Here is a 213,105-nt window from a genome sequence, read left to right as displayed (position 1 = left end):
ATGCGGGAGATGCCCAGCTCCTGCGGGGACCGACCACCAAGCACTGCTCGGTGTCCGTTCCTCCCTGCTGGGCGGGCTCGCAGAACATTACGCGGGCGCCGAGCGCACGGTCAAATCCCGGCCGGGTGATGCGGACCACGGCGGTGCGACTGCCCCGACGGGCCTCAGGGCACGCGTCGCCCGGCTGCCCACAGGTCCACCGCCTGCGCGGCCGCACCGACGGCGATGTCGGCTCCATCCGTGTGACGGCGTGGTGTCCCGGCCGGAGGTCGTCCGCAGTCAGTGCAGCGCCCACACGCGGCGAGTGTCAGTGCAGCGCCCGCGCGCGGCGACGGCGCACGTCGCCGACAGGCCCGTCCGTGCAGACGTGATCCCCTCGCCTCAGCGCATGAAGAGCGCGCGCATGGCGCGACGATCGAAGGATCGGTGCGCGGGCAGCGCGCTCAGCCTTCTCCCCAGCTCCGCACGGAGGCGGCAGAGTCCTCCACCACCCTGATCCGCACCACGACGGAGGAGTGCCGGTCCCGCAGCTCCCCGCGGTCGGCGCCGCGCGGCACCACGCGTGGTCGAGCCCGCCGATGTCCGAGATGGGTATCGCCGTCGTGCCGCGCCGGGTCTGCTCCACGAGGCTGTCGCCGTCGATCCCGTGCCGCCTATCGGCAGCACGCGACGTAGACGACGCGCCGATGGACGCCGGCCGCCACGGTCCATCGAACGTGAGGACACGGATCGGGACTCCCCGCAGGGGGCCCAGTGCGGCGAGAGCGACGGCGTTCGCGACGCTCTCCTCCTCGCTCACGAGCTCCCGTCCCTGTGCGGGCACCGTTCACTCCTGACGTCGGTCGTCGAACCCTCGAACCCTGCCGCCGCTCCCCCGCCCCGGCGACATGACCGAGCTCGTCGTGCTGCCGGTGCTCGGCGTCCCCGAGGTAGCGGCAGGCGGGCGTGCGACGGATCCCGGACCCGTGTGCCCGTCACGTGTGCCCCGGGTCCGGGCTCTCGCCTCAGCAGCAGCTCTCGTGCGCCATGCGCTCGCGCGCGTCGTCGCGTGCCCGCCACCACTGGGCGCGGGTGAGCGGCGGGTGGTCGCCGTGGTGGGCGGCGTGCGCGGCGACGTACCGGTCGTACGCCGCCTCGCCCGTCAGCTCCCGCACGTACCACCGCACGGCACGGAGCACCCGCCTCATGTCAGTGCGACCCTCCCGTCACCAGCGTCGGATCGCCGACCACGGCGTACTCCGCCTCGACCTTGCGCTCGAGCGGGCTCGGCACCAGCAGCCCGGACGGTGCGTAGAAGTGGGACGGCTCGTCGGGGTCCTCGCTCGTGCCGACCTCGTCCCCGTGCGCCGCGCCGGACTTCAGCGCCTTGACCACCGCCACGACAGCGGTCGCCATGAGCAGCCCGACGAGGACGACGAACACGATCGACAGCGTGCCCTGGATGGCGGTGTTGCGCACGGTGGCCTCGGCGTCCGCGAGCGCCTGACCCTCGAGCCCGCCGGCCGCGATCCTGTCCTTGGTGGCGTCGTGCAGCGCCCAGTAGCCGACCGCCAGGTCGCTGGAGAAGATCTTCTGGTACGAGGCCGTGAAGGTCGTCGCGGTGTCGAACGCCAGCGGCACCAGCGGGATCCAGGCCCACTTCACGTAGCCCTTCTTCACGACCATCACCGTGACGATCGTCAGCGCACTCGCGGCGATGAGCTGGTTGGCGATGCCGAACAGCGGGAACAGCGTGCGGATGCCGCCGTTGGGGTCGGTGACGCCCATGAGCAGCAGCGAGCCCCACGAGGCGACGACGACGCCCGTCGTGAGCCACGACCCGAGACGCCAGCCCGGGTCCCGGAACCTCGGCACCAGGTTGCCGATGGCGTCCCCCAGCTGGAAGCGCGCCACGCGGGTCACCGCGTCCACCGCGGACAGGATGAACAACGCCTCGAACATGATGGCGAAGTGGTACCAGAACGACATCATCGCCTTGCCGCCCACGACGTTGTGCATGATGTTCGCCATGCCCACCGCGAGCGTCGGTGCGCCGCCCGTGCGGGACACGATCGACGGTTCGCCGACGTCCTCGGCGACCTGCTCGAGGGCGGCGGCGCCCGTGAGCGTGACCTCCTCACCGTCGACGACGGACTCCCACGAGACCACCGGCTGGTCGCCGGCCGGGTCCGAGACGCCGAGGTTCGCGATGGCGGCGGCAGCGTTCTCCTCGGGCGTGGCGTCGGCCGAGTACTCCGCGCCGGCCGTCTTCTCGATCGACGCCGGGGACATGTTCATCGAGAAGTAGATGCCCTGGTTGAGCGACACCGCGGCGGCCAGCGCCATGATGGCGACGAACGACTCCATCAGCATGCCGCCGTACCCGATCATGCGGACCTGCGACTCCTTCTGGACCATCTTGGGGGTGGTCCCGGAGGCCACCATCGCGTGCATGCCGGACAGCGCGCCGCAGGCGATGGTGATGAACAGGAACGGGAACAGCGCACCGGCGAACACCGGGCCGTCGGTGTTGAACGCGAACTCGGTGACGTCGGGCATCTGCGCGATCGGCCGCACGACGACGATGCCGACGGCGAGCAGCAGGATCGTGCCGACCTTCATGAAGGTCGACAGGTAGTCGCGTGGTGTGAGCAGCAGCCACACGGGCAGCACGGCGGCGAAGAACCCGTAGACGACCATGCAGACGACGAGCGTCGTCGGGGTGAGGTGGAAGAAGTCGCCCCACGAGGACTCGGCGACGTAGCGCCCGCCGACGATCGCCGCCAGCAGCGCGACGAACCCGATGACCGACACCTCGGTGACGCGGCCGGGGCGCAGGTACCGCAGGTACAGGCCCATGAGCAGCGCGATCGGGATGGTGCACCCGACCGAGAAGACGCCCCACGGGGACTCGGCCAGGGCGTTGACGCAGACGAGCGCGAGCACGGCCAGGACGATCATCAGCATGACGAACACGACGACGATCGCGACCGTGCCGCCGAAGCGCCCGATCTCGTCGCGCGCCATCTGACCCAGCGACCGACCGCCCCGACGCATCGAGTAGAAGAGCACCAGCATGTCCTGGACGGCGCCGGCGACCACGACGCCGAGGATGATCCACAGCGTCCCGGGCAGGTAGCCCATCTGCGCCGCGAGCACGGGTCCGACCAGCGGCCCCGCACCGGCGATGGCGGCGAAGTGGTGCCCGTAGAGCACCCGCCGGTCGGTCGGGTCGAAGTCCCGACCGTTGTTGATGCGCTCGGCCGGGGTCGCCCGCCGGTCGTCGGGCCGCATGATGCGCCGCTCGATGTACAGCGCGTAGAACCGGTACGCGATCGCGTACGTCGACACCGCGGTGACGACGAACCAGATCGTGTTGACCTCCTCGCCGCGCACGACGGCGAGCATCGTCCAGCCGCACGCCCCGAGCAGCGAGATGGCCACCCAGAGCGCGACCTTCGCGGGTGTCCAGCGTGGCTTCTCGACGACACCGACGGGTACCCCGGCGTCGTCGCGCAGGATCTCTGCCTGTTCCTCCGGCGTGTACTCGGGTACGCGCGGCTCTTGCGTGGTCGTCATGTCAACTCCGTCGGTGACAGGGATGCGGCCGTCATCGCCCGCCTGACGGCCTTGAGCACCCCCATCGTGGAACCAACCCGACGATCGCGCACGGGACCCACGTCACTCGTGCCGCACCGGGACCCGTGCCTGCGGATCGGCACCTCGCCACGGGACGCGCACGGACGGGTTCGCGTGCCGTCCGCCGCGGACCCGCCTGCCGGCCTCCCGCGCCCGAGCCCCGCGCCACCGGCCCGCGCGCGCCCGACCATCGACGCCACGGGCCCGCCGTGGCACGATGTAAGCGTTTTCCCGTCCGCCGACCGCAAGGAACCCGGTGTCCCTCGCCACTCCCGGGCGCTCCGGCGCCGCGACGTCCGCGCAGCCGCGCACCGCCCTCCTGCTCGCGCCGGGCGACGACGTGGCCGTCGCGGTCACCGACGTCGCGGCGGGGACCCCCGTGGCGGTCGGCGACACCGTCGTCACGGCCGCGGGCGCCGTCCCCCGGGGCCACAAGCTCGCGGTCCGTCCCCTTCCCGCCGGCACCCGGGTGCACAAGTACGGCCAGGTCATCGGCCGCACGACCGCGGACGTCGCGGCGGGCGCCCACGTGCACGCCCACAACCTCGGCATGGACTCGGTGGCGCACGCGTACGAGTTCGGCACGGCTCGCGTCACCGTCCCCCCGGCGACGAGCACCCGTACCTTCGAGGGCTTCCGGCGCGCCGACGGCCGCGTCGGCACGCGCAGCTACGTCGGCATCGTGACGTCGGTCAACTGCTCGGCGTCCACCGCCCGCATGATCGCGGACCAGTTCCGCGGGCCGGTGATGGACGCGTGGCCGCACGTCGACGGGGTCGTCGCACTGACCCACGACTCGGGGTGCGGGCTGGTTCCGGAGTCCGAGGGCGGGCAGGTGCTGCGCCGCACGCTGCGCGGCTACGCGTCGCACCCCAACGTGCAGGGCCTGCTGGTGCTCGGCCTGGGCTGCGAGATGCTCGCCGTCCAGGGGCTGCTCGCGGACCTGCCGGCGTCCCCCGACACGCTCGTCGAGCACCTGACCATCCAGGACTCCGGCGGCATCCGGGCCACGGTCCGCGCGGGCGTCGCGGTCGTGCGGACCATGCTCGACGACCTCGAGAGCCGCCGCCGCGTGACGGTCCCGGCCTCCGAGCTGGTCCTCGGCCTCAACTGCGGCGGCTCCGACGGGTACTCCGGCATCACCGCCAACCCCGCCCTGGGACGCGCGTCGGACCTGCTGGTCGCCCAGGGCGGTACGAGCGTGCTGGCGGAGACGCCCGAGGTGTTCGGGGCCGAGCACCTGCTGACCCGCCGCGCCGTCAGCGAGGCCGTCGGGCGCCGCCTGCTCGACCGCATCGCCTGGTGGCAGGACTACCTGACCCGCGGCGGCGGGACGCTGGACAACAACCCGTCCCCCGGCAACAAGGCCGGCGGGCTGACCACGATCCTCGAGAAGTCCCTCGGCGCGGTCGCCAAGGGCGGCACGGCCGAGCTCACCGCGGTGTACGAGTACGCCGAGCCGGTCGTCGACAAGGGCTTCACCTTCATGGACACCCCGGGCTACGACCCGGTGTCCGTGACCGGCATCGTGGCGGGCGGCGCGACGGTCGTCGTCTTCACGACCGGCCGCGGGTCCGTGCTCGGTGCCAAGCCCGCCCCGTGCGTGAAGGTCGCCACCAGCACCGAGATGTACGAGCGGATGCGCGAGGACATGGACCTCGACGCGGGACGGATCGTCACGGGCGCGGCGACGATCGACGAGGTCGGCGGGGAGATCCTCGACCTCGTGCTCGCCGTGGCCTCGGGGCGCGCCACCGTCAGCGAGGAGCTCGACCTGGGCCGCGACGAGTTCGTGCCCTGGCAGCTGGGGGCGGTGACGTGAGCGGCGCCGCGGTCGACGGCACCACCGGCACCACCGGCACCGTCAGCGTGACACCCCGTCGCCGCGGCGCCGCACGGCACCGGGTGACCGCCCCGTCGCCCGCACGAACGCACGGCTGAAGGCGGCGGCGGACCCGTACCCGGCGGCAGCGGCGGCCTGCGCGACGCCGTCGCCGCGGGCGAGCCTGTCGGCGGCCACGTGCATGCGCCAGGCCGCCACGTACCGCATCGCCGGCACACCCACGACCTGCGTGAACCGTGCCGCGAACGCCGACCGCGACATCATCGCCTCCCGCGCGAGCGCCGCGACCGTCCAGGGCCGCGCGGGGTCCCGGTGCACGGCCGCGAGCGCCGCGCCGACGTCCGGGTCGCGCAGGGCGCCGAGCCACCCGGTGGCCGGCTCCTGCGCGTCGAGCCACGCGCGGACCGCCTGGACGACCAGGACGTCGGCGAGCCGCGTGAGGACCGCCTCGCCGCCGGGCCGCGGCTGTGCCAGCTCGGCGGTCATGAGCTCGAGCGTCCGCGTGACCCACGGCGCACCGGCCGACCGGGGCACGTGCAGGACCGCCGGCAGGAGGTCCAGCAGCGGGCGGGCCGCCGGGCCGTCGACGGTGAGGACGCCGCACACGAGCTGCGTGCGATCCCCCCGGCCCTCGTGCCGCAGCACCGAGTAGCTCTCGGTGACGTACTCCTGCGGCAGCAGGTCGACCCGCCCCAGCGACGGCGCGGCGAGGTCGCTCGCGAGCAGGTGCCCCCGCCCGTGCGGCACGAGTGCGAGGTCACCCGCGCCCAGCCGCAGCGGCGGCGCACCGGTCACCTCCACCCAGACCTCGCCCTGGGTGACGACGTGGAAGGCGAGGCAGTCGCCGAACGCCGGCATGTCGACCGCCCACGGGCCGGCGGCCTCCGTACGGCAGTAGAAGACGCCCGCCACCCGCAGCCGGTGCAGCGCCTCACCGACCGCGTCGGGTGCGACGCGGGGCAGGGCGACCGGGCTCACGACACCTCCACCAGTGGACGATCAGTCATGCGGCAGCGACTCCCGAGCATAGACCGTCCATTGGCCCGCTGATTCGCTGGGGGCAGTGGCCGGACGTACCGGACGGCCCACACACCCCGGAGGTCACCATGCAGGTACTCGTCGTCGGAGCCACCGGTGGGTCAGGACGGGCCGCCGTCGCCGAGCTCGTCGCGCGCGGCCACACCGTGACGGCGCTGTCCCGGCACGGGTCGACCCTCACCGGGCCGGGCGTGCACGGGACCGACGGGGACGCGACCGACGCCGCCACCGTGGACGCCCTCGTCGCCGGGCTGGACGCGGTCGTCGTGACGCTCGGCATCAGCGAGAGTCCCGTGCGCGTCCGCCTGCTCGGCCCCGCCCGCACACCTGCGGACGTCCGATCGCGCGGCACCCGGACCGTGGTGGACGCCATGCAGCGGCACGGCGTGCGCCGACTCGTCGTGCAGACGTCCTACGGCGTCGGGGCGACGCGCCCGCTGCTGCCGCTGGTCAGCCGCGTGGTCTTCGCCGTGCTGCTCGCGCCGCAGATCGCGGACACCGAGCGGCAGGCGCGCATCGTCCACGACAGCGGCCTGGACTGGGTCGAGGTGCAGCCCGTCAACCTCGTCGACACGGACATGCCCGGGCCGGCGTTCGCGTCGGTGACGGGTCAGCAGCGCGGGCTCACCGTGTCGCGCGCACAGGTCGCCCGCTTCCTCGTGGACGCGGTGGAGGACGACGCGTACGTGCGCAGCGGCGTCGCCCTCTCGCACGGGCCGGCGCGGGCCCGCGTCCCACGTTGAGGCCTGCACCACCCCCGCTCATCGCGGCGCGGCGGGAGGCCGATGCACCGGTGCGACCCCCGACGACGGCGCCGACCCGCACGCAGCGGACGAGCGTCGCCACGACCTGGTGACGCTGCTGGGTGCCACGGGGATGCTGATGACCGCGGCGGCGTGCGGCGCGATCGTGCAGGTCGCCTGGATCTACCAGTCGTTCGGGCCGGGACTCGGCCCCGCGCCGATCCTGGATCGGCTCCTGGCGAACCTCGTCCGCTACACCCGCGAAGGATTCTCATCTACCGTGTCCCGTTGAGAACACGCCGGGGCGCGAGCAGGGGCCGTCCGGGCAGGACGCTCGGGAGGTGCGGGCATGGTCGGACAGCGGGTGACGCGGCAGCGGGTCGCGATCGCGGAGCTGCTCGAGGACGTCGACGAGTTCCACAGCGCGCAGCAGATCCACCAGATGCTGCAGCAGCGTGGGCAGGAGATCGGCCTGGCGACGGTGTACCGCACCCTCAACGCGATGGCGGAGAAGGGTGACCTCGAGGTGCTGCTGCAGCCCACCGGCGAGCACACCTACCTGCGCTGCGAGCCGCGCAGCGAGCACCACCACCACCTGGTGTGCCGCGCCTGCGGCCGCACGGTCGAGGTCGCCGCGCCGGAGCTCGAGCAGATCGTCGACGCGCTCGCGGCCGGGCACGACTTCACCGACGTCGAGCACTCGATCGACTTCGTCGGCACCTGCCGCGACTGCGCACGCGCCGGCCGCAGCCACCCCCCGGCCTGAGGACCGCGGCACCCGCCCTCCGGCCCGTCGCTTCCCCCGGCGGGTCGCACGTCCCGATACTGGCGGCACACCGCACCACCCCCGCGGTGCACCCGAGCAGCGAGGACGCCATGACCGACACGTCCACCTCGCACGGCGGCACGACCGCCCAGGACCCCGCCGCGCACGTCACGGAGGTCGTCGCGCTCGTGCGGCGCTGGCTGCGGGAGGCGGCCGACCACCCGGTGGACCCGTCGGCCGCGCACCTCGCGGCACTCCTGCGCGGCGACGACGGGCTGGCGTTCGCGGTCGGCTTCGTCGACGGTGTCGTCCGCCCCGAGGACCACGCCGTCGCGGCCCGCCGCCTGCGCGAGCTCGCCGCGCGCCCCCCGCGGTTCCTGGCGCCGCACCTGCGGGCCGCGGTGCGGACGGGCGGCCTGGTCGCCCCGGGACTGCCGCACGTCGTGGTCCCGGTGGCGCGGCGCGTGCTGCGGCACATGGTGGGGCACCTGGTCGTCGACGCGACCGACCGCCGCCTGGGCCCGACGATCGCACGTCTGCGCACCGACGGCACCCGCCTCAACGTCAACCTGCTCGGGGAGGCCGTGCTGGGGCGGCGCGAGGCCGCGCGCCGCCTCGCCGGGACGCGTCGGCTGCTCGCACGCGACGACGTCGACTACGTGTCGGTCAAGGTGTCCGCCGTGGTCGCACCCCACGCGCCCTGGGCCTTCGACGCCGCCGTGGACGACGTCGTCGCGCACCTGACGCCCCTGTTCGAGCAGGCGGCGACCTCCCCCACCCCGAAGTTCGTGAACCTCGACATGGAGGAGTACAAGGACCTCGACCTCACCGTCGAGGTGTTCACGCGCCTGCTCGACCGCCCGGGGCTGACGGATCTGGAGGCGGGGATCGTCCTGCAGGCCTACCTGCCGGACGCCCTGCCGGCCATGCGGCGCCTGCAGGAGTGGGCGGCGGCCCGCCGCGCGCGCGGCGGCGCGGGCATCAAGGTCCGCCTGGTCAAGGGTGCGAACCTGCCGATGGAGCAGGTCGAGGCCGAGCTGCACGGCCGGCCGCTCGCCACGTGGGGCAGCAAGCGGCAGACCGACGCGCACTACAAGCGTGTGCTGGACTGGGCGCTGACCCCCGAGCGCGTCGCGAACGTGCGTCTCGGGGTGGCGGGGCACAACCTGTTCGACGTCGCGCACGCGTGGCTCCTGGCCGGTGAGCGGGGCGTGCGTGACCGCGTCGAGGTCGAGATGCTCCTGGGCATGGCGCCCGGGCAGGCGGCTGCCGTGCGCCGCGACGTCGGCAGCCTGCTGCTGTACACCCCGGTGGTCGCCCCCCGGGAGTTCGACGTCGCGATCGCGTACCTCGTGCGGCGCCTCGAGGAGGGCGCGTCGAGCGACAACTTCATGTCCGCGGTCTTCGACCTCGCGGACGACGAGGCCCTGTTCGACCGCGAGCGCACCCGCTTCCTGGCAGCGCTGGAGGACGTCACCGCAGCCGTGCCCGAGCGGCACCGCGTCCCCGACCGGCACGCGGCCGTCCCGCCGTCGGCGCCCGGCGCGTTCACCAACACGCCCGACACGGACCCCGCGGTCCGCGAGAACCGGGCCTGGGTGCGCGACCTGCTCGCGCGCGTGCCGACGTCCCGGCTCGGCGTCGCCGGGGCGCAGGCGGCGCAGGTGACGGACGGTCGCGCGCTGGACGCGCTGCTCCGGGACGCGCGCGACGCGGGCCGGACGTGGGGCGGGCGGTCGGGGGCGGAGCGCGCCGCCGTCCTGGACCGCGCCGCCGACGCTCTGGAGGCCCACCGCGCCGACCTGCTCGAGGTCATGGCCGCCGAGGCGGGCAAGACCGTGGACCAGGGCGACCCCGAGGTCTCCGAGGCGGTCGACTTCGCGCACTGGTACGCCGAGCTCGCCCGCGGCCTGGACCACGTCGACGGCGCGGCGTTCGTGCCGGACGCGCTGACGCTCGTCGCTCCCCCGTGGAACTTCCCGGTCGCGATCCCCGCCGGGTCGACGCTCGCGGCGCTGGCCGCGGGCTCGGCCGTCGTCCTCAAGCCCGCACGTCCCGCCGAGCGGTGCGGCGCGGTGCTCGCCGAGGCCCTGTGGGAGGCGGGTGTCCCCCGCGACGTGCTGCGCCTGGTGCAGGTCGACGAGGACGCCCTCGGCCGCGAGCTCGTCGCGCACCCCGCGGTGGACCGGGTGGTCCTCACCGGTGCGTACGAGACGGCCGAGCTGTTCCGCTCGTTCCGCCCCGACCTGCCGCTGCTGGCCGAGACCAGCGGCAAGAACGCGATCGTCGTGACGCCGTCTGCCGACCTGGACCTGGCGGTGCGCGACGTGGTCGCCTCGGCGTTCGGCCACGCGGGGCAGAAGTGCTCGGCGGCCTCGCTCGTCGTCCTGGTGGGATCGGTCGCGACGTCGCGACGGTTCCGCTCGCAGCTGCTCGACGCCGTGTCGTCGCTGGTCGTCGGGACGCCGGACGACGCGCGCACGCAGCTGGGCCCGCTGATCGCGCCCGCCGGTGGCAAGCTGCTCACGGGCCTGACGGACCTCGAGCCCGGTCAGGCGTGGGCGCTGGCCCCCCGCCGGATCGACGACGCCGGCCGGCTGTGGGCTCCCGGCGTCGTCACCGGGGTGCGGCGCGGGTCACGGACCCACCGCACCGAGTACTTCGGCCCGGTGCTCGGCGTCATGACCGCCGCGACGCTGGACGAGGCGGTCGACCTGGTGAACGACGTCGACTACGGGCTGACGTCGGGCCTGCACAGCCTGGACGCCGACGAGATCGCCACGTGGCTCGACCGCGTGCAGGCGGGCAACCTGTACGTGAACCGCGGGACCACCGGCGCGATCGTGCGCCGTCAGCCGTTCGGCGGGTGGAAGCGCTCGGCCGTGGGCCCCGGCGCCAAGGCCGGTGGCCCGAGCTACCTGGTCGGGCTGGGGTCGTGGACCTCGGCACCCGCGACGAGCACGGCACCCGTGGCCCCGGCGGCGGCCGCGCTGGTCGCTGCGGCCCGCGCGGAGCTGGCCGGCCCGGACGCCGACCGCGTCGAGCGCGCGGCACGCAGCGACGCCGCCGCCCGGTCGGACCTGTTCGCGTCCCGCGACGTCAGCGGGCTGGCCTGCGAGCGCAACGTGCTGCGCCACCTGCCCGTGGCGGAGCCGGTGCTGGTGCGGCAGGCCGGGGACGCGCCGCCGGTCGACGTCGTGCGGGTGCTGGCGGCGGCCGCGGCGGCCGGGGCGCGGGTCGTCCTGTCGACCCCGGTCGACCTCCCACCCCGCCTCGCGGCCGCCGCGTCCGCGCTCGGTGCCGTGCACGTGGAGGACGACGCGGGGTGGTCCGCCCGCGTCGGTGCGCTGCCGGGCGGTCGCGTCCGGCTCGTCGGCGGCAGCGCGGCGGAGGTCGCCCGGGCCACGGGCGGGCGCCCCGACGTCGCGGTGTGGGACCACCCGGTGACCGAGGCGGGCCGTGTCGAGCAGCTGCCGTTCCTGCGCGAGCAGGCGGTGAGCGTCACGGCGCACCGGTTCGGCACGCCGCAGGACCTGACGTCGCGGGCGCTGCCGCTGGGGCGGTGACGCGTCAGTCCCGTGTGATCGGCGGGTGCAGGGTGGCCACGTCACCGAGCCGGTAGAGGGTGGCGGGGCGACCCCGCCCCTCGGAGCGGGTGCGCCCGGTGTCGACCAGCAGGCCCGGCACGCCGGTGACCTTGCGGTGGAAGTTGCGCGGGTCCAGCGCGCGGCCCCACACCGCCTCGTAGACGCGCCGCAGGTCGGCGACCGTGAACTCCGGTCCGCAGAACGCCGCGGCGAGCGGGCTGTACTCGAGCTTGGCGCGGGCACGCTCGAGCCCGTCGGTCAGCACGCGCGCGTGGTCGAACGCGAGGGGCAGGCGCTGCGCGTCGGTGACCGGCACCCAGGCGGCGCGCGCGGCGTCGCTGCCCGCGTGCGGCTCGGGCAGGTCGGGCGCGAGCGCCAGGTAGGCCACCGAGACGACCCGCATGCGGGGGTCGCGGTCCGGGTCGCCGTAGGACGCGAGCTGCTCGAGGTGGCCGGGGACGTCGCGTACCCCCGTCTCCTCCGAGAGCTCCCGCTCGGCCGCGGCGTCGAGCCCCTCGTCCGGGCGGACGAACCCGCCGGGCAGCGCCCAGGCGCCCCGCCACGGGTCGGCTCCGCGCTCGACGAGCAGCACGTGCAGGGCCCCTCCCCGCAGCGTGAGGACGACGAGGTCGACCGTGACCGCGAACGGCGGGTAGGAGGCGGCGTCGTAGCCGGCGGGCGTCATACCGCCACCATATCTCGTCAGGTTGACGAGATACCAGGCCCTCGTTTATCGTCCACGTGACGACAAAAAGAGGAGGAGACATGGCGACCATCACGCGCTACCCCGGGGTGCGGCACCTGCGTTCGACCCCCACCGCCCACGTCATGCAGCTGCGGGACGGCGCGCTGCGCCGCTCGGGGGTCGGCCTGGCGTTCTGGTTCCGGCCCCTGACGGCCGTGCTGTCGGAGGTCCCTGTCGACGACCGCGAGCTGCCGCTCGTGGCGCACGCCCGCACCGCCGACCTGCAGGACGTCACGGCGCAGGTCACCGTCAGCTACCGCTTCGAGAACCCCGAGGTCGTGGCCCAGCGCCTCGACTTCAGCATCGACCCCACCACCGGCCGGTGGACCGGCGAGCCCCTGCAGCAGGTCGGGCAGCTGCTCGGCGAGCTGGCCGCCGGCCACGTCATGGACGCGCTCGCCGGTGCCACGCTGCGCGAGGCCGTCTCGTCGGGCGCCGGCCCGCTGCGCCAGCAGGTCACCGCGGCACTGGTGGCGGACAAGCGTGTGGCCGCCACGGGCCTGCGGGTCCTCGGCGCCCGCATCAGCTCGGTGCGGGCCGACGCCGACCTGGAGCGCGCCCTGCAGACGCCGGCACGGGAGGCCGCGCAGTCGGAGGCGGACCGGTCGACGTTCGAGCGCCGTGCGCTGGCCGTCGAGCGGGAGCGGGCGATCGCGGAGAACGAGCTCACCAACCGCATCGAGCTGGCGACCCGCGAGCAGCACCTCGTCACGCAGGAGGGCACCAACGCCCGCACCCGCGCCGACGAGGCCGCGGCCGCCGCGCTCATCGAGGCCCGCAGCCAGGCCGAGCGTCGGCAGCTGCACGCCACCTCGACCGCCGAGGCCACCCGGCTGCAGGGCGAGGCCGAGGGCGCCGCCGAGCGTGCCCGCATGGCCGCGCTCGCCGACGTCGAGCAGGGCGTCCTGCTGGCCGTCGCCCTGCGCGAGCTGGCCGCGCACCTGCCGGCGATCGGGCAGGTGACCGTCACACCCGACATGCTCACCGGGGCGCTGAGCGCGCTGACGACCCGGCGGGGTGAGTGACGTGCCGCTCGCACCCCGCGCGGTGGTGGTCCACCGCCGCTCCGAGCTCGAGGAGCTGGTGGACCGCCACGGCACCCGCGGTCAGGTCGAGTTCTTCCTGCGCAGCCGCGGCCGGGACCTGGCCGACGTGCAGGACCGCCACGACGCCCTCGCCGAGGCGCTGCGCACCGTCCGGGCGGCCGTGCCGACGGACTGGCGGCGCGGCGACGTCGAGCGCGGGGACCTGCACCGGTTCGCGTTCGACCCGCAGGACGTCTGCCTCGTCGTCGGACCCGACGGGCTGGTCGCCAACACCGCGAAGTACCTGCGCGACCAGCCGGTCGTCGGTGTCGACCCCGAGCCCGGGCGCAACGCCGGGATCCTCGTGCGGCACGTCGCCGCACAGGTGGCCCGCGTCCTGGCGGACGTCGTGGGCGGGTCCGCGCGCGTCGAGGACCGTGCGCTCGTGCGTGCGACCCTCGACGACGGCACGTCGCTCGACGCCCTCAACGAGGTGTACCTCGGCGACAGCGGTCACCAGTCGGCGCGGTACCGGCTGACGTCCCCCGACGGCGACGAGCGGCAGTCGTCGTCGGGGGTGGTCGTCACCACCGGGACCGGCGCGACCGGCTGGGCGACGTCGCTCGCGCGCGGACGTGACGACACCCCTCCCCTGCCTCGGCCGACCGAGCTCACGCTCGCCTGGTTCGTGCGCGAGGCGTGGCCCTCACCCACCACCGGCGTCAGCCGCACGGCGGGGCTCCTGGCGGCCCGCGAGGAGCTGACGGTCGTCGTCGAGTCCGACGCGCTGGTGCTGTTCGGCGACGGCCTGGAGGCGGACCGGCTCACCGCGACCTGGGGCCAGACGGTACGGCTGGGCCTGTCGGAGCGGCGGCTGCGGCTCGTCGCACGCTGACGACCGAGCCGTCAGGCGTCGGGGCCGTCGTCCCGTGCCACGAGGTACACGCGCCCCGACGCGTCCCGCACCCGCTCGAACCCGCCGCGCAGCTCACCCTCGCGCGCCCGCTCGGCGTCGTTCGTGCCACGGCCGGGGATGCGCGGGTCGGTCACCTGCGCGGGTCCCACGAGGTGCTTCGCGAGCCATGCCGTCGCATCGAGGCGTTCCTTGCGCTGCCTGGCCACATCGCTCCGTTCGTGCACCGGTCGTCCGGTACCCACTATGCCACCGGGGTCCCGGGCGACGGCGGCCGTGACCCCGGGCCGCAGGGGGTGTCGCGCGGTGCACCCGCGGGTGTTCCATGGTCCCGTGACGCCGAGCGACGCATCGGGCGTGGACCCGACGGGCCTGACCCCGGGATTCCGGGGCCGTCCCCGTGCGTCCGGCGTCACCCTGCCGCCCGGGCAGTACGCGGTGCACGACTTCCCCGTGCTGTCCGCCGGGCCGACACCGAACGTCGACACCGCGCACTGGCAGCTCGAGGTCCGCACCGAGGACCACGCGACGTTCCGGTGGTCCTGGTCCGACCTCATGGCCCTCCCCCAGGACGACGCCGTCGTCGACCTGCACTGCGTGACCCGCTGGTCGAAGTTCGGCACCCGCTGGCAGGGCGTCAGCCTCGACGTGCTGCTGGCCGATGTGCCCTCCGTCGCGCAGTACGCGCTGGTCGGCTGCTACGGCGGCTACACCACGAACCTGCCGCTCGCGGACCTGCTGGGCGGCCGCGCGTGGATCGCGCACACCTACGACGGGCGCCCGCTGGACCCCGTGCACGGCGGCCCCGCCCGGCTGCTCGTGCCGCACCTGTACCTGTGGAAGTCCGCCAAGTGGGTCCGCTCGCTCACCCTGCTGCACGACGACCAGCGCGGGTTCTGGGAGAACTACGGCTACCACGACTACGGCGACCCCTGGCGCGAGCAGCGCTACCAGGGCGACCCGTGACGGACACGGCCGCCACCGCGACGACGCCGGGCCCGGCGCCGCTCGGCGAGCGGTTCGCGTGCGCGGGCGGCTGGTGCACGGCGACGGTGGTCGACGCGCGGCCGGAGACCGCCACGTCCCGCACGCTCGTGCTCGACGTGCCGGGCTGGCCTGGCCACCGCGCCGGGCAGCACGTGGACCTGCGGCTGACGGCCGCCGACGGGTACACCGCATCGCGCGCGTACTCGGTGAGCGCCCCGACCGACCCGGGCGCGCCCGGGCGCGTCGAGGTCACCGTGCAGCGGGTCACGGGCGGGGAGGTCTCCCCCTACCTGGTGGACGACCTGCCCCTGGGTGCCGGCATCGAGGTGCGCGGACCGGTCGGAGGCTGGTTCGTGTGGGAGCCCGGCACCGCGGGTGGCGCGCCGGTGCTGCTGCTGGCCGGCGGCTCCGGCGTCGCTCCGCTCGTCGCGATGGTGCGCGCCCGACGCGCCGCCGGGGACCGCACACCCTTCCGCGTCCTCTACTCGGTCCGCATGCCCACCGACGCGCTGTTCCTCGACGAGCTGACCGCCCCGCTCCTGGACGGCGTCGACACCGAGGTGTGGTTCACCCGCGCCGCTCCCCCGGACGCCCCGCGCGCACCGGCACGCATCGGGCTGCGCGACCTGGCCCGGCACGGGTGGCCGGCCGACGTCGCGCCGGTCTGCTACGTCTGCGGGCCCACCGGGTTCGTCGAGGCGATGACCCGCATGCTGCTCGTGCTGGGGCACGACCCGCGCTCGGTGCGCGCCGAGCGCTTCGGACCGTCGACGGACTGAGCCGACCGGCGAGCTCCTGCGCTGCGCCCGGGACGTCCCGCCGCGGCGGCCCTGCACGGCCTCCTCGGGGTGCTGCACGCCCCGGTCGTCACGTGCCCGTGCTGCCGCCCGCGGGCACGGCGCCCTCGACCGCCGCCGTCACGGGACGCGCGGGCAGGAGGACGGCGGCGACGAGCCCGACGACCCCCGCGACGGCCAGCGCCACCATCGCCAGACCGTACGACCGGTCGGCGATCTGGGCGACGAGGATCGTGCCGGCGACGGCCGTGCCGAGCGACGAGCCCAGGTTGGACACGCTGCGGGACAGACCCGAGATCTCCCCCTGCTGGGCGTCGGGGAAGCTCGACTGGACCACGTTGACGGACGGCGTCAGCATCACACCCACGCCCAGGCCGATCAGCAGCAGCCCGGGGGCGAACGCCCAGGCGCTGGGCGACCCGGCGACCAGCGTGAGCAGCACCGCGATGCCGCCGAGGGTCGTGAGGAACCCGACGAGGATGAGGTTCCGCTGCGGGTGCCGCTTCGCGAGCCGCTCCGCGGCGAGCGAGGAGACGAGGATGCCGAGCGTCGCGGCGGTGAAGATCACGCCCGTCTGGATCGCGTCGTAGCCGCGGACGACCTGGAGGTACGTCGCCACGACGAACGACGTGCCGATGAGGATCAGCCACTGCACGTTCTGGGTGACCATGCCGAGGTTCGACGTCCGGCTGCGGAAGAGGCTGGTGGACAGCAGCGGCTCCCGCCCCGCGCGCTCCATCGCGCGCACGTGGACGAAGAACCCGACCAGGAGGAGCACACCGACGCCCATGAGGGCCGCCATCGCCCCGACGTCGTCGTCGGCCAGGAGGATCCCGCCGACCAGAGCGACCAGCCCTCCTGCGGAGAGCACCGAGCCCAGCGTGTCGAACGGCCGGGTCGGGTCGGCCGGGACCGGGTCGTGCATCCGGCGGCTGAGGACGATGATGACCACGATCACCGCGGCCTGGAAGACGAACGCCGCGCGCCAGCTGATCGCGGACGTGATCAGACCACCGAGCAGCGGCCCGGCGGCGGCACCGATGCCCCCCATGCCGCTGATCATCCCGAACGCCTTGGCCCGCGACGTCGTGTCGTGGAAGTACATCGTCGTCAGGATGTACACCGGCGGGATCAGCAGCGCCGTCCCGACACCCTCGAGGATCGAGTTGCCGAGGACGAGCGCCCCCAGTCCGGGTGACACCGCACTGAGCAGCGCCCCGACGCCGTAGAGGGTCAGCCCGACGAGGAAGCACCGCTTGCGCCCCCAGCGGTCCGTCAGCTTGCCCCCCGGGATCATCAGGGCCGCCATCACCAGCAGGAACAGCGTGATCGCCGTCTGGACGCCCTTGACCGTGGTGTCCAGGTCCTGGCTGATGTCCGTGATCATCACGTTCATGTTCGACCCGGCGAAGCTGCAGATGAACTGGGCCAGGGCGAGCGGCACCAGCACCCGGCGCGCCGCGCGCGTCGAGTCCCCCGTCGCGGCACGTTCCGTCATGGCACGACCCTTCGTCCGCCGGTGGGAGTCCTCACCGCCGATCGCACCGCACCGGACGGGTCGCGCGCCTCACACCTCCGGGGTGAGACCGACGACGGGCAGCGTCAGTGCGCGGCCGCAACGCCGGCCGCGTCGCCCCGGTGCCGCCACCGGTGCACCTGGTGCACCACGAGCACGACCACCGCTCCCACCACCACGCCGAGCAGCGCCGACGCGGCGGTGTTGACCAGCCACGCGAGGAACCCGCCGACGCCGGCCATGCCGTGCACGGCCTCCTCGAGGTGGTGGACCACGTCGTACAGGCCGTGCCACCCGAGCTCGTCGATGCCGACCAGCAGGATGTGCCCGCCGACCCACAGCATCGCGGCGATGCCGACCGTGGACAGCACGGCGAGCACCTTCGGCATCGCGGTGACGAGCCCGCGCCCGAGCGCCGCCGACGCCCCGTTGCGCGTCTGCGCGAGCCGCAGCCCGATGTCGTCCATCTTCACGATCAGCGCGACCACCCCGTAGACCACGGCCGTGATGGCGAGCGCGACGACGACGAGGATGATCGCGCGCGAGAGCAGGGCCTCGTCGGCGACCTCGTTGAGGGCGATGACCATGATCTCGGCGGACAGGATGAAGTCGGTGCGGATGGCGCTGCCGACCATGCGGGACTCCGCCTCGGGCCCCTGCTCCGGCGCGGTGACCTGCGGCTTCTCGTGGTGCTTGCCGCTGACCGCCTCCCACAGCTTCTCCGCGCCCTCGAAGGCGAGGTAGGTGCCGCCCACCATGAGGATGGGCGTGAGCAGCCACGGCAGGAACTGGCTGAGCAGCAGCGCCGCGGGGAGGATGAACAGCAGCTTGTTGCGCAGCGAGCCCTTCGCGATCTTCCAGATCATCGGCAGCTCGCGGTTGGCCGTCACGCCCTGGACGTACCGCGGCGTGACCGCGGTGTCGTCGATGACCACGCCCGCTGCCTTCGCGCTGGCGCGTCCCGCCGCCGCGCCCACGTCGTCGACCGACGCCGCCGCCAGCTTCGCGAGCGTCGCGATGTCGTCCAGGAGCGCCGCCAGACCGCCAGCCATGTGCCACCTTCGTCCGTGCCGTGACGGCGCACCGGTGGGCACGCCAGGGCACAGAGTAGGGCCGCGCGGGGGCGTGCGCGCGCGTCCGTCCCGGGCGTCGGTGAGACTCGTCGCGTGGACCCGCTGCACCGGTACGACGTCGAGATCCTGCACCTGCTCGTGTCGCCGGAGCACGCGTACGTCGGACGGCCGCGCGACGGTGCCGCCGACGTCCCCACGCGCGACGCGGAGCAGGCGCGGGTCGTCGCCGACAAGGGCGTCGTCGGGGACCGGTTCTTCGGCAAGGCCGTGCACCTGGACGCCTCGGTGACGCTGATCGCGGTCGAGGCGCTCGACGCGGTCGCGGCCGAGCTCCGGGTGCCACGGTTCGACCCGATGCTCGCGCGGCGCAACGTCGTGCTCCGGGGCGCGCACCTGACCCCCCTGGTCGGCCAGGAGGTCGTGCTGGAGTCGGGTGGGGACGCCGTGCGGCTGCGCGTCGGACGGTTCGCGAACCCCTGCGCGTGGATGGACCGCGTGCTGGCACCCGGGGCGCACCCCGCCATGCGCGGCGGTCGTGGGGGCGTGCGCTGCCGGCCGCTCACCGACGGTGTGCTGCACCGCGGGTGGGCCGTGCTGGTGAGCCCCGTGCCGCTGGATCCCGCGCGGGCCGGTGACCGTCTGCCTCGTCCGGTGCTGCCCTGACGACCCGAGGCCCCAGGCGGGAGCTGCTCGCCGGCTGACCGTCGCGGACCCGCGGTCCGCGCGCGTACGGTACGCGGTGGTCGTCGCGATGCGGCGGCGGCCGACGTCCGCGTGACGGTGACGGGGGACGACGTGCCGCAGACGACGACCGGGCGGGTCCGGGCGCTGATCGTCGCACCGTCCTCGCTGCTGCGGCGAGGGGCCACGCAGGCACCGTTGCTCGCCGCGCTGCTGGCGGTCGTCGTCGCCGGCGCGGCCCTGCTGGGCACGTGCGCGCTGCTCCTGACCACCGGTCAGGAGGCCGGGCTCGACACCGCCCTGCGGCGCGCCGAGCCGCGTGACGTCGCGGTCGAGGTCACCTTCCGTCTCGACGGTGGCGACCCGCGGCCTGCGGCCGACGCCACGACCGCCGCCCTGACCGACGCCCTGGAGCCGGTCCGCCCGACGCTCAGCACCTGGCTGACGTCGGCGGTGCGCCCCCTCGTCGGGGGCGCACCCGGTACCCACGGGTACGTCGTCGAGTCGGCCGAGCTGCGCGCGCACGCGGACCTGGTGGACGGGCGCTGGCCGCGAGCCGCGCGGACCGGCCCGCAGGAGGTCGCGGTGCCCGTCGCCGTCGCGGACCACCTCGGCGTGGCACCCGGCGCGTCCCTCGTGCTGGACACGCTGCGCGACGGTCGGCCCCGCGAGCCGGGGGCCGGCGAGCAGGCGGTGCCGCTGGTCGTCGTCGGTGTGTTCGCTCCCGCGCCCGGCACGGACGGCACCTGGGAGCGGGACCTGCTGCACGGGCTCGGGGTCGACCCCGCGTGGCGGCTGCCGACCGCGGGCGTCCAGGCCGTCGTCACGACCCTGGGGCCGTTCGTCGCGGCGGAGGGCGCGCTCACCGGGTCGACGGTGGCCGCCGAGCGTGTCTCCGTGGTCGCTGCTCCCCACCTCGCCGGGACGAGCGGCGCCACGCGCGCCGGCCTCGCGCAGGCCGTGGCGGACCTCACGGCCGACGTGCGCGGCTCCCTGCGGGACCGGGTGTCCCAGCTGCGCGTCCGGACGGACCTCGTGCGGACCGTCGCGGCGGCCCAGGCGCAGGCGAGCGTCACGCGCTCGTCGCTGGTCGTGGTGTCGCTGCTCGGCGGTGCGCTCGCCGGCGCCGCGCTCGCACAGGCGGGTCGCCTGGTGACCGCGCGGCGGGCCGACGAGCAGCGCCTGCTGGTGGCGCGCGGAACGTCCCGCGCCCAGCTCGTCGTGCGGGCCGCCGCCGAGGCTCTGGTGGTCGCGCTGGTGGGCGCCGTCCTCGCGATCCCCCTCGCGGCCGCCCTGTTCCGTGCCCTGGCACCTGCGGGCGCCGGCCGGTCGGGCGGCGAGCCGGCGGGGGGCGGTGTGACGTCCGTGCTCGTCGCGACGGTCGTGCTGACCGCCGTCGTCCTGGCCGGGGTCCTCGTCGTCCCGTCCGCCCGCGGCCCCGGCCACGGCACCCGGCGGACGGGTGTGCGTGGACGGGTGGCCCGCACGAGCGTGGAGCTCCTGCTCGTGGCGCTCGGCGTCGTGGGGTACCTCCAGCTCCGCGGCGGACCGTCCGCCCCGGTCGGGGGCGTCGATCCCGTGCTCGTCGCCGCACCGCTGCTCTGCCTCGTCGCCGGGACGGCCGTCGCGCTGCGCGTCGTGCCACTGGTCGCCCGCGGCGCGGAGGCCCGGGCGCGGCGGTCTCCCGGCCTGGTCGTCCCCCTGGCGTCCTGGGGGGTCGCGCGGCGCGAGCACTCCACCGGGGCTGCGGTGCTGCTCGTCCTGGCCACCGCCGCTGCCACGTTCGCCACCTCGCTGGGTGCCACGTGGGTCACGTCCGCGCAGGACCAGGCGGACGCTCGGGTCGGCGCCGACCTGGCGGTCGAACGGTCCGCCGCACCGCCGGTCGGCCAGGCGCGGGCACTGGCCGCCCTCACGGGCGCGGAGGTCCTGCCCCTCACCGACCGCGAGGTCACGCTGGGGTCGGCGGACCTCACGACGCGGTTGGCAGCGCTCGACACGACGCGCGCGCAGGAGGTGCTGCGCGGCCGCCCTCCGGCCGGCACCACGTGGGGCGACCTGCCGGCCGCGCTCGCCCCCACCGGGGCCGTCCACGGCATCGGACTGCCGCCCGACGCGCACGCCGTCGGGCTCACGGTCTCCGGTACCGCCGACGGCCGACGTCCCACTCCCCTTCCCGGGCTCATCGTCGTGCCGACGGTGGTGGTCGAGACGGCCGGCGGTGGCCGCCAGGCGCTCCCCGGCGAGCCCGTGCCGCTCGACGGGACCCCGCGAGCCCTGACGGTGCCCCTGCCCACCGTCGCCGGCGCGGAGGCTGCCGGGGACGTCCAGGTGGTCGCGGTCGACCTGCGCGTCGGCACCGACACCGGGCATGACACCGCGCGGCTGCCGTCCGCGACGGTGCCGCTGGAGGTCGACGTCACCGTGGTCACCGACGCCGACGCGACCGTCGACGGCTGGTCGGCCGTGGTCGCCGCCGACAGCACCGACCGCCTGCGGTCCCCCGACGACGTGGCGACCCGCTGGGACGCGACCGGGGTGACCGTCACGGGGCGCGCGGCCCTCGTACCGATCTCCCTGCTCACGGGGGACGCAGGCCTCGTCCTCACCGCGTTCGACCCTCCCCCGGACGTGCCGGTCGTCGTCAGTGGAGAGCTGGCGACGCGCATCGCGGCCGTGCCGGGCGACGCGCTGTCGATGCAGGTCGGCAGCGGGACGCTCGTGGCACGGGTGTCGGAGGTCGCACCCGCCCGCGCCGCCTTCCCCCGCGGTGCCGAGGTCCTCGCCGACCACGACACCCTCACCCGCGCAGCCGTCGCCCAGGGCTCGGCGCCGGACCTGGTCGACGCCTGGTGGGTCGTCGGCACGGCCGACCCGCGGACGGCGGCCGCGCAGGTCGCGGCGGCGGGGCTGGGGCAGCCGGAGACGCGGCTCGGCCTGGCCGCTGCCCTTCGTGACGACCCGCTGGCGGCGGGCGTCCTGCTCGCGCTGCGGCTGCTCGTCGTCACGGCCCTCGTGCTGGCCGTCGCCGGCACCGCCCTGCAGACGGCTGCGGCGCTCGACGCCCGCGCGCTGGACGTCGCGCGGCTGCAGGGCATGGGCGTCCCCCGGCGTGCCGTGCTGGGGAGCCTGCTCGTCGAGCACGGCGTGGTCGGCGTGCTCGTGGTCGCTGCCGGCGGCGGCGTCGGCTGGCTCGTGGCACTGACGGTGGGGCCGCTGCTCGTCGTCGCGCCGTCCGGGGAGCCACCGGTCCCGCCCCCCGTCCCGGTGTGGTCCTGGCCGACCCAGCTGCTGCTGCTGGTGCTGCTGGTCACGGCGTGCGCCGTCGTGGTCGCTCCGGTGGCCGCGCGGCTGGTCCGGCGCGCGACGGCCGCGCACCTGCGGCTGGAGGCCGGGTCATGAGCCGCCGGGGCCGTCACCGGCAGCACCGTGCGCTCCGTCGGCCGGGGGTCAGTGGGGCGGGGCTCGTCGGCCGGGCGCGGGCGGACCGGTGGCCGCTCGCGCTGACGACGCTGGTGGTGGCGCTGGCCGCCTTCCTCGCGTGCGCCGTGCCCCGCCTGGTCGCCGCGACGGGACGCGACGCCCTGCACCACGCCGTCCGGGAGGCCGGTCCGCGCACCGACGTGACCCTGCGACGTGCCGTCGAGGAGGACGCCCTGCAGCCGCGCACGCTGCACGAGGAGCTGGCGGCGAGCGCCCGCGAGGCGGCCCGGACCGCCCGCGACGGCATGGCCCCGGACCTGGGCCACGTGCTGACGGCACCCGTCATCACCCTGGCGACGCTGCCGCTGCAGGTCACCGCCTCGCGGAGGGGGCTGGACACGCCCGTGCTGCGGACGGCGTTCGTCGACCGCGACGGCCCGCCGGACGTCACGTGGGTCGCCGGCCGCGCGCCCCGCGCGACCCTCACGGCGCGGGACGTCGTGGCCCGGGACCCGGCCGCACCCGTCCCGGTGGAGGTCGGCCTGTCGCAGGAGGTCGCCGCGGCCCTCGGAGCCCGCCCCGGGGACACCCTCGGCACCCGCAACGACGTGCGGTCCTCCGCGGTCATCGCCCTGGACGCCGTCGTGAGCGGGGTCTTCCGTCCGGACGATCCCGACGACCCGGTGTGGACGACCGTGCCGGGCCTGCTGGAGCCACGCACCGTCGGCACCTTCCTCACCCGGCAGACGCAGCTCGCGGGCCTGCTGTCCGACGACTCGCTGCCCGCTGCGGTGCTGGCGATGCCCGCCGGGACGACCACTCGTGTCACCACGTTCCGCGCCGACGTCGACGCCCTGCGGCAGGACGACGTCCGGGCCGTCGCCGCCGAGGTCGCGGGGCTGCGTGCGGCCGCCGAGACGACGACGACGCCCGGCGCGTCACGGACCACCGTCACCACCGAGCTCGACACCGTGCTCCTCGAGGCACACGCCCGGTTCGCGGCCGCCGTCGGGCAGACGTCGGTCCTCCTCGCGGGCGTGCTGGTGGTCGTGCTGCTCACCGTGCTGGTGACAGCCGGCCTGCTGCTGCGGCGACGGGCGGCCGTGCTGTCGACCTACCGGGCCCGCGGCGCCACGCTGCCGGCGCTCGCGCTGGAGCTCACGGCCGAGTCGGCGGCCGTCGTCCTCGTCGGGGGTGCGGTGGGTGTCACGGCCGCCGGTGCCGTCGTCCCGGGGCCCGTGCCGTGGGGGTGGCTGCTCCCGGTCCTCGCGGTGGCGGTGCTCGCACCCCCCGTTCCGTCCGTGCACGCTGCGGCCCGGGCGACGGGCGGGCGCCGCGTGGCCGCGGACCGGGCGGAACGGTCCGCGGGCGAGAAGGACCGGCAGGCGGGACGGTTGGCCGTCGAGTCCGTCGGCGTGCTCGTGGGGATCGGTGCGCTGGCGGCGCTGCAGGTCCGGGGCGTCACCTCCGGCAGAGCGGGCACGGACCCGCTCCCCGCGCTGGGCCCGACGCTGGGCCTGCTGGCGGGGGGCGTCGTCCTGCTGCGCGTCCTGCCGCTGCTGCTGCGACACGCGGTCCGCACGACGGCGCGCCGGCGCGGCCTGGTGCCGGTGATCGCCACGGCACGGGCCCAGGCGACCGCGGGCGCCGTGACGCCGTTCCTCGCGCTGACGGCGGCCGCCGGGCTCGTCGCGTTCGGCACGACGTTCGTCACCACCGTCCAGCAGGGCGAGGCCGACGCGTCGTGGCTCGCCGTGGGCGCGGACGTCACCGTCGTGGCCGGACCGGACGCCGGTCTCGACGCGGTGGCGGCGGACCTGCGCGCGCAGGACGGTGTCACCGGTGCGCTGACAGGCCGCGTCGACGAGCACGCCCAGGTCTTCGGCCCGTGGGGAGGCCGGCCGGTGCGGCTGGTGGTGGTGCCGGGCGTCGACGCCGCGGCGCTCCTCGCCGGCACCCCCCTGTCCGGCACCGGGAGGCTGGCCCGGCTGGACCCGCCCGGGCCGGGCAGCATCCCGGTGCTCCTCAGCGAGGGTCTGCGCGCCGGAGCGGACGACGAGGTCGTCCTGGCGTGGGACGGGGATCGGGTCGACCTCACCGCGGTGGGCACCGCGCCGGCATCGGTGACCGGCGGCGAGGACACCGTGGTGGTCGACGTCGCGACGTTGGGCGCAGTGCTCGGCACTCCGGTGCTGCCCGACCGGCTGTGGGTCGTCGGCCCCGGTGCGCAGCACGCGGTCGAGGTCACGACCGGGTCGGTGCCGGCGCTGGACGGCGCGAACGTGACGACCCGCAGCGGGTGGCTCGCCGCGCACCGCGCCGAACCGCTCACCGCCGGCGTGGTGCGGCTCGCCTCCGGTGCCGTCGCCGTGCTGCTGGTGCTCGGAGCACTGGTCGTCGTCCTGGCGGGCGCCGCAGGCGCCCCGCAGCGCGGCGCCACGCTGGCCTCGCTGCGCACGCTCGGGCTGGGCGGGGCCGCGGCACGAGCCGTGACGGCGGGCGAGATGCTCCCGGGGACCCTGCTGGCGTCCGCCGGCGGTGCGGCGCTCGGCGCGGTCCTGTCCGCGACGACCACGGGCGCCCTCGCGCTGCGCCTGGTCACCGGGCAGCCCGCGGACCCGCAGCCCGTCCTCACGTCCTGGGCCGCCGTCCCGGTCGTGGTCGCCGCGGTCACGGTGGTCGCGCAGGCGTGCCTGGAGTCGTCGCTCCGGCGCCGGGAGCGGCTGGGCGAGGTCCTGCGCGCGGGCTCACAGGGGCCGTTCGTCCCGCGGTGAGCTCGACGGCAGGAGGCACCTCGGGTGGGTCGATGCGCTCCGGGAACGTCGTGGGCCCTGGACCGACCGTCGGCTCACGTGGACGCGCCAGGGCTACGCTCGGCCGATGAGTCGCATCTTCACCACCGCCTTCGGCGCGGTGTACCCGCTCTACGTCGCCAAGGCGGAGCGCAAGGGGCGGACGCGCGCGGAGGTCGACGAGGTCCTCACCTGGCTCACCGGCTTCGACGAGCGCATGCTGCGCGAGCACGTCGAGGCCGGGACGACGTTCGAGGACTTCTTCGCGCAGGCGGACCTGAACCCGGCGGTGTCGCTCATCACCGGAACCGTCTGCGGCGTCCGCGTGCAGGACGTCGAGGATCCCCTCATGCGCCGCATCCGGTACCTCGACAAGCTCGTCGACGAGCTGGCCAAGGGCCGGCCGATGGAGAAGATCCTGCGCTCCTGAGCCGCGGCCGCCGGACGACCCCCGCCGAGGAGAGATCCGACGGCGGACGCGCCAGGATGGAACGCATGGAGCAGAGCACCACCGTCGAGATCGCGGCGCCGCCCGAGCGCGTGTGGCAGGTGATGACCGACGTGGAGCGCTGGCCGGGGTGGACACCCACCATGACGTCGGTGCGTCGGCTCGACACGGGCCCGCTGCGCGTCGGGAGCCGCGCGCGGGTCACCCAGCCGCGCCTGCCGGGCTCCGAGTACGTGGTCACCGCGCTGACCCCGGGACGCTCCTTCACGTGGGTGGCGACCAGCCCGGGGGTGCGGACGACCGCCCGGCACGAGGTCGCACCGCTGGGCGAGGGGACCCGTGTGCGGCTGTCCGTGACGCAGCACGGCTGGCTCGGTGCGGTCCTGGGACGCGTCTACCGGGGGCTGACGGACCGCTACCTGGACCGGGAGGCCGCCGGGCTCAGGACGCGGTGCGAGCAGCAGGGCTGAGTCGGAGGGCTGTCGACGGTCGTCAGCGCAGCGGACGGATGTCGAGTCGCGCGATGCGCCCGCCGACCGGCGTGAATCGCAGCTCGACGGGGAGGGGGCCGCGCACCCCACCGGCGAACTCGCCGTCCCCGTCTGCGACGAGCACCGGCACGACACCGCCCGTGAGCTCCACGGGATCGAGCGTGAGGCCCATGCCGACCACGTCGTCGGCGATCCAGGTGGCGATGGCCGAGGACCCGTCGATCACGATGCCGTCGTCCGTGACGACGGCCCCGGGCGCGAAGTGCCGAGCACCAGCCGCCGCCCGCCTCGTGGGCACCATGACGAAGGACGCGCCAACGACAAAGGCCCGGACCATCAGGTCCGGGCCTTCGTCTTCTTGTAGCGGGGGCAGGATTTGAACCTGCGACCTCTGGGTTATGAGCCCAGCGAGCTACCGAGCTGCTCCACCCCGCGTCGGCTTGATAACCATACGTCAGGTCGGCCGGACGTCCAAATCCGATCCCTGGTCAGACGCCGTGACGGCCGTCACGCGGGTCGACGGCGGCGTGGGACCGACCGCTGCGGACCGCCGTGCGGCGCGCTGCGCGACGACGACGCCGAGCACCACGAGCAGCCCGCCGACCGGCTCGTACCAGTGCAGCCGCTCCCCCAGCACGAGGATGCCCAGCACCACGCCGACGACCGGGGTCAGGTACGTGACCGTGGACGCACGCTGTGCACCCCAGGCGACGACGACGCGGGTGTTCCACACGTACGCCAGGCCGGTGCCGAGCGCACCGAGCGCGACCATCGACAGGACGATGGGCCACGTGAGCGTCACGGGTCCGGTGGCGACCACCGGTGCGGCGAGCAGCACCAGCAGGGCACCGACACCGATCTGCCCCGCGGCGACGGTCTCGGCCGGCAGCCCCAGCGGCATCACGAACCGCCGCAGGTACGTCATGCCCAGGCCGTAGCACGCGGTGGCCCCCAGGCACGCGAGCACGGCGGGCAGCGAGGCGTCGACCGCACCGGCGCCCAGGTACGTCCACGGCGCCATGACGACCACGACCCCGAGCCCGCCGACGGCCAGCCCGAGCCGCTGGTGCGCGGTCAGCCGCTCGGCGGGCAGCACGGCGGCCACCGCCAGCGACGTCATCAACGGCGTCGTCGCGTTGAGGATGCTCGAGAGCCCGGAGGCGAGGTACTGCCCCGCCCACGCGAACAGCTCGAACGGCACGACGCACAGCAGGACGCCGAGCACGGCGAGGTGGCCCCACGTGCGCCACCCGCGCGGCCACGGCCGGCGCAGCACCACCATGACGACGAGCATCGCGAGCGCGCCGAGCCACAGCCGCCCCGACGCGACCTGCGTCGGCGACAGCCCGTCGAGCGCGACCTTCATGAACAGGAAGCTCGAGCCCCACACGAGCGCCGCGGCGAGGTACTGCGCGAGCACGCGCTTCTCCGACGTCATGGTCCGAGGGTCGCAGGCGCCACCCACATCACGACAGTCTCGACGGCACCGGGCACGACGGCACCGGGCACGACGACGCCCGCCGTCCCCACCGGTGAGGGCGGGGACGACGGGCGTCGGCGGTGTGCGGGTCAGCCCGCGAGGCGCTCCTCCGCGGCGATGGCGTCCGCGATCGCCCGGTCGAGACGGTCCTGCGACTCGCCGTACTTCGCGAAGTCGCCGTCGGCCAGGGCGGCCTGCCCGTCGACGATCGCCTGCTGCGCACGCTGCAGGGCCTCGTCGAGCGCCGTGCGGGCGTCCGCGTCCGGCGCGGGCTCCGACGTCGGCGCGGACGTGGGCGCCGGCGTCGGGGCCGCGGTCGACCCGTCCGGCTCCTCACCCTCGTCGGCGACGTCCGGCGGGATCACCGGTTCGGCCCCGGCGTCACCGGCGTCCGCCCCCGAGTCGCCGCCGAACACCTGGTCGAGCGCACCGTCGAGGGTCTCGGCGAACCCGATCTCGTCACCGAACGACACGAGCACGCGCTGCAGCAGCGGGAACGTGGTGCCGCTCGCGGCCTGCACGTACACCGGCTGGACGTAGAGCAGACCGCCGCCCACGGGCAGGGTCAGCAGGTTGCCGCGCCGCACCGTGGAGTCACCGCGCTGCAGGATGTTCAGCTCGTTCGACACCGTCGGGTCGGCGGTGAAGTTGGCGCTCGCCTGGCCCGGACCGGGCACCGTGGAGTCACGCGGCAGCTCGAGCAGACGCATCTTGCCGTACGTCTCCGAGACCTTCCCGGCGGTGTTGCCGGCCTCGGCGTCGACCGCCAGGTACCCGGTCAGCACGTTGCGGGCGTTGCCACCCCCGGGGATGAACGTCGACATCAGCGAGAACGTCGCCTCGTCCTCGCCCGGCATCTGCAGGGTGAGGTAGTACGGCGGCTGCGGCACGTCCGTGCTCGTGACCGTCGGGTCGGCAGGGTTCTGCCAGAAGTCGTTGCCGGAGAAGAACTCCGACGCGCTGGTCACGTGGTACTGCCCGAGCAGCGCCCGCTGGACCTTGAACAGGTCCTCCGGGTACCGGATGTGGCTCATGAGGTCCGCGGAGATGTCGGACATCGGCTGCAGCGACGTGGGGAACACCTTGGTCCACGCCTGCAGGATCGGGTCCTCGGTGTCCCACGCGTACAGGTCGACCGACCCGTCGTACGCGTCCACCGTGGCCTTCACGGAGTTGCGGATGTAGTTGACCTGCTTGGGCAGCAGCGCCTGCACGGTGCTGCTGCGCTCCGTCAGGGAGTCCGTCGTCGCGTCCTCGAGGGAACGCACCGCGGCGTACGGGTACTGGTCCGAGGTGGTGTACCCGTCGATGATCCACTTGACGCGCCCGTCGACCACGGCCGGGTACACCCGCCCGTCGAGGTCGAGGTACGGCGCCACCTTGGCGACGCGGTCCCGCGGGTCGCGGTCGTACAGGATCTGCGAGTTCTCGTTCACACGCTCGGAGAACAGGATCTGCTCGTCGCCGAACTTCAGCGCGTACAGCACCTTGTGCCACAGACCGCCGACCGTGGGTCCGGCCGAGACGTCCTCCGTCGGGAACCGGAACGGCACGGAGCCGGTGCCCGTGTCGTCGTCCGGGTAGTCGAACTCCCAGCCGTCGGAGTCCTCCGGCCCGCCGACGATCGAGTACTCGGGCGACGACTGGCCGAAGTAGATGCGCGGCTCGTACTCGCCGAGCTGCCCCACCGACGGGATCCCGCCCTCCCAGAAGGCCGGGGCGCCGCGGGCACCGCGGGTGTTGCCGTACGCGGCGACGACGCCGAACCCGTGCGTGTAGACCGTCGTGTCGTTCGTCCAGTTGCGCTGCGCCGCGTTCAGGCCGTTGAGATCGAGCTCACGGACCGCGATCACGGTGTCCCGGCTCTCGCCGTCGATCGTGTAGCGGTCGACGGACAGCGAGTCCGGGAAGTTGTAGAAGCCACGGATCTGCTGCAGCTGCTTGAACGACGGCGACACGATGTTCGGGTCCAGCAGCCGGATCGACGCGGTGGTCTGCGCGTTCTCGCGCAGCGCGCCGGGCTCCGCCGTGACCTTCGCGTCGTACTCGCTGATCTCCACGTCCTGGAGGTCGTAGGCGGCGAGCGTCGCGTCGATGTTGCGCTGGATGTACTCCGACTCCGCGTCCTGCTGGTTCGGCTGGACCTGGAAGCGCTGCACGACCGCGGGGTACACGCCACCGACGACGACCGCGGCGACGACCATGAGGCCCACCCCGATGGCCGGCAGCCGCCAGTTGCCGGTGAACGCCGTCGCGATGAACGCGCCGGCCACGACGACCGCGGCGACCGCGAGGATCGCCTTCGACGGGATCACGGCGTGGACGTCGGTGAAGCCCGCGCCCTGCCAGCGCTGCTCACCGGTCTGCTGCTTGGTGAGGATCGAGTACCGGTCCAGCCAGTAGCCCGCCGCGATGGCCAGCAGCACGAGCGCACCCAGCACCGACAGGTGCACGCGGGCGGCGCGGGTGGTGCGCGGCGCACCGGCGCCACCGCCGATCCGCAGGCCGCCGTACAGGTAGTGGGTCGCCACGGCTGCCACCGTGGACAGCACCAGCACCGCCATGAGGAACGACACGACGAACCGCAGGGCCGGCAGCGTGAAGAGGTAGAAGCCCAGGTCGATGCCCCACTGCGGATCGGTCTGGCCGACCTCCCCGCCGTTGAGCCACAGCTGGACGGTGCTCCACTGCTGGGAGGCGGCGCCGCCGGCGAACAGCCCCAGCACGACCGGGCCGACCACCAGCACGAGGCGGCGCAGCGGCTCGATGGCCTCGCGGTACTGGTCGAGGTTGGCCTGCTCCTGCGTGGACGGCGCGTAGACGGGCCGCGCGCGGTAGGCGTAGCTCAGCGAGAAGCCGACGCCTGCGGCCATGATCGCGAACCCGAGCACGAACAGCAGCGCACGTGTCAGCCACTCGGTGCGCAGGACCTCGACGAACCCGAGCTGCGAGAACCAGAGCACCTCGGTCCACACCTGCGCGAGCACCAGGAGCAGCACCGCGAGCACGGCCAGCGTGATCAGTGTCGGGACCAGAGGGCCGCGGCGGCGCGGCGCGACAGGTCGAGGGCGGGGTGGGGAAGCGAAGGTCACGGCGTTGCGGTCCTCGTGGGTCGTCGGGCGACGGGCGCATGGCACGCCCACCCATGCGAACGGGCGCGGCGCGCCCCAGGTTCCCACACGGGTGGGACGATGGGGCGCGTGAGCACGCCCCCCACCCCGCCGCAGCACACCGACACGTCGCCCGAGGCCCGCGCCCGCCGCGCGCTGGCCGACGCCGTCCGCGAGATCGAGCACCACGTCGCCGCCGCCGGCTGGGACGCGCCGGTGCGCGTCTTCGCGCTGGTCCGCACGCAGAGCGCGCTCGACGCCGAGCCCGGTCTGGCCGACCAGCTGACGCCCGACGTGCTCGCCGCCGCCCGCGCCGACGACCAGCACCTGACGTCGATCGAGCAGGAGGGCCTGCCGGCCGCCGAGGACCTCGAGCAGCTGCTCGGCGGGCTGACGTGGCCCCCGACCGTGGACGGTGCCGCGGTCACGGTGGAGCGCGTCGTGCTGCCGCCGGGCGTCGAGCAGGACCTGCCGGCCGACCCCGACGAGGCGCTCGCGGCGCTGCTGGCGCACCCCCAGCGGCAGGACGTCCGCCTCGCGGTGGGCGTGCTGCGCGACGGACCGGGGTGGTGCGCCGTGCGCACCCGGGCGCACGACAGCGACGACGCGGTCGGCCAGGGGCCCGACCTGGTGCCGGGACTCGTCGAGGCCGTCCGCGCGACGCTGGCCTGACCTCCCGGCCGGCCGCGGCGTCCGGGACGCTCAGTCGGCCGTGCAGGTGGGCAGGTCGTCGCCGGTGCCCGCGCCGATCGCGACCAGGGCCTCGCGCGCCTCGCGCAGCGTGGACACCTCGACGACGCGCAGCCCGTCGGGCACGTGCCCGACGACCTCGTCGCAGTTCTCCGACGGCGCCAGGAACCACGTGGCACCGTCGCGGACCGCGCCGGCCAGCTTCTGGCGGATCCCGCCGATCGGTCCCACGGCCCCGGTGACGTCGATCGTCCCCGTGCCCGCGACGACCTCGCCGTCGGCCTCGTCCTCGGGTGTCAGCAGGTCGACGAGGCCGAGCGCGAACATCGTGCCGGCGCTCGGCCCGCCGATGCCCTCGATGTTGATGCTGACGTCGATCGGCATGTCGAACGACGGGTCGACGAACACGCCGATCTGCGCACCGCCGCCCTCGCGCTCCCCCGTGACGATCGGCACGTCGACGGTGCGCGAGTGCCGGTTCACCGTGAGCGTCACGGTGTCGCCCGGGTCGACCTCCTGCAGCGCGCTCACCAGGGTCTGGTAGTCGGGCAGCGGCTCACCGTCGAGGGCCGTCAGGACGTCCCCCTCCTCGAGCTTGCCCTCGGCGTCCGTGCCCTCGACGGTGCCGGCGACGACCAGCGTCGCGGGCACCTCGTACCCGAGCTCGGTGAGCGCCGCGACGACCGCGTTCTCCTGCGACGACACCATGAGCCCGGCGTTCGACTCGTCGAGCTCCTCCTGCGAGACGTCCTGCGGGTACACGGTCTCCACGGGGCGGACCACCGAGTCCGGCGAGATCCAGCCGCCCAGCACGTTGAGCAGCCGGGCGGGGTAGCCCGGGCCGCCCACCCCCGAGATGGTGGTGAGGAGCAGCTCGCCCGTGGACGGGTAGGTCTCGGCACCGCTGACCTCGATCAGCGGGTCACCGCCCACCTCGCCGAGCACGTCCTTGGTCGGCCCCGGCCCGTTGACCGCGTACGGCGCGGGGATCACGGCCAGGATCCCGACCAGGACCGCCGCGACGAGGGTGCCGAACGACAGCACGATCGCGCGGGGCGACGGGGGTGCGGGCTCGAACTGCTCGAGGTCCGCGTCCGGGTCGAGCCGGCCACCGTCCGGCTCGGCACCGTCCGGCTCGGCACCGTCCGGCTCGGCACCGTCCGGCGCAGCGACGTCCGGCGCGGCGGCGTCGTCCGTGGCCGGGTCACCGACCTCCCGCACCTGGTCGGTGCCGTGCGGCGGTGCGGCGACCTCGGGCACGTCCTGCGGGTCGCGCGGTCCCGGGTCGTCGGCCGGACCGGTCGGCTTCTCGTCGAGCACGTGCACGATCATCCCCCACCGCGGTCGCGCCCACCCGCACCGCGCGTGTGCGCCGTGAGCGAACCGGGCGCAGCCACCGCTCGGGGTGGGCCCGTGCGCGGTTACCGTGGTGCTCCCCGGCCAGTCAGGAGGCCCGCATGAGCCCCGACGTCCCCTCCCCCGACGGACCCGACGCGACCGGTCCGCAGCAGTGGGAGCAGATGCTGCGCGCGATGCTCGGTCCCGCGGCGGACGACGCGATCCGCGAGATGCGCGCGATGGGTGTCGACCCTGCCGCGATGGCGGCCGGGTCCGGTCTGCCCACCGACCCCGTCGCGCTCCAGCAGGCGCTGGGCCAGGTGCAGCGCATGCTCGCGACGTCCGGCGACGATCCCGTGAACTGGGAGATGGCCCACGACCTGGCCCGCCAGCAGGCCGCGGCCGGTGGCGACCCCGCACTGTCGCCCGGCCGCGTCAAGGACGTCCGCGACGCGCTGTCGGTGGCCGAGCTGTGGCTGGACGCGGCGACCGACCTGCCGCCGGCCACGGGCACGGCCCATGCGTGGAGCCGTGCCGAGTGGGTCGAGGCGACGCTGCCCACGTGGCGCACGCTGACCGAGCCCGTCGCGGCGTCGCTCTCGGCCGCGCTGGCCGACGCGCTCGGGCCGGCCATCGGCGAGCTCGGCGACGGGCTGCCCGGCGGCCTGCCGCCGGGGCTGCCGCCCGGCATGGCCGACCCCGCCCAGCTGCTGCGTGGCCTGGGTTCCGCGGTCTTCGGCCTGCAGGTCGGCCAGGCCGCGGGCACCCTGGCGCGCGAGGTCTTCGGCACCACCGACATCGGCCTGCCGCTGCTCGAGCGTCCGGCCCCCGCGCTCGTCGCGGCCAACGTCGACGCCTTCGCGGAGGGGCTGGACGTCCCGGTCGAGGAGGTGCGCCTCTACCTCGCGCTCCGCGAGGCGGCGGCCAACCGGCTCTTCGCGCACGTCCCCTGGTTGCGCGCGCACCTCCTCGACGCGGTCGCCGAGTACGCCCGCGGCATCGCGATCGACGTGGAGCAGCTCGAGGACGCCGTGTCCTCGATCGACCCCAGCGACCCGGCGGCGCTGCAGGAGGCGTTGTCGGGCGGCGTGTTCGCCCCCCAGACGACGCCCGCGCAGCAGGCCGCCCTCGCCCGCCTGGAGCACGCGCTCGCGCTCGTCGAGGGCTGGGTCGACGAGGTCGCGACCACGGCCGCGACCCCGCACCTGCCGCACAGCGTGCCGCTGCGGGAGATGGTGCGCCGTCGGCGCGCCGCCGGCGGGCCCGCGGAGCAGACGTTCGCGAGCCTCGTGGGACTGGAGCTGCGACCCCGGCGGCTGCGCGACGCGGCGACCGTGTGGGCGCACCTGACCACGACGCGCGGGGCCGCGGGGCGCGACGCCGTGTGGGAGCACCCCGACCTCGTCCCGACCCCCGCCGACCTCGACGACCCCCAGGGGTACGACGCCCGTCGCCGGGCCGCGGTCGACGAGTCCGCGGACCTGGACCGCGCCCTGGCGCAGATCCTCGACGACGCGGCCGGCACGGGCGGCGCCGGGACCGACGACGCGGGCGACGAGGGGCCCCCCGGGACCTCCGGGACCCCCGCGGGCTGACCGGTCGGCGCGAGCGACCGCACGTCGTCCGGCTCAGAGGTCGTCGGCGGGCTCGTCGGTGTCGTCGACACCCGGCTCGTCCGGCTCGTCGCCCTGCTCGTGCCCGTCCCGCGTGAACGCGCACCCCTCGAGGAAGCCGCGCGCGCGCTGGGTGTGCGGGTAGGTGCTCAGCTCGGCCCAGAACGCCTCGCCGTGGCCCGGCTGCAGCAGGTGCGCCAGCTCGTGCAGCAGCACGTAGTCCAGCACCCAGCGCGGCATGCCCTGGACCCGGTCGGAGATCCGGATGGTCCCCTCGGCCGGGGTGCACGAGCCCCAGCGGCGGCCCTGGTTGGACGACCACCGGACGCTGCTCGGCACGGCACGGCCGCCGAGGTAGCGGCGGGACAGCTCCGCCGCGCGGGCGACCAGCTGGTCGTCGGACGGTCGGCGGCGGCGGTCCTGGGCGGCGAGCCGGTCCACCATGCGTCCGACCCACTCGCGCTCCTGCGCGCGCGTGAACCGCGCGGGGATCGCGACGATCGTCCGCCCGCCCTCGCGCCAGGCGCTGACGGTGCGGGCACGACGACGCGAACGCCGCACCTCGACCGTCGGTCCCGCGGCCGCCGCGTCCGGAGACGGCCCGGCGGTACCGGGGTCACGGCGTGCGGGATCGCGCGGCGTCGCCTCGCGCGATGTCGGCACCCCCGCACGCTAGCGCGCGCAGGCTGCCGTGGGGCCTCGCGACGCCCGGCTTCACCCGCTGCCGGGCAGGATGCGACCCCTGACGGGCACGCCCACGGGCACCGGCCACTACTCTGTGACCGCACGGCGGCCGTCACGGTCCCTGCCCCGGGCGCGATGCCACCGCCCGGTGAGGAGCATGAGGAGGGACCACATGGCCGACACCTGGGCGGGCGAGTTCTACTGCGTGAAGTGCAAGGAGAAGCGGGAGACGGAGGGCGACGTCGTCGTCTCCGAGTCGGGTCGCCGGATGGCCAAGGCCGTCTGCCCCGTCTGCGGCACCAAGCTCAACCGGATCCTCGGCAAGGCCTGAGAGCGCGCCCCGTCGCGGTCGACCGCGACGACCACGAGGGCACCGTCGCACGCGACGGTGCCCTCGTCGCGTCCTGACCGGTCGCGTCCTGACCGGTCGCGTCCTGACCGGTCGCGTCCTGACCGGTCCGGTAGCCCCGGGCACCGACCCTGTGGACGACGTCCGACGGGCCGGCGCGCCCGGTGCCATCGTGGCGGGGTGACCCGTCCCGCACCCCGCCCCGTGCAGCTGCGTCCGGGCCTGCGTGTGCTGCCACGGGCGGCCGACGAGGTCCAGGTGGGCACCGACCCCCGCTGGGCGGTGCGCCTGGTGGGCCTGAGCGCGGCCGAGGTGCGCGTGTGGACCGCCGTGGACGGCACGACGGACCTGACGTCGCTGCCGACGCGCGCGCGTGCCGCCGGTGCCGACCCGGTCGCCGTGGCCGCCACGGTCGACGACCTGCGGCGCGCCGGCCTGACCCGGCCGCGTCCCGACGTCGCGGGTGCCGTGCACGGGCCCGCTGCCGCGGACGCCGCCGCGTGGACACTGCTGCGCCCCGACGCCGCGGGACCCCGGGTCGTGGCCGCGCGGGCCGACGCGATCGTCGGCGTGGTCGGGCTGGGGCCGACCGGGCTGGGGGTGGCGCGTCACCTCGCGGCCGCCGGCGTCGGCACGCTGCTGCTCGACGACGAGGCGCCGGTGCGCTCGCCCGACGTCGTCGCGGGCGGGCACCGCTGGGCCGACGTCGGCACGCCCCGGCTCGTGGCCGCGACGCGCGTGCTCCGGGAGGCCACGCCCGGGACGCGGGTGACGACCGACGGTGAGCCGGACCTGGTCGTGGTCGTCGAGCAGGAGGCGGCCGACCCGTTGCGGACGGTCCGGCTGCTCGGCGAGCAGGTGACGCACCTGTCGGTGGTCCTGCGGGTCGCGGACGCATCGGTCGGTCCGCTCGTGCGGCCCGGGACGGACCCGTGCCTGCGGTGCCTCGACCTGCACCGCGCGGACGCCGACCCGGGCTGGCCCGCGGTCCTGGGGGCCGTCACCACCGGCGCACGGGACGCCGGTGAGGTGGGCGTGCTCGCCGGTGCGTGCGCGGCGCTCGCCGCCGCGCACGTCCTGGCGTTCCTGGCCGGGACGGCACCGGCGCTCAGCGGCACGACGGTCGAGATCTCCCTGCCGGACCTCGCGCACCGGGAACGTCACTGGTCGGCGCACCCCGCCTGCGGGTGCCTGACGCCCCCGGTCGCACCGGCCCCGATCGGGCCGCCCGCGGGGACATGACGGACGCCGGGTCGCGCGAGCAGCGAGCTCGCGCGACCCGGCGTGGTGGTGGGTCTGCCGGTGCCGGTCACGCGCGGTGGCGCGTCAGGCCGCCGAGGCGTCCTTGCGCGGCCGGCCGCGGCCCCGCTTGGTCGGCACGACGACACCGCCGACGAAGACCTGACCGCCCCACACGCCCCACGGCTCGGCGCGTTCCACGGCGCCGGCGAGGCAGCCCTGGATCATCGGGCACTCCCGGCACAGGGCCTTCGCCCGCTCCACGTCGGCCTGGCGCTCGGCGAACCAGAGCTCGGCGTCGTGGGAACGGCACGGGATGAGGTCGGCGACCATCCGGTCGAACTGGTCGTCGGTCGTGACGGTGCTGTCGGCGGGCCAGGGGCCGGAGCCGCCCTGGTTGACGGTGTCGAGCAGCGTGGTGAGCCGCACGATGTCCTCCTGGTGTCCTGACGAGGTGAGCTGGGGGTACCGGATCGGGCCCGCTCGCCCCGGTGGGGACCGGAGAGACGAGAAAGGCCGCGGATCCGAGATCGGACTCCGCGGCCTGCCTGGTGTGGCTGCTGCTACGGAGTCCTGGGGAACAGGTCGACGCGGGACGTCGCGGGACGCGGACGACGCTCGAGCCCGGCGACGGACGGAGCGATCCCCTGGAAGGTCCCGGCGGTGGGCGTGAGGGAACGCGCGTACGCGTGGACGGACGTCGTCATGTCGATCATGTTGCTCTCCATCAGTGCACCCACCTCCTCTCCAGGTCGGGTCCCGCCTCTTCGGCAGCACCCCGCGAACAAGGACGTGACCACCCTAGGGCGGCCCGTCCGGGCGTCACAAGCAATTAACGGAACTTCGTCCGCACGGCTCCTCCGGGACCCGCCGGGGAGTCACCGGCGACCACCCGGAGCAGGGCGTCGCCGTACTCGTGCAGCCGCGTCTGCCCCAGCCCCCGGACGTGCCGCAGGTCCTCCTGCGCGGTCGGCATGGCCGCGGCCACGGCCTCCAGCGCGACGTCGGGAAGCACCCGGAACGCCGGGACACCGCGCTCGTCGGCCACCCGGTCCCGCCACCTCCGCAGCCGGTCCAGCACCTCGGGGTCGGCAGCGGCCGACGTCCGCCGTCCTGCGCCACGGTCCTTCTCCTCGCCCGGCCACAGCCCGGCGAGGAACCGCGAGCGGGTGCGGTTGGCCCGGGACCCGGGGGTGCGTGCCGCCGCGTAGGACAGCTCGAGGTGCCGGCGGGCGCGCGTCACGCCGACGTAGAGCAGGCGACGCTCCTCGGACACGGCCGCCTCGGTCTGCGCCAACGAGATGGGCAGCAGACCGTCCGACAGGCCCGCCAGGAACACCGCGTCCCACTCCAGGCCCTTGGCCGCGTGCAGCGACGCGAGGGTCACACCGTCGACCGTGGGGGCGTGCTGCGCCGAGGCCCGGTCGTCGAGCTCGGCCACCAGGTCGGCGAGGGTCGCCCCGCCGCGCGCCTCCACCATGTCGTCCGCCAGGCCCACCAGCGCCTGCATGGCGTCCCACCGCTCGCGTGCCGCACCGCGCGCGGCGGGTGGCTGCGGGGACCAGCCGACGGACGTGAGGATGTCCCGGACGGTCTGCCCCAGCGGCACGTCGGGGTCGGCCGACCGCGCCCCGCCCCGCAGCAGCACCAGGGCGTCCCGCACGTCCCGCCGCGCGAAGAACCGCTCGCCGCCGCGCACCTGGTAGCCGACGCCCGCGGCCGCGAGCGCCTGCTCGAACGCCTCCGACTGCACGTTGGTGCGGTAGAGCACCGCGATCTCGCTCGCGGGGACGCCCGACGCGATCAGGCGCGCCGCGCGGGCGGCGATCCCGCTCGCCTCGGCCTCGTCGTCGTCGTACGCCGTGTAGCGGACCTGGGGACCGTCGGGCTGCTGCGCGACCAGGTGCAGGGGCACGGGGTCACCGGGCCGTCGGGTGGCCGTCAGCACCCGGTTGGCCAGGCCCACGACCTGCGGCGTCGAGCGGTAGTCCCGCACCAGCCGCACGACCCGGGTGCCGGGGTGCCTCCCGGCGAACGTGAGCAGGTGGTGCGGCGTCGCACCGGCGAACGAGTAGATGGTCTGGCTCGGGTCCCCCACGACGCACACGTCGTGACGACCGCCCAGCCACTGGTCGAGCAGGTACTGCTGGAGCGGGCTGACGTCCTGGTACTCGTCGACGACGAAGTGCCGGTACTGCGCCCGCACCTCGTCGGCCACCTCGCCGCGCTGCGCGAGCATCGCCGCGAGCAGCAGCAGCACGTCCTCGAAGTCGATGACGCCGCGCTCGGTCTTGACGTCCTCGTAGGCCGTCAGCAGCCGCGCGACCGCCTGCGCGTCCTGCCCGGCGGGTGCCGGACGCCGCACGGCGGCGGCGGCACGCTCGTAGTCCTCGGCCGTGACGAGGGACACCTTGGCCCACTCGATCTCGGCCGCGAGGTCCCGCACCGAGATGCGGTCGACCCCCACCCCGACCCGACGCCCCGCCTCGGCGACGAGCGTGGCCTTCTGCTCGACCAGGCGCGGTGGCGCACCCCCCACGACGCGGGGCCAGAAGTGCCCCAGCTGGCGCAGCGCGGCGGCGTGGAAGGTGCGCGCCTGGACGCCGCTCGCCCCCAGGTCCCGCAGCCGGACCCGCATCTCGCCGGCCGCCCGCGCGGTGAAGGTGACGGCCAGCACCGAGGCGGGCCGGTACACACCGGTGCGCACGCCGTAGGCGATGCGGTGCGTGAGCGCACGGGTCTTGCCCGTGCCGGCGCCGGCGAGGACGCAGACGGGACCCGTCAGAGCGGTCGCGACGGCGCGCTGCTCGGGGTCGAGCGCGTCGAGGAGGGAGTCGGCGGACATCGGGTCCAGTCTCCCAGCACCCGCCGACACGCCGTGCGAGGATCTGTGGACGAGACGGACGGCGAGCACTGCGAGGAGCCATGACGACCCCCACCCCGGCACCGGGCACCGTGACGATGTACTCGACCACGTGGTGCGGCTACTGCCACCGCCTGCGCACGCAGCTCGACTCCGCGGGCATCGCGTACGACGTCGTCGACATCGAGCAGCAGCCGGACGCCGCGCGGCTCGTGGAGGAGATCAACGGCGGGAACCAGACGGTGCCGACCGTGGTGTTCCCCGACGGGTCGGCCGCGACCAACCCGTCCCTCGCGCAGGTCCGCGAGCGCCTCGGGGTCTGAGGCCCCGCACTCACCCGGGCAACGGGCCGCCCCACCACTGCTCGACCAGGGCACGGGCGATGGACGCCCCGCCCGGCAGCAGCACGTCCCCGGAGGCCACCGCGGCCGTCAGCTCGTCGCGCGTGAACCAGCGCGCGTCGGCCATCTCGACCCCGTCGACGTGGACGGCGGTGCTGGTCGCCCGCGCCCGGAAGCCGAGCATCAGCGAGGCGGGGAACGGCCACGGCTGGCTCCCGGCGTAGACGACCTCGTCGACGACGACGCCCGTCTCCTCGTGGACCTCGCGTCGCACGGCCTGCTCGGCCGACTCCCCCGCCTCGACGAACCCCGCGAGCGTCGACCAGCGGCCGGCCGGCCAGGCGGCGGCGTGCCCGAGCAGCAGGCGGTCGTCCGCGTCGACGACCGCCATGATGACGGCGGGGTCGGTGCGCGGGTAGTGCTCCGAGCCGTCCACGTCGCACACGCGGGACCAGCCCGCCTGCGCCACCCGCGTCGGGGCGCCGCACCGTGGGCACCGCGGGTGCCGGTCGTGCCACGCGTCGAGGGCGACCGCGGCCGTCGCCAGCCCCGCGTCGTGGGCGTCGAGCGAGGCCCCGACGGTCCGCAGCGACCCCCAGCCGTCGCGCACCACCGGACCGTCGGGCAGGTGCACCAGGACGTCCGCCGGCTCGCCCCCCGTGCTCAGCGGGTGGCGGTCCCGCAGCCGCAGGGCGAGCACGCGCGAGCCGTCGTCCTCGGCGCCCAGCAGCAGCCAGCGGTCGACCGGGGGCGACGCGGCGTCCCCCGACGACGGGCCGCCCGCGGCGTACAGCCGGACGGCGTCCGCGGGCGTGAGCCAGCGCACGGCACCCGCAGCCGTCAGCAGCAGTCCGCCGTCACGCACGGCCAGCACCCGCGTGCGGGGGTCCGCGAGCGCGGCGGGCAGCACGTCCGGCCGGTCCCGCAGCAGGGCGGCGCGATCCACGGAGGCCCGGGCGAGCGGGAGGTCGGCGAGCACGTCAGGGGTCACCCCGCCACGCTAACCGCCCGGGCCGGGTCGCCGCGGTCCGGTGGTCGGCGGGTGGGTCCGTCCGCGGGCCGGGAGGGTCCCGGGCTCGGGGGACGGCGGGCGCGCGCACGGGGACGGGCCCGGACGAACCGGGCGCCAACACGCCGCGCGGGACGGGCGGGCGGGGGCGTGCGGGGACCTACGCTTGCGGACGTGACCCGTTCGCCGCTCGCACTCGCCGCACTCGCGACCGTCGCCGTCCCCGGTCTGGACGCCTACGACGTGCGGCGTCCCCTGCACCCGGGCTCGGACTTCGACGTCGCCGTGGTCGTGGACTCGGTGCGGCAGCGCTGGGTCGTGCGCGCCCCGCAGCACCCCGCCGCGGGTGCCGCGCTCGAGGCCGAGGTCGCCCTGCTCGAGGCGCTCGGCCCCTACGCCGACGACGGTCGTCTGCCCTTCGCGGTGCCGCGGCCCGCGGGGTTCGCGCACCTGCCCGAGGGCGGCCGCGCCAGCGTCCACCGGGAGGTGCCGGGCCGTCCGCTGGAGCTCGAGCGGCTGCGCCCCGGACCCGGCCTGGCCGCCGCCGTGGGACGGGCGGTCGCCGCGGTGCACGAGCTGCCGACGTCCGTGGTCGAGAACGCGGGCCTGCCCGTGTACGACGCCGCCGGGTACCGCGAGCGGCGCCAGGCCGAGGTGGACGAGGCGGCCCGCACGGGGCTCGTCCCGCCGGTGCTGCTGCGCCGCTGGGAGGAGATGCTCGAGGACGTCGCCATGTGGCGGTTCCGCCCGACGGTGGTGCACGGCGACCTGTCGAGCACCCACGTCCTGGTCGCCGACGGCGCGGTCGCCGGTGTGCTCGACTGGGGCTCCACGATGGTCGCGGACCCGGCCGACGACCTGTCCTGGTTGCTCGTCGCCGCACCGCAGGACGCGGTCGACGCGATCCTCGAGGCCTACCTGCTGCGCCGGACCGAGCTGACGGACCCGCACCTGGCCGACCGCGCGCTGCTCGCCGGCGAGCTGGCGCTGGCCCGGTGGCTGCTCCACGGCGTGCGCACGCAGCGCCAGGACGTCGTCGACGACGCGGTGCAGATGCTGCACGACCTCGAGGAGCACACCCGCGTCGACGAGGCCGCCGGGGCGTACTGAGCCTGCGGCTCCGGCGACACGGTCAGGGCCGCGGACCGCGGCGTGCACCGGTGCCCGACCCGTCGCGCACCGCCGCACGGGAGCCGCCCACCGCGGCGGGACCGTCCGGTGCCGCCGCGGCGAGCAGCCGCGCGACGTCCTCGGGGCCGGGCAGCGCGTCCGGGACCACGGTGACCCCGGCGCCGACGTAGCAGAAGGCCGCCCGCACCAGCTCGGGGTCGGTCCCGGTGAGCCGGGCCCACGCGATCCGGTAGACGGCGAGCTGCAGGTCGCGGGACGCGCGCGCCGCCGTGTCGCGCGGGGGTGCGCCGGTCTTCCAGTCGACGACGACCACGGCGCCCGGGACGTCCGGGCGGTCGGGGTCGGCGAAGACCGCGTCGATGCGCGAGCGCAGCACGTAGCCGCCGACGGTGGTCTCCACGTCGACCTCGACCGCCAGCGGGGAGCGGTGCGCCCACGGTGTGCGCAGGAAGGCGGCGCGCAGCTCGGCCTGGTCGGGGTCGCCCGGCAGGACGTCGTCGTCGGCGCCCGGCAGGTCGTCGACGTCGACGAGCGTGGCCCTGCCGTACCAGGACTCGACCCAGGCGTGGAACGCGGTGCCGCGGCGGGCCTGCGGCGACGGCTCGCGCGGCACCGGACGCCGCAGCCCCAGCGCGAACTGCTCCGGCTGCGCATCGAGCCGCACGAGCGACGAGGCGGACAGGTGGGCCGGCAGCGCGACGCGGGCGTCCCCGCGGCGGCGGGCCGCCTGCTCCGCGAGCAGCCGGTCCGCGAGCGCGTCCCAGTCCTCGGCACCGGCGTCCTCGCGGCCGACCCCGGCGGCGTCGGCCACGTCGGCGGCGTCGGCACGCTCGTTCGTGCCGCCCTCGGGGAGGCCGCGGTCCGGCGTGCGCGGTGCGGGCACGTCGCCCACGTCTGGTGCCGGCACCGCCGCGAGCGCGGCGCGGACCGCGTCGGCTGCCGCGCTCACCGCGTCACGCCGGGGCGCGGCGCCGTCCACGGCGAACGGGTCGGCGGGCCAGGTGGCTGCCGGCGTCAGCGCCGCCCGCGGGTTCGCGGCACCCGGCTCGGGCTCGTCGGCGCGGGCGACGACGTCCACGAGGCCCGCGTCGACCAGGTCGGTGAGGAACGGCGACAGCCGTCGGGCCGCCTTCGGGTCCCCCCAGTACGCCGCGGAGAGCAGCAGGTCCTCGCGGGCCCGGGTGACCGCGACGTACGCGAGCCGGCGCTCCTCGGCGACCTGGTGGTCGCCGGCGTCCAGCCGCAGCTGCTCGACGCGGTCGGCGAGCTCCTTGGGTGACTCCGCTCCCGCGCACGCCAGGAGCGGCAGCTCGTCGGCGTCGCCCCGCAGCGGGTACGGGAGCACCCCCAGGCCCGTCAGCCACGCGGAGTCCTTGGGCCCGTCCTTGCCGAGCATCGCGGTGGCGGGCAGCCCACCGTCGACCATGCCCGCGACGGCCACGGCGTCCCACTCCAGGCCCTTCGCCGCGTGCACCGTCATCACCTGCACCGCGTCGGGATCCGGCTCGGTGACGGGCAGCTCGAGGCCGTCCTCGCGGGCGTCCGCCGCCTCGAGCCACGCCAGGAACGCCCCCAGGGTGGGGCGGTCCGCGCCGCGGGCGAACTCCGCGGCCACGTCCGCGAACGCGTCCAGGTGGGCGCGCGCCCGGCCCGGCGTGACGTCGGCACGCGCCTGGACCTCGATGTCCAGGCCGAACAGCCGCTCGGCCTCCCCCACCAGCTCGGGCAGCGAGAGCCCCTGCTGCGCGCGGACGGCGCGCAGCACCCCGGCGAGCTCGGCGAGCCGGTGGCGCCCCGCCGCGCTGAGCTCGCGGCCCGCGGGGCTGCGCCAGCCGGGCGGGGGCGGGTCGTCCACCGCGTCGACGAGGCTGCGCTCGTCGACGACGTCGGCCTGCACCCCGGCCACCCGCGCACCGGCCGGCCGGGCCCCCTGCCGCGCCCAGTCCCCCAGGGCGTGCAGGTCCGCGGCGCCGAGCCGGGTGCGGGCACCGGTGAGCAGGCGCACGACCGCATCGCCCCGCGTCGGGTCGTGCGCCGCCTGCAGCACCGCGACCAGGTCGACGACCTCGGGGGTCGCCAGCAGCCCACCCAGCCCGACGACCTCGACCGGCAGCCCGGCGGCCCGCAGGGCGCGCCGCACGGGCTCGAACTGCGAGCGCTTGCGGCACAGCACCGCAGCGGTCCGCCGGCCGCCCGGCGCGTGCCCCGGGCGCCACCGCCGGCCCACCCAGGCGGCGACGGCCTCGGCCTCGTCCTCGACCGTGCTCGCGACGACCGCCTGCACGGTCCCCTGCCCGGCACCCGGCCGCGGGGCGAGCCGCGGCACCTCGACGCGGGCCGCGCCGGTGCGCAGCGGCGCGGCGACGTGGTTGGCGGCGTCGAGCACTGCGACGTCGTTGCGCCACGACGTGGACAGCTGCGCCACGTCGGCGGGGCGTCGGGCCTGCGTGCCGTCCGGCGCCGTGACCACCACCGGGAACGCCGCGGGGAACCGCGCCAGGCCGCCGGGGCTGGCACCGCGCCAGCCGTAGATGGACTGGTGCGGGTCCCCGACGGCCGTGACCGGGTGACCGCCGGAGAACAGCGCCTGCAGCAGCACGAGCTGCGCGTACGACGTGTCCTGGTACTCGTCGAGCAGCACGACACGGAACCGGTCGCGCTCGCCCGCCCCGACCTCCGGCACGTCACGCGCGATCCGGGCGGCCAGCGCCACCTGGTCACCGAAGTCGAGGCTGTCGGCGGCCCGCTTGCGGGCGCGGTAGTCGGCCACCAGGTCGAGGACCCGGGCCCGTTCGCCCAGGGACGCCACGAGGTCACGGACCCGGGCGTACGGTGCGCGCGGCGGTGTGCCGGCCGGGGTGGCCTGCAGGTCCGCGATGATCGCCTCGATCCCCTGCCGCGCACCGGCGGGGTCCAGCAGGTGCTCGTCGAGCGCCCCCGACAGGGACAGGACCGCCTCGACGACCGTCGACGTGGCCGCCGACGTCTCCAGGTCGCCCGCCCACGACTCGACCACCTGCGAGGCGAGCTGCCACTGCGCGGCCTCGCCCAGCAGCCGCGCCCCGGGCTCCACGCCCAGGCGCAGCGCGTGGTCCGAGACGAGCGAGGCCGCGTACGCGTGGTACGTCGAGACATGGGGCCGGGCGAGCTCGTCGACGACGCCGACGCCCGTCGGCAGCTCGACGCCCTCGGCCGCCGCCGACCGGGCCAGGGCGCGGAGCCGCCGCCGCACCCGCTCCGACAGCTCGCCGGCCGCCTTGCGCGTGAAGGTCAGTCCCAGCACCTGCTCGGGTGCCACGAGCCCGTTGGCGACCAGCCACACGACGCGCGCCGCCATCGTCTCGGTCTTGCCGGACCCGGCACCCGCGACGACGAGCGACGGGAGCAGCGGCGCCTCGATGACGGCCCGCTGCTCCTCGGTGGGGGGATGCTGCCCCACGAGCCGGGCGATCTGCAGCGCGGACAGGCGCGTCGCCGCCGGCGCGACGTCCGTGCTCATGCCACCACCTGCCCGCCCTCGCCGCGCAGCGGGCACGAACGTCGCACCGGGCAGCGGTCGCACAGCTCGTTGGCCCGGGCCTCGAAGCTCGAGGCAGCCATCCGCCCGGCGACCTCGTCGACGAGCTCGCGGGCCCAGACGGGTCCGTCGTCCGGTGCGCCCAGGCCCTCCTGCCGGCGCTGCGTCGGTGCGCCCGAGCCCTGCGCGAGGTGCACGAGCCGGGCCCCGACGCTGCGGGTGCCCGGCTCGAGCCCGGGCACCGCCCCCTCGTCCACGGCGAGCTGGTACGCGCCGAGCTGCGCGTGCTCCGCCGCCTGGGCGAGCGTCGGGACGCGCGACCCGGTCTTGAGGTCGACGACCTCGACGACGGCGCCCGCCTCGTCCCCCCGGGTCACGGCACGCTCCACGCGGTCCACCGACCCGCGCACCACGGCGCGGTCGGTCTCGAGCGAGAACGGCGCCTCGACCAGCAGGGGCTCGCCGGCGTCCCGCAGGTACGCGGCGAGCCGCACCAGCATCGCGTCGGCCCGGCGCCGGGCGGCCACCGCCGGCCAGCCCTCGCCGAGGCCCAGCTCGTCCCACCGCCGGTCCAGCTCCGCGCGCAGCGTCGGCAGGTCGGCCGTCGGGTGCTCCTGGGCGATCGCGTGCACGAGCGTGCCGAGCGACTGCTGGGCGGACGACGCCGGGGTGCCCCCGGCCGTCTCCAGCGCCCACCGCAGCGCGCAGCGCTGGGCCGTCTCGAGGCGCGACGGCGAGACGGGGACCTTGACGTCGGCCGGCCACAGCGGCGCGTCGCTGGAGGGCTCCGCCAGCCCGAACCACGTCGCGGGGTCCGCCCCGGGCACGCCGTGCGCCGCCAGGCGGGCCAGCGTCCGGGCGGCGTCCGGGTCGGGACGCCCGGCGGCGGCCGTGCGCTCCAGGGTCGCCCGCAGGCGCGCGACCAGCCCGCGCAGGTCGAGCGGCGCGGGCGCGCTGGTGCGCCGCGGGTCGGGGCCGTCGTCGTCGGACCCGGGCTGCACCAGGTCGACGAACGGCGACGGTGTCGCGTCCTGGTCGTCGACGGCGGTGACCAGCAGGTGGGTGCGGGCGCGCGAGCAGGCGAGCGCGAACGCGCGCAGCTCGTCCGCCAGGACGGCGGCCCGCGCCTCGCGCGCCGCCTCCTGCCCCGCGGCGCCGCCCGCCTGCCGTCCGTCCAGCAGGTCGACCAGCGCCTGCGCCCCCAGCATGGAGTCGCGCAGCCGCAGGTCGGGCCAGACGCCCTCCTGCACGCCCACCACCGCGACGACCTCCCACGACCCGCCCGCCGCACCGGCCGGCGTCAGCACGCTGACCCCGGCCGCGCGCGACGCCGGTGCCAGGGAGTCCGCGGGCAGGTCCTGCGCCAGCACCCAGTCGACGAACGCGAGCGGCGTCGCCTGCGGCATGCGCTCGACGAACGTCTCGGCCGCCCGGAACAGCGCCAGGACGGCGTCGAGGTCACGGTCCGCCCGCTCCCCGCCGGACCCGCCCGCGAGCGCGGCACGCCGCCAGGGGTCGGCCAGCCCGGCCCGGTCCCACACCGCCCACAGGACGGCCTGGACGTCCGCCCCGGGCTGCGCGGCCGCGTCCCGGCCCGCCTGCAGCACCGCGGCCAGACGCTGCACCGGACGCCCGACGTGCGGCTCCAGGGTCGCGGCCCGGTCCGGCGCGGCCAGCGCCTCCACGAGCAGCAGGTCGCTCGACCGGCCGCCGCCGCCCGCCAGCTCCTCCGCGCGCAGCGCGCGACGCACACGGCGCAGCCCGACGGCGTCGAGCCCACCCAGCGGTGAGCACGCCAGCCGGGCGGCCGTCTCCGCGTCGAGGTCCTCCGGCCGCAGCGCGACCCGCAGCGCGTCGAGCAACGGGCGCACCGCCGGCTCGTCACGCAGCGGCACGTCGCTGCCCACCACCCGGACCGGTACGCCCGCCTGGGCCAGCGCGCGCCGGACCGCCGTGACGCGACTGCCGGCCCGCGCCAGCACCGCCATGCCGTCCCAGGGGATGCCGTCCTGCAGGTGCGCGCGCCGCAGCCGGTGCGCCACCCACGCGGCCTCCTGCGCCGCGCTGGGCAGCACGGCGACGCGCGGCTCCGGTCCGGCGGCCCGGTCGGCGGGCACGTCGGCCCGGCGGTGGGCGACGGTGCCGGACGCCGCGACCCGCTGCGTGATCCGCTCGGTGACCTCGCGCAGGGGGGCGGTCTGGCGCCAGACCGTCCGCAGCACGACGTGCTCCGCCGCGAGCTCACCGGCCCCGGCCGCGGCGGCCCGGGCGACGAGCGCGGGCTGCGCCCCGCGGAAGGTCTGCACCGCGACGTCCGGGTCGCCCAGCAGCAGCAGACGGGCGCCGCCGTCGGCGAACGCGCGCAGGAGCCGCGCGGTCGCGGCCGTGCTCTCCTGGTGGTCGTCCACCACGACCAGGCTGCGCCGCGGGCACGGGACCCCGGGCACGTCGTCGTCCCAGCGCCGCAGGGCCGCCACCGCCGCGTCGACGACGACGGCCGGGTCCAGGCGCTCCCCGGCGTCCGGCGTCGACGTGGCGAGCGCCATCACGTCGAGGTACTCCTCGTACACCCGGGCGGCGGCCACCCACGCCGGGCGGTCCTCGCGCCGCCCGAGCGCGGCCAGGTCACCCGGTGCCAGCCCGCGCTCGGCCGCACGCATGAGCAGGTCCCGCAGCTCGTCACGGAAGGCACGGGTGCCCAGCGCCGCCTCCGGCACGCCCGGCGGCCACACGGGCCCGGGCACCTCCCCCGACGCGTGGCCCGCGAGCAGCTCGGCGAGCGCGACGTCCTGCTCCGGGCCCGAGACCAGCACCGGCGCAGGCTCACCCAGGGCGCCCGCGCGTGCCCGCAGCACGGCGAAGGCGACGGCGGCGGGCGTCTGCACCAGCGGCCGCCCGGCGGTGCGTCCCAGCCGCACCGCGAGCCGGTCGCGCAGGTCGCCCGCAGCACGGCGGCTCGCGGCCAGCACCAGGACGTCGTCCGGTGCCGTGCCCGCGTCCACGGCAGCGGCGGCCGCCTCCAGCGCGAGCGTCGTGCGGCCCGTCCCCGGCGCACCCGTCACCAGCAGCACGCGGTCGGCGCCCGCGGCCACCCGCTCCACCACCTCGCGCTGACGGTCGTCCAGCACGGGTCGCGCACCGGCACCCAGCGCGGCGTGCCGGACCAGGGGTGCGGCCACGAGCCGGGTGGTGGGTGCCGTCGTCACGGGCCCGATCACACCACGCCGCACCGACAGCCGGGACCGGGCACGCCGCCGGCGGGACGCCCGCTCCCGGGGTCCGGGCCGTGACGCCTGCCCGCAACACGCCGTCGCTACGATCGCCTGATGACCAGCGCCCAGGACTCAGCCGGTCCGCGTGCACGCGGACCGCGGATGGCGCGCGCCGAGCGCCGGTCCCAGCTCCTCGCGATCGCGCTCGACCTGTTCGCCACGGAGGGGTTCCACCACGTCTCGATGGACGACATCGCCGACCGTGCGGAGGTCAGCAAGCCGGTCCTGTACCGGCACTTCCCGTCCAAGCTGGACCTCTACCTCGCCGTCGTGGACGAGCAGGGCACGGCACTGCTCGCGGCCGTGGAGCAGGCCGTCGCGCCGATCGAGGCGGGCCCCGTGGGGCGCGGGGAGGGGCGTGCGGTCGTGGCCGCCGTGGTCGCGGCGTACGTCGAGTTCGTCCAGGTCGCCGGCGAGTCCTCCACGCTCCTGTTCGAGTCCGACGTCACGCACGACTCGCAGGTGCGCGGCCGGGTGGAGCACGCGTCGGCCGAGGCGACCCGGCGCATCGCGGACGTGCTGGCGGCCGTGACCGGACGCGACCGCGCCGACGCCGACGTGCTCGCCGCGGCACTGGTCGCCACCGCGCAGGGCGCGGCCACCTACTGGCTGCGCCACGGCGACGGTGGCAGCGCGCAGCGGGTCGTCGACCTGGTGTCGGACCTGCAGTGGCGAGGACTGGCCGGTCTCGTCCGTCCCGACTACCCGTACGAGGACGCCTAGGATCGTGACGACCGCCCGGCGACGCCGGGACCCGTCCGATGAGGAGTGCCCGTGGAGATCACGATCGGCGTGCAGCACCTGTCGCGCGAGCTGACGCTCGAGTCCGACCAGACGGCGGACGAGATCGCCGCGGCCGTCCGGGCCGCGCTCGACGGCACGGCGGCGACGCTCGAGCTGACGGACGTCCGCGGACGTCGCGTCATCGTGCCCACCGCCGTCCTCGGCTTCGTCGAGATCGGTGCGGAGGCCAAGGGCCGCGTGGGCTTCGGCACGATCTGAGCCGTCCACCCGGCGCCCGGCTGCGGCCGGGTGCCGGGTGCGTCCGGACCCCGCACCCGCCGCGCGGCGGCGGATCAGGCGGTCAGGTGCAGCCGCGACATCCGGCGCGTGTGCTCGGCCGTCAGCTCGTTGAGCACGAGGGCCGGGATCTGCGCCCGCTCCTGCGACCCGGCTCCCGCACCAGCACCAGCACCCGCACCCGCACCCGCACGGTCGAGGGCCCGCGCGACCTCGGGCCGCTGCGCCAGCCGCTGGACCACGCCGAGCGCCTCGCCGACGAGGCGGCGGCCCCACAGCGCCAGCCGCGAGGACAGGACGGCGTCGTCCGCACAGACCTCGTCCAGCTCGCGCACGGCCAGCTCGGTGCGCGCCGCGTCGTCGAGCACCTCGGCCACCAGCCGCGCCGAGTCGGGGTCCAGACCGCGGGCCACGAGCCGGCAGAAGTCGTCCGCGACGCCGTACCCGACGTACGTCTTGAGCAGCCGCTCGGCCCACGTGCTCGCCGGAGTGCGGGCGTCGAAGTCGTCGAGCATCCCGTCGAACCGCCCGAACGCCGCCGGCGCGTCGCCGCCGAGCTCGTCGATCCGCGCCAGGACACGGTCCCGCCGCTCGACGCACCGGGCGGCCTGCCGGGAGAAGGCCAGGGCCTGCTCGGGCCCCGGCGCCTGCCGGGCGTCGTCGGCGAGCCGCTCGAACGCCTGGTGCTCGACGCTCGCGACGAGGCCCAGGACCTCGACGGCGTCGGCGGCGTCCGCGGTGCGCGCGGCCGCGGCGTCCTTCCCGGCGCGGTTGGCGGACCGGTCGTCGGCGCCCGCCTGGCCTGGGGTGAGGGCACGGGCGTTGCCGGCGCTGGTCGTCATGCCGCGATCGTAACGCCGCCGGACGCGCCGGTCGGGGCAGCAGCCGGGGCACCGGGACGGACGTCCGATAGACTGACTGTGTACAACCCCGTACATCGGTTGCCCGTTCGTCTCGGTTTCCCGGTCCGGCCCGCGCCGCGACCCTCCCCGCCCGACGCGCACCGGCCCGCCTGCCCGCCGGGCTCTCCCGCCCGCGGACGTGCCGGCAGGGTGCGCCGCGCGGGGCGACTTCTACGATCGGCTGCCGGCCAACCCGCGTGGCGCAGCCCGCTGTCGCCCGGGGCGGACGAGCGCGCGACGCGCCGCCGGCCCCCCGGCCCGCACCGTGAGCCGCCACCCTGGCAGTGAAGAGCCGCCCGTGACCACCGACCAGACCGTCGACCAGGAGCAGCGCAGCGACGCCTCCGTCGACTCCCCCACCACCCCCGACGCCGTGACCGAGGTCCGCACCGCGGCCGACGCCGTGCCGACCGAGTCGCCGACCGGCTCCCGTCGCGCCGCCTCGGTGCAGGCGGTCGACGCCTCGTTCGCCGACTTCGACGTGCGCCCCGAGATCGTCGCGGCCCTCGCCGCGGCCGGCATCTCCCAGCCGTTCCCCATCCAGGCCATGACCCTGCCGGTCGCCCTGGCAGGCCACGACATCATCGGCCAGGCCAAGACCGGCACCGGCAAGACCCTCGGCTTCGGCGTCCCGCTGCTGCACCGCGTGGTCGCACCCGGTGAGGACGGCTACGACCGGCTGCCCGCCCCGGGCGAGCCGCAGGCGCTCGTCGTCGTGCCCACCCGTGAGCTCGCCGTGCAGGTCGCGGGCGACCTCGCGATGGCGTCCACCGGCCGCAAGGTCCGCATCGTGCAGGTCTACGGCGGGCGCGCGTACGAGCCGCAGGTCGAGGCCCTGCAGCGCGGCGCGGACGTCGTCGTCGGCACGCCCGGCCGCATGATCGACCTGCTGAACCAGCGGCACCTGCGGCTGAAGCACGCGACGGAGGTCGTGCTCGACGAGGCCGACGAGATGCTCGACCTGGGCTTCCTGCCCGACGTCGAGAAGCTGCTCGCCGCCACGCCGCCCAACCGCCACACCATGCTGTTCTCCGCGACCATGCCGGGCGCCGTCGTCGCCATGGCGCGGCGCTACATGTCGCAGCCCACGCACATCCGCGCGTCCGCGCCGGACGACGAGGGCCAGACGGTCAAGAACATCAAGCAGGTCGCGTACCGCGCGCACGCGCTCGACAAGGTCGAGCTCCTCGCGCGGATCCTGCAGGCCAACGGCCGCGGCCTGACGATCGTGTTCGCGCGCACCAAGCGCACCGCGGCCAAGGTCGCCGACGAGCTCGTCGACCGCGGGTTCGCGGCCGGAGCCCTGCACGGCGACCTCGGCCAGGGCGCCCGCGAGCAGGCGCTGCGCGCGTTCCGCCACGGCAAGGTCGACGTGCTCGTCGCGACCGACGTCGCCGCGCGCGGCATCGACGTCGAGGACGTCACGCACGTCATCAACTACCAGTGCCCCGAGGACGAGAAGACGTACCTGCACCGCACCGGCCGCACCGGCCGCGCGGGCAACAAGGGCACGGCCGTGACGTTCGTCGACTGGGACGACCTGCCGCGCTGGGGCCTCATCGACAAGTCCCTGGGCCTCGGTATCCCCGCCCCGGTCGAGACGTACTCGTCGTCGGAGCACGTCTACACGGACCTCGACATCCCGAAGGGCGTCACGGGCCGGCTGCCGAAGTCGCAGCAGACCCGCGCGGGCCTGGGCGCCGAGGTGCTCGAGGACCTCGGCGAGACCGGCAAGCGGGGCGGCGGTGCACGGCCCGCGCGTGCGGAGGACGGTCGCTCCGGCCGCCGCGAGGGCAGCCGTGACGGCGCGCGCGACGGTGAGCGTGCCGGCGGTCGCGGCGCGGCCCGCCCGGCGGAGCGCACCCGTGAGGGTGACACCGAGGGCGGCTCCCGCCGCCGTCGGGGCGGCCGCGGCCGCAGCGACGCCGAGGGCGCACCCGCGGACGCGCGTGCCTCCGAGCCGACGGCCGAGCGTCCCGCTGCCGACGCCGCGGCACCGCGCCCGGCAGCCGACGGTGCCACCGGCCCGGACGCCGGCGAGTCCGGCGGACCGCGCCGGCGCCGGCGCCGTCGCTCGCGCGGCGGGTCCGCCGGTGCGTCGACGGACGCCGGCTCGCCGGCCCCGACCGACGCCTGACCCCTGCACGTCCGTCCGGCCCCCTCACCCTGCGGTGAGGGGGCCGGACGCGTCGGAGGCCCCGACGCACAGGGACCGGACGTGTCGGACGGGACGCGTCCGACCTGGCGCGTCCGACCTGGCGCGTCAGACCTGGCGCGTCAGACCTGGCGCGTCAGACCTGGCGCGCGAACGTCAGCACGGCGTCCGCGAGCAGCTGCACCGCGATCGCGGCGAGCAGCAGACCGGCGATCCGGCTGACGAGCATCGTCCCGGAGTCCTTGAGGACCCGGTGGATCACGCCGGCGAACCGCATGGACAGCCACAGGCACAGGTGCACGAGCACCACGCCCAGCGCCAGCGCGACCCAGTCGGTGGGCTCCGTCGACTGCTGGACGAACACCATGGTCGCGACGATCGCGCCCGGGCCGGCGAGCAGCGGCGTGCCGAGCGGCACCAGGGCGACGTTGCCCTGGGTGCCCTCGTACCCCTCGTTGCTGTCCATCTTCCCGGTCAGCAGCTCCATCGCGACCAGCAGGAGCAGCAGACCACCGGCGCCCTGCAGCGCCTCGACCGACACGTGCAGGTAGTTGAGCAGCGACTGGCCGAACAGCGCGAAGCCGACGATGACCCCGAACGCGACGAGGATCGCCTGACGCGCCGCCCGCGTCCGCTGCTGACGGGTCATGGACCCGGTGAGCGCGAGGAAGATCGGCACGGTCCCGGGCGGGTCCATGATGACGAACAGGGTGACGAACACCGAGGTGAACAGCTGGATGTCGAGCACGCCGCTCACGCGGTCACCACCTCCGTCGTCCCCTGCCGGACGATCTCGTCCAGCACCTGCGGCTCGGTGAGGTTCTCTCCCAGCCGGTTGACCTTGCCCGTGCCGTGGTAGTCGCTCGAGCCCGTGACCAGCAGCCCGAGCCGCTCGGCGATCGCGAGCAGCCGCTCGCGCTGCGGCGGCGAGTGGTCGCGGTGGAAGACCTCGACGCCCGCCAGGCCGGCCTCGGCGAGCTCGTCGAACACGCGGTCGGGCACGATGCGTCCGCGCGCGTCGGCGGCCGGGTGCGCGAACACGGGGACGCCGCCCGACGCACGGATCGCCGCGACCGCGTCCGGGGCCTCGGGTGCGTAGTGGTCGACGTGGTAGGGCCCGCCGGACGCCAGCAGGTGCGCGAAGGCGGCGTCCCGGTCGGGCACGACGCCCCGGGCGACCAGGGCGTCGGCGATGTGCGGGCGGCCGACGGCCACGGCGTCACGCGCCTGGTCCAGCACGTCCTGCCAGGTGAGGGGGACGTCCCGTGCCAGTCGCTCCACGATGCGCTGCGCGCGGTGCAGCCGCGAGTCGCGGGCACGCGCGAGCTCGTCGGCCAACGCGGGATGCTCCGGGTCCTGCAGGTAGGACAGCAGGTGCACGCTGACGCCGCGGGACCGGGCCGACACCTCGGTGCCCCGCACGAGCGCGACACCGACGTCCCGCGCGGCGGCCGCCGCCTCGTCCCAGCCGTCCGTCGTGTCGTGGTCGGTGAGCGCGACGACGTCCACGCCGACGTCCCGAGCGGCGGTGACGAGCTCCGCGGGGGTCTGCGTGCCGTCCGACGCCCGGGAGTGCGTGTGGAGGTCGATGCGCACCGGCCCAACGCTAGCCCCTCGCACCCGGGACCCCGCGCCGGCGGTGGGCGGTGCGAGACTGGGAGGGTGTGCACCGACCAGCATCCCGAGAACCTCACGTCCGAGACGCTCACGCCGGCCGCCGGGGAGCAGCCGCTCGAGGAGCGCGGCTCCAACCGGTCGCACCGGCCGCAGTCACGCCGCTTCGTCGAGTTCGTGACCTCCGGCTGGGGCGAGCGACCGGCGTCGACGGCCACCCGTGCGCCCGTCGCCGACATGACCGCCGCCCGGCGCAGCGCGCTGTCCGCGCAGTTCCCCGGGGTCCGGCTGGTCGTCCCGGCCGGGTCCTTCGAGGTGCGGTCGAACGACACCGACTTCCGGTTCCGCCCGCACTCGGCCTTCGCCCACCTCACCGGGCTGGGCACCGAGCAGGAGCCCGACGCCGTGCTGGTGCTGCACCCCGTGCCGGACGGCACCGGCGACGACGGCAGCGCGCACCGCGCCGTGCTCCACATGAACCCGCTGGCCGGCCGCGACACCCCCGAGTTCTTCTCCGACGCCCGGTACGGCGAGTTCTGGGTGGGCGCACGGCCCACGCTCGACGAGATCGCCACGACCACCGGCATCGCGACGGCCCACCTCGACGACCTGCGCGACGCGCTGGCCAAGGACGTGGGCGCAGGCGGGGTGCAGGTCCTGGTGGTGCCCGAGGCCGACGTGGCGGTCGAGGAGGTCGTCGCGCAGATCCGCGGCGAGGCCGTGGGCGAGGCCGACGCGCGGCTCGCGGAGGCGCTCTCGGAGCTGCGGCTCCTGAAGGACGCGTACGAGGTCGAGCAGATGCGACTGGCGGTCGACGCGACGGTCGCGGGCTTCGAGAAGGTCGTGCGCGCGCTGCCGCGGGCCGTCGCGCACCGCCGCGGCGAGCGCGTCATCGAGGGCACGTTCCTGGGGCACGCCCGCGAGGAGGGCAACGACGTCGGCTACACGACCATCGCCGCCGCCGGCGACCACGCGACGACGCTGCACTGGACCGACAACGACGGCCGGGTACGCCCGGGCGAGCTCGTCCTCGTCGACGCCGGCGTGGAGGTCGACTCGCTCTACACCGCGGACGTCACCCGCACGCTGCCCGTGGACGGCACGTTCACCGACGTGCAGCGCCGCGTCTACCAGGCCGTGCTCGACGCCGCCGACGCCGGGTTCGAGGCCGCGGTGCCGGGAGCACGGTTCCGCGACGTGCACGACGCCGCCATGCGCGTGCTGGCCGCGCGGCTCGAGGAGTGGGGGCTGCTGCCCGTCAGCGCCGAGGAGTCCCTCGACCCCGACAACCAGCACCACCGCCGCTGGATGGTCCACGGCACGTCGCACCACCTGGGCCTGGACGTGCACGACTGCGCGCAGGCACGCGCGGCGCTCTACCTGGACGGCGTGCTGCAGCCCGGCATGGTGTTCACGATCGAGCCGGGTCTGTACTTCAAGTCCGACGACCTGCTGGTGCCGGCCGAGTACCGGGGCATCGGGGTGCGCATCGAGGACGACGTCCTGGTCACGGCCGACGGCAACGAGAACCTCTCGGCCGCGCTGCCGCGGGACCCCGACGCCGTCGAGGCCTGGATGGCCGCGCTGCGCGAGGGCTGAGCCCCGCGGCGCCGGGTCCCGGCGCGACGTCCCGGCGCGGCCCTCGACGGCCCGCCGGGGCTCAGGCGCTCGGGGGCGTCGGTGGTGCGGGGGGCTGCGCCGGCGGCGGCGGGGTCGCGGGCGGCCCGTACCCCGGGCGGGGGTCGGACGGCGGCGCCCCGACGGGCGGCGACGGCGGACGCACCGGCTCGGGCCAGCCCGAGACCACGCCGCCGGTGCCCGCGAGCAGGGCGCGCGCCCGGTGGGCGTGCTCGGCCTGGCAGAGCACCGAGTACGAGGTCGCGACGATCTGGCTGGCGGACGCGAAGTCCCGCCGACCGCGCGTCAACGAGTACCCGATGACCGAGAAGAGCAGGCCGAACGCGCCGCCGAACAGCACGGCGGGCAGCATGACGCCGGTGCCGCCCGTCGAGAACAGGGTGAGGATCAGCCCCACGAACAGACCGAACCACGCCCCGGACAGGAACCCGCCCAGCGCCGCGCTCGGGTACGACAGCCGCCGGATGACGCGCTCGACCATGCGCAGGTCGGTCCCGACGATCGTCACCGCCCGCACCGGGAACTGCTTCTCGGCGAGCAGCTCGACCGCCTTCTGCGCCTGCAGGTACGTGCCGTAGGTCGCGACGGTCTCGCCCGTCGGCAGGGTGGGCGTCGTGGGGATCCGCTCGGACTGCGAGAACGACATGTGCTGATTCTCCCCCACCGGCCCGGGCACCGCCAGGGAGCGTCCGGCTCGCCGGGTCGGCGGCGGGCCGGACGGAGGGTCGGCGTCTAGGCTGACCGGCGTGAGCAGCGTCGGCGCCCGGGTGTTCGTCGCGCGCCTCGCCGGCACCGCCGTCTTCGACCCGATCGGCGACGAGGTCGGCCGGGTGCGCGACGTCGTCGTGCTCGTGCGCCTCACGGGCGCACCCCGCGCGGTGGGCCTGGTGGTCGAGGTCCCCGGCCGGCGCCGGGTCTTCCTGCCGCTGACGCGCGTGACGGCGGTCGACGCCGGCCAGGTGATCTCCACCGGGCTGGTCAACATGCGCCGCTTCGAGCAGCGCGTGTCCGAGACGCTGGTGGTCGGTGAGCTGCTGGACCGCACGGTCGAGCTCGCGGACGGCTCGGGCACGGCGCGCGTCGAGGACGTGGCGATGGAGCTGCAGCGCAACGGCGACTGGTGGGTCACCAAGGTCTTCGTGCGGCGCACCGACCAGCGCGGCGGCCTGCTGCGCCGACGCGGCGAGACGATGCTGCTGCCGGTCGAGGACGTCGTGGGCCTCGGCCGCCCGTCGGAGGCGCAGGGCGCCCAGCTGCTGCTCGCGCAGTACGAGGACCTCAAGCCGGCCGACCTGGCGGACGTGCTGCACGACATGGGCGTGCGGCGCCGGCTGGAGGTCGCCTCGGCGCTGGACGACGAGCGCCTGGCGGACGTGCTCGAGGAGCTGCCCGAGGACGACCAGGTGGCGATCCTGGGCGGGCTGGACCGCGGCCGCGCGGCCGACGTGCTCGAGGCGATGCAGCCCGACGACGCCGCCGACCTGCTGGGCGAGCTGCCCCACGAGCAGGCGGCCGAGCTGCTGGCGCTCATGGAGCCGGCCGAGGCCAACGACGTGCGCCGCCTGCTGGCGTACGAGGACAACACCGCGGGCGGTCTGATGACCACCGAGCCGGTGATCCTGGGGCCGGAGACGTCGATCGCCGCGGCGCTGGCCCACGTACGGCGTCAGGACCTCAACCCCGCCCTCGCGTCGCTCGTCTTCGTCGCCCGCCCGCCGCTGGAGACGCCGACCGGCCGCTACATCGGCGTCGTGCACCTGCAGCGGATGCTGCGCGAGCCGCCGCACGAGGCGATCGGGCAGATCGTGGACACCGACCTGGAGCCGGTGGCGGTGGACGCGCCGCTGCTCACCGTGACGCGCCAGCTGGCGACCTACAACCTGCTGGCGCTGCCGGTGGTCGACGAGCAGCGTCGGCTGCTGGGCGCGGTGTCCGTCGACGACGTGCTGGACCACCTGCTGCCCGACGACTGGCGCGAGACCGACGACGTGCACGTCGGGCCGCCCACGCGACCCACCCCGGTGACGCGGGAGGGCGGGAGGGTGGGACGTGGCTGAGCGTCTCGACCAGCCGCGGGTGCGCGGCCGCTCCCTGCTGCCCCGGTGGCAGGTCGAGGCGGACGCCTCGGGGCGCGTCTCGGAGTCCATCGCGCGGTTCCTCGGCACCCCGCGGTTCATCCTGTACCTGACGGCGTTCTGCGTGGTGTGGCTGGCGTGGAACTCGTGGGGCCCGGAGCACCTGCGGTTCGACCAGGCGGAGAACGGCTTCACCGCCCTCACGCTCATGCTGTCGCTGCAGGCGTCGTACGCGGCCCCGCTGATCCTGCTCGCGCAGAACCGCCAGGCGGACCGGGACCGGGTCGCGGCGGAGCAGGACCGGCAGCGGGCCGAGCGCAACCTCGCGGACACCGAGTTCCTGGCCCGTGAGATGGCGTCGCTGCGGATCGCGCTGTCGGAGGTCGCGACCCGCGACTTCGTCCGCTCCGAGCTGCGCGGCCTGCTGGAGGACCTGCAGACGGAGCAGGCCGCGGACGACCACCAGGACCGCCGGCACGGCGAGGCACGACGCGGCGCCACCGACCGCTGATCGCGGGCCGTCGGGCCCGCGGGGCCGACGCGGGGGCGACCTACGATGGTGGGGTGCCGCCTCTTGAGACCCCCGCGCCCGCCGACCCGCTCGTCGACGCCGTCCGCACGGCCCTGGCCGGCGTGCAGGACCCCGAGATCCGTCGTCCGATCACGGACCTCGGGATGGTGCGCTCGGTGGACGTCGAACCGCGCGACGGTGGCGCGTTCGTCGTCGTCGGCCTGGACCTGACGACGCCCGGGTGCCCCCTGAAGGAGACGCTCACGCGCGACGTGACGGCTGCGGTGGCCCCCCTGGACGGCGTGGTCGGCGTGCGCGTCGACCTGGGCGTGATGTCCGCCGAGCAGCGTGCCGCCCTGCGCACGATGCTGCGCGGCACGGACGCCGAGCCGCAGATCCCCTTCGCCCAGCCCGGGTCGTTGACCAAGGTCATCGCGGTCGCCTCGGGCAAGGGCGGCGTCGGCAAGTCGTCGGTCACGGCCAACCTGGCGGTGGCCATGGCGGCCGACGGGCTGCGGGTGGGCGTCGTCGACGCCGACATCTACGGCTTCTCCATCCCGCGCATGCTCGGCGTGGACCGCCCGCCGACGAAGGTCGACGACATGCTGCTGCCGCCGGTGGCGCACGACGTCAAGGTCGTGTCGATCGGCATGTTCGTGCCGGCCGGGCAGCCGGTGGTCTGGCGCGGGCCGATGCTGCACCGGGCGCTGCAGCAGTTCCTCGCGGACGTCTTCTGGGGCGACCTGGACGTGCTGCTGCTGGACCTGCCCCCCGGGACGGGCGACATCGCGATCTCCGTGGCGCAGCTGCTGCCGGGGTCCGAGCTGGTGGTCGTGACGACGCCGCAGGTCGCCGCGGCGGAGGTGGCGGAGCGCGCCGGTGCCGTGGCCGTGCAGACCCGCCAGCGCGTGGTGGGCGTGGTCGAGAACATGTCCTGGCTCGAGCAGCCCGACGGCAGCCGGTTGGAGCTCTTCGGCGCCGGCGGCGGTCAGCGGGTGGCGGACAACCTCACGCGGCTGACCGGGGCGGCCGTGCCGCTGCTGGGCCAGGTGCCGCTGGACGTCGCGCTGCGGGAGGCCGGCGACGGTGGTGCCCCGGTGGTCCTGACGGCCCCGGACTCCCCCGCCGCCGCGGTGCTGCGCTCGGTCGCCCGGACCCTCGCGTCCCGGCCGCGGAACCTGGCGGGCCGCCCGCTGGACCTGTCGCCCGTCGGGCGCTGAGTCCTCGCCCGTCCACGCCGATAATTTCGGCGCGTCGTCGCGCGTTGCACCTGGTCATGATCGCTGCGCACGTGACGCAGGTCACGTCACTTTCCCAACGTAACCGCCCACAGGGGATGACGCGATCGCCTCCGCGAGTGGTGAAACGATTAGGACGCGTCGAAACTCTCTGCTGCGGCTCCGAAAGTATTGACGTTAAACCTCCCCTGAAGGACGGTGTGCTGCCGGCTTCTCGCCGGCAGACCACCCTGAGGAGGGATCGATGACGATCACACGTCACCGGCGTGGACGCGGACGCGCCAGCGCCGTCAGCGCCGTCGCCGTGGCCACCCTGGCCGTGGCCCTGGCCGTGCCTGCCGCCGCAGCGGGCAGCACGCTCCAGGCGGCCGCTGCCGAGACGGGGCGCTACTACGGCACCGCGATCGCGGCCAGCCGGCTGAACGACGGGACCTACACGAACATCGCGAACCGCGAGTTCAACATGATCACCGCCGAGAACGAGATGAAGATGGACGCGATGCAGCCCAACCGCGGCCAGTTCAACTGGTCCTCGGGCGACCGCATTGTCAACTGGGCCCGCCAGAACGGCAAGCAGGTCCGTGGGCACGCCCTCGCGTGGCACTCCCAGCAGCCCGAGTGGATGAAGCCCATGGAGGGCCCCAGCCTCCGCACCGCGATGCTCGACCACGTCACCCAGGTCGCCACGTACTACCGCGGCAAGATCCACAGCTGGGACGTCGTGAACGAGGCGTTCGCCGACGGCAACTCCGGCGGCCGCCGCGACTCCAACCTGCAGCGCACGGGCGGCGACTGGATCGAGGCCGCGTTCCGCGCCGCCCGGGCCGCCGACCCCGGCGCCAAGCTCTGCTACAACGACTACAACACGGACAACTGGTCGCACGCCAAGACCCAGGGCGTGTACAACATGGTCAAGGACTTCAAGGCGCGCGGCGTCCCGATCGACTGCGTCGGCTTCCAGGCGCACTTCAACTCGGGCAACCCGGTGCCGTCGAACTACGACGTGACGCTGCGGAACTTCGCCGCGCTCGGCGTGGACGTGCAGATCACCGAGCTGGACATCGAGGGCTCGGGCAGCTCCCAGGCGCAGCAGTTCCAGGGCGTCCACCAGGCCTGCCTCTCGGTCCCGCGCTGCACGGGCATCACCGTGTGGGGCGTGCGTGACACGGACTCGTGGCGCGCCTCGGGCACCCCGCTGCTGTTCGACGGCTCGGGCAACAAGAAGGCCGCGTACACCAGCTCGCTCAACGCGCTCAACGCCGGCGGCGAGCCGGTCCCCGGTGTGACCCCCGGGCCCACGTCCACCCCGACGTCGACGCCGACGGCCGGCCCGACGACCCCGCCCCCGACCACCCCGCCCCCGACCGGAAACGGCACCTGCACGGCGACGTACTCCGAGGGCCAGAAGTGGAACGACCGGTTCAACGGCACGGTGACCATCCGCGCCAACGGCAACATCACCAGCTGGACCTCGACCGTCACGGTCCGGTCCCCGCAGCGCATCATCGCGACCTGGAGCGGCTCCCCCACGTGGGACAGCAGCGGCAACGTGATGACGATGCGCCCGAGCGGCAGCGGCGCCCTGGCGAACGGCCAGACGGTGTCGTTCGGCTTCACGGTGCAGCACGGCGGCAACTGGACGTGGCCGACGGTGGCCTGCTCGGCCTCCTGACGACCTGATCGTCCGCACCTGACGGGGCGGGCGCGGTGCCCACGGCGCCGCGTCCGCCCCGTCGCCGTCGTGGGGCGGTACCGCCCGGTGGACCCGCTGTGCGATGTTGGTTTCTGTTCGGTCGTGATGGATACTGTTCCCATGCTGGCCACCCAACGGCGGGAGCGGATCCTCGACGAGGTCCGCGTCCACGGCGCCGTCCGCGTCTCCGACCTGGTGGTCGCGCTGGACGTCTCCGACATGACGGTCCGCCGCGACATCGCCGAGCTCGCCCGCGACGGCCTGGTGCGGCGCGTCCACGGCGGCGCCGTGGCCCCCGACACCCCCGCCCGGTCGACCGACGAGCCGGGCTTCGAGGCGAAGCGCACGTGGTCCTCGGCGGAGAAGTCGGCGATCGCCCGGGCCGCGATCGCCGACGTCGAGCCGGGCCAGTCGCTCGCGCTGTCCGCCGGTACCACGACCTGGCTGCTCGCCACCCTGATCGCGGCCGACCCCGCGCTGCGCCCGCTCACGGTCGTGACCAACGGGCTGCGCGTCGCCGACGCCCTGCACGGCGTCCCCGACGTCGAGGTCGTGCTCACCGGCGGCACCCGCACCCCGTCCGACGCGCTCGTCGGGCCCGTCGCCGACGCCACCCTGCACCACCTGCGCGTCGACCGCGCCTTCCTCGGCGTGCACGGCCTCGACGCCGACGGCGCCACGACCCCCAACCTCGCCGAGGCCGCCACCGACCGCGCCCTGGTGCGCTGCGCCGCCGCGACCACCGTCCTGGCCGACCACACCAAGTGGGGCACGGTCGGCCTGGCGCGCATCTGCGGCCTCGACGAGATCGACACCCTGGTCGTCGACAGCGGGCTCGCCCCCGACGCACGCGCCCACCTGGCCGACGCCGTCGCCCGCCTCGTGCTGGCCGACCCGACCGCCACCCCCGCACCCCCCGGAGAGCAGCCGTGAGCACCGAACAGCAGCCCGACGTCACCGCCCGCGTGCGCCGCACCGCCACCCGGCTGGCCGACGGCCGCGAGCTGATCTACTTCGACGACTCCGAGCCGTACGTCTCCGGCGCGGCCACGCGGCGCCTCGACGACCCGCGCCCGCTGCCCGACCGGTACGCCCCCGTCGTCGACGCCGACGGCGTCGCGCACCCCGTCACCGGCCCCGAGCTGCGCCTGGACCCGCTCACCGGCGAGTGGATCCCCATGGCGGCGCACCGCATGAACCGCACCTTCCTGCCCCCGGCGGACGCGAACCCCCTCGCCCCGGCGCGGCCCGGCGCGGCCTACCAGGACGGGGAGATCCCCGACACGGACTACGACGTCGTCGTGTTCGAGAACCGGTTCCCCTCCCTCATGACCGTGCCCGGGGTCGACACCGGCACCGAGCTCGTCGACGGCGAGCCGCTGTGGCAGCGCCGCGCGGGCGTGGGCCGCTGCGAGGTCATCTGCTTCTCGTCGGACCCGACGGCGTCCCTGGCCACCGTCGGGCCGCGGCGCATGCGCACGGTCGTCGAGGCGTGGACCGACCGCACGCGCGAGCTGTCCGCGCTGCCCGGTGTCGAGCAGGTGTTCTGCTTCGAGAACCGCGGCAAGGAGATCGGCGTCACCCTGCACCACCCCCACGGCCAGATCTACGCGTTCCCGTACGTGACCCCGCGGACGCAGGCGATGCTGCGGCAGGCGCGGGCGCACCACGAGACCACGGGTCGGCTGCTGCTGCGCGACGTCCTCGACGCCGAGCTGCGCCACGGCCGCCGGGTGGTGCTGGAGTCCGAGCACTGGGTGGCGTACGTCCCGTACGCCGCGCGGTGGCCCGTCGAGGTGCACCTCGCACCGCGGCGCGACGTGCCGGACCTGCCGGCGCTGACCGACGCCGAGAAGGCCGACCTGTCGACCACCTACCTCACCCTGCTGCGCCGGCTCGACCAGTTCTTCGTCGACGGTGACGGGGGTGCGATCCCGCTGCCCTACATCAGCGGCTGGCACCAGGCCCCGGTGCGCGAGGGGCGCGACGTGTCCCGCCTGCACCTGCAGGTCTTCTCCGTGCTGCGCGCGCCGGGCAAGCTCAAGTACCTGGCCGGGGTGGAGTCCGCGATGGCGTCGTGGATCTCCGACACCACGCCCGAGCGCATCGCGCGCCGTCTGCAGGAGCTGGCGTGAGCCGGTCGGCCGCGGGCACGCCCGCGACGCCCCCGGCCTCCGCGGCACCCCCGTCCCCCGCACGCACGAGCCCGGAGCACGCCACCATGACCGACACCGCCCCCGTCTGGACGGCCGCCTGGGACCGCCCCGCGGGCGAGGAGCGCGCCCGTGCGCTGTTCGCCGCGACGTTCGGGTCCGCACCCGACGGCGTCTGGTCCGCCCCCGGCCGCGTCAACCTCATCGGTGAGCACACGGACTACAACGCCGGCCTCGCGCTGCCCGTCGCACTGCCGCACCGCACGTACGCCGCGGTCGCCCGGCGCGACGACGACCTCGTGCGCCTGGTGTCGGCGCAGGAGCCGGCCGGGGCCCGCGAGGTGCGCCTGGCGCACGCCGTGCCCGGCGCGGTGACCGGCTGGGCGGCCTACGTCGTGGGCGTGGCGTGGGCCCTGCGCGAGGCGGGCCACGACGTCGGGGGGTTCGACGTCGCGATCGACTCGTGCGTGCCGTTCGGCGCGGGTCTGTCGTCGTCGGCGGCGCTCGAGGCGTCGGTCGCGGTCGCGCTCGACGCGGTGCACGACCTCGGCCTGGCCGGCGGGGTCGACGCCGACGGCGCCGCACGGGACGACGCCGGCCGGGCCCGCGTCGCCGAGCTGTGCGTGCGCGCCGAGAACGAGATGGCGGGCGCACCGACGGGCGGCATGGACCAGGCCGCGTCGCTGCGGGCACGCGCGGGGCACGCGCTGCTGCTGGACTGCCGCGACGGCGGTGTGCGGCACGTGCCCTTCGACCTGGCCGCGCACGGCCTGGCGCTGCTGGTGGTCGACACCCGTGCCGAGCACTCGCACGTCGACGGGGAGTACGCGCAGCGCCGCGCCGCGTGCGAGGACGCGGCACGGCGGCTCGGTGTCGCGTCGCTGCGCGAGGTCGCCGACGCCGCCGAGGGCACCGACGCCGCGCTGGCCGCTCTCGCCACCGCCGCCGACGGTGACGTCCTCGTGCGCCGCGTCCGGCACGTCACGTCCGAGATCTCGCGCGTCCGCGCCTTCGTCGAGGCGCTCGACGCGGGCGACGTGGCGGCCGTCGGCCCGCTCATGGACGCCTCGCACGCCTCGCTGCGCGACGACTACGAGGTCTCCTGCCGTGAGCTCGACGTCGCCGTGGAGGCGGCCCTCGACGCCGGCGCGCTCGGTGCACGGATGACCGGCGGCGGGTTCGGCGGCTCCGCGATCGCGCTGGTCCGGGACGCGGACGTGGACGCGGTCGCGGCGGCGGTGGCGGCGGCGTTCGACGCGCGCGACCTCGCCGCGCCGGCGTTCGCGGTCGCGGTCGCGGGTCCTCCCGCGGCATGAGACCGGGCTGTCGGACCGTCCTGCCAGGTCCTCCCGCAGGTTGACGCGACCTCCACCGGCCGCTCGCTAGCCTCCCCAGGGTCGAGACGTCCCGCAGCCGTGGTGCCGTCGCCGGCACCGACGCGAGGAGCTCATCGCAGTGGTACGTCGCTACGTCTTTCCCGCCCTGCGCATCGTCATCTGGGCCGTCATCGCCCTCGCGCTGGTCCGCATCGCCTTCGCGGGCGCCGACATGAGCACCGAGGCCTCGGGCGCCGAGCCGACCGGGCAGGTGGTCGAGCCCACGGTCGAGGCCACGTCCGCGACGATCACCAACGCGGTGACCGTGCGCGGCTCGGTCGTCGCGGACCCCGCCGTGCCGGTGCGGGCCACGCTGGCCGGCGTGGTCTCCAAGCTGCTGGTGGCCGACGGTGCGCAGGTCGAGGCCGGCACCCCCGTCCTCGAGATCCGCCAGGAGACGCCGCAGGAGCCGCTCACCAGGACCGACCCCACGACGGGCGAGACCACCGTCACCGAGCGCAAGCCCAAGGTGGTCGTCGAGCAGGTCAAGGCGCCGGTCACCGGGACGCTCACGATGCCGACCCTCAAGGACCAGGTCCTGTCGGTCGGCGACACCGTCGGCCAGGTCTCCCCCGGCACGCTGTCGGTCTCGGGCGTCCTCACGCCCGACCAGCAGTACCGGCTGGTGGGTGCACCGGGCGAGGCGCAGGTGACGCTCAAGGGCGGCCCGGCCCCGTTCACCTGCACCGGGCTGCGGATCGGGGCCGCGGCGCAGCCCGCGACGCCGGACGACGCCGAGACCGAGGGCACGACCACCCCGTCCGGGACCGTCGCGTGCTCCCTGCCGGGTGACGTCACCGCGTTCCCGGGTCTGGGCGCGGACCTCGAGATCGTCAACGGCACGGCCGCGGACGCCGTCGTCGTCCCCGTCAGCGCCGTGCAGGGCACCGTGCAGCGCGGCAACGTCTGGGTGGTCGCGTCCGAGGGCGCCGAGCCGGAGCAGCGCGAGGTCGGGCTCGGCCTGACGGACGGTCAGGTCGTGCAGATCACCGAGGGCCTGGCGGTCGGCGACCTGGTCATGCAGTTCGTGCCCGTGCCGGCCGACGAGGGCGAGATCGACTGCGACGACCCGTCGCAGTACGACCCGGCGGTCTGCGCATGAGCCTCCTGGAGCTGAGCGGGGTCACCCGGTCCGTCCGGCTGCCCGACGACCGGCTGCTGGAGATCCTGCGCGGCGTGACCCTGAGCGTGGACACCGGTGAGCACGTCGCCGTGGTGGGTCGGTCCGGCACGGGCAAGTCGACCCTGCTGAACATCCTCGGCCTGCTCGACGCCCCGACGGACGGTGAGTACCTGCTCGAGGGCACGCCCATCGGCCGGCTGTCCGCCCGCGAGCGCACGCGCCGGCGGGGTGAGGACTTCGGGTTCGTGTTCCAGCAGTTCAACCTGCTGGCCGGTCGGACGGCGCTGGAGAACGTCGCCGCCCCGCTGATGTACGCCCGGGGCGGGCAGTTCTGGCGACGCAAGACGCTCGCGGCGCAGATGCTGGACCGCGTCGGGCTGGGCGACCGGCTCGACACCATGCCGGAGAAGCTGTCGGGCGGCGAGCAGCAGCGCGTCGCCATCGCACGGGCGCTGGTCCGCGGACCCCGGGTGATCCTCGCGGACGAGCCCACCGGTGCGCTGGACGTCGAGACCGGCCAGGAGGTCATGGGCCTGCTCGACGAGATCGCGTCGATGACGGGCGCGGCGCTGGTCACCATCACCCACGACCTCGCGGTCGCCGCACGGGCACAGCGCCACTACCGGCTGACCGAGGGGGTGCTCGTGCCCGTCGACCTGGGCGGAGCGGGCCACGAGTGGGTCGGTGACGTCCCCACGGTGCACGGTGCGCGGAGCCTGCCCGGCGCCGTGCGCGGCGTTCCCGAGCTCGGCCCGTCCGTCCCCGCGCAGGTGCAGCCGTGACGGGGCTGGTCGGCGCCGTCGTCGAGGCCTGGGACGAGCTGCGGCTGCACAAGATGCGCGTCCTGCTCGCGCTGATCGGCGTGGCCGCGGCCGTCACCGCCATCACGGCCGTCACAGCGGCCGTGGAGATGCTCGCGCAGGGGTTCACGGAGCAGGACGAGCGGTTCAACGGTCGCCAGGTGACGCTGAGCGTCGACGCCTGGGCCACGAGCCCCGACGTGCAGGCGGACACGGCGGCGCTGGACGCGACCTACGCGACGGCGCTCGAGCGCTACGGCATCACCTACGCCAGCCGGGACATGTACACGCAGGTGCCGTTCCGCTTCCCCGGCGGGACGCGGCCCACCGAGACGCGCGCCGTGGACCCCGACCTGGGCGTCATGCAGCGCATCGGGGTGACCGAGGGCCGCTGGTTCACGGACGCCGATCTCCAGACGTTCGCGCCCGTCGTCGTCGTCAACGAGGTGTTCCTGGAGTCCCTCGGGGTCTCCGGGCTGGCGAGCCGCCCCACGGTCCTGCTCGGCGACGCGTCGCCGGTGCGGGCCACGATCGTGGGGGTCACGCCGAGGATGTGGCAGGGCGAGGGGCCGTCGGTGTTCGTCCTGTACGACCAGCTCGCCCGCTGGTACACGCCGGCCGATCCCGAGTGGGGCCCGACCGTCCCGTCGCTCAAGGTGTGGGTGCCGCCCGAGGCGGCCGACGACCTGGCGCCGCGCCTGCAGCGCGACGTCGTGGCGGCGCTGCCGGGCTGGGAGGTCCAGATCAACGACAACCGGAGCATGGGGTCGTCCGGCCTCGACGGCGCGGCGCGGTGGGTGGCGCTCGGGGTGGGCGCCTTCGCCCTGTTCCTCGGCGGGCTGGGCCTGGTCAACATCGCCCTCGTCACCGTGCGCCACCGCATCCGCGAGATCGGGATCCGCCGGTCGTTCGGCGCGACCTCGGGCCGGATCTTCTTCGGTGTCCTCATGGAGTCGGTCGTCGCGACCGTCGTGGCCGGTGTGGTCGGCGTCGTGCTCGCGGTCGCGGTGGTCAAGAACATCCCGGTCGACTTCCTCTTCGGCGGCGGGATCCAGGACATGCCCCCGTTCCCGGTGTCGGCGGCGGCCGTCGGGATGGTCTGCGCGACGGCCGTCGGCGCGCTGGCGGGCCTCCTGCCCGCCACGGTGGCCGTCCGCGTCAAGGTGATCGACGCGATCCGGTACTGACGCGGGCCGCCGGGCCGGGGTGCATCACAGGACCCGCACAGGATCAGACCGGGGTAGCCCAACCTTTCGAGGGTTGTCCTCCCCGCGTCGCCCTCGCGTCATCCTCGCGCCCGACCCGGCGGCCACGGGGCCTGGCTATCGTCGGCGGCGGCGCTCGTCGACAGTGCCCTGACTCTCGTCACCGATCCTCGAGAAAGGCACGCCGATGCGTCGCACACCCGGCCTCCCCGTCCTCAGCCTCGCCGTCGCGGCACTCGTCCTCGCCGGCTGCAGCGGGGGCGGGTCCGACGCCCCGTCGGACGCCGAGACCGGACCGTTGGGCGCGTGGTTCGAGAAGATCGGCGGCTCGTACGAGGGCGAGGACTTCGAGCGGCAGCAACGGGAGTCCGAGGAGATCGTCGCGGCGTGCATGGCCGAGCAAGGCTTCGAGTACACGCCGGCCGAGCCGATGGCCGGGGGCGAGGCGGAGGACGCTCCCGAGATGGACACGAAGGAGTTCGCCGAGCAGTACGGGTACGGGGTCACCTTCAGCGACGAGCTGTACGGCAGCGGCGAGGAGTGGGTCAACCCCAACGACGACTACGTGGCCGCGATGTCCGAGACCGAGCAGGCGGCCTACTACGAGGCGCTGATGGGGGCGATGGCGGACTACGACTACGCGGCGGACCCGGACGGCACCAACATGCCGGGCTGGGAGGAGCAGGGCTGCAACGGCAAGGCCCAGCACGAGGTGTACGACCAGGACGTCTGGTCGAACCCGGCGCTGGAGTCCTTCTGGGACGAGATGCAGCGCGAGTACGAGGGTCTCGCGGACGCGAACCCGGAGCTCGCCGAGGCGGAGAAGAAGTGGTCCGCGTGCATGGCCGAGGCCGGGTTCGACTTCGCCGGCCCCGACGAGGCGCGGCAGAGCGTCTACGACCAGTGGGACGCCCTGTACCAGGCCCTGCCGGCGTACGACCCCGACGCCGACCCCGACGAGATCGACCCCGCGGCGTACGAGATCGACCCCGCCGCCGAGGCCGAGCTGCGCGAGCAGGAGCTGACCCTGGCGCCCGCGGACTACGAGTGCCGCGTCTCCACGGGCTACGACAAGGCCTACGACGTCGCGAACCTGGAGCTCGAGGAGCGGCTCTGGGACAAGTACGGCGCGGAGCTCGAGGCCGCCACGGGTGGCAGCACCCCGAGCGAGTGACGGCCGCACCGCCACGGGGGGTCACGTCATGAGCAGGGTCTCCACGCACGTCTCCGGCGGGCGGCGCACCATCGTCGTCATGGCGGTCGTCGCCGTCGTCTGCCTCGCCCTCGGGCTGCTGCTGTCCCGGCTGATCGTGTCACCGGGCCAGGCCGCGGCGAACGCCGCGGCCCCCACCGCCGGCCCCATCACGGTGCCGGTCGAGAGCCGGGTCATCGCCAACGAGGTGCTGCTGCGGGGTGACGTCGGGTACGACGACCCGGTCGACCTCGCCATGGAGACCGGCGACCTCGGCGGACCGGCGGTCGTGACCGGGCAGGTCAAGGAGGTCGGCGCCACCGTCGAGGCGGCCTCGGTCGCGCTCGAGGTCGTCGGGCGGCCCGTGATCGTCCTGCCCGGGGACCTGCCGACGTACCGGACACTGCGCTCGGGCGTCTCGGGGCCGGACGTCCAGCAGCTCAAGCACGCGCTGCGCGCCGTCGGTCTCGACGGCGGCGACCCCGGCAACGCGACGTACGACGCCGCGACGGCGGCCGGCGTGCGCGCGCTGTACCAGAAGGTGGGCTACGAGGCGCCCACCGGCAGCGCGGAGGTCCAGCAGTCGGTGGAGGCCGCGCAGGAGGCCGTCACCGGTGCGCAGGCGTCGGTCCGCGCCGCGGAGGCGGGGCTGTCGGCCGCCGGGCGGGCAGCGGCGGGCACGCCGGTGGCGGCGCTCGACGGGGAGGTGCAGGTCGCGGAGGCGCGTCTGGCGTACCTCACCCAGCAGTGCGCGGCCCCACCGACGGAGGGCGCCGAGAGCGTCGTCGACTGCTCCCCGCCAGCGCGGGTGGAGGCCGACGCGGCCCTGGCGACCGCGCGAGCCGCGCGCGCCGCCGCGGACGTGGGGCCGGACACCACGGCGGAGCGCGAGGCGGTGCGCGCCGCGCGGGACACGCTGACCGCCGCGCGCCAGGCCCTGACGAAGGCCCAGGCCGACGCCATGACCCCGCTGCCCGCGACCGAGGTCGTGTACCTGCCGTCGCTGCCGCGTCGCGTCGACGCCGTCGAGGTGGAGCGGGGCGGGATCGTCCAGGGCGAGTTCATGAGCCTGTCGGGGGCGACGGTCCAGATCACCGCGTCGGCCTCGCGCGCGGACGCCGAGCTGCTGGTGCCGGGCACGGTGGGCACGGTCACCGTCGACGGCACCGACGTGCCCGTCACCGTCGCGGAGGTCACCGCCCCGGAGGCCGGCGCGGCCGAGGAGGAGTCGACGGGCGGGGGCACCGCGCCGACCGGCGAGCGCCGCCGGGTCGTCCTGCGCGTCGGGGAGCTGACGCCCGAGCAGCTCGCTGCCGTCCAGGGCACCAACGTGCGGGTGCGGATCCCCGTCAGCTCGACCGAGGGCGAGGTGCTGGCCGTACCGCTGGCGGCGCTCACCGCGGGCCCCGGTGGCGAGAGCCGGCTGGAGCTCGTGGAGGACGGCGGGAGCCGGCTCGTCGAGGTCACGACCGGCCTGGCCGCGTCGGGCTACGTCGAGATCACGACGTCGCAGGAGCCGATCGAGGCCGGTGACCTGGTCGCCGTCGGCATCTCCCCGCAGCAGGGACCGTCCGACGACGGCACACCGGCCGGCGGGTCGGAGCCGGACGCCGAGGAGGACGCGTGACCGTGCTCGACCTCCTCGGCGCCGACGACGCGACCGACGTGGTGCCCCCGGTCGTGGAGCTGCGGGGCGCCGCCCGGCAGTTCCCCGGCGACCCGCCGGTGAACGCGCTGCACCCGGCCGACCTGCAGGTCCGCGCCGGGGAGTACCTCTCGGTGGTCGGCCCGTCGGGTTCCGGCAAGTCGACGCTGCTCAACCTGCTCGGGCTGCTGGACCGGCCGTCGAGCGGCGAGTACCTGGTCGACGGGATCCCCACGGCGCAGGCCGGGGAGCGGGAGCGGGCCGCCGTGCGGGCCCAGCACATCGGGTTCGTCTTCCAGGCGTTCCACCTGCTGCCGCACCGCACCGTGCTGGAGAACGTGCTGCTCGCGACCATCTACAGCGGTGTCCCCCGCACCGAGCGGCGGGACCGGGCGGCCGAGGCGCTGGACCGGGTCGGGCTGACCCACCGGCTGGACTTCCGCCCCACCGTCCTGTCCGGCGGCGAGCGTCAGCGCACGGCCGTCGCCCGGGCCGTCGTGTCGCAGCCGCGCGTCCTGCTGGCGGACGAGCCGACCGGCAACCTCGACTCCGAGAGCTCGGCCGCCGTGCTCGAGCTCTTCGACGAGCTGCACGCCGACGGCCTCACGCTCCTGGTCATCACGCACGAGGACGACGTCTCGGCGCGGGCCCAGCGCCGGGTGCGGATCACCGACGGCCACCTGCGGGAGCTCGCGTGACCGCCGTGGCGCAGCGGGTGCCGCGCGGCGACCGGTTCGGTGCGGGCGACCTGCTCGCGGAGGCCGCCGCCGGGATCGGTGCGCGACCGGGCCGGCTGATGCTGACGATCCTCGGCACCGTGCTGGGCATCGCCTCCGTCGTGGTGACGGTGGGGCTGGCGCAGACCGCGGCAGGGCAGATCAACAAGCAGTTCGACGCGGTCGCCGCCACGCAGGGGGCGGCGGAGGCCGCGACCAGCAGTCTCGGCGGCGACGAGCTCGCGCTCGGCACGCTGCCGTGGGACGCGCCCGAGCGGGCCGAGCGCCTCAACGGTGTCGAGGCCGCGGGCCTGGTGTCCGAGATCGAGGCCGAGGGGCTGGAGGTCACGACCGTCCCGGTCCACGACCCGTCCGCGTCCCGGACGGCGAGCACGCCCGTGATGGCGACGAGCGCCGGCGCGCTGGCCGCCCTCGACGGGCGCGTGGTGCAGGGCCGCTACTTCGACGCCGGCCACGACCAGCGGGGCGACCGTGTCGTGGTGCTCGGGGCGGACGCCGCCGACCGGCTCGGCGTCGTGCGGGTCGACCGGCAGCCGTCGATCTTCATCGGCGAGCGCGCGTACCAGGTGATCGGCGTCGTCGACGACGTCGTGCGGCGCACCGACCTGCTGTCGGCGGTGATCCTGCCGAACGGGACCGCGCGTGCCGACCTGGGCCTGACCGTGCCGCAGGAGCTCCACCTGCACCTGCAGGTGGGGGCCGGACCGCTCGTCGGCTCGCAGCTGCCGACCGCACTCAGCCCTGACGCACCCGAGAAGGTGAAGGTGGGCGTGCCGACCGGGGGCTCGGCCGTGCAGCGCAGCGTGCAGGCCGACATCAGCGCGATCTTCCTGGCGCTGGGCGGTGTCGCGCTGCTGATCGGCGGGGTCGGGATCGCGAACGTGACGCTGCTGTCGGTGCTGGAGCGCGTCGGCGAGATCGGCCTGCGCCGCGCGCTCGGCGCGACCCGGCGCCAGATCGCCGCGCAGTTCATGGTCGAGTCCGTGGTCGTGGGCATGCTCGGCGGCCTGGTCGGCGCGGCCCTCGGCGTCGCCGTCGTCACCGCCGTGTCGGCCGCGTCCCGGTGGACGCCGATCCTGGACCTGCGGATGGTCGCCGTGGCGGCGCTGTCCGGTGGGCTGATCGGCCTGCTGGCCGGGCTCTACCCGTCGATGAAGGCGGCCTCGATCGAGCCGATCTCGGCCCTGCGCGGGGGCGTCTGACCCCAGGCGCACGGCCCGGTCCGCGCGCCCGACACCGCCGTCACGGCGCCGTCGTCAGAGGTCGTACTCCACGACCACCGGGGCGTGGTCGCTGAACCGGGCGGCGTACGTCTCCGCCCGGTCGACCACGGCGGTGCGGGCGGCCCGGGCGAGCGCGGGCGTCGCCAGCTGGTAGTCGATGCGCCACCCCGCGTCGTTGTCGAACGCCTGACCCCGCCAGGACCACCACGTGTAGGGGCCCGGCCCGGGACCACCGAGGTCGCGGCCCAGGTCCCGCCAGCCGAGCCCGTCGAACCACCGGTCCAGGTACGCCCGCTCCTCGGGCAGGAACCCGGCCTTCTTCAGGTTGCCCTTCCAGTTCTTGATGTCGACCTCGCGGTGGGCGATGTTGAGGTCGCCCGCGACCACCGCGAGCCCCTCGGCGGCCACCAGCGCCTCGAGCCGCGCGGTGACGTGCGCGAGGAACGCGTGCTTCTCGTCCATCGACGGCGCGCCGGCCGTGGCGGAGTGCAGGTAGGCGGACGCCACCGTGAGCGTCCGCGCGGGGCGCTCCCCCTCGGCCGGCACCTCGAGGTCGGCCTCGACCCACCGCCCGGCGTCGCCGGTGACCCCCGTCCCGAGGCCGATGCGCACCGCCCTCATGGGCAGGCGCGAGGCGATCGCCACCCCGGCGCGTCCCTTGGCGTGCCCGGCCTCGTGCGCCAGGTGCCACTCACCGGGCGGCAGGTGGTCGGCGAGGATCTCGTCCGAGCCGCGCACCTCCTGCAGCAGCAGGACGTCGGGCTTGCGGACGTCGAGCCACTCCCCCATGCCGCGGCGGAAGGCGGCCCGGATGCCGTTGACGTTGACGGTGGCGACGCGGAGCACGCGGCCATCCTGCCCCACCCCGCCGACATCACCGTCGCTCGCGCGACGTCGCGCTCGTCACCCCCGCGCGTAGGCGGCCTCCAGCGGCGCGATCTCGAGCTTCTGCATCCCCAGCATCGCCTGGGTGGCCCGCGCCACGCCCGCGGCATCGGGCCGCGACATGATCTCGTCGAGCGCCGTGGGCACGACCTGCCAGGACACCCCGTACCGGTCCTTGAGCCAGCCGCACTGGCTGTGCACCCCGCCGCCGGCCACGAGCGCGTCCCAGTAGTGGTCGACCTCCTCCTGGGTGTCCACGCCCAGGACGAACGAGAACGCCTCGTCGGGTGTGAACTGCGGACCGGCCGTGAGGATCGTCACGGCGTGCCCGTCCATCTCGAGCTCGACGACGAACGGCTCCCCCTCGGCGACGTCGGGGACGCCGGCCGGGGCGCGCTGGACACGGGTGATCCGCGACCTCGGCACCACGGAGACGTAGAACTGCGCGGCCTCGTGACCCCGCTCGGCGAACCACAGGTGGGACCGGACCATGCCCATGACGGGCTCCTCTCGTCGGCGCGACCCCCGTACGGACCGGTGCCGACCCACCGACTCATCGCCCGGCACCTGCCGGCTGCGTCCCGCGTCGGCGAACGCCGGTCCCCCCACGACGCCGACGGGCCCGGGTCGACGTGCGACCCGGGCCCGTGGACGTGCGACGGCGGCCTCAGCCCGCCTGGCGCTCCGCCGTGGCGACGACGTTCGCCAGCAGCATCGCGCGGGTCATCGGCCCGACCCCGCCGGGGTTGGGCGAGACCCAGGACGCCACGTCCCAGACGTTCGGGTGGACGTCACCGACGATCCGGCTCCGGCCGGTCTCCGGGTCCTCGACCCGCGAGACGCCGACGTCCACGACGACCGCACCCGGCTTGACGATCTCCGAGGTGATGATGCTCGGCACGCCCGCCGCGGCGATGACGACGTCGGCGTTGCGCGTGTGCTCCGCCAGGTCCTCGGTGCCGGTGTGGGTGAGGGTCACCGTGGCGTTGACGGCACGGCGCGTGAGCAGCAGACCGATCGACCGTCCCACCGTCACGCCGCGGCCCACGACGACCACGTCCGCCCCGCGCAGCGGGACGTCGTGCCGCTCGAGCAGCTCGACGATGCCGGCGGGCGTGCACGGCAGCGGCGAGGTGATCTCCTCGCTGATCCGCAGCACGAGGCGCCCGAGGTTCATCGGGTGCAGACCGTCGGCGTCCTTCTCCGGGTCGACGAGCTCGAGCACGCGGTTGGTGTCGATGCCCTTCGGCAGCGGCAGCTGCACGATGTACCCGGTGCACGCCGGGTCGTCGTTGAGCCGCTGCACGGCGGCCTCGATGTCGGCCTGCGACGCGTCGGCGGGCAGCTCCTCACGGAGCGAGGAGATGCCGACCTCGGCGCAGTCCTTGTGCTTGCCGTTGACGTACCAGCGCGAGGCGGGGTCGTCACCGACGAGCAGCGTGCCGAGGCCGGGCACCACGCCGCGCGCGGCGAGCGCCGCGACGCGCGTGGTGAGCTCGGCCTTGATCTCGGCCGCGGTGGCCTTGCCGTCCAGCGGCTGAGCGGTCATGGGTGCGCCTCCGCTCAGTACTGCTGCAGGCCGGGGTACAGCGGGAACGCCTCGGTGAGCTTGCGCACCCGGGCGGCCAGCGCCTCGACGTCGGCCGACGTGCCCTCCACCAGCGCCGTGGCGATGATGTCGGCGACCTCGGTGAACTCCGCGTCGCCGAAGCCCCGCGTCGCCAGCGCGGGCGTGCCGATGCGCAGGCCCGACGTGACGCGCGGGGGGCGCGGGTCGAACGGCACGGCGTTGCGGTTGACCGTCACACCGGCCGAGTGCAGGAGGTCCTCGGCCTGCTGGCCGTCGAGCGTCGAGTGGCGCAGGTCGACGAGCACGAGGTGCACGTCCGTGCCCCCGGTGAGCACCGAGACGCCGGCCGCGGCCACGTCCGGCGCGGTGAGGCGGTCGGCGATGATGCGGGCGCCGTCGATGGTGCGCTGCTGGCGCGCCCGGAACTCCTCGGTGCCGGCGACCTTGAACGCCACGGCCTTGGCGGCGATGACGTGCATGAGCGGGCCGCCCTGCTGACCCGGGAACACGGCGGAGTCGATCTTCTTGGCGTACTCGCCCTTGCTGAGGATGAAGCCGGAGCGCGGGCCGCCGATGGTCTTGTGCACGGTGGACGACACGACGTCCGCGTACGGGACGGGCGACGGGTGCAGGTCCGCGGCGACCAGGCCGGCGAAGTGCGCCATGTCGACCCAGAGCTTGGCGCCGACCTCGTCGGCGATCTCGCGGAACGCGGCGAAGTCCAGGTGGCGCGGGTACGCCGACCAGCCGCCGATGATCACGTCGGGCCGGTGCTGCAGGGCGGCCTTGCGCACGGCCTCGGGGTCGACCCGGAAGGTCTGCGGGTCGACGCCGTACGCGGCGACGTCGTAGAGCTTGCCGGAGAAGTTGATGCGCATGCCGTGCGTGAGGTGGCCGCCGTGCGCCAGGTCGAGGCCGAGGATCTTGTCGCCGGCGCTGATGAGCGCGTGCAGCACGGCGGCGTTGGCCGTGGCGCCGGAGTGCGGCTGGACGTTGGCGTGCTCCGCGCCGAACAGGGCCTTGGCACGGTCGATCGCGATGGTCTCGGCGATGTCGACCTGCTCGCAGCCGCCGTAGTAGCGGCGGCCCGGGTAGCCCTCGGCGTACTTGTTGGTGAGCACCGAGCCCTGCGCCTGCAGGACGGCCCGGGGCACGAAGTTCTCGGAGGCGATCATCTCGAGGGTGCTCTGCTGGCGGGCCAGCTCACCGTCGAGGACGGCGGCGATCTCGGGGTCGAGCTCGGAGATGTTCTGGTCGAGCACGTTCTCGCTCATGCAGGGACTCCTGTCGCAGTCAGCTGTGCGGGCGGCGTCCGGCGCACCGCACACGTCGGGTGGGCGACCGAGGGCCCAGGCGTCCGACCCGTTGGTCCAGCTGCTGCGTCGCTCCCCGGTGGTGACCCACCTGCTGCGCCAGTCGCGACGCACACAGCCTAGCAACCGCCGGGCGGCCAGGACCCGGGCATTCCGTGGCGCACGCTCAGGCCGTGGCAGGCGGCTCCTCCAGCGCACGGAGCCAGGTGCGCAGGATGCGCTCGAGGGCGTCGACGTCGGCGGGGTCGAGCGCGTCGAGCAGACGCCGCTCGTTGACCATGTGGTCGGTGAACGCGGCGTCGATCACGTCGCGGCCGCGCTCGGTGAGCGCGACGACGCGGGCGCGCGCGTCGGCGTCGCTCACGCGGCGGGTCACCAGGCCGGCACGCTCCAGGCGGTCGAGGCGCTTGGACATGCCGCCGCTGGTCACGAGCGTGTGCGCGACCAGGTCGCCCGGCGACCGCTCGTACGGGGGGCCGATGCGCCGCAGGGTCGCCAGCACGTCGAACTCGCCCTCGGTGAGCCCGTGCTGCTCGTAGACGTTCACGAGCTCGTCCGTCAGGTGGTTCGCGACGCGGTGCAGTCGGCCGATCACCTGCTGCGGCCGCACGTCCAGGTCCGGACGCTCACGCCGCCAGGCGTCGCCGACGAGGTCGAGGCGGTCCGGCCGCGGGGCGGTCCGGGAGGTGTCGGAGGGAGGCACGGCAGGAATATATCTTCCTCGTCAGATATTTTGTCTTCCGTGGAAACTACCTGGCGCTGGTCGCTGCTCGCCGCCGTCGCACCCGTCACCTGGGGCGCGGCCTACTTCGTCACGGCGCACACCCTGCCCGCGACCCACCCGTTGTGGGGCTCGGTGCTGCGCGCGCTGCCCGCCGGGCTGGTCCTGCTCGCCCTCGCCCGCCGCGCACCGCACGGCACCTGGTGGTGGCGGTCGCTCGTCCTCGGGGCGCTGAACATGAGCGCGTTCTTCGTGCTCGTGTACGTCGCGGCCCAGCGCCTGCCCACGTCCGTGGCCTCCACGGTGATGGCCGTGTCACCGTTCGCCCTCGCGCTCGTCGCCTGGCCGCTGCTCGGCCAGAGGCACCGGGCCGCGTCGCTCGCCGGGGCCGGCCTCGGGTTCACGGGCGTCGTCGCGATGCTCGTCACCGGGAGCGTCGCGGTCGACCCGCTCGGCGTGCTCGCCGGCGCCACCGCGATGCTCATGTCGTCCGTCGGGTTCGTCCTGGCCACGCGGTGGAAGGACGACGTCGACGTGCTGACGACGACGTCCTGGCAGCTGGTGGCCGGCGGGCTGCTGCTGGTGCCCGTCGCCGTCGTGGCCGAGGGCGCTCCCCCGGCGCTCGACGGACGCGGCTGGCTCGGGCTGGCGTTCCTGTCGCTCGTCGCCACGGCGCTGGCCTACGTCGCGTGGTTCACCGCCCTGCGGCACCTGCCCGCGAGCGCCGTGGGGCTCGTCGGGCTGCTCAACCCCGTCACCGGTGTCGTCGTCGGGCTCACGCTCGGCGGCGAGCGCCTCACCGGGCTGCAGACGCTCGGCGTCGCGGCCGTGCTCGCCGCGGTCCTCGTGGGGCAGCCCGCGGTGCAGGCGCGGCTGCCACGTCGGCGCCCGGCTCCGGGTCACGCCTCCGACCCGGAGCGGCCCGCCGCGCGGCTCGCGGCGGTCGGCCGCTGAGCCGCCCGGCACCTGACGTCGGCACCGTCCGTCACGCACGACGCCCCGCGACGGGTGCGTCGCGGGGCGTCGGAGGGCGGCGCGTGCGGCTCAGGCCTCGACGGGCTCGCCCTCGCCGAGGAGCTTGCGCAGGTACGCGTACGTGAGGTCGCCGGCCGTCTGGTCGTGCTGGTGCTCGTACCCGGCCTTGTTGTACAGCGCGATGTTCTGCAGCGAGTCGCGGCCGGTGAAGACCCAGACCTCCTCGATGCCGTCGGGCAGGATCGGCAGGATCGCGGTGAGCAGCTCGGTGCCGATGCCCTTGCCCTGCAGGTCCGGGGCGACCGCGAACCGGCCGAGCGTGGCCTTGGACCCCTCGACGAGGACCCGGATCGACCCGACGAGCCGATGACCCAGCCACCCACCGAGCGTGATGACGTGCTCCGCGCGCAGGTCCTCCTCGAGCTCGGTGAGGGTCTGCGTCAGCGGCGGGATGTTCGGGTCGCCGTACTGCTGCGCCTCGGTGACGAAGGCAGCGCGGCGCAGCGTGAGCAGCTCACCCGCGTCGTCCACGGTGACGGGGCGGATGTCGAGGGCGGTCATGGCGCCATGGTGTCAGCCCTCGACGTCCGCGCACTACTCTCGGACCTCGTGTCCTCCACTTCGCCCGTCGACCCGACGCACCTCGTCCTGACCCTGTCGTGCCCCGACCGCCCCGGGATCGTCGCGGCCGTCGCCGGCCTGCTCGCCGAGCACGGGGGCAACATCACCGAGTCGCAGCAGTTCGGCGACCCGCTGTCGGGGCTGTTCTTCATGCGGGTCCAGGTGACGACCGACGTGCCGGTCGCCCAGCTGCGGGCCGACCTGACGCGGCTCGCCGCACGGTTCGAGATGGCGTGGCAGCTGGACGTCGCCGGGCGCCCGGTCCGGACGCTGGTCATGGTGTCGACGACCGCGCACTGCCTCAACGACCTGGCGTTCCGTCAGCGCTCGGAGGGCCTGCCCGTCGACCTCGTGGCGGTCGTCTCGAACCACGACGTGCTGCGGCCGATGGCCGACTTCTACGGCATCCCGTTCCACCACGTCCCGGTGACCGCGGCGACCAAGGCCGCCGCCGAGGAGCGGCTGCTCGCGCTCGTCGAGGAGCTCGACGTCGAGCTCGTCGTGCTGGCGCGGTACATGCAGATCCTCTCCGACGACCTGTGCCGCCGCCTGCAGGGCCGCGTCATCAACATCCACCACTCCTTCCTGCCGTCATTCAAGGGCGCGCGCCCGTACGCCCAGGCGCACCAGCGGGGCGTCAAGCTCATCGGGGCGACCGCCCACTACGTGACCGGGGACCTCGACGAGGGGCCGATCATCGAGCAGGACGTCGAGCGCGTCGACCACACCCACGCGGTGGAGCACCTGGTGGCGCTGGGTCAGGACGTCGAGCGTCGCGCGCTGGCGCGGGCCGTGCGCTGGCACGCCGAGCACCGCGTGCTGCTGGACGGCAACCGGACCATCGTCTTCCGCTGACGCGGCCGGCGGGGCCGGGCCGCGCACGCCGCGGGCCGGACGACCGCCCCCTGGTCGCGACCGGGAGGGACGGCACCTGCGAAGCGTTTCGGGGCGTGCGCAGCCCCCGGGGCGGGGACATGCTCGGCTGGACGGCTCCGGCAACCGTTCGCCGGGCCGCGTCGACGCCGCCGCGCGCACCGCCGCGCCCGGCCGGGCCAGGAGGACACGATGAGAACACTCCGCAGCGGCGCGGGGCGTCGCACCGCCGTGCGCGCCGGGCTGCTGGGCACCGCGCTCGCGCTCGCGCTGACCGGTGCGGCGCAGCTCGCGACGGCCCCGCCCGCGCAGGCCGCCTCGCTGGTCGAGGTGTCCGGGTTCGGCAGCAACCCCGGCGGGCTGCGGATGAGCCTGTTCGTCCCCGACCGCCTCGCGGCGAACCCCGGGGTGCTCGTCGTCGTGCACTACTGCACGGGCAGCGCGCAGGCCATGTACAACGGCTCCCAGTTCGACGAGCTGGCCTCCCAGCACGGGTTCATCGCGGTCTACCCGAGCACCAACCGGCCCGGGAGCTGCTTCGACGTGTCGTCGACCGCGGCCATGACGCGCGACGGCGGCAGCGACCCGCAGAGCATCGTGCAGATGGTGCGGTACGTGCAGCAGCGCTACACCACCGACACGTCGCGCGTCTTCGTCACCGGCGTCTCCTCCGGCGCCATGACCACCCAGCTGCTGCTCGCCGAGTACCCCGACGTCTTCGCGGCGGGCTCGGCGTTCGCCGGGGTCCCCGCGACGTGCTTCTCGACCGGCGGCTCCGCCCCGGGCACGAGCGCGCAGGCCGGGTGGAACAGCGACTGCGCGCAGGGCCGGCGGATCCTCACCGCCCAGCAGTGGGGCGACCTCGCACGTGCGACCTACCCGGGGTACACGGGCACGCGCCCGCGTGTGCAGCTCTGGCACGGCACGAACGACGAGACCCTGAGCTTCCAGAACTTCACCGAGGCCGTGAAGCAGTGGACGAACGTGCTGGGCGTGAGCGCCACGCCCGCGTCCACCGAGACCATCGGCTCCGACCGCACCCGCGCGCGCTACGGCGGCACCGGCACGCAGGCCCCTCTCGAGACCAACCGGTTGCAGGGCACGTCGCACAACCTGCCCGTCGACGCGGCCGCGGCGGTCGCGTTCTTCGGGCTGGACCAGGCGGCACCGACGCCGACGCCCAGTGCGACGCCCACCCCGAGCGTGACCCCCACGCCGACCGTCACGCCGAGCCCGACCGTCACGCCGACGCCCGGCACGACGCCCACGCCCGGCACGACGCCGACGCCCGGCCCCACCCCGGCCGTGGGCGGGTGCGCCGTGACGTACGCGGTCAACCAGTGGAACACCGGCTTCACGGCGAACCTCACGGTGCGCAACACGTCGAGCACACCGGTCGACGGCTGGACGCTGCGGTGGTCGTTCCCCTCGGGGCAGCAGGTGACGCAGGCGTGGAGCAGCACGGTCTCCCAGACGGGGAGCCAGGTCACGGCGACCAACGCGCCCTGGAACGGCTCGCTGCCGCCCGGCGGCTCCGTGCAGATCGGGTTCAACGGGTCGCACACCGGTACCAACACGGCACCGACGGCGTTCACCCTCAACGGCGTGACCTGCGCGGTCGCCTGACGCGCGCACCCTTCCCCGCGGGTCCCGGGCTCCGGTCCGGGGCCCGCGGCACGCAGGACCGGACTCGCAAATCGTTTCGTCTCATATCTCCTTGAGATTTCATCCACCACGGTGGGGGCACCGGCGCCACGCGGCGCCGGCGCTACCGATCGAAGGGGAGTCCCATGTCCGCCGACGTCGCACCCACCGCCACCACCACGGCACCCGCACCCCGCGCCGCCCGTCGCACCCGCCTGCTGGGCACGCTCCTCACCGCCCTCGGCGTCGTCATGGCCCTCGCCGGCGCCGCCACCTGGGGCGGCATCGCCCAGGGCCTGGCGCAGGAGGAGGTCGTCGTCTCCGACAACGCCGCGGCGTTCGCAGGGTCACCCGTGGTGTCGCCCTGGACCGCGTGGGCCCAGGCCGAGGTCATCCGGACCGACCTGGAGGAGATGACCGGCGGGCAGACCTACGCCGAGATGGACCGCGAGGACCCGCAGCGGCAGGCCGTCGCGACCGGCACGTTCCTGCGCGCCTCGCTCATCACGTCGGTCATCGCCTTCGGCGTCGCCCTCGCCCTCGTCGGCATCGGGACGGGTTTCGTCCTGGGCGGCCTGGGCCTGCGCAGCGCGTCGGCCGGCTGAGCGCCGCGGGGTGCGGGCGGGCGCGGCGCCGCCCGCACCCGCCAGGGCGGCCCCTCGTCAGCGCACGGTGCCGTCAGCGCAGCGCGTCGAGCGGGTGCGCCCGGGACACCTGCGTGGCACCGGTGATCGCCGCGAGCAGCTCCTCCTGGGTGACCGAGCGGGCGTCGAACGACCCGTTGTTGCGGCCGTGGCGCAGCACCTCGATGCGGTCGGAGACCGCGCGCACGTCGTTGAGGTTGTGGCTGATGAGCACGACGCCCAGGCCCAGCTCACGCAGCCGCTGGATGTGGGTGAGCACCTCGGCCGTGTGCGCGACGGACAGCGCCGCGGTCGGCTCGTCGAGGATCACCAGCCGGGGCGACCCGATGAGGGTGCGGGCGATCGCGACGGTCTGCCGCTGCCCCGCGGACAGGTGGCCGATCGGGGTGCGCACGGACGGGATGCGGCTGGTCAGGTCCCGCAGGATGCCGCGGGCGACGCGCTCCATCTCGCCGTCGCGCATGAGCGAGCGCTCGCGCAGCTCACGGCCCAGGAAGAGGTTGGCCGTGACGTCGAGGTTCTCGCACAGCGCGTAGTCCTGGAAGACCGTGGCGACACCTGCCTGGTGCGCGTCGGACGGCGAGCCGATCGTCGTCGGCTCCCCGTCCATCTCGATCAGGCCCGCGTCGGGCTGGATCACGCCGGACACCACCTTGGCGAGCGTGGACTTGCCGGCACCGTTGTCACCCACCAGCGCGACGACCTCGTGCGGGTGCACGGTGAGGTCCACGTCCACCAGCGCCTCGACCGCGCCGAACCGCTTGGACACCTGGCGCAACGACAGCACCGGCGTCCGTCTGCCGACACCCACGGTCCCGACCACCTGCCCTCCGTCGCGCACGTGGGGACCAGTGAAACCCTCGTGCAGGGGCGCGTCAAACCTCGTCATGAGCCGCCTCCGGCGGGAGTGTCCGAGTGGTCGGCGATGTCCGGTGCGCCGCCCACGGCGGCCTGGTCCGTGGCCTCGAGCGCCATCGCGAGCGCGCCGAGCACGGACGCCCGCACCCCCAGCTCACCGGGGACGACGTCGAGCGTGGCGACCTGGTTGAGCGGCACCCGGCGCGCGATCGCCTCACGCATCGGCTGCACCAGCACGTCACCGGTCTGCGCGAGCTCGCCGCCCACGACGATGCACTGCGGGTTGACGACCATGGCCATGCCCGCCACGACCCCGCCGATGACGGCGCCGGCGTCGGCGACGACCTGCCGGCACCCGGGGTCCCCCTCCACAGCGCGCTGCACCACGTCGCGGATGGTCAGCGCGCCGTGCGTCTCGGTGAGCGGCTCCACCAGCGCCGGGTACCCGACCACGGTGTCGAGGCAGCCGCGCGAGCCGCACCGGCAGATGCGTCCCTGCGGGTCGACCTGGACGTGCCCGATCTCCCCCGCCGTGCCGCCGAACCCCCGGTGGAGGTGCCCGGACAGCACGATGCCGGCGCCCGTCCCCGCACCGACCGACACGTACACGACGTCCTGGTAGCCGCGCGCGGCCCCGAACCTGCTCTCGGCCAGCGCGCCGAGGTTGGCCTCGTTGTCGACCAGCACCGGCTTGGCCAGCCGCTTGGCCAGCACGTGCACGACGGGGACCTCGTCCCAGCCGCGCAGCACCCCCCGCACCGTGACGAGGCCCGTGCCGGGCTCGACGGGCGCCGGCAGCCCGACGCCCAGCCCCAGCAGGTCGTCGAGCGAGGCGCCCAGACGTTCCAGGAGGTCGACGACCAGCAGGGCCGCGCGGTCCAGCGTGGTGTCGGCACGGTGCTCGGCGGGCAGCGGCAGGCTCTGCTCGGCGACGATCTCGCGCGTGACGTCCGCGAGCGCGACCCGCAGGTGCCGGCGGCCGACGTCGACGCCCGCGGCCAGCCCCGTGCGTCGGGCGATGGTGACGAGCTGTGCGCGCCGCCCGGAGCGGATGGTGCTGCGGGTGTCCACGGCACCGGCGGCCAGCAGCTCCTTGACGATCGAGCTGACGGTGGCGGGTGACAGGCCCGTCGCGGCGGTGAGCTCGACCTGGGTGAGGCCGCCGTACCGCTTGACCGTCTCGACGACGAGAGCGCGGTTGGCGCCCCGGAGGGACGACTGCGATCCCGACATCGGTCCCCTCACGTCGGCCGAGCCTACTGGCGGCACTGCGGCGCGCGGGGCACATCGCCCCGGGCGCGGTGCGCGCCGACGGGGACGGACCCGCGCCGGGGGTCCCGGCGCGGGTCCGTCGTGGCGTCAGCGCGCGTCGGCGCGACGCTTGTTCCAGACGTCGAAGGCGACGGCCAGGAGGAGCACGAGGCCCTTGACCATCTGCTGGATCGACTGCGGCACGCCCATCAGCTGCATGCCGTTGCTCATGACGGCCATGATGAGCGCACCGGTCATGGCGCCGGTCACCCGACCCACGCCGCCGGTGGTCGAGGCGCCGCCGATGAAGGCGGCGGCGATCGCGTCGAGCTCGAACATGTTGCCCGCGCTCGGCTGCGCGCCGTTCATGCGCGACGAGAACACGACACCGGCGACGCCGGCCAGCAGACCCATGTTCACGTAGGTCCAGAAGGTCACGACACGGACCTTCACACCGGACAGCTGGGCGGCGTTCAGGTTGCCGCCGATCGCGTAGACGTGACGCCCGAAGACCGAGCGCTGCGTGACCACGGAGTACGCCAGGATCAGCACCGCGAGCAGGATCAGCACGTTCGGCAGGCCGCGGTACTGCGCGAGCTGGTACCCGAACCACATGACGACCACCGCGACGGCGACGATCTTGCCGACGAAGATCGGCATGGACTCCACGACCTGCTGGTACGCGATGCGCCCGCGGCGCGTGCGCCACTGGCTGACGGCGTACCCCGCCACGGCGACGGCGAAGATCACGAGCGTGAAGACGTCGACGCCGTAACCCCCGAACCAGCCGTTCGTGGAGAACCCGTTGGCGATGTCGTAGTACGTGCCACCGAAGGGCGACAGCGAGACGTTGTCGAGGACCCGGTACGTCATGCCGCGGAAGAGCAGCATGCCGGCCAGGGTGACGATGAAGCCGGGGATCCCGACGTACGCGACCCAGAAGCCCTGCCACATCCCGACCAGGACACCGACGAGCAGCGCCGCCAGCACGCCGATCCACCAGGGCGCGCCGTGCCGGATGACCAGCACGCCGGCCACGGCGCCGGTGAGCGCGACGACCGACCCGACGGACAGGTCGATCTGTCCCAGCACGATCACCATGACCATGCCGATGGCCAGGATGAGGATGTAGGAGTACTGCAGGACGATGTTCGTCAGGTTGCCCGGGCTGAGGAAGTTCGAGTTCATCAACGAGAACATCAGCACGATGATCACGAACGCGACGAAGATCCCGCTCTGGCGGAGGTTTCGCGTCACCATGTCTCCGAAGCCGGCGATGGCCGTCATGATGCAAGGTCCTTTGCTGTCTCGCGCTCGATGGTCATGAGCTCCATCAGCCGCTCCTGGGTGGCCTGTGCGACGGGCACCTCACCGGTGATGCGCCCGAACGCCAGGGTGTAGATCCGGTCGCAGATGCCGAGCAGCTCGGGCAGCTCGGAGGAGATGACGACGACCGCCTTCCCCGCCGCGACCATCCGGTTGATGATCGTGTAGATCTCGTACTTCGCCCCGACGTCGATGCCGCGTGTGGGCTCGTCGAGGATCAGCACGTCGGGCTCGGTGTACAGCCACTTGGCGAGCACGACCTTCTGCTGGTTGCCGCCGGACAGCTTGCCGGTCAGCGCCATGACGGTCGGGGCCTTGATGTTCAGGCTCGCGCGGTACTCCTCCGCGACCTTGATCTCCTCGTTGCCGTTGACCCAGCCCCGGGGGGCGAGGCGGCGGAGACCGGCGGCGGAGACGTTGCGGCGGATGTCCTCGATGAGGTTCAGGCCGTAGCGCTTGCGGTCCTCGGTGGCGTACGCCAGCCCGTGCGAGATCGCCGAGTCCACGTCGCGGACGGTGATCTCCTGCCCGTTCTTGTAGATGCGCCCGGAGATGCCGCGGCCGTACGAGCGGCCGAAGATGCTCATCGCGAGCTCGGTGCGTCCCGCGCCCATCAGGCCGGCGATGCCGACGACCTCGCCCGCGCGCACGGTGAACGAGGCACCGTCGATCACGACGCGGTCCGACTGGGTGGGGTGGTGCACGGTCCAGTCCTCGACGCGCAGCACCTCGTCGCCGATGGCGGGCGTGCGCTCCGGGTACCGGTGCTCGAGGTCCCGGCCGACCATCCCGCGGATGATCCGGTCCTGGGTCGAGCCCGGCTCGGACATGTCCATCGTCTCGATGGTCCGGCCGTCGCGGATGATGGTCGTGCGGTCCGCGATCTCGGCGATCTCGTTCAGCTTGTGGCTGATGATGATCGACGTGATGCCCTGCTCCTTGAGGTGACGCAGCAGACCGAGCAGGTGCTCGGAGTCCGTGTCGTTCAGCGCGGCGGTGGGCTCGTCGAGGATGAGCAGCTTGACCTGCTTCGACAGCGCCTTCGCGATCTCGATGAGCTGCTGCTTGCCGACACCCAGGTGCGACACCTGCGTCGTGGGGTTCTCGGCGAGGCCCACCCGGGCCAGCAGCTTCGCGGCCTCGGAGTTGGCCTTGTTCCAGTCGATCAGCGGGCCGCCGGCCCGGACCTCGTTGCCGAGGAAGATGTTCTCCGCGACCGAGAGGTACGGCACCAGCGCGAGCTCCTGGTGGATGATGACGATCCCGCGTCCCTCGGAGTCGTTGATCGAGCCGAACTCGACCTCCTCGCCCTCGAAGACGATGGCGCCGTCGTAGCTGCCGTGCGGGTAGACGCCGGACAGGACCTTCATGAGGGTCGACTTGCCGGCGCCGTTCTCCCCGCAGATGGCGTGGATCTCGCCGCGCCGCACGGTCAGGTTGACGTCCTGCAGCGCCTTGACCCCCGGGAAGGTCTTGGTGATGGACCGCATCTCGAGGATGTCGCTGTGGTCCATGACCCCTCCGTTCAGTGGTGGTGATGGGGCTGGTGCTGCGCGGCCCGGCCGGGGTGACCGGCCGGGCCGCGCAGGCGGGGTCAGTCGGAGACGCCCGACTTGACCTCGTCAGCCGTCCAGTAGCCCGAGTCCACCAGGAGCGGGGTGATGTCGTCCGTGAACACGGTGTCGACGTCGAGCAGGTACGAGGGCACGACCTTCTTGCCGTTGTCGTACGTCTCGGTGTCGTTCGCCTCGGGCTCGTCGCCGTTGATGAACGCCTCGGTCACCTTGATGGACTGCTCCGCGAGCTTGCGGGTGTCCTTGAAGATCGTCGAGGACTGCACACCGTCGGCGATGAGCTTGACGGAGGCGACCTCGGCGTCCTGACCGGTGACGATCGGCAGGCCGGCCTCGATGGTCGGGCCCTGGCCGACGCCCTGCAGCGCGGTGATGATGCCGCGCGAGATGCCGTCGAACGGCGAGAGCACACCGGCGAGCGTCGAGCCGTCGGAGTACGTGGAGGTCAGCAGGTCCTCCATGCGCTTCTGCGCGGCCTCCTGCGACCAGCGCAGCGTGGCGACCGTGTCGAAGTCGGTCTGGCCGGACTTCACGACGAGCGTGCCGTCGGTGATGTACGGGTCGAGGACCGACATGGCGCCCTCGAAGAAGAACCCGGCGTTGTTGTCGTCCGGCGAGCCGGCGAAGAGCTCGATGTTGAAGGGGCCGGTGACGTCGGCGACCTCGACACCCGTCTCGTCGAGGATGCCCATGCCCCGCAGCAGCGCGGTGCCCTGGGCGACGCCGACCGCGAAGTTGTCGAACGTGACGTAGAAGTCGACGTTGTCGCTGTCGCGGATGAGGCGGTCGTAGGCGATGACCGGGATGTTCTGCGCAGCCGCGTTCTCCAGCTGGCTGGTCAGCGCCGTGCCGTCGATCGACGCGATGATCAGGACGTCCGCACCGCTGGTGATCATCTGGTCGATCTGCTGCGTCTGCGTCGGGATGTCGTCGCCCGCGTACTGCAGGTCGACCTTGTACCCGAGCTTCTCCAGCCCCTCCTTGACGGCGTTGCCGTCGGCGATCCACCGCTCCGAGGTCTCGGTCGGCATGGCGACGCCGATGGTGATGTCGCCCTTCTCGGCGCCGCCCCCGGCGCCCTCCGTGCTGTCGGTGCTGCCCGCACCGCCGCCGCCGCAGGCGGCAAGGCTCAGCGCCAGCGCTCCAGCCGCCGCCGCCGTGGTGATCCTGCGTCGCATCTCTGTGCTCCTTCTCGTCGTCGAGAGGTTCCGGTCCCGAACTCATCGGGCGCCCGAGCGCGGTCGCTGCGCCGCGACCGACCGGAGGCTCCGGCTGCGTCGGGCGTGTCGACAGGGCGTCGTCGTCCCGTGCAGTGGGCACACTCTGCTTTCGTTCGGAACCCGAAGTCAACCCCGGAGGACTGTCTCTTGGTTGCGAACTCATCACGACTTGGTCACGCTGCTGCGGGACGAGCGGCGTGAGAGCGCGACCAACCACCCGGACGGGGTCCAGCACCCCCACGCGGGCCGCGCGCGAGGGACGTCCCCCGGGAACGCCGCGGGATGCGCGGGGCGCGACCCCGCCCGCCGTCAGGACCGCGCGGCGGCCGGGCTCCGGGGGCCGTCCGGGCGCAGCGCACCGGTGATGGCCGCCAGGATCTGCTCGTACCCCGTGGTGCGGGCGTCGAACGAGCCGTTGTTGCGGCCGTGGCGCAGCACCTCGATGCGGTCGGCGACCGACCGCACGTCCGTCATGTTGTGGCTGATGAGGATCACACCCAGCCCCAGGTCCCGCAGCGCCTCGATGTGCAGCAGCACCTCCGCGGTCTGCGCCACCGACAGGGCCGCCGTCGGCTCGTCCAGCACGACGATGCGCGGGTCGCCGATGAGCGTGCGCGCGATCGCGACGGACTGCCGCTGCCCGGCCGAGAGGCTCGCCAGCGGCACCCGCACGGACGGGATCCGGCTCGTCAGGTCGTGGAGGATGCGCCGGGCCATCTGCTCCATGCGCTCGTCGTCGCGGACGCCGCGGGCGTCGCGCAGCTCCCGACCGAGGAACAGGTTGGAGGTGACGTCGAGGTTGTCGCACAGGGCCAGGTCCTGGAAGACCGTCGCCACACCCAGGGCGTGCGCGGCCGCCGGCGTGGGGATGCTCACCGGCACGCCCTCGATCTCGACCAGCCCCGTGTCGGGCGTGAGGACGCCCGCGACCGTCTTGGCCAGGGTGGACTTGCCGGCACCGTTGTCACCGACCAGGGCCACGACCTCGTGGCGGTGCACGTCGAGGTCGACACCGACGAGCGCCTCGACCCCACCGAACCGCTTGCTGACACCACGCATCGACAGCAGCGGGACCCGCGACCCGTCAGTCATGCCTGGACCCACCCGCTCCTCGTCGCGCACGCACCAGATGCAGTGAATCCCCCTGCTCTCCCCCGGTCAACCCTCGCCGTCCCGGACCCCGGCCCCGGCCCCGTCCCCGTCGAGCAGCACGTCCTCCGGCGCACGGACCGGCACGTCCGCCGCGCGCAGCGCCAGCACCAGCGCCCCCATGACCTCCGCACGCTGCCCCAGCTGCGCGGGCACCACCTCCAGCGGGGCGATCTGGTTGGGCAGGACCCCGCGCCGCACCGACTCACGCAACGGACCGAGCAGCACCTCGCCGGTCTCCGACAGCTCCCCGCCCACCACGACGCACTGCGGGTTGACCGCCGTGCCCAGCCCCGCGACCACCGCCCCGATCGCGGCACCGGCGTCCGCGACCACCCGCACGAACCCGGGATCGCCCTGGCGCGTCCGCGCGATCACGTCGCGCAGCGCGAGCGAGCCGTGCGTCGCGCGCAGCGGCTCCACCAGCGCCGTCGCCCCCACCACCGTGTCGAGGCAGCCGCGCGAGCCGCACCGGCAGATGTGCCCCGTCGGGTCCACCTGCACGTGCCCGATCTCCCCGGCCGTGCCCGCGAAGCCCCGGTGCACCTGGCCGCTGATGACGATGCCCGCCCCGGTGCCGTAGGACGCGCGCACGTAGACCGCGTCGCGGTAGCCGCGGGCCGCGCCGAGCGTCGCCTCCGCGAGCGCCCCGAGGTTCGCGTCGTTGTCCACGTGCACCGGGCGCCCCAGCCGCTTGGTGAGCACCTGGCCCAGGTGCTCACCCTCCCAGCCGCGCATCACGCCCGGCACCGAGACCATGCCGGTGTCCGTGTCGACGGGCGCGGGCACCCCCACGCCGATCCCCACGACCTCCTCGAGGTCCGACCCGATGCGCTCCAGCATCTCCATGACCAGCAGCGCCGCCCGGTCGAGCGTCGTGTCCGACGGGTGCTCGTACGGCAGCGGCAGGGCCTGCTCGGCCACCACCTCGTGCGCGAAGTCCCCGAGCGCGACGCGCAGGTGCCGGTGGCCGACCTGCACCCCGACCGCCAGCCCGACGCGACGCGCGAGCGTGACGAGCTGCGCCCGGCGCCCGCTGCGCGTCGTGACCGCGGTCTCGACGACCCCCGCGGCCAGCAGCTCGCGCACGATCGTCGAGACCGTCGCCTGGGACAGGCCCGTGGCGGCGGCGAGCTCGACCTGCGTGAGCCCGCCGTACCGCTGCACCGTCCCGACGACGAGCCCCTTGTTGGCCTCGCGCAGGGCGGTCTGCGAACCCGCTGCCGCCCCTCGCCTGCTCACCGTCGCAACCTACCGGCGCGCACGGCCCCCGCCGCGCCGCCGCGCCCCTACTGCGTGCCCGCCCGCCGCTTGTTGAGCAGGTCGAACGCGACGGCGAGCAGCAGCACCATGCCCTTGATGGCCATCTGCCACGACGGGTCGACGGACATGATCGACAGGCCCATGTTGAGCACGCCCATGATGAGCGCGCCGATGATCGCCCCGGAGATCCGACCGATGCCCCCGGTGACGGCCGCACCGCCGATGAAGCACGCGGCGATGGCGTCGAGCTCGTACCCCTGCCCGGCCGCGGCGATCGCCGCGCCGGCACGGGCGGTGGTGACCACTGCCGCGACACCGGCCAGGAACCCGATGTTGACGAAGATCCAGAAGTCGACCTTGCGCGTGCTCACGCCGGACAGCGCGGCGGCCTGGCGGTTGCCGCCGATCGCGTAGATGTGCCGGCCGAAGACCGTGCGCCCCATGAGGAACGAGTACACGACGACCAGCACGCCGACGATCACGAGCACGATGGGCGTGCCGCCGGCCGAGAACGACAGGATGACGGTGAGGACGCCGATGCCGACGGCGATCATGGCGATCTTGGCCAGGAACAGCCCCGCCGCCTCGACGTGCAGGTCGTGCCTGCGCAGCGCCCGGCGCGCCCGCACCTGCGTCAGCACGATGGCACCGACCGTGATCGCGCCGATGAGCAGCGTGAGCGCGTCCATGTTGCCGACGTACCCGAGCAGCTCGCTGGGCAGGTAGCCCTTGGCGATGCGGATGAAGGCCGGCGGCAGGCCCGCGAGCGTCTCCCCGACGACGACCAGCGCGAGACCCCGGAACACCAGCATGCCCGCGAGCGTCACGATGAACGCCGGGATCCCCACGTACGCGACCCAGAACCCCTGCCAGGCGCCCACCAGCGCGCCGACCGCCAGCCCGACGAGCACGGCCGTGGTCCACGGCAGCCCGATCGGGTCGCGCATCGTCACCGCGACGATGCCGCCGACGAACGCGACGACGGACCCCACCGACAGGTCGATGTGACCGGCCACGATGACCATGACCATGCCGATCGCCAGGATCATCACGTAGGCGTTCTGCTGGAACAGCGCCGCGAGGTTGTTGGCGAGCAGCAGCTTGCCGTCGGTGAGGACCTGGAACAGCAGGACGATGACGACGAGGGCGCCGAAGATCCCGTACTGGCGGGCGTTGCCGCCCAGCCCCTGCAGCCGCTGTCCCAGGGAGACGCGCGGTGCGTCCGGGGGTGTCGGGGAGGGGACGTTGACGTCGGTGGTGGTGCTCATCGGGCGATCCCGTCCTTGTCCATCGTCATGAAGTGCATGAGGTGCTCCTGGGTCGCGTCGGCCCGGGCCACCTCGCCCGTGACCCGGCCCTGGCTGAGCGTGTAGATGCGGTCGCAGACCCCGATCAGCTCGGGCAGCTCCGAGGAGATGACGACCACACCCTTCCCGGCCTCCGCGAGGCGGTTGATGATCGTGTAGATCTCGTACTTCGCCCCCACGTCGATCCCCCGGGTGGGCTCGTCGAGGATGAGGACGTCCGGGTCGGCGTGCAGCCACTTGGCGAGCACGACCTTCTGCTGGTTGCCGCCCGAGAGCTTGCCGACCAGCGCCCGGACCGAGGGCGTCCGGATGTTGAGCTCCGTGCGGTACCGCTCGGCGACCTTGGTCTCCTCCTCCCGGTCGACGACGCCACCGCGCGCCAGGGTGCCGAGCGACGCCGCGGAGATGTTGTGCTGCACGGTGTCGATGAGGTTGAGCCCGAACCGCTTGCGGTCCTCGGTGGCGTACGCGATGCCGTGGGAGATGGCCTCCTGGACGGTCGTGGCGGTGACCTCGTGGCCGTCCTTGTAGAGCCGGCCCGAGATCCGGGTGCCGTAGGAGCGGCCGAAGACGCTCATCGCGAGCTCGGTGCGGCCGGCGCCCATGAGGCCGGCGAGACCGACGATCTCCCCGCGGCGCACCGTCAGGCTCGCGCCGTCGACGACCTTGCGCGCCTGGTCGATCGGGTGGTGCACCGTCCAGTCCTCGATGCGCAGCACCTCCTCGCCGATCGCGGGCGTGTGCTCGGGGAACCGGTGGTCCAGCGGGCGGCCGACCATCCCCCGGATGATGCGCTCCTCGCTGACGGTCTCGTCCCCGTGCATGTCGAGGGACTCGATGGTGCGGCCGTCACGCAGGATCGTCGTGGTGTCGGCGATCGCCTCGATCTCGTTCAGCTTGTGACTGATGATGATCGAGGTGATGCCCTCCTCGCGCAGACCGCGGATGAGGCCGAGCAGGTGCGCGCTGTCCTCGTCGTTGAGGGCCGCGGTCGGCTCGTCGAGGATGAGCAGCCGCACCTCCTTCGACAGGGCCTTCGCGATCTCGACCAGCTGCTGCTTGCCGACGCCGATGTCGCTGACGCGGGTGTCGGGACGCTCCGCGAGCCCGACGCGGTCGAGCAGGCGCGCGGCCTCGGCGTTGGTGCGATTCCAGTCGACGACGCCGCGCTCGGCACGCTCGTTGCCGAGGAAGATGTTCTCGGCGATCGAGAGGTACGGGGACAGCGCCAGCTCCTGGTGGATGATCACGATCCCCCGGCGCTCGGAGTCGCGGATGCCGCGGAACTCCTGCACCTCGCCGTCGAGGACGACGTCGCCCGCGTAGGCGCCGTGCGGGTAGATGCCCGAGAGCACCTTCATCAGGGTCGACTTGCCGGCGCCGTTCTCCCCGCAGATCGCGTGGATCTCGCCGCGCCGCACGGCCAGGGTGACGTCCGCCAGGGCCTTGACGCCGGGGAACGTCTTGGTGATGCCGCGCATCTCGAGGATGTGCTCGGTGTCCATGTGTCCTCGCTGGTGGTCCGGGCAGGGCCGTGACGTCGGGGCGGCACCGGCCGCGCGACCGGGCGGTCGCGCGGCCGGTGCGGGTCTCACATGCCCAGGTCGGAGGCCTGGTAGAAGCCCGAGTCGACGAGCACGTCGACCGTGTCCGGCGTGATGACCTGCGGCGGCAGCAGGTAGGTCGGCACGACCTTCTCGCCGTTGTCGTACGTCTCCTCGTCGTTCACCTCGACCGTGTCGCCGGCGACGATCTGGTCGACCATCGTGGCGACCTGGTCACCGAGCGCACGGGTGTCCTTCCAGACCGACATGGCCTGCTTGCCGGCGATCATGTTGAGCACGTTGGCCTGGTCGGCGTCCTGACCGGTGAGCACCGGGTAGTCCGGTCCGGCGGCGTAGCCGGCGCCCTCGAGCGCCTGTGCGATGCCCAGCGCCAGCGAGTCGTTGGGCGAGAGCACGACGTCGACCTGGGTGCCACCGGCGTAGAACGAGTTCAGCCGGTTCTCCATCTCGGACTGCGCCGTGTCGGAGCTCCAGCCCTGGATGCCGATCGAGGCCCAGTCGTCGTTGGACTGCGGCCCCTTGCCCGACGGGACGACGAGCTGCCCGCTCTCGACGTACGGGGACAGCACGTCCCACGCACCGGCGAAGAAGAACTTCGCGTTGTTGTCGTCCGGGGACCCGGCGAACGGCTCGAGGTTGAACGGCCCGGCGCCGCCGGGCAGGTCGAGCGCCTCCTCGATGAACTCGCCCTGCATCGTGCCCACGCCGTAGTTGTCGAACGTCGCGTAGTAGTCGACGTTGGGCGTGTCGTTGATGAGGCGGTCGTAGGCGATGACCGTGATGCCGGCGTCCGCCGCCTGGTCGAGGGTCGGCCCGAGGGCCGTGCCGTCGATCGACGCGATCACCAGGATGTCCGCGCCCTGGTTGATCATGTTCTCGAGCTGGGTGATCTGCTGATCCACCTTGTTGTCGGCGTACTGCAGGCTCGTCTCGTACCCCGCGTCGGTCAGCAGCTCCTCGAGGTGCGAGCCGTCGCGGTTCCACCGCTCCAGGCTCTTGGTCGGCATCGCGATGCCGACGAGCATGTCCTCCGCGTCGCCGCTGTCGGTGCTGCCGGACCCGGTGTCGCGCTCGCTGCTGCAGGCCGCCATGGACCCGACGAGCACACCCGCGGCGACCATCGCGATCGCACTCTTCCTCCACGCCAGTGACATCGTTGTCGCTCCCTCGTCGTGCCGCGAGCCGGTCGGGACACGGGGGTCCGGGTCCCTGTCCGGCGACGGTGCCGGTCAGCCGTACGGCTTCGCGTTGCATTCAAGACCTGAACGCTAGACGGGGCAAGGGCCGTGACCATTCCGTGTCCTGACCGGAACATCCCGATCGCGCGGGAGCCGCAGCGCGCAGGAGACCGTGCAGACCAGGAGCATCCCGACGGCAGACCGGGCCGTGCCTTCGAGGACTGAAGCCACGGCCCGGTGCGGGCTCACCCGCAGAGACCCGGGAGCCAGCGCCCCAGCACGCCGCACGCACCGCCCCACCCGCCGCCGCCGGCACCGCCCCACCAGCCGCCGCCGGCACCGGGACGCGCGTCCTCGACGAGCACGGCCACGGTCCGCGGCGGGACCACCACGGTCCCGGTCGCCCGGTCGTACGTGGTCCCCCGCACCACCGGGTCGGCCCCGCTCGCCTGCACGGGCGAGAGCGCGTACCGCCGACCGGCGAGGGCGTCGACCGTCTGCGTCGTCGGCTCGTCGGACGCGTTGACCACGACCAGCAGCCCGTCGAGCCGCGGGTCCACGTCCGCGCGCGGACGCCACGAGCCCGCGCGCCGACCCGCGCGGTCGTCGACGTGCATGACGACGACGCCCGGTGCCGCGTCGGGGCCGGACCCGGGGAAGGTGACCTTCTCCTCGATCAGCCGCGCGTCCCCGAGCCGGAACAGGCGCGTCGAGGAGCGCAGCTCCAGCAGCTCCGCGGACGCGGTCGCGGCCGTCGCGATGTCGGCGGGCGTGGGGACCAGCGCGGGGTCGGCCAGCAGCGGCTGCTGGAACCCCCACTTCGCCTCGTTGTCCGGCGCCGGCGGCAGCCCACGGCCGAAGCCGTTGTCCTGCTGCGACCAGTCGACCTCGTTGAACCAGTCCCCCGAGTCGTAGGAGTTGCGGTCCAGCGACTTGCTGCGCAGCAGGTCGGCGCCCGCGTGCCAGAACGACGGCGTCTGGGCGAGGGTCGCCGTCGCGAGCGAGACGGTGTTCATCCGCACCCGGTCCGCCATGGGGGTGCCCGGCGGCAGCTTGAGGTACAGGTTGTCGAACAGCGTCTCGTTGTCGTGCGCGTCGACGTACGTGACGACCTCCTCCGGGGAGTCGGCGTACCCGGCCGGCTGCCCGTTGTAGTCCAGCTGGTCGCCCCGGCGCACCGTGCCGTCGCTCGCGAGCAGCCGGAAGTCCCGCAGGTCGCCGGCCATGCCGAGCCGGACCAGGTCCCCCTGGTGCTGCACCCGGGCGAGCTGCTCGTCCGCGGTGCCGTTGACCGGCGCGCCGTTCGGGTCGGTGAACGCACCGGAGCCGAAGCCCTGCAGCCGCGGGTCCTCGTCGAACGGGCCGCCGCCGCGGACCGCGTCACGCAGCCGGTCGGAGAACGTGCCGATGCCCGTCCCGCCGAGCTGTCCCTGCGTGGCCTGCTCGAACAAGCGGTCGTCCGCCACCTCGCCGAAGTTCCAGCCCTCGCCGTACAGGTAGACGGCGGAGCCGTCGACGCCGTCACGGCGCGGCGTCAGCCGGTCCAGCGCGGCGCGGACCTTCTCCATGGTCTGGCGCGAGTGGTGGCCCATGAGGTCGAAGCGGAAGCCGTCGACCTTGTGGTCCCGGGCCCACGTCACGACCGAGTCGACCATCATCTTCTCGGCCATCGCGTGCTCGGTCGCCACGTTCTGGCAGCACGTCGACGTCTCCACCCGGCCGGTCGCGTCCAGCCGGTGGTAGTAGCCGGGCACGACGCGGTCCAGCACGCTCGTCGCGTCCTGCCCGCTGGCCGCCGTGTGGTTGAACACCTGGTCGAGGACCACCTGCAGGCCGTCGGCGTGCAGCGCCCCGACCATGGACCGGAACTCCGCGATCCGCGCGCCCCCGTGGGCGTCCACCGCGTACGAGCCCTCGGGCGCGGTCCAGTGCCACGGGTCGTAGCCCCAGTTGAACGCGTCCTGCCCCGCGACGGCGCGGACGCACTCCTGCTGCTCCGGCGAGTCCGGGGGCAGCGACGCGAGGTCGCAGTCCGGCGTCGCCTGCGCGTCCCGGTCCTCCTCGATCGACGCGATGTCGAACGTGGGCAGCAGGTGCACCGTGGTCAGCCCCGCGTCGGCGAGCGCGCGCAGGTGGTCGCGGCCGTCGCTGCTGCGCACGGCGAACGCGCCGTACGTGCCGCGCAGCCGCTCGGGCACCGTCTCGTCGGAGATCGAGAAGTCCCGCACGTGCAGCTCGTAGATCGTCTGGTCCACGGGCCGCACGACGGGCTGCCGCGTGCGCTCCCACTGCCGCGGGCGGTAGCGGGCGTCGTCGAGGTCGACGAGCACGCCGTGCGTCGAGTTCAGCGTGAGCGCCACCGCGTACGGGTCGGTGACACGGTTGACCTCGATCGCGCCCGTGGTGGGCGCGTAGACCGTCACCTCCCAGAGGTACGCCGCACCGGCCCAGGTACGGGGCCCGGCCGCGGTCCACGAGCCGTCGGACTGCCGCGTCGCGGCGGTCCGCACGGGCTCGGCCGTCGTGTCGACGTCTCCGCGCCGGTCGGCGGGCCACACCAGCAGGTCGACGTCCTGCGCGGTGGGCGCCCACAGCGCGAGCGACGGGGCGCCCTTCGCCCAGGTGGTGCCGAGCGTGCGCTGCGCGGCAGGCGCGCCGTAGAGGTCGTCGAGCACGCCCGGCACCTGGACGCCCGTGACCGCCTGCGCGACGTCCTGCGCGTCGGCCTGCCGCACGAGCAGCTCACCCGTGAGCAGCCGCTCGACCGTGGTGCGGTCCGCGTCGACGCGCAGCGCGAGGTACCCGGCGAGGGCAGGGAACCGGACGCGCTGGGCCTCGGTCAACCCACCGGGCACCACCGCGAGCGCGACCTCCTCGCCGCCGGTGACCTGCCCGTCGACGACCTCGAGGGTGGCGTCGGCGGAGCCGTGCAGCGTGAACGCGAGCGTCGTGGGGTCCGTCCCGGGCGGGACGAGCGTCACCGGCCAGGCGAGCGTGCGGGCGTCGACCCAGTGCGCGGCGAGCTGTCCCGTGCCCGGCAGGGGCGGGTCGGTCGCCTGCACGGTCAGCACGTGGGTCGCCAGGTCGTACGTGAACGTGACGGGCGCTCCGCCCGGTGCCGAGAAGACGAGGTTCGCGCCGCCGCGGACACCGTCGACGCCGTAGTTCTCCTCCCACGACAGGCCGTGGGCGACCTTGACCTCGTAGGTGCCGGCCGCCAGGTCCGGCAGCGTGAGCGTCGCGGTGCCGTCACCGTCGCCGTCCACCAGGGCGGTCGCCAGGCACGCCGGGTCCCAGTCGGCCGCGCACCCCGCCTCGCTCTGGTACGACCCCGGCAGCGTGAGCAGCGCGCCCTGCGCCGACGACGTCACCTGGTGCGTGGTCGCGTCGTACACGAACGTCACCTGCTGCGGTCCGTCGCCCGTGACGGTGTACGCGATGTCGTCGCCGCCCGGCGCGCCGCCCGCGCCGTAGTTCTCGTCCCAGGTGCCGCCCACGGCGACCTTGTACGCGTACGAGCCCGGCGGGAGGCTGAACGTCCCGGAGTACACCAGGCCGTTGGTCGAGGTCAGGCGCGCGGCCTCGCAGCCGGGCTGCCAGTCGCCCGGGCAGCCCATCGCGGCGTTGTGGCTGCCGGGGACCGTGACCAGCGTGTCGCCCGGCCCGGCCGGCGGCGCGACGCCGTCGACCGCGACCCCGACGCTGCCGTACGTCGACGCGGCGCTGCGGGCACCGGCGGCGTCCTCGCGCACGGCGCGGTACTCCACGAGGGTGCCGGGGGCCAGGTCCGTGACGTCGTGGTAGACACGCGGCGTCGTCGTCTCGGCCGTGCCGAGGGGCGCCCAGGTGCCGCCGCCGACCACCCGGTAGGCGAACGACGTGGCGGCGGGCACGTCCTCCGCGATGTCGGCCGCCACGGGGGCGAGGCCCTCGAGGGCCGCACCCGGCGCCGGCACCGTGAGCGTGATCGCGTCGTCGCCGGTCGCGACCGTGGCACCGGCCCGCAGCACCGTCGCACCGAACGGCGGGACGGTGAGCGTGACGGCGCCGTCGCCGTCCGCGGTGACCGGCGTGCCGTCGACCACGCCCGTGCCGGACGTCGTCAGCAGCGGGGTGAAGGACGCGCCGGGCGTCAGCGTGTCGACCGTGACGGTGGCCGGGGTCGCGGCGTTGTTGAGCGCGACGAGGTGCTCGACGTCGTCGTCCCCGACCCGCGAGAACGCGTAGACCGGCCCGTCGGCGTACCGCTCGACCTGCGCACCGGTGGCCAGCGCCGGCGTCGACGCCCGCAGGTCCGCGAGCGCCGCGACGTGCGCGTAGAGCGGCGCACCGGTGTCGTACCGGTCCACCGAGCCCGCCGGGGTGCCGTCCAGCAGCGCCTGGTCGGCGTACTCGTCGACCTGCGTGGCGAAGAGCGACTGCCGGGCGTCCTTGTCCCCGCCGCCCAGGTCGCCGTCGCCGACGAACCCCTGCTCGTCGCCGTAGTAGACGACCGGCTGCCCGCGCGTGAGGTACATGAGGGAGTGCGCCAGGCCGGAACGGGCCTGCGGGTCGCCCGCGTCCTTGACGGCGTACCCGATACGGCCCATGTCGTGGTTGCCGAGGAAGGTCGGCAGCGCCTGCGCGTTGCTCGTGGGCGTGGTGTAGAGGTCGTCACCCGCGAACAGCCCTCGCAGCCCTGCCGCGGACAGGCCCTTGGCGTAGTTCGCGGCCGCGGCCTGGAACGAGAAGTCGAGGACGGCGTTCATGTCCGTCTCGCGCACGTAGGGCGCGGTGAGCGCGGGGTCCGCGTCGTACACCTCGCCGAACATGAAGAAGTCCGGGTTGCCTGCCGCCGTCGCGTGCTGCGCGACCCGCGTGGTGAACACGTCCCAGAACTCGCGGTCCACGTGCTTGACCGTGTCGATGCGGAAGCCGTCCACACCGAGGTCGACCCACGCCTCGTAGACGTCGACGAAGCCGTCCACGACCGTGGGGTGCTCGGTCATGAGGTCGTCCAGGCCGCTGAAGTCGCCGTACGTGACGGACTCCCCGGTCCAGGTGGAGTCACCGCGGTTGTGGTAGAGCGTCGGGTCGTTGAGCCAGGCCGGGACCTTGAGGTCGGCGTCGGCGGGGTCGACCACGGGGGTGTACGGGAACGACGTCGCGGCGTCGAGCTCCGGGAAGTCGTCGGTGCCGGCGAAGTCCGCGGGGTCGAACGCCGCGCCGGACGCGTCGCGGTACGGCACGGTCGCCTGGTCGACGTACGTGCGGGTGCCCTCGGCGTAGTCGATGACGTCGGCCGTGTGGTTGGTGATGATGTCGAAGTAGACCTTGATGCCGCGCGCGTGGGCGTCGTCGATGAGCGCCTCGAGCTCGGCGTTCGTGCCCAGGTGCGGGTCGATCCGCGTGAAGTCCGTGATCCAGTAGCCGTGGTACCCGGCCGACGCGTCGGCGCCCGTCCCCTGCACCGGGCGGTTGAGGAACGACGGCGTGAGCCAGATCGCGGTGGTGCCCAGACCCTCGATGTAGTCGAGCCGCTCCCGCAGGCCCGCCAGGTCGCCGCCGTGGTAGAAGCCCTTGTCGCTGGGGTCCAGGCCGGTGGTCAGCCGGTCGCCCGTCAGGCCGCCCGTGTCGTTCGCGGGGTCGCCGTTGGCGAACCGGTCCGTGAGGACGAAGTAGAAGCTCTCCCCCGCCCCCGGGTCACGCACCGGGTCGGCGACCAGCGGCGCGTCGGCACCGGTGTAGCCGCCGGCGAGGTCCTCGACGGCCACCGACGTGCGGTGCGTGGCGTCGTCGTAGGTGAACGTGAGGTCCGCCGGGCCGGCGAGCACGAGCGGGGTGTTCGTGTCGGTGCCGTCGGCGCCGTACGACGCGTCCCAGGTGCCGTCGAGCGCCACCTGCCACTCGTGGCTGCCGCCGGGGACGGTGAACGTCGCCGCGAACCGGCCGGGCACGTCGGTCGGCGCGAGCGTCGTCGCAGCGCACGCGGGGTCCCAGTCGGCCGCGCACCCCAGCTCGTCCTGCAGGCTGCCGACGAGCACGACGGAACCCGCGGTGGCGGCCGCCGCCGGGAGCGTGAGTGCGAGGGCGCCGCCGGCGGCGACGGCTGCGGCCGCGGTCGCGGCGACGAGCCGCCGGGCCGTGCGGGCAGCGGGTGGACGGAGCGGGGTGCGGCCTGCCATCAGGACTCCTTCGTCGCGGCACGCCGTCGTGCCGTCGGTGGCTCGTCCTGCGACCGTAACCCGTTGCAAGAACTTGCAGCAAGGGTTTCGGTCAGAGCGGACCGACCAGGAGGACCCGGACGGACCGGTCCGACCCCCGACGCACGACCGAGGACGCCCCCTCGCCCGGTGCCACACTCGACCCGTGGGCACCGTCGACGACCACCTCGCACACCGACGCCGTCCGCGCGCTCGTCACCGCCCGGCGCGCGCACATCGAGGGCTGACCGGGGCGCCCGCCCGCCGTCAGACGAGCCCGAGCGCGCGCACCGCCTCGCGCTCCTCGACGAGCTCGGCCACGGACGCGGCGATCCGCTCGCGCGAGAACGCGTCGACGTCCAGGTCGGGGACGATCGTGTAGGCGCCGTCGGCCGCGGTCACCGGGAACGACGAGATCAGCCCCTCCGGCACCCCGTACGACCCGTCCGAGACCACGCCCGCCGACGTCCAGTCCCCCGCGGGCGTGCCGTGCACCCACGTGTGCACGTGGTCGATCGCGGCGTTCGCAGCCGATGCCGCCGACGACGCACCGCGCGCCTCGATGATCGCGGCGCCCCGCTTGGCGACCGTCGGGATGAACGTGTCGCGCACCCACGCGTCGTCGCCGACGACCTCGAGCGCGGGCCGCCCGCCGATCGTCGCGTGCGTGAGGTCGGGGTACTGGGTGGCGGAGTGGTTGCCCCAGATCGCGAGCCGCGCCATGTCGTCGATCGCCGCACCGGTCCGCAGGCGCAGCTGGGCCAGCGCGCGGTTGTGGTCGAGGCGGGTCATGGCCGTGAACCGCTCCGCCGGGACGTCCGGCGCGTGGGCCGACGCGATGTACGCGTTGGTGTTGGCGGGGTTGCCGACCACGAGCACCCGCACGTCAGCGGCGGCGCCCTCGTTGATCGCCGCCCCCTGGGGGCCGAAGATCCCACCGTTCGCGCTCAGCAGGTCACCACGCTCCATGCCCTTGGTGCGCGGGCGGGCACCGACGAGGAGCGCGACGTTCACGCCGTCGAAGGCCGCCTTCGCGTCGTCCGTGACGTCGATGCCGTCGAGCAGCGGGAACGCGCAGTCGTCGAGCTCCATCGCGACGCCCTCGGCAGCCTTCACCGCGGGCGGGATCTCGAGCATCCGCAGCCGGACCGGTGTGTCGGGGCCGAGCAGCTGGCCCGACGCGATGCGGAACGCGAGGGCGTAGCCGATCTGGCCGGCGGCGCCGGTGACGGTGACGACAGCGGGCGTGGTGACGGACACGGAGGGGCTCCTTCGGTCGACCGATGGGCGGCGCGACGCCTCGGCGTCGACGCCTGCGTCGAACCTACCGGAGCGGCACGCACGACGGCGCCCTCCCCGTGCGGGGAGGGCGCCGTCATGGCACGCTGTCGGGTGTCAGCCCAGCCGCGCGGCGAGGTTCTCGTCGAGGGCTGCGAGGAACTCCTCGGTCGTCAGCCACGGCTGCTCGGGACCGACGAGCATCGCGAGGTCCTTCGTCATCTTGCCGCTCTCGACGGTCTTGACGACGACGTCCTCGAGGGTCTCCGCGAACTGCGTGACCTCGGGCGTGCCGTCCAGCTTGCCGCGGTGCTTGAGGCCGCCGGTCCAGGCGAAGATGGACGCGATCGGGTTGGTCGACGTCGGCTTGCCGGCCTGGTGCTGGCGGTAGTGCCGCGTCACCGTGCCGTGCGCCGCCTCGGCCTCGACCGTCTTGCCGTCGGGCGTCATGAGGACGGACGTCATGAGGCCGAGCGAGCCGAAGCCCTGCGCGACGGTGTCGGACTGGACGTCACCGTCGTAGTTCTTGCACGCCCAGACGTAGCCGCCCTCCCACTTCATCGCGGCGGCGACCATGTCGTCGATCAGGCGGTGCTCGTACGTGAGGCCCGCGGCCTCGAACTTGTCCTTGTACTCGGTCTCGAAGACCTCGGCGAAGATGTCCTTGAACGCACCGTCGTACGCCTTGAGGATCGTGTTCTTCGTCGAGAGGTACACCGGGTAGCCCCGCTGCAGGCCGTACGAGAACGAGGCCCGCGCGAAGTCGCGGATCGACTCGTTGAAGTTGTACATGCCCATCGCGACGCCGCCCGCCTCGGGCATCGTCACGACCTCGAACTGCTGGGGCTCGGAGCCGTCGGCCGGCTCGAACGTCATCGTGATCTTCCCGGCGCCGGGCACCTTGAAGTTCGTCGACTTGTACTGGTCGCCGTGGGCGTGACGGCCGATGATGATCGGCTTGTTCCAGCCCGGCACCAGCCGCGGGATGTTCGAGATGATGATCGGCTCGCGGAAGACGACGCCGCCGAGGATGTTGCGGATCGTGCCGTTGGGCGAGACCCACATCTTCTTCAGGCCGAACTCCTCGACGCGCGCCTCGTCCGGCGTGATCGTCGCGCACTTGACGCCGACGCCGTGCTCCTTGATGGCGTGCGCGGCGTCGATGGTCACCTGGTCGTCGGTCGCGTCCCGGTTCTGGATCGACAGGTCGTAGTACCGCAGGTCGATGTCGAGGTACGGGTGGATCAGGCGGTCCTTGATGAACTGCCAGATGATGCGCGTCATCTCGTCGCCGTCGAGCTCGACGACCGGGCCGACGACCTTGATCTTCGCCATGCGGGGGCCTGCCTCCTGTGCCAGTGGGTGTGGCGGCCAGGTTACTCGACATCGAGAGACCTCGGAGGCTCCCGGCGCTGCAGCCGTCCGCCCCGCGGCCCGCCCCTGCGCACCTGCGGCCCGGGCTGGCATGCTGGGCTTGCGTAGTTCGCCCCAGTGTCGCCCGTGCCACGCCCGTCCACCGGACGCAGCCCGACGGCATCGCGGCACCGACCGGTGGCCCGGCCACCTGACACGACAGGACCGACATGTCCCAGCAGAAGCCAGAGACACCCGACGGCATCCCGGAGCCCGGCGACACGACGGCCGCAGGCGCCGCGCCGCAGCCGACGGCGAGCGAGCCGGTCGAGGAGGTCGTCGTCGAGGAGGTCGTCGTCGAGGAGCCGGTCGCCCGGCCCGCGACCGGCACCGAGCCCGCCGCCGCGGCCGCCGCACCCCCGGCGCCCGCCACACCTCCGGCACCCGCCACGCCGCCCGCCCCGGCCGCGGCCACGGACGTCGACGACGAGGACGAGGACGACGACGACGACGACGACGACGAGACGAGCACGGGTGAGCAGTACGTCGTGCCCGCCGGGACCGTCGTCGCCGCCGCCCCCGGCCTGCCCGCACGGCTCGGCGCCGAGGCGTTCGGCACGTTCTTCCTCGTGCTGACCGGCGTCGGCATCGCGCTGTACGCGTCGTTCAGCAACGTCGGCGGTGGCCTCGGCGTCGCCCTCGGCTTCGGTGTCGCGGTCCTCGCGGCCATCGTCGCGGTCGGTCACGTCTCGGGCGGCCACTTCAACCCCGCCGTCACGCTCGGCGCCTGCCTCGCGGGCCGCACGCCCTTCCGCGACCTGCTGCCCTACTGGCTCGCCCAGGTCGTCGGCGGCACGATCGCCGCGGCCGTGCTGTTCCTCACGGTCCCGACCACGCTCCCCGCCCTGCTCAGCCAGGGCGCCGAGGCGAGCACCCGCTCGTTCTTCAGCGGCACCGCCAACGGGTTCGGCGAGCACTCCCCGCTGGCCCTGCTGTCGAACGGCCAGGCGGAGTTCGGCCTCGTGGCCGCGCTCCTGGTCGAGGTCGTGGCCACCGCCGTGTTCGTCGGCGTGATCCTGGGCGCCACCGACCGGCGGGCCAACCGCCAGCACGTGCCCTTCGCCGTCGGCCTGACGCTGACCGTGATGCTGCTGCTGGCCACGCCGGTCACGAACGGCTCGCTGAACCCCGCCCGCTCGCTGGCGGCGGCCATCTTCTCCGACTCGTGGGCGCTCGAGCAGGTCTGGCTGTTCTGGGTCGCGCCGCTGCTGGGTGCGGCCATCGCCGCACTCGTCTACCGCGCGTTCGCGGCCGAGCCCGTCGAGGACTCCCTGTTCGGCGAGGACGAGCTCTACGTCGCCGACGAGGACGTGGTGGTCACGGAGCGCTGAGCCCGCGACACGCACCAGCACGAGGCCCGGGGAACCCCCCGGGCCTCGTGCCGTTCCGGGGTCGGCACGTCCGGCGGCGGGAGGGCCGCGACCGACGAGGGACGTCGCGCCGGCGCCGGGCCGAGCCGCCCGAGCCGCCCGTGGGACCGCGGGTCAGCGCAGCGGCACCAGCTGCGCGAGCACCAGCAGCGCGAGCGCCCCGCTCACCAGGACCGCGACGTCGACGGGCCGTGAGCGCACCGTGACGGCGACCGGCGCGTCCTTGCCGGCGCCGCGCACCACGGCGTAGCCCACCAGCAGCAGCGCCAGGACCCGCGTGCCCACCACGGCGTCGGTGAGGAACGTGACGACGACGGCCACCCCGATGCCCGACAGCGTCCACCACAGGGAGCTGTTGCGCCCGGCCGCCAGCGACGCACGCGCGATGCTGCGCGGGTCGAGCGGACGCTCCTCCGGCGGGACCTCCGGCGCCTCGGGCGGCCCGTCGGGCACCGTTCCCGCCGACGTCGCGGCCGGGACGGGCTCGGCGGGCTGTGCCGGCACGGGGGCCGCCGTCGGGGTGGGGAGGCTCGCCGGGCGCACGGGGGCGCCGGGAGGCCCGGCGGAGGTCGCGAACGGGGGTCCGACCGCCGGCCCGGACGCGGGGCGTCCGGTGCGCGGCGCCGCGACGTCGGCGCGGTCACGTGCGTCCGGTCGTGCGTCGGGACGGGCGTCGGGTCGTGTCGAGCGCGTCGGGGCCGCCGGCCGTGTGGGCGGCACGGGCCGCGGGGGCCACACCGGCTCGGAGCGGCCGGGCGCGGGCGTGCGCGCGGGACCCGACATCCGTGCGCTCCCTCCGACTTCGGTCGCCGCCGGGCGGGGCCACGACCCCCGCGACCCGCGGACGGCGACCCGCGGGCGTGCGCGGTGTGGGACCAGCGTACCGCTGCGGACCTCTCGTTACGGTGATCCCGTGACGTCCGATCCGCACCTCGTCCCCGACTCCCCCGCTCCCGTGCCGCCCGACGTCCTCGTGGTCGGGGGCGGTCTGGCCGCGCTGCGGACGGTGGCCGCGCTGCGCGAGCACGGCTACGACGGGACGGTCCGCGTGCTGGGGTCCGAGGGGGTGGAACCCTACGACCGTCCCCCGCTGTCGAAGCACCTGCTCGACCGGCCGACGCCCGCGTGGCTGGCCGACGACCTGGGCCACGACCTGCACGCGCTCGCCGACGAGGTGCACCTGGACCGGCCCGCGCGGGCCCTGCGACCCGCGGGCGGCGGGGGCGCCGTCGTCACGACCGACCGCGGCGACCTGGCCGCGGCGTGCGTGGTGCTGGCGACCGGCGCCCACGCGGTGACCGTGCCCGGCTGGCAGGCCCGCACGCTGCACACGGCTGCCGACGCCGACGCGCTGCGGACCGCGCTCGGCGTGTCGTCGCGTCGCCTCGTGGTCGTCGGCGCCGGCTGGATCGGCGCGGAGGTGGCCGGGGTCGCGGCGGCCGCCGGGCACGCGGTCACGGTGCTCGAGGCGCGTCCCGCACCGCTCGTCGCGGCGCTCGGCGAGCACGTGGGCGGGCTCACGGCCCCGTGGTACGCGGCGGCGGGCGTCGACCTGCGCACGGGCGTGCGGGTCGCCGGGGCGGACGACCGTGCGGTGCACCTGGCGGACGGCACCCACGTGCCGGCGGACGCCGTCCTGGTCGCCGTCGGCGCCCGCCCTGCCACCGGGTGGCTCGCCGGCGCCGTCCCCCTCCGGGGCGGCGCGGTGCCCGTCGACGAGTCGTACCGGGTGCTCGGGGCCTCGGGCCCGCTGCCCGGCCTGCACGCCGTGGGCGACGTCGCCGTGCGCCGGTCCCGTCGCCACGGCTGGGTGGCCGGCGGGCACTGGGACGAGGCGCTGCACGGGCCGGACGTGCTGGTGCGTCGGCTCCTGGGCGTGCCGGTCGAGGGACCCGAGGCGACCCCGTACGTCTTCTCGACCCAGCTGGGCCACGACCTCACCCTGTTCGGTCTGCCGGGCACCGACGACGCCGTGACGCTCCTGGGCGACCCCGCCGCGGGCGGCTGGACCGCCCTGTGGCACCGCGACGACACCGTCACCGGCGTGCTCGTGGTCGACCGGCCCCGGGACGTGGGTGCGGCCCGGCGCCTCCTGGCGCGCGACGACCTGCCGCGCGTGCCGCTGCCCGACGCACCGGCGCTGCCCGACGACCTGCGCACGCTGCTGCGGTCGGTCCCCGCCACCTGACCACCGCGGGGGGACGTGCGCGCGCCGGCGCCGCCCGCCCGTGCGGGTGGACGAGCGGCGCCGCGCGACGTCAGTGGGCGAAGTGCCGGGTGCCCGTGAGGTAGAGCGTCACACCGGCCGCCCGCGCTGCCGCGACGACCTCCTCGTCACGGACGGACCCTCCCGGCTGCACGACGGCGCGCACGCCGGCGTCGAGCAGCACCTGCAGGCCGTCGGCGAACGGGAAGAACGCGTCGGACGCCGCGACGGCGCCCCGCGCCCGCTCGACGTCGCCGGCGTTGGCGCGCTCGACGGCCAGGCGGCACGAGTCGACGCGGTTGACCTGCCCCATGCCCACCCCGACGGACGCCCCGTCACGGGCCAGCAGGATCGCGTTGGACTTCACCGCACGCACCGCACGCCAGGCGAACGCGAGGTCCGCGAGCGTGGCCTCGTCGGCGGCCTCCCCGGCGGCCAGCGTCCACGCGGCGGGGTCGTCCCCCGGCGCGTCGATGCGGTCGACCGACTGCACCAGCAGCCCTCCGGACACGGGGCGCGTCTCGACCGCCGCCGACGGCGGGGCGTCGACCACCAGCAGACGCACGTTCTTCTTCCGCGTGAGGACCTCGAGGGCGTCGTCGTCGAAGCCGGGGGCGACCACGACCTCGGTGAACACCGGGGCGATCTGCTCGGCCGCGGCCCGCGTGACCTGCCGGTTGCTGGCGATGACGCCACCGAAGGCCGACACCGGGTCGCACGCGTGGGCCCGGGCGTGGGCGTCCGCCACGTCGGTGCCCACGGCGATCCCGCAGGGGTTGGCGTGCTTGACGATCGCGACGGTGGGGACGTCGCCCTGGTCGTGCGCGGCGCGCCAGGCCGCGTCGGCGTCGACGTAGTTGTTGTAGCTCATGGCCTTGCCGTGCAGCCGCCGCGCCTGGGCCAGCCCGGCGGGGCCGTGGTCGGTCGTGTAGAGCGCGGCACGCTGGTGCGGGTTCTCGCCGTAGCGCAGCACGTCGGCGCGCTCCCAGGTCGCACCGAGCCACGCGGGGAAGCCGGTCGCGACACCGTCGACCTCGTCGGTCGCCGTCGCGACGCTGCCCATCCAGGACGCCACCGCGACGTCGTAGGTCGCCGTGTGCACGAAGGCCTGGGCCGCCAGGCGGGTGCGCTCCGCGAGGGTGAAGCCACCGGCCGCGACCGCCGCGACGACGTCCGGGTAGCGGGCGGGCTCGACCACGACCGCGACGCTCGGGTGGTTCTTGGCGGCGGCGCGCACCATCGACGGACCGCCGATGTCGATCTGCTCGACGCACTCGTCGACGCCGGCGCCCGACGCCACCGTCTGCGTGAACGGGTACAGGTTGACCACCACGAGCTCGAAGGCGGCAACACCGAGCTCGTCGAGCTGGGCGAGGTGCTCCGGGCGGCGCGTGTCGGCGAGGATCCCGGCGTGCACGCGCGGGTGCAGCGTCTTGACCCGGCCGTCGAGGCACTCGGGGAAGCCCGTGAGGTCCTCGACCCGCGTCACCGGGACGCCGGCCGCGGCGACGGTGGCGGCCGTCGACCCGGTCGAGACCAGCTCGACGCCCGCGGCGTGCAGGGCGGTGGCGAGCTCCACCAGGCCCGTCTTGTCGTAGACGGACAGCAGCGCGCGGCGCACCGGGCGGCGCGTCGTGTCGGCGGTCGGGTCGGCGACGGGGGCGAGGGGGGTGGCGTCGTGCGGCATGGCGGGGACCTTCCTGGGTCGGTCGGTGGTCCGGGCGGACCTCGAGCAAGGACCCAGGCACCCAGGCGGGCGGTGCACGGACAGGGGTGGTGCTCGGTCGCTCCCCGGTGGTCCTCCACCCGCGCCAGTCACGACCGCGGCCCACTCTAGCGGCGCCCCGGCCGCGCGGGGCGACCCCGGCGGGTGTCCCTGCCGGGGTCAGCCGCCCAGGACCACGCGACGCCCCTCGACGCGCAGGCCGTCGCGCGCGATACGTCCCACCACGTCCACCAGCAGCCGCCGCTCGACGACCTTGATGCGCTCGTGCAACGTCTCCTCGTCGTCGTCGTCGGCCACCGGCACCGCCTCCTGCGCGACGATCGGTCCCGCGTCGACGCCGGCGTCCACGACGATCACCGAGCAGCCGCTGACCTTCACCCCGTACGCGAGCGCGTCGCGCACCCCGTGCGCGCCGGGGAACGAGGGCAGCAGGGCGGGGTGGGTGTTGACGGTCCGACCGCCGAACCGGTCGAGGAACGCCGCACCGACGAGCTTCATGAACCCCGCCAGCACGACCGTGTCCGGGGCGAACACCCCGACCGCCTCCGTCAGGGCACGGTCCCACGACGCACGGTCCGGGAAGTCCCGCAGCGCCACGACCGCGGTCGGCACCCCCGCGGCCCGGGCGCGCTCGAGCGCGGCCGCGCCCGGGCGGTCGCTGACCACGCCGACGACCCGCGCGCCGTACGCCGGGTCGGCGTGCGCGTCGAGGAGCGCGGCGAGGTTGGACCCCGCGCCGGAGACGAGCACCACCAGACGGTGGGCCGACGTGACCGGGGGCGTGGGCGGGACGGGACCGGGCTGCACGGAGGACGTCACGCGCCGCAACCTACCCGGCGGCACCGGGCCGGGACGCACGTCCACCCCGTGACGTACGGGAGAATGGCGCCATGGGCAACCCCTGGGCACCGCCGGAGCGGTCGACGACGCCGGACCACGCGACGCCGGACCACGCGACGCAGGACCACGCGACGCAGGACCACGCGACGCAGGAGCCGGCGGCGCCGGGACGGCAGGCGCCCACGGAGCAGCCACCGGCCCCGCACGGCGTCGGCCTGCCGGGCGGCCCGCAGCACCCGGACCCCGCCGCACCGGGCGGACCGTGGGCACCGCACCCGGGTGCGCCCGTCCCCACCGAGCCGCCGCACGGCACCCCGCCGGACCCCGCCGGCGTGGCACGCGCCACCCGCACCGCCGCGTGGAGCGCGGGCGCGCTGCTGGTCGCGGTGCTGCTGACGGGTGCGCCCTACCCGGGCATGCTCGCCGCACCGCTCGCGTCGGTCGCGGGCCTCGTGCTCGCGATCCTGGCCGTCGTGCGCGCGGCCGGGGCCCACGGCCGCGGGCCGGTCGTCGCGCTGCCGGTGGTGCTGCTCGTCGCGGCACTCGGCTGGACCGTGATCAGCTCCGCCAGCCTGCTGTACGTGGGGGCGGCGCGCGACTACCAGCAGTGCGAGGCGGCCGCGCTGACGCAGCAGGCGCAGCGGGCGTGCGCGCAGCAGCTGGAGCAGGACATGAGCGAGCAGCTCGGGTCGATGGCAGGTCTGGTCGACGGGGGCCGCACGCGCTCCTGAGACGACGCGCTCAGTCCTCCGCGCGGACACGTCCGACGCGGCGGCGCTCGCGCCGCTCGCGCACCGCGGCGCCCACCGCGGCACGCACCGCGGCGTCCGCCGGCACGGCCGCGACCGCCGCACCCAGCCCGCAGCCCGCCGCGGCGAGCAGGCCGACCAGCAGGGGCTGCGCCCCGACCTGCGCCATGCGCCCCGGACCCGCGGCACCGCTCGCCGCCTCGACCAGCAGCGCCACGAGCACGCCGACCGTCACGGCGGCGACCCCGACCGCGACCAGGACGTCCCGGGCGCGCACCGACGCCAGCCACCGGTGCACGGCGAGGCCCGCCAGCGCGCCGACACCGAGGAGCAGCGCCGGCGCGGTGAGTGCCACGCCGCCCTGCACGTCCGGCAGCGCGCCCAGCAGCGGCAGGGCCGGCAGCGGGCCGGCGACCACCTCCCCCGGCGAGAACCGGGTCCCGGCGCCGACCGCGAAGCCCGGTCCCGCGACCCACGCGAGCGCCCACACCACGAGGTTCGGCACGAACGCGAGCTCGGCCAGGCCAAGGACGACCCCACCGATCGCGTCGAGCGACAGCCCGCGCACCACGTCGACGACCGTCGCGTACCCCGCGAGCACCCACAGCGTCGTCAGGAGCGCCGCCGCGGTGAGCGCCCCCGCCACGGCGAGCAGGCCCGCACGCAGCCCGACGACCACCGGGGCCGTCAGCCGCTCGGTCAGCGGTGCGACCAGCGCGCGCCACGACGGCGCCTCCGGGCGGCGCAGCAGGCCCGCACCGATGCCGGGCACCGCGACGAGCAGGCCGCCGAGCACCGCGCGCAGCGCACCGAGGGCGTCCGCGCCGGAGACGAGCCCGACCACGCCCGCCAGCAGACCGTAGGCGCCGACGGACGCGATCGCCCCGACGCGCGTGGCGAGACCGGACCGCCGCGCGGAGGCGTAGCAGGTGAACAGGGCGAGCAGCGTCAGGCCCAGCGGCACGACCGACACGACCGCGCCGTCCAGCACCGCGGGCACGCCGTGCGCGAGGAGCCACAGGTGCGTCGCGACCGCGACGGCGCGCGTCCAGGCGACGTCGGCGTTGGCGGGGTCGGCGGAGGTCGCGACGAAGACGGCGACGGCCGGCACGGCGAGGGTCAGCAGGGACAGCGCGGCGGCCTGCGCCGCCGTCAGCGCGCCGACCGCCCAGCGGGGCGCCCCGTCGATCGCCGACGTGAAGAAGCGCGGACGCGGGTCGTCCTGCAGGACGCGGCGCGCGCGTCCCGTGACGGGCACGGGACCGGTCGGGGTGGGCACCCGTCCATGGTCGCCGGTGCCCCCGGCGCGTCGCCGGACCCGGGCCCGGCGCGTCGCCGTCGACCGGTCGGCGCGGCGCCCCGACGGCGCGCCGCTCCCCGACCCACCGACCTGCTCCGGACGCACCGCGGCCCCGGTCCGTGGGACCGGGGCCGCGGTGGGCGGACGTCGTCGCGTCAGGCGCTGAGGATCTCGCGCGCCAGCGCGGCCGTCTCGGACGGGGTCTTGCCGACCTTGACGCCGGCGGCCTCGAGGGCCTCCTTCTTGGCCTGCGCGGTGCCCGACGAGCCGGAGACGATGGCGCCGGCGTGGCCCATCGTCTTGCCCTCGGGTGCCGTGAAGCCGGCGACGTACCCGACGACGGGCTTGGTGACGTGCTCGGCGATGTACGCCGCCGCACGCTCCTCGGCGTCGCCGCCGATCTCGCCGATCATGACGATGAGCTCGGTGTCGGGGTCGGCCTCGAACGCGGCGAGCGCGTCGATGTGCGTCGTGCCGATGATCGGGTCGCCGCCGATGCCGATCGCGGTGGAGAAGCCGAAGTCCCGCAGCTCGTACATCATCTGGTAGGTCAGCGTGCCGGACTTCGACACCAGCCCGACCTTCCCGGGGCCCGTGATGTCGGCCGGGATGATCCCGACGTTCGACTTCCCGGGGCTGATGAGGCCGGGGCAGTTGGGGCCGATGAGCCGCACGCCCTTCTCCTGCGCGTAGGAGAAGAACTCGGCCGTGTCCGCCACCGGGACGCCCTCGGTGATGATGACCACCAGCGGCACACCGGCGTCCACGGCCTCGACGACCGCGCCCTTGGTGTGCGCCGGCGGGACGAAGATGACGGAGACGTCGGCGCCGGTCTTGTCGACCGCCTCGACGACGGAGCCGAACACCGGGACGTCCACGTCACCGAACGTGACGGTGGTGCCGGCCTTGCGGGGGTTGACCCCGCCGACCACGTTCGTGCCGGACGCGAGCATGCGGGTCGTGTGCTTCTGGCCCTCGGAACCCGTCATGCCCTGGACGATGACCTTGGAGTCCTCGGTCAGGAAGATCGCCATGTGAAGTCTGCTTCTCTCTGCGTCGGGGGTCTCAGGCGGCGCTGTGCGCCAGGCGGGCGGCCGTGTCGGCGCCGCCGTCCATCGTGTCGGCCAGGGTGACCAGCGGGTGGCCCGCCTCCGCCAGGATGCGGCGGCCCTCGACCACGTTGTTGCCGTCCAGGCGGACGACCAGCGGCTTGGACGCCTCGTCCCCGAGGATCTCCAGGGCCGCGACGATGCCGTTGGCGACCGCGTCGCACGCGGTGATGCCACCGAAGACGTTGACGAACACGGACTTGACCTGCGGGTCCGTGAGGATGATGTCGAGGCCGGCGGCCATGACCTCGGCCGAGGCGCCGCCCCCGATGTCGAGGAAGTTGGCGGGCTTGACGCCGCCGTGCGCCTCACCGGCGTACGCGACGACGTCGAGCGTGCTCATCACCAGGCCCGCGCCGTTGCCGATGATGCCGACCTCGCCGTCGAGCTTGACGTAGTTGAGGTCCTTCTCCTTGGCCTTCGCCTCGCGCGGGTCGGCCGCGGCCTTGTCCTCGAGCGCGGCGTGGTCCGGGTGCCGGAAGTCCGCGTTGGCGTCGAGCGTGACCTTGCCGTCGAGGGCCACGACCTCGCCGTCCTCCGTGAGGACCAGCGGGTTGACCTCGACGAGCGTCGCGTCCTCGTCGCGGTACACGAGCCACAGCTTCTGCAGCACGTCCGCGACCTTGCCCGCGATCTCCGGGGCGAACCCGGCGGCGGCGACGATCTCGTCGGCCGTGGCCTGGTCGATGCCCGTGCGGGGGTCGACCGCCACCTTCGCGAGCGCGTCGGGACGCTCGACGGCGAGCTGCTCGATCTCCATGCCGCCCTCGACCGAGCACATCGCGAGGTAGCGGCGCTCGGCGCGGTCCAGCAGGAGCGAGAAGTAGAACTCCTGGGCGATCCTCGCGCCCGCCGCGATCATCACGCGGTGCACGGTGTGGCCCTTGATGTCCATGCCGAGGATCTCACCGGCCTTCTCGGCGGCGTCGTCGGCCGACCGCGCGAGCTTCACGCCGCCCGCCTTGCCGCGCCCACCGGTCTTCACCTGGGCCTTGACGACCACCACGCCGCCGTCGGGCGGCAGCAGCTGCTCGGCCGCCGCGCGCGCCTCCTCGGGCGTCGTGGCGACGATGCCGCCGAGCACGGGCACGCCGTGCTTCTCGAAGATGTCACGTGCCTGGTACTCGAACAGGTCCACCTGGTCCGGTTTCCTCTCGTCGACCGCGCGCAGCGACCTCGGTGCGGCCGCATCGCCCGGACGCATGCTATCGCCGGGACCGAGGTCCCTCGACATCGAGAGACTGTGGCCGGGCTCACGCCCCGGTCGATCAGGCGTCCGCACCCTCCCACGGGTAGCCGTGCCGGACGAAGGCGGCGCGGACGGCGTCCTTCGGGCCCTCGACGTCGTCGGCGAACAGCTCCCGGCCCTGCGCGCTCACGAGCACGACCTTAGAGCCGCGCCGGTGCACGCCGTCGACCTGGTCGCGTCGCACGACGCGCTCCACCTGCCCGCGGCGCACGACCTCCACCCGCTCGTCGCCGACGACGAGCACGGCACTGCCGGTGACGACCCAGGCGGCGGCGAGGAGCCCGAGGACTCCACCGATCACCGGCCGCCCCCACACCAGCCACCCGCCGTCGAAGGACCCGAGGAGCCGCAGCGGCCCCTGGAACGGCATCCACGGCAGCTCGGCTGCCCACCCGGCGAGCACCGGCAGCAGGGCCCCCAGGGCGACCCCACCGAGCCCCAGCAGCGCGGCGACGAACCACCGCCCCTCGGTGTCGAAGCCGCCCACCCGCGTCCCGTCGGCCGCGTGCTCCCTGCCGCCCGTGTTCTCCGTGACCACCGTCACACGGTACCGGTGCGACGAGCGCCAGGTGCGCCGATCCCCGGCGTGACCTGGGCGGGGACGCTGCCGCGGCCGGTCAGCCGTCGACGACCGGCACGTCGGTCAGACGGAACGGCGCGTGCCCGGCGGTCCTCAGCCCGTCGATGCTGTGGTGGTACCGCGGTGCGACCTCCACCGTGACGGTGTCGGTGCCCGGGTCGGGCCAGACGATCGTGACCAGGCGCGTCTGCCCGGGCCGGACGCCGTGGACGACGCGGTCGGCCAGCGGCTCGCGCTCGGCGTCGTCCGGGTCGGTGAGGTAGTCCACCGGGAACAGGCGCGTGCCGCCCTCGACGAGGGTCACGTTCGTGGGAGCGAACTGCAGCTGGACGTCGAACGACCCCCGGGAGTCCTTCGCCCCGGCCGAGAGCGAGGTCATCGTCAGGTCGCCGTCCCCGGTGTTCGTGACCTCGAGGCCACCGACCACGTACGGCCCGACCCGGCGCACCTCGTCCAGCCGGACGTCGAAGCGGCCCTCGCGGTCGACCACCGCGACGCCGGTCGGCCCGGGCGCGACCGGCCCCTCGGGGTCGGGCAACGCCCCGGCGACCTCGACGACCTCGTCGGCACCGGACGCGCGCGGCGCCTCCAGGACCAGCTCGACGCGCCGGTTGACCGCCCGCTCCTCCTCACCCGACCCGGGCACGGCGGGCTCCGTCTCGCCGCGCCCCTCCACGTCGACGTCGAACGCCGACAGGTCCGCGAGCTCGGCGATCCGTGCCGCGACCGTCGCCGCCCGGCGCTGCGAGAGGTCGAGGTTGTACGCCTCGTCGCCCTGGTCGTCGGTGTGGCCGACGACCGTCAGCCGGCCGCCGTCGTGCGCCGCGACCTGGGCGGCTGCCGCCTGCAGGGCGCCGTCCGCGTCGGGGGCGAGCTGGTCGGAGTCGAAGCCGAAGAGCACGTCCGAGGCCACCGCCACCTCGAGCTGCTCGGCGCTGCGGCGTGCCCGCACCTGTCCGCCCAGCACCTCGGTGTACGCCTCGAGCGTGAACGCGCCCTCCGGGACGGGCGTCCCCTCGACGAGCTCACCGGGCGGCACCGTGAGGACGCCGGCACCGGCCGCGTCGACGACGGGCACCCCTGTCGCCCACCCTGCGACGGGCAGCAGGACGTCCACCGTCGCGGTGCCCGGTACCGGGAACGCGGCGTACAGGAGCACGGTGTCGTCACCGGCAGCGGCCGCGGCGGCGTCCGTCGCGGGGCCGCCCGGCGAGCCGTTGCGGGTCATGACCACCCGGGAGTCCTCGGTCCGCAGCGTGCGCGTGACGGTCCCCGCCTCCAGGTCGACCAGGCGGACGCCGTTGGGTCCCGGGCTGGTGCTCTCGAACGCGTAGGTGAACGCGGACATCAGCGTCGGGTAGGGCGCGCGGGCGGCGAGGCGCAGCACCGCGACGTCGTCGTGCACGGCGAGGGGCCCGACCTCCAGGTCGACCGCCTCGCCGTCCAGGACGGTCTCGACGACGACGGGCTCGACGGGCGCCGCCGCGGCGGCTGACGCGGTGGCGGACGCGGTCGGCGACGACGTCCCCGCTGCGCCGCCTCCCGCGGTGCACGCGGTGAGCACCATCGCGGCGCCGACGGCCGTCGCCACAGCGATCCTGGTCCTGCTCACGCGCGCGCTCCTGTCGGTCGACGTCCCGGCGCGACACGGTAGCCGACCGCGCGCCCACCCCCGGGGCGTCCCGGGCGCACGTCACCCGTCAGAGCTTGGTGACCGGGGAGTACCGCAGCAGCAGGCGCTTCTCGCCGTTCGTGCCGAAGTCGATCTTGGCGACGGCGTTCTGCCCGGCGCCCTCGAGCCCGATGACGGTCCCGAGCCCGTAGGCGTCGTGCGTGACCTTGTCGCCGATCGACAGGTCCGGGACGGCGCCCCGCGGTGTCGCCGAGCCGAACGACGCACCCGTGCGCGGCAGCGGTTCGCGCTTCTCGGTACGCACCGGTCCGCTGCTGCCGCCGGACGAGCCGCGCTCCCCCCACGACGAGCCGCCGCGCGACCCCCCGCCGGAACCGAAGCCCGAGCCCCACCCGCCGCGCAGCCGCGACGTGGAGGACTCCCGGCGCCGCCAGTCGACGAGCTCCTCGGGGATGTCGTCGAGGAACCGGCTGGGCGGGAACTCGTTGGGCACGCCCCACGCGGTGCGCACGGCCGCGCGCGACACGTACAGCCGCTGCCGGGCGCGCGTCAGCCCGACGTACGCGAGGCGCCGCTCCTCCGCGAGCTGGTCCGGGTCGGCCAGGGACCGCATGTGCGGGAAGGTGCCGTCCTCCATGCCGGTGAGGAAGACGACCGGGAACTCCAGGCCCTTCGCGGTGTGCAGCGTCATGAGCGTGACCACGCCCGCGTCGCGCGCGGCTGCGGCGGTGGCCTCGTCGTCGACGCCGTCGGGCACGGGGATCTGGTCGGAGTCCGCGACGAGGGACACGCGCTCGAGGAAGTCCGTGAGGTCACCCTCGGGGTCGGACTCCTCGAACTCCGCGGCCACCGCGTGCAGCTCGGCGAGGTTGTCGACGCGCGAGCCGTCCTGCGGGTCGTCGCTGGCGCGCAGGGTCGTCAGGTAGCCGCTGCGGTCGAGCGCGGCGCCCAGCACCTGGGCGGGCCCGGCGCCGGACGCGGCGAGGTCGCGCAGCTCGTCGAGCATCGCGGCGAACGCACGCAGCCCGGTCAGGGCACGCGTGCCCAGGCCCGGGACCTCGTCCAGACGGGTCAGCGCGGCGCCGAACGAGATCCGCTCCCGCTCGGCGAACGCCGCGACCATCGCCTCCGAGCGCTCCCCCAGCCCGCGCTTGGGCTCGTTGAGGATGCGGCGGGTGCTGACGTCGTCGTCGGGGTTCGCCACGGCCCGCAGGTAGGCGATCGCGTCCTTGATCTCCTTGCGCTCGTAGAAGCGCGTGCCGCCGACCACCTTGTACGGCAGACCGACGCGCACCAGCACCTCCTCCAGCGCGCGCGACTGCGCGTTGGCCCGGTAGAAGATCGCGACGTCGCCGGGGCGCACGCCCTCGGAGTCGCCGAGGCGGTCGATCTCCTCGGCGACGAACCGCGCCTCCTCGTGCTCGGTGTCCGCGACGTACGCGACGATCTGCGGCCCGGCACCCGAGTCGGTCCACAGCCGCTTGGCCTGGCGCCCGGAGTTCTTGCTGATGACCGCGTTGGCGGCCGACAGGATCGTCTGCGTCGAGCGGTAGTTCTGCTCGAGCAGGATCGTCGTGGCGTCCGGGTAGTCCTCCTCGAACTCCATGATGTTGCGGATCGAGGCCCCGCGGAACGCGTAGATCGACTGGTCGGCGTCGCCGACGACCGTCAGCTCGCCGCGCTCGACGCCGCCCTCCTCCTGCTCGCCGACCCCCGCGAGCTCGCGCACCAGCACGTACTGCGCGTGGTTCGTGTCCTGGTACTCGTCGACCAGGATGTGCCGGAACCGGCGCCGGTAGTGCTCGGCGACCTGCGGGAACGCCTGCAGCAGGTGCACGGTGCGCATGATCAGGTCGTCGAAGTCCAGCGCGTTGGCCTGCTGCAGCCGCTGCTGGTACCGCGTGTAGACCTGCGCGAGGACGGTGTCGAAGTCGTCCGCCCGGCCGCCGCCGTTGCTGGCCGCGAAGGCGTCGGGGTCGACCAGCTCGTCCTTGAGCGCGGAGATCTTGTGGCCCAGCGCCTTGGCCGGGTACTTCTTCGGGTCGAGCTCGAGCTCGCGCGCCACCAGCGTCAGCAGGCGCTGCGAGTCGGCCTGGTCGTAGATCGAGAAGCTCGTGCGGAGCCCGAGCGTCGCGGCCTCGCGGCGCAGGATCCGCACGCACGCCGAGTGGAACGTGGAGACCCACATGCGCTGGGCGGACGGCCCGACGAGCTGCTCGACGCGCTCGCGCATCTCGGCAGCGGCCTTGTTGGTGAAGGTGATCGCGAGGATCTCCCCCGCCCGCGCGCGGTGGGTCGCGAGCAGGTGGGCGATGCGGTGGGTGAGCACGCGCGTCTTGCCCGAGCCGGCGCCCGCGACGATGAGCAGCGGCCCGCCCGCGTGCAGCACGGCAGCACGCTGCTGCGGGTTCAGCCCGTCCAGCAGCGCGGCGGCGCGCCGCTCGTCGGCGGCGGCGTCGTGCCGAGCCGCGGCGTTCAGCCGGGCCCGGTCCTCGGCGGCGCCGGGGTCCTGCTCGTCGTCCCGCGGGGGCACGACGAGCGGCAGACCGGACGACTCACCGGCGTGCGAGCGCGCGACGGCGGCGCGCGCGTCCGGGGCTCCGGGGACGGGCAGGGCGAGGCTCTCGAACAACGACGTCATGGCACTCCCAGCCTAGGCGCCGGCACCGACACCTCACGCACGAGGGCCCCGGACGACCCGCCGGCGGAGGTGTCCACCGTGCAGGCCCCGGGGCCCTGACGTGCTGTGCGAGGGGTCAGGCCGACGTCACCAGATGACGGCGAGCGCGACGTTGACCACCACGAGGCCGGCGATGGCGCCGAGGTAGCCGTTGGTCACCTTCTCGGGACGACGGCGGGCCATCACGACCAGCGCCGTCACCACGAGCGCGATGACGAGCTTGACGGCGATCTTGACGTGGTTGGCGTCGGCACCGAGCAGACCCGTGAGGACCACGCCCGTCACCAGGGCCGTCAGGATGCCGTGGAACGCGCCGTTCGTGAGCTTGCCGGTCTTCATGCCGGCGAGAGCACCGCCGAAGACCATCGCCCATCCGAGCAGGTGCAGGACCAGGAAGATGCCGTGAACGATGTCCATGGGCCCATGCTAGGCGATATGACAGATTGTCATATCGCCTCGTCACCATCCGCCATGTGGAACGTGTCACCCGTACAGTAGGTTCCCGCCCAGGGAGTCCGACGAACCGGGAGAAGCCATGACAGGCGAGGCACGGCCGGGCAGAGCGCCTGCGGCCGACCACACCGCGCAGGGCCCGGACGTCGCCCGGCTCGACGTGCCCGCGCTCGTCGCCCGCGCGCGTGCCGCGGCCGGACCGGACGGCCGCCTCGCCCCCGGGGACGTCGTCGGCTGGGACACCTTCCCGTTCGAGCGGGAGGGCCTGCGGCTGCGCGACCTGGTGGACCCCACGACGCCCGAGCCGCCGCGCTCGGACGAGGCCGCCGAGACCTGCCGGCGCTGCGCCCGGCCCGACGGCGACTTCACGTGGACCGACGACACGTGGCGGCTCCACGCCCCCGCACCGGTCACCCTGCCCACGCTGATCCTCGACCCGCGCGCGCACGGCGACCTGGGCGACCTCGACGACGAGGCCGCCGGCGCGCTGGGCCGCATGATCGTGCGCGTCGAGCGCGCGCTGGCCGCCGTCCCCGGGGTCGGGCGGGTGCACGTGCACCGCTGGGGCGACGGCAACGGCCACCTGCACGTCTTCTTCTTCGCCCGCCCCGAGGGCATGCTCCAGCTGCGCGGCCTCGTCATGCCGCTGTGGGCGCAGCACCTGCCGCCGCTCCCGGACGCCGAGTGGGACGCGATCGTCGCGTCCGTCGTCGCACGGCTCGACGCCGGCCGGGCCTGACGGCCGCCCGGCCACCGCGCCGGACGACCCGGATCGAGGCAGGCGGCGGGCCGACGCGCGTCAGAGCAGGCGGCGCGCCGCCGCCCAGCGGGTCAGCTCGTTGCGGTTCGACAGCTGCAGCTTGCGCAGCACCGCCGACACGTGGGTCTCCACCGTCTTGACCGAGATGAACAGCTCACCGGCGACCTCGCGGTACGTGTACCCGCGGGCGATGAGCCGCATGACCTCGCGCTCCCGGGCCGAGAGCCGGTCGAGCTCGTCGTCGCCCGTGGCGACGTCCCCCGCCGCCGCACCGAAGGCGTCGAGGACGAACCCGGCGAGCCGCGGGGAGAACACCGCGTCGCCGCCCGCGACGCGCAGCACCGCGTCGGACAGCGCCTGCGGGTCGATGTTCTTGGTGACGTAGCCGCGTGCGCCCACGCGGATGACCGCGACGACGTCCTCGGCCGCGTCCGACACCGACAGCGCGAGGAACCGCGTGCCGGGCACGTCGACGCACCGCCGGACGACCTCCGCGCCGCCGCCCCCGTCGCCGCCCGGCAGGTGGACGTCGAGCAGCACCACGGGCGGGCGCACGTCGTGCACCACCTGCACGGCGGAGTCGACGTCGGCCGCCTCCCCCACCACGCGCACGCGGGCGTCGAGCGACGCCTTCACGCCCGCACGGAACATGTGGTGGTCGTCGACCAGCACCACGTCGACCGGTTCGCTCACGCCTCGTGCTCCTCGTCCTCGTCCTCGCCCCTGCCGGACCCGCCGCCACCGACGGGCATGCACAGGTGCACCTCGGTGCCCCGTGCGGGGCTGCTCGTCACGCGCGCGGTGCCACCGCGGCGCCGCACCCGCCCCATGATCGACTCCCGGACGCCGAACCTGTCGGGCCCGACGTCCTCCAGGTCGAAGCCGTCGCCGCGGTCGCGCACGAACACCTCGACCGCGTCCGGGCCGACCTCGAGGTACAGCGAGACGGGCGGACGTCCGTGCACCACCGCGTTCACCAGCGCCTCGCGCGTGGCCTGCAGCAGCGCCAGGGTGTCCGGGTCCGGCACCCGGTCGCCCACGACGACCACGTCGACCGCCACGGGCTCCCCGCTCGGACCGGACCGCGAGTCCTCGACCTCGGCCACCACCGCGCGCAGCGCGGCCACGAGGGACGTCCCGGGCTCGTGACGGTCGTCGTAGAGCCACTCGCGCAGCTCACGCTCCTGGGCTCGGGCCATGCGGGCCACCTCCGCCGGCTCGTCCGCGCGTGCCCGGATGAGCGCGAGCGTCTGCAGCACCGAGTCGTGCAGGTGCGCGGCGATGTCGGCCCGCTCCGCCTCCCGTGCCCGCGCGGCACGCTCGTCCCCCAGCTCCCGCGCCAGGCGCACCCACCAGGGCGCCATGACGAGCCCCACGCCCAGCAGCACGGCGAGCGCGGCCACGCCGGACTGCAGCAGCAGCACCGGCTCGACGCCCTGCCCCACGGCCTGCCCCGCGACGAGCAGCACACCGGCCGCCGCGAGCAGCCCGCCACCGATCAGGCGCAGCACGCTGATCCGCCGTCCGTCGGGACGGCCGCGCTGCACGGCGTCGAGCTGGCTCCACGCGAGCGCGACGCCCACCAGCACCACCAGCACGGGCAGGGCCCACGCCGCGTCGATGTCGGCGCCGAGCCGCATCGCCACCATCACCGCGGCGGCGAGCACCAGCAGCGCACCGAGCGCCAGCTCCGCCCACGGCACGCGGCGGCCGTCGGACCGCAGGGTCTGCCGGCGCGCCAGGCGCTGCAGCGCGCTCGGACGCGCGGCGGCCGCCACCGCGGCGGGGTCCCCCACCGGCACCGTGATCCACCAGAACACGTACGCGGCCAGCCCGGCGCCGGCGGCCGGGACGAGCGCCACGAGGATGATCCGCACGAGCGCGACGGGCACGTCGAGGTGCGCGGCCAGCCCGGTCGCGACGCCGGCGAACCACCGGCCCTGCTCCGGGCGACGCAGGGGCAGGCGGACGCGCGCGGGCGCGGCGGTCTGCGGCGGGGCGCCGGGCGGTGGGGTCACGCCCCGATCGTCACACGTCGGGGCACCCTCGCGGCACACCCGCGACACAGGATCAGGGGCGGGGGCGGCGGATCCGGGGTGCGAGCCAGGGTCGGGTCAGGGACGGTCCCCGATGCGGCGGCGGCCGGCACCGCGGCAGGCTCGGTGCCATGGACACGCAGACTCCCGCCGGCGGCGACGCCGGCACGCCGGGCCCGGTGCCCGGACCTGGTCCCGGACCGCACCCGGGACCGACACCCCCGCCCGCGCAGCCGGGCTTCTGGGCGGGTGTGCGCCGCACGGGCCTGCGCCGCTCCGACGAGCGCTGGCTCGGCGGGGTCGCCGGCGGACTGGCCGAGCGCGTCGGCGTCGACCCGCTGGTGGTGCGCGGCCTGTTCGCGGTCACGTTCCTCGTCGGCGGTCTGGGTCTCGTGCTGTACGGGGTGGCCTGGGCGCTGCTGCCGGACGACCGCGACGACCGCATCCTGCTGGAGCGGCTGGGCGCCGGTGACGCGGACGGCGCCCTGCTCGGGGCCCTCGCGTTCGTCGTCGTCGGCTTCGCCCGCGGCGACGGCTGGTGGTGGTTCTGGGACGGCGGCAGCGCGCTCGGCGGGGCCGTGTGGCTCGCGTGCGTCGCCGGCCTGGTCGCCCTCGTGGTCACGGCGGTGCAGCGCCACCAGCGCGGCACGGCACCCTGGCAGCACGGCGACGGCCGGCCGGGCGGCCCCGTCCCGCCCGCGGGACCCCCGTCCACCGCGCCCTTCGGCACCGCGCCGTACGGCACGCCCTACGGCACGCCGCCCGGCGCCGCGGCAGCGGGCACACCGGGCGCCACCGCGTGGGCGCAGACCTCGACGGCACCCCTGCCGGTGGGCTCCCCGCAGGACTGCCCGCCCGCGCAGGGGGCACCCGTGCCCCCGTACGCCGTCGCGGGCCACCGCCCGCCGGGCCCCCCGTTCGCGGGCGGCCCGCCGCTCGCCCCGCGTCCCGGGCGGCGCGGCGCCGACGGCGCGACGGTCGGCGCGGTCGTCGGGCTGAGCGTGGTCGGCCTGGGGGTCCTGCTGCTGGCCGAGCGGATCGGCGCCTTCGACGGACCCGTCTGGCTCACCGCCGGGGGGATCGCCCTGGTGCTCGCCGGGCTGGGGATCGCCTCGCTGGCGGCACGCGGTCGCAGCAGCGGCTTCATCGGCTTCCTCGCCGTCGTCGGCCTGCTGGTGGGGGTCCCCGCCGCCCTGGCCCAGCAGTCCGACTGGGCCGACGTCGCCCGCGGCTGGGAGGACCAGGGACGGGACGTCACGGTGACCAGCCGGGCCGTCGCGGCGAACGGGTTCGACGTGAACAGCGGACGCTCGCGCATCGACCTCACGGCCGTCCCGATCGACCCCGACGAGGTGCTGCGGGTGCCGATCAACATGGGCGCCGGGCAGCTGACCGTGATCGTCCCGCGGGAGGCCGCCGTGCGGGCGCACGTCGACCACGGCATCGGCGCGGTGCGCTGGGAGATGGACGACGACGTGCACGAGCAGAGCGGCGTCGGGCTCGGCGACCTCATGTACGAGGACGACGACGCGGCCGCGGGCTCCCCGGACCTGGTGCTCGACATCGACGGAGGGGTCGGGCAGGTCCGGATCATCGACGAGGGGAACGCATCATGAGCGACGAGACCACCGCCGACGACGCCACGGGACAGGGCGCCCCGGGACAGGGCGCGGGACAGGGCGCGGCACCGGACGCGGAGCGGGGGCGCCGACCCCCGGTCCGGGTGGGCGGCGTGGTGTGGGGGCTCATCGTCGTGCTGGTCGGCGTCGGCGTGCTGCTGGTCGCCGCCGGCTACACGATCGACGTCCAGCTCGCCGCGATCGTCCTGCTCATCGCCGCGGGCGTGGGACTGATCGTGGGACCCGTGGTGCAGTCGCTGCGCCGCGGGCGGTCGGGCCCGCACTGACGAGGGACCCCGCCCGGAGGGGGCGGGGTCCCGGCAACGACTGAGGGCCGGTACCCGTGACGGGTACCGGCCCTCAGTCGTCAGGACGTGCGGTCCGCTCAGCGGACCGCGCGGAGCGCGACCCGTGGAGGGAGCGGGCGGCTCAGACTCGCTCGACGGCAGGCGTGGCGGCGACGGGCGCCTCGACGCGGACGGCGATGCGGCGCAGGGCCTCACCGGTGATGATGAAGACGACACCGAGGCCGAAGACCAGCAGGCCGACGCCGAAGGCCACGACCGAGGTGAACAGCGAGGCCCGCAGGAAGGAGCCGTTCATGACGGTCGCCCGGGCCGGGTCGTCCTTGTCGAGCTCGGCGTAGGTCTTGCCGTCCGAGCCGGCGAGCGCGTGCTTGTTGATGATGTCGGCCTGGGCCCAGGCCTCCCACGGCGTGTCGACGATCTCGCCACCGAAGGCGGCCGCGTCCTCGGAGACCGTGATCTGCTCGGCGCGCAGGTTGCTGGACACCGCGATCCACGTGCCGGTGCCGGCGACGGCGAACAGAGCGCCGAAGGCGATGACGATGATCGCCAGGAGCTTGATGTGGGCGGGCTTCGACTGGACTGCTGCTGCGTTGGACATCTCGATCTCCCCGATCGTCTCTGTTCCCCCACGGGACCGGAGGTCCGGCCCGGTGAGCCATCTGCTCACGTGAACAGCGTCGTCCCAGGCAGGGCCGTGGCCGTGGGACTCTGGTCCCGCCGGCCTCACCGACCATCACCCGGACGAGTGAACACACCAGGCTACCCGGACCAAAGGCCCGGTGCCGCGACGTGACCTGGGCCGTCGCACCCCGCGCGACGGGGCGGGTCAGACGAGCCGGGACGCCCGCTCGTACTGGGCGGCGGCGGCCGCCAGGACGTGGTCCCAGTCGAACGGCGGCGGGACGGTGGCGGCGTGGCGCCGCATCGTGGCCAGGAGGTCCCGGTCCTGCGCGAGCCGCACGACCGCGTCGGTCATCGCCGCGTCGTCCGCGACGAGGAACCCGTCGACGCCGGGGGTGACGAACTCCCCCACGCCGGTGCCGTCGTGCGCGAGGACGACCAGCCCGGCCGTGCGCGCCTCGAGCGCGGCGATGCCGAACGCCTCGAGCCGCGCCGGCGCCAGGAACACGTCGGCGTCGGCGTAGGTCGCGCGGACCTCGGACCGTGGCAGACGACCGCGCAGGGTGACCACGTCCTGCAGGCCGGCGCTCGCCACCCGCGCGCGCACGGCGTCGCGCGCCGGCCCGTCGCCCACGAGCGTGAGGCGCAGCGCGCCGTCCGGCAGCCGTCCCGCCGCCGCGGCGACGACGTCGACCAGCGGTACGGCACGCTTGCGCGGCGCCAGCCGCATCGTGGCGACCAGGTGCAGCGGGGCGTCGAGGTCGGGGTCCGGCGGACCGGTCGGCGCCCACAGCGCCGTGTCGATGCCGTTGGGGACGACGTCGACGCGACCGCCGAGCATGGTCCGGACCCGCTCGGCGGCCGCACCGCTCACGGCGCTCAGGGCGGCGGGCAGCCGCGCCCACCGGGTGCGGCGCAGCGCCGGGCCGGCGACGCCCGCGACGCCGTCGAGCATGCAGTGCCACGTGATCGCCGTGGGCAGGCCGAGCGCGGTCGCGACCCGCACCCCGTCGAACGCGAACGGGGACACGACGCCGGCGTGGACGTGCACCGCGTCGGGCCGCACGCCGCGCAGCGCGCGCCGGATCAGGCCGGGGCCCGCCAGCGGGTTGACCGGCAGGTCGAACGGGAGGCGCGCGCCGAGGCGGTGCACGTGGACGCCGTCCTCGACGTCGACGACGCCGCCGCGCTCACCACCCTCGCCGAGCGTCGCGGTGAGCACGTGCACCTCGTCGCCGGTGCGCGCCTGGTGCCGGGCGAGGTCCCCGACCTGCGTCTCGATGCCCCCGGTGCGGGGCGCGAAGCAGTCGGAGACGTGGACGACCCGCACGCCCGTCCCGTCAGCCCTGGGGCGCGGTCGCGTCGATGCGCGCCTGCGCGTCGGCGTGCACGCGGCGCTCGAGCACGAACGACATGACGGGGACGACGCCCGCGGCCGCCAGCGACACCAGGCGCCCCAGCCGCCACCGCAGCGTCGACCACAGGTCGAAGACGGTGACCAGGTAGACCACGTAGATCCAGCCGTGCGCGAACGCGATCCACGAGCCGAGCACGGGCAGCGCGTGCCCCTCGGCGTCGACGCCGCCCGCCTGGAAGACGTACTTGAGCAGCATCTCGACGCACAGCAGCAGCAGCATCGACCCGGTGATCCAGGCCATGACGCGGTAGCGGGTCAGCGAGCCGCGGGCCTTGCGCGCCCACGCGGCGGCGTCGGGCGCACCGGGGGTCGTCGTCGGCGTGCTCGTGGGTCCGGTGCTCACGCTCGTCCTCTCGTCGTCCGTCGGCTCGGGGCGGCCGCGCACGCGACCTGCCCGCTCACTCCCACTCGATGGTGCCCGGCGGCTTGCTCGTCACGTCGAGGACGACGCGGTTGACCTCGGGGACCTCGTTGGTGATGCGGGTGGAGATGGTCGCCAGCACGTCGTACGGCAGGCGCGTCCAGTCCGCCGTCATCGCGTCCTCGGAGGAGACGGGCCGCAGCACGATCGGGTGCCCGTAGGTGCGCCCGTCGCCCTGCACGCCGACGGACCGCACGTCGCCCAGCAGCACGACGGGGCACTGCCAGATCTCGCGGTCCAGCCCGGCGCGCGTGAGCTCCTCGCGCGCGATCGCGTCGGCCGCGCGCAGCGTCGTCAGGCGCTCCGCGGTGACCTCGCCGACGATGCGGATGCCGAGGCCGGGGCCGGGGAACGGCTGACGCCACACGATGCCCTCGGGCACGCCCAGCTCCAGGCCGACCGCGCGGACCTCGTCCTTGAACAGCGTGCGCAGCGGCTCGACGAGCTCGAACTGCAGGTCGTCCGGCAGGCCGCCGACGTTGTGGTGCGACTTGATGTTGGCCGCACCCTCGCCGCCGCCGGACTCCACGACGTCCGGGTAGAGGGTGCCCTGCACGAGGAACTTCACGGTCTCGCCGTGCGCGCCGGCGTCCTCGACGACCTCGCGCGCCGCGTCCTCGAACACGCGGATGAACTCGCGGCCGATGATCTTGCGCTTGGTCTCGGGGTCGGTGTGGCCGGCGAGCGCGGTGAGGAACCGCTCACGCGCGTCGACGACCTTGAGCTGCACGCCCGTCGCGTCGACGAAGTCCTTCTCGACCTGCTCGGCCTCGCCCTCGCGCAGCAGCCCGTGGTCGACGAACACGCAGGTGAGCTGGTCCCCCACGGCACGCTGCACGAGCGCCGCCGCGACGGACGAGTCCACCCCGCCGGACAGCCCGCAGATCACGCGCGCGTCGCCCACCTGGGCGCGGATGCGCTCGACCTGCTCGGCCACCACGTTGCCCGGGTTCCAGTCGGGGGTGATCCCGGCGCCGCGGTACAGGAAGTTCTCGAGCGCCTGCTGCCCGAGCGGCGAGTGCTTGACCTCGGGGTGCCACTGCACGCCGTACAGGCGCCGCTCGCGGTCCTCGAACGCCGCGACGGGGCTGCCGGCGCTCGTCGCGAGCACCTCGAAGCCCTCGGGTGCGGCGTGCACGGCGTCGCCGTGGCTCATCCACACGGTCTGCTGCTCGGGGCTGCCGTCCAGGACCGTGCCCTGCTCGGTGACCTCCACGGCCGTGCCGCCGTACTCGCGCTGGCCGGTCTGCGCGACGGTGCCGCCCAGCGCCTGGGCCATCGCCTGGAAGCCGTAGCAGATGCCCAGCACGGGGACGCCGGCCTCGAACAGCTCGGGGCCGACGAACGGCGCACCGTTCGCGTAGACCGACGACGGCCCGCCGGACAGGATGATGGCCGCCGGGTCCTTGGCGAGCATCTGCTCGACCGTCGCCGTGTGCGGCACGATCTCGGAGTACACGTTCGCCTCGCGCACGCGCCGCGCGATGAGCTGGGCGTACTGCGCGCCGAAGTCGACGACCAGGACCGGACGGTGCGTCGTGGGCCGGGCGGGCGCCACGGGTTCAGGGCTCTGCGTCACGCGACCAGCCTAGTCGGCACCGGACCGGGCACGGACCCGGCGCCGGGGCATCGGGACCACCGTCACACCCTGCGGCACGACGACGGCCGGGCCCGTGGCGGGCCCGGCCGGGACGTCCGTCAGGACAGCAGCTGGGCGAGCCCGCGCACGATCACGAACGGGAAGATCACGAGCCCGCCCGCCATGGCGTAGACCATGAACGCGGGCCGCTCGAGGTCCGGCCGGTCGACGTAGAGGCGCCGCGGGTCGCGCGGGTCCTGGACGACCGGCACCTCCTGGCCCGGGTGGTACTCCCCCGCCGGGAGCTTCTGGTCCGTGAGCACACCCCCGGGCACCGCCGCGGTGGCCACCACGACGCGGTCGGTCGGACGCTCCGTGACGGAGCGGCGCTCCATCACGCGCGCGCCCCGCACCTCCAGGACGCGTCCGGTGCCCCGCAGCCCGCTGCGGAACACGCGGTGCCGCCGGTACACGTACCGGAAGGCGACGACGAAGACCACGAGGAACACCGTGGCACCCACACCGACCAGGACCGCGACCTGCTGCGGCCCGAGGATCTGGACGCCGGTGGCGGACTCCACGGCTCAGCCGTCGACGCGCACGGTGCGCAGCACCTCGTGCGCGACGGACCCGTCGAGCTCCCCGCGCGGCGCCTCGGTCCAGACCGCGACCAGCCGCGTGCCCTGCGGGTCGCGCGTCGTCACGTACTCGACGTCGAGCTCGGTGCCGTCCTCGAGGGTCAGCACGCCCTGGACGGCCACCGCGTGGCCGAAGCCCTCCCAGGTGAGCGTCTCGCGCACCAGGTCGCTCGCCGAGCCGGTCGCACCGAGCTGCGCGAACGCCGTGGCGGCGGCGGCGTCGACCGCGGCGTCGTCGACGTCCTCCTCGCGCGTCACCGTCACGTTGACCTCGGAGCGGGTCGCGCCGTCACGCTGCAGGACGAGCTGGGTCGTGTCGTCGGCCGCGGTGCGCTCGTCGGCGGTGAAGTCCGCCGGGACGTCGACACCGATGCCGTCGACCACCTGGCGCGAGGCGCCGTCGACGCCCTCGGTGGCCGTGATGTCCCACGCGGTGGGCTGCGCCGACGGCGCGGCACCGTCCGCCGGCTCGTCGCCCGAGCAGGCCGACACCGCCAGCACCGCGACCACCGCGGCCGTCGCGCCCCACACCCTCATGCCATGCACCCGTTCCACCTCTTCCACCCCGTCGGCGTCATGTAGAACGCGTCCGTCGTCTCGGTCGACGAGGTCGACGCGCCGACGTTGAACCCTAGGCCACCGACCGCGGGGGCCTTCAGCGACAGCGCCGCCATGAGCAGGTCCTGCGAGCTCACGTCGACGAACTGGGCGGTGATGTCACCGCCGCGTCGCGCCTCGTCGAAGATCATCGGCAGCGCGGCCGTCATGGCCATCGGAGCCTGTCCCACGGTGGCGGCCGCGCCGACCCCCGCGAGGGCGGCGGTCATCTGCGCGCGGTTGCGGTCCGTGACCGGGAAGTCCGCGGACAGCGTCAGGCCCTTGCCGTAGCCGTCCCCGATCGGGTATCCGGCGCCGTTGCTCAGGGCGTACGCACCCTCGGACGTCGCCGCACCGTCGAGGGACACGTGGTTGAGCTTGCCGTCGGGTCCGACCGTGGCCGCGACCACGAGCTCCACGTGCCCGTTGACCTCCCCGCCCTGGCCCCAGTTCGGGTCGCTGCTGGAGAAGCCGAGCTGGGCAGCCGCCTCGGCGGTCATCTCGACCTTCGAGTAGACGGTGATGTCACCGGTCTTCATGTCGATCTTCGTGCCGATGGCGTTGGAGGTCTCGAAGGAGGCGCTGCCGCCCGCCACGCCGACCCCGACACCAGCCCCCGCGTTGCCGACGGTGCCGCCCTCCGCGAACACCGCGGTCGGCAGCGGCGGTGTGTAGCTCTTGCCCCGGACCCAGTCCCAGAGCTGGGACGCGCCCTCGAGGCCGATGCCGACGATCGGCGCCGCCGGCCCGGTGACCGACGCGATCGCGTTCTGCGCGAACTTGCGCTGCACCCAGCCGTTGAACTTCTGCACGTCCTCCATCGAGTCGAACGTGAACTCGGCGCCGCCGCCCGCGTGCACCCCGGCGGCCGCCTCGGCGCTCAGCTCGATCGAGCCGCCGTAGCCCATGATCTCGAGCCCACCGTGCGCCTCGCCCGCGCTGGCCACGGCCTTGGCGGAGACGTCGCCGTTGAGCGTGACGCGGTACGTGCCGTCGCTCATCCGGTCGACCGAGAGGGAGCCCTCGGCACCGAGGTCGACGAACGCGATCGAGACGCCCGCCTCCATCGTCGTGGTGTCGGTGGCGACCGTGCACTCGCGCTCCGGCTCGCGGTCGAAGTCGACCTCACCGACGCCGCAGTCGGCGTCGAACGCGTCGCACAGCTTGGCGACGATGGTGTCGCCCACGGGCGCCGCCCACATCACGATGCCGGCGATCAGCGCCACGACGACGGCCACGGCGCCGACGTACTCGACCAGTCCCGCACCGTCGTCGCGTCCGGCGCCGGCGCGCACGGCGCCCCGCCGGAGCCCGTCGTGCCCCTTGTTCATCGCATGCCTCCTCGGTTCACGCCGGACGCTACCGACGGGTCCACCGCCCGGTCGTGGGCCCGGGAACCCGTCGTGGACCCACGTCGGCCCTGGGCCGCCGGGCCCGGGCCCGGCCTCCCGACGTGCGCGTGTGCCGGCACACGGCGCCCGGTCACCGGGTCACCACCAGCCGGGTCTCCGCCAGGAACGCGCCGATGCCCGCCGGCGGTGCGAAGGGCGGCGGCGGCGGGGGCGGGGGCGGGGGCGGCGCGTCCGGGTCGAGCTCGCCGTCCGGCGTCGGCGCCGGCTCCGGCGTCGGCTCGGGGGCCGGCGCCACCGTCCGGCACGAGCCGCCCACGAGGTAGCCGAGGGCACGACCCGACCGGCACACGCCCGACAGCAGGCGCAGCTCGGCGGTCGAGACCGACTCGATCCGCTGACCGGACCCGGGCACGGCGTCCAGGTTGCGGGTCCGCACCGTGACCTCGGCACGCAGGACGTCGATGTCGACGGACACCAGCTCGGCGTCGTTGGCCGCCGCGAGCGACCGCGCCGCTTCGGTCATGCGCCCGCTCGTCAGGGAGCCCAGGTCCGTGCCGGCGAACGCCCAGAAGACGTCGGGGTCGGAGGCCCACCGGGACGCGTCGAACGCCGCGCGCACGCCGTCGCGCCACGTGTCCGCGGCGGCGAGGGCGGCCGCGTCCGCGGCGGTGCGCGACCCGCGCGAGTCCGAGGTGGCGGAGCCCACGACGGTGATGACCAGGACCGCCGCGGCCACGAGGCCGGCCACCGCGGGGACGATGAGCAGGTTGGTCGCCCCGCGGTCGTCGGCCAGGGAGCGGCGGAACCGCAGCGGCACGCGCTCGGGCTCCCCCGGCGCGACGAACAGCAGCGCCAGCAGCGGGAACACCAGCCACGTGACCAGGTCGAGCGCGAGCCGCCACGACCACAGCGTCGACCCCGTCGCGAGGGCACCCGCCACGCCGAGCAGCAGCTGGAGGGTCCACGCGCCGACCGCCGCGGCGGCGAGCGTCGGCAGCACCTCGCGGCGCTCCTCGAACCCGCGCCGGCGCCGGTACGACCGCGCGACGACCGCGCCGATGCACGTCAGCCGCACGGCCGACAGCACCCAGCCGATCGCGAGCGCGGTGGTCGGCTCGATGGCCAGCAGGAACGCGGAGAAGGCGGGCAGGAGCAGCCAGTAGAGGATCGCGAACGTCAGCAGGTCGAGCGCGACGAACAGCGTCACGCCGCGCGCGTCGACGCGCCTGCCGGCGCGTCGCGGCGTGGTCCAGGACATGCGGTGCTCGCTCTCTGATCGGGGCGGGGCGCCGGCCGGGCCGGGTCAGCCCGTGACGGGGACGTCGGTGATCCGGAACCGGCCCTCGGCGTCGACGGTGACGGTGTCCTGGCCGGTGTCGGGCCACAGGACGGTGACGACGACGGACTGGCCCTGGGCGACGGGCGCGTCCACGAACTGGTCGGCGAGCACGCCGCGGGCGTCCTCGGTGCCGACCTCGCCGCGCAGGTAGTCCGCCGGGTACAGGTAGGAGCCGGTGCCCAGCAGCGTCGCGCCGTACGCGCCGGCCGTGAGCGTGGTCGACGACATGCCGCGCGAGAGCAGCCGCCCGGCCGCGAAGTCGCCGAACAGCCCGACCGGGGCACCCGTCCCGTCGGACACGCGCCCGACCTCCAGGGAGCCGACGAGGAACGGTCCGCTGCGCCGGACCTCGGTGGCCCGCACGGCCCACGTGGCCCCGGCCGCCTCGACCTCGACCGGCGCCGATCCCGACGCGACGGCGCCGGTCGGCTCCGGGGTAGCGACGTCACCGGTCGTGACCTCCAGCGACTCGCCCGCGCGGGCCACCGTGAACCGGACCTCGACGCGCCGGTTCGCCGCGCGCGCCTCGGCGCTGGTGCCCGGTGCGACGGGCTCGCTCTCGCCCTTGCCCTCGGTGCGCAGCGCGAAGCCGGCGCCGAGCGTCTGCCCGAGCCGCTCCGCGACCGCGGCCGCGCGCCGGTTCGACAGGTCGAGGTTGTAGGCGTCGGAGGCCACGTCGTCGGTGTGACCCGTCACGACGACCTCACCCTCCTGCGCCGCCTCGGCGATCTGGGCGGCGGCGGCGTCGACCGCGGCGGCGGCCTCGGGCGTGAGGTCGGCGACGTCGGTGGCGAAGAGGACGTCGGACGCGAGCGTCACGGTCGCGTCCTGGGCCTGCACCTGCGTGCTGGCGCCGCCGTCGTACGCCACGGAGAACACCTCGACGTCCCCGGCGGGGTACACCGCCGCGTCCGAGGCGCCGAGGTCGGCGGGCGTCGTCCCGACGTCCTCGCCGGTGACGACGGGCACGTCCTCGACGAGGCCGAAGTAGGGGAACAGCACGTCGACCGACGGGACGTCGGGCGCCGCGAAGAACGCCTGCGACGTCACCGAGCCGCCCGGTGCCAGGTTGAGCGCCTCGCCGCTGGTCGACACCGACGTGCCGGCGTCGCGGCCCACCTCCCACGCCCGCATCCCCTCGGGGTCGACGAGCCGCAGCCGCCCGACGTTGAGGAACGAGCCGGGGTTGCGCAGCAGCGCGGCGATCGACAGGTTCGTGCCCGCCGGGGCGTCGTCGGCCATCGCGTAGTCGACGGTGAGCAGCGCGTGGTCCCCGACGACCTGCACCGGGTGGACGGTCAGCTCGACCGGCGCTCCCCCGTGCTCGACGTCCACGACGACCGAGCCGTCGTCGGGAACCTCGGCGGACCCGGTCGCCTGCGGGCTCGCCGTCGTCGGGCGCGGCTCCGGGTCCGACGTCGTGCACGCGGTGGCCGTGAGGACCACGGCGAGGGCGACGGCGGTCAGGCGGGCACGGTGCATGGAAGACCTTTCGTGACGACGAGGCCGGTCCGGGCGCCGCGGAGGGCGCCCGGACCGGTGTGCCGGCTGCAGCCGGCCGGTGGCTGGATCAGCCGCCGATGCCGTTGATGGCCTCGGTCAGCTTGGTGACGATCGTGCCGCCGAGACCCGAGGCGGCCGCGATGACGATGCCGATGATCGCCACGACGACGAGGATGATGCCGACGTACTCGACCGAGCCCTGGCCGCGGTCGTCGCGGCGCAGCGCGCCCAGGACGAGGCCGGTGAAGGCGAGGCGGGCGGCGAGGGCGCGGCGCGTGAGGTTCTCCATGGTGTTTCTCCTCCTGAGCGTGGGGCCAGCGCCCCGAGGTCGTTTCCTGACGAGGAAGACGCTACGGACGGCCGACGCCGCCCACGAGCGGCCCAGGACCCATCCCGGTCCCATTCCTCGCTGGGTCCTCGGACCCACCGGCGGTGCCCAGCCAGACGGCGACGGCGTGGGCCCGGTTGGTCACGTCGAGCTTGGCGAAGATGCGGTTGATGTGGTTCTTCACCGTCTTCTCCGACAGGTACAGCCGACGCGCGATCTGCGTGTTCGTCAGGCCCTGGGCGACGAGGTCCATGATCTCGGCCTCGCGCGCGGAGAGCCGGTCGGCCGGTCCCCCACCGCCCGCGGGCGACGTCGGGGGCGCCGCCGGCACGGCGGGCACGGGCGCCGCGGACGCCCACGGCTCCAGCCCCGACACGACCCGGCCGCCCGCCACGCACGCGCGGATCGCCGCCCCGATGCCGGCGGGCTCCAGCGAGCCGTGGATGACGTACCCCGCCGCGCCCGCCCGCATGGCCTCGTGGACGGCGGCCATGTCGTCCGTGTTGGTCAGCATGATGACGGTCGCCCGTCCGACGAGGTCCGGCAGCGCCGAGAGCCCGTCCCGGCCGGGCATGCGCACGTCCAGGAGCACGACGTCGACGTCCCCCTGGGCGACCCGGTCGACGGCGGCCTGCCCGTCGCCGGCCTCGTCCACCCGCTCGACGTCCTCCAGCTCCTCGAGCGCGGCCCGCAGGCCGAGCCGGATGAGCGCGTTGTCGTCCACCACCAGGATCCTCATCGCACCTCCACGACGTCGGGTGCCAGCGCCAGGGTCACGCGCGTGCGCAGACCACCGCCCGGGGGCGTCTCCCGGACGACGCGGCCGCCCCGGCCGTGCGCCCGCTCGTCCATCCCCTGCAGGCCGAAGTGCCCGTCCGCGACCAGCGCGTCGAGCGGGGGCGCGGCGGCCATCCCGCGCCCGTCGTCCGTCACGGTGAGCGTCAGCTCGCCGTCGGCGACCCGCACCGTCACCTCGACCCGGCGGGCGTCGGCGTGCCGGCGCACGTTCTCCAGCAGCTCCAGGACCATCGCCCGCACGTCGGCCGCGACGTCCGTGTCGACGTCCCCGTACCGGGGGTCGACGTCCAGCGCGACGGGCGTGCCCACGTCGCGGGACCACCGCTCGCACGCCTCGGTCAGGTCGTCCACCGGCTGCGCCCCCGCCCGGCGCAGCTCGCCCAGCGCGGTGCGCGTGTCGAGGTGCGCCGCGCGGCACGCCTCGTCGAGCTGGCGGGCCAGGGCGATCGTCCGCTCGGAGACGCCCTCGCTCGTGAGCCTGGCCAGCAGCGTCCCGCTGAGCATGGTCGCGCCGGCGAGGTCACCCGCCGCGGTGTCGTGCAGGTCGCGGGCGATCCGCACCCGCTCGAGCGTCGCGGCCCGCCGCACCTGGGCCAGCGCGGCCTCGTGCGCCGCGACGTCGTGGGCGCGCAGCGACCTGCCCAGTGCCGCACCGGCCCACGCCATCGCCATCACGCCCAACGACCCGACGGTCACGACCAGCCACGTCGCGCCCGTGGCGTCCTGCGCGTTGACGTAGACCAGCACCATCGCGATCGCGCTCGCCATGACCAGCGCGAGCCGGGCGCCCACCACCACCCCCAGCAGCGCCACGGTCGCGGCGGCGTACACGGTCATGATGTCACCGGACAACGCCTGGACCACCAGCACGGTCGTGACCAGGTCGCAGGCCAGCAGGATCCCCGAGCGCGACAGCATGGCGCCGCTCGAGTCCCAGGTGAGCGCCGGGAACACCGAGAACGGCAGGGCCAGCAGCACCACCCACAGGTCCGCGCCGCCGGCCGCGCCCTCGACGAGCGCGACGACGAGCGCGAGCGCGAGCGTCGCCAGCCGGACCTCGCTGAGCAGGCGGATGACCCGGCTGATCGCGACGTGCGCCGGACGCTCCGCACCCGGGACCGGCTCAGAAGATCCCACTGAGCACCTCGCTGTTGGCGAGCAGGATCGACGACCCGATGAGGATCAGCGTGCCCGGCACGATCGTCATGGTGACGACGAGGGACACCTTGGGCGCCGCCTTCGCGGCCGCCTGCCGGACCCGCTGCGCGTGCTCCTTGCGGACGTCCGAGGCGATGTCGTCGAGCGCGCTGGACAGCGGGACGCCGAGCTCCTCGGCCTGCAGCAGGGCCGTGACGAAGGCCGCGACGCCGTCGGAGCGCGTGCGGTCCCGCATGGCGATGAACGCCTGCCGGCGCGAGACGCCGACGCTCATCTCCTGCAGCACCGTGCGCATCTCCTCGGCCAGGGGGCCGGTGTGGAAGTCGCAGACCCGCTCGACGGCCTGGCGGAACCCCAGACCGGCGGTCACCGTGACCCCCAGGACGTCCAGGAAGTCCGGCAGCTCCATGTCGATCTGCTCCTGGCGCCGGCGCCCGGCCGACAGCAGCCACAGCCGCATCCACCCGATGAGCAGCACCGCCAGCAGCAGGCCGGTCCACGGCTGCCCGACCGCCAGGAAGACCACGAGGCCGACGACGCCGATGACGACGAACGCCGCCTGGCGCCGCAGGTACACCGTCAGGGTCAGACCCTCGGGGCGCCCGGCGCGCCGGATCGTCTCCTCCAGGCGCCGCAGGCGGACGGGGCCGTACAGGCGCATCGTCGTGCCGAGGAACAAGGAGCCCAGCCGGTCGAGGAACGCGCCGAAGCCACCCTCGCGCTCGGCCACGGGCGTCGTGCGCAGGCCCTCCTCGACCTCCTCGAGGCCGGTGGTGCGCATCATCCGGGCGCCGACGAACGCCAGCACCGTCAGCAGGCCGGCGACGAGCCCGAGCAGCAGCGCCATCAGAACCTCACCTTCGTGATCCGGCGGATCACGACGAAGCCGACGACGAACAGGGCGGACGCCGCGATCAGCGCGATCTGCCCGGGCAGGGTGCCGAACATCGTGTCGAGGGCACCCGGTGACAGCAGGTTCATGAACACGACCGAGAACGCGCCGATCATCACGACCGCGTAGCCGGAGAACGTCGCCCCCACCACGGCGGTCGTGATCTCGCGCCGCAGCTGACGTCGCTCGTCGAGCGTGGTGGCGATGTTCTGCAGGGCCGTGACGAGCGCGCCGCCCGCCTTGCCCTGGATGACCAGGGTCTGCACGAGCACGACCAGCTCGCGCGAGGGCAGCCGCTCGGCGAGGTGGTCGAGCGCCACCGCCAGGCTCTGCCCGATCGCGAGCTCGGAGGCGACCTGCTGCAGCTCGCCGTTGGCGGGCTCGTCCATCTCCCTGGCCGCGAGCTCGATGGACCGACGCACCCCGAGCCCGGCCTGGGCGCCGTTGGCGAGCAGGCGCGCCAGCTCGGGCAGCTGGGAGATGAACTTCTCGATCCGCGCCTCGCGCCGCCGCTCGAGCCACTGCCGGAACGACAGGAGCACGACCGCCCCGGCGACGAGGGCGGCGATCCGACCCGCGACGGCGTACGTGAGGACGGACGCGAGGACCGTGCTCAGCCCCACCAGCGCGAGGACGACCGACGGCGAGCGCGAGCCGAGGCCCGAGCCGGCGAGCAGCGCCCCGAGCCGCGTGCCCCAGCGGGTGCGGCGCACCAGGTCGTCGAGGCGGGTCGCCAGGCCGGTGCCGCGCCCGGGGTCGGCGTCGACCGCGGCGAGCAGGCGGCGCCGGTGCGCGCCGTCCTCCTGCAGGACAGCGACCGTGACGACCAGGAGCACCAGCGTCACGAAGAGCAGGAGCGCGATGACGACCGGCGTCACGGCACGCTCCCCGACGGCGCGAGCGTCTCACCCGCCCGGCGCAGGCGCGCCGCGAGGAGCTCCGGCACGGGATGCCGGCGGAACGTGCCCGTGACCTTGTGCTCGGGCCCGATCGGGTCCTGCTCGAACGTGACGAGCGGCGCGAGCTGGTAGTCGTCGCGCCGGTGCGAGACGAGCGCCGCGACCTCCGAGACCCGGCGCGTCCCGTCGGCACCGCGCTCGAGCTGCACGACGACGTCGATCGCGGAGTTGATCTGGTCCCGGATGGTGGCGACCGGGAGCTCCAGCTCGCTCATCGACGCGAGCGTCTCGAGGCGACCCATGGCGTCGAACGCGCTGTTGGCGTGGACGGTGGCCAGCGAGCCCTCGTGGCCGGTGTTCATCGCCTGCAGCATGTCGAGGGTCTCCCCGCCGCGGACCTCACCGACGACGATGCGGTCGGGGCGCATGCGCAGCGAGTTGCGCACGAGGTCGCGGATCGTCACCTGGCCGCGTCCCTCGACGTTGGCCGGGCGCGACTCGAGCCGCACGACGTGCTCCTGCTGCAGCGAGAGCTCGGCCGCGTCCTCGATCGTCACGATCCGCTCGTGGTCGGGGATCAGGCCGGACAGCGCGTTGAGGAACGTCGTCTTCCCCGTACCGGTGCCCCCGGAGATCATGATGTTCAGCCGCGCCCGCACGCACGCACCCAGCAGGTGCGCGGCGTGCACGTCGAGGCTGCCCTTCTCCACGAGCTCACCGAGCCGGTACGGCCGCGGGAAGCGTCGGATGGTCAGCGACGGCCCGTCGAGGGCGAGCGGCGGGATGATGACGTTGACGCGCTCACCCGTCGGCAGGCGCGCGTCCACCATGGGCGAGGACTCGTCCACGCGCCGGTTCACCGTCGAGACGATCCGGTCGATGGTCTGGTACAGCTGCTCCTCCGACGCGAACGTCGTGGCGACCCGCTGCAGCCGGCCCAGCCGCTCCACGAACACGTCGCGCGGACCGTTGACCATGATCTCGGTGATCGACTCGTCGGCGAGCAGCGGCTCGAGCACGCCCAGGCCCAGCGCGTCGTCCACGACGCGCTGGATGAGGGCCGAGCGGTCGCGCGACGCGAGCACGGGCCCGTCGGCGGACAGCAGGGTCGACAGGATGCGCTCGAGGCGCGCCCGCCGCTGGGTGGGCTTGAGCCGGGACAGCTCGTCGAGGTCGATCTCCTCGAGCAGCCGGTCGCGGTAGTGGCCGATGAGGTCCGGCTCGTCGGAGCTCCGCTCGGACTCCTGGATGCGGTCGCGCAGCGCCATGTCAGCTCCTCGGCATCGCGGCGTCGCGCGAGACCACGATCTGCGAGGACGTCACCCCGCGCACGACGATCGGCACGCGCACGTCCACCTCGACCACGTACGCGCGGCCGTCGACCCGTGCCCGGACGTCCTGCAGGCGCGCCCACGACGGGACCTGCGCCCGCACGGCGCCCGCCACGTCCTGGCCGAGGGCCTGCGCCCGGGCGCCGTCCCGGGCGGCCTGCTGCGCCACGGCGCCGGCCTGCGAGACGTAGACGCCCTGCAGGCACAGCATCGCGGTGATGACGACCATGGTCACGTACCCGACCAGCTCGATCGCGGCCGCGCCGCGGTCGTCGCGCAAGGTCGCTCGGACGGGGCTGGTACGCATCAGTGCTCCCTCTGCACGGGCGCCGACACCGACGACGTGAGCCGGACGCCCGGCACGACCGTCGGCGCGACGACGTGGACCGTGACGTCGGACGGGCTCACGTCCACGGTGGCCGCGGAGCGCCACCGCCCGCTGAGCTCGTCGAGCGCGTCGGCCCGGGCGGCGCCCGGCGTCGACGGGCCCCACGCCTGCAGGCCCACCGTCCGCGCACCCTCGTGGGCGGCGTTGCGCGCCAGGAGGTACCCCGTGCCCCACACCAGCCCCTGCCCGGCGAGCAGCAGGACCATCAGCGCGACGGCGAACGCGACCGGCAGCTCGACGGCCGACTGGCCGGCGTCGTTGCCGCGTGCGCGACGCCGCCCCCGGCCCGCGACCTCGGCGTACGCCTCCTCCACCGCGTCGACCGGGCCGTCGTCGACCGGGCCCACGACCGCCGCGGCGAACTTGGCGGCCGCGGTGTGCGCCGGCCCCGAGGCGGCGGCGACGGAGGCGGTGTTCATGGCGGACTCGAACGGCGACCCGCCGTCGGGCACCGTCGCGTCGACGCGGCTCTCGACGATCTTCGCCGCGAGGCTCTCGGTCACCTCGTTGCGCCGGTGCTGGCGGTTGAGCAGCACCCGCACCGCGGACCGCTGCCGGACGACGAGCCGCTCCCACATCGCGAGCGTGCGTCGCGCCGCGCGCAGCGCGGGCAGGTCGGGCGTGACCACCAGGACGGCGACGTCGGCCTCCTCGAGCACCGCCGCCGTCGCCTCCGTGAGGTGCGAGCCGACGTCGATGATCGAGACCTCGTACTGGTACCGCAGCGCGTTGACCACCGAGCGCGCGGCCCGGGCCGTCATCTCCTCGCCGCGCTCCCCGTCGTTCGGTGCCGACAGCAGGCGGATGCCGCCCGGCACGTCGTACGACGTCTCGCGCAGGATGCGCCCCGTCATCTCCCCCGCGATGTCGACCAGGTCGACGACGGACCGGCGCGTGTGCACGCCGAGGTACGCCGCGAGGTCGCCCGACTGCAGGTCGAAGTCGACGAGCCCGACGGTCCGGGAGGACACGAGGGACTGCGCCATGAGCAGGGCGACGGCGGACGCACCGACCCCGCCCTTGGCCCCGGCGACCGCCACGACGCGTCCGGCACGGCCGCTGCGCGCGTCGGCCGAGACCGCCGAGCGGGCGGCCCCCACCCAGTGCGCGACGGACTCCAGCCGGGACACGACCTCAGCCAGGCTCGACGTGCGCGAGAGCACGGAGCGCGCACCCGACTCCATCGCGGCCGCGAACTGCTCGGGACCGGCCTGGTCGACGAGCATGACGATGCCCAGCAGCGGGTTGGCGGCACCGACCGTGCGCGCCACACCGAGCCCCCGGCCGGAGTCGATGAGCTCGTCGACCACGAGCACGTCGACGTCGGGGTGGCGCGTCAGCGCGTCCTCGACGTTCGCCGCCTCCCGGACGACCTGGACGAGCTCGATGGCGTCGGCCTCGGCGAGCACCTGGGACAGGCGCTCCAGCGTGCGCTCGTCCGCCGAGGCGAGAAGGACCTTCGTCGTCATCGTCGTCACCCCGCCTGGAACACGAGCTGGTCGTCGGGCAGGACCTGGCTGTCGCCGTCACCGCGCAGCGCGAGCCGCAGCTTGACGGAGAAGCTCTCGACGTAGGCGAGCCGCAGCGCGTCCTGCGAGGTCAGCGCGAACGTCACGGGGACACCGCGCGTGGTGGCGAAGTTGCCGCCGGCGTCCGTGCCCTCCATCTCCTGGGGCAGCCCCACCTCGAGCACGAGGACGTTCGACACCCACACCTCGGCGCGCGACGGACGCTGCTCGTCGCCCTCGACGGTGGCGATGATGTCGACGTGGTCGCCGGGCGCGACCTTGCCCGCCACACCGGTCTCGGCGTCGACGACGATCGCGACCTCACGGAAGCCGGGCTGCACGCCGGGACGCGGCACGAGCATGCCCGACTGCACCAGCGACCCCTCCGGCAGCGCGGTGGCGGCGACCAGGCCGCTCGTGTCGGACACGTCCCGCACGGCGGTGCCGGGGATCCACCGCTCGGGGACCTCCACGACCTCGAGCATGTCCGGCTCGATCGGCTCGTACGCGTCGACGGCCCGGTTGAGCTGGAGCGCCTGCGTCATCGGTCCGACGCGGGAGCTGACGTCACCGACGTAGACGACCACGGCCAGGAAGACCCCGATCGCACCGAGAGCCGTGATGACGAGCAGGAGCGCCCCTCGCCGCTGGCGCGGGTTCATACGTGTCCTCCTGTGGGGACGGAGCTCGTGCCCGAGGGCACGTGGACGTGGCAGAAGAGGCAGAGCGTGCCGGTGACGAGGCGGGCGCAGCTGACGCACCGCGGGACCACCGCGACGGCGGACGGGCTGAGGCGCTCCTCGACCGTGGTCTCCAGCGGCCGCAGCAGCACCGTCGCCTCGAACCACCGCTTCGCGCCCCAGAACGCACCGTCGGTGGGCAGCTCGACGTGCGCCGGCCCCCAGGACGTGTCCACGGGCGCGACCGGGCGCTCGGAGGCGGTGGTGATCGACGCGATGCCCGGCTCCAGGTCGACCTCGGCGCCCCGCGTCACGGTCTGCGCGGCCCAGTCGACCCGGAAGACGGAGCCCGGCAGCCGGCTGGCGAGGTCGAGGGCGACGGACGGGCGCGGGCGCTCGAGGGACGTCACGGAGGACAGGAGCGCGACCGTGCGGCTCCCCTCGGCGACGCCCTGGAGCACCGCGGGTGCCAGGCCGAGCGCGATGGTGGGCAGCATCTGCAGCGCCGCGACCGTCACGAAGAAGGCGGTGGGCGGGACCTCGTGCAGCAGCACGCCGACGTCCTCGCGGGACAGCACGAGCCGCGCGGCGCGCGCCGCGTCGTACCCGGCGCGGTCGGCGGCGACGACCAGCACGTGCTCCTGCGGGCCGAGCGCGAGCAGGGCGGCGACGACGGACTCGGTGTCCGGGTCGGCGACGACCGTGCCCGCCGGCAGCTGCTGCGCCGGAGCGAGCGCCAGGATCGTCACGCGGGTCCCCCTTCGTCTGCTGCTGGTCGGTCGGTGCGCCACCGGTTCACGAGGTTGACGCAGGTCAGGGGCGGTCGCACGCCACGACGAGTGCATTCACCCGTCCGGCTGCCCCGCCCCGCACCTTCGTGGCGGTAGCGCTTACCGCGGCTGAGGATAGGTGCCGTCCGGACCCCTCCCGACACCCCGCGGGCGCTCGCCGCGACGATGCGCGGACCGCCTCCCGCCCGGCACACTGCGGGCGTGACGAGGCTGCTGGTGGACGACGAGGACGTGGCGGAGGTGACCGTCGCGGCGTCCTGGGCGGCTCGCGCCCGCGGCATGCTGGGGCGCCGGACCCTGCCCGAGTCGATGTGGTTCGTGCGCGTGCCGTCGGTGCACGGCGTCGGCATGACGCAGCCGCTCGACGTGGCCCAGCTGGACGCCGCGGGGGCGGTCCTCGCGGTGCACGTCCTGCGCCCGTTCGGCCTGGTCAGGCCGCGTCGGGGCGCGGTCGACGTGCTCGAGGCGCCCGCCGGCAGCTTCGCCCGCTGGGGTCTGCGCCCGGGCAGCGTGGTGCGTCGGACGCCGGACGGCGCGACGGGCTGACGGGGCGGTTGCACACCCCGATGGTGTCCGCCGGGCGCCCCGCGGGCACGGGCCCGGCGGCCCGGGAGGGACCCGGTCCCGAGGGCCCGGAGGGCCCGCGTCAAGGGCCTGTGTGCCCAGCCGGTCCGGTGGCGTCCGTGCCCCGCCGGACGCGGGCGCCCGACTCGTGCCGCTTCACCCGGTCGCCCGCCGTGCAGTGCACACCGGCCCCGGGGGGCACGGCACCCCCGTCGCGGTGTGCACGCCGCCGGTGCCGACGCCACCGGCGGACCGGGGGTGACGTCCGCGCGGGACCGCAAAAAGACGTGCAACCCTGTCGGTACCCGCACGTAACGTTCTACGACGTGCGCTCCCTCCCTCTCGCCGATCCCGGCACCCCGCCGTTGCGGGGTCCCGCCGCCTACCTCGGGTGGCTGGCCCGACGGCAGTGGGGCATCCTCCTCGCGGCCGTCGCCTGCGGCGTCGTGCAGTTCGCCTGCCAGGCGTTCCTGCCGTACCTGACCGGCCGGGCCATCGACGACGGCCTGGAGCAGGGCTTCGGCCCCGACCTGCTGCGCGCCGCCGGCGCCCTGCTGGCGCTCGGCGTGCTGAGCGCGGCCGCGTCGGCCGTGGGCCACCGCTTCGACGTCGCCAACTGGCTGCGGGCGGCGTTCACGACGTCCCAGCTGGTCGGGCGGACCACCGCGCGCACCGGGCACGCCGTCACGGCGGAGCTCCCGACGGGCGAGGTCGTGTCGGCGGTCGCGAACGACGCGCTGCGGGTCGGCGACCTGTTCGCCGTCACGGCCCGGTTCGTCGGCTCGCTCACCGCGTACGCCGCCGTCGCCGTGCTCATGCTGCAGGTCTCCGTCCCGCTGGGCCTGGTCGTCGTGCTCGGCCTGCCCACGGTCGCCGCGGTCCTGGGTCTGCTGGTCAAGCCCCTGCAGCGCCGTCAGTCCGCGCAGCGCGAGGCCTCCGGGCGCCTGACGACCCTCGGCTCCGACACCGTCTCCGGGCTGCGCGTGCTGCGCGGCATCGGCGGCGAGTCGGTGTTCACCGGTCGCTACCGCCGCCAGTCGCAGCTGGTGCGCGAGCGCGGCGAGCACGTCGCGGTCACGCAGTCGTGGCTGGACGCGCTGCAGGTGCTGCTGCCCGGCATGTTCGTCGTCGCACTGGTGTGGCTGGGCGCCCACATGGCCCTCGCCGGCACCATCACGCCCGGGCAGCTGGTCACCACGTACGGCTACGCGGCCTTCCTCGGCTGGCCCGTGCAGAACGCCACCGAGTTCCTGCAGTCCGCGACGCGCGCCGTCGTGGCCGCGCGCAAGGTGCTGACCGTGCTGCGGGTCGTCCCGGCCGCCGGTGCGGCGCCCGCGTCCGTCACCACGCCGCCGCCGCCCGGCTCGCCGCTCGTGGACGAGACGAGCGGCGTGACGCTCGAGGCCGGCCGGGTCGTCGCGCTGGTCTGCGCCGACCCGGACGAGTCCGCGCGCATCGCGACCCGGATGGGACGGTTCGACGACGAGGCGGAGGCCGCGACGCCCGTGCGCCTCGGCGGGGTGCTGCTGCGCGACCTGCCGCTGGCCGAGGTGCGGCGGCGCGTCGTGGTCGCCGAGGCCATGCCGCAGCTGTTCTCCGGCTCCCTGGCGGCCGGGCTGGACGTGCGCGGCGGCGCGCGACGCGAGGACCTGCTCGCCGCGATCGCGCTCGCCGACGCCCAGGACGTGCTCGACTCCACACCCGACGGGCTGGACGGGGAGCTGCCGGAGAAGGGCCGGTCGCTGTCCGGCGGTCAGCGCCAGCGCGTCGCGCTCGCCCGCGCGCTGCTCACGCAGGCCGAGATCCTCGTGCTGGTCGAGCCGACCAGCGCCGTCGACGCCCACACCGAGGCGCGGATCGCCGCCCGGCTGTCCGACGCGCGACGCGGGCGCACCACGCTCGTCGTGACCGCCAGCCCCCTGGTGCTCGACCACGTGGACGAGGTGCAGCTGGTGGTCGACGGCGTCCTCGTCGCCCGCGGCGCCCACGCCGCGCTGCTCGACGGCGCGGCCGGGCCCGAGGTCGCCGCGACGTACCGCCGCGTGGTGGGCCGCCGCATGGACGACGACCTGCCCGTCGAGGAGTCGTTCGACCGCACCGACCCGCGCGACCCGTCGCCGACGGACCGCTCCCCCGTCGACCTGCCCACCGGAGGTGCCGCATGAAGCTGCCCGTCGCCGACGCGGCCACCGTCCGCGCGTACGCGGCCGAGCTGCTCGGCCGGCACCGCCGTCGCCTGGGCGGGCTGGCCGGGCTGCACACGCTCGCCGCCGTGGCGGGCCTGGCCGGTCCCCTCCTGCTCGGCCGGCTCGTCGACGCCGTCACGTCGGGCACCGACGCGCGGTACGTCAACACGCTCGTCGTGGTCGGCGCGGTCGCCGTCCTCACCCAGACCGGGCTGATCCGGTACGCGCAGCGCGCCTCCATGCTGTTCGGCGAGCAGGTCTTCGCCGAGCTGCGCGAGGAGTTCCTCGAGACCGTGACGTCGCTGCCGCTGTCGGTGGTCGAGCGTGCCGGCACCGGGGACCTGGTGGCCCGCACCACCAACGACGTCAACAAGCTGCAGCACGCCGTCCGGTTCGGGGTGCCGCGCGTGATCGTCGCCGTGGTGACGATCACCCTCACGGTGGTCGCGTGCCTCGTGATCGACCCGCTCGTGTCGCTCGCGCTGTTCGTCGGCGTGCCGACGATGGTGATCATGGTGCGCTGGTACCTGCGCCGCGCCACGCCCGCGTACGTCCGGGAGTCGGCGGCCTACGCCGTGCTCAACGGCACCATCACCGAGACCGTCGAAGGCGCGCGCACCGTCGACGCCCTGGGACTGGCGGACGCCCGCGAGGAGCGCGTGCGCGACGACCTGCGGGAGGCCTTCGCGGCCGAGCGCGCGACGCTGCGGCTGCGGACCATCCTGTTCCCCGGCGTGGACCTGGCCTTCGTGCTGGCACCCGTCGCGGTCCTGGTGTGGGGCGGGTACCTCGCGTCGACCGGCCACGTGACGCTGGGGGCGGTCACCACGATCGTGCTCTACGCCTACCAGGTCACCGGTCCGGTGTGGGAGCTGATCTTCTGGGTCGACGAGATCCAGGTGGCGGCCACCGCCCTCGCGCGCATCGTCGGTGTGCGCCTGGTCGGGACGGACCGCGAGGCGGGTGACGCGCGCCCGGCCGACGAGCGCATCGCGACCCGCGGGCTGCGGTACGCGTACCGCGAGGGCCACGACGTGCTGCACGGGATCGACCTGGACCTGGCGCCCGGTGAGCGGCTCGCGGTCGTGGGCCCGTCGGGTGCGGGCAAGTCGACGCTCGGCCGCATGCTGGCCGGCATCCACCCGCCCACGGCCGGCAGCGCGACCGTCGGCGGCGTCCCGCTGGTCGACCTGCCGCTCGAGGACCTGCGGGGGCACGTCGCCCTCGTGACGCAGGAGCACCACGTCTTCGTCGGGACCGTCGCGGAGAACCTCCGCCTGGCGAAGGTCGACGCGGACGACGACGAGCTCGAGCGCGCCCTGCGTGCGGTCGACGCGTGGGACTGGGTGCAGGGGCTGCCCGAGGGGCCGGCCACCGAGGTCGGCTCGGGCGGTGCCGCGCTGACCCCCGCGCAGGCGCAGCAGCTCGCGCTCGCGCGCCTCGTGCTGCTCGACCCGCACACGCTCGTGCTCGATGAGGCGACGTCGCTGCTCGACCCGCGTGCCGCCCGGCACCTGGAGCGGTCGCTGTCGGCCGTGCTGGCCGGACGCACGGTGGTCGCGATCGCGCACCGGCTGCACACCGCGCACGACGCCGACCGGGTGGCGGTGGTCGACGCGGGCCGGATCAGCGAGATCGGCCCGCACGACGAGCTGGTCGCCGCGGGCGGCGAGTACGCCGCCCTGTGGCGGTCCTGGCAGCACGAGAGCTGACGACGTCCGGGGCCGCGTGCGGGCGTCGGCGTCCGGCGCGGCCCGCGTGCGGGCCCCGGCGTCCGGCGCGCTCAGGCGCCGGGTCGCGCCTCGACCGGCGGCTGCACGGTCTGCCGGTCGTCGTCCTGCAGGTCGTCGTCCTCGGGTGGACCGGCGGCGGGTGCCGCGCCCGGCAGCGGCGGCCGCCCGGCCGCCTCGTCGCGCACCATCCGCCACCACAGCCCGGCGGCGAACAGCCCGAAGATCCACCACTGCGCCGCGTAGGCGAGGTTCTGCACGTTCAGCCCGGCGCCCGCGCGCGTCGGGGGCGCCAGGCCCTCGAGGCCGTCGGCCGCGGCCGGGTCGGCGGGGTCGCTGCCCTGGACCACCAGGTAGCCCGTGTAGACCGGCCCGCCCCACGCGGCGAGGAGCTGGGCGGCGCTGATCGCGTCGGTGCGCCCGTCGACGATCGGTGCGCCGGCCTCCTCCGCGTACTGCAGCCACCCCACCACCTCGACGTCGCCGGCGGGCGCGGGCGCGACGTCGGGGGTCGGGGACCAGCCCCGGACGACCGGCAGCACCGCGGTCCCGTCGTCCGTCGGCACGCGCAGCGGCGTCAGCACCAGGTACCCGTCCGTGCGCCCGGCGTGCGCCCGGCCCGTGACGAGGAGGGTCGCGTCGTCGTCGTACGCGCCCGTCACGACGACCTTGTGGGCCACGAGGTCGGCGCTGAACGTGTCGCCCGGTGCGAGCAGGTCGGCCAGCGGCTCGGGGTCGGCGGTGACGATCCGCTCGGCCTCGCGCGCCGCAGAGGCCGCCCCACGGACCTCGGCACGCTCGAGCTGCCACACGCCGAGCCGGGCACACACGGCGGCGGCGGCCAGCAGGACCACCAGCAGCGCGAGCATCCGGGGCCGCACCGCGGCGCGCCACACGGACGTCGGGGTGTCGGCCACGGCTTCACGGTACCCGGCGCCGCACGCGGTCCCGTGCGGTCCGCACCGCCGGGCGGTGGTCAGTGGCGGACGTCACCCGATGCCCTGCGGCACCGCCGCATCTGCGCTTGTATGGCTGTGGGCAGGAGCACAGGCACGGGTGGGCCGGACGTCCCAGGTCCCGCCGGGACCTCACGGGATGCTGGGCTCGCCCGGCCACTGGTACTTCCCTCGGGAGGGGACATGACATCGACCGCCGCGGACCAGCAGTCCGTGACCAAGGCAGGTCCGATCGCCTCGGGGCAGTTCGCCGCGGCGGAGGCCCGCACCGCGTGGCGCACCGGCTCCGGTGAGCTCGACGACGCCACGCTGCAGCGCATCGAGAAGTGGTGGCGCGCCGCCAACTACCTGTCCGTGGGGCAGATCTACCTGCTGGACAACCCCCTGCTGACCCGCCCGCTGAGCCGGGACGACGTCAAGCCGCGGCTGCTGGGGCACTGGGGCACCACGCCGGGCCTGAACTTCCTCTACGCGCACCTCAACCGCGCCGTCGCGGAGCGTGAGCAGTCGACGATCTACATCACCGGCCCGGGCCACGGCGGCCCCGGCCTGGTGGCCAGCGCCTACCTGGACGGCACGTACTCGGAGGTCTACTCCGACATCACGCACGACGAGGAGGGGCTGCGCCGGCTGTTCCGGCAGTTCTCCTTCCCCGGCGGCATCCCCTCGCACGTCGCGCCCGAGACCCCGGGGTCCATCCACGAGGGCGGCGAGCTCGGCTACGCCCTGAGCCACGCGTACGGTGCCGCGTTCGACAACCCGCACCTGCTGGTCGCGGCGGTCGTCGGCGACGGCGAGGCCGAGACCGGGCCGCTGGCCACGAGCTGGCACTCCAACAAGTTCGTCAACCCGCTGCAGGACGGCATCGTCCTGCCGATCCTGCACCTCAACGGGTACAAGATCGCCAACCCCACGGTCCTCGCCCGCATCAGCGACGAGGAGCTGCACGACCTCATGGTCGGGTACGGGCACAAGCCGCACGTCTTCGTGGCCGGCTTCGACGACGAGGACGTCCTCGAGGTCCACCGCCGGTTCGCCGTCCTGCTGGACGAGGTGCTCGACGAGATCGCCGAGATCAAGGCACGGGCGGCGCAGGGCGACCTCACGCGCCCGCTGTACCCGATGATCGTGTTCCGCACCCCCAAGGGGTGGACGGGCCCGGCGGAGATCGACGGCAAGAAGACCACCGGCTCGTGGCGGGCGCACCAGGTGCCCCTGGCCAACGCCCGTGACACCCCGGAGCACCTCGCGGTGCTCGAGGAGTGGCTGCGGTCGTACCGCCCGGAGGAGCTGTTCGACGCGGAGGGTCGCGTCGACGACGACGTCACCGCGCTGGCGCCCGAGGGCGACCTGCGGATGAGCGCCAACCCGCACGCCAACGGCGGCCTGCTGCTGCGCGACCTGCGGATGCCGGACTTCCGGGAGTTCGCGCAGGACGTGCCCGCCCCGGGTGCGACGTTCGCGGAGGCACCGCGGGTGCTGGGCCAGTTCCTCACCGAGGTCATCCGGCGCAACCCCGACAACTTCCGGATCTTCGGCCCGGACGAGACCGCGTCGAACCGCCTGCAGGCGGTGTACGAGGTCACGGACAAGCAGTGGAACGCGGAGTTCTACGGACCCGACGTCGACGAGCACATGGCCCGTGCCGGACGCGTCATGGAGATGCTGTCGGAGCACCAGTGCCAGGGCTGGCTCGAGGGTTACCTGCTGACCGGGCGGCACGGCCTGTTCACGTCGTACGAGGCGTTCATCCACATCGTCGACTCGATGTTCAACCAGCACGCGAAGTGGCTCAAGGTCACCAACGACATCCCGTGGCGACGCCCCGTCGCGAGCCTGAACTACCTGCTGTCGAGCCACGTGTGGCGCCAGGACCACAACGGCTTCAGCCACCAGGACCCCGGGTTCATCGACCACGTGGTCAACAAGAAGGCCGAGGTCGTGCGGGTCTACCTGCCGCCGGACGCCAACACGCTGCTGAGCACGTACGACCACTGCCTGCGCAGCAAGCAGTACGTCAACGTCGTCGTGTCCGGCAAGCAGCCCGCGCCGAACTTCCTCACGATGGACCAGGCGATCGCCCACTGCACCCGCGGTCTGGGCATCTGGGAGTGGGCGGGGTCCGAGGCTCCCGACGAGGAGCCCGACGTGGTCCTCGGGTGCGCGGGCGACGTCCCGACGCTCGAGGTGCTGGCCGCCGCGGACATCCTGCGTCGCGAGATCCCGCAGCTGAAGGTGCGGGTCGTCAACGTCGTGGACCTCATGCGGCTGCAGGACGCCCGCGAGCACCCGCACGGGCTGACCGACGCCGAGTTCGACACGATCTTCACGGCCGACCGGCCGATCGTGTTCGCGTACCACGGGTACCCGTGGCTGATCCACCGCCTCACCTACCGTCGCAACGGGCACAACAACCTGCACGTCCGCGGCTACAAGGAGGAGGGCACCACCACGACGCCGTTCGACATGGTGATGCTCAACGACCTGGACAGGTACCACCTGGTGATCGACGTGATCGACCACGTGCACTGGTTGCGCGCGTCCAAGGCGGGTCTGCGTCAGCGTATGGTCGACGCGCGGATCCGCGCCCGGCAGTACACCCGCGAGCACGGCGAGGACATCCCCGAGGTGCGCGACTGGGTGTGGCCGGACGTCGGCGAGACCGCGACGGAGGAGGGTGGGCCGCAGCCCACCCGCAGCCCCGCCGCCGCCGCCGACACCGGCGGGGACAACGAGTAGCCCCACCGTCAGCGGTCGCGTCCGGGCACACCCGCCCGGACGCGACCGGACGACCACAGCCCCCACCAGGGGCGACGAGGAGTGAGCAGCACAGTGGCCAGGACGATCTACGTCATGTCGGCCGAGGGGGACACGGGCAAGTCCGTGGTCGCCCTCGGTCTCGTCGACCTGCTGACCCGGACCGTGCAGCGGGTGGGCGTGTTCCGCCCCGTCGCACGGTCGACGGACGAGCGGGACTACGTGCTCGAGCTGCTGCTCGAGCACGACGGTGTCGACATCGCCTACGACGAGGCCGTCGGGGCCACGTACGACGAGGTGATCGCGGACCCCGAGGCCGCGCTGTCCCGCATCGTGTCGCGCTTCCACGACGTGGAGCGCCGGTGCGACGCCGTCGTCGTGGTCGGCACCGACTACACCGACGTCGCCGGGCCGACCGAGCTCGCGTACAACGCGCGCATCGCCGCCAACCTCGGCGCCCCGGTCGTGCTCGTCGTCAACGGCGCCCACCGCTCCGCGGAGGACGTGCACCACGCGGTCGACGTCGCGACCTCCGCGATCGTGGCGGACCACGCGCAGGTCGTGTCCGTCATCGCGAACCGCTGCGCCCCGGGGTCCCTGGACCGCGTCCGGGAGGCGCTCGGCGGGACGGTGCCGGTGTGGGCCCTGCCCGACTCCCCGCTGCTGTACGCGCCGACGCTGCGCCAGCTCATGGACGCCGTCGGCGGCACCCTGACCAGTGGTGACGAGGAGCTGCTGGGCCGCGAGGTCCTCGACGTGCTCGTCGGCGCCATGTCGATCGAGCACCTGCTGGACCGGCTGCAGGACGGCGCCGTCGTCATCACCCCCGGCGACCGCGCGGACGTGCTGCTCGGTCTGCTGATGGCCCACCAGGCCGAGGGGTTCCCGTCGCTCGCGGGCCTCATCCTCAACGGCGGTCTCACGCCCGCGCCGAGCATCCAGCGCCTGGTGGAGGGCCTGGGCTCCCGCCTGCCGCTCATCACGACGTCGCTGGGCACGTTCCGCTCCGCCAGCGCGGCCGGCTCGACCCGCGGACGTCTCACGCACGACGCGCAGCGCAAGGTCGACACGGCCCTGGCCCTGTTCGAGCAGCACGTCGACGGCGAGGCGCTGCTCGCGGCGCTGGACGTGCCGCGACCCGAGGTCGTGACGCCCCTGATGTTCGAGTACGCGCTGCTGGACCGTGCCCGTAACGACCGCAAGCGCATCGTCCTGCCCGAGGGCAACGACGACCGGATCCTGCGGGCGGCCTCCACGCTGCTGCAGCGCCAGGTCGCGGACCTGACGATCCTCGGCGACGAAGCGTCGATCCGGACCCGGGCCAACGAGCTCGGCCTGGACCTCGACGGCGCGCAGGTGATCGACCCGAAGAACGGCGAGACCCTCGAGCGCTTCGCGGAGGTCTACACCGAGCTGCGCAAGCACAAGGGCATGACCGTCGAGCGCGCCCGCGAGATCGTGTCGTCGGTGTCGTACTTCGGCACGCTCATGGTGCAGCTGGGCCTGGCCGACGGCATGGTGTCCGGCGCCGTGCACACCACCGCGCACACCATCAAGCCGTCGTTCGAGATCATCAAGACGACGCCCGGCGTCGGCAGCGTCTCGTCCTGCTTCCTCATGTGCCTCGAGGACCGGGTGCTCGTCTACGCGGACTGCGCGGTCATCCCGGACCCGACGGCGGAGCAGCTCGCGGACATCGCGATCTCCTCGGCGGAGACCGCCACCCAGTTCGGCATCGAGCCGCGGATCGCCATGCTGTCGTACTCGACCGGCGAGTCGGGCTCCGGCGCCGACGTCGAGAAGGTGCGCGAGGCCACCCGGCTGGTCCGCGAGCGCCGGCCGGACCTGTCCGTCGAGGGCCCGATCCAGTACGACGCCGCCGTGGACGCCTCCGTCGCGCAGACGAAGATGCCCGACTCGGCCGTCGCCGGGCGGGCCACGGTGTTCGTGTTCCCGGACCTCAACACGGGCAACAACACCTACAAGGCGGTGCAGCGCTCCGCCGGCGCCGTGGCCATCGGCCCCGTGCTCCAGGGTCTGCGCAAGCCGGTCAACGACCTGTCGCGCGGCGCGCTCGTGCAGGACATCGTCAACACGGTCGCGATCACCGCGATCCAGGCGCAGGCGCTGGCCGCCGCCGCCCCGGCCGAGGCCGGTACCGTCACCACCCCGGAGGGATCCGCACGATGAGCACCCCCACCCCGTCCGAGCAGCCCCGCGCGAGCGTGCTCGTCATCAACTCGGGCTCCTCCTCCATCAAGTACCAGCTGGTCTCCCCGGACGACGGCGAGGCGATCGCGTCCGGCATCGTCGAGCGCATCGGCGACGCGGTCGGCGCCGTCAAGCACGTCGCGCACGGGACGACGACGAAGCGCGAGCTGCCCGTCCCGGACCACGCCGAGGGGCTGCGCATCGTCCTGGGCCTGTTCGACGAGCTCGGGCCCGACCTGGAGTCCGCGCACGTCGTGGCCGTCGGCCACCGCGTCGTCCAGGGCGGCGCCCTGTTCGACGGTCCCGCCCTGGTCACCCCCGAGGTCGAGCGGGACATCGAGGAGCTGGCACCGCTCGCGCCGCTGCACAACCCGGCGAACCTCACGGGCATCCGCGTGGCGCAGCAGCTGCTGCCGGACGTGCCGCACGTCGTCGTGTTCGACACCGCGTTCTTCCGCCACCTGCCCGAGGCGGCGGCGACGTACGCGATCGACGAGGACGTCGCCACCCGCTACCGGGTGCGCCGCTACGGCGCCCACGGCACGTCGCACCAGTACGTGTCCCAGCAGGTCGCGCAGTTCCTCGGCCGTCCGCTCGAGGACCTCAACCAGATCGTCCTGCACCTGGGCAACGGCGCGTCCGCGTCGGCCGTCCGCGGCGGTGTCGCGGTCGAGACGTCGATGGGCCTGACGCCGCTCGAGGGCCTGGTCATGGGGACCCGCTCGGGCGACGTCGACCCGGCGATCCTCATCCACCTGTACCGCAACGCGGGCATGAGCATCGACGAGCTCGACGACCTGCTGAACCGCCGCTCGGGCGTCAAGGGCCTGTCGGGCGTCAGCGACTTCCGCGCGCTGCACGAGCTGGTGGCGCAGGGCGAGCCGGGTGCGCGCCGCGCGCTCGACGTGTACCTGCACCGGCTGCGCAAGTACATCGGCGCCTACCACGCGGTGCTGGGGCGCCTCGACGTCATCACGTTCACGGCCGGGATCGGCGAGAACGACGACATCGTGCGCGCCGGTGCGCTCGCGGACCTGGAGGCCCTGGGCATCGAGGTCGACCTCGCGCGCAACGAGGGCCGCAAGAGCGAGCCCACGGTGATCTCGCCCGACGGCGCCAAGGTCACGGTGCTGGTGGTGCCGACCAACGAGGAGCTGGCGATCGCCCGTCAGGCGGTGGAGGTCGTCGGCGCCTGAGCGCCCCGCTCCCCCGTTCGCAGCACACCGGGAGGCCGGTCCGGCACGTGCCGGGCCGGCCTCCCGCGTCCCGGGACGGCGGGGCGGGCGCCTCTCAGGGCACGCGCAGGACGCGCTCGAGGCGCAGCAGCCGCGTCAGCGCCCGGGGCCACACCTCGGAGCCGAGCTCGTGGACCTGCCGCATGCCCAGGCCGCGCGACCCGTGCACACCGCGCTGGGCCACGACCGACTGCGTCCAGGTGGTCTCCCAGAGCCCCTCGCGGCCGTGGCGCCGCCCGTACCCGGACGCGCCGACGCCACCCAGGGGCGCCCCGACGCTGCCCCACAGCAGCTGGTGGGTGTCGTTGACGGATACCGCGCCGGCCCGCACCCGCGCGGCGAGCGCGGTGCCGCGCGCCGTCGAGCGGGTCCAGACGGCCGCCACCAGCCCCAGGTCGGAGTCGTTCATGGCGGCGACGGCCTCGTCGTCGGACGCCACCGGGTAGACCGCGACCACGGGGCCGAAGGTCTCCTCGCGGTGGGCCCGCGCCTCGGGCGGCACGTCGGTCAGCACGGTCGGCTCGTAGAAGTACGGCCCCAGGTCGGGTCGCTGCTCACCGCCCGTCAGGACGGTGGCGCCGTGCCCGACGGCGTCCTCGACGTGCTCCACGACCCGCGCCAGCTGCGCGGGCCCGACGAGGGAGCCCATGTCCGCGCGGTAGTCCAGGCCGGACCCGAGCCGCAGCGCGGCCGTGCGCCGGACCAGCGCCGCGACGAACTCGTCCCGCACCTCCTCGCGGACGTAGATCCGCTCGACCGAGGCGCACAGCTGCCCGGCGGAGCCGAAGCACGCGCGGACCGCACCCTCGGCGGTCGCCTCCACGTCCACGTCCTCGGCCACGTACATCGCGTTCTTGCCGCCGAGCTCCAGGGTGACCGGCACACCGAGCTCGCCCGCGCGCTGCGCGACGACGCGCCCGGAGCGGGTGGAGCCCGTGAAGCCGGCGTGGTCGACGTGCTCGAGCAGCGCCATGCCCACCTCGGGGCCACCGACGACGACCTGCAGGAGGTCGGCGGGCAGACCGGCGTCCTCGAGCAGCTCGGCGCACCACAGCAGCGTCAACGCCGTCTGCGGGTCGGCCCGCAGCAGGACCGCGTTGCCCGCGACGAGCGCGGGCAGGGCGTCGCCGAGGCCGAGCGACAGCGGGTAGTTCCACGGGGTGAGCACCGCGACGACCCCGAGCGGGTGGCGCAGCACACGGCCCCGCGAGAACGGCCCCCACAACCCGCGCACGGCCCGCGGCGCGAGCAGGCGGCGCGCCCGCAGCGCGTAGTACCGCGCGGCGTTGGCGACCTCGCCCAGCTCCTCCCAGGCGTGCCCGCGGGCCTTGCCCGTCTCGACCTGCAGGAGGTCGAGCACGTCCGACTGCCGTTCCAGCAGCAGGTCGTGCACCCGCAGCAGGACGGCGGCGCGCTCACCGACGGGACGGGCGGCCCAGAGCCGCTGCGCGGCGCGTGCCCGGCGGGCGGCCTCCGGCAGGTCGGCCGGCGTCGTCACCGGCACGGCCGCGATGGGGGCGCCGGTGAACGGGGCGATGGACGCAGCCGTCCCGTGCCCGGCCGCGGCGACGACGCGACCCAGCAGCGGGCGCACGTCGTCGGGCTCCAGAACGTACGTGGCGAGCGGGTCGGTCTCCGGATCGTGCAGGTCGGCATGCTCGTGCGCCATCGCGCCAGGGTACGCCGCGCACCGGGAGCGCCGCCCGGACGCGCCGCGGCCCGCGGCGGTCGTCCGCGGGACGTCCTCCCGGCCGCGCCGGCGGGGACGCGTCAGAGGGCCAGGGTGGTGCGCACCTCGTGGTCGACGAGGGCGAGGGCCGCCGCGCGCGCCTCCGGGGCGGTCCTCGCCGCCAACGCGGCGTCGGCGATCTCCTCGCAGGTCAGCAGGGTGTGCCGACGCAGCGCGTACCGGACGGCCGGGAGGGCGCCCGGGGCCATCGACAGGCTGGTGACGCCCAGGCCGGCGAGCACGAGGGCCATCAGCGGGTCCCCCGCGGACTCCCCGCACACGCCGACCGGCTTGCGGGTGGCGCGCCCGGCGCGGGCGGTCGCGGCGACGAGGTCGAGCACGGCGGGCTGCCACATGTCGAGCAGGTCGGCGAGCTCCCCGCGCAGCCGGTCCGTCGCCATCGCGTACTGCGCGAGGTCGTTGGTGCCCAGGGAGACGAAGTCGACCTCGGCGAGGACGTCCACCGCCCGCAGCGCGGCGGCCGGGACCTCGACCATCACGCCGACGGTGTCCACCCCCGCCGCCCGGGCCCGGGTCGCGAAGTCGCGGGCCTCGTCGGGCGTCGCCACCATGGGCGCCATCACCCACGGCGACGCGCCGGTGGCCGCGCGGGCGCGGCCCAGCGCGGCCAGCTGGGTGTCGAGCAGCTCGGGGTGGGCGCGCACCAGCCGGTACCCGCGGACCCCGAGCGCGGGGTTCTCCTCGTCGGGGAGCGTGGCGAACGCCAGCGGCTTGTCGGCACCGGCGTCCAGGGTCCGCACGACGACCTTGCGACCGGCCGCCGCGCGCAGCACGGCGGTGTACGTCTCGGCCTGCTCCTCGACGCTCGGCGCGGTCGCGCGGTCGAGGAAGAGCACCTCGGTGCGGAACAGCCCGACGCCCTCGGCGCTCGCCACGAGACGCTCCGCGTCCGCCGCCGTGCCGATGTTCGCCAGCAGGCCGACGGCGCGGCCGTCGGCCGTCGCCCCGGGGGCGGTGTCGTCCGCGAGCATCACCTCGGTCGCGCGACGACGCTCGAGGGCGGCGCGCACGTCCTCGCCGGGATCGGGGAGCACGGTGCCCGCGGCGGCGTCCACCGCCACGACGGTCCCCTCCTCCAGGCCCGTGGCGCCGGCGACCCGGACCACGCACGGCAGCCCCAGCTGCCCGGCGATGATCGCGGTGTGCCCGGTGGGACCGCCGAGCTCGGTGACGATGGCGACGACCTTGGTGAGGTCCAGCGCGGCGGTGTCCGCCGGGGCCAGGTCCCGCGCGACGACCACCGAGGGCCGGTCGAGGTACGGCACGCCCGGCTCGGGCAGCCCGAGGGTGCGCGCCACGACGCGGTCACGCACGGAGCGCAGGTCCGTGACCCGCTCCGCGAGGTAGCCCCCCGCCTGCTCGAACATGCCGGCGAACGTCTCGACGACGCCGTCGACGGCCGCGACGGGAGGCTCCCCGGAGTCGATGCGGGTGAGCACCTGGCCGCGCAGCGCCGTGTCGTCGGCCATCTGGGCGGTCGCGGCGAGGACGTCGCGGACCGTGCCCGTCGCGGTGGCGGCCTGCTCGCGCAGACCGGCGGCGACGTCCGCGAAGGCGCGCTCCACGACCTCCCGCACCCGGGCCGGGGCCGCCTCGACGCCGTCCACCACGAGGGGTGCGCCGGGGTCCACCGCCGGCGCGGCCCGCACGAGCGCGACCGGCCCGACCGCCGCGCCGCGGCCCACGCCCACGCCGTGCAGGACCCCCGCGGGGGCGCCCACCGGTGCGGCGGTCACGACGCCGCCCCCGACGGCGCCGGCGCGTCGGGCGCGTCGAGGTCGGTGGCGAGCAGCGCGACGAGCTCGTCGAGCAGGCGGTCCGCGTCCGGGCCCTCCGCCGCGAGCGTCACCTCCTCACCGTGCGGGACGCCCAGGGACATCACGAGCAGGATGCTCGACGCGTCGACGGGCGCACCGCCCGGCCGGGCGATCGTGACGGGCACGCCGCCGGCGGCGACGGCCTGGGTGAACAGCATCGCGGGGCGGGCGTGCAGCCCGACGCGCGACGCGACGGCGACGGTGCGCTCGGCCATGGGTGGTCTCCTTCGACGGGTGACGGCAGGTGCCGGGGTGCGGTGGGCAGCGGACCTCTCAGGCCGCGGCGAGCTCGGGGTCGCGCGCCTCCTCGGCGGCGCGCTCGGCCGCGACGGCGGGGTCGTGCGCGAGCGTCTTGAGGACCACGACGACCAGCGCGCTCACGAGGGTCCCGACGACGACGGCCAGCAGGAACCCCGCGGGGTTGCCGATGAGCGGCAGCACCCAGATGCCGCCGTGCGGCGCGACGAGCGTCGAGCCGACCGCCATGACGATCCCGCCGGTCGCGGCCGACCCCACGACCGACGACACGATGACGCGCCAGGGGTCGGCGGCCGCGAACGGGATGGCCCCCTCGGAGATGAACGAGGCCCCCAGCAACCACGCCGCCTTGCCGTTCTCCTGCTCGGCGTGGGTGAACAGCCGCTTGCGGACCGTGGTCGCCAGCGCCAGGGCGAGGGGTGCGACCATGCCGGCGCCCATGACCGCGGCCATGATCCGGTACTGCGTCGCGTCGGTCGCCAGCCCCTCGGTCGCCAGGCCCGTGACGGCGAACGTGTAGGCCACCTTGTTGACCGGGCCGCCCAGGTCGAAGCCCATCATGGCGCCCAGCAGCAGCCCCAGGAGCACGGCACTGGTCCCGGACAGCCCTTGCAGCCAGCTCGTCAGCCCGTCCATGGCCGCGGCGATGGGCCGCCCGACGAGCACCAGCATGACGATGCCGACGATCGCGGACGACAGCAGCGGGATCACGACGACGGGCATGATCCCCCGCACCCCGCGCGGCACCTTCCACCGGCTGATCCACAGCGCGACCCCACCGGCGAGGAAGCCCGTCACCAGGCCGCCGAGGAACCCGGCGCCGACGAACCCGGCGGCCGCACCGCCGACGAACCCGGGCACCAGGCCGGGGCGGTCGGCGATCGCGTACGCGATGTACCCGGACAGCACCGGGACGAGGAACCCGAAGGCCAGCTGGCCGGTCGCCAGCAGGACGACGGACCAGTCCTGCAGCGACGCGGGGTCGAACGACGCGATCACCTCGGCCTGGTCCACCGCGGTGACCTCGATGGCCCCCTCGGCCCCGCCCCACGCGACCTGCGCGAGCATGTAGGACAGGGCGATGAGGATCCCGCCGGCGGCGACGAACGGGATCATGTACGACACGCCGGTCATGAGCCACTGCCGCACGCGCGTCCCCGCGCCGACGCTGCGGGCGGGCCGTGCGGCGGGCCGACCTCCGGCGGGCGTCGCACCGGACCCGGCGGCGACCGGACCACCGCCGTCGCCGCCACTCCCGCCCCCGGCCGCGCCGCCGGTCGCCCCGCCCGCGGGCGGCGCCGTCTCCCCCGCGCCACCGCCCGCCCGGCTCGCCTCGACGGCCGCGACCGCTGCCGCCAGCACACCGGGCGCGTCGTGGACCGCCTTCTGGACGCCGACGTCGACGAACGGCTTGCCGGCGAACCGCTGCTTGTCCTTGACCTCGAGGTCCGCGGCGTAGATGACGCCGTCCGCCTCCGCGATGACCGCCGGGTCCAGCGGGGTGGAGCCGGCCGACCCCTGCGTCTCGACGTGGACCTCGTGGCCGGCGGCGCGACCCGCCTGCTCGAGGGCCTCGGCGGCCATGTAGGTGTGGGCGATCCCCGTGGGGCACGAGGACACGGCGACGATCTTCATGTCGGGACCACCTCTCGCGTCACGATCTCGGACACCGTCGCGGCGTCCGGCGCCTCGAGCAGCGACGTGCGGAACGACTCGTGCACGAGCCGTCGCGCGAGCGCCGCGAGGATCTGCAGGTGGTCGGCGTCGCCCGACGCGGGGGCCGCGATGAGGAACACGAGGCGCGCCGGCCCGTCGGGCGCTCCCCAGTCCACGCCCTCGGCGAGCTTGCCCACGGCGAGGCTGGGCGCGACGACGTGCTCGGAGCGGGCGTGCGGCAGGCCGATGCCGCCGGGCATGCCGGTGGCCATCTGCGCCTCGCGCGCGGCGACGTCGGCCGCGAACCCGTCGGCGTCGGTCACCCGCCCGGCCGCGACGAGCAGGTCGATCAGCCGGCGCGTCACGGCGGTGCGGTCGGTGGCGACCAGGTCGACGGCGACGAGGTCGGGGGTGATGAGCGGGGTGGTCGTGCTCATGTGGTCAGAGCTCCTTGAGTGCCAGGTCCGGGTCGGGGCCCTCGACGACGCGGACGGCGCCGAGGTCGATCTGCTCGGGGGCAGGGACGGCCGTGCCGGGCAGCAGCACCGCGGCACGCCCCCACGCCACGGCGGTGCGGAGCTTGGCGACGGCCGTGCCGGGGGTGGCGACGAACCCCGCGAGCGTGGCGTCGCCCGCGCCGACGGTCGACAGCGGCACGAGGGGCGGTCCCCCCGCCCACCACGTGCGGTCCTCGAGGACGAGGAGCGCACCGTGCGCACCGAGGCTCACCAGGACGGCCCGCGTGCCCAGCGCGATGACCTCCCGCGCGGCGGTGACGACCTCGCCCACCGTGACCAGAGGGCGGCCCACCAGCTCGGCCAGCTCGTCCTCGTTGGGCTTGACCAGGGCCAGCCCGCCCGAGCGGACGGCACGCGCGAACGGTGCGCCCGAGGTGTCGAGCACCACGGGCACGCCGTACCGACCGGCCATGCCGCTGAGCCGCACGTAGAACGAGTCCGCCGCACCCGCCGGGAGCGACCCGGCGGCCACCACCGCGCGGGGGCCGGCGCCCAGCTGCATCTCCACCGCGTCGAGCAGCGCGTCGACCTCGGCGCCGGACAGCGTGTGCCCGGGGGCGTTGACCTTGGTGGTCGCGCCGTCCGCCTCGGACAGGGTGATGTTGCTGCGGGTGCTGCCCGCGACGGGCACGGGGACGGCCGGCACGCCGTGCTCGGCGAGCAGGGCGACGAGCTGGGCACCGTCCGCGCCGCCCACGGGCAGGACCGCGAGCGCGTCCACGCCGTTGCGGCCGAGCACACGGGCGACGTTGAGCCCCTTGCCGCCGGGGTCCACGTGCGTGGCGTGGGCGCGGTTCACCTCCCCGACGAGGAGGCGCTCGACGTCGAGGGCCCGGTCGAGGCTGGGGTTGGGTGTCACCGTGACGATCACGCGCGCACCACCCTGACCCCGGCCGCCTCGATGCCGTCGACCGCCTCGGGCTCGACGTCGGAGTCCGTGACGAGGGTGTCGACGTCGGCGACGTCGACGACGTGCGCGAGGTCGACGTGGCCCACCTTGGTGTGGTCGGCGAGCACCACGGTGCGGCGGGCCGCGGCGACGAGCGCCCGCTTGACGGCGGCCTCGGCGAGGTCGGGCGTGGTGACACCGTGCTCGACGCTGATGCCGTCGGCGTCGAGGAACGCGACGTCGACGTGGATCTCGGCGAGGTCACGCAGCGCCCACGTCCCCATGGCGGCCGGCGTGCGCCCGCGGACCGTGCCCCCGACCAGGTGCAGGACGGCGCCGGGACGGGCCGCCAGCACCGTCGCGACCGGCAGCGCGTGGGTGACCACGGCGAGCTCACGGTCGGTGGGCAGCAGCTCGGCGAGCCGGACGGTCGCGGCGCCGGCGTCGAGCAGGACGGCCCCGCCGTCGGGCAGCTCGTCGAGGGCGGCCTTGGCGATGCGCTCCTTCTCGCCCGAGAGCGGCCCCTGACGGTCGGCGAGCCCGGGCTCGAACCCGAGGCGCTCGACGGGGATCGCCCCGCCGTGCACGCGGCGCACCAGACCGTGGCGCTCGAGCGCGGTCAGGTCGCGGCGGATGGTCTCCGGGGTGACGTCGAGCTCCGCGGCCAGCCGCGTGACGTCGACGCGGCCGTCGGCGCGCGCCCGCGTGAGGATCTCCTGGTGCCGCTCCGGTGCGTACACGTCGACTCCGTCCGGTGCCGCCGGTGCGGCGGCTCGTCCAGCATCACCCCGGCCCTGGGAGGCGGCAACTCATCCAGACATGTCCGGACCTGGACAGATGTCCGTTCCTGTGAGGCGCCGCCGGGACGGGCACGAACGGCCCGGCGGGACGTGGCCCACGTCACTCTCCCGCCCCCTCGCGTCGTGCCGTAAGGTAAGGCTCACCTACGAAGCCCGCGCTCGCGGGCCCGTCGGGGCGTCCCGGACGCCCCGACGACTGCGACCCCAGCGAAGGACACCATGCGCACTGCGCCCTCCCGCCGCGCCCTGCGACCCCTGGTCGCACTGACCGCCGCGTCGCTCCTGCTCGCGGCCTGCAGCACCGCCGACCCGGAGCCCGCCGCGACGACCGCCGCCGGGTCGGGCGCCGACACCTTCCCCGTGACGATCGAGAACACCTTCGGCGAGACCACGATCGAGGCCGAGCCGACCCGCGTCGCCACCGTCAACTGGGGCAACCACGACGTGCCGATCGCCCTGGGCATCGTCCCCGTCGGCTTCGCCAAGGCGTCCTACGGCGACGACGACACCGACGGCGTCCTGCCCTGGACGTACGAGGGGCTCGAGGCCCTCGACGCGACCGGCGACGCACTGCCCGTGCTGTTCGACGAGACCGCGGGGATCCCCTTCGAGGCCGTCAACAACACCGAGCCCGACGTGGTGCTCGCGGCCTACTCGGGCCTGACCGAGGAGGACTGGACCACGCTGTCCCAGATCGCCCCCACCGTCTCGTACCCCGAGGCCGCGTGGGGCACGAACTGGAAGGACATGGCCCTGGTCGACGGCCGGGCGCTGGGCCGCGAGGCCGAGGCGCAGGAGCTCGTCGACGACGTCCTCGCCCAGATCGACGACGCGCTGGCCGAGCGCCCCGACGTCGAGGGCAAGACGTTCGCCTACACGTACCTCGCCCCGGACGACCCGAGCACCATCGGCGTGTACACGCCGCTCGACGCGCGCGTGCAGCTGGTCGAGGACCTCGGCATGACCGTCGCGCCCTCGGTCGTCGAGCTCGCGGGTGACACCGACCAGTTCTTCGTCGACCTGTCCGCCGAGCAGGCGGACGTGCTGTCCGACGTCGACGTCCTCATCACGTACGGGGACGAGTCCACGCTCGCCGCGATGCAGGCCGACCCGCTGCTGAGCAAGATCCCCGCCGTCGCGCGCGGGTCCGTCGCGGTCGTGCCGGACGGCGTGCCCCTGGCGTCGGCCACCTCCGGCCCGACGATCCTGTCCGTGCCGTGGGCGCTCGACGCGTACCTCGACCTCTTCCAGGCCGCCGCCGAGCGCGTCGGATGACGCTGACCGCCGCGCCGGGCGCGCCGGCCGCACCCGCAGGGGTGCGGCCGGCGGCCCTGCGCCGGCGGCGCACCGTCGGGCTCGCGCTGTGCGCCCTGGCGGTGCTGCTGGCCGTCGTCGCCTCCCTCGCCTTCGGGACGCGCGTGGTCGGCTGGTCCGACGTCGTGGCCGGGGTGTTCGCCCCCGACACGTCCGACATCGCCCAGGCGGCCGTCCGCTCGCGCGTCGCCCGGACCGTGCTGGGCCTGCTGGTCGGGGCCGCCCTCGGCGTGGGCGGGGCCGTGCTGCAGGGCCTGACCCGCAACCCGCTGGCGGACCCCGCGCTGCTCGGCATCAGCTCGGGCGCCTCGCTCGCGGTCGTGCTGGGCATCATGCTGCTCGGCCTGTCCACGCTCTCGCAGTACGTGTGGCTGGCGTTCGCGGGCGCCGCGATCTCCTCGGTGCTGGTGTACGCGATCGCCTCGCTGGGCCGCGAGGGCGCCACGCCCCTCAAGCTCGCGCTGGCGGGCGCGGCCACCACGGCCGCGCTCGGCTCCGCCGTGTCCATGGTGCTGCTGTCGCGGACCGACGTCCTCGACACGTTCCGGTTCTGGCAGGTCGGCTCCCTGGGTCGCGCCTCGTTCCCCGAGATCGCGCAGGTCCTGCCCTTCCTCGTCGTGGGCACCGTGCTGGCGCTCGGCTGCGCCCGCGGCATGGACGCCATCGCGCTCGGTGACGACGTCGCGGTCGGGCTGGGGCGGCGCGTCGGTGCCGTGCGGGCCGTCGGCGGGGCCGCCGCCGTGCTGCTGTGCGGCACCGCCGTCGCGGCCGCCGGCCCCATCGGGTTCGTCGGTCTGGTGGTCCCGCACCTCGCCCGTACCTTCACGGGGCCCAGCCACCGGTGGCTGCTGCCCTCCTCCGCAGCCCTCGGGGCCGCCCTGCTGCTGGCCGCCGACGTCGTCGGCCGCGTCGTGGCCCGCCCGCAGGAGATCGAGGTCGGCATCGTGACCGCCGTCCTGGGCGCCCCGGTCTTCATCGCGATCATCCGGCGACGCAAGGTGGCCGAGCTGTGACCGCCGTGCTGCCGCCCGCCACCACCGTGCCCACCGGTGCGACCGTCGCCCGCGGGCGGCGCGCCCGGCTGCGCCGGCGACGGGTCGTGCTGCTGGTCCTCGCGGTCGCGGTCGTCGCGGTCGCCGGGGTGGCGCTGTGCGTCGGCGAGCGCTCGTACCCGCCGAGCGAGGTGCTGCGCGTGCTGCTGGGCGAGCAGGTGCCCGGTGCGTCGTTCAACGTCGGGGTGCTGCGCACCCCGCGCGTGCTCACCGGTGTGCTCGTCGGGATCGCGTTCGGCATGGGTGGTGTCGTGTTCCAGACGATGCTGCGCAACCCCCTGGCCAGCCCCGACATCATCGGCGTGAGCGCCGGGTCGAGCGCCGCGGCGGTCGTCGCCATCACGATGTTCGGGCTGTCCGGCACCACGCTGTCCGCCGTGGCGGTCGTCGCGGGCCTGGTCGTGGCCGCCGCGATCTACGCGCTGTCCTGGCGCAGCGGCGTCCAGGGGGCGCGGCTCGTGCTGATCGGCATCGCCGTCGGCGCGATGCTGGACTCGGTGATCGCGTACGCCCTGACCCGCGCGGGCGTCTACGACGCGAGCGAGGCGCTGCGCTGGCTCACGGGCTCGCTGAACTCCGCGTTCTGGCCCGGTGTCGCACCGCTCGCGGGCGCGTTGGCCGTGCTGGTGCCCACCCTCCTCGTGCTCGCCCGGCGGCTTCCCGCCCTGCAGCTCGGCGACGACGCGGCCGCCGGGCTCGGGGTGCGCCCCGACCGTTCGCGGCTGGCGCTGCTGCTGGTGGCGGTCGCCGTCATCGCCGTCGCCACCGCGGCGACCGGTCCGATCGCCTTCGTCGCGTTCCTGTCCGGCCCCATCGCGCACCGGCTGGTACGCGGCACCGGGTCGCTGCTGGTGCCCGCCGCCCTCGTCGGGGCGCTGCTCGTGCTCGTCGCCGACCTGGTCGGCCAGCACCTGCTGGTGCACCGCTTCCCCGTCGGCGTCGTCACCGGCGTCCTCGGGGCGCCCTACCTGCTCTGGCTGCTGGCCAGGACCAACCGCTCCGGAGGATCCCTGTGACGGACCCCGTCCACACGCTCGCGGTCGAGGGCGTGACCGTCGGCTACGACGAGCGGGTCGTGGTGCACGACATGACCCTGGAGGTCCCGCCCGGCGCCGTCACGGCCATCGTGGGTGCCAACGGCTGCGGCAAGTCGACGCTGCTGCGGGCGATGGCCCGGCTGCTGCGCGCCCGCGCCGGCCGTGTGCTGCTCGACGGCACCCCCATCGACGCCATGCCGTCGCGGGAGGTCGCCACCGTGCTGGGGCTGCTGCCCCAGGCTCCGGTCAGCCCGGAGGGCATCGCCGTCGCCGACCTGGTCGGGCGCGGGCGGTACCCGCACCAGGGCTGGTTCCGGCGCTGGACGGCGGAGGACGACGCCGTGGTCGAGGAGGCGCTGCGGGCCACCGACATCCTCGACCTGGCCGACCGACCCGTCGACGAGCTCTCCGGCGGGCAGCGGCAGCGCGTGTGGATCGCCATGGCGCTCGCCCAGCAGACCGACATCCTGCTGCTCGACGAGCCCACGACCTTCCTCGACGTGGCGCACCAGGTGGAGGTCCTCGACCTGCTGGTGGACCTCAACCGCGACCACGGCACGACGATCGTCATGGTGCTGCACGACCTGAACCTCGCCGCCCGCTACGCCGACCACCTGGTCGCCATGACCGACGGGCGGCTGTACGCGCAGGGCGACCCGTCCGACGTCGTCACCGAGACGATGGTGCGCGACGTCTTCGGGATGGCCGCGCGCGTCGTGCCCGACCCGGTCAGCGGCTGCCCCCTCGTGCTGCCCCTCGGCCGGCACCGCACGGGCCGGGCAGCGCAGCCGTCCGACGACGGCCCCCGCGTGCCGCCCGCCGAGCGCCCGGCGGCCCAGCCCGTACCGTGAGGTGATGACGTCCGGCGACGACGCTGCCGACCCGGTGCCCGGGTGGCGCCCGGACGTGCTCGGCCCCGGCTACGAGCAGCACACGCTGCCGCTGCCGCCGGACGACGCCGGACCCGTGGTCGCCACCCTCGTCCGCCGGGTCCCGGCCGCGGACGACCCCGACCTGGGGCTGGACGTCCTGTACGTCCACGGGTGGTCGGACTACTTCTTCCAGACCGAGCTGGCCGACTTCTGGGCCACCCAGGGCGCCCGGTTCTTCGCGCTCGACCTGCGCCGCTACGGCCGTAGCCTGCGACCGGGCCAGATCCCGGGGTTCGTGACGGACCTGGCGACCTACGACGAGGACGTCGCCGCCGCCCGCGCGGTGATGGCGCAGGACGTGCCACCGGACCGGCCGCGGCGGCTCGTGGTCATGGGCCACTCGACCGGTGGGCTCACCCTCAGCCTGTGGGCGGCGCGCCACCCGGGCGAGGCGGCCGCGCTCGTGCTGAACTCCCCCTGGCTCGAGCTCCAGCTCCGTGAGGTCGGACGCGCGCTGCTCGAGCCCGTGCTGCTGGCCGACGCGTGGCTGCGGCCCGCCCACCGGCTGCCGGTGGTCGACCGCGGCTACTACACCCGCGTCCTGTCCGACACCTACGGCGGCGAGTGGCACTACGACCTCACGTGGCGTCCGGAGCGCGGGTTCCGCGTCACCTCCGGGTGGCTCGCCGCGATCCTCGCCGGGCAGGACCGGCTCGCCCGCGGTCTGGACCTGCAGGTGCCGGCCCTCGTGCTGCTCTCGACCCGCAGCGCGCTGCTGCCCCGCTGGGACCCGTCGATGACGCGGGCGGACGTCGCGCTCGACGTCGACGGCGTGGCCCGCCGGGCGGCCGACCTGGGCCGGCACGTGACGATCATGCGCATCGCGGACGCCCTGCACGACGTGGTGCTGTCCCCGCCCGCCGTGCGTCGGGAGGCCTACGCCGCGACGGCGCGGTGGCTGGCGGGCACGGTGACGCTCGGTGCCGCGGCGGCCGCCGCCGACCGTGCGCCGCGGCCCCGCGGACCCGCACCGTCGCGCCCGCGCCTGCCCGTGCGGCGACCGGGCCGGCACCGCCGCCGGTGAGGCGGCGGGGCCGGCCGGATCAGGTCGACCGGATCAGGTCGACCGGTTCAGGTCGGCCGGTTCGGGACGGCTGGTTCAGAACGGCTGGTTCGGGACGGCTGGTTCAGAACGGCTGGTACGGCGAGACGACGACCTCGATGCGCTGGAACTCCTTGAGGTCGGAGTAGCCGGTCGTGGCCATCGCGCGGCGCAGCGCGCCGATGAGGTTGAGCGTGCCGTCGGCGGTCCGGCCGGGACCGAACAGGATCTGGTCGAGCGTGCCGACCGTGCCGACCTCGACGCGCTCGCCGCGGGGCAGCTGCGGGTGGTGCGCCTCGGGCCCCCAGTGGAAGCCGCGACCGGGGGCGTCGCTGGCCCGCGCCAGCGCCGCACCCAGCATGACGGCGTCGGCGCCGCAGGCGATGGCCTTCACGAGGTCCCCGGAGCGCCCCACGCCGCCGTCGGCGATGACGTGCACGTACCGGCCGCCCGACTCGTCGAGGTAGTCGCGCCGCGCGGCGGCGACGTCCGCGACCGCCGACGCCATGGGCGCGTGGATGCCGAGGGACACGCGCGTGGTGTGCGCGGCGCCCCCGCCGAAGCCGACCAGGACGCCGGCCGCACCGGTGCGCATGAGGTGCAGCGCCGCCGTGTACGTCGACGCGCCGCCCACGATCACGGGGACGTCGAGCTCGTAGATGAAGCGCTTGAGGTTGAGCGGCTCGGCGCGGCCCGACACGTGCTCGGCGGACACGGTGGTGCCGCGGATGACGAACAGGTCCACGCCCGCGTCGACGACGGTGCGCCAGTGCTCCTGCGTGCGCTGCGGGCTCAGTGCCCCGGCGACGACGACCCCCGCGTCCCGGATCTCCTGCAGCCGCGCCCGGATCAGCTCGGGCCGGATGGGCGCGGCGTAGACCTCCTGCATGCGGGCGGTGGCGTGCGCCGCGTCGAGCGACGCGATCTCCTCGAGCAGCCCGCTCGGGTCCTCGTACCGCGTCCACAGGCCCTCGAGGTCCAGGACGCCCAGGCCGCCGGCACGCCCGAGGGCGACGGCGGTCGCGGGGCTCATCACGGAGTCCATCGGCGCGGCCAGGACGGGCAGGTCGAAGTGGTAGGCGTCGATCTGCCAGCCGACCGACACCTCCTCCGGGTCGCGCGTGCGCCGCGAGGGCACCACCGCGATGTCGTCGAAGGAGTACGCCCGGCGTCCCCGCTTGCCCCGCCCGATCTCGATGTCGCTGGTCACCCGACGAGGATACCGGCGCCCACCGGGGACCCCGCCCGCGGACCCGTCAGCGGCCCGTGTAGTTGGGCGCCTCGACCGTCATCTGGATGTCGTGCGGGTGCGACTCCTTGAGCCCCGCGGGCGTGATCCGGATGAACTGGCCGCGCTGCTGCAGCTCGGGGATGGTGTGCGCCCCGACGTAGAACATCGACTGGTGCAGCCCGCCGACGAGCTGGTGCGCGACGGCGGACAGCGGGCCGCGGTACGGGACCTGCCCCTCGATGCCCTCGGGCACGATCTTCTCGTCGGTCGTCACGTCCGCCTGGAAGTACCGGTCCTTGGAGTACGAGACCCGGCCGCGCGAGGCCATCGCCCCCAGCGACCCCATGCCGCGGTAGTGCTTGAACTGCTTGCCGTTGACGAACACGAGGTCGCCCGGCGACTCGTCGCAGCCCGCGAGCAGCGAGCCGAGCATGACGGTGTCGGCCCCGGCGACCAGCGCCTTCGCGATGTCGCCCGAGTACTGCAGGCCGCCGTCGCCGATCACCGGCACCCCGGCCGGCTTGCAGACCTGCGCGGCGTCGTGGATGGCCGTGACCTGCGGCACCCCGACGCCGGCCACGACGCGGGTGGTGCAGATGGACCCCGGCCCGACGCCCACCTTGACGGCGTCGACGCCCGCCTCGACCAGCGCCTGCGCGCCGGCACGGGTCGCGACGTTGCCGCCGATGACCTGCACGTGCCGGGTGGCCGGGTCGGACTTCAGGCGCCGCACCATGTCGAGCATGAGCCGGGCGTGACCGTTGGCCGTGTCGACGACGAGCACGTCGACGGCCGCCTCGACCAGGGCCGTCGCCCGCTCCCACGCGTCGCCGAAGAACCCGATCGCGGCGCCGACGACCAGCCGGCCCTCGGCGTCCTTGGTGGCGTGCGGGTACTGCTCGGACTTGACGAAGTCCTTGACGGTGATGAGGCCCGCGAGCTTGCCGTGCTCGTCGACGAGGGGCAGCTTCTCGACCTTGTGCTTGGCCAGCAGGGCGGCGGCGTCGGCGCGCGCGATCCCCACGTGCGCGGTCACCAGCGGCATCGACGTCATCTCGTCGCGCACCCGCCGGGTCGCGAACTCGGCGGGCGGCACGAAGCGCAGGTCGCGGTTGGTGATGATGCCCACGAGGCGCCCGTCGGCGTCGACCACGGGCAGGCCGGACACCCGGTACGTGCCGCACAGCGCGTCGAGCTCGGCCAGCGTCGCGTCCGGCCCCACCGTCACCGGGTCGGACACCATGCCGGACTCGGACCGCTTGACCAGGTCCACCTGGTGCGCCTGGTCCTGGATCGAGAGGTTGCGGTGCAGGATCCCGACGCCACCCTGGCGGGCCATCGCCACGGCCATCCGGGACTCGGTGACGGTGTCCATCGCCGCCGACACCAGGGGCACGCGCACCGAGATCTCGCGCGTGAGCCGCGAGGACGTGTCGACCTCGGACGGGATGACGTCCGTCTCGCCGGGCAGCAGCAGGACGTCGTCGTACGTGAGTCCGACCCGCGCGAACGGGTCCGCGGGAGACGTGGAGGAGTCGGGCGCCGTCATCCCCTCAGGATACGTGGCCCGCGGGGTCGCGGGGGCGTGCGGTCAGTCGATGATCCCGCGCCGCAGGCCGATCGCGACGGCCTGCGCCCGGTCGGACGCACCGAGCTTGCGGAACAGCCGCCGCGCGTGCGTCTTGACCGTGTCCTCGGACAGGAACAGCTCCTGGCCGATCTGGGCGTTCGACCGACCGTGGCTCATGCCGACGAGCACCTCGATCTCACGCTTGGTCAGCACGGGGACGGGCTCGGCGGCGCGGACCGCGACACCGGCGTCGCTGCGCGCCGCGTGCGACTCCTGCAGGGGCGACGCCGGGTGCGGCACGGCCTGCTGGCCGCCCGGCACCGACGTCACGGGGCTCGCCTGCACGTGGGCGGCGACGGCCGCGAGCTCCGCGCGGCCGACGTCGGGGGCGAGGAAGCCCCGCGCACCGAGCGCCAGCGCCCGGTCCAGCGCCTCCCCGTCCTCGGGGCCTGCCAGCAGGACGACCGCCGCGGAGGGCGCGACCGCACGCAGGCGACGGATCGCCTCGGCGGGGCCGGCCCCGGGCAGGTGCGCGTCCAGCAGCACGACGGTGGGGGCGATGCGTCGCGCCAGGGCGATCAGCTCGTCCGCTGTTGCGGCGGCTCGCACGGGTGCCAGCGACGGCACACCGATCGATGTCACGACGAGCCGCTCACGCACGGTCGCCGAGCCGTGGCAGACCACGACTCCAGCCATGGGGTTCCTCCTCGCGCCGATCCCGGTTACCACATGCGTGCACGGGTCCATGCCTGCATCGGCGTTACCGGTGGGTCACGTTAGCCTCCGAGGCCCACGGAGGAGAATCTCATGTGCCGTTTTCTCCCGGTTGTGGGGCCCCACGTGCTATGTCGTCACGCGAACGGGTCATCCGTCGCGGCCCCGACGGCACCCGGTCACGGCACCGACGACTGCGCGACGGCCGCCAGCGCCTCGTGCAGCAGGCCCGGCAGGGTGCGCGCGCGGTGCACGGAGCGGTCGAGCGGCACCCGGTCCTCGGCACCCTCCGCCACCATGACGAACTGCGGCAGGTCCGTGCGCTCCCCCGCCAGCCGTGCCACGACGGAGAGGTCCGGCGCGGGTGACTCGGAGAGCGTGACCACGGCGCGGGCACGGGTCATGAGCGCGAGCTCGCCGGCGTGCCGGGTGGACACCGGCCCGGCGACGAGCCGCGCGTCCACGCCGCCGTCGACGAGCGCGGCGGCCAGGACGTGCGCCAGGACGGGGCGCACCTCCCCCGGCACGGGCAGCAGCAGGACGACCGGCGCACCGGTCGGCGGCGGGGTCGCGGTCCGGGCGCGCAGCGCCGCGAGCACGGCACCGAGCAGGGTCTCGCGGGCGTCGACCCCGGGGCGCTCGACCACGGTGCGTCGTGCCAGCGCCGCGAGGGCGGGCTGCACCAGGTCGGACCACCAGGCCGTGAGGTCGGTGCCGGCGGTGTCCAGCAGGGCGGTGCACCGGTCCGCGCGGCCCGTCAGCGCGGCGTCGACGAGTGCGACGACACCTCCGGCGCCGGGGGCGGCGCGACCGGGGACGCCGGCGGGCGTGGGGACGCCGAGGAGGGCGGGCACCTCGGGGACCCCCACGGGCAGCCGGCCGGTCAGGTCGTCGCTGGCCGCCGTCGGCGGCACCACCGTGTCGGGCGCCTGCGCGAGCCGCGCAGCCTCCGCCGGGGCGACGCCGTCGATCGTGAGGCGCCGCATCACGAGCAGGCGCTCGAGGTCCTGCGCGGTGTAGCGGCGGTGCGCGCCCGCGGAGTGCTCGGAGGGGCCCAGGCCGTAGCGCCGGTCCCACGTGCGCAGCGTCGCGGGGGCCACGCCCAGGCGGCGCGCGACGGCGGCGACAGTGAGCGCCGGCGCGTCGGCGCTGTCGTCTCCTGCGGGGACCATGACGCGATTGTGCCAGGCCTGTGGCGCGATACGGGTGGCGGGCTCCCGGAGCCGCTGCGGGTGACGGACGCGCGTCCTGCACCGGCGTCCAGATCGCGCCAGCGAACCGCGCCAGGAGATCGCGTCGAAAGGGGTCTTGAACAACTTCTGGCGCGGTTGTACGGTTGCGGCACGTCGACCCCGGGAAACCGCGGACGACCACCGACTTTCGTCCCGGCGTCGCCGCTGGACGTCAACGCAGGAGCCAAGGAGGAGCACATGGCCGAGATCTCGCGTCTGCCCGGACCGGTGATGGACCTGTGGGAGTGGCAGTTCGACGGCGCGTGCCGCGACGCCGACCAGGACCTGTTCTTCCACCCGGAGGGCGAGCGAGGCTCGGCCCGCCGCCGACGCGCGGAGGCCGCCAAGGCCATCTGCGCCACGTGCCCCGTGCTGAACGAGTGCCGCGAGCAGTCGCTGGCGGTCCGCGAGCCCTACGGCGTGTGGGGCGGCCTGTCCGAGGAGGAGCGCGCGGCGGTCCTCGCCGAGCGCGCCGGACGCCGCGTCACCGCCTGACCTCCGCCGCACGGCGTCCGTCACCGCTGATCCGTCACCGCCGACGGGGCGTCAGCGCGTGACGGACGTCCGGCCAGACCACCGGGGCCCGGCCCCGCTCCCGCCCGGACCCGGCGAGCACCGACGACGAAGGCCCCCTCCCGCGGGAGGGGGCCTTCGTCGTGCCGTGGACGGCCCGCCGTGGTGGCGGGCCGTCGTCGGGCGTCGTGCTGCGGGCTGTCGTCAGGCGACGACCGCGAGGATGTCGCGCGCGGAGAGGATCAGGTACTCCTCGCCGGCGTACTTCACCTCGGTGCCGCCGTACTTCGAGTAGATGACCTTGTCGCCGACAGCCACGTCCAGCGGGACGCGGTTGCCGTTGTCGTCGATACGACCCGGGCCCACCGCCAGGACCTCGCCCTCCTGGGGCTTCTCCTTGGCGCTGTCCGGGATGACGAGACCCGACGCGGTCGTCGTCTCGGCCTCGAGGGCCTTGACGACGATCCGGTCCTCGAGGGGCTTGATGGAGACCGACACAGCGGACCTCCCCTTCGCATGTTGAGTAGTTCAGGCAGGGTCTGCGCCGCACCGTCGCCGCCGTCGTCGCGGGTGCCGGGGCCACCGGAGCGGTTGGCACCCTCCCAGGGAGAGTGCCAGTTCCTCACTCTAGGAACGCGTTAGCACTCGGTCAACCCGAGTGCCAACAGGACGACCACCCGGGTGACCCGCGGTGCACGTCGTCGGACGCTGCGCGGACACCTGTGGTGCCCGGCGGGGCGGGGGCGTGGGAAGGTGGGGCCGTGGACGACGCCGGACTGGTCAAGCTCCTCAGTCCCGACGGCTGGGCGCTGCTGCAGGCCCTGCCCCCGTACGACGAGCGGCTCGCGCTGCCGATCGCGGAGCGCCTGCAGAAGGAGGGGCTCGACCCCGCCCTCGTGGCCGCCGCGCTCACGCAGTCACGGCTGCGCCTGCGGGCCCGCGGCAAGCTCGGCGAGTTCGCCGACGGCATGCTGTTCACGGTGCACGGGCTCGAGCAGGCGACCCGTCTGGAGGTCGCGGCGCACCACGCCCGCCGCTACCGCGACGCGGGCTGCACGTACGTCGCCGACCTCACCTGCGGTCTGGGCGCCGACGCGCTCGCGATGGCCGGCATCGGGCTGCGCGTGCTGGCCACGGACGTCGACGAGACGACCGCGGCGCTGGCGACCGTCAACCTGCGGGCGTTCCCCGAGGTGCAGGTGCGCCTGGGCGACGGCCTCGCGCTGGACCTGGCGGCCGAGGGCGTCGACGGCGTGTACGCCGACCCCGCGCGCCGCACGGGCACCGGGCGACGCGTCTTCGACCCGCGGGCGTACTCCCCGCCGCTGGACGAGGTGCTCGCCGTGCGCGGCACGGTGCCGGCGCTCGGGCTCAAGCTCGGCCCCGGGCTGGCGCACCGGGACCTGCCGGTGGACGCCGAGGCGCAGTGGGTGTCGGCGGACGGTGAGGTGGTCGAGCTCGGGCTGTGGTTCGGCCCTCTCGCACCCGACGGTCCCGGGCGCTCGGCGCTCGTCCTGCGGGACGGCGCCGCGCACACGCTGCGCGCGGACCCCGACGGCGACGACGACGCACCGCCCGTCGGGCCGGTCGGCGGCTACCTGTACGAGCCGGACGGCGCCGTCATCCGCGCCGGTCTGGTCGGCACCGTCGCGCACCGCGTGCGCGGGCGGCTGATCGACCCCACCATCGCCTACGTGACCTCCAACGCCCTCGCCGACCGCACCGCGTGGCACCCGCTGGCCACCGGGTACCGCGTGCTGGACGACCTGCCGTTCGGCCTCAAGCGCCTGCGCACGTACCTGCGCGAGCGGGGCGTGGGCCGCCTGACCATCAAGAAGCGCGGGACCGCGGTCGTGCCCGAGACGCTGCGGCGCCAGCTCGACCTGCGGGGCGACGCCGAGGGCACGGTCGTGCTGACGCGCGTCGCCGGGCAGCAGCGGGTCCTCGTCGTGGAGCCGGTCTGATGGCGGCGCCCGTCACCCTGCCGTTCGCGCTGTCGGAGCGCTCGACGGTCGGCATCGAGTGGGAGGTGGCGCTGGTCGACGCCGACTCCGGCGACCTGCGCCAGGCCGCCCAGGCGATCTTCGAGGCCGTGCGTCCCGCCGACGGCACGGACCACCCGCACATCACCTCCGAGCTGCTGCTCAACACCGTGGAGGTGTCCTCCGGCAAGTGCCGCACGGTGGGCGAGGCCGGCGCGGACCTGCAGCGGGCGCTGGACGAGGTCGCCGCGGCGGCCCGGCCCCTGCGGATCGAGCTCATGGGCGCGGGCACGCACCCGTTCGCCAGCTGGGCCACGCAGCGGGTCACCGACAAGCAGCGGTACGCCACGCTCATCGACCGCACCCAGTGGTGGGGCCGGCAGATGCTCATCTACGGCGTGCACGTGCACGTGGGCATCGAGGACCGCGACAAGGTCCTGCCGCTGAGCCGCGCGATGCTGACGGTGTTCCCGCACATCCAGTCGCTGTCGGCGTCCTCGCCGTTCTGGGGCGGCGAGGACACGGGCTACGCCTCGAACCGCGCGCTGCTGTTCCAGCAGCTGCCGACGGCCGGGCTGCCCCCGCAGTTCGAGCGGTGGGAGCAGCTCGAGCAGTACGTCGGCGACATGATCCACACGGGCGTGATCGACCTCGTGGACGAGGTGCGGTGGGACATCCGCCCCTCCCCCCGGTTCGGCACCCTGGAGATGCGGATCGCGGACGGCGCCGCCAGCCTGCTCGAGGTCACGGCGATCAGCGCCTTCACGCACTGCCTCGTGGAGCACTTCTCGTCGATGATCGACGCCGGCGAGCCCCTGCCGACGCTGCCGCCGTGGTTCGCGCAGGAGAACAAGTGGCGCTCGGCGCGCTACGGCATGGACGCGATCGTCATCACCGACGCCGCGGGCAACGAGGAGCTCGTCACCGACTCCGTGGGCCGCTGGCTGGTCGAGCTCGCGCCGGTCGCGGAGCGTCTGGGGTGCCGGCAGGAGCTGGAGCAGGTGCGCACCATCCTGCGCCGGGGTGCGTCGTACCAGCGCCAGCGCGCCGTGGCCCGGCGGCACGCGGGCGAGCTCGAGCCGGTGGTGCGGGCGCTGGTCGCGGAGCTGGCGGCCGGCCGGCCGCTCTGAGCACGGCCGCCGGATCGTCCACCCTCAGAGCCACCGCCAGGACCCGAGCAGCCCGTCGAGCGCCGGCGCGACACCGTCGTCGCGCGTGGTGCGCGTCAGCGTCCACGCCCACGTGCGCCCGTCGCGGTCGGTCCGCACCTCGGTGCGCAGCAGGTTCTCCCCCACCGTGAAGGTGCGGACGAGCACCGGGCCGGCCGGCGTCGTCCGGGCGGCCACGGGTCCGGTGGGCTGCACCACCGGACCGTAGTCGTGCACGGCTGGTGTCCCGAGTGCCGTGCGGGCGTCGCGCCCGGGCTCCTGCGGCGCCGAGGTGACGACCAGCGAGGCACCGCGCGTGAGCCGGACGTACAGGTGCGTCCAGGTGCCGTCGGCGGACGGGACGCCCGCGGCGGTCGGCGGCGCCGGGAGCCGGCAGGTGGCGACCCCCTGGCCGCCGGGGTCCTGCACGACGACCGGCACGGCCGCGGCGCACGGGTCGTCGGGCAGCGCGGGGGCGGGCGGGTGCGGCGGCGCGTCGGGGTCGTCGGGCAGCCACTGCCAGGTGGCGAGCACGGCGTCCACGAGCGGGTCCAGGCCGTCGTCCCCGTCCGCGCGCAGCACGCCGACGACGAACGCCCAGCCGTCGCGGTCGAGGTGGGTGTCCGTGACGCGCCGGGTGCCGACGACCGCCGACGTGCGCCACGCCGGCCCGGCCGCCGTCACGGCGTGCTCGACCTCCCCCACGGCGCGGCTCAGCCGGTCCCCGACGGCACGTGCCTGCACCGGCCTGTCGGGGGCGGCGGGGAGCAGCTCACCGCGTACGACCCGGCCCACGCGGCCGAGGCACACGACGAGCAGCGCACGCCCGCTGCCCAGCCCGACGACCGCGTCCGTCCGGTTGCCGTCGTCGCCCAGCACGCCCGCGCGGGGGTCGCCGGGGCCGGGCGCGAGGAACGCCTCGCCCGGGCGGCCGTCACCGAGCGGCGCGACGCGCACGGGCACGGTGGGCACGGTCGGGTCGGCACCCGGAGGGAGGGGCGCGAAGCCCTGCGGTGCCCGGGCCACCGGCACCTGCTCCCGGATGCGCCGCACGGCTGCGGCGCGCTCGGCGGGCGGCAGGCGGGGGTCGAGCATGCCGATCATCCGTCGGCGCAGCCGCCAGCGGGCCACGGGTCCGATCGTGCTGACGAGCGTCCACACCACGGCCAGGGCGAGGACGATCAGGAGGACGTGGGACGGAGCGGGCACACCCAGGATCTCGGCACCCGGCCGCCGGACCTTGACGCACCGGGGGCCGGACGACCCGGGGCAGCTACCTTGCTATACCGGCTACCTGGCCTTACCGTGCTCCAGTGACCGGAGCCCGCGACCCCCAGCTGCTCAAGGGCGTGCTGCCGATGCTCACGCTCGCGGTCCTGGCCCGCGGGGAGAGCTACGGGTACCAGCTCGTCACGGTGCTGCGGGGGGCCGGGCTCGAGGACCTCTCGACCGGCACGCTCTACCCCGTGCTGGCCCGCCTCGAGCGCGAGGACCTGCTCACCTCGCACCTGGTCGCCTCACCCAGCGGACCGGCCCGCCGGTACTACCGGGCCAGCGCCGCCGGCCTGCGCACGCTCGCAGAGCGGCGCCGGGCGTGGGCCGACCTCGTCGGCACGGTCACGCGCGTGCTGGACACCCCGCCCGCCGACACCACCACCGCACCCCCGCCCGCGGGGGCGGGACCCTCGAGACCCGCAGAGGACCCCTCATGACGACCGTCCCCGACGTCGCCCCGGCACAGCACCGGCTCGCACGCCACGAGCGCATCCGCCTGTGGTGGTGGCTGCTCCGCCTCGAGACGGCGATGCAGGACTACCCGGCCCGCGAGGCCCGGCGGATCCGCCGCGAGCTGCGCGCCTCCCTGCGCGACGAGGCCGCGGCCGTCGGGCTCGACGAGGCCCTGCGGGGCGTCGGCAGCCCGCGCCGGCTCGCCGCCGCGTACTTCGCCGAGCTCGACCGCGAGCGTCCCCGGTGGACGGACGGCGCGGTCCTCGCCGGGCTCGTCGGCCTCGTGCTGCCCGTCCACCTGTGGCTCGCCTGGCAGCTCGGCGCCCTGAACGCGATCGAGGCGATGGGCGGCGGCGTCGTGGAGACGAGCTGGCTGGGGACGCCGGTGACCCTCACGCACACCGAGGACACCATCGCGATGCAGACGTCGGTGGGCTGGGGCGGCCTGCTGCTGTCCGCCGGGCTCGTCCTGGTCACCTTCGCCCTGGGCTCGCGCGTCTGGCGGCTGCGCGGGGCCTGACCCGGCGCGCTCGGCGCCGAGCGGGCCGTGCCCCTGCGCGCCCTGGCCCGCGGCTCGAGGGCCGGGCGGGATCACGGCACGGCCGAGACCGGCGTCGACCTCGGCGGGTCGCTCCGACCGGTGCGTCAGACGAGCACCTGGGTGAGCGGCATCGTCGAGTCGACGGGGAGGTCGAGCGGCGACGGCGGCATCCCCCGCCGCACGACCGCGGACCCGAGCGCCGCGATCATCGCGCCGTTGTCGGTGCAGTAGCGGATCGGCGGGATGCGCAGCTCGATGCCCGCCTCCGCGCAGCGCGCCGCCGCCATGTCGCGCAGCTGCGAGTTGGCGGAGAACCCGCCCCCGACGACGAGCGTCGACACGCCCTCGCGGCGGCACGCGGCGATCGTCTTGGCCATGAGCACGTCGGCCACCGCGGCCGCGAACGACGCCGCGACGTCGGGCAGCGGGATCTCCTCGCCCGCGTCACGACGGGCCTCGACCCACCGCGCGACCGCGGTCTTGAGGCCGGAGAACGAGAAGTCCGTGGCGTGCTTCGCCTGGTCCTTGGGGGCGGTGAGCCCGCGGGGGAACCGGATCGCCTCCGGGTCGCCCTCGCGTGCCAGGCGGTCGATGTGCGGGCCGCCGGGGTACGGCAGCCCGAGCAGGCGCCCGACCTTGTCGAACGCCTCCCCCGCCGCGTCGTCGAGCGTCGAGCCGAGCTCGGTGACGTTCACCGTGTCGTCGATCATCAGCAGCGACGAGTGCCCGCCCGAGACGACGAGCGCCATGACGCGCTCGGGGAACGCGCCGTCCACCAGCTCGTCGACGACAGCGTGCCCGATGACGTGGTTGACGCCGTACAGCGGCTTGCCCAGGCCGACCGCGAGCGCCTTGGCCGCCGCGGCGCCGATGGTCAGCGGCCCGACGAGGCCCGGGCCCGCGGTGACGGCGACCGCGTCGACGTCGTCGAGCGTGACGTCCGCCGTGGCGAGCGCGCGCTCGATCGTCGGGACCATCGCCTCGAGGTGGGCGCGCGAGGCGATCTCGGGGATGATCCCGCCGAACCGCGCGTGCTCGTCCACCGAGCTGGCGACGGCGTCGACGAGCAGGTCGTAGCCGCGCACGAGACCGACGCCGGTCTCGTCGCAGGAGGTCTCGATCCCGAGGACGAGGGGTGCAGTCACGACGTCCAGGATAGGCGTGCCGCCGACGTGACGGACCTCATGGTTGCCCCGGGGTATCGATGCGTCCGCATGGACTGTTCGAGGCACCGTGAGCACCAGCGACGTCATCGACGACCCGACCCTCGACCCGACCGCCCTCACGGGACCCGCGGACCCGGACGCCACCACGCCGGTCCCCCCGGCCGTCGAGGCGCTGTTCCGCGACGCGCGCACCGTGAGCCGGTTCCGCGACGAGCCCGTGCCCGACGACCTGCTGCGCGACGTCCACGACGCCGTCCGCTGGGGTCCCACGGCCAACAACGCGACGCCGCTGCGGCTGCTCGTGGTCCGCAGCCCCGAGTCCCGCGAGCGTCTGGCGGCGCACGTGGCCGAGTTCAACCGGGCGCGCGTCCTCGCGGCACCGCTGACGCTCGTCGTCGCGGCAGACAGCGACTTCCACCACCACTTCCCGACCCTGGTGCCGCACGCGCCCACGTCGGGCGAGCGCCTCGCGGGCGTGCCCGACGTGCGCGAGCGCATGGCACGCGACAACGCGTGGCTGCAGACCGGCTACCTCGTCGTCGGCCTGCGCGCCGCCGGCCTCGGTGTCGGCCCGATGACGGGCATCGACGCCGCCGCCATCGACGCCGACCTGCTCGCCGGCACCTCGTGGCGGACGTTGTCCGTGCTCAACGTCGGGTGGCCCGACGGCACCGGCACGGACCGGCCGCGCGCCCCGCGTCTGTCCTGGGACCAGGTCGCCCGCGAGGTCTGACGTCGCCGCGCGGGGGCCCCGCCGCGCCCTCGGGCCGGCGGGCGTCCCCGCTCAGTCGGTGGCGACCGGGCGGGCCGGGTCGTTCGACCACTGCGACCACGAACCCGGGTAGAGGACGGACACCACGCCGATCGACGCGAGAGCCGCGACCTCGTGCGCCGCGGTGACGCCCGACCCGCAGTAGACGCCCACAGGCACGCCGGCACCGGGCGTGACGCCCAGCCCGGCGAACCTCGCCCGCAGCGCGTCCGCGGGCAGGAACCGCCCGTCGGGGTCCAGGTTCGCGGCCGTCGGGGCGCTCACCGCCCCGGGGACGTGCCCGGCGCGCGGGTCGACCGGCTCGACGCGGCCGGCGTACCGCTCGGCCGCGCGGGCGTCGAGCAGCACCCCGTCGGCCGCGAGCGCCGCGGCGCCGTCGGCGTCGACGGTGGGCAGCGCACCGGGCAGCAGCACGACGTCACCCGGCTCGGGCGTCACCTCGCCCGGCTCGACGCCGTACCCGGCGGCCACCCACGCGGGCAGCCCGCCGTCGAGCAGGCGCACGTCCCGCACGCCCGCCCAGCGCAGCAGCCACCAGGCCCGCGCCGCGGCGGCGCCTCCCGTCTCGTCGTACACGACGACAGCGGCACCCTCGCGCACGCCCCAGCGCCGGGCAGCGCGCTCGAGGTCCGCCACGTCGGGCAACGGGTGACGGCCGGCGGCCGGTGACGCGGGCGCGGCGAGCTCGGTGTCGAGGTCGACGTACACCGCGCCCGGCACGTGCGCGGCGAGGTAGCGCTCGTGCCCGTCGTCGCGCCCCAGCGCCCACCGCACGTCGAGCAGCACGGGCGGCTCGTCGTCGGCCAGCAGGCGGGCGAGCTCGTCGACGTCGACCAGCACGCGACGGCGCACGTCGTCGGTCGCGGCCGTCACGACGCCTCCGCCCCCGCCCCCGGCAGCAGCAGCTGCATCGTCCACGCGTCGACGTTCTCGGGCTGGTAGTACCCGCGTCGGCGGCCGAGCTGCGTGAACCCCAGGGACTCGTAGAGGTGGATCGCGGGGGCGTTGTCGACCCGCACCTCGAGCAGCACCGACTCGGCGCGCAGCTCGCGCGCCCGGTCCAGCAAGGTCGTGAGCATGCGCCGCCCCACGCCCCGCCCCTGGTACCCGGGGTCGGTCGCGACCGTCATGATCTGCACGTCCCGACCGTCGAACCACATGCCCGCGTAGCCGACGAGCGAGCCGCCCGGGAGCTCCGCACCGACGTAGGTGCGTCCCGGGCCGACGAGCTCGTCGGCGAGCATCTGCCGCGACCACGCGCTGACCCCGAACAGGGCGCGCTCCATCCGGTCGAGCGTGGACAGGTCACCCGCCACCAGGGGCCGGACCCGCACGTCGACGGGCGGTGCGCTCACGCCAGGACCCGCTTGGCGCCCGCCGGCGGGACCGCGTCGGGCCGGCGCAGGTAGAGCGGCTCCGTGGGCTGCGGCTCACCCGCGGCGTCGCGGGCCAGGGCGACCAGGACCAGCCGGAACGGATCGGGGTGCCGCAGCTGCGGCGCCCCGACGAACCGCTCGTCCGGCGGACCGAAGACCTCGGGGTAGAGCTCGCACCCGGTGCCCAGCACGACGTCGTCCGGTGTGCGCGGCACGTCGGCCGGTGCCCCGACCGAGGGTGGCGCGACGCGCACCGCCTCGCTGCCGCGGACCTCGTACCGTGCCCAGTAGACCTCGCGGCGGCGCGCGTCGGTGACGACGAGCACGGGCGTGCCGTCGGGCAGCGCGCCCGGTGCAGGGACGTCCCCACCGGGGATGCGGCCGTGCGCCGCCGCTGCGGCCGCGATCGCGTCCGGGCCGGGCACGCCCCAGACCGGGACCCCCAGCGCCAGTCCCAGGACCCGGGCGGTGACGAGGCCCGCGCGCAGCCCCGTGAACGGCGCGGGACCGGTGCCCACGGCGATGCCGCGCACCTCGGCGCGGTCCGCCCCCTCGAGCTCGAGCGCGCGCTCGATGATCGGCGCGAGCCGCTCGGCGTGCCGCCGCGGCTCCTCGAACGTCTCGGAGCGTGCGTGGACGTGGTCGCCGTCGACCGTCACCAGGGCCGCCGAGACGGCTCCCGACGTGTCGATCCCCAGGTACCTCTTCATGCGTCCTCCTCGTCCTGCGGCGCCCCGGCCACGCCGTCCGGCAGCGCCACACCCGACCAGCGCTCCCCCACGGCGCGGACCGTCAGCACCCGCTCGCCCGCCGCGGCGTCCTCCACGTCGGCGCCCACGCCGCCGTGCGGACGCTGCAGGTCCAGCTCCAGCCGGTCCTCGCTCAGCCCCTCGACCCAGCCGCCGCCCCACTCCACGACCGTCACCGACTCGTCGAGCGCCGAGTCCAGGTCCAGCGCCTCGATCTCGTCGAGCGACCCCAGCCGGTACGCGTCCACGTGCACGAGCGCCGGGCCGCGCGTGCCGTCCGGCCGCGGCAGCGGCGGGTGCTCGCGCGCGATGACGAACGTCGGCGACGCGACCTGCCCGCGCACGCCCAGCCCCTCGCCGAGCCCCTGCGTCAGGGTCGTCTTGCCGGCACCGAGGTCACCGGTGAGGACGAGCAGGTCACCGGGCTTCAGGACGCCCGCGAGCGCGCGGCCCCAGGCACGCGTCGCCTCGGCGTCCGGCAGGCGCACCTGCGTGGTCATGCGGCACCTCCGGTGCTCGTGGTGAGCGCGGCCACCGCGGTCTCGCCGCGCTCGCTGTCGACGTAGGTGCGCGGCACGCGCGCACCGAGGCGGGTGACCACCTCGTAGGAGATGGTGCCCGCGACCTCGGCCCAGTCCTGGGCCGTCGGCCCGCCGTCGCGACCGTCGCCCCACAGCACGACGCGGTCGCCCGCGGCGTCCTGCGCGCCCGGTCCGAGGTCGAGGACGACCTGGTCCATGCACACGCGCCCGGCGACGCCCAGGCGCCGCCCGCCGACCTGCACGGGGCCACCCCAGCGGTCACGGGTCCCCGACGCGTGGCGCGGGATGCCGTCGGCGTAGCCGAGGGGCACGACGCCGAGCACCGTGTCGTGCGGCACGACGTACTCGTGGCCGTAGGACACCCCGGACCCGGCGGGGACGTGCTTGACCGTCACCAGCTCCGCCTCGAGCGTCATGGCGGGCACCAGCCCGAACCGCTCGTGCGAGCCGACCTGCGGCACGGGCGAGAGCCCGTAGACCGCGATCCCGGGCCGCACGAGGTCCCAGTGCAGCGCGGGTGCGGTGAGCGTGGCCGCGGAGTTGGCCAGGTGGCGGACCTCGAGCCGCGCACCGGCGGCCTCGACGAGCGCGACCGCGTCGGCGAACACCGCGGCCTGCTGCCGCACCACCGGGTGGCCCGGGTCGTCCGCGAACGCGAGGTGCGACCACACGCCGACGACGCGCACCAGCCCCTCCGCCTCGGCCGCGAGCGCGGCCGCGAGCACGTCGGGCAGCTCGCCGGGCAGCAGCCCGTTACGGCCCAGCCCCGTGTCGACCTTGAGGTGGACGCGCGCGGTGCGTCCCGCCGTGCGGGCCGCCGCGAGGACCTCGTCCAGCGCCCAGCGCGACGCGACGGACAGGTCGACGTCCGCGTCCACGGCCTCGCGCAGCGGTGCACCGGGCGCGTACAGCCACGTGAGGATCCGGGCGCCGGTGACCCCGGCGCGTCGCAGGTGCAGCGCCTCGGAGACCTGCGCGGTGCCGAGCCACGTGGCACCGCCCTCGAGGGCGGCGAGGGCGGCGGGCACCAGCCCGTGCCCGTACGCGTCGCCCTTCACGACGGCCATGACCTGCGCGTTCGGTGCGTGGGCCACCAGGGCACGGACGTTGCCGCGCACGGCGCCCAGGTCGACCACCGCACGTGCCGGGAAGTCGTTCACGCCCGCCAGTCTCTCACCGCGGTGTCCCACCCCGTGACGCCCTGCCGGTCGTCCGTCCCGTCGGTCCGCCGGGCGCGCGGGCGGCCGCGCCGCTCAGCCCAGCAGGTCCGGGCCGACGACGACGTCCGCGCGCGCGGCCGTCGGCGCGACCAGGCGGGCGTTGGCGGCGTCCGGGCCCGTGGACCACGCCAGCGCCGCGGCGGGCGGCTTGCCGTAGCGCTCGTGCCGCGCGACGAGCCGCGCGAGACGCAGGTCGTCCGGGGGCGCCACGAACCACGACTCGTCCAGCAGCCCGGCGACGGGCCCGAACCCGTGGTCGTCGAGCAGCAGGTAGTTGCCCTCGGTGACGACGAGCGGCACGTCGGCGGGCACCGCGACCGCCCCGGCCACGGGGTTCCGCAGGTCGCGGCGGTACTCGGGGGCGTACACGACGTGCCCGGGCGCCGGGTCCCGCAGCCGCCGCAGCAGCGCGACGTAGCCGTCGGCGTCGAACGTGTCGGGCGCCCCCTTGCGGTCGGCGCGGCCGATGCGCTCCAGCTCGGACTGCGCGAGGTGGAACCCGTCCATCGGCACGACGACGCACGCGCCGCCGAGGGTCGCGGCCACCTGCGCCGCCAGCGTGGACTTGCCGGCGCCCGGGGCCCCGGCGATGCCGAGCACGCGGCGGCCGCCGGCGGCCAGCAGCGCGTGCAGCCGCCGCTCCAGCGCCGGCGCGAGCGGCACGACGGCGTGGTCCGCGGGGGCCGGGTCGGGTGCGGGAGGTCGCCCCGTCACGTGCGGAGCAGCCCGGCGACGACGGCGGGCAGCGCGTCGGCCACGTCCGTGGCGGACACCGGCCCGCCGGGGTTGGCGTGGTGCGCGGCGCGCCCGTGGACGAGCGCCGCGGCCGCCGCCAGCGCCGCCGGCAGGGTCGGGTCACCCGCCGCGTCGGGCGCCCGGCCGGCCAGCAGGGCCCCGAGCACACCGCCCAGGACGTCGCCGGCGCCGGCGGTCGCGAGCCACGAGGGGCCGTCCGCCTGCGCGTACGCCGCGCCGTGGGGCCCGACGACGACCGTGGTGCCGCCCTTGAGCAGCACGGTGGCACCCGTCAGCTCGTGCGCGTGGCGCGCGTGGGTCAGCGGGGCGGCCTCGACGTCGACGCGGGCGGTGTGCGCACCGCGCGCGGTGAGCAGGGCGGCGAGCTCCCCCGCGTGCGGCGTGAGGACGACGTGGGGCGGCACCCGGTCGGGCAGGAGCTCGAGCGCGCCGGCGTCGACCACGGCCGGCTCGTCGTGCGCGAGCGCGTGGGTCAGCGCGTCGCGCACGCGGGCGCGCTGCTCGTGGTCGTCCGGCGCGACGCCGGAGCCCACCACCCACGCCTGCACGCGCCCCTCCCCGACGACGACCTCCGGGTGCGCGGCCAGCACCTGCGGTCCGGCGGACCCGAGGTAGCGCACCATGCCCACGCCCGCGCGCACCGCACCGGCCGCCTGCAGCACCGCGGCACCGGGGTACCGGGCCGACCCGGCGACCACGCCGAGCACGCCGCGCACGTACTTGTGCGCGTCACGGCCGGGCAGCGGCCACAGCGCGGCGACGTCGGCCGCCTCGAGCCGGGCCACGGCCGGGCGGTCCGGCAGCGCCAGCCCCAGGTCGACCACCTCGACGCGGCCGGCCGCGTCCGCCGCGGGCGGCAGCAGCAGCGCCGGCTTGCACGCGCCGAAGGTCACGGTGAGGTCGGCGTCCGCCACCTCCCCGGTGCGGGTGCCGTCGTCGACACCGACCCCCGAGGGCACGTCGACCGCGACCACCAGCGGGCGCGCGTCGGCGTCCAGGGCCCGCAGCCGGGCCACCAGCCGCGCCCCGGGGCCGCGCACGCCACCGCGTCCGCCGATGCCCAGCAGGCCGTCGAGCACCACGTCCGCGCGCGCCAGGTGCCGCGCGGCGTCGTCCGCCGCGGCGTCGTCGGGAGTCGGGACGACACGGCCGTGGGCGGCCCGCAGCGCGTCCAGGCCGCCGGCGTGGGTGCGGTCCGACGTGAGCAGCGCCGTGACCTGCGCACCGCGGCGGGCCAGCAGCGCCCCCGCGTGCAGCGTGTCGCCGCCGTTGTTCCCGGACCCGACCAGCAGCGTCACCCGCGCGCCGCCGACCCGGCCGCGCGTGGCGCGCAGCTCACGCCCCACGTGCACCGCGAGCGCGAACGCCGCGCGCTCCATCAGCGGCACCCCGGCAGCGAGCAGCGGTCGCTCCGCCGCGCGCACGTCGTCGGAGCTCCAGGAGGTCAGCACGCGACCATCCTGCCGTGCCGGCGGGAGCCGCGCCCGGACGGCTGCCGCCGGACACCTGCTTCCGCCCGTGGTCCCGGACCGGTACTTTCCGGGACCGACCGTCACCGGTCCTCGGGCCGTCGGCCACCTGGAAGGGGGTGCATGACGGTGCGCGTCGTGGAGATCAGCGCCGAGGCGGTCGCGGGTGTGCGCACGGACGTCGCGGCGGTGCGGGACGCGGTGGACGAGGACTGGGCCGCACTGCGGGCCCGTGCGCTCGCGCTGGGGGTGCGCACCGCGGGGTTCGACGACGTGCTCGGCGCACGCGACCGGCTCGGCTCGCACGTGCTGCCCGTGGTCGACCGGCACCTGAACCGGGCCCGGGCGCTGGAGCAGCTGCGGTACGGCCCGGTCGACGGGCCGATCCCCGTGCTCGACGTCGACCCCGCACCCCTCGCCCTGCCGTTCACCGCCACGCCCCTGGACGACGGCGGCACGACGCTGACCTGGGCGGCGACCTCCCAGGCCGAGGTCGAGGCCGACGAGCAGCAGGCCCAGGAGTCCCGCGGGATCGGTGGCTGGCTCGCCGACCGGTGGGACGACGCCTCCGACGCCGTCGCCGACGGCACGCAGTGGGTCGCCGACAAGGCCGGGCAGGCCTGGGAGGCCGTCACCGACGCCGGGGCGGCCATCGGGGACTGGTGGGAACGCACCACCGCCGACCTCGGTGCGTGGATCGACACCCACCTGGCCGGGGTCCGCGAGTTCATCGGCCGGCACGTCGCGGTGTTCCGGTTCCTGGCCGACGCCCTGCGGATCGTCGGCTGGGTCCTCGTGGTCGTGGGTGTCGTGCTGTCCGTGGCCCTGGCGGTCATCGGCGCCATGGGCGGCACCGCCGCCGGCGCGATCTTCGGGTTCGGCGTCGGCGCCGTACCCGGCGGGGCCGCCGGCGCCGTCGCCGGGCTCACGTTCGGACTGAAGATCCTCGGCGTCGGGTTCACCCTCGTCTCGGTCGGGGACTTCCTCGACGTGGCCGCCGACTGGGGCGAAGGCAAGATCGACGGCCAGGAGCTGGTCAAGCGCGGGTCCATCGAGCTCGGCCTGGCACTCACCTCGCTGATCGGTGTGGGCGTCGTCGGCAAGATCCTGCAGCAGGCCCTCACGCACCTGCCCGCGTCGTGGCGGCGGCGACTCCTGCAGCTGACCCACGGTGACGCCACCTTGCCGTCCCGCGCACCAGACCCGTCAGCGGTCCCCGGCGGCCGTCCCACCCGGATCTCCCCCGACCAGGACGACGCGACCCGGCGCAGCCTCGAGCGCGAGAACGACAGCGCCACGACGCTGGCACGCGAGGGGTACGAGGTGGTCCAGAACCCCGACGTCCCGGGCCCGAAGAACCCCGACTACACGGTCGAGGGCCGCGTCTTCGACGCCTTCTCCCCCTCCACGCCGAACGCCCGCAACATCCGGTCGACCATCCTCCGGAAGGTGGCGTCCGGTCAGACGTCGCGCATCGTGCTGAACCTGGACGACACTGTCGTGACCCACGCCCAGGTCGCCGCCGCGCTCCGCGCCGAGCCTGTCGAGGGGTTGGAGGAGGTCCTCGTCGTCAAGGACGGGATCGTCACCCGCCTCCGCGTCTGACCCCTCCGTCCGCACCGACGGCCCTGCCCAAGGAGACTCGTGTTCAACTACTCGCTCGCACTGCGCACCGACCGGTCGCAGCAGGACGTCGACGCCCTGCTGCAGGATCTGCTCGCAGCTGCGCGGCCCGACGCCGGGGGCAGTGGCCTCGCCCTGACGGGCCGGGTGCGGCCGATCACCGACCCCTCCCTGCAGGCCACCCTCGACGAGGCACTCGAGGAGCACACCGACGTCGAGGTCCGGCTCGATCTCGACCCGAAGGCGGACGGGTACGCACAGGCCCGGCAGGACCTCGCCGTGGTGTCCGCGGTCGTCGCGGCACGGACCGCGCAGGCCGCGTGCCTGGTCTTCCAGTACGAGCTCGTGCTGATGCGGTTCTCCGGCGGCCGACTGACGCTGCACGACTGGTACCCGGAGTGGCAGGACCCCGAGGTCGTCGCGGCCCTGCCGGTGCCCTTCGACCGCACGGACGACCCCGGGCTCCTCTGAGAGGCGGCGGCACGCGCTTGCCGGTGCGAGGCCGTGAGGGGCGCGCGCGGGTAGCGTGCGTCCCATGCGCTTCGGACTCTTCATCCCCCAGGGCTGGCGGCAGGACCTCACGGGCATCGACGCCCGCGACCACTGGAAGGTCATGCACGGCCTGGCCGAGTGGGCCGACGACGGCGACGTCTTCGAGTCCATCTGGGTCTACGACCACTTCCACGCGGTCCCCGAGCCCAACGGCGAGGCGACCCACGAGGCGTGGAGCCTCATCAACGCGTTCGCGGCCTCCACGTCGCGCGTCCGGCTCGGCCAGATGTGCACGTGCATGGCGTACCGCAACCCGGCGTACCTGGCCAAGGTGGCCACCACGGCCGACGTGATCTCCGGCGGCCGCGTCGAGATGGGCATCGGCGCCGGCTGGTACGAGCACGAGTGGCTGGCCTACGGGTACGGCTTCCCGTCCGCCGGGACCCGCATCGCGATGCTCGACGAGGGCGTCCAGATCTTCAAGCAGATGTGGACCAACGGCACCGCGACGCTGCAGGGCGAGCACTACCAGGTGGACGGCGCGCAGCTGTCCCCGCTGCCGCTGCAGATGGACGGTCCGCCGCTGTGGATCGCCGGCGGCGGTGAGAAGAAGACGCTGCGCATCGCCGCGGAGCACGCGCAGTACACGAACTTCGACGGCTCGCCCGCGGGCTTCGCCCACAAGTCGCAGGTGCTGCGCGACCACTGCGACGCGATCGGCCGCAACTTCGACGAGATCACACGCTCCGCCAACTACAACGTGGTCATCGGCGCGACGGAGGCCGAGGTCGACGACCGCATCGCCTGGATCGAGGAGCACTACGCGAACACGGTGCCCGCCAAGGCGCCGTCGGTCGCCGAGGAGTTCCGCAACGGCCCGCTCGTCGGCACCCCGGACCAGATCGTCGAGAAGCTGCGCGAGCTGCAGGACCTCGGCATGACGTACGCGATCTGCTACTTCGCCGAGGCGGCGTACGACCGCTCCGGCATCGAGCTGTTCGCCCGCGAGGTCGCCCCGCGCCTGCGCTGAGCACCGTCCCCGGGTCGCCCCTTCCCGCAGGGAGGGGGCGACCCGTCGCTCTGCGCACCGTGCGCACCGTCGGACCCGCTCCGCACGCGGCGCGAGCGCGGCCCGGTCAGCGCGCCGGGGCGCCCGTGCGTCGGTGCGTCAGGCGTCGCGCTCGGCGACGACGACGGCCGACGCGATGCCCGCGTCGTGCGAGATCGACAGGTGGAACCGGTCGACCCCCAGCTCCTGGGCGCGCGCCAGCACGGTGCCGACGACCTCGACGACCGGCTGCGCGCCGGCGGCACGACGCACCGTCGCGTCCTGCCACCGCATGCCCGGCGGTGCACCCAGTGCCTTGGCGATCGCCTCCTTGGCCGCGAACCGGGCGGCCAGCGACGTGTCGGGCAGGTCGCGCTCGTCCGGCGTGAACAGCCGGGCACGCAGCGCCGGGACCCGCTCGATCGTCGCCATGAACCGCGCGACGTCGACGACGTCGATGCCGACGCCGACGATCACGCGGCACCCCCGGTGGCGCCGTGCACGGGCGTCACTCGACCGTGACGGACTTCGCCAGGTTGCGCGGCTGGTCCACGTCCAGGCCCTTGGCGTGCGCGAGCTCGGAGGCGAACACCTGCAGCGGCACGACGGCCAGCAGCGGCGCGAGCAGGGTCGAGCTCTGCGGCACGAAGAACACCTCGTCGGCGTACGGCACGACCGCGTCGTCCCCGTCCTCCGCGACCACCAGCGTGCGGGCGCCGCGCGCCCGGATCTCCTGGATGTTGGAGACGACCTTGGAGTGCAGCGAGTTGCGCCCACGCGGCGAGGGGACGACGACGAAGACCGGCTGGCCGGGCTCGATCAGCGCGATCGGACCGTGCTTCAGCTCACCCGCGGCGAACCCCTCGGCGTGGATGTACGCGAGCTCCTTGAGCTTGAGCGCACCCTCCAGCGCCACGGGGTAGCCGACGTGCCGCCCCAGGAACAGGACCGACTGCGTGTCGGACATCCACCGGGCGATCTCCCGGACGCGTTCCGAGCGGTCCAGCACCTGCTGGATCTTGCCCGGCATCTCCCGCAGCTCGCTCAGCGTGGCCGCGACCTCGTCGGGGAACTTGTTGCCGCGCAGCTCGGCGAGGTACAGGCCGAGCAGGTAGGCGGCCGTGATCTGCGCGAGGAACGCCTTGGTCGACGCGACCGCGATCTCGGGGCCGGCGTGGGTGTACAGCACCGCGTCGGCCTCGCGCGGGATCGTCGACCCGTGCGTGTTGACGATGGCGAGCGTCGTGGCGCCCTGCTCCTTGGCGTGCCGCAGCGCCATGAGCGTGTCCATGGTCTCGCCGGACTGGGAGATCGCCACGACGAGCGTCCGCTCGTCGACCACCGGGTCGCGGTAGCGGAACTCGTGCGCGAGCTCGACCTCGACCGGGATGCGGCACCAGTGCTCGACGGCGTACTTGGCCACGTGCCCCGCGTACGCGGCGGTCCCGCAGGCGACGACGACGATCTTGTCGACCGAGCGCAGCACCGTCTCGCCGATCCGCATCTCGTCGAGGACCAGGTGACCGGCCAGGTCGAGGCGGCCGAGCAGCGTGTCCGCGACGGCCTGCGGCTGGTCGTTGATCTCCTTGTCCATGAAGGACCGGAAGCCGCCCTTCTCGGCGGCGCTGATGTCCCAGTCCACGGTGTAGGGAGCGGCCTGCACGGGGGTCCCGTCGAGGTCCGTCACGGTCACGGACGTCGGCGTGATGGTGACGACCTGGTCCTGCCCGAGCTCCAGCGCCTGCCGCGTCGAGCCGATGAACGCCGCGACGTCCGACCCGAGGAAGTTCTCGCCGTCACCGAGCCCGACGACCAGCGGCGAGTCGTGGCGTGCGCCGACGACCGTGTCGGGGACGTCGGCGTGCACGACCAGCAGCGTGAAAGTGCCCTCCAGGCGGCGCGCCACGCCCGCGAGCGCCGCCGTGAGGTCCTTGGTCGCGTCGTAGGCGCGTGACACGAGGTGCGCGACGACCTCCGTGTCCGTCTCCGAGAGGAACTCCACGCCCTCGGCGAGCAGCTCCGCCTTGAGGGCCGCGTAGTTCTCCACGATGCCGTTGTGGATGAGGGCGAGCCGCCCGGAGACGTGCGGGTGCGCGTTGACGTCGGTCGGGCCGCCGTGGGTGGCCCAGCGGGTGTGGCCGATCGCCGCGGTCGCCGGGGGCAGCGGGTGCGCGTCGAGCTCCTCGACGAGGTTGGCGAGCTTGCCCGCCTTCTTCGCCACGGCGAGCTCGCCGCCGGGCACGACGAGCGCCACGCCCGCCGAGTCGTACCCCCGGTACTCCAGACGCCGGAGCCCCTCCAGCGCCACGTCCAGCGGTCGTCCGCTCGGACCGGCGCTGCCCACGTACCCGACGATTCCACACATGCGGCCGATCCTAACGGGCGAACCTTTGCCCGACACCGTCGCCGCGGCGCGACGGCGCAGCGCCCCGCATGGGGAACAATCGTCGGGTGCCGACCCTGGTCCCCGCCACCCCCTACGTCGACCTCGACCGTGACGCCTGGACCCGGTTGTCCGCCTCGACGCCCCTGCCGCTCACCGACGCCGACGTCGAGCGCCTGCGAGGTCTGGGCGACCCGATCGACCTGGCCGAGGTGGACGCCATCTACCGACCGCTGTCCCGGCTGCTGGACCTGTACATCCAGGCGACCCGCGGCCTGCACCACGCGACGAGCACGTTCCTGCGGGAGGACGTCGGGCGGACGCCGTTCGTCATCGGCGTGGCCGGCTCGGTGGCCGTGGGCAAGTCGACGACCGCACGGCTGCTGCGCGAGCTCGTGGCGCGGTGGCCGGCCACGCCGCGGGTGGAGCTCGTGACGACCGACGGGTTCCTCCACCCGAACGCCGAGCTCGAGCGCCGCGGGCTGCTGCAGCGCAAGGGGTTCCCCGAGTCGTACGACCGCCGCGCCCTGCTGCGGTTCGTGTCGAAGGTGAAGGCGGGACGCCCCGAGGTCACCGTCCCGGTGTACGACCACCTGACGTACGACATCGTGCCCGGCGCGCACGTCGTGGTGCGCCAGCCGGACGTCCTCATCGTCGAGGGCCTGAACGTGCTGCAGCCCGCGCGCCCGACGCTCGAGGGCACCTCGAACCTCGCGCTGAGCGACTTCTTCGACTTCTCCATCTACGTCGACGCGCGGACGTCGGACGTCAAGCAGTGGTACGTCGACCGCTTCCTCTCGCTGCGCGCCACGGCGTTCGCGCGGCCGGAGTCGTACTTCCACCGCTACGCGTCGCTGACCGACGACGAGGCGGTGGCGCGCGCCGAGAGCATCTGGGACAGCATCAACGCGCCCAACCTCGAGGAGAACATCCTGCCGACCCGGAGCCGGGCCACGCTCGTGCTGACCAAGGGCCCGGACCACGCCGTCCAGCGGGTGCGGTTGCGCAAGATCTGACGCCCGGTACGGGCGCCGGCGGGTCAGGGGGCGGAGGCGGCGACCGGCTGCGCGAGCGCGACCGGGTGCTCCGTGCGGTCGAGCACGTCGAGGGCGTCGAGCGCGTCGGCCGTCGCGGCACCCTCGCAGGCGGCGTCCGCGGGGAGCAGCACGGCTGCCCCCATGGCGTCGACCAGCCAGACCTGGGGGACGACGGCGGTGCCGCACTCCCCCGGTGCCGCGCGGGTCACGACCTCGACGAGGGGGCCGAGGTCACCCTCGAGGCGGGTGGCGGTGACGGCCCACCACCGGCCCGCCGAGTCGCGCAGCGTCTCGCCGCGGTCGCACACGAGCGCGGTGTCCGCGACGAAGTCCGCGGGCGGCAGGCCGCGGGCGGCGGGTTCGGCGGCGTCGGCCGCGCGCGACGCGTCGAGCTCGAGGCCCAGCGCCTCGAGCACCCCGACGTCCAGGCAGCTGGCGTCGGTGCGGACCTCGGCCGTCGCCGTGTCAGAGGCCGCGGGCGCCGAGCCGGCGCAGCCGCCGAGCACGAGGACGACGGCCACCGCCGCACCTCGTCCCGCTGCTCGCACCCTCGTACTCCCGCCTGGTCGCCGACCCCGGAGGCACGACGGACGACCCCCGGGTGGTGCCCGGGGGCCTCGCGTGCGCGGGGAGGCCGACTCCGACGTCGTCCTGGTCCTACGGTAGGACGCCCGCGGCTCCCGTGCGCGGTCACCCGGACGGTCGATACCGGATCGTTGTCACACCGACACCTTCACGAGGTCAACGTGACCGAGACCACGAGTCACGCGGCCGTGTCCTCGCTGCGGTGCACGACCACGTCGGGGCAGACCTCGCCGTCACCGGGCCGGTCCACCGACGGCGACCGCCCGCCGCCCTCGTCGGGCGAGGCCGGTGGCACGGCCGGCGTGTCGATGCCCAGCAACCGCCGCAGGACCTGGTCGACGGCCAGGCCGATGAGGAACCCGCCGACGACCCCGATGGCGACGCCCACGAGCGGCGAGTGCCCCAGCACCGCACCGGTGCCGATCCCGATCAGCGTCGAGTAGCCCGCCCAGGTGATCGCGGCGATCGCCGTGAGCAGGACGAACCGGCGGCGGCGGAAGCCGAGGGCGCCGGCCGTCATGTTGACCGCGACCCGGCCGACGGGGATGTAGCGGGCGGCGATGATGAAGGCCGCACCGCGGTCGCGCAGCGCGTGCTCGGCCCAGTCGAGGACGCGCTGGCCACGCCGCCCGCGGAACAGGCGCAGCCGGCGGATGGGGACCCGCGTGCCGACCTGGTAGGCGATCTGGTCACCCGTGAACGCCCCGAGGGCCGCGACCACGACGACGGCCCACAGCACGGGGCTGCCCGTCGAGGCGGACAGCGACGAGAGCGCGATCACGACGGACTCGCTGGGGATCGGCGGGAAGATCCCGTCCACGGTGGCGAACACGAACAGCGCCGCGAAGACCCATGGTGACGCCGCCATCTCCAGCACCCAGTGCTCGAGCACGTGCTCTCCCCTCGTCGCGCCCACCCCCCGACGAGGCCGACACGTCCACGCTAGGCGCCGGTCCGCGGCCCGTACATGGGGGCAACCCCCGAATCAGCCCTGAGCGACCCCGATCTCGCTCCCGGGGACGACAGCGCGTGAGCGCCCGTGGTCCCGTGGACGGACGTGACGGTCGACGAACGCCCGCAGCACCGGCGGCACGGTGTGCACACCGCTGCGGCGCGCGGCGGCGACGACGTCCCCGGCCTCCTCGGGGTCGAAGTACCCGTCGAAACGGTAGGCCTCGACACGGGTCGCGAGCCCGGCGACGTCGAGCTCGGGGTGGAACTGGGTGGCGTAGACGTTGCAGCCCACCCGGAAGGCCTGCACGGGCGCGCCGGCCGACGTCGCCAGCAGCACGGCGTGCGGCGGCAGCACGCTCAGCGACTCCTTGTGCCCCACGAACGCCCGGAACGTGGCCGGTCCCGCCCCGAGGACCGGGTCCGCCGCGCCCTGCGCGGTGAGCTCCACGGTGACGGCGCCGACCGGCTCGGGGTGCTGCCGGTCGACCACACCGCCCTGGTGGCGCCCGAGGGTGCCGATGCCGTAGCAGGCCCCGAGGAACGGCACGTCCGCCGGGACGACCGCGTCGAGCAGGCGCGCGAGGTCGGCCTCGACCCGGCGCTGCACGGGCGACTTCGTGGCCTCCGGGTCGCTGACGCAGAACGGCCCGCCGCCCAGCACGATGCCGGACCACTCGTCCAGGTCGACGTCGCCGAGCGGTGCCGCCTCCAGCCGGACCCGACGCATCGTCGACTCGTCGAGGCCCGTGCACCGCAGCACGGCCGCGTACTCGTCGTCTGCGGGCCCGTCCTCGGGACGCACGCCCAGGAACAGGAACGGCCTCATGGCGACTCCTCCCCGGCACCTCCTCGTGCCGTGTCCGGCAGATCGAAGCCGAGTGCCCGCGCTGCCTCACGCGGGACGGGCTCCGCACCCCAGTGTGCGCCCCACGCGTCCGTCGCGGACATCGAGCGGGTCAGGGCCCGGTCGACGTAGAGGGTCCCCCGCAGGTGGTCGGTCTCGTGCTGGACGATCCGGGCGGGCCAGCCCGTGAGCACCTCGTCGAGGCGGGTGCCGGTCTCGTCGAGCCCCGTCAGGTGCACGGCGCGGGGTCGCGGGACGACCGCCTGGTAGCCGACGACGCTCAGGCAGCCCTCGTAGAAGGCCACGAGGTCGTCGCCCGCGGGCGCGTACGACGGGTTGACCAGCACCCGGTACGGCAGCACCGGGCGCTCGCGCACGCGCGCCACCTCGTCGTCACCCGCCCCGGGGTCCTCGACGACCGCGAGGGCGAGCGGCAGGCCGATCTGCGGCGCGGCCAGCCCGACGCCCGGCGCCGCCCGCATCGTGCGGTGCATGAGCGCCAGCAGGTCCGTCAGCTCGGCCGCACCGACCTGACCGTCGTAGGGGACGGCCACCGCCCGCAGCACGGGGTGACCCGCCTGCACGATCGGCGCGACGGCGTCCGGTCCCGCGGCGTGCGCCGCGTCGAGCGTGCGCAGCACCAGGTCACGCACGACCCCGTCCCGTCCGTCCACCACGGTCACCCCCTCCGTCGTGCCGCTGCGTCAGAGCGCCAGGCGCGTGCGGACCACGTCGGCCAGCTCGTGCGCGATGCGCTCCGCCTCGTCCTGCGTCCCCGCCTCCACCATGACCCGCACCAGCGGCTCGGTGCCCGACGGGCGCAGCAGCACCCGCCCGGAGTCGCCGAGCGTCTTCTCCGCCCTCGCGACGGCGTCCACGAGCACGGGGTCGTCGGTGCGCGCGCGGTCCACGCCCGGCACGTTCACGAGGATCTGAGGCAGGCGGCGCACGATCGCCGCGAGGTCCGCCAGAGGGCGTCCGGTCTCGACGACGCGCGCGGCGAGCTGCAGCGCCGTGAGCAGACCGTCACCGGTCGTGGCGTGCGCCGCCAGGATGATGTGACCGGACTGCTCGCCGCCCAGGCCGTAGCCGCCGGCGCGCATGGCCTCGAGGACGTACCGGTCCCCGACGCCCGTCTCGACGGTCGCGATACCCGCCTCCCGCATGGCGATCCGCAGCCCCAGGTTGCTCATCACCGTCGTCACGAGGGTGTCGTGCGGCAGCGCACCGCGGTCGCGCAGCGCGACGGCGAGGATGCCCATGATCTGGTCCCCGTCGACGAGCACACCCTGCGCGTCGACCGCGAGGCAGCGGTCGGCGTCACCGTCGAACGCGACGCCCAGGTCGGCCCGCGCGGCGACGACGGCGGCCTGCAGCTGCTCGGGGTGCGTCGACCCGCACGCCTCGTTGATGTTGCGCCCGTCCGGCGAGGCGTTGATGACCACGACGTCCGCACCGGCCTCCCGCAGCGCGGCGGGGCCGACCTCGCTGGCCGCGCCGTTGGCGCAGTCGACGACGATCCGCAGACCCTCCAGCCGCGTGCCGACGGTCGTCACGAGGTGGTCGACGTACTCCCGCCCGGCCAGGCCGGCGTCGATGCGGATCCGCCCGACGGCGGCACCCGTGGGCCGGTCCCACGCCTCGCCCATGCGCGCCTCGATGGCCGCCTCGACGTCGTCGTCGAGCTTCTGGCCGCCCCGGGCGAGGAACTTGATGCCGTTGTCCGGCATGGGGTTGTGCGACGCCGAGAGCACGACCCCGAGGTCGACGCCCCGGGCCGCGGTCAGGTACGCCACGGCGGGGGTGGGCAGCACGCCCACGTCGTCCACGTCGACACCGGCCGACGCGAGGCCGGCGGCGACGGCCGCGGAGAGGAACTCACCGGACGCCCGCGGGTCGCGCCCCACGACGGCACGCGGCCGGTGCCCGGCGAACGCCCCCTGCGTGGCGAGCACGTGCGCGGCGGCGACGGACGCGTCGAGCGCGACCTCCGCCGTGACGTCGCGGTTCGCGAGACCCCGCACCCCGTCGGTCCCGAACAGACGACCCATCACCTGACTCCTTCGCCGTGCCGGCCGACGGCACCCCGAGGGGTCCGGCGCCCGGCGTCCTGCCTGATCCGTCCACGGCGTCGCACGCCGCGCACCGGTGCTGACCTGCTTCCCGACATGCCGATGGCCCCGGCGGTCTGGCGACCGCCGGGGCCATCGGGCCGAGGCGCTGGGATCAGCGCTTCGAGTACTGCGGCGCCTTGCGGGCCTTCTTGAGACCCGCCTTCTTGCGCTCGACCACACGCGCGTCACGCGTGAGGAAGCCGGCCTTCTTCAGGGCCGGGCGGTTGTTCTCCGCGTCGATGGCGTTGAGCGCCCGGGCGATGCCCAGACGCAGCGCGCCGGCCTGGCCGGACACGCCGCCACCGGTGATGCGCGCGACGACGTCGAAACGACCCTCGACGTCCACGAGCTTCAGCGGGGAGTTGACGAGCTGCTGGTGCACCTTGTTCGGGAAGTACTCCTCGAGTGCACGGCCGTTGATCTTCCACTGGCCGGTGCCGGGCACCAGACGGACGCGGGCGACGGCCTCCTTGCGGCGGCCGAGCGCCTGGCCCGGTGCCGTGAGGGACTGTCCGCGGCCGGTGGGCGCAGCGGTCTCGGAGGTGTAGCTGGTGGGCGTGTCGTCGCCCTCGTACTCGGTCTCGACGGTGGTCTGAGCCACGGGATCCTCGCGTTCTAGTTTCTCTGCCGCAGCAGCCGGGGGCTTACTGCGCCACCTGGGTCAGCTCGAACGGCTTCGGCTGCTGGGCCGCGTGCGGGTGCTCCGCACCGCGGTAGACCTTGAGCTTGCTGAGCTGTCCACGACCGAGGGTCGTGTGGGGCAGCATGCCGCGGACGGCCTTCTCGATCGCCCGCTCGGGGTGCTTCTCGAGGAGGTCGACGTAACGGGTCGCCCGCAGGCCACCCGGGTAGCCGGAGTGGCGGTACGCGAGCTTGGTCTCACGCTTGTTGCCGGTCAGCGCGACCTTCTCCGCGTTGATGACGATGACGAAGTCACCGCCGTCGACGTGGGGAGCGAAGGTCGCCTTGTGCTTGCCGCGCAGCAGCGTGGCCACGTGGCTGGCCAGGCGGCCGAGCACGACGTCGGTCGCGTCGATGACGTACCAGTTCCGCTCGACGTCGCCGGGCTTCGGGGTGTACGTGCGCACGGGGTGCCTCTGTCTCGTGATACGTGTCGTGGCCGGGCGCGCAGGGCGACCGGCCGAGGATGGCTGCCGGAGCATCCCGCCCGGCGAGTGGGATCGCACCAGGACGGCCATCGGCACCCGGTGGTGAGAAGCCACCGGTGCGCGACAGGGGACGCACAACGACACAACAGACTACGGCACGGCCCAGCCAGGGCCAAACCGGCGCCGCGGGACCACCCCGGAGGCACCCTCGAGGCGCCTCCGGCGCACCGCCGACGCCCTCAGCGCACCCGCTGCACGCGCCCCGCGTCCCACACGGGCTCCGGCGTCTCGACGACCGAGCCGTCGGCGCCGAACACGAGGAAGCGGTCGAACGTGCGCGTGAACCACCGGTCGTGCGTCACCGCCAGGACGGTGCCCTCGAACGCCGCGAGCCCCGCCTCGAGCGCCTCGGCCGAGTGCAGGTCCAGGTTGTCCGTCGGCTCGTCGAGCAGCAGCAGGGTCGCACCGCCGAGCTCCAGGAGCAGGATCTGCAGCCGCGCCTGCTGCCCGCCCGACAGCGTCTCGTAGCGCTGCTCGGCCGCGTCGACGAGCTCGTAACGGTCCAGCGCCCGGCTCGCCGCCTCACGGCCCAGACCCGCGCGGTGCCCGTCGCCGCGGTGCAGGACCTCCAGCAGCGTGCGGCCGACGAGCTCGGGGTGCGCGTGGTTCTGCGCGAACCAGCCCGGCCGCACCCGCGAGCCGAGCACGACGCTCCCGGTGTGCGCGACGGGCGCGACCGGCACGTCGCCGGCCGGGGCGTGCTCGGGGTCGCTGCCCCCGGCCGCGAGCAGCCGCAGGAAGTGGGACTTGCCCGACCCGTTGGAGCCCAGCACCGCGACCCGCTCGCCGTACCAGACCTCCAGGTCGAACGGCTTCATCAGGCCGCTGAGCTCGAGAGCCTGCGCCACCACGGCCCGCTTGGCGGTCCGTCCGCCGCGCAGACGGACCGCGACGTGCTGCTCGCGCGCGACGACCGCCGGCGGGCCGGCCTCCTCGAACCGCCGCAGCCGCGTCTGCGCCGCCTGGTAGCGGGACGCCATGCCGTCGTTGAACGTCGCCCGCTGCTTGAGCGAGACGACGAGCTCACGGAGCTGCGCGTGCTCCTCCTCCCAGCGCCGCAGCAGCTCCTCGTGCCGGGCGCGGCGGTCGGCGCGGGCCTGCGCGTACGACGCGAACCCTCCCCCGTGGACCCACACCCGTGCACCGCCCGGCGTGGGCTCGAGCGTCGCCACGTGCGTGGCGACCCGCGCGAGCAGCTCACGGTCGTGGCTGACGAACAGCACGGTGCGCCCGCTCGCCACGAGCCGGTCCTCCAGCCAGCGCTTGGTCGGCACGTCGAGCGCGTTGTCCGGCTCGTCGAGCACCAGCACCTCGTCCGACCCCCGCAGCAGCGCCTCCAGCACGAGGCGCTTCTGCTCCCCGCCCGACAGCGTCCGCACGTCGCGGTGCTGGGCACGGTCGAACGGCAGCGACAGCACGGCGTCGGTCACGCGGTCCCAGCCGGCCTCCGCCTCGTACCCGCCGACGTCGGCCCAGTCCGCCAGCGCCTGGGCGTAGCGCATCTGCGTCGGCTCGTCGTCGCGCTCCATCATCGCCAGCTCCGCGGCCGTCAGCTCGGCCGCGGCGGCTGCCACCGCCGCCGGCGCCAGCCCCGCCAGCAGGTCGCGGACGCTGCGGTCGTCGTCGATCCGGCCCACGTCCTGCCGCATGACGCCCAGGCCGCCGCTGCGCTGCACCGACCCGGTGTGCGCCGTGGCCTCCCCGGTGACGACGCGCAGCAGCGTGGACTTGCCGACGCCGTTGGGTCCGACCAGTGCCGTGCGGGAGCCCTCACCGACCCGGAAGGTCACGTCGTGCAGCAGACGCCGCCCGTCGGGGAGCGTCCAGCCGACACCACCGACGTCGAGATGACCCATGCGCGCCAGTCTCCCGGCCGGGCCGCCGCAGGAGGAAGCGCAATGTGCAGCGCACGGGCGCCGTCCTGTGGCGGGAGGTGTCCACCGGTGCTTGGGTCGTGGGCATGAGCGAGGACACCCCAGCCACCAGCACCGATCCGGCTCTCGGCTCCGAGGGCGACAGCAACCAGCTGCCCGGCGAGGACACGTTGGTCGAGCGCGGCGTCGACGACCCGCTGGACGAGGGCGTCGCACCGCCGGAGCGCCCCCGGCCCGCCTCCGCCCACTTCGGCGAGACCGCCTGGGAGGAGGCGCGCGGTGAGACCCTCGACCAGCGCGTCGCGCAGGAGGAGCCCGAGGTGTGGGAGGTCGACCCCACGCCCCCGGCGAACCGCGAGGAGCTGCGCGCCGGTCGCCTCGTGGAGGACGACGACGCGGTCGACGCCGGCGGCACCGACGGGTTCGCCGTCGACGCGGGCGTCTCCGGCGGCGCCGCCTCGGCGGAGGAGGCCGCGGTGCACGTGATCGAGGAGGACTACGTCGTCGACACGGTCGACGACGACCTCACCGACGAGGTGCGCTGACCCGACGTCTCAGCCGCAGCACCCCGACGGGGGACGCGCCCCGTCCACGTCGTCCGCTGCGCGCCGCGCACGCGTCTGCGCGGCGCGCAGCGCCAGCTCGTCGTCCGACGGGTACCCGACCTCCTCGAGCGTCAGCCCGTGCGGCGCGACCACGGTCGCGCCGCCCTCCCGGCGCCGGCCGTCGAGCAGCTCGCGGGGCCAGGTCACCGGGCGCCGCCCCTCCCCCACGGCGAGGCTCGCACCGACCAGCGCCCGCACCATCGAGTGGCAGAAGGCGTCGGCCTGGACGTCGGCCACCACCAGGCCGGCGTCCGGGCCCTCTGCCGGCCGCGACCACGCGAACCGCTCGAGCGTGCGGATGGTCGTGGCGTCGGGCCGCGGCTTGCAGTACGCCGCGAAGTCGTGCCGCCCGACCAGCGCCCGCGCGGCCGCGTCCATCGCCGGGACGTCCAGCGGGCGGCGGTGCCAGAGCACCCACCCGCGACGCAGCGGGTCCCGCAGGGCGTCCGCGTCGCACACGCGGTACGCGTAGCGGCGCCGCAGCGCCGAGAACCGCGCGTCGAACCCCGCGGGCGCCCGCGTCACCGCGTGCACCACGAGGTCGGCGGGCAGGACGCCCGCCAGACGGGTCGTCAGGGCGTCGACGTCCGGACGGTCCGACCGGCCGCGTGCGGCCTCCAGCGCCTGCGCCACGACGTCCACGTGCGCCACCTGGCCCCGGGCGTGCACGCCCGCGTCGGTGCGCCCCGCGACCGTGGCGCGCGGCGGCGGCTCCCCCCGCGGCCCGCTGCGCAGGACGGTCGCCAGGGCGTCCTCGAGCACCCCCTGCACCGTGCGGAGCCCGGGCTGACGCGCCCAGCCCGCGAACCCGGCACCGTCGTACGCCAGGTCCAGACGCAGCCGCACGGGGGGTTCGTCGACGCCGGTCACGGGCCCACCGTAACCGGCGGGCTACCGTGGCACGGTGACCAGGGGCCCCGAGCCGTACACGCTCGCCGTCGACTGCGGCGGCAGCGGCATCAAGGCGTCCGTGCTCGACGCCGCCGGCACCCTGCACGTGCCGGCCGTCCGCGTCCCGACGCCCTACCCGCTGCCCCCGGACCGCCTGGCCGACACCATCAGCGACATCGCGTCCGGGCTGCCGCACGCCCAGCGCGCGACCGTCGGGGTGCCCGGGATGATCCGGCACGGCGTCGTCGTGGCCACGCCGCACTACGTGACGCGCTCGGGCCCCCGGTCCGCCGTGCTGCCCGAGCTGCTCACGGCGTGGTCCGGCTGCGACGTCCAGGCGCTGCTCACGCAGCGGCTCGGCGTCCCCACGCTCGTGCTCAACGACGCGGAGGTGCACGGTGCCGGCGTCGTGTCCGGGACCGGGCTGGAGCTGGTGCTCACGCTCGGGACGGGCCTGGGGTCCGCCCTGTTCGACGGCGGACGCCTGGCACCGCACCTGGAGCTGTCGCACGCACCGGTCCGCTGGGGCACCACGTACGACGCGTACATCGGTGAGCACGAGCGCGCCCGCCTGGGGGACGCGCTGTGGTCACGCCGGGTCCGCAAGGTCGTCGAGGGGTTCCGGCCCGTCTTCCGGTGGGACCGCGTGTACCTCGGCGGCGGCAACGCCCGCCGCGTCACGGCCGCGACGCTGGACCGGCTCGGCGACGACCTCGTCGTCGTGCCGAACCAGGCCGGCATCGTCGGCGGCGTGCGCGCCTGGGACCTCGTCGGCCGGGACGACTGAGACCGCCTCCCGCGCCGCCAGGTCGTCCAGCACCTCGAGCAGGACCCGGGTGAACGCGACCGGGCGCACCAGGCTCACGAGGTGCGTCGCCCCGGGCACGACGACGAGGTGCCCCTCCCGGCACGCCGCGAGGTACCGCCGCTCGTCGCCGCGGAAGTGGTCGTACCGGCCGTTGACGAGCCACACGGGCGCCTCGACACGGGCGAGGTCCGCCAGCGGTGTCGCCTCCCGCATCGCACGCATCACGTCACCGACGACGTCGAGCGCGAAACCACCCGCCCCCACGTCGGCCGCGCTCGCCGGGGGCAGCGTGCGGTCCACGAGGGCCTGGTTGATCGCAGCGCCCCGGTCCGGCAGGCGCGCGAAGAAGCCGTCGGCGGCCGCACCCCACGCGCGCACCACCGCCGGGCGCGGCACGGTGCAGCAGGCCGCCGCGACCAGGCCCACGACCTGCTCGGGGTGCCGTGCCGCGTGGGCGATCGCCGTGTACCCACCGAGCGAGAGCCCGACGACGACGGCACGACCGCCCACGGCGCTCACCCCGTCCCGCACGGCCGCCACCGCCCCGTCGAGCGTGAACCGCTCCCCGAGCCGCTCCCCGTGGCCCGGGAGGTCCACCGCGACGACGACGTGCCCGGCGCGACGCAGCGCGTCCTGCTGCGCGCGCCACATGGTGCGGGACGCGCGCATGCCGTGCACGAGGACCACCGGGGGCGCGGGTGCCGCCATGCTGCGAGGCTACTGCGCGCCCGGGCCCGGCTCCCGCCGGACCACGAGGGCGTGACGCAGCAGGGCCCGGGCACCGTGAGGTGCCCGGGCCCTGCCGGTGGTGCGGGGTGCGTCAGGCCTTGTCGGCGTCGGCGGGTGCGTCCTCGACGGGCGCGTCCTCGACCGGTGCGTCCTCGACGGGCGCGTCCTCGACCGGCTTCTCGGCCTTCTTGGGCGCGGCCTTCTCGGTGGCCTTGGTGGCCTCCTTGACGACGGCCTGCTTGGGCGACAGCGGCTCGAGGACGAGCTCGATGACGGCCATGGGGGCGTTGTCGCCCTTGCGCGGGCCGATCTTGGTGATGCGCGTGTAGCCGCCCTGGCGGTCGGCCACGGCGGGCGCGATCTCCGTGAACAGCGTGTGCACGACGCTCTTGTCCCGCACGACGGTCAGCACGCGACGACGCGAGTGCAGGTCGCCGCGCTTGGCGAACGTGATGAGCCGCTCGGCGAGCGGGCGCAGCCGCTTGGCCTTCGTCTCGGTCGTGGTGATCCGCTTGTGCTCGAACAGGGCCGTCGCGAGGTTCGCGAGGATCAGCCGCTCGTGCGCCGGGCTACCACCGAGCCGGGGACCCTTGGTGGGCGTGGGCATGGTCTCTACTCCTTGAGTTCCAGGTGAGGGCGACGTCCCCGGGTCCGGCGCATCAGCGCGCGGGCCCGGGACCACTCACGTCAGTACTGCTCGTCCTCGACGAAGTCGGTCTCGTCGTCCCCGTAGTAGCCGCCGGCGGCCGAGGGGTCGAAGTCCAGCGGGCTGTCCTTGAGCGTCAGGCCCAGCTCGGCGAGCTTCTCCTTGACCTCGGTGATCGACTTCGCACCGAAGTTGCGGATGTCCAGCAGGTCCGCCTCGGACCGCGCCACGAGCTCACCCACGGAGTGGATGCCCTCACGCTTGAGGCAGTTGTACGACCGGATGGTCAGCTGCAGGTCCTCGATCGGCAGCGCCAGGTCGGCCGCGAGAGCGGCGTCGGTCGGCGACGGGCCGATCTCGATGCCCTCCGCCTCGACGTTGAGCTCGCGCGCCAGGCCGAACAGCTCGACCAGCGTGCGACCCGCCGACGCGAGCGCGTCGCGCGGGCTGATCGCCGGCTTGGTCTCGACGTCGACGATGAGCTTGTCGAAGTCGGTGCGCTGCTCGACACGGGTCGCCTCGACCTTGTAGGTCACCTTGAGCACCGGCGAGTAGATCGAGTCGACCGGGATGCGGCCGATCTCGGCGTCGAACGACTTGTTCTGGTTCGCCGACACGTAGCCGCGGCCGCGCTCGACGGTCAGCTCGATCTCGAGCTTGCCCTTCTCGTTCAGCGTGGCCAGGTGCAGGTCGGGGTTGTGGACCTCGACACCGGCCGGCGGCACGATGTCCGCCGCGGAGACCTCGCCCGCACCCTGCTTGCGCAGGTACATCACGACGGGCTCGTCGTTCTCCGAGGAGACGACGAGGTTCTTGATGTTGAGGATGATCTCGGTGACGTCCTCCTTGACACCCGGGATCGTCGAGAACTCGTGCAGCACACCGTCGATCCGGATGGACGTGACGGCGGCGCCCGGGATGGACGACAGGAGGGTCCGGCGCAGGGAGTTGCCGAGGGTGTAGCCGAAGCCGGGCTCGAGAGGCTCGATGGAGAACCGCGAGCGGTGCTCCGAGATGACCTCTTCGGTCAGGGTGGGGCGCTGTGCGATCAGCACGGTGTGATTCCTCTCCGCGAGCGTCCGCCATATGACGCTGTCGCAGGTACTGCATGCCTGGACGTGCCTCGGTCCGCAGGTCCGGGCGAGAGTGCGGGTGCGATCCGCCGCCTCACCTCGGTCGGCGCCCCGGCGGGGCGACGGCCGACGTGCGCGGCGGACACGCGAGGGCCGGGACAGGTGCCGCGAGGCACCGTCCCGGCCGTACGCGGGTCAGACGCGGCGACGCTTGGGCGGACGGCAGCCGTTGTGGGCCTGCGGCGTCACGTCCTGGATCGAGCCGACCTCGAGGCCGGTGGCCTGCAGGGACCGGATCGCCGTCTCGCGGCCCGAGCCCGGGCCCTTGACGAAGACGTCGACCTTGCGCATGCCGTGCTCCTGCGCACGACGCGCGGCGGCCTCGGCGGCGAGCTGCGCGGCGAACGGGGTCGACTTGCGCGAGCCCTTGAAGCCCACCTGGCCGGACGAGGCCCAGGCGATCACGGCACCCGAGGGGTCCGTGATGGAGACGATGGTGTTGTTGAACGTGCTCTTGATGTGCGCCTGGCCGTGGGAGACGTTCTTCTTCTCCTTGCGGCGCGGCTTGCGCACGGCGGTGCGGGACTTGGGAGGCATCTCTTCTTCTCTCGAGGTCTGCGGGTCGGTGGGCCGACGGGCGGGCGGTCAGCGGCTGGCGCGACCGGCCCGCGACGTCACTTGCGCCCGGCCTTCTTCTTGCCGGCGACGGTGCGCTTGGGGCCCTTGCGGGTACGCGCGTTGGTCTTGGTGCGCTGACCACGCACCGGGAGGCCGCGGCGGTGACGCAGACCCTCGTAGCTGCCGATCTCGACCTTGCGGCGGATGTCGGCGGCGATCTCGCGACGGAGGTCACCCTCGAGCTTGAAGCTCCCCTCGAGGTAGTCGCGGAGCGCGACCAGCTCGCTGTCGCCCAGGTCCTTGACCCGGACGTCGGGGCTGATGCCCGTGGCGGCCAGGGTCTGCTGCGCACGCGTGCGCCCGACCCCGAAGATGTAGGTGAGAGCGACCTCGACCCGCTTGTCGCGGGGGAGGTCGACACCGATGAGACGTGCCATGTGCCTGGTGGCTCCTGTACGGCGTTCGGAGGTCTGCCGCACCGTCCTCCCGCGAGTCTGCGGGCCCCAGCCTCCGAGCTGGGGGTTCACCGTGGTACCGGGCCCGGGGGCCGTCGTCACGGAGCGGCGGTGCGCTTGCTGGCCCGTGCGGGCCGGTGGTGCGTGCTGCTCAGCCCTGGCGCTGCTTGTGGCGCAGGTTCTCGCAGATCACCTGGACGCGACCGTGCCGGCGGATCACCTTGCACTTGTCGCAGATCTTCTTGACGCTCGGCTTGACCTTCATCGCGTTCGTTCCTCCGCCGCCGCGTCCCGAGCCACGTGGGCCCGACCGACGGCGTCTCGATGGTGGTGGTTACTTGTAGCGGTAGACGATGCGCCCGCGGGACAGGTCGTACGGGCTGAGCTCGACGACCACCCGGTCCTCGGGGAGGATGCGGATGTAGTGCTGCCGCATCTTTCCCGAGATGTGGGCCAGCACCTTGTGGCCGTTCGCGAGCTCCACGCGGAACATCGCGTTGGGGAGCGCCTCGATCACGCTGCCCTCGATCTCGATGACGCCGTCCTTCTTGGCCATGTCCTCCGCTAACTGTCGTGCTCGACGTGTCCTGCAGGTGGTCGTACCACCCCGCACCACCGGCCGGCAGACGTGCCGGACGCCGCCGGACCGTGACAGGTCCCGCGGACGAGCGAGGGGTGACTGGTCGCCGATGAACGGCGCACACAACCAACGAACGATCATACGGCATCCCGACGGTGGTCGGTACCGGCCCGCGCCCGGCTCGGGCCGCACCCCCGCGCGGAGCGCCTGCCGGCGCTCCGGCGGTCGACGCCGACGCCCCCGGCCGACGTCCCCCGGCCCGTGCGCGGACGTCGGGGGACACCGTCCACGCACGGGCGTCGCGGCATGGGACCGGCCCGCGTCGGCGACCGGACGACCTGCTCGTCGTCCGCTCCCCCACGGTGCCGCAGCCGGCGCCGGTACCGGCAGGGCCGTCGCGCAGGGCGCGACGCGGCGTCGCCGGGGGGCGGGCCCGCGCACGGGCCGGGTCACGGCGGTGTCAGAGCGCCGCGACCTCCACGCCGAGCGCCCGCAGCCGCTCGGCACCGCCGTCACGCGCGGTGAGCACGACGATGCCGTCCTCGAGCAGCGCGACCGTGTGCTCCCAGTGGGCGGCCCGCGAGCCGTCGTCGGTCACCACGGTCCAGTCGTCGCCCAGCACGTGGTTCGCCTCCGCGCCGCGCACGAGCATGGGCTCGACGGCGACGCACAGCCCGGGCCGGAGCCGCGCGCCGCGATCGCGGGTGCGGTAGTTCGGGACGTCGGGCGGCTGGTGCATCGCGGTCCCGATGCCGTGGCCGACGTAGTCCTCGACGATGCCGAACGGCTCGCCCCCCGTGCGGGCGGCGGCCGCCTCGACGACGTCCTCGACGGCCTCGCCGACCGCACCCAGCCGCTCCCCCGTCGCGAGGGCGGCGATGCCGGCCCACAGCGCGTCCTCGGTGGTGCTCACCAGCGCGAGGTCCGCGGGGTCGGCCGGGTCCAGCACGGCCGAGAACGCCGAGTCGCCGTGCCAGCCGTCGACGATCGCCCCGCAGTCCACGGAGACGACGTCACCGGGACGCAGCACCCGGGAGCCCGGGATGCCGTGGACGATCTCCTCGTTGACGGAGACGCACAGCGACGCCGGGTACCCGTGGTACCCGAGGAACGACGGCGTGGCACCGGCGGACCGGATGACGTCCTCCGCGACCGCGTCCAGCTCCGCCGTCGTCACGCCCGGGGCCAGCGCCGCCCGCACGGCGTCCAGCGCGTCCGCGACCACCAGGCCGGCACGCCGCATGACCGCGACCTGCTCCGGGGTCTTGTACTCGATGCGCTCGCGACCGAACACGACCGGGCCCTCAGGGCAGGACGGGGCTCAGCGCCGCGAGGAGCCGGGCCGTGACGTCGTCGACCTCGCCGAGGCCGTCCACCTGCACGAGCAGGCCGCGCGCCGCGTACACCTGCGAGATCGGGGCCGTCTGCTCGGCGTAGACCCCGAGCCGGTGACGGATGACGTCCTCGGTGTCGTCCGCCCGCCCCTCGATCTGCGCGCGGTTCGTCAGCCGCTCGATGACCACCTGCGGGTCCACCGTCAGCTCGATCGCGAGGTCGATCCCGCGGCCGGTCACGGCGAGGATCTCGTCCAGCGCCGCGACCTGGGCCACGTTGCGCGGGTACCCGTCCAGCAGGAACCCGTCGACCGCGTCGGCCTGCGCCAGACGGTCGCGCACCAGCTCGTTCGTCAGCTCGTCCGGGACGAGCGCACCGGACGCGGTGATGTCCTGCACCCGACGCCCGAGCTCGGTGCCGTTCTTGATGTTCGACCGGAAGATGTCGCCCGTCGAGATGGCCGGGACACCCAGCCGCTCCGCCAGACGGACGGCCTGCGTACCCTTCCCCGCTCCGGGGGGGCCGAGCAGGACGAGACGTGCACTCAACGCAAGAACCCTTCGTAGTGCCGCTGCTGCAGCTGGGACTCGATCTGCTTGACGGTCTCGAGGCCGACGCCGACCACGATGAGGATGGACGCGCCGCCGAACGGGATGTTGGAGCCGACCCCGAGCACGATGAACGCGATCATGGGGATCAGGGCGACCATGGCGAGGTAGAGCGAGCCCGGTGCCGTGATCCGCGTGATGACGTAGTCGAGGTACTCCGCGGTGGGGCGGCCGGCCCGGATGCCCGGGATGAAGCCGCCGTACTTCTTCATGTTGTCCGCGACCTCGTCCGGGTTGAACGTGATCGCCGTGTAGAAGTAGCAGAAGAAGATGATGAGGACGACGTAGAGCGCCATGTGCAGGGGCGCGCCCGGGTCCGCCAGGTTCACGCTGATCCACTGCACCCAGCCCGCGGTCGGGTCACCGAACTGCGCGATCAGCGTGGGCACCGCGAGCAGCGACGACGCGAAGATCACGGGGATGACGCCGGCCATGTTGATCTTGATCGGGATGTAGGTGCTCGACCCGCCGTACATGCGGCGGCCGACCATGCGCTTGGCGTACTGCACGGGCACCCGGCGCTGCGACTGCTCGACGAACACGACCAGGCCGATGACCAGCACGACGATCGCCAGGACGGCGATGAACTTGCCGACACCGCCGGCGCCGCCGGCGATCGACCACATGGCGCCGGGGAACGACGCGGCGATGGACGTGAAGATGAGCAGCGACATGCCGTTGCCGACACCGCGCTCGGTGATGAGCTCACCGAGCCACATGATGAGGCCGGTGCCCGCGGTCATGGTGATGACCATGATCAGCAGGGTGATCGGGCTGTCGTCCGGGATGACCTCGAGCGAGCAGCCCTGGAACAGGTTGCCGCTGCGCGCGAAGGTGATGATCGTCGTCGACTGCAGGACGGCGAGCCCGATGGTCAGGTACCGCGTGTACTGCGTCAGCTTCGCGGTGCCGGACTGCCCCTCCTTGTGGAGCTCCTCGAACTTGGGGATCACCACGCGCAGGAGCTGGATGATGATGCTCGCGGTGATGTACGGCATGATCCCGAGCGAGAAGACCGAGAGCTGCAGCAGCGCACCGCCGCTGAAGAGGTTCACCAGCCCCAGCAGGTCGCTCTCGGCGGTCTGCTCGATGCAGGCCTGCACGTTCGGGTAGCTCACCCCAGGGGTCGGCAGGAACGACCCGATGCGGAACAGCACCATCATGCCGATGGTGAAGAGCAGCTTGCGCCGCAGGTCGGGCGTCCTGAACGCCCGAACGAATGCACCTAGCACCTGTCGTCCTCCTGCTGTGTGGGCCGTCCTCAGACCCCGTCGCCGTCGAAGAGCGGGACGGACCGCCGGTAGAGACTACCCCGCAGACGGCGCGGCACCGCATCCTTCCTGGACGCGGTCCCGTCAGGAGGGCCCGCGGAGCCCCGACGCACCGTCCGGCCGGCGCCGACGACGCACCCCGGCGACCAGCAGCCCGCCGGTGCCGACGGCACCGAGCGCGATGAGCGCGGTGCGCGCCAGGTCCGCCCCGGTCATGGCCAGCGGGCCCGTGGTCGGGCCGGTCCCCGGACCGGGCACCGGGCCCGGGTCCGGGTCCGCGCCGGGCGTCGACCCGGGCAGGTCGCCGCCGATCTCCAGGTGCACCACGAACGACGCCTGGCGGGCGCCGACCGCGGCACGGTTGCCGCTGGTCGCCGCGAGCGGGAAGGCGTACCCGACCTCGATCACGGTGCTCTCGCCCACCGCGAGGGGCACCTGCGCGACCCGCGTGCGCCGCGCGGCCGCCAGGTCGCGGAACGAGGCCGCACCGGTGCCCGACGCCGTGGACCAGTCGAGCCGCAGGTCGTCGTAGAAGGGGTCGTCGACCGCGGCCGGCGCGATCTCGACCTGCTGGACCCAGGCGCGCAGGGTCCCCGCCGTGGCGCCGTCGTTGCGCACGCGCAGGGTCCGCACGGCACGGTCGCCCGGCACGGTCACGGGGACGCCGACGAAGGACTCGTCGGCGGTCACCACCGTCGACCCGTCCCACGCCAGGGAGACGGTGGGCGTCTGCCACCGGGTGTCCAGGGCCGTCGCTGCCGCGCCGGCCGCAGTGGCGGGTACCGCGGCGGCTGCAGCGGCAGGGCCGACGGCGGTCGGCGAGGCCGCCGCGGCACCGCCGGACGCGAGGACGGTGGCCAGCGCCAGGGCCGGGACCAGTGCGGCCCCGGCGGCGGTGCGCGCGCGTGTCACGGCTGCTCCCCGGGTCGGAACGTGCGGAAGGTGAACGTCAGGGTGTGCTCGGGCTCGTCGGCCGGGTCGACGTCCTCGACCACCGTCGCCGACCAGGTGTCGCTCCCGGTGACGGTGACGGGGTCGCCGACGCCGGGCACGGTGACGCTGCCCGTGGCCGTCACGGTGTCCTCGTGCGTGCCGGAGACGGGGGCCCACCGCGCCACCAGGCACCAGTACTCGGAGGTCGGCGCGACGGCGTCCGTGTAGGTCGCCTCCCACGGCGTCGACGTGCGGGCGGAGTCCCCGGTCACGGAGGTCGTGCACGCCTGCGCCGACGCCACCTGCGTGAGCGTCCACGTGGACCGGCCGAACAGCCCGCCGACGACGGACGGCTCGACCGTGTACGTCAGGCCGTGGTTGCCCTGCGCCAGCGAGTCGACCTGCACGGGGATCGCCACGGCGCCCGCGCTGTGCAGGGTCCGCGCCTCCTCGGGCCCGAACGTGTACGCCACGCCCGTGCTCCCGGACGTCGCGTAGGACACCTGGCCCGGCGCGCCGGCGCCGAAGACGGCGACACCGAGCGGGACGCGCGCGTCCACGTCGACGGCGTCGCGCCACAGCGCGGCGGTCCCGCCGACGCCGAGGCCCAGCAGCGCCGCGGCCAGGACGACCAGCGTCGTCGCACGGCGGCGCACGGGGGGACGGACATGGGTCGTCATGAGGTGAACCCCTCCCCGTCGCGCACCTGCGCGAGCTCGATCCGGATGCCGCCGAGCGCGGCCGCGGGTGCCTGGTCGACGGTCGGGACCGCGCCGCCGTCGGGCACCAGCAGCGGGACGTCGCCCGTCACGTGCGCCGTCACCACGACCTGCCACGACGCGTCGTCCCACGCGGCGACCTGCGCCGGGGTCAGGGTGTCGGGCGCGGACGGCACGACGACGGCGGCCCCCAGGGCCGTCGGCGCGGTCGCCCTCCCGTCGGGGTCCACCACCACGTACGTCGCCGTCAGGCCGGCCGGCGGGGTGAACCCCTCGGCCCACGCGACGGTCACCCGGGCGGCGAGGTTGTCACCCTCGAGCCGCGGCCGGAAGCCCTGCGTGACGACGAGCGTGTCCCCCGGCGTGGCCAGGTGACCGATCACGCCGTCCCGGACCGTGCCGGCACGCCGGTCGGCGGCGGCCACGTCCACGCTCGTCTCCTGCCAGGCCGCGTCACCGACGAGCTCGACGCCGATGTCACCGTTGCGGACGAGCCCGCCGGCTCCGGTGCCGTCACGCCCCCACAGGGCGTAGGTCGACCCGGCGGCCAGTGCTGCGACCACGACCCCCGTGATCGCGAGCCTCGTCGCGTCGCGGCGTCGGCTCATGGTGCACCTCCTGGGGTGGGGACGGGGGCTGCGTCGGTCCGGTCGCCCCGGGGGGCGCCGGACAGGTCGTCGCCTCGACGCCCGATCGGACCGGGCCCCGGGATCGGGGCCGGGGCCCTCTCAGGGCGCAGGAGCATGAGCACCGAGTAGGTGATCAGCGCGCCCGCGACGGCGACCACGAGAGTTCCTCGGTGTCCGCCGAGCCACAGCGACACGTGCCCCACGAACGGCACGTGGTAGACCGCGATGCCCTTGATCTGCTCGGGCAGCAGCGGGTCGTCGTCCGCGGTGTTGGCGTCACCACGGGTGACGAACGCGGTGCCGTCCGAGGTGAGGCTCTTGCCCACCACGCGGTGCGTGACCAGCGCGGGGTCGTCGGACACGGGCTGGAACGTCACGACGTCGCCGACCTCGACCTCGGCCGCGGCGTCCTCCACACCGCGCACGACGACCACGTCGCCGGGCTGGTACGTCGGCACCATCGAGCCAGTGAGCACGGTGAGGGCGGCGCCGCCCAGGAGCCGCGGGACCACCGCGAGCGCGACGACGGCGGCGAGCACCGCGAGCAGCGCGCACGTGGTCAGCGCGGACAGGGCGCGG

Annotated in this window: 189 protein-coding genes, 1 tRNA gene, 1 pseudogene and 2 riboswitches (1 of these 193 running past the window's edge); of the genes and pseudogenes, 71 read left to right on the top strand and 120 right to left on the bottom strand. The window is 74.8% G+C overall.

Features of this window, described 5'->3' with window-relative positions; all coding sequences use genetic code 11:
• Positions 1–1,004: 1,004 nt before the first annotated feature.
• On the bottom strand, positions 1,005–1,187 hold the full coding sequence (locus tag BMZ16_RS06140) for a CstA-like transporter-associated (seleno)protein (protein WP_089798611.1): 183 nt from the start codon (positions 1,185–1,187) through the stop codon (positions 1,005–1,007).
• 1 nt (position 1,188) lies between these two features.
• Complete coding sequence (locus tag BMZ16_RS06135) at positions 1,189–3,558, bottom strand: carbon starvation CstA family protein (RefSeq protein WP_089798610.1); 2,370 nt, start codon at positions 3,556–3,558, stop codon at positions 1,189–1,191.
• Positions 3,559–3,874: 316 nt separating this feature from the next.
• Here BMZ16_RS06135 and BMZ16_RS06130 point away from each other — a divergent pair, with 316 nt between their 5' ends.
• Entirely contained in the window at positions 3,875–5,440 is a 1,566-nt protein-coding gene (locus tag BMZ16_RS06130; protein WP_089798609.1) for a UxaA family hydrolase, read from the top strand.
• 42 nt (positions 5,441–5,482) lie between these two features.
• Here the strand turns inward: BMZ16_RS06130 and BMZ16_RS19945 are convergent, their stop codons facing one another.
• A complete protein-coding gene (locus tag BMZ16_RS19945; RefSeq protein ID WP_177199599.1) occupies positions 5,483–6,439 on the bottom strand; it encodes an AraC family transcriptional regulator in 957 nt (318 codons plus the stop codon).
• A gap of 128 nt (positions 6,440–6,567) precedes the next feature.
• Between BMZ16_RS19945 and BMZ16_RS06120 the strand changes: the two genes are divergently transcribed.
• The 4 genes from BMZ16_RS06120 (at position 6,568) to BMZ16_RS06105 (ending at position 11,574) form a co-directional block, all read left to right on the top strand.
• The gene (locus BMZ16_RS06120; protein ID WP_089798608.1) at positions 6,568–7,242 is read left to right on the top strand and encodes an NAD(P)-dependent oxidoreductase; all 675 of its coding nucleotides are present in this window, start codon (positions 6,568–6,570) and stop codon (positions 7,240–7,242) included.
• 109 nt (positions 7,243–7,351) lie between these two features.
• On the top strand, positions 7,352–7,534 hold the full coding sequence (locus tag BMZ16_RS06115; RefSeq protein ID WP_089798607.1) for a hypothetical protein: 183 nt from the start codon (positions 7,352–7,354) through the stop codon (positions 7,532–7,534).
• 57 nt (positions 7,535–7,591) lie between these two features.
• Positions 7,592–8,008, top strand: coding sequence for a Fur family transcriptional regulator (locus tag BMZ16_RS06110; RefSeq protein WP_089798606.1), 417 nt, complete (start codon positions 7,592–7,594; stop codon positions 8,006–8,008).
• Positions 8,009–8,118: 110 nt separating this feature from the next.
• Positions 8,119–11,574 (top strand): bifunctional proline dehydrogenase/L-glutamate gamma-semialdehyde dehydrogenase, encoded by a 3,456-nt coding sequence (locus BMZ16_RS06105; RefSeq protein WP_089798769.1) that lies wholly within the window; start codon positions 8,119–8,121, stop codon positions 11,572–11,574.
• 4 nt (positions 11,575–11,578) lie between these two features.
• On the opposite strand, the gene BMZ16_RS06100 is transcribed toward BMZ16_RS06105, so the two are convergent.
• Positions 11,579–12,280 (bottom strand): NUDIX hydrolase, encoded by a 702-nt coding sequence (locus BMZ16_RS06100; protein ID WP_089798605.1) that lies wholly within the window; start codon positions 12,278–12,280, stop codon positions 11,579–11,581.
• 80 nt (positions 12,281–12,360) lie between these two features.
• Between BMZ16_RS06100 and BMZ16_RS06095 the strand changes: the two genes are divergently transcribed.
• The gene (locus BMZ16_RS06095; RefSeq protein ID WP_089798604.1) at positions 12,361–13,365 is read left to right on the top strand and encodes an SPFH domain-containing protein; all 1,005 of its coding nucleotides are present in this window, start codon (positions 12,361–12,363) and stop codon (positions 13,363–13,365) included.
• Between the two features lies 1 nt (position 13,366).
• On the top strand, positions 13,367–14,260 hold the full coding sequence (locus tag BMZ16_RS06090; RefSeq protein WP_089798603.1) for an NAD(+)/NADH kinase: 894 nt from the start codon (positions 13,367–13,369) through the stop codon (positions 14,258–14,260).
• Positions 14,261–14,271: 11 nt separating this feature from the next.
• On the opposite strand, the gene BMZ16_RS06085 is transcribed toward BMZ16_RS06090, so the two are convergent.
• Complete coding sequence (locus BMZ16_RS06085) at positions 14,272–14,487, bottom strand: hypothetical protein (RefSeq protein ID WP_089798602.1); 216 nt, start codon at positions 14,485–14,487, stop codon at positions 14,272–14,274.
• Positions 14,488–14,611: 124 nt separating this feature from the next.
• Between BMZ16_RS06085 and BMZ16_RS06080 the strand changes: the two genes are divergently transcribed.
• Positions 14,612–15,244, top strand: a complete 633-nt coding sequence (locus BMZ16_RS06080; protein ID WP_255366380.1) for a sulfite oxidase-like oxidoreductase — start codon at positions 14,612–14,614, stop codon at positions 15,242–15,244.
• Positions 15,241–16,044, top strand: coding sequence for an FAD-binding oxidoreductase (locus BMZ16_RS06075; RefSeq protein ID WP_089798600.1), 804 nt, complete (start codon positions 15,241–15,243; stop codon positions 16,042–16,044). The genes BMZ16_RS06080 and BMZ16_RS06075 overlap by 4 nt, the downstream gene beginning before the upstream one ends.
• Before the next feature lie 88 nt (positions 16,045–16,132).
• Here BMZ16_RS06075 and BMZ16_RS06070 read toward each other — a convergent pair whose 3' ends face one another.
• The gene (locus tag BMZ16_RS06070; RefSeq protein ID WP_089798599.1) at positions 16,133–17,560 is read right to left on the bottom strand and encodes an MFS transporter; all 1,428 of its coding nucleotides are present in this window, start codon (positions 17,558–17,560) and stop codon (positions 16,133–16,135) included.
• 104 nt (positions 17,561–17,664) lie between these two features.
• Positions 17,665–18,630 (bottom strand): DUF808 domain-containing protein, encoded by a 966-nt coding sequence (locus BMZ16_RS06065; protein WP_089798598.1) that lies wholly within the window; start codon positions 18,628–18,630, stop codon positions 17,665–17,667.
• A gap of 114 nt (positions 18,631–18,744) precedes the next feature.
• On the opposite strand from BMZ16_RS06065, the gene BMZ16_RS06060 reads away from it, so the two are divergent.
• The 5 genes from BMZ16_RS06060 to BMZ16_RS06040 all read left to right on the top strand — a co-directional run bounded on the left by BMZ16_RS06060 (position 18,745) and on the right by BMZ16_RS06040 (position 26,465).
• On the top strand, positions 18,745–19,314 hold the full coding sequence (locus BMZ16_RS06060) for an MOSC domain-containing protein (RefSeq protein ID WP_089798597.1): 570 nt from the start codon (positions 18,745–18,747) through the stop codon (positions 19,312–19,314).
• 111 nt (positions 19,315–19,425) lie between these two features.
• Positions 19,426–22,734, top strand: coding sequence for an FtsX-like permease family protein (locus tag BMZ16_RS06055; protein ID WP_089798596.1), 3,309 nt, complete (start codon positions 19,426–19,428; stop codon positions 22,732–22,734).
• Positions 22,731–25,529, top strand: coding sequence for a hypothetical protein (locus BMZ16_RS06050; protein WP_143082765.1), 2,799 nt, complete (start codon positions 22,731–22,733; stop codon positions 25,527–25,529). Before BMZ16_RS06055 ends, BMZ16_RS06050 begins: the two co-directional genes overlap by 4 nt.
• Positions 25,530–25,635: 106 nt before the next feature.
• Complete coding sequence (locus tag BMZ16_RS06045; RefSeq protein WP_089798594.1) at positions 25,636–25,977, top strand: DUF2200 domain-containing protein; 342 nt, start codon at positions 25,636–25,638, stop codon at positions 25,975–25,977.
• Between the two features lie 65 nt (positions 25,978–26,042).
• Positions 26,043–26,465 (top strand): SRPBCC family protein, encoded by a 423-nt coding sequence (locus tag BMZ16_RS06040; RefSeq protein WP_089798593.1) that lies wholly within the window; start codon positions 26,043–26,045, stop codon positions 26,463–26,465.
• 22 nt (positions 26,466–26,487) lie between these two features.
• Here the strand turns inward: BMZ16_RS06040 and BMZ16_RS06035 are convergent, their stop codons facing one another.
• From BMZ16_RS06035 to BMZ16_RS06020, 4 genes are all read right to left on the bottom strand, one after another.
• Positions 26,488–26,787 carry a hypothetical protein gene (locus BMZ16_RS06035; RefSeq protein WP_089798592.1) on the bottom strand — a complete coding sequence of 100 codons (300 nt, stop codon included), beginning with the start codon at positions 26,785–26,787 and terminating at the stop codon, positions 26,488–26,490.
• Positions 26,788–26,847: 60 nt separating this feature from the next.
• Positions 26,848–26,921 (bottom strand) — tRNA-Met (locus BMZ16_RS06030).
• A 19-nt stretch (positions 26,922–26,940) separates the two neighbouring features.
• Complete coding sequence (locus BMZ16_RS06025; RefSeq protein WP_089798591.1) at positions 26,941–27,924, bottom strand: DMT family transporter; 984 nt, start codon at positions 27,922–27,924, stop codon at positions 26,941–26,943.
• A 131-nt stretch (positions 27,925–28,055) separates the two neighbouring features.
• Entirely contained in the window at positions 28,056–31,058 is a 3,003-nt protein-coding gene (locus BMZ16_RS06020; protein ID WP_089798590.1) for a UPF0182 family membrane protein, read from the bottom strand.
• 99 nt (positions 31,059–31,157) lie between these two features.
• Here BMZ16_RS06020 and BMZ16_RS06015 point away from each other — a divergent pair, with 99 nt between their 5' ends.
• Positions 31,158–31,748, top strand: a complete 591-nt coding sequence (locus tag BMZ16_RS06015) for a PPA1309 family protein (protein WP_218143314.1) — start codon at positions 31,158–31,160, stop codon at positions 31,746–31,748.
• Positions 31,749–31,778: 30 nt separating this feature from the next.
• Here the strand turns inward: BMZ16_RS06015 and BMZ16_RS06010 are convergent, their stop codons facing one another.
• Positions 31,779–33,098 (bottom strand): YlbL family protein, encoded by a 1,320-nt coding sequence (locus BMZ16_RS06010; protein ID WP_089798588.1) that lies wholly within the window; start codon positions 33,096–33,098, stop codon positions 31,779–31,781.
• A 125-nt stretch (positions 33,099–33,223) separates the two neighbouring features.
• Here BMZ16_RS06010 and BMZ16_RS06005 point away from each other — a divergent pair, with 125 nt between their 5' ends.
• Positions 33,224–34,699, top strand: coding sequence for a zinc-dependent metalloprotease (locus BMZ16_RS06005; protein WP_089798587.1), 1,476 nt, complete (start codon positions 33,224–33,226; stop codon positions 34,697–34,699).
• Between the two features lie 33 nt (positions 34,700–34,732).
• Here the strand turns inward: BMZ16_RS06005 and BMZ16_RS06000 are convergent, their stop codons facing one another.
• Positions 34,733–35,278 (bottom strand): M48 metallopeptidase family protein, encoded by a 546-nt coding sequence (locus BMZ16_RS06000; RefSeq protein ID WP_255366402.1) that lies wholly within the window; start codon positions 35,276–35,278, stop codon positions 34,733–34,735.
• A 295-nt stretch (positions 35,279–35,573) separates the two neighbouring features.
• Here BMZ16_RS06000 and BMZ16_RS05995 point away from each other — a divergent pair, with 295 nt between their 5' ends.
• Positions 35,574–35,732, top strand: coding sequence for a DUF5679 domain-containing protein (locus BMZ16_RS05995; RefSeq protein WP_089798585.1), 159 nt, complete (start codon positions 35,574–35,576; stop codon positions 35,730–35,732).
• Positions 35,733–35,930: 198 nt separating this feature from the next.
• Positions 35,931–36,992 carry a ThiF family adenylyltransferase gene (locus BMZ16_RS05990; RefSeq protein ID WP_089798584.1) on the top strand — a complete coding sequence of 354 codons (1,062 nt, stop codon included), beginning with the start codon at positions 35,931–35,933 and terminating at the stop codon, positions 36,990–36,992.
• 84 nt (positions 36,993–37,076) lie between these two features.
• Here BMZ16_RS05990 and BMZ16_RS05985 read toward each other — a convergent pair whose 3' ends face one another.
• The 3 genes from BMZ16_RS05985 to BMZ16_RS05980 all read right to left on the bottom strand — a co-directional run bounded on the left by BMZ16_RS05985 (position 37,077) and on the right by BMZ16_RS05980 (position 39,834).
• The gene (locus BMZ16_RS05985; protein ID WP_304441036.1) at positions 37,077–37,418 is read right to left on the bottom strand and encodes a WhiB family transcriptional regulator; all 342 of its coding nucleotides are present in this window, start codon (positions 37,416–37,418) and stop codon (positions 37,077–37,079) included.
• A gap of 134 nt (positions 37,419–37,552) precedes the next feature.
• Positions 37,553–37,717, bottom strand: a complete 165-nt coding sequence (locus tag BMZ16_RS19210; RefSeq protein ID WP_177199598.1) for a hypothetical protein — start codon at positions 37,715–37,717, stop codon at positions 37,553–37,555.
• Positions 37,718–37,821: 104 nt separating this feature from the next.
• The gene (locus tag BMZ16_RS05980; protein ID WP_089798583.1) at positions 37,822–39,834 is read right to left on the bottom strand and encodes an ATP-dependent helicase; all 2,013 of its coding nucleotides are present in this window, start codon (positions 39,832–39,834) and stop codon (positions 37,822–37,824) included.
• Between the two features lie 80 nt (positions 39,835–39,914).
• On the opposite strand from BMZ16_RS05980, the gene BMZ16_RS05975 reads away from it, so the two are divergent.
• The gene (locus BMZ16_RS05975) at positions 39,915–40,175 is read left to right on the top strand and encodes a mycoredoxin (protein WP_089798582.1); all 261 of its coding nucleotides are present in this window, start codon (positions 39,915–39,917) and stop codon (positions 40,173–40,175) included.
• A 10-nt stretch (positions 40,176–40,185) separates the two neighbouring features.
• On the opposite strand, the gene nudC is transcribed toward BMZ16_RS05975, so the two are convergent.
• Positions 40,186–41,184 carry an NAD(+) diphosphatase gene (gene nudC, locus BMZ16_RS05970; RefSeq protein ID WP_255366377.1) on the bottom strand — a complete coding sequence of 333 codons (999 nt, stop codon included), beginning with the start codon at positions 41,182–41,184 and terminating at the stop codon, positions 40,186–40,188.
• Positions 41,185–41,376: 192 nt separating this feature from the next.
• On the opposite strand from nudC, the gene BMZ16_RS05965 reads away from it, so the two are divergent.
• Positions 41,377–42,312, top strand: a complete 936-nt coding sequence (locus BMZ16_RS05965) for a phosphotransferase (protein ID WP_089798581.1) — start codon at positions 41,377–41,379, stop codon at positions 42,310–42,312.
• 22 nt (positions 42,313–42,334) lie between these two features.
• Here BMZ16_RS05965 and BMZ16_RS05960 read toward each other — a convergent pair whose 3' ends face one another.
• Positions 42,335–45,832, bottom strand: a complete 3,498-nt coding sequence (locus BMZ16_RS05960) for an ATP-dependent helicase (RefSeq protein WP_089798765.1) — start codon at positions 45,830–45,832, stop codon at positions 42,335–42,337.
• Complete coding sequence (locus tag BMZ16_RS05955) at positions 45,829–49,056, bottom strand: ATP-dependent helicase (RefSeq protein WP_089798766.1); 3,228 nt, start codon at positions 49,054–49,056, stop codon at positions 45,829–45,831. Before BMZ16_RS05955 ends, BMZ16_RS05960 begins: the two co-directional genes overlap by 4 nt.
• A 120-nt stretch (positions 49,057–49,176) precedes the next feature.
• On the opposite strand from BMZ16_RS05955, the gene BMZ16_RS05950 reads away from it, so the two are divergent.
• Together BMZ16_RS05950 and BMZ16_RS05945 are read left to right on the top strand one after the other, a co-directional pair.
• Positions 49,177–49,845 (top strand): TetR/AcrR family transcriptional regulator, encoded by a 669-nt coding sequence (locus BMZ16_RS05950; RefSeq protein ID WP_089798580.1) that lies wholly within the window; start codon positions 49,177–49,179, stop codon positions 49,843–49,845.
• Positions 49,846–49,896: 51 nt separating this feature from the next.
• The gene (locus tag BMZ16_RS05945) at positions 49,897–50,124 is read left to right on the top strand and encodes a DUF3107 domain-containing protein (protein ID WP_089798764.1); all 228 of its coding nucleotides are present in this window, start codon (positions 49,897–49,899) and stop codon (positions 50,122–50,124) included.
• Positions 50,125–50,198: 74 nt separating this feature from the next.
• Here the strand turns inward: BMZ16_RS05945 and BMZ16_RS05940 are convergent, their stop codons facing one another.
• Positions 50,199–50,984, bottom strand: a complete 786-nt coding sequence (locus tag BMZ16_RS05940; RefSeq protein WP_089798579.1) for a ferritin-like fold-containing protein — start codon at positions 50,982–50,984, stop codon at positions 50,199–50,201.
• Positions 50,985–51,342: 358 nt separating this feature from the next.
• On the opposite strand from BMZ16_RS05940, the gene BMZ16_RS05935 reads away from it, so the two are divergent.
• Entirely contained in the window at positions 51,343–53,181 is a 1,839-nt protein-coding gene (locus BMZ16_RS05935; protein WP_089798578.1) for a DEAD/DEAH box helicase, read from the top strand.
• Between the two features lie 154 nt (positions 53,182–53,335).
• On the opposite strand, the gene BMZ16_RS05930 is transcribed toward BMZ16_RS05935, so the two are convergent.
• Both BMZ16_RS05930 and BMZ16_RS05925 read right to left on the bottom strand, forming a co-directional pair.
• On the bottom strand, positions 53,336–53,956 hold the full coding sequence (locus tag BMZ16_RS05930; RefSeq protein WP_089798577.1) for a MarC family protein: 621 nt from the start codon (positions 53,954–53,956) through the stop codon (positions 53,336–53,338).
• Positions 53,953–54,795: a PHP domain-containing protein gene (locus BMZ16_RS05925; RefSeq protein WP_089798576.1), complete on the bottom strand. Its 843-nt coding sequence runs from the start codon at positions 54,793–54,795 to the stop codon at positions 53,953–53,955. Before BMZ16_RS05925 ends, BMZ16_RS05930 begins: the two co-directional genes overlap by 4 nt.
• Positions 54,796–54,861: 66 nt before the next feature.
• Here BMZ16_RS05925 and BMZ16_RS05920 point away from each other — a divergent pair, with 66 nt between their 5' ends.
• Positions 54,862–56,412: an aminopeptidase P family protein gene (locus tag BMZ16_RS05920; RefSeq protein WP_089798575.1), complete on the top strand. Its 1,551-nt coding sequence runs from the start codon at positions 54,862–54,864 to the stop codon at positions 56,410–56,412.
• Positions 56,413–56,473: 61 nt separating this feature from the next.
• Here BMZ16_RS05920 and BMZ16_RS05915 read toward each other — a convergent pair whose 3' ends face one another.
• Complete coding sequence (locus BMZ16_RS05915) at positions 56,474–57,097, bottom strand: YflT domain-containing protein (protein ID WP_089798574.1); 624 nt, start codon at positions 57,095–57,097, stop codon at positions 56,474–56,476.
• 100 nt (positions 57,098–57,197) lie between these two features.
• On the opposite strand from BMZ16_RS05915, the gene BMZ16_RS05910 reads away from it, so the two are divergent.
• The 14 genes from BMZ16_RS05910 (at position 57,198) to BMZ16_RS05845 (ending at position 73,401) form a co-directional block, all read left to right on the top strand.
• The gene (locus BMZ16_RS05910) at positions 57,198–58,508 is read left to right on the top strand and encodes a magnesium transporter MgtE N-terminal domain-containing protein (protein WP_089798573.1); all 1,311 of its coding nucleotides are present in this window, start codon (positions 57,198–57,200) and stop codon (positions 58,506–58,508) included.
• Complete coding sequence (locus BMZ16_RS05905; RefSeq protein ID WP_089798572.1) at positions 58,501–59,037, top strand: DUF1003 domain-containing protein; 537 nt, start codon at positions 58,501–58,503, stop codon at positions 59,035–59,037. Before BMZ16_RS05910 ends, BMZ16_RS05905 begins: the two co-directional genes overlap by 8 nt.
• Positions 59,038–59,090: 53 nt before the next feature.
• The gene (locus tag BMZ16_RS05900) at positions 59,091–60,257 is read left to right on the top strand and encodes an Mrp/NBP35 family ATP-binding protein (RefSeq protein WP_089798571.1); all 1,167 of its coding nucleotides are present in this window, start codon (positions 59,091–59,093) and stop codon (positions 60,255–60,257) included.
• Between the two features lie 262 nt (positions 60,258–60,519).
• A complete protein-coding gene (locus tag BMZ16_RS05895) occupies positions 60,520–61,947 on the top strand; it encodes a glycoside hydrolase family 10 protein (protein ID WP_089798570.1) in 1,428 nt (475 codons plus the stop codon).
• Between the two features lie 141 nt (positions 61,948–62,088).
• Positions 62,089–62,901 carry a DeoR/GlpR family DNA-binding transcription regulator gene (locus tag BMZ16_RS05890; protein WP_089798569.1) on the top strand — a complete coding sequence of 271 codons (813 nt, stop codon included), beginning with the start codon at positions 62,089–62,091 and terminating at the stop codon, positions 62,899–62,901.
• Complete coding sequence (gene galT, locus BMZ16_RS05885) at positions 62,898–64,103, top strand: galactose-1-phosphate uridylyltransferase (protein ID WP_218143313.1); 1,206 nt, start codon at positions 62,898–62,900, stop codon at positions 64,101–64,103. The genes BMZ16_RS05890 and galT overlap by 4 nt, the downstream gene beginning before the upstream one ends.
• Before the next feature lie 86 nt (positions 64,104–64,189).
• Positions 64,190–65,437: a galactokinase gene (gene galK, locus BMZ16_RS05880; protein ID WP_089798762.1), complete on the top strand. Its 1,248-nt coding sequence runs from the start codon at positions 64,190–64,192 to the stop codon at positions 65,435–65,437.
• 139 nt (positions 65,438–65,576) lie between these two features.
• Complete coding sequence (locus BMZ16_RS05875; protein ID WP_089798568.1) at positions 65,577–66,599, top strand: permuted SH3 domain-containing protein; 1,023 nt, start codon at positions 65,577–65,579, stop codon at positions 66,597–66,599.
• Positions 66,596–67,402 (top strand): ABC transporter ATP-binding protein, encoded by an 807-nt coding sequence (locus tag BMZ16_RS05870; protein WP_089798567.1) that lies wholly within the window; start codon positions 66,596–66,598, stop codon positions 67,400–67,402. The genes BMZ16_RS05875 and BMZ16_RS05870 overlap by 4 nt, the downstream gene beginning before the upstream one ends.
• Entirely contained in the window at positions 67,399–68,607 is a 1,209-nt protein-coding gene (locus BMZ16_RS05865; protein WP_089798566.1) for an ABC transporter permease, read from the top strand. The genes BMZ16_RS05870 and BMZ16_RS05865 overlap by 4 nt, the downstream gene beginning before the upstream one ends.
• Positions 68,608–68,812: 205 nt before the next feature.
• A complete protein-coding gene (locus BMZ16_RS05860) occupies positions 68,813–69,799 on the top strand; it encodes a hypothetical protein (protein ID WP_089798565.1) in 987 nt (328 codons plus the stop codon).
• A gap of 28 nt (positions 69,800–69,827) precedes the next feature.
• Complete coding sequence (locus BMZ16_RS19205; RefSeq protein ID WP_089798564.1) at positions 69,828–71,444, top strand: hypothetical protein; 1,617 nt, start codon at positions 69,828–69,830, stop codon at positions 71,442–71,444.
• Positions 71,441–72,160, top strand: a complete 720-nt coding sequence (locus tag BMZ16_RS05850) for an ABC transporter ATP-binding protein (RefSeq protein ID WP_089798563.1) — start codon at positions 71,441–71,443, stop codon at positions 72,158–72,160. The genes BMZ16_RS19205 and BMZ16_RS05850 overlap by 4 nt, the downstream gene beginning before the upstream one ends.
• Positions 72,157–73,401, top strand: a complete 1,245-nt coding sequence (locus BMZ16_RS05845) for an ABC transporter permease (protein WP_089798562.1) — start codon at positions 72,157–72,159, stop codon at positions 73,399–73,401. Before BMZ16_RS05850 ends, BMZ16_RS05845 begins: the two co-directional genes overlap by 4 nt.
• Positions 73,402–73,455: 54 nt before the next feature.
• On the opposite strand, the gene BMZ16_RS05840 is transcribed toward BMZ16_RS05845, so the two are convergent.
• The 5 genes from BMZ16_RS05840 to BMZ16_RS05820 form a co-directional block, all read right to left on the bottom strand.
• Entirely contained in the window at positions 73,456–74,268 is an 813-nt protein-coding gene (locus BMZ16_RS05840; protein WP_177199597.1) for an exodeoxyribonuclease III, read from the bottom strand.
• A 57-nt stretch (positions 74,269–74,325) separates the two neighbouring features.
• Entirely contained in the window at positions 74,326–74,805 is a 480-nt protein-coding gene (locus tag BMZ16_RS05835) for a VOC family protein (protein WP_089798560.1), read from the bottom strand.
• 169 nt (positions 74,806–74,974) lie between these two features.
• Positions 74,975–75,856, bottom strand: a complete 882-nt coding sequence (locus BMZ16_RS05830; protein WP_089798559.1) for a bifunctional methylenetetrahydrofolate dehydrogenase/methenyltetrahydrofolate cyclohydrolase — start codon at positions 75,854–75,856, stop codon at positions 74,975–74,977.
• Positions 75,857–75,870: 14 nt separating this feature from the next.
• Complete coding sequence (gene glyA / locus BMZ16_RS05825) at positions 75,871–77,151, bottom strand: serine hydroxymethyltransferase (protein WP_089798558.1); 1,281 nt, start codon at positions 77,149–77,151, stop codon at positions 75,871–75,873.
• A gap of 66 nt (positions 77,152–77,217) precedes the next feature.
• Positions 77,218–77,307, bottom strand: a riboswitch (ZMP/ZTP riboswitch).
• A 49-nt stretch (positions 77,308–77,356) separates the two neighbouring features.
• Positions 77,357–77,893, bottom strand: a complete 537-nt coding sequence (locus BMZ16_RS05820; protein ID WP_089798557.1) for a MarR family winged helix-turn-helix transcriptional regulator — start codon at positions 77,891–77,893, stop codon at positions 77,357–77,359.
• 39 nt (positions 77,894–77,932) lie between these two features.
• On the opposite strand from BMZ16_RS05820, the gene BMZ16_RS05815 reads away from it, so the two are divergent.
• Positions 77,933–78,865 (top strand): DMT family transporter, encoded by a 933-nt coding sequence (locus BMZ16_RS05815; RefSeq protein WP_089798556.1) that lies wholly within the window; start codon positions 77,933–77,935, stop codon positions 78,863–78,865.
• A 90-nt stretch (positions 78,866–78,955) separates the two neighbouring features.
• Here BMZ16_RS05815 and BMZ16_RS05810 read toward each other — a convergent pair whose 3' ends face one another.
• The gene (locus BMZ16_RS05810; protein ID WP_089798555.1) at positions 78,956–79,447 is read right to left on the bottom strand and encodes a GNAT family N-acetyltransferase; all 492 of its coding nucleotides are present in this window, start codon (positions 79,445–79,447) and stop codon (positions 78,956–78,958) included.
• A 48-nt stretch (positions 79,448–79,495) separates the two neighbouring features.
• On the opposite strand from BMZ16_RS05810, the gene purU reads away from it, so the two are divergent.
• The 3 genes from purU to BMZ16_RS05795 all read left to right on the top strand — a co-directional run bounded on the left by purU (position 79,496) and on the right by BMZ16_RS05795 (position 82,629).
• The gene (gene purU / locus BMZ16_RS05805; RefSeq protein ID WP_089798554.1) at positions 79,496–80,362 is read left to right on the top strand and encodes a formyltetrahydrofolate deformylase; all 867 of its coding nucleotides are present in this window, start codon (positions 79,496–79,498) and stop codon (positions 80,360–80,362) included.
• A gap of 210 nt (positions 80,363–80,572) precedes the next feature.
• Positions 80,573–82,006: an extracellular catalytic domain type 1 short-chain-length polyhydroxyalkanoate depolymerase gene (locus tag BMZ16_RS05800; protein WP_089798553.1), complete on the top strand. Its 1,434-nt coding sequence runs from the start codon at positions 80,573–80,575 to the stop codon at positions 82,004–82,006.
• Between the two features lie 164 nt (positions 82,007–82,170).
• A complete protein-coding gene (locus tag BMZ16_RS05795) occupies positions 82,171–82,629 on the top strand; it encodes an aromatic ring-opening dioxygenase LigA (protein WP_089798552.1) in 459 nt (152 codons plus the stop codon).
• 73 nt (positions 82,630–82,702) lie between these two features.
• Here BMZ16_RS05795 and BMZ16_RS05790 read toward each other — a convergent pair whose 3' ends face one another.
• The 13 genes from BMZ16_RS05790 to BMZ16_RS05730 form a co-directional block, all read right to left on the bottom strand.
• The gene (locus tag BMZ16_RS05790) at positions 82,703–83,491 is read right to left on the bottom strand and encodes an ATP-binding cassette domain-containing protein (protein WP_255366374.1); all 789 of its coding nucleotides are present in this window, start codon (positions 83,489–83,491) and stop codon (positions 82,703–82,705) included.
• A gap of 62 nt (positions 83,492–83,553) precedes the next feature.
• Positions 83,554–84,759, bottom strand: coding sequence for an ROK family transcriptional regulator (locus tag BMZ16_RS05785; RefSeq protein WP_089798550.1), 1,206 nt, complete (start codon positions 84,757–84,759; stop codon positions 83,554–83,556).
• Between the two features lie 126 nt (positions 84,760–84,885).
• Positions 84,886–86,064: a multiple monosaccharide ABC transporter permease gene (gene mmsB, locus BMZ16_RS05780; RefSeq protein ID WP_089798549.1), complete on the bottom strand. Its 1,179-nt coding sequence runs from the start codon at positions 86,062–86,064 to the stop codon at positions 84,886–84,888.
• Positions 86,061–87,617 (bottom strand): multiple monosaccharide ABC transporter ATP-binding protein, encoded by a 1,557-nt coding sequence (gene mmsA, locus BMZ16_RS05775; protein ID WP_089798548.1) that lies wholly within the window; start codon positions 87,615–87,617, stop codon positions 86,061–86,063. Before mmsA (BMZ16_RS05775) ends, mmsB (BMZ16_RS05780) begins: the two co-directional genes overlap by 4 nt.
• Positions 87,618–87,697: 80 nt before the next feature.
• Entirely contained in the window at positions 87,698–88,855 is a 1,158-nt protein-coding gene (chvE, locus tag BMZ16_RS05770) for a multiple monosaccharide ABC transporter substrate-binding protein (protein ID WP_089798547.1), read from the bottom strand.
• Between the two features lie 351 nt (positions 88,856–89,206).
• Entirely contained in the window at positions 89,207–89,989 is a 783-nt protein-coding gene (locus BMZ16_RS05765; protein ID WP_089798546.1) for an ATP-binding cassette domain-containing protein, read from the bottom strand.
• 66 nt (positions 89,990–90,055) lie between these two features.
• Positions 90,056–91,288 (bottom strand): ROK family transcriptional regulator, encoded by a 1,233-nt coding sequence (locus BMZ16_RS05760; RefSeq protein ID WP_089798545.1) that lies wholly within the window; start codon positions 91,286–91,288, stop codon positions 90,056–90,058.
• A 47-nt stretch (positions 91,289–91,335) separates the two neighbouring features.
• Positions 91,336–92,577 carry a multiple monosaccharide ABC transporter permease gene (gene mmsB, locus BMZ16_RS05755; RefSeq protein ID WP_089798544.1) on the bottom strand — a complete coding sequence of 414 codons (1,242 nt, stop codon included), beginning with the start codon at positions 92,575–92,577 and terminating at the stop codon, positions 91,336–91,338.
• Complete coding sequence (gene mmsA, locus BMZ16_RS05750) at positions 92,574–94,121, bottom strand: multiple monosaccharide ABC transporter ATP-binding protein (protein ID WP_089798543.1); 1,548 nt, start codon at positions 94,119–94,121, stop codon at positions 92,574–92,576. Before mmsA (BMZ16_RS05750) ends, mmsB (BMZ16_RS05755) begins: the two co-directional genes overlap by 4 nt.
• Before the next feature lie 86 nt (positions 94,122–94,207).
• Positions 94,208–95,335: a multiple monosaccharide ABC transporter substrate-binding protein gene (gene chvE / locus BMZ16_RS05745; protein WP_089798542.1), complete on the bottom strand. Its 1,128-nt coding sequence runs from the start codon at positions 95,333–95,335 to the stop codon at positions 94,208–94,210.
• Positions 95,336–95,604: 269 nt separating this feature from the next.
• Entirely contained in the window at positions 95,605–101,523 is a 5,919-nt protein-coding gene (gene pulA, locus BMZ16_RS05740; RefSeq protein ID WP_089798541.1) for a pullulanase-type alpha-1,6-glucosidase, read from the bottom strand.
• A gap of 285 nt (positions 101,524–101,808) precedes the next feature.
• The gene (locus BMZ16_RS05735) at positions 101,809–102,801 is read right to left on the bottom strand and encodes a malate dehydrogenase (protein ID WP_089798540.1); all 993 of its coding nucleotides are present in this window, start codon (positions 102,799–102,801) and stop codon (positions 101,809–101,811) included.
• A gap of 135 nt (positions 102,802–102,936) precedes the next feature.
• Positions 102,937–104,154: an NADP-dependent isocitrate dehydrogenase gene (locus tag BMZ16_RS05730; RefSeq protein WP_089798539.1), complete on the bottom strand. Its 1,218-nt coding sequence runs from the start codon at positions 104,152–104,154 to the stop codon at positions 102,937–102,939.
• Between the two features lie 248 nt (positions 104,155–104,402).
• On the opposite strand from BMZ16_RS05730, the gene BMZ16_RS05725 reads away from it, so the two are divergent.
• On the top strand, positions 104,403–105,563 hold the full coding sequence (locus tag BMZ16_RS05725; protein ID WP_089798538.1) for an aquaporin: 1,161 nt from the start codon (positions 104,403–104,405) through the stop codon (positions 105,561–105,563).
• A gap of 153 nt (positions 105,564–105,716) precedes the next feature.
• Here the strand turns inward: BMZ16_RS05725 and BMZ16_RS05720 are convergent, their stop codons facing one another.
• Positions 105,717–106,106 carry a DUF3017 domain-containing protein gene (locus BMZ16_RS05720; RefSeq protein WP_255366373.1) on the bottom strand — a complete coding sequence of 130 codons (390 nt, stop codon included), beginning with the start codon at positions 106,104–106,106 and terminating at the stop codon, positions 105,717–105,719.
• 409 nt (positions 106,107–106,515) lie between these two features.
• Between BMZ16_RS05720 and BMZ16_RS05715 the strand changes: the two genes are divergently transcribed.
• Entirely contained in the window at positions 106,516–107,790 is a 1,275-nt protein-coding gene (locus BMZ16_RS05715; RefSeq protein WP_089798537.1) for an NAD(P)/FAD-dependent oxidoreductase, read from the top strand.
• A gap of 70 nt (positions 107,791–107,860) precedes the next feature.
• On the opposite strand, the gene purH is transcribed toward BMZ16_RS05715, so the two are convergent.
• Complete coding sequence (gene purH, locus BMZ16_RS05710) at positions 107,861–109,495, bottom strand: bifunctional phosphoribosylaminoimidazolecarboxamide formyltransferase/IMP cyclohydrolase (RefSeq protein ID WP_089798536.1); 1,635 nt, start codon at positions 109,493–109,495, stop codon at positions 107,861–107,863.
• Positions 109,496–109,547: 52 nt separating this feature from the next.
• Positions 109,548–109,637: riboswitch (ZMP/ZTP riboswitch) on the bottom strand.
• 56 nt (positions 109,638–109,693) lie between these two features.
• Positions 109,694–110,353: a phosphoribosylglycinamide formyltransferase gene (gene purN, locus BMZ16_RS05705; RefSeq protein WP_089798535.1), complete on the bottom strand. Its 660-nt coding sequence runs from the start codon at positions 110,351–110,353 to the stop codon at positions 109,694–109,696.
• A 71-nt stretch (positions 110,354–110,424) separates the two neighbouring features.
• Between purN and BMZ16_RS19200 the strand changes: the two genes are divergently transcribed.
• Entirely contained in the window at positions 110,425–111,105 is a 681-nt protein-coding gene (locus tag BMZ16_RS19200) for a hypothetical protein (protein ID WP_177199595.1), read from the top strand.
• Between the two features lie 10 nt (positions 111,106–111,115).
• On the opposite strand, the gene BMZ16_RS05690 is transcribed toward BMZ16_RS19200, so the two are convergent.
• The 7 genes from BMZ16_RS05690 to BMZ16_RS05660 all read right to left on the bottom strand — a co-directional run bounded on the left by BMZ16_RS05690 (position 111,116) and on the right by BMZ16_RS05660 (position 120,091).
• Positions 111,116–112,402, bottom strand: coding sequence for a cell division protein PerM (locus tag BMZ16_RS05690; protein ID WP_255366372.1), 1,287 nt, complete (start codon positions 112,400–112,402; stop codon positions 111,116–111,118).
• A gap of 176 nt (positions 112,403–112,578) precedes the next feature.
• The gene (gene sucD / locus BMZ16_RS05685; RefSeq protein ID WP_089798532.1) at positions 112,579–113,457 is read right to left on the bottom strand and encodes a succinate--CoA ligase subunit alpha; all 879 of its coding nucleotides are present in this window, start codon (positions 113,455–113,457) and stop codon (positions 112,579–112,581) included.
• 31 nt (positions 113,458–113,488) lie between these two features.
• Complete coding sequence (sucC, locus tag BMZ16_RS05680) at positions 113,489–114,670, bottom strand: ADP-forming succinate--CoA ligase subunit beta (RefSeq protein WP_089798531.1); 1,182 nt, start codon at positions 114,668–114,670, stop codon at positions 113,489–113,491.
• Between the two features lie 130 nt (positions 114,671–114,800).
• A complete protein-coding gene (locus tag BMZ16_RS05675) occupies positions 114,801–115,319 on the bottom strand; it encodes a YqeB family protein (RefSeq protein ID WP_177199594.1) in 519 nt (172 codons plus the stop codon).
• Between the two features lie 79 nt (positions 115,320–115,398).
• Entirely contained in the window at positions 115,399–116,973 is a 1,575-nt protein-coding gene (locus BMZ16_RS19690; protein ID WP_304441034.1) for an OmpA family protein, read from the bottom strand.
• 88 nt (positions 116,974–117,061) lie between these two features.
• Positions 117,062–119,635: a DNA helicase PcrA gene (pcrA, locus tag BMZ16_RS05665; protein WP_089798528.1), complete on the bottom strand. Its 2,574-nt coding sequence runs from the start codon at positions 119,633–119,635 to the stop codon at positions 117,062–117,064.
• A gap of 126 nt (positions 119,636–119,761) precedes the next feature.
• Positions 119,762–120,091: a hypothetical protein gene (locus BMZ16_RS05660; protein WP_089798527.1), complete on the bottom strand. Its 330-nt coding sequence runs from the start codon at positions 120,089–120,091 to the stop codon at positions 119,762–119,764.
• 118 nt (positions 120,092–120,209) lie between these two features.
• Here BMZ16_RS05660 and BMZ16_RS05655 point away from each other — a divergent pair, with 118 nt between their 5' ends.
• Positions 120,210–120,866 (top strand): hypothetical protein, encoded by a 657-nt coding sequence (locus tag BMZ16_RS05655; RefSeq protein WP_089798526.1) that lies wholly within the window; start codon positions 120,210–120,212, stop codon positions 120,864–120,866.
• A 60-nt stretch (positions 120,867–120,926) separates the two neighbouring features.
• Here the strand turns inward: BMZ16_RS05655 and BMZ16_RS05650 are convergent, their stop codons facing one another.
• Both BMZ16_RS05650 and BMZ16_RS05645 read right to left on the bottom strand, forming a co-directional pair.
• Positions 120,927–121,538 carry a LuxR C-terminal-related transcriptional regulator gene (locus BMZ16_RS05650; RefSeq protein ID WP_369822490.1) on the bottom strand — a complete coding sequence of 204 codons (612 nt, stop codon included), beginning with the start codon at positions 121,536–121,538 and terminating at the stop codon, positions 120,927–120,929.
• A gap of 38 nt (positions 121,539–121,576) precedes the next feature.
• Entirely contained in the window at positions 121,577–122,905 is a 1,329-nt protein-coding gene (locus tag BMZ16_RS05645) for an ATP-binding protein (RefSeq protein ID WP_089798524.1), read from the bottom strand.
• 149 nt (positions 122,906–123,054) lie between these two features.
• Here BMZ16_RS05645 and BMZ16_RS05640 point away from each other — a divergent pair, with 149 nt between their 5' ends.
• On the top strand, positions 123,055–124,539 hold the full coding sequence (locus BMZ16_RS05640; RefSeq protein ID WP_089798523.1) for a PspC domain-containing protein: 1,485 nt from the start codon (positions 123,055–123,057) through the stop codon (positions 124,537–124,539).
• On the top strand, positions 124,536–124,829 hold the full coding sequence (locus BMZ16_RS05635; RefSeq protein WP_089798522.1) for a hypothetical protein: 294 nt from the start codon (positions 124,536–124,538) through the stop codon (positions 124,827–124,829). Before BMZ16_RS05640 ends, BMZ16_RS05635 begins: the two co-directional genes overlap by 4 nt.
• 142 nt (positions 124,830–124,971) lie before the next feature.
• On the opposite strand, the gene BMZ16_RS05630 is transcribed toward BMZ16_RS05635, so the two are convergent.
• The 19 genes from BMZ16_RS05630 to BMZ16_RS05540 form a co-directional block, all read right to left on the bottom strand.
• Positions 124,972–125,517, bottom strand: coding sequence for an aromatic ring-opening dioxygenase LigA (locus BMZ16_RS05630; protein WP_369822486.1), 546 nt, complete (start codon positions 125,515–125,517; stop codon positions 124,972–124,974).
• Between the two features lie 159 nt (positions 125,518–125,676).
• Positions 125,677–126,801, bottom strand: coding sequence for a glycosyltransferase family 4 protein (locus BMZ16_RS05625; protein WP_089798520.1), 1,125 nt, complete (start codon positions 126,799–126,801; stop codon positions 125,677–125,679).
• Between the two features lie 10 nt (positions 126,802–126,811).
• The gene (locus BMZ16_RS05620; RefSeq protein ID WP_089798759.1) at positions 126,812–127,231 is read right to left on the bottom strand and encodes a DUF3817 domain-containing protein; all 420 of its coding nucleotides are present in this window, start codon (positions 127,229–127,231) and stop codon (positions 126,812–126,814) included.
• A 55-nt stretch (positions 127,232–127,286) separates the two neighbouring features.
• Positions 127,287–128,888 carry a glutamine-hydrolyzing GMP synthase gene (gene guaA / locus BMZ16_RS05615; protein ID WP_089798519.1) on the bottom strand — a complete coding sequence of 534 codons (1,602 nt, stop codon included), beginning with the start codon at positions 128,886–128,888 and terminating at the stop codon, positions 127,287–127,289.
• Positions 128,889–129,007: 119 nt separating this feature from the next.
• Positions 129,008–129,469: a DUF3592 domain-containing protein gene (locus tag BMZ16_RS05610; protein WP_089798518.1), complete on the bottom strand. Its 462-nt coding sequence runs from the start codon at positions 129,467–129,469 to the stop codon at positions 129,008–129,010.
• A gap of 3 nt (positions 129,470–129,472) precedes the next feature.
• Positions 129,473–130,063, bottom strand: a complete 591-nt coding sequence (locus tag BMZ16_RS05605) for a hypothetical protein (RefSeq protein WP_143082762.1) — start codon at positions 130,061–130,063, stop codon at positions 129,473–129,475.
• Entirely contained in the window at positions 130,060–131,454 is a 1,395-nt protein-coding gene (locus BMZ16_RS05600; RefSeq protein ID WP_089798516.1) for a hypothetical protein, read from the bottom strand. The genes BMZ16_RS05605 and BMZ16_RS05600 overlap by 4 nt, the downstream gene beginning before the upstream one ends.
• Before the next feature lie 151 nt (positions 131,455–131,605).
• On the bottom strand, positions 131,606–132,733 hold the full coding sequence (locus BMZ16_RS05595; RefSeq protein ID WP_089798515.1) for a hypothetical protein: 1,128 nt from the start codon (positions 132,731–132,733) through the stop codon (positions 131,606–131,608).
• A gap of 45 nt (positions 132,734–132,778) precedes the next feature.
• Positions 132,779–134,296 (bottom strand): OmpA family protein, encoded by a 1,518-nt coding sequence (locus tag BMZ16_RS05590; protein WP_089798514.1) that lies wholly within the window; start codon positions 134,294–134,296, stop codon positions 132,779–132,781.
• 88 nt (positions 134,297–134,384) lie between these two features.
• On the bottom strand, positions 134,385–134,606 hold the full coding sequence (locus BMZ16_RS05585) for a hypothetical protein (RefSeq protein ID WP_089798513.1): 222 nt from the start codon (positions 134,604–134,606) through the stop codon (positions 134,385–134,387).
• A 61-nt stretch (positions 134,607–134,667) separates the two neighbouring features.
• Entirely contained in the window at positions 134,668–135,384 is a 717-nt protein-coding gene (locus BMZ16_RS05580; RefSeq protein ID WP_089798512.1) for a response regulator transcription factor, read from the bottom strand.
• Positions 135,381–136,580, bottom strand: coding sequence for a sensor histidine kinase (locus tag BMZ16_RS05575; RefSeq protein WP_089798511.1), 1,200 nt, complete (start codon positions 136,578–136,580; stop codon positions 135,381–135,383). Before BMZ16_RS05575 ends, BMZ16_RS05580 begins: the two co-directional genes overlap by 4 nt.
• On the bottom strand, positions 136,567–137,448 hold the full coding sequence (locus tag BMZ16_RS05570; RefSeq protein WP_089798510.1) for a type II secretion system F family protein: 882 nt from the start codon (positions 137,446–137,448) through the stop codon (positions 136,567–136,569). The genes BMZ16_RS05575 and BMZ16_RS05570 overlap by 14 nt, the downstream gene beginning before the upstream one ends.
• Positions 137,448–138,371 carry a type II secretion system F family protein gene (locus BMZ16_RS05565; protein WP_089798509.1) on the bottom strand — a complete coding sequence of 308 codons (924 nt, stop codon included), beginning with the start codon at positions 138,369–138,371 and terminating at the stop codon, positions 137,448–137,450. The genes BMZ16_RS05570 and BMZ16_RS05565 overlap by 1 nt, the downstream gene beginning before the upstream one ends.
• Positions 138,368–139,660, bottom strand: a complete 1,293-nt coding sequence (locus BMZ16_RS05560; RefSeq protein WP_089798508.1) for a CpaF family protein — start codon at positions 139,658–139,660, stop codon at positions 138,368–138,370. Before BMZ16_RS05560 ends, BMZ16_RS05565 begins: the two co-directional genes overlap by 4 nt.
• Before the next feature lies 1 nt (position 139,661).
• Positions 139,662–140,030, bottom strand: a complete 369-nt coding sequence (locus BMZ16_RS05555; RefSeq protein WP_089798507.1) for a hypothetical protein — start codon at positions 140,028–140,030, stop codon at positions 139,662–139,664.
• Positions 140,030–141,580: an AAA family ATPase gene (locus tag BMZ16_RS05550; protein WP_143082761.1), complete on the bottom strand. Its 1,551-nt coding sequence runs from the start codon at positions 141,578–141,580 to the stop codon at positions 140,030–140,032. Before BMZ16_RS05550 ends, BMZ16_RS05555 begins: the two co-directional genes overlap by 1 nt.
• 5 nt (positions 141,581–141,585) lie before the next feature.
• Positions 141,586–142,281: a Flp pilus assembly protein CpaB gene (cpaB, locus tag BMZ16_RS05545; RefSeq protein ID WP_089798505.1), complete on the bottom strand. Its 696-nt coding sequence runs from the start codon at positions 142,279–142,281 to the stop codon at positions 141,586–141,588.
• A complete protein-coding gene (locus tag BMZ16_RS05540) occupies positions 142,278–143,048 on the bottom strand; it encodes a hypothetical protein (RefSeq protein ID WP_089798504.1) in 771 nt (256 codons plus the stop codon). Before BMZ16_RS05540 ends, cpaB begins: the two co-directional genes overlap by 4 nt.
• Positions 143,049–143,291: 243 nt before the next feature.
• Between BMZ16_RS05540 and BMZ16_RS05535 the strand changes: the two genes are divergently transcribed.
• From BMZ16_RS05535 to BMZ16_RS05525, 3 genes are all read left to right on the top strand, one after another.
• Positions 143,292–143,636 (top strand): DUF192 domain-containing protein, encoded by a 345-nt coding sequence (locus BMZ16_RS05535; protein WP_218143312.1) that lies wholly within the window; start codon positions 143,292–143,294, stop codon positions 143,634–143,636.
• Positions 143,637–143,980: 344 nt separating this feature from the next.
• Positions 143,981–145,819, top strand: a complete 1,839-nt coding sequence (locus tag BMZ16_RS05530) for an ABC transporter transmembrane domain-containing protein (RefSeq protein WP_089798502.1) — start codon at positions 143,981–143,983, stop codon at positions 145,817–145,819.
• Positions 145,816–147,552: an ABC transporter ATP-binding protein gene (locus BMZ16_RS05525; protein ID WP_089798501.1), complete on the top strand. Its 1,737-nt coding sequence runs from the start codon at positions 145,816–145,818 to the stop codon at positions 147,550–147,552. Before BMZ16_RS05530 ends, BMZ16_RS05525 begins: the two co-directional genes overlap by 4 nt.
• 71 nt (positions 147,553–147,623) lie before the next feature.
• Here the strand turns inward: BMZ16_RS05525 and BMZ16_RS05520 are convergent, their stop codons facing one another.
• On the bottom strand, positions 147,624–148,487 hold the full coding sequence (locus tag BMZ16_RS05520) for an SURF1 family protein (protein WP_089798500.1): 864 nt from the start codon (positions 148,485–148,487) through the stop codon (positions 147,624–147,626).
• Between the two features lie 222 nt (positions 148,488–148,709).
• On the opposite strand from BMZ16_RS05520, the gene BMZ16_RS05515 reads away from it, so the two are divergent.
• The 3 genes from BMZ16_RS05515 (at position 148,710) to BMZ16_RS05505 (ending at position 154,690) form a co-directional block, all read left to right on the top strand.
• Positions 148,710–151,265 carry a phosphoketolase family protein gene (locus BMZ16_RS05515; protein WP_255366371.1) on the top strand — a complete coding sequence of 852 codons (2,556 nt, stop codon included), beginning with the start codon at positions 148,710–148,712 and terminating at the stop codon, positions 151,263–151,265.
• Between the two features lie 93 nt (positions 151,266–151,358).
• A complete protein-coding gene (gene pta, locus BMZ16_RS05510; RefSeq protein ID WP_089798499.1) occupies positions 151,359–153,473 on the top strand; it encodes a phosphate acetyltransferase in 2,115 nt (704 codons plus the stop codon).
• Entirely contained in the window at positions 153,470–154,690 is a 1,221-nt protein-coding gene (locus BMZ16_RS05505) for an acetate kinase (RefSeq protein WP_089798498.1), read from the top strand. Before pta ends, BMZ16_RS05505 begins: the two co-directional genes overlap by 4 nt.
• A gap of 94 nt (positions 154,691–154,784) precedes the next feature.
• Here the strand turns inward: BMZ16_RS05505 and BMZ16_RS05500 are convergent, their stop codons facing one another.
• The 7 genes from BMZ16_RS05500 to BMZ16_RS05470 form a co-directional block, all read right to left on the bottom strand.
• Positions 154,785–156,398: a succinic semialdehyde dehydrogenase gene (locus BMZ16_RS05500; RefSeq protein ID WP_089798497.1), complete on the bottom strand. Its 1,614-nt coding sequence runs from the start codon at positions 156,396–156,398 to the stop codon at positions 154,785–154,787.
• 101 nt (positions 156,399–156,499) lie between these two features.
• Positions 156,500–158,215: a phosphoenolpyruvate--protein phosphotransferase gene (gene ptsP, locus BMZ16_RS05495; RefSeq protein ID WP_218143311.1), complete on the bottom strand. Its 1,716-nt coding sequence runs from the start codon at positions 158,213–158,215 to the stop codon at positions 156,500–156,502.
• Positions 158,212–158,511, bottom strand: a complete 300-nt coding sequence (locus BMZ16_RS05490; RefSeq protein ID WP_089798496.1) for an HPr family phosphocarrier protein — start codon at positions 158,509–158,511, stop codon at positions 158,212–158,214. The genes ptsP and BMZ16_RS05490 overlap by 4 nt, the downstream gene beginning before the upstream one ends.
• Positions 158,512–158,569: 58 nt before the next feature.
• A complete protein-coding gene (locus tag BMZ16_RS05485) occupies positions 158,570–160,189 on the bottom strand; it encodes a PTS fructose transporter subunit IIC (protein ID WP_089798495.1) in 1,620 nt (539 codons plus the stop codon).
• Entirely contained in the window at positions 160,186–160,647 is a 462-nt protein-coding gene (locus BMZ16_RS05480; protein ID WP_089798494.1) for a PTS sugar transporter subunit IIA, read from the bottom strand. Before BMZ16_RS05480 ends, BMZ16_RS05485 begins: the two co-directional genes overlap by 4 nt.
• A gap of 4 nt (positions 160,648–160,651) precedes the next feature.
• A complete protein-coding gene (gene pfkB / locus BMZ16_RS05475; protein WP_089798493.1) occupies positions 160,652–161,599 on the bottom strand; it encodes a 1-phosphofructokinase in 948 nt (315 codons plus the stop codon).
• Positions 161,596–162,357 (bottom strand): DeoR/GlpR family DNA-binding transcription regulator, encoded by a 762-nt coding sequence (locus tag BMZ16_RS05470; protein ID WP_089798492.1) that lies wholly within the window; start codon positions 162,355–162,357, stop codon positions 161,596–161,598. Before BMZ16_RS05470 ends, pfkB begins: the two co-directional genes overlap by 4 nt.
• A gap of 279 nt (positions 162,358–162,636) precedes the next feature.
• Between BMZ16_RS05470 and BMZ16_RS05465 the strand changes: the two genes are divergently transcribed.
• The 5 genes from BMZ16_RS05465 to BMZ16_RS05445 are packed head-to-tail and all read left to right on the top strand — an operon-like array spanning position 162,637 to position 167,776.
• A complete protein-coding gene (locus BMZ16_RS05465; RefSeq protein ID WP_089798491.1) occupies positions 162,637–163,692 on the top strand; it encodes an iron-siderophore ABC transporter substrate-binding protein in 1,056 nt (351 codons plus the stop codon).
• Entirely contained in the window at positions 163,689–164,744 is a 1,056-nt protein-coding gene (locus tag BMZ16_RS05460; protein ID WP_089798490.1) for a FecCD family ABC transporter permease, read from the top strand. The genes BMZ16_RS05465 and BMZ16_RS05460 overlap by 4 nt, the downstream gene beginning before the upstream one ends.
• Positions 164,741–165,799: a FecCD family ABC transporter permease gene (locus BMZ16_RS05455; RefSeq protein ID WP_177199593.1), complete on the top strand. Its 1,059-nt coding sequence runs from the start codon at positions 164,741–164,743 to the stop codon at positions 165,797–165,799. The genes BMZ16_RS05460 and BMZ16_RS05455 overlap by 4 nt, the downstream gene beginning before the upstream one ends.
• Complete coding sequence (locus BMZ16_RS05450) at positions 165,796–166,671, top strand: ABC transporter ATP-binding protein (protein WP_218143310.1); 876 nt, start codon at positions 165,796–165,798, stop codon at positions 166,669–166,671. The genes BMZ16_RS05455 and BMZ16_RS05450 overlap by 4 nt, the downstream gene beginning before the upstream one ends.
• A 4-nt stretch (positions 166,672–166,675) precedes the next feature.
• Positions 166,676–167,776: an alpha/beta hydrolase gene (locus tag BMZ16_RS05445; RefSeq protein WP_089798754.1), complete on the top strand. Its 1,101-nt coding sequence runs from the start codon at positions 166,676–166,678 to the stop codon at positions 167,774–167,776.
• 103 nt (positions 167,777–167,879) lie between these two features.
• Here the strand turns inward: BMZ16_RS05445 and BMZ16_RS05440 are convergent, their stop codons facing one another.
• From BMZ16_RS05440 to BMZ16_RS05425, 4 genes are all read right to left on the bottom strand, one after another.
• Complete coding sequence (locus tag BMZ16_RS05440) at positions 167,880–169,004, bottom strand: GuaB3 family IMP dehydrogenase-related protein (RefSeq protein WP_089798489.1); 1,125 nt, start codon at positions 169,002–169,004, stop codon at positions 167,880–167,882.
• A 46-nt stretch (positions 169,005–169,050) separates the two neighbouring features.
• The gene (guaB, locus tag BMZ16_RS05435) at positions 169,051–170,574 is read right to left on the bottom strand and encodes an IMP dehydrogenase (RefSeq protein WP_089798488.1); all 1,524 of its coding nucleotides are present in this window, start codon (positions 170,572–170,574) and stop codon (positions 169,051–169,053) included.
• Between the two features lie 42 nt (positions 170,575–170,616).
• Positions 170,617–171,291, bottom strand: a complete 675-nt coding sequence (locus tag BMZ16_RS05430; RefSeq protein ID WP_089798487.1) for a response regulator transcription factor — start codon at positions 171,289–171,291, stop codon at positions 170,617–170,619.
• Positions 171,292–171,488: 197 nt separating this feature from the next.
• Entirely contained in the window at positions 171,489–172,481 is a 993-nt protein-coding gene (locus BMZ16_RS05425) for a MerR family transcriptional regulator (protein ID WP_089798486.1), read from the bottom strand.
• A 258-nt stretch (positions 172,482–172,739) separates the two neighbouring features.
• On the opposite strand from BMZ16_RS05425, the gene BMZ16_RS05420 reads away from it, so the two are divergent.
• Entirely contained in the window at positions 172,740–173,036 is a 297-nt protein-coding gene (locus tag BMZ16_RS05420) for a WhiB family transcriptional regulator (protein WP_089798485.1), read from the top strand.
• 222 nt (positions 173,037–173,258) lie between these two features.
• Here the strand turns inward: BMZ16_RS05420 and groES are convergent, their stop codons facing one another.
• Positions 173,259–173,552 (bottom strand): co-chaperone GroES, encoded by a 294-nt coding sequence (groES, locus tag BMZ16_RS05415; protein ID WP_089798484.1) that lies wholly within the window; start codon positions 173,550–173,552, stop codon positions 173,259–173,261.
• Between the two features lie 263 nt (positions 173,553–173,815).
• On the opposite strand from groES, the gene BMZ16_RS05410 reads away from it, so the two are divergent.
• Together BMZ16_RS05410 and BMZ16_RS05405 are read left to right on the top strand one after the other, a co-directional pair.
• Positions 173,816–175,018 (top strand): class I SAM-dependent methyltransferase, encoded by a 1,203-nt coding sequence (locus tag BMZ16_RS05410; RefSeq protein ID WP_089798483.1) that lies wholly within the window; start codon positions 173,816–173,818, stop codon positions 175,016–175,018.
• Positions 175,018–176,166 carry a glutamate--cysteine ligase gene (locus BMZ16_RS05405; RefSeq protein WP_089798482.1) on the top strand — a complete coding sequence of 383 codons (1,149 nt, stop codon included), beginning with the start codon at positions 175,018–175,020 and terminating at the stop codon, positions 176,164–176,166. The genes BMZ16_RS05410 and BMZ16_RS05405 overlap by 1 nt, the downstream gene beginning before the upstream one ends.
• Positions 176,167–176,190: 24 nt before the next feature.
• Here BMZ16_RS05405 and BMZ16_RS05400 read toward each other — a convergent pair whose 3' ends face one another.
• Entirely contained in the window at positions 176,191–177,393 is a 1,203-nt protein-coding gene (locus BMZ16_RS05400) for a hypothetical protein (protein ID WP_089798481.1), read from the bottom strand.
• A gap of 104 nt (positions 177,394–177,497) precedes the next feature.
• Between BMZ16_RS05400 and BMZ16_RS05395 the strand changes: the two genes are divergently transcribed.
• Positions 177,498–177,896, top strand: a complete 399-nt coding sequence (locus BMZ16_RS05395) for a PadR family transcriptional regulator (RefSeq protein ID WP_089798480.1) — start codon at positions 177,498–177,500, stop codon at positions 177,894–177,896.
• A complete protein-coding gene (locus BMZ16_RS05390) occupies positions 177,893–178,432 on the top strand; it encodes a hypothetical protein (RefSeq protein ID WP_089798479.1) in 540 nt (179 codons plus the stop codon). The genes BMZ16_RS05395 and BMZ16_RS05390 overlap by 4 nt, the downstream gene beginning before the upstream one ends.
• A 125-nt stretch (positions 178,433–178,557) precedes the next feature.
• On the opposite strand, the gene tsaD is transcribed toward BMZ16_RS05390, so the two are convergent.
• A complete protein-coding gene (gene tsaD / locus BMZ16_RS05385) occupies positions 178,558–179,598 on the bottom strand; it encodes a tRNA (adenosine(37)-N6)-threonylcarbamoyltransferase complex transferase subunit TsaD (RefSeq protein ID WP_089798478.1) in 1,041 nt (346 codons plus the stop codon).
• Between the two features lie 88 nt (positions 179,599–179,686).
• Here tsaD and BMZ16_RS05380 point away from each other — a divergent pair, with 88 nt between their 5' ends.
• Positions 179,687–180,352, top strand: a complete 666-nt coding sequence (locus tag BMZ16_RS05380; protein WP_255366368.1) for a malonic semialdehyde reductase — start codon at positions 179,687–179,689, stop codon at positions 180,350–180,352.
• Positions 180,353–180,403: 51 nt separating this feature from the next.
• Here the strand turns inward: BMZ16_RS05380 and BMZ16_RS05375 are convergent, their stop codons facing one another.
• The 7 genes from BMZ16_RS05375 to BMZ16_RS05345 form a co-directional block, all read right to left on the bottom strand.
• Positions 180,404–181,264 (bottom strand): sulfurtransferase, encoded by an 861-nt coding sequence (locus BMZ16_RS05375; RefSeq protein WP_218143309.1) that lies wholly within the window; start codon positions 181,262–181,264, stop codon positions 180,404–180,406.
• Entirely contained in the window at positions 181,261–181,746 is a 486-nt protein-coding gene (gene rimI, locus BMZ16_RS05370; protein WP_255366367.1) for a ribosomal protein S18-alanine N-acetyltransferase, read from the bottom strand. Before rimI ends, BMZ16_RS05375 begins: the two co-directional genes overlap by 4 nt.
• On the bottom strand, positions 181,743–182,477 hold the full coding sequence (gene tsaB, locus BMZ16_RS05365) for a tRNA (adenosine(37)-N6)-threonylcarbamoyltransferase complex dimerization subunit type 1 TsaB (RefSeq protein WP_089798477.1): 735 nt from the start codon (positions 182,475–182,477) through the stop codon (positions 181,743–181,745). Before tsaB ends, rimI begins: the two co-directional genes overlap by 4 nt.
• The gene (tsaE, locus tag BMZ16_RS05360) at positions 182,474–183,016 is read right to left on the bottom strand and encodes a tRNA (adenosine(37)-N6)-threonylcarbamoyltransferase complex ATPase subunit type 1 TsaE (protein WP_089798476.1); all 543 of its coding nucleotides are present in this window, start codon (positions 183,014–183,016) and stop codon (positions 182,474–182,476) included. The genes tsaB and tsaE overlap by 4 nt, the downstream gene beginning before the upstream one ends.
• Entirely contained in the window at positions 183,013–184,218 is a 1,206-nt protein-coding gene (alr, locus tag BMZ16_RS05355) for an alanine racemase (protein ID WP_089798475.1), read from the bottom strand. Before alr ends, tsaE begins: the two co-directional genes overlap by 4 nt.
• A gap of 93 nt (positions 184,219–184,311) precedes the next feature.
• A complete protein-coding gene (locus BMZ16_RS05350; RefSeq protein ID WP_255366365.1) occupies positions 184,312–184,992 on the bottom strand; it encodes a nucleoside/nucleotide kinase family protein in 681 nt (226 codons plus the stop codon).
• Positions 184,989–186,485 (bottom strand): NAD(P)H-hydrate epimerase, encoded by a 1,497-nt coding sequence (locus BMZ16_RS05345; protein ID WP_089798474.1) that lies wholly within the window; start codon positions 186,483–186,485, stop codon positions 184,989–184,991. Before BMZ16_RS05345 ends, BMZ16_RS05350 begins: the two co-directional genes overlap by 4 nt.
• 141 nt (positions 186,486–186,626) lie before the next feature.
• Here BMZ16_RS05345 and BMZ16_RS05340 point away from each other — a divergent pair, with 141 nt between their 5' ends.
• The 3 genes from BMZ16_RS05340 (at position 186,627) to BMZ16_RS05330 (ending at position 189,648) form a co-directional block, all read left to right on the top strand.
• Positions 186,627–188,108: a CdiA C-terminal domain-containing protein gene (locus tag BMZ16_RS05340; protein WP_089798473.1), complete on the top strand. Its 1,482-nt coding sequence runs from the start codon at positions 186,627–186,629 to the stop codon at positions 188,106–188,108.
• Between the two features lie 39 nt (positions 188,109–188,147).
• Positions 188,148–188,597: a SitI3 family protein gene (locus BMZ16_RS05335; RefSeq protein WP_089798472.1), complete on the top strand. Its 450-nt coding sequence runs from the start codon at positions 188,148–188,150 to the stop codon at positions 188,595–188,597.
• Between the two features lie 64 nt (positions 188,598–188,661).
• The gene (locus BMZ16_RS05330; RefSeq protein WP_089798471.1) at positions 188,662–189,648 is read left to right on the top strand and encodes an LLM class F420-dependent oxidoreductase; all 987 of its coding nucleotides are present in this window, start codon (positions 188,662–188,664) and stop codon (positions 189,646–189,648) included.
• A 138-nt stretch (positions 189,649–189,786) separates the two neighbouring features.
• On the opposite strand, the gene BMZ16_RS05325 is transcribed toward BMZ16_RS05330, so the two are convergent.
• Together BMZ16_RS05325 and glmS are read right to left on the bottom strand one after the other, a co-directional pair.
• Positions 189,787–190,143 carry a holo-ACP synthase gene (locus tag BMZ16_RS05325; protein ID WP_089798470.1) on the bottom strand — a complete coding sequence of 119 codons (357 nt, stop codon included), beginning with the start codon at positions 190,141–190,143 and terminating at the stop codon, positions 189,787–189,789.
• 31 nt (positions 190,144–190,174) lie between these two features.
• Positions 190,175–192,031 carry a glutamine--fructose-6-phosphate transaminase (isomerizing) gene (gene glmS, locus BMZ16_RS05320; protein WP_089798469.1) on the bottom strand — a complete coding sequence of 619 codons (1,857 nt, stop codon included), beginning with the start codon at positions 192,029–192,031 and terminating at the stop codon, positions 190,175–190,177.
• 68 nt (positions 192,032–192,099) lie between these two features.
• Here glmS and coaA point away from each other — a divergent pair, with 68 nt between their 5' ends.
• Positions 192,100–193,065: a type I pantothenate kinase gene (coaA, locus tag BMZ16_RS05315; RefSeq protein WP_089798468.1), complete on the top strand. Its 966-nt coding sequence runs from the start codon at positions 192,100–192,102 to the stop codon at positions 193,063–193,065.
• 23 nt (positions 193,066–193,088) lie between these two features.
• Here coaA and BMZ16_RS05310 read toward each other — a convergent pair whose 3' ends face one another.
• From BMZ16_RS05310 to BMZ16_RS05275, 8 genes are all read right to left on the bottom strand, one after another.
• A complete protein-coding gene (locus BMZ16_RS05310) occupies positions 193,089–193,607 on the bottom strand; it encodes a hypothetical protein (RefSeq protein WP_089798467.1) in 519 nt (172 codons plus the stop codon).
• 242 nt (positions 193,608–193,849) lie between these two features.
• Positions 193,850–194,563, bottom strand: coding sequence for a DedA family protein (locus BMZ16_RS05305; protein WP_089798466.1), 714 nt, complete (start codon positions 194,561–194,563; stop codon positions 193,850–193,852).
• A gap of 93 nt (positions 194,564–194,656) precedes the next feature.
• Complete coding sequence (locus tag BMZ16_RS05300) at positions 194,657–195,451, bottom strand: glutamine amidotransferase (RefSeq protein WP_089798465.1); 795 nt, start codon at positions 195,449–195,451, stop codon at positions 194,657–194,659.
• Positions 195,448–196,143 carry a peptide deformylase gene (locus BMZ16_RS05295; RefSeq protein WP_089798749.1) on the bottom strand — a complete coding sequence of 232 codons (696 nt, stop codon included), beginning with the start codon at positions 196,141–196,143 and terminating at the stop codon, positions 195,448–195,450. The genes BMZ16_RS05300 and BMZ16_RS05295 overlap by 4 nt, the downstream gene beginning before the upstream one ends.
• 30 nt (positions 196,144–196,173) lie before the next feature.
• Positions 196,174–197,520 (bottom strand): phosphoglucosamine mutase, encoded by a 1,347-nt coding sequence (gene glmM, locus BMZ16_RS05290; RefSeq protein ID WP_089798464.1) that lies wholly within the window; start codon positions 197,518–197,520, stop codon positions 196,174–196,176.
• Positions 197,521–197,695: 175 nt separating this feature from the next.
• Positions 197,696–198,184 (bottom strand): 30S ribosomal protein S9, encoded by a 489-nt coding sequence (rpsI, locus tag BMZ16_RS05285; protein WP_089798463.1) that lies wholly within the window; start codon positions 198,182–198,184, stop codon positions 197,696–197,698.
• A gap of 43 nt (positions 198,185–198,227) precedes the next feature.
• Positions 198,228–198,671: a 50S ribosomal protein L13 gene (gene rplM, locus BMZ16_RS05280; protein ID WP_089798462.1), complete on the bottom strand. Its 444-nt coding sequence runs from the start codon at positions 198,669–198,671 to the stop codon at positions 198,228–198,230.
• 260 nt (positions 198,672–198,931) lie between these two features.
• Positions 198,932–200,608 (bottom strand): ATP-binding cassette domain-containing protein, encoded by a 1,677-nt coding sequence (locus tag BMZ16_RS05275; RefSeq protein WP_089798461.1) that lies wholly within the window; start codon positions 200,606–200,608, stop codon positions 198,932–198,934.
• 104 nt (positions 200,609–200,712) lie between these two features.
• Between BMZ16_RS05275 and BMZ16_RS05270 the strand changes: the two genes are divergently transcribed.
• Positions 200,713–201,171: a DUF5709 domain-containing protein gene (locus BMZ16_RS05270; RefSeq protein ID WP_089798748.1), complete on the top strand. Its 459-nt coding sequence runs from the start codon at positions 200,713–200,715 to the stop codon at positions 201,169–201,171.
• Between the two features lie 9 nt (positions 201,172–201,180).
• On the opposite strand, the gene truA is transcribed toward BMZ16_RS05270, so the two are convergent.
• Positions 201,181–202,101: a tRNA pseudouridine(38-40) synthase TruA gene (gene truA / locus BMZ16_RS05265; RefSeq protein WP_089798460.1), complete on the bottom strand. Its 921-nt coding sequence runs from the start codon at positions 202,099–202,101 to the stop codon at positions 201,181–201,183.
• A 34-nt stretch (positions 202,102–202,135) separates the two neighbouring features.
• Between truA and BMZ16_RS19685 the strand changes: the two genes are divergently transcribed.
• Positions 202,136–202,909 carry an ROK family protein gene (locus BMZ16_RS19685; RefSeq protein WP_089798459.1) on the top strand — a complete coding sequence of 258 codons (774 nt, stop codon included), beginning with the start codon at positions 202,136–202,138 and terminating at the stop codon, positions 202,907–202,909.
• Positions 202,910–203,020: 111 nt separating this feature from the next.
• Here BMZ16_RS19685 and BMZ16_RS19680 read toward each other — a convergent pair.
• The 14 genes and pseudogenes from BMZ16_RS19680 to BMZ16_RS05190 form a co-directional block, all read right to left on the bottom strand.
• Positions 203,021–203,581 (bottom strand): annotated as a pseudogene (locus BMZ16_RS19680) (alpha/beta fold hydrolase); the annotation flags it as partial.
• Between the two features lie 169 nt (positions 203,582–203,750).
• Complete coding sequence (gene rplQ, locus BMZ16_RS05250; RefSeq protein WP_089798457.1) at positions 203,751–204,266, bottom strand: 50S ribosomal protein L17; 516 nt, start codon at positions 204,264–204,266, stop codon at positions 203,751–203,753.
• An 80-nt stretch (positions 204,267–204,346) separates the two neighbouring features.
• On the bottom strand, positions 204,347–205,360 hold the full coding sequence (locus BMZ16_RS05245) for a DNA-directed RNA polymerase subunit alpha (RefSeq protein WP_089798456.1): 1,014 nt from the start codon (positions 205,358–205,360) through the stop codon (positions 204,347–204,349).
• 213 nt (positions 205,361–205,573) lie between these two features.
• Entirely contained in the window at positions 205,574–205,975 is a 402-nt protein-coding gene (rpsK, locus tag BMZ16_RS05240; protein WP_013117847.1) for a 30S ribosomal protein S11, read from the bottom strand.
• A gap of 77 nt (positions 205,976–206,052) precedes the next feature.
• Entirely contained in the window at positions 206,053–206,433 is a 381-nt protein-coding gene (gene rpsM, locus BMZ16_RS05235; protein WP_089798455.1) for a 30S ribosomal protein S13, read from the bottom strand.
• Positions 206,434–206,602: 169 nt separating this feature from the next.
• Complete coding sequence (gene rpmJ, locus BMZ16_RS05230) at positions 206,603–206,716, bottom strand: 50S ribosomal protein L36 (protein ID WP_013117849.1); 114 nt, start codon at positions 206,714–206,716, stop codon at positions 206,603–206,605.
• A gap of 69 nt (positions 206,717–206,785) precedes the next feature.
• Entirely contained in the window at positions 206,786–207,007 is a 222-nt protein-coding gene (gene infA / locus BMZ16_RS05225; RefSeq protein WP_012877432.1) for a translation initiation factor IF-1, read from the bottom strand.
• A 484-nt stretch (positions 207,008–207,491) separates the two neighbouring features.
• Positions 207,492–208,325, bottom strand: coding sequence for a type I methionyl aminopeptidase (gene map / locus BMZ16_RS05220; RefSeq protein WP_089798454.1), 834 nt, complete (start codon positions 208,323–208,325; stop codon positions 207,492–207,494).
• A gap of 10 nt (positions 208,326–208,335) precedes the next feature.
• The gene (locus tag BMZ16_RS05215; protein WP_089798453.1) at positions 208,336–208,914 is read right to left on the bottom strand and encodes an adenylate kinase; all 579 of its coding nucleotides are present in this window, start codon (positions 208,912–208,914) and stop codon (positions 208,336–208,338) included.
• A complete protein-coding gene (gene secY, locus BMZ16_RS05210) occupies positions 208,911–210,206 on the bottom strand; it encodes a preprotein translocase subunit SecY (RefSeq protein WP_089798452.1) in 1,296 nt (431 codons plus the stop codon). Before secY ends, BMZ16_RS05215 begins: the two co-directional genes overlap by 4 nt.
• 123 nt (positions 210,207–210,329) lie before the next feature.
• Positions 210,330–211,157, bottom strand: coding sequence for a hypothetical protein (locus tag BMZ16_RS05205; protein ID WP_089798451.1), 828 nt, complete (start codon positions 211,155–211,157; stop codon positions 210,330–210,332).
• A complete protein-coding gene (locus BMZ16_RS05200; protein WP_143082760.1) occupies positions 211,154–211,858 on the bottom strand; it encodes a hypothetical protein in 705 nt (234 codons plus the stop codon). Before BMZ16_RS05200 ends, BMZ16_RS05205 begins: the two co-directional genes overlap by 4 nt.
• Positions 211,855–212,505: a hypothetical protein gene (locus tag BMZ16_RS05195; RefSeq protein WP_089798449.1), complete on the bottom strand. Its 651-nt coding sequence runs from the start codon at positions 212,503–212,505 to the stop codon at positions 211,855–211,857. The genes BMZ16_RS05200 and BMZ16_RS05195 overlap by 4 nt, the downstream gene beginning before the upstream one ends.
• Positions 212,502–213,105: the 3' portion of a signal peptidase I gene (locus BMZ16_RS05190; RefSeq protein WP_177199592.1), read on the bottom strand. It continues 41 nt past the right edge of the window; 604 of the gene's 645 nt are visible here — the last part of the coding sequence; its start codon lies off the right edge, out of view — the gene reads right to left on this strand; its stop codon occupies positions 212,502–212,504. Before BMZ16_RS05190 ends, BMZ16_RS05195 begins: the two co-directional genes overlap by 4 nt.

It is taken from the genome of Cellulomonas sp. KH9 (assembly GCF_900114185.1).
Taxonomy (GTDB): Bacteria; Actinomycetota; Actinomycetes; order Actinomycetales; family Cellulomonadaceae; genus Cellulomonas.
Note: the sequence above shows the minus strand (reverse complement) of the source record. Positions and strands in the feature narration are given on the sequence as shown.

Coding starts and splice junctions, on each gene's coding strand:
- BMZ16_RS06140 (WP_089798611.1), bottom strand. CDS start 1,187: ATGAGGCGGGTGCTCCGTGCCGTGCGGTGGTACGTGCGGGAGCTGACG.
- BMZ16_RS06135 (WP_089798610.1), bottom strand. CDS start 3,558: ATGACGACCACGCAAGAGCCGCGCGTACCCGAGTACACGCCGGAGGAA.
- BMZ16_RS06120 (WP_089798608.1), top strand. CDS start 6,568: ATGCAGGTACTCGTCGTCGGAGCCACCGGTGGGTCAGGACGGGCCGCC.
- BMZ16_RS06110 (WP_089798606.1), top strand. CDS start 7,592: ATGGTCGGACAGCGGGTGACGCGGCAGCGGGTCGCGATCGCGGAGCTG.
- BMZ16_RS06105 (WP_089798769.1), top strand. CDS start 8,119: ATGACCGACACGTCCACCTCGCACGGCGGCACGACCGCCCAGGACCCC.
- BMZ16_RS06100 (WP_089798605.1), bottom strand. CDS start 12,280: ATGACGCCCGCCGGCTACGACGCCGCCTCCTACCCGCCGTTCGCGGTC.
- BMZ16_RS06095 (WP_089798604.1), top strand. CDS start 12,361: ATGGCGACCATCACGCGCTACCCCGGGGTGCGGCACCTGCGTTCGACC.
- BMZ16_RS06070 (WP_089798599.1), bottom strand. CDS start 17,560: ATGACGGAACGTGCCGCGACGGGGGACTCGACGCGCGCGGCGCGCCGG.
- BMZ16_RS06065 (WP_089798598.1), bottom strand. CDS start 18,630: ATGGCTGGCGGTCTGGCGGCGCTCCTGGACGACATCGCGACGCTCGCG.
- BMZ16_RS06050 (WP_143082765.1), top strand. CDS start 22,731: ATGAGCCGCCGGGGCCGTCACCGGCAGCACCGTGCGCTCCGTCGGCCG.
- BMZ16_RS06045 (WP_089798594.1), top strand. CDS start 25,636: ATGAGTCGCATCTTCACCACCGCCTTCGGCGCGGTGTACCCGCTCTAC.
- BMZ16_RS06040 (WP_089798593.1), top strand. CDS start 26,043: ATGGAGCAGAGCACCACCGTCGAGATCGCGGCGCCGCCCGAGCGCGTG.
- BMZ16_RS06035 (WP_089798592.1), bottom strand. CDS start 26,787: ATGGTGCCCACGAGGCGGGCGGCGGCTGGTGCTCGGCACTTCGCGCCC.
- BMZ16_RS06025 (WP_089798591.1), bottom strand. CDS start 27,924: ATGACGTCGGAGAAGCGCGTGCTCGCGCAGTACCTCGCCGCGGCGCTC.
- BMZ16_RS06015 (WP_218143314.1), top strand. CDS start 31,158: ATGGGGCGCGTGAGCACGCCCCCCACCCCGCCGCAGCACACCGACACG.
- BMZ16_RS06010 (WP_089798588.1), bottom strand. CDS start 33,098: ATGATCGTGCACGTGCTCGACGAGAAGCCGACCGGTCCGGCCGACGAC.
- BMZ16_RS06005 (WP_089798587.1), top strand. CDS start 33,224: ATGAGCCCCGACGTCCCCTCCCCCGACGGACCCGACGCGACCGGTCCG.
- BMZ16_RS05995 (WP_089798585.1), top strand. CDS start 35,574: ATGGCCGACACCTGGGCGGGCGAGTTCTACTGCGTGAAGTGCAAGGAG.
- BMZ16_RS19210 (WP_177199598.1), bottom strand. CDS start 37,717: ATGGAGAGCAACATGATCGACATGACGACGTCCGTCCACGCGTACGCG.
- BMZ16_RS05980 (WP_089798583.1), bottom strand. CDS start 39,834: ATGTCCGCCGACTCCCTCCTCGACGCGCTCGACCCCGAGCAGCGCGCC.
- BMZ16_RS05975 (WP_089798582.1), top strand. CDS start 39,915: ATGACGACCCCCACCCCGGCACCGGGCACCGTGACGATGTACTCGACC.
- BMZ16_RS05960 (WP_089798765.1), bottom strand. CDS start 45,832: ATGAGCACGGACGTCGCGCCGGCGGCGACGCGCCTGTCCGCGCTGCAG.
- BMZ16_RS05950 (WP_089798580.1), top strand. CDS start 49,177: ATGACCAGCGCCCAGGACTCAGCCGGTCCGCGTGCACGCGGACCGCGG.
- BMZ16_RS05940 (WP_089798579.1), bottom strand. CDS start 50,984: ATGACGACCAGCGCCGGCAACGCCCGTGCCCTCACCCCAGGCCAGGCG.
- BMZ16_RS05915 (WP_089798574.1), bottom strand. CDS start 57,097: ATGTCGTTCTCGCAGTCCGAGCGGATCCCCACGACGCCCACCCTGCCG.
- BMZ16_RS05895 (WP_089798570.1), top strand. CDS start 60,520: ATGACGATCACACGTCACCGGCGTGGACGCGGACGCGCCAGCGCCGTC.
- BMZ16_RS05890 (WP_089798569.1), top strand. CDS start 62,089: ATGCTGGCCACCCAACGGCGGGAGCGGATCCTCGACGAGGTCCGCGTC.
- galK (WP_089798762.1), top strand. CDS start 64,190: ATGACCGACACCGCCCCCGTCTGGACGGCCGCCTGGGACCGCCCCGCG.
- BMZ16_RS05870 (WP_089798567.1), top strand. CDS start 66,596: ATGAGCCTCCTGGAGCTGAGCGGGGTCACCCGGTCCGTCCGGCTGCCC.
- BMZ16_RS05860 (WP_089798565.1), top strand. CDS start 68,813: ATGCGTCGCACACCCGGCCTCCCCGTCCTCAGCCTCGCCGTCGCGGCA.
- BMZ16_RS19205 (WP_089798564.1), top strand. CDS start 69,828: ATGAGCAGGGTCTCCACGCACGTCTCCGGCGGGCGGCGCACCATCGTC.
- BMZ16_RS05835 (WP_089798560.1), bottom strand. CDS start 74,805: ATGGGCATGGTCCGGTCCCACCTGTGGTTCGCCGAGCGGGGTCACGAG.
- BMZ16_RS05830 (WP_089798559.1), bottom strand. CDS start 75,856: ATGACCGCTCAGCCGCTGGACGGCAAGGCCACCGCGGCCGAGATCAAG.
- glyA (WP_089798558.1), bottom strand. CDS start 77,151: ATGAGCGAGAACGTGCTCGACCAGAACATCTCCGAGCTCGACCCCGAG.
- BMZ16_RS05810 (WP_089798555.1), bottom strand. CDS start 79,447: ATGACCGCCCTCGACATCCGCCCCGTCACCGTGGACGACGCGGGTGAG.
- BMZ16_RS05800 (WP_089798553.1), top strand. CDS start 80,573: ATGAGAACACTCCGCAGCGGCGCGGGGCGTCGCACCGCCGTGCGCGCC.
- BMZ16_RS05795 (WP_089798552.1), top strand. CDS start 82,171: ATGTCCGCCGACGTCGCACCCACCGCCACCACCACGGCACCCGCACCC.
- BMZ16_RS05785 (WP_089798550.1), bottom strand. CDS start 84,759: ATGTCGGGATCGCAGTCGTCCCTCCGGGGCGCCAACCGCGCTCTCGTC.
- mmsB (WP_089798549.1), bottom strand. CDS start 86,064: ATGACGGCCATCGCCGGCTTCGGAGACATGGTGACGCGAAACCTCCGC.
- mmsA (WP_089798548.1), bottom strand. CDS start 87,617: ATGGACCACAGCGACATCCTCGAGATGCGGTCCATCACCAAGACCTTC.
- chvE (WP_089798547.1), bottom strand. CDS start 88,855: ATGCGACGCAGGATCACCACGGCGGCGGCGGCTGGAGCGCTGGCGCTG.
- BMZ16_RS05765 (WP_089798546.1), bottom strand. CDS start 89,989: ATGACTGACGGGTCGCGGGTCCCGCTGCTGTCGATGCGTGGTGTCAGC.
- mmsB (WP_089798544.1), bottom strand. CDS start 92,577: ATGAGCACCACCACCGACGTCAACGTCCCCTCCCCGACACCCCCGGAC.
- mmsA (WP_089798543.1), bottom strand. CDS start 94,121: ATGGACACCGAGCACATCCTCGAGATGCGCGGCATCACCAAGACGTTC.
- chvE (WP_089798542.1), bottom strand. CDS start 95,335: ATGTCACTGGCGTGGAGGAAGAGTGCGATCGCGATGGTCGCCGCGGGT.
- pulA (WP_089798541.1), bottom strand. CDS start 101,523: ATGGCAGGCCGCACCCCGCTCCGTCCACCCGCTGCCCGCACGGCCCGG.
- BMZ16_RS05730 (WP_089798539.1), bottom strand. CDS start 104,154: ATGGCGAAGATCAAGGTCGTCGGCCCGGTCGTCGAGCTCGACGGCGAC.
- BMZ16_RS05725 (WP_089798538.1), top strand. CDS start 104,403: ATGTCCCAGCAGAAGCCAGAGACACCCGACGGCATCCCGGAGCCCGGC.
- purH (WP_089798536.1), bottom strand. CDS start 109,495: ATGCCGCACGACGCCACCCCCCTCGCCCCCGTCGCCGACCCGACCGCC.
- BMZ16_RS19200 (WP_177199595.1), top strand. CDS start 110,425: ATGGGCAACCCCTGGGCACCGCCGGAGCGGTCGACGACGCCGGACCAC.
- sucD (WP_089798532.1), bottom strand. CDS start 113,457: ATGGCGATCTTCCTGACCGAGGACTCCAAGGTCATCGTCCAGGGCATG.
- pcrA (WP_089798528.1), bottom strand. CDS start 119,635: ATGACGTCGTTGTTCGAGAGCCTCGCCCTGCCCGTCCCCGGAGCCCCG.
- BMZ16_RS05660 (WP_089798527.1), bottom strand. CDS start 120,091: ATGGACATCGTTCACGGCATCTTCCTGGTCCTGCACCTGCTCGGATGG.
- BMZ16_RS05655 (WP_089798526.1), top strand. CDS start 120,210: ATGACAGGCGAGGCACGGCCGGGCAGAGCGCCTGCGGCCGACCACACC.
- BMZ16_RS05650 (WP_369822490.1), bottom strand. CDS start 121,538: ATGTTCCGTGCGGGCGTGAAGGCGTCGCTCGACGCCCGCGTGCGCGTG.
- BMZ16_RS05640 (WP_089798523.1), top strand. CDS start 123,055: ATGGACACGCAGACTCCCGCCGGCGGCGACGCCGGCACGCCGGGCCCG.
- BMZ16_RS05635 (WP_089798522.1), top strand. CDS start 124,536: ATGAGCGACGAGACCACCGCCGACGACGCCACGGGACAGGGCGCCCCG.
- BMZ16_RS05605 (WP_143082762.1), bottom strand. CDS start 130,063: ATGAGGGTGTGGGGCGCGACGGCCGCGGTGGTCGCGGTGCTGGCGGTG.
- BMZ16_RS05600 (WP_089798516.1), bottom strand. CDS start 131,454: ATGAACAAGGGGCACGACGGGCTCCGGCGGGGCGCCGTGCGCGCCGGC.
- BMZ16_RS05595 (WP_089798515.1), bottom strand. CDS start 132,733: ATGTCCTGGACCACGCCGCGACGCGCCGGCAGGCGCGTCGACGCGCGC.
- BMZ16_RS05590 (WP_089798514.1), bottom strand. CDS start 134,296: ATGCACCGTGCCCGCCTGACCGCCGTCGCCCTCGCCGTGGTCCTCACG.
- BMZ16_RS05585 (WP_089798513.1), bottom strand. CDS start 134,606: ATGGAGAACCTCACGCGCCGCGCCCTCGCCGCCCGCCTCGCCTTCACC.
- BMZ16_RS05580 (WP_089798512.1), bottom strand. CDS start 135,384: ATGAGGATCCTGGTGGTGGACGACAACGCGCTCATCCGGCTCGGCCTG.
- BMZ16_RS05570 (WP_089798510.1), bottom strand. CDS start 137,448: ATGGCGCTGCTGCTCGGGCTCGTCGCCGGCCTGCTGACGGTGCTGGCG.
- BMZ16_RS05560 (WP_089798508.1), bottom strand. CDS start 139,660: ATGGCGCTGCGCGACCGCATCCAGGAGTCCGAGCGGAGCTCCGACGAG.
- BMZ16_RS05555 (WP_089798507.1), bottom strand. CDS start 140,030: ATGCGTACCAGCCCCGTCCGAGCGACCTTGCGCGACGACCGCGGCGCG.
- BMZ16_RS05550 (WP_143082761.1), bottom strand. CDS start 141,580: ATGACGACGAAGGTCCTTCTCGCCTCGGCGGACGAGCGCACGCTGGAG.
- cpaB (WP_089798505.1), bottom strand. CDS start 142,281: ATGAACCCGCGCCAGCGGCGAGGGGCGCTCCTGCTCGTCATCACGGCT.
- BMZ16_RS05525 (WP_089798501.1), top strand. CDS start 145,816: ATGAAGCTGCCCGTCGCCGACGCGGCCACCGTCCGCGCGTACGCGGCC.
- BMZ16_RS05515 (WP_255366371.1), top strand. CDS start 148,710: ATGACATCGACCGCCGCGGACCAGCAGTCCGTGACCAAGGCAGGTCCG.
- BMZ16_RS05505 (WP_089798498.1), top strand. CDS start 153,470: ATGAGCACCCCCACCCCGTCCGAGCAGCCCCGCGCGAGCGTGCTCGTC.
- BMZ16_RS05500 (WP_089798497.1), bottom strand. CDS start 156,398: ATGGCGCACGAGCATGCCGACCTGCACGATCCGGAGACCGACCCGCTC.
- BMZ16_RS05490 (WP_089798496.1), bottom strand. CDS start 158,511: ATGGCCGAGCGCACCGTCGCCGTCGCGTCGCGCGTCGGGCTGCACGCC.
- BMZ16_RS05485 (WP_089798495.1), bottom strand. CDS start 160,189: ATGAAGATCGTCGCCGTGTCCTCGTGCCCCACGGGGATCGCCCACACC.
- BMZ16_RS05480 (WP_089798494.1), bottom strand. CDS start 160,647: ATGAGCACGACCACCCCGCTCATCACCCCCGACCTCGTCGCCGTCGAC.
- BMZ16_RS05465 (WP_089798491.1), top strand. CDS start 162,637: ATGCGCACTGCGCCCTCCCGCCGCGCCCTGCGACCCCTGGTCGCACTG.
- BMZ16_RS05460 (WP_089798490.1), top strand. CDS start 163,689: ATGACGCTGACCGCCGCGCCGGGCGCGCCGGCCGCACCCGCAGGGGTG.
- BMZ16_RS05445 (WP_089798754.1), top strand. CDS start 166,676: ATGACGTCCGGCGACGACGCTGCCGACCCGGTGCCCGGGTGGCGCCCG.
- guaB (WP_089798488.1), bottom strand. CDS start 170,574: ATGACGGCGCCCGACTCCTCCACGTCTCCCGCGGACCCGTTCGCGCGG.
- BMZ16_RS05430 (WP_089798487.1), bottom strand. CDS start 171,291: ATGGCTGGAGTCGTGGTCTGCCACGGCTCGGCGACCGTGCGTGAGCGG.
- BMZ16_RS05425 (WP_089798486.1), bottom strand. CDS start 172,481: ATGGTCCCCGCAGGAGACGACAGCGCCGACGCGCCGGCGCTCACTGTC.
- BMZ16_RS05420 (WP_089798485.1), top strand. CDS start 172,740: ATGGCCGAGATCTCGCGTCTGCCCGGACCGGTGATGGACCTGTGGGAG.
- BMZ16_RS05405 (WP_089798482.1), top strand. CDS start 175,018: ATGGCGGCGCCCGTCACCCTGCCGTTCGCGCTGTCGGAGCGCTCGACG.
- BMZ16_RS05390 (WP_089798479.1), top strand. CDS start 177,893: ATGACGACCGTCCCCGACGTCGCCCCGGCACAGCACCGGCTCGCACGC.
- tsaB (WP_089798477.1), bottom strand. CDS start 182,477: ATGAAGAGGTACCTGGGGATCGACACGTCGGGAGCCGTCTCGGCGGCC.
- tsaE (WP_089798476.1), bottom strand. CDS start 183,016: ATGACCACGCAGGTGCGCCTGCCGGACGCCGAGGCGACGCGTGCCTGG.
- BMZ16_RS05340 (WP_089798473.1), top strand. CDS start 186,627: ATGACGGTGCGCGTCGTGGAGATCAGCGCCGAGGCGGTCGCGGGTGTG.
- BMZ16_RS05330 (WP_089798471.1), top strand. CDS start 188,662: ATGCGCTTCGGACTCTTCATCCCCCAGGGCTGGCGGCAGGACCTCACG.
- glmS (WP_089798469.1), bottom strand. CDS start 192,031: ATGTGTGGAATCGTCGGGTACGTGGGCAGCGCCGGTCCGAGCGGACGA.
- coaA (WP_089798468.1), top strand. CDS start 192,100: ATGGGGAACAATCGTCGGGTGCCGACCCTGGTCCCCGCCACCCCCTAC.
- BMZ16_RS05300 (WP_089798465.1), bottom strand. CDS start 195,451: ATGAGGCCGTTCCTGTTCCTGGGCGTGCGTCCCGAGGACGGGCCCGCA.
- glmM (WP_089798464.1), bottom strand. CDS start 197,520: ATGGGTCGTCTGTTCGGGACCGACGGGGTGCGGGGTCTCGCGAACCGC.
- BMZ16_RS05275 (WP_089798461.1), bottom strand. CDS start 200,608: ATGGGTCATCTCGACGTCGGTGGTGTCGGCTGGACGCTCCCCGACGGG.
- BMZ16_RS05270 (WP_089798748.1), top strand. CDS start 200,713: ATGAGCGAGGACACCCCAGCCACCAGCACCGATCCGGCTCTCGGCTCC.
- rplQ (WP_089798457.1), bottom strand. CDS start 204,266: ATGCCCACGCCCACCAAGGGTCCCCGGCTCGGTGGTAGCCCGGCGCAC.
- rpsK (WP_013117847.1), bottom strand. CDS start 205,975: ATGCCTCCCAAGTCCCGCACCGCCGTGCGCAAGCCGCGCCGCAAGGAG.
- rpsM (WP_089798455.1), bottom strand. CDS start 206,433: ATGGCACGTCTCATCGGTGTCGACCTCCCCCGCGACAAGCGGGTCGAG.
- rpmJ (WP_013117849.1), bottom strand. CDS start 206,716: ATGAAGGTCAAGCCGAGCGTCAAGAAGATCTGCGACAAGTGCAAGGTG.
- infA (WP_012877432.1), bottom strand. CDS start 207,007: ATGGCCAAGAAGGACGGCGTCATCGAGATCGAGGGCAGCGTGATCGAG.
- BMZ16_RS05200 (WP_143082760.1), bottom strand. CDS start 211,858: ATGACGACCCATGTCCGTCCCCCCGTGCGCCGCCGTGCGACGACGCTG.
- BMZ16_RS05195 (WP_089798449.1), bottom strand. CDS start 212,505: ATGAGCCGACGCCGCGACGCGACGAGGCTCGCGATCACGGGGGTCGTG.